The organism is Flavobacterium foetidum (assembly GCF_004634245.1).
Taxonomy (GTDB): domain Bacteria; phylum Bacteroidota; class Bacteroidia; order Flavobacteriales; family Flavobacteriaceae; genus Flavobacterium; species Flavobacterium foetidum.
Genome location: NZ_SJTF01000012.1, coordinates 1 through 197,136, shown reverse-complemented (window position 1 = coordinate 197,136; position 197,136 = coordinate 1). Strand labels below are relative to the sequence as shown.

Sequence of the window (197,136 nt, the reverse complement as noted above, 5' to 3'; positions counted from 1 at the left end):
TTTGTGGATGCGAACAACGACGGAAAAACCAATGTTGGGGATAAAGTGACCTATGCTTTTACAGTGAAGAACACAGGAGAAACGACCTTGACCAATATTACGGTAACTGATGACAATGCCAATGTAACAGGATTCTTAACTGAACTGCCTGCAGGGGCAGAAGATGCAGCGACATTCACGGCGGTTCATATCATAACGCAGGCTGATATTGACAAAGGAATGGTGTACAATTTGGCGACTGCAACCGGCAAGGATCCGAAAGGAGACGACGTAACCAATACATCAACAGATCCAACGCCGACATGCACCACATGTCCGAAAGATCCGGTTTGTACAGATTGTACCATCACGCCTGTGCCATCGAAATCAAGCATTTCGATTACCAAACACGGAACGTTTGTGGATGCGAACAACGACGGAAAAACCAATGTGGGGGATAAAGTGACCTATGCTTTTACAGTGAAGAACACAGGAGAAACGACCTTGACCAATATTACGGTAACTGATGACAATGCCAATGTAACAGGATTCTTAACTGAACTGCCTGCAGGGGCAGAAGATGCAGCGACATTCACGGCGGTTCATATCATAACGCAGGCTGATATTGACAAAGGAATGGTGTACAATTTGGCGACTGCAACCGGCAAGGATCCGAAAGGAGACGACGTAACCAATACATCAACAGATCCAACGCCGACATGCACCACATGTCCGATAGATCCAGCATGTCCAGACTGCACAATCACGCCATTGACATCAAATTCCAGCATCGCTGTAATCAAAAAAGCAGTATTTGTTGATGAGAACAATAACGGCTACGCAGAGGTGGGAGAAACGATCAGATACAGCTTTGAAGTTAAAAACACAGGAAATGAAACCCTGACTAATGTAACGATAACGGATAATCTGCCGGGATTAATATTATCAGGCGGTCCGATCACTCTGGCGCCCGGAGAAATCAATTCAACGAATTTCGTCGGTGTGTATGCGATTACAAAAGCGGACATTGATGCAGGATCAGTGACCAATCAGGCATTGGCGGAGGGAACAACTCCGTCGGGAGAAAAAGTGAATGCGCTTTCCGACAATACGAATTTCGTAGACGACAAGCCTACTGTTATTGATGTTGTGACCTGCGTGGTTGAAGTGTTCAATGCAGTTTCTCCAAATGGAGACGGCATCAATGACGAATTCCATATTCAGGGATTAGAGTGTTATCCAAACAATACTGTTGAGATTTATAATCGTTGGGGGGTAAAAGTATTTGAAACTTCAGGTTATGGATCAAATGGAAATACATTCAAAGGATATTCAGATGGAAGAGCCACAATTTCTCGAGGAGAAAGCCTGCCGGACGGAACCTATTTCTACATCCTAAAATGCTTTGATGAAGTAAGACATAAAATGCTTGATAAATCAGGCTACTTATACATTAAAAAATAAACTTTAACACAGGGGGATAGATTCCCCCTGTTTATAAACTTATACAGATGAAAACAAAGTTATTTACATTGGTTTTAATGTTGACCGCTATTGCAGGCTTTTCCCAGCAGGATTCGCAGTTCACGCAGTACATGTACAACACGATCAATATCAATCCTGCTTATGCCGGGTCAAGAGGAGCCTTAAGCATCTTTGGATTGTACCGCACGCAGTGGATTGGTCTTGACGGAGCTCCAAAAACCAGCACCTTTTCGGTCAACAGCCCCATCAACAACAGCAATCTGGGAGTTGGAGTCTCAGTAATAAATGATAAAATAGGTCCGACCAACCAGACCGATTTTTCGGCTGATCTCTCCTATACCATTCAGGTGTCGGCATTATCAAAACTATCCTTCGGGGTAAAGGGAACCGCCAACATTTTTAATCTGGATCCCAATAAATTGAATCCGGAAAAACAGGGAGATCAGATGTTCCAGGATCTGGAGAATAAATTCTCTCCAAATATTGGAGCCGGAGCGTACTGGCATTCGGATAAGGCCTATGTCGGGCTTTCCGTTCCCAATTTCATAGAAAGCAACAAATACAGCGACAATGATGTTGCGATCTATAAAAGCAAAATCAACTATTATCTGATAGCAGGCTACGTATTTGATCTGGACCGCTACCAGTACATCAAATTCAAACCTGCCATCCTGACCAAAATGGTTGAAGGAGCTCCGCTGCAGGTGGATGTGTCGGCCAACTTTATGTTTATGGACAAATTTGTTGTGGGGGCGGCCTACAGATGGAGCGCGGCAATGAGCGCCATGGCGGGATTTCAGGTTTCAGAAGGCATGTACATAGGCTATGGCTACGATCAGGAAACCACCCGTTTAAGCAGATACAGCTCAGGATCGCACGAGATATTCCTGAGATACGAATTCTTCAGAAAAAACAGTAGAATAACAACCCCGCGCTTCTTCTAAAAAAATAATAGTCATGAAAAATAATAAACTCCGTTACCTTGCCCTGATAAGCGTTTTTTCATTCTGCAGCTACTCGCAGGAAGCGAAAATCAATGCCGGGGACAGAAAGTATGACAGCTACGCCTACATCGATGCGATAAAAACCTATGAGCGCGTAGCCGAAAAAGGATACAGATCAGAAGATCTGTTCAAAAAACTGGCCAACTCATATTACTTCAACTCCAATTTTGAAAAAGCGGCCAAATGGTACGGCGAGCTGTTTGCGATGGACGCCCAGATAGAAACCGAATACTATTACCGTTACGCGCAGTCTCTCAAATCAGCAGGAGAAACAGTAAAAGCCGGCAGGATTCTGGATGAGTTTGAGCGGCGCACCAAAAACGACGGCAGAGCCAGACTCTATGCAAAAGATAAGAATTATCTGGAGGAAATAAAAGCCAACAGCGGCCGCTATAAAATAGAAAACGCCGGGATAAATTCTAAATTTTCCGACTACGGAGCCTTTGTCCACAACAATACGGTGTATTTTGCATCGGCACGCGACACGGGGAATTTTACGCAGAGAAAACATACCTGGACCGGCGAGCATTTCACCAACCTGTACCAGGCGGCGATAGGCGAGGATTTCAACCTGGGCGCTCCAAAGGAATTCAAATCAAAAATAAACACCAGATTCAATGAGTCGACCCCTGTCTTTACAAAAGACGGCAAGACTGTCTATTTTACCAGAAACAATTACAACAACGGCAAAAGAGGAAAAAACGATGCGAAGACAACCCTGCTGAAAATCTATAAAGCGACCCTGGAAAACGGGGAATGGTCCAATATAAGAGAACTTCCGTTCAGCAGCGACAACTACAGCACTGCCCATCCGGCGCTGAGCGCAGATGAGAAGACACTGTACTTTGCCTCGGATATGCCGGGGACCTACGGGCAGTCCGACATCTATAAAGTGAGCATCAACGGGGAAAGCTATGGAACCCCAGAGAATCTGGGGCCGACAATCAATACTGAAGGAAAAGAAACCTTTCCATACGTAACAGCAGGCAATGATATTTATTTTGCCTCAGACGGACATCCAGGGCTGGGAGGGCTTGATGTTTTTGTTGGAAGACTGGAGCGAAACGGCGTAAGCAATATCCAGAACCTAGGATCGGATATCAACTCTGCCCAGGATGACTTTGCCTATATCGTCTTGGATGGAGACTCCCCGAAGGGATTTTTCAGCTCAAACCGTCCAGGAGGGCAGGGTTCGGATGACATTTATAAATTTGTTGAAACCAGAGCCATGCACTGCAGCCAGGAACTTAGCGGAATCGTAGCTGATAGCAATACATCAGAAATACTCGCCAATGCAAAGCTGTCACTTTACGACACCGATCATAATCTGATAAGCACCACCATTTCGGACCCGAAGGGCTTTTACAGCTTTGCAGTGGACTGCGGCAAAGTTTACTTTGTAAGAGCTGAAAAAGAGAAGTATGCCACAAAAGAGGAGCCTGCCACCATCTTGAAAGAGAACGGGAAAACGGATTTAGCTATCAGGCTGGACGGTTCAGAATGCCGCGTAACTATTGGAGACGACTTAGGAAAATGTTTCAACATCACCAATATCTATTTTGCTTTGGACAAGTCCGACATCACACCAAAAGCGATCGTCGATTTAGAAAAGATTCTGGACGTACTGAATCAGTATCCATCTATGAAACTTGATATCCGTTCCCATACAGACAGCAGGGCAAGCTACAAATACAATGAAGCTTTGTCTGGCAGAAGAGCCAGATCGACCATGCAGTGGCTGATCAATAACGGCGTTTCCAAAGACAGATTGACGGGCAAAGGCTACGGCGAATCACAGCTGGTGAACAGATGCTCGGACGGGGTTAAATGCAGCGAGGAAGAGCACCAGATGAACAGAAGAAGTGAATTTATAATTACGGCATTGTAGCCTTGCAATACATAAATTCAAATCATAAAAAAACAGGTTGTCTATAATGTAGATAACCTGTTTTTTATTTTCAATACGTATTGAAATTAAAACACCAATACGAGTTTATTTGTTTGTAAGAGTTGAGCTTAAAACAATCCGTTCAATTCGGCATCAATTCTATTAATGATGTTTCCTAAATCTTCGGGATTATCAACAAAATTGATATTGTCGACATCAATAATCAACAGTCTTCCTTTTGTGTATGTCTGAATCCAGGCTTCATATCTTTCGTTCAAACGGCTTAAATAATCGATTGAAATAGAGTTTTCATACTCGCGTCCTCGTTTGTGGATTTGTCCGACAAGATTCGGAATTGTGCTTCGCAGATAAATCAGCAGATCTGGTGGTTTTACAAGTGATTCCATTAATTCAAACAAAGAAGTGTAATTTTCAAAATCTCTGCTTGTCATTAAACCCATAGAATACAAATTGGGAGCAAAAATATAGGCATCCTCATAAATAGTCCTATCCTGAATAACTTTTTTGCCGCTTTGGCGAATTTGCTGCACCTGACGGAAACGGCTGTTAAGGAAATAGATCTGAAGATTAAAAGACCAGCGTTCCATCTGATGGTAAAAATCATCGAGATAAGGATTATCAACTACATCTTCATAATGAGGTTCCCATTTAAAATGTTTGGCTAATAATTTGGTCAGAGTTGTTTTTCCTGCGCCTATATTTCCTGCTATTGCTATGTGCATTACGGTGTTACGATTTTATAATTGGTGATATCTGCAAATGTAAAAATAGATAAAATTTGGTCTTTGTAATAGAATTTGTCAAACGATTTTTCTAAAATTTTAATTTCAGAAAATGTGTCAGAATCCGCTTTCGTATTAGCAGAAAAATAGATTTGATCGCCAATGCTAAAGAGGTATTGAGAAGAGCTGACGATTTCGATTTTATCAAACTCAGGAATTTTTCCTAATGCTGTAATTTTTCCAAAAATATCGCAGGAGTACCATTGGTTTTTCTTGTCGATCCAATAAAAAATATTAAAATCGGTCTGATAATATTTTATAGGTTCAGTAAGCGGAATAGAGATGGTCTTGTATTCGTTTTTTAAATAATCAAAAAGGCCGATTTGCTGGTTAAGCGTATTGTAAATCCACAATTGGTTTTGAGTCGACATTCCGACTGCGCTGGCATTGATTGGATTTGGATTTTGCGAAAAATTAATTTCGCTCATTTTATTTAATTGGTTGTCTAATAAAATGACGCTGTTAAAATCTTCGTAGAACAAAACAATTTTTAAAGGATTCTGTAAATCGACTTTTGTAATTTTTCCTAGCGAAACGTTCTTATATTCAAAAATCTCTTTTCCTTTTATTTTACTAAAAACATTGTTTTTTATCTGATACAGATACCCAAAAGAATCATAACCGCAAAACACATCTGCATTAATCGCTTCACGCGAAATAAGCACAGGACTTATGCCAGAGTTTTGCGAATGCGAGATTGCAAATATCAGTATAAGAAATAGTTGTGTTAAAAATTTGTGTGATGTAAAACGCATTTTCAATCGATTTTCTGGCGAACCAAATTACAAAAAACCGTTTTAGAAATTGTCTTTTGATGCTTAAACCTTTTTTTAGCCTAATAGTCTAACTTATAGGTAGTTTTGTCTATGTCTTCTGCCTATTGATATATTTAATTTTTACGATTGTAAAATTAATAATACATTTGAGTGTAGGTTTATTGGATTTACGAAAATTTAAAAACAGCAAAATGAAAAAAATATATTTTTTCCTGACTTTGATTGTTACAGGAATGCAAGTTCAGGCTCAGAAAGATTTTCAGGGAATGGCGGTTTATGAATCAAAAACACAAGCGCCGAAATTAGACGGAATTCGCACCAATCGTGACATAACCCCAGAAATGCAGAAAAACATGGAAGAGCGTATGAAAAAAATGCTCGAAAAAACATTTATTCTCAACTTCGATAAATCCTCTTCGATTTATAAAGAAGAAGAAAAATTGGATGCTCCTGGCCAACAGGGCGGAATGCGTATTATGATGAACTCATTTATGGGAGGTGGAGGCACATTTTACAAAGACGTAAAAACCAAAACCTATACCGTTGATAAAGAGTTTATGGGCAAAGAGTTTTTAGTTGTCGATTCTTTGCCAAAACTGAACTGGAAATTAGAACAGGAAACCAAACAGATTGGCGGTTATACTTGCTACAAAGCAACAGCTGTAAAAGAAGCAAGCAAGACCGATTTTAGAAATTTGAGACCTAAAAACGACGACAAAAAAGAGGATGCGAAGAAAACTTCTGGAGAAACCAAAACCAATTTTCAGGATAATTTTGAGATGCCAAAAGAAATTGTAATTACGGCTTGGTATTCGCCAGAAATCCCGATTAATCAAGGACCTGAAAATTATTGGGGACTTCCAGGTTTGATTTTGGAAGTAAATGACGGAAGAACCACTATTTTATGTTCTAAAATTGTTTTGAACGCTAAAGACAAAGCCGTGATTAAAGCGCCGACAAAAGGAAAAGTTATTTCTCAGAAAGATTATGATGAAACCGTAATCAAAAAAATGGAAGAGTTTAGAGAAATGAACCGAGGACGAGATGGCGGTCCAGGAGGTGGTCCTGTAATGATCAGACGTTAATTTCTAGCATTTCATCTCTTTTTTCCATGAAAAATATATTTGCTTTCGTTGTTTTTTTAATGACGAGTATGACTTTTGCCCAAAGTATCCGTTTTGACGGCTTTATTCAGGACGAACAAAAAAATCCGTTGGAAATGGCCAATATTATGGCAGTCAATAATGGTACAAAAACAATGGATTCGTACGGAATTACCAATGATAAGGGCAAATTTCAGCTCACTTTAAAACCGAATACCTCGTACACGATAAAAGTAAGTTACCTCGGAATGAAGTCTAAGGAAATTCTGGTTGCTACCAAAAGCGAAAACATGGTGCAGAATATTGTGCTCGACGGTACAGGAATAGAGCTGGAAGGTGTAGAAATTGTTCGCGAAATGCCTGTTTCCATAAAAGGAGATACTATAGTTTACAATGCAGATTCCTTTAAATCGGGTACCGAAAGAAAATTGGAAGATGTTCTTAAAAAACTTCCCGGAGTTGAGGTAAATGCTGATGGAGAAATTGAAGTGGAAGGAAAAAAAGTAAGCAAATTAATGGTGGAAGGCAAAGATTTTTTTGATGGAGATACCAAACTCGGCGTTAAAAATATCCCTGCAGATGCCATTGATAAAGTTCAAGTTTTAAGAAATTTTAATGAAATCAGCCAATTAAAAGGTCTAGAAAACGACCAAGAAAATGTGGCTATGAACATCAAATTAAAAGAAGGCAAGAAGAACTTCTGGTTCGGAGATGTAACCGCCGGAACCGGTGTTGCAGAGCTAGACAGTCGCTATATCATTAATCCCAAACTGTTTTATTACAGTCCGAAATACAGCATTAATCTCATCACAAATTTTAATAATATTGGCGAACTTCCTTTAACAGCACAGGATTATTTCAAATTTACGGGCGGATTTAAAAATCTGATGAAAAAGGGAGGCAGTAATTTTAATGTTTCCTCAAATGATTTAGGAATTTCGTTGTTGCGTAATAACCGCGCCAAAGAAATTGAAACCAAATTCGGAGCAACAAATTTTTCGTATTCTCCGACAAAAAAATGGACTTTAAGTGGTTTCGGAATACTTTCGACTTCAAAAACAGAATTGGAAACCAAATCACAGACTACGTATTTAGGTTCTGGAAATCAGGATAAACGTGATGAAAGTACAAATCAGAAGAATAATTTGGGACTTTTTAAATTAAGTTCAACCTATAAAACAAGTGATAAGTTTCAGTTTGATTATGATATCTTGACCAAATTGACAAAGCAAGAAGAATTTTCAGATCTGTTTAGAGAGCAAATTGTACAAAATGTATCAGTTTCGGAAAGTATTTTTACAACTAAAAAACAAAATCCGACTTCAATCAATCAGAATTTGAATTTGTATTATACACTAAGCACTAAAAATATTTTTGCTTTTGAAATACAGCATTTATATCAGGATGAAAATCCTTTTTATAACGCAAATTTGCGCACGCAACCTTTTGGTGATGATTTTTTGACAGGATATAATTCTGGGCAAAGTCGAAATGATTACAATCAGAACCGTTTTGTGAAAACCAATAAACTGGATGCTAAACTGGACTACTATTATATGGTAACGCCAAAAAGCAATATCAATATTACCTTAGGAAATACCTATTCGTATCAAAACTTCAATTCCCACATTTTTCAGATGTTAGATGACGGAACAAGAAATGATTTGACTGATTCCCAAAATAATAATGATGTAGATTATAGGTTTAATGATGCTTTTTTAGGTTTTCATTATAAAATTCTAACAGGAAAATTTACTTTAACTCCCGGTGTAAGTGTGCATACTTACCAAATGACAAACGGGCAGCTGGGGTCTGATTATTCTCAGAATTTTGTAAAAGTGCTGCCGGATTTCTTTGCTTTATATCAAATCAAAAAAGCAGAAACATTGACGTATAATTTCTCTTTAACGAATGATTTTACAGATATTAATCAACTAGCAGAAGGTTATGTTTTGTCTAATTATAGCAGTTTGTTTCGTGGAAATCGTTACCTAGAAAATGCAACATCGCAAGTGCATTCACTTCGTTATTTCAAATATAACATGTTTAATTTTGAAAATATTTTTGCCAATGCTACTTACACTCGAAAAGTTGATGCAATAAAAACCAAAGCCGATTTTGATGGAATCAACCAGACATCTGTTCCTTATAACTCCAATTTAGCCGATGAAACTTTTATCGGAATGGGAAGCTACGGACGTTCTTTCTTAAAAAATTATAAAGCATCTGCAACTGCAAGTATCAATTGGTCAAAATTCAATAATATTCAAAATGAAAAACTCTCCACAACAGAAAGTTTCGTTCAAAATTATACTGTAAAAGCATCTACAAATTATAAAAACCTGCCAAACATTGAGTTAGGATATAATTTTATGGTCAATAAGTACAGCGGTTCTACTTTTTACACAGACAAGCCTTTTGCACGCCTAGATTATTATTTCCTGAAGAGTTTTGCCTTTGTTTCGGAGTATGAATTTTATCATTATTACAACCGAAATAAATCGGTTGATAACGAATATGATTTTTTAAGTGCGAGTTTGATTTATCAGAAAAAAGACAGCAAATGGGAATACAAAGTTTCGGCTACAAACTTGCTAAACACAAGATATTTGAACGACGATAATTTTACACAGTTCTCTACAAGAGTATCGCAATATACCGTACAGCCTCGCTATATCATCTTTTCTATGAAATATAATTTATAGTAATTTATTTACACAGATTTCGTGATTTTCTGATTGATTTCGGTTTGAATGAAATATCTTTACAGCTGTTATTAATCACCAAAATTTTTGTTATGCGCAGTTTTGTATGGAGTTTTTTAATGCTCTTTTTGCTTGTATTCAGTTCTTTTTCGCAGACTATCGAAAAAGGAACTTATATTTCTACAGCTAAAGGACAGCAGGTTAAACTAAACTTATTAGAGAATAATAAATTTGAGCTTGTCTTTTTCTCGGGAGATTATGAAATAAAAGGCGATTCAATTTTGTTTGGCCGTAAAGAAAGCGGAGAGAGTGTTTTTAATCTTGAATTTAAAGAAGATAAAAAGGCAAAGAAAGTTAAGGTTACATTTTTAGATCCTGCTTATTATTCGCTTTACATAGGAACCCAAAACGGAAGTCAGGCAATTTCCTACCAAAAACTATCAGATATTCAGAATAAGGTCAATCCAAATTACGATCAGATAGATTTGGCTTTTGAGATTGATCGTGCCGACTTTTTATATCTTGTAAATGAGGGGTATTACGGAGAAAAAACCAGATTGTCTAAGTTTGCACTTCCTAAGGATGTTTCGGAAATCACGATTAGTTATGAGCCTTATTCGCTTGAAAGCTTAAATCTGACGGGAGTTTTTGATAAAACAACAAATCAGCTCAACATTTCTGAAAAGGCAGGAAGAAATCCGTTGGTTTTTATAAATGAAAAAGAGATAAAGACTGAAACAGTCTCGAAAGTGAAGGCGCTGGAAAATCAGATTTTAACAAGCTGGACCTATCCTGGCAAACCGGTAAATTTATTAACAGAAGATTTTGGAAATAGTCCAGTAATTGACAGTGCCGCCACTGCAGCTCCTGTTGTAGAAGCTTACCCATCAAATCAAATTGATTTTAAATTAAAGATTGAAAACAATTTAAAGAGTGCTCTGTCATCTACTAAAAATGCTGGAAATAAATATTTGGTTGTTTATGCCGATAGTAAGAATGCGTCTGCAAAAACAGATTTCGAAGCTTTTGTTAAGGATCAAGAAACGCAGACTGCTTATAATATGTATGATAAATACAATCCGATTTATGATATTTTTAATTATTATTTTGTAGGCAATGACGATAAAAAATGGCTTAAAGCCAATAAAATTGACAGCGAGCCACGTGTAGTTGTTTTAAATGGAGAAGGAGATATTCTGGCTGATGCAAAATCTACACTTTCAGAAAAGCAATATCAATTTAGTTATTATGGTGATTTTTACAGAAAACTCCAACGTACCGATGCTCTTGTTTCGTTAAATAAATTACTGAAAAGCAAAAAGGCTTCTGATGCAGACTTGATCAGGTTTTTTAATAAAGCTTCGGTTCTGGAAACTTCTTATGACTACGATTCTGAATACGCTGCAAGTGACGTTAATTCTAGAGAATTTGTAATGACCAAAACAACTTTAGACCAAAAAGAAGTTAATCTGGCTTGGAAAAAACTGATAGAAGCTCATCAAAAAGATACTAAGCCCAATATGTATTTGGTAGAAGCTATAGTGAAAGAAATTAAAAATCAAGGTTTTACAAAACAGCTTTTTAATGAAGACCGAATCTTAAACGATGCCGATTTTTTATCTATAGATTATCTGTTGAAACACGCAACGGTTATAGAAACAGAACGTCAGGCGTTTAATGTAAAAGAAGGCGAATTGCATTTGATAGGAAACATCTATTCTGAAATTTCTTCGGCTTTGCAGCAAAATCTATACTTGTCACAAGATGGCGTTTCGGGAGAAATCAACAAGGACAGAGTTATTGCTACTTATAAAAAAATTGCAGCTTCAGGAAATGGAAATTTTGATTCGTACCGAAACTATTTTGATTATATGAGTCAAATTGAAGACAAAGACGGTTCAAATACTTCCTTCTTAAAAGAATTCAGTACTTATTTTGACACGCAGCTCGCTTCAGAAAAAGAAAGTCCGATAGAAAGACTGGATGCCCTTTTTTCAAAATTAGATTCATCCTCCAGTTATTCTTATGATGGCTGGAACTCATTCAAAGAGTATAATTCTAATCTTTGCAATACTGCCGCTTGGTCGGTGGTGCTGAAACCTCAAAATGATATTTTCTTAAAAAGCGCCATAAGATGGTCTGAATATAGTTTGGTTGTAACCAAAAACAATCCATATTATTTGGATACTTTGGCGCAATTGTATTACAAAGACGGACAAAAAGAAAAAGCGTTAGAAACGCAAACTTTAGCTGTGAAATTCTTGAATATAGATGTTGATTTCCAAACGGCTGAAGATATTAGAAATACATTGGAAAAAATGAAAAACGGAACCTATTAAAATCCGCATTCATTAAAAAAGACCCGGCAGGATTCAAATTCTGCCGGGTTGTTTTTTTAATGTCGATTAGTATTGATGCGTTTTTTTCGTAGGAAACTTGAGTCGTGATTATTAGATGTGCGGACTAAAAAAATCATAAAACAAAAATTACCCCAATATTCATTCTTGAAAATTTCTGAACCAAAACGGGATTTTGATTTAAAATCGATGCTTTAACAATGAGTAAAGTGCATTTTTTTGCGAAAATTGTTTAAGTTTGAATACTAAAATTTAAACTTATGAAAAACAAATTGATCCTTGGTTTGCTTGTTTCGGGCAGTTTTGCTTTTGCTCAAGCAGTTAAAAAACCATTAGTTACGGCAATAACTGAAAAAGATCTTAGAACAGATATGTACCAAATGGCGGGCGACCACTTCAATGGACGTGAAGCCGGGACATTAGACGAATTAAAAGTTTCGATGTGGTTGGCCAATAAAGCCAAAGAAGCTGGAATGTCGCCGGCGGGTGATGATGGTACTTTCTTTCAGTTTTTTGATATGTACAGACATCAAGTTACCAACAACACTAAATTTAAAATCGGCCAGAAAGAGTACAAACTCTGGAAGGAGGTTTTGGTTGCCGAAACAACTAATACTTCAGTAAATGTTCCATTGCTTTATCTAGGGGCAGCAACAAAAGAAACTATTGAAAAAACAGATATTAAAGGAAAAGCGGTAGTGCTTTTGGCTTCAAAAGAAGGAATTTCAGATGATATTTCGCTTTTTGATAGACGTTATCCTGGCTTGGTGCGAAATAAATATTATGATTTATTAGTAAAAAAAGGAGCGGCAGCATTGATCATGGTTACCGATGAACTGGCCGAAAAAAGCTGGTCTCAGGTAGAGCCTCAAATGACAAGAGGGATTTACGGAATCGAAGGTTTTCGTGATAAGCTGACTGAAACAATGCCTGTTTTCTGGCTGCACAACGATCAGTTGGATTTCCTGAAAAGCACGAAAGAAAATTTAGTAGCACAGGTTTTTTCAGAAACTTATAAATATCCTTCCGTTAATATTGTAGGAACAATTGCAGGAACCGATCCTAAATTGAAAAATGAATATGTACTTTTCAGCGGGCACCAAGACCACGATGGAGTACGTCAAAAATACGGACAAGATTCTATTTACAATGGTGCCGACGACAATGCAAGTACGTGTGTGGCTATGTTGGCCATTGCGAGAGCTTACAAAAAACAGCCTGGCAAAAGAACAGCTTTATTTGTGTTTCATGGTTCAGAAGAACGCGGTTTGTTAGGTTCAAGATGGTATTCTGCCCACACAACGGTTCCTGAAAAAGATATTATTGCAGTTTTAAACGGCGATATGATTGGAAGAAATGATGTAAATCAGGCAGCATTGTTGGGATCTAGTTCTCCTCATGAAAATTCATCAGATTTAGTAGCGATTGCAAAAAGAGCCAATGATGAAGGCCCGAAATTTGAATTGGATAAACTTTGGGACAGACCAGAACATCCAGAATATTTTTACTTCCGTTCGGATCACCTTCCGTATGCGAGAAGAGGAATCCCGTCTGTTTTTTACACCAGTGTGCTTCACAGTCAATACCATACACCAATGGATGAATCTGAAAACATAGATTACGTTAAACTCCACAAAATGACAGAATGGATGTATCGCACAGGATGGATTTTATCTAATGACCCTAATCGTCCTAAAACATTGCCAAATGTGCAATTAGAAAGATAAAACTATTGGCGTTTAATTTTAGACGCAGATAAAAACAGATTTTTAAATATTCAATCAAATTTATACTAGATAAAGGCTTTCTAAGATTTTTAGAAAGCCTTTTTTGGGATAAAATAATCATAATAATGGTAAAAATAAACCCATAAAAAATCCGTTTCATCAGCGTTCAATAGGCATAGATTTTAAATAGAAAAAGCTGTCTAAAATAATAAACAGCCTTTTTTATATTTAGAATTTAGACTGAATTACAATCCAAATGCAGCTTTTACTTGGTCAACAAAATCAAGTTTTTCCCAAGTGAATAATTCAACCGTAACCGTTTTTTCGTTTCCGCCTGGAGCAGAGAAAGTTTTAGTTACTGTTTCTGGTTTACGTCCCATGTGTCCGTAAGCAGCAGTTTCACTATAAATAGGATTTCTTAATTTTAGTCTTTGCTCGATAAAGTAAGGGCGCATATCAAAGATAGCTTCTACTTTTTTAGCGATTTCGCCGTTAGTTAAGTTTACTTTAGAAGTTCCGTAAGTTTCAATGAAGATTCCCATTGGCTCAGCAACTCCAATTGCGTAAGAAACCTGAACTAAGATTTCGTCAGCCACACCAGCAGCAACTAAGTTTTTAGCGATATGACGTGTAGCATAAGCAGCACTTCTATCTACTTTACTTGGGTCTTTTCCAGAGAATGCACCACCACCGTGAGCACCTTTTCCGCCGTAAGTATCCACGATGATTTTTCTTCCAGTCAAACCAGTATCTCCGTGAGGTCCACCGATAACGAATTTTCCTGTTGGGTTGATATGGTAGTTGATTTTATCATTGAATAAATGAGCGTGTTCAGGGTTTTTAGCGATAATTCTTGGAATCAAGATTTCAACGATATCTTTTTTGATTTTAGCAAGCATTGCAGCCTCTTCATCAAAATCGTCGTGCTGTGTAGAGATTACGATAGCATCAATACGAGTTGGTTTATTATCGTCGCTGTATTCTAATGTTACTTGAGATTTAGCATCCGGACGTAAGTAAGTGATTTCTTTGTTTTCACGTCTTAAAATTGCTAATTCCTGTAATAGTTTATGAGATAAATCAAGAGCCAAAGGCATGTAGTTTGCTGTCTCGTTAGTGGCATAACCAAACATCATTCCTTGGTCGCCGGCACCTTGTTCTTCTGGCTTAGCTCTGTCAACACCTTGGTTGATGTCTGCAGACTGCTCGTGAATAGCTGAAAGAATTCCACAAGAATTCGCTTCAAACATGTATTCACTTTTAGTGTATCCAATTTTACGGATTACCTCACGTGCAATTTGCTGAACATCAAGATAAGTATTCGATTTTACTTCACCTGCTAAAATTACCTGACCAGTTGTAACTAAAGTTTCGCAAGCTACTTTTGAATCAGCGTCAAATGCCAAAAAGTTGTCAATTAATGCATCCGAAATTTGATCTGCAACTTTGTCTGGATGCCCTTCACTAACAGATTCTGACGTAAATAAATAAGCCATAATAATGATTAAAATTAAAATTAAGCGAGGAGAAAAATTGCAAAAAAGGCTAAAGGAGAGTTGCTGCTTTAGCATTTTTTAATACCGAAATTAAAACTTTCCAGTACTCATAACGAACCATTTCATTATGAAGAGGTTGCAATCAGTTCAAATTTTTCCTCTGTATTCGCGTGCAAAGGTATAAAACCATTTTGATTTGCAAATTAAAGTTCAACTTTTTTTATTTTTTATAGCAGAAATTTAACACTAGCATACTAATTTGATAGGATAATGGAAATTATTTTGGTTTTTGTTTGGTGGTTTCAAAAAAAGTTCTCAAATTTGCCAAACAAACGAATAAGAAAAATGAATCTAATTGCTAAAAATATGTGCTGTATGATGTCGGATTTATCCGCAGAGTGCACTATTGTTTAGTAATTAAATCTAAAAATAACAATAAGACCTCTGCCCAACAGCAGAGGTTTTTTTATACAATGAAAAATACAACCATATAAGTGATATAAGAAATATAAGTTGATTACAGTAAAATTAAATGAACTTATATCGCCTATAGGATTAAAAAAAAAAGAAAATGAAAAATTCGACAGTAAATAAAATGATGATGTGTTGTAAGATGCCAATGTGTATCCAAAGTTGCTGTTGCCAAAAGTGAAAGATCGAATCTTTGTTATAGTTTCAACTATAAGCCCTTTTGGTAAGCCATCCGAAAGGGCTTTTTTTATTTCATTACTTAAAAATTAAAATCATGAAAACACTAGATATAAATACAATCGCATTTCAATACTTATTAAGTAATAATTCTTTAAATAATAATGCTGAAGAATCAGCAGAAACAGTAAAATACAATCCGGAACAGCGTATTAAAACTCAAAAATCATTGCTCTTTCATTTGTATGATTTGGAAGAAGAAGCGGAGAGTCTTTTTGCTTAAATCAAAAATCAATTACAATCACAAAAATCAATTACAATAACAATATATAAACGTATTAACAATACCTAAAAAACTAAGAAATCATGAGCACACAAAAATTTTCAACAAACGCACTTCACGCAGGACACGATGTTACTAAAAACGCTGGAACAAGAGCAGTGCCTATTTATCAGACATCATCGTATGTTTTTAATAATGCCGATCATGCGGCCAATTTATTCGGACTAGCAGAGGCAGGATTTATTTATACTCGATTAAATAATCCGACAAACGACGTTTTAGAACAGCGTCTTGCAGCACTTGAAGGCGGCATCGGAGCCGTAGTGACAGCCTCTGGAGCATCGGCCATTTCGACTACATTATTAACGCTCCTGAAAGCCGGAGACCATATTGTGGCATCAAATAGTTTATATGGAGGAACTTATAATCTGCTGAAGGTGACCCTTCCTCGTTTAGGAATTACAACCACTTTTGTTGATCCTTCAAATCCAGAGAATTTTACTAAGGCGGCAAAAGAAAATACTAGAGCTTTCTTTGTTGAATCTTTAGGAAATCCAAAATTAGATGTTTTGGATCTAAAAGGCATTTCGGCACAGGCCAAAGCTTTCAAAGTACCCTTTATAGTAGATAATACAGTTGCGACACCTTATTTATTGAACCCGATTAAATATGGTGCCGATATTGTTATTCATTCCTTGACAAAATATATTTCCGGAAACGGTACGTCATTAGGAGGCGCCATTATTGACGCTGGAAATTTTGACTGGTCAAACGGAAAATTCCCTGAATTTACAGAGCCTTCAGCAGGTTATCATGGTTTAGTTTATCATGAAGCTCTTGGAAATGCCGCTTTTATTGCAAAAGTCCGAATTGAAGGACTGAGAGATTTTGGATCGGCTTTGAGTCCTTTTAATGCTTTTCAGATTATTCAAGGCTTAGAAACACTTCCTGTCCGAATCAAAAAACACAGCGAAAATGCTCAGGCTCTTGCCGAATGGCTTGAAAAACAAGATGAGGTAGTTTGGGTGAATTATCCAGGACTAAAATCCAGCAAATATTATGATTTGGCTCAGGAATATCTTCCGCAGGGTCAAAGCGGAATCATCACTTTTGGCTTAAAAGGAGGTTTTGACGCCGCTAAAAAAGTGGTAGACGAGACCAAATTATTTTCTTTGTTAGCCAATATCGGAGACACAAAATCACTAATCATCCATCCGGCTAGCACTACTCACCAGCAATTGACAGATGAAGAACAGATTGAAACAGGGGTTTCAAAAGATTTGATTCGCCTTTCTGTCGGAATTGAAGACATCGAAGATTTGATTGCTGATCTTGAAGCTGTATTTGCAAGTGTAACACAATCGCAATACAGCATCAATAAAAACTAGGTTTTTTTGTTTTTTGTTTGAAAGATTGCCTTTAGCTTTTTGCTAAAGGTAATTTTTTATAAAAAACATCAATATAAATTAAACCATATAAGTAATATAAGTTCATTTAAATATTTTTTGCGTTACAAAGCCAGACGCACCGCAGTGCGTCTAACTCTAGACCGAAGAACTGCTATGTACACGGCAATTAAATGAACTTATATTACTTATATGGTTGAAAAAAAATTAAAATTTAAAAATCATGTCAAAGCTTAAAATAAATATCATTCTTTTTGGAATTGGGAATATCGGAAGTACTTTGATTAATCAGATTATTGAAAGTCAGGACTTTTTTCTCAAGAGTAAAAACGTCGATTTTCATTTTCCAATAATAACCAATTCAACTGTCGCTTTTTTTGAGAAAGAAGGAGTGGGATATTCTTGGGAAACCAATTTTCTGCAATTGGCCGTTCCGTTTAAGGTGAAAGATATTGTAGAATTTGCCAAAGAAAACGAATTCGAAAATTTGATTGCAGTCGATGCTACAGCTAGCAATGAACTGATTTATCATTACAATACGCTGATTGAAAACGGATTTAATATTGTTGCGGTCAACAAAAACGCCAATACGCTTCCGATTGACTTGTACAAAGAAATTCGTGAGAATCTGAAAAAACACGACAAAGAGTTTTTGTACGAAACATCGGTCGATACCGGAATTCCGATTTTGCAGACCTTAAGAGATTTGTATTATGCTGGCGAAAAAATTACAAAAATCAGAGGCGTTTTTTCGGATAATTTGAGTTATGTCTTTAATAGGTTCTCTGCAGACGATGTTTCGTTTTCGTCTGTTTTAAAAGATGCAAGCTTGCTCGGATTGATGCGTTCGACTTTTAAAGAAGATTTGTCAGGAAACGACACGGCACGAAAACTTTTGATTCTGGCACGAGAAATAGGAAAAGATTTTGACCTTTCAGATGTCGAAATTCTTCCTTTTATAACAGAAAAGCATTTGGAGAAAAATGGCGTATTGAATAAAGAGGCTCTGGATAAGTCATTTAAGATTGCGAAAATTACACAGGCTGAAAATCATGTTTTGCGTTATGTAGGTGAATTTGATGCGGCCCAAAATTCGCTTTCCGCCAAGCTGGTTTCTGAACCAATAGATTCTGCAATAGGTAAACTAAACGGAGCAGATACTGTTTTTGAAATTTATACACAGTCTTATGCCGATATCCCGATTGTGATTCGAAGTGCGTCTCCATGTAAACAAGCAATTTCTAGAGGAATCATAACGGATATTCTGAAAATTGCCGAAAAAATAAAGAATAAAGAAGCCGTCTGGCTTTAAAAAGTGCAAATGTTTTTAAGATTGTTCTTTGACAGAGTGATACTAGATTGCTTGTGAAATGTCTGTTTTTGTAGGATTTATGCTTAAGTTTGCTGTTTTTTGAATTTTGTAAGATGTTTTATAACGACAAAAAACACTTTTTAACGATTTTTGTAATTAAATTCCTGAATTTTATTTGTTTAATAAAAAAAATATTTGCATATTTGTTATACCCAAAAACTACTAGAAATCAAATGAACTTAAAAGTCAACAAAATGTTTAGTGCCATTTCGGTTATTGCCGAGGCTGGAGTGTCTATTGCTTAAAAGAATTGTAAGAAACAAATTTTATATGCAAAGCCTCCCAAACAATTTTGAGAGGCTTTTTAAATTATTAGAAATGCAGAATTTTTTAAAAATAACAAAATATAAATCACAGATGAACAAATCCGTACAGGTGAACAAGATGTTTGCTGTCGCATCTATTTGCGCACCCGTCTGATGATACTAAAAGTATAAATGAGTTTAAAAGCTTAAGCCCTTTTGGTATCTGAAATTCCAAAAGGGTTTTTTTATTCCCACAACGGATTTAACAAAAAAATAAAACAGAAATAAAGATTATAAAACAACTACTAAAACTTAAATATCATGAGCACATTGAACTACTTAGCAAAAACGATTTCTAATTTGAAAAATAAAAGGACAAAAAGAAACAATCCGCCACCAACAGAAGAATTGGCACACCCAAGATTCGGCATGAACGGTACAGCAGAAAATGCTACCAAAAAAACTCCGAATTCTTTATTGTTTTTGATGTACTCAAAAGAAAATGAAACGCTTTTTATTTAAAATAGAAAGAGACATAAACTAGGGTAAAACCTGCTTAATTTTACTGGGCAAATTGTTCGGTAATTTTTTGCGTACAATAGTTTCTCATTGAATTATGTTTAAGAAATCGACTAATCAGTTTCGATAAAATTTGCTTGTTTAAGAAATTAGTAGTTAATTTGCACCGTTAAGTTCAAAAACGTATTGAAATGTTATAAAGAAAGGAGGAGGGATTAGACCCGATGAATCCTTAGCAACCCTTCGTTAATTCGAAGAAGGTGCTGCATTCTACCACGCCCAACGTGGAAAGATAACAACAAGAATTTTTCTAGTTTACTCTAGACTTTCTTTCTAATATTTCCACATACAAATCAAAAAAATAGATTTGAAAATTGGAAAATAGACCAAGTCCCATTATAATTCAAGATTTCATCACAGAAAGTGGTGCAGTTTTTCATTCACTGCCTCTAAATTTTACGCTCGCCGGACAGCCGCTGCACAGCGCACCAATTGTTTTGGTAAATCATGCACTAACTGGAAATGCAGAAGTGACTGGCGAAAATGGCTGGTGGAGCGATTTAATCGGTGAAGGAAAAACTATTGATACTGCTGTGTACACCATTCTGGCCTTTGATGTTCCTGGAAACGGAAGCACGTCTTTCATCGTAGAAAACCATCTAGATTTTAAAGCCAGAGATATAGCTCGAATATTTATCGAAGGCTTAAAAACATTAAATGTAGAAAAGCTTTTTGCGATTATCGGCGGCTCTGTTGGTGGTGGAATTGCATGGGAGATTTTAGCTTTAGCGCCAAACATCACAGAACATTTAATTCCGATTGCAAGCGACTGGAAATCTACAGACTGGCTTATTGCAAACTGTTTTCTTCAGGAGCAGATTCTTAATAATTCTTCTAAACCTATCGAAGATGCCAGAATTCATGCCATGTTGTGTTATCGTTCTCCAGAATCATTCAAAGAAAAATTTCAGAGAACCATAAATCAGGATCTTTTGATTTTTAATATCGAAAGCTGGTTGGCGCATCACGGAAAAAAACTGCAGAAAAGATACCAGCTTTCTTCTTATAAGCTCATGAATCAGCTTCTTAAAACAATCGATATTACCAGAAATACGCAGAATTTCGAAAATCTATTATCTAAATCCAAAGCTTCAATTCATATCATTGGAATCAACTCAGATTTGTTTTTTACAGCCAAAGAAAATGTTGAGACTTATGAAGAGTTGAAGAAGTTTAAAGACAATGTTTTTTACAGCGAAATTGATTCGGTGCACGGACATGACGCTTTTTTAATCGAGTACAAACAATTAGACTATTTACTTGCCGGTATTTTTAAGGCAGAAACCATAAAAAAATAAAATGAAAGTATTAAAATTTGGAGGTAAATCACTATCAAACGGAGAAGGACTTAACAAGGTTGTCTCAATTATTACAGATAAAGTAAATCAGGGCGAGCAGATTGCTGTTGTGGTTTCTGCACGCGGAAATGCTACAGACGAACTAGAATTTATCTTGAGCATCGCTGCAAAAAACGGCAGCTACAAAGAATTGCTTGAAAACTTTAAAAAGTATCAGATTTCAGATTATCCTCATGTAGATTTGTCAGAAGAGTTCAATGTTCTGGATAAGCTTTTTGAAGGCGTTAGCCTTATTGGAGATTACAGCAACAAAATTAAAGACCAGATTTTGTCTAAAGGAGAATTGCTTTCTGCCAAATTATTGACCGCTATTCTGAAAGAAAAAGGAATTCCGGCCAATTTTGTCGATACAAGACATTTGTTAAAGACAGACTCGAAATTTGGCGATGCTCAGCCTTTAGAGCAACTTTCGAAGAAAAACGTAATCAATTATTTTAAGGAACATAACGGGAAAACCGTAAATATCGTAACAGGTTTCATTGGTTCAAACAACAACAACGACACCACAACTTTAGGAAGAAACGGAAGTAATTATACCGCTTCTTTGATTGCAAACTATTTAAATGCTGAAGAATTACAAAACTTCACGCATGTTGACGGAATTTATACCGCAAATCCGGATTTGGTTGCAGATGCCAAAAAAATCGAATTTTTATCTTTTAATGAAGCAAACGAATTGGCCAATTTTGGAGCAACAATCCTTCATGCCAAAACGATTATTCCGTTACTAGAAAAAAATATTCCGCTTCGAATTTTAAATACATTCAACCACGAAAATAGAGGAACTTTAATTACTTCAGATTCCACAAAAGAAGGAATCAAAACGCTTTCTGTTTTAGAAAACGTTTCGCTTGTAAATCTTGAAGGACGCGGATTGCTCGGAAAAGCCGGAGTAGATGCCCGTATCTTTAAGGTTATGGGAGATAATAATATTTCGGTCAGTATTATTTCACAAGGTTCTTCAGAGAGAGGAATCGGGTTGGTTGTGGCTACAGAAAAAGCAACAACAGCTATGGTGGAATTGGAAAAAGAATTTGAAAATGATTTTTACTCGAAAGATGTAAACCAGATTACGGTTACCGATAATGTTTCGGTTATTTCGATTATTGGTCAGGATTTGAGCACTTTCCATAAACCTTACACGGCTTTAATCAAAAATAAAATTGTTCCGATTTTATTCAACAATACAGTTACGGGTAAAAACGTGAGTTTGGTGGTGAAAAAATCAGAACTAAATAGAGCGTTGAGTGTAATTCATGGTGAAATTTTCGGAGTTTCTAAAAAAATCAACATTGCGATTTTCGGTCACGGATTGGTTGGCGGTACTTTAATCAATCAGATTTTAGAATCTGCAGCCGCAATCGAGAAACGTAAAGGCGTAAAACTGAATGTTTTTGCTATAGCAAATTCTAAAAAAGTGCTTTTAAATAAAAACGGAGCAACAGCTGACTGGAAAAATGAAATTCAGAAAGAAGGAAGAGAATATACTATTAACGATGTTATTGCTTACGCAAATGAGCATCATTTAGAAAACTTAATTGCAATTGACAACACTGCAAGTGCGTCGTTTGTAGAAAATTATATTTCGCTTATAGAAAGCAGTTTCGATTTGATTTCTTCTAATAAAGTAGCCAATACATTAAGTTATGGTTTTTACAAAGAAATCAGAAGAGCTTTGGAGGAAAACCAAAAGAATTATTTATACGAAACCAATGTTGGAGCAGGATTACCGTTAATCGACACGATTAAATTATTGCACCTTTCAGGAGAAAATATCACAAAAATTAAAGGAGTTTTCTCTGGGACATTGAGTTATTTATTTAATAATTTCTCTGCAAAAGATGCGCCTTTCAGCGAAATCTTGCAGGAAGCAATTGACAATGGATATACAGAACCAGATCCGCGTGAAGATTTATGCGGAAATGACGTTGGTAGAAAATTATTGATTTTGGCAAGAGAATTGGATTTGCAGAACGAGTTTGAAGAAATAGCAATTCAGAATCTTATTCCAGAGCACTTACGTGAAGGAAATGTTGCCGATTTCTTGTCAAAGCTAAAAGAATTTGACCCAATTTACGAGAAAATAAAAGCAGAACAACAGCCAAATCACGTATTGAGATACATTGGTGAATTGTCTGGAGATTTGCAGAATGACAAAGGAAATTTGGAAGTAAAATTAGTTTCTGTTCCGTCAGATACAGCTTTAGGCGGGCTAAAAGGTTCTGATTCGTTCTTCGAAATTTACACAGAATCTTACGGAGACCGTCCGATCGTTATTCAAGGTGCTGGTGCAGGTTCTGCAGTAACGGCAAGAGGAGTTTTTGGAGATATTTTGAGATTGTCGGACAAAGGATAATTTTAAAAGCGCAACAAAAGAAAGAAAAATCTTAAATTCGCAGTTTGATTAAATAGTTTTAAAAGTATGAAAAAGATTTTTGTTTTATTGTTGGTTTCAAATAGTATCATTGCCCAGATTTCTAATGTTATCAGGAATAAAGACAGTTATACTCAGGATGTTTTTCCTTATAAAGGAATTAGAGCAATTCAGATTGACGAGGTAAGTTCTGTTGGAAATGAGGATAATGTTTTTATTTTTTCTAAGATTGAAAAAAATGCTGTTCCTGATAAAATGTATTTTCAAAGGTTCACAAAAGAGAATGGTAAATGGGTTTTAAAATCAATTTTAGAAGTAAATCATAACGGAATTATTTCGTCTTGGGGAAGCCGAAAAGCTTTTGGAGATTATAATAAAGACAAAAGTGTTGACGCTCTTTTTATTTACGGATTATATGATGCCGCTTTTAAACAACAATCAGTTCATTTGATTTTTACTCAAAAAGATAAGATATATACTATAGAATCTAGTGTTTCGGATAATTTTGGAACAGACAAATTCTCTGATAATTTTAAAGCATTGGATGAAGAATCTAAAAAACAGGTTTTAGAATATTGGAATAAATTAGATAAAAAAGACAAATAACTTAGGAATAAATACCATGAAAGTAACTTTAAACAGAGTAAATGACGCATTTCATTTTAAAGTAAAAAATGAACGCGGACACGTAGTTGACGTTGATAGCAGAGCCGAATTTGGCGGAAGCGATTTAGGTGCAAGTCCAATGGAATTGGTTTTAATGGGAGTTGCAGGATGCAGTGCTATTGATATGATTTCGATTTTAAAAAAACAGCGTCAGGAGATTACTTCTTTTAACGCTGAGGTCGAAGGAACACGCGTTCAGATTGAGGAAGCAAAACCTTTTAAAGAAATCGATGTGGTTTTCTACTTAGAAGGAGAAATCAATCCGGAAAAAGCCAAAAAGGCGGCGCAACTTTCTTTCGAGAAATATTGTTCAGTTGCCAAAACAGTAGAGCCGACAGCAACCATTAGCTATAAAGTTGTCTTGAATAACGAGGCTTTGTAAATTAGATAATTAGTCAATTAAGGAAATTAGAAAATTTCTTTAGATAGTTTGAATTTTAAGTTTAGTAATAACTTGAAACATTAAACCTGAAACTTCAAACAAAAAAACAAAAAACAACACAATGAATACAGAAGAATTTGGTTTTGAAACACAGGCCATTAGAACACAATTAGAAAGATCACAATATTTAGAGCATTCGGTGCCATTATACTTATCCTCAAGTTTTGTATTTGAAGATGCCGAAGACATGCGTGCTTCTTTTACAGAAGAAAAAGAAAGAAATATTTACAGCCGTTTCAGCAATCCGAATACTACAGAATTTGTAGATAAGATTTGTAAAATGGAAGGTGCTGAGTCTGGTTATGCTTTTGCAACCGGAATGGCGGCGGTTTATTCAACATTTGCGGCCTTATTAGATGCGGGAGATCATATCGTTTCTGCGAGCAGTGTTTTTGGCTCTACTCATGCTTTGTTTATGACGTATTTCCCGAAATGGAATATCGAAACTTCTTATTTTGAGATAAGCAAACCAGAAACAATCGAAAGTTTTATCAAACCAAATACTAAAATATTATACGCCGAATCTCCAACAAATCCAGGAGTAGATGTTATCGATTTAGAATTGCTGGGGAATATTGCTAAAAAACACAACTTGATTTTAATTATCGACAACTGTTTTGCAACGCCATATTTACAACAGCCAATTAAATTTGGAGCACATTTGGTAATTCATTCTGCAACAAAATTAATCGACGGACAAGGACGTGTTTTAGGCGGCGTAACGGTTGGAAAAGCAGATTTGATAAGACAGATTTATTTGTTTTCTAGAAATACAGGGCCTGCTTTAGCGCCATTTAATGCTTGGGTTCTTTCAAAAAGTTTAGAAACATTGGCAGTTCGTGTTGATAGACATTGTGAAAACGCTTTAAAAGTAGCGGAGTTTTTAGAAAGTCATCCAAACGTAAACAGCGTAAAATATCCGTTTTTGAAATCGCATCCGCAATATGAAATTGCAAAAAAACAGATGAAGGCAGGTGGAAACATTATTGCATTCGAAATTAAAGGCGGTATCGAAGCTGGAAGAAAATTCCTGAATTCAATTAAACTCTGCTCGCTATCAGCTAATATAGGAGATACCAGAACAATTGTAACGCATCCTGCATCTACAACGCACAGTAAGTTGTCTGAAGAAGATCAATTGGCTGTTGGAATCACACAAGGTTTGGTTCGTGTATCGGTAGGTTTGGAAACTGTAGAAGATGTTATAGCAGATTTGAAGCAAGCGCTTAATTAGATTTAGGTTTTATCTTTAGATTTCAATTACTTACTATAAAGAAACGATTTTTAACTGTAAATTTATTACTGTTAAAAATCGTTTTTTGTTTTGTTGTTTGTATAGGTAAAAAGTATATTTTTGTCACCAAACAACCTAAATAAATTACTAACCTTAAAATTATAACAAACATGAATAAATCTACTTATGTTTTAGACGAAAAACTATTGGTGTCGGGAGCAGTACGATTTGTAAACTACCTATTAGATAATATTTTTATCCTTATATTGGTATTTATTTTTGGCTTCGTCATGGCAATCATAGCAAGCCTTTTTGGTCTAAACGGATTATTAATCTGGCTTGATAATATTGGTGACTTAGAAGGAAGGCTGCTTTTCATTTTGATTGCAGTTACGTATTACACAATCACCGAAGGTCTTCTTGGGCGTTCTTTTGGCAAATTGATAACAGGGACGGTTGTCGTAGACGAAAATGGTGTAAAGCCATCTTTCGGGACAATATTTAAAAGAAGTCTTTGCAGGATAATTCCTTTTGACGCGCTTACTTTCTTGTCGAGTTCAAGCAGAGGCTGGCATGACTCGATTCCGGGGACTTATGTAGTCAATAAAAAAGCTTTGGATGAAGAAGTTAAAAATTTTTACGAATTCAATTTAATCGGAGAAACTGAAGTAATTTGATAGGATTAGTAGAATTTAACTTTTAATTCTGTCATTTTTCATTTAAAAAGCCTATTTTTGTTCTATAATAATTTGTGGTAGTTTGATTAAGGGAAATAATCCGAAATCCATCCGATAATTAAGGGAACTGCAATCTAAAATGTAAAAATGCTTTCAAAGAAAACGAAATACGGAATAAAAGCTTTAACCTATCTGGCCAGACGAGAAAATAATGAACCTGTACAAATTGCTGAAATCGCTAAAAGTGAACATATTTCAATCAAATTTCTGGAAAGTATTTTGTTATTGCTGAGAAATTCTGGTTTTCTTGGAGCCAAAAAAGGAAAAGGCGGTGGTTACTATTTGATAAAAGATCCAAAAGATATCAGTATGGCCAAGGTCTATCGAATTTTAGAAGGGCCAATTGCACTTCTTCCGTGTGCCAGTCATAATTTCTACGAAAGATGCGACGACTGTGATGATGAATCTACCTGTGCTGCAAGACGCTTAATGACAGAAGTGAGAGATAATACACTTAAGATATTAGAAAGCAATTCTTTAGCTGATATAGCATTTTAAAAAGAATAAACCATATAAGTTATATAAGTCCATTTAATTAAGTCTTTACGCAAAGTCTAAATGAACTTATATAACTTATATGGTAAAAAAAATATCTTAAAATATCAATTTATACCCTACCATAAAAAGCATTACGGCTATTGCGTTTCTAAGCAATTGATCAGGCACTTTACCACTCAATAAACTACCAATAAAAATTCCAGGTAACGATCCCAGTAATAATTGTCCCAGTAAAATTAAATCTAGATTTCCCATAGAAGCGTGTCCAACTCCCGCAACAAGCGTTAAAGGAACGGCATGTGCAATTTCGGTTCCAACCAAACGAGGTGTTGGCAAAAGCGGATAAAGGAAAAACAAAGTTACGGTTCCGAGCGCTCCAGCTCCAATAGAAGTTAAGGTAACCGTTGCTCCCAATAAAACGCCAATACCGATAGTCAACATATTTTGCGTAGTGCTTTCGCTGTGAAATTTATCTCCAGCGTGTTTTTGAGAAAAATTTAGAAGTTTCTTTTTAAATATAATGGCAATAGAAGTAAATAGTAAAGCCCATCCTAAACTGTATTTAATAACACGATTTATAGTTTCGATATCAGTTTTAATGCTGTTTAAGATCCATAGAGTCACCAATGCAGCAGGAACACTTCCTAATGTAAGCCATCCAGTAATTTTCCAGTTGATATTGCCCTTTTTGTTATGAACAAATATGCCTCCAGCTTTTGTAAATGCTGCGTAAAGCAAATCGGTTCCAACGGCTTTTGTTGGGGGGATTCCGAAATATAATAATATAGGAGTCATAAGCGAACCGCCACCGACACCCGTTAATCCAACTATAAACCCAACAACTAAACCTGCAATTACAAGACCTATTTGAAAATCCATAAAGTAAAATTTTTGCCAAAAATAGGAAGTAATTTATAATAATCCTATCGATTTGGTAGACTATTTGTTAAATAATTTGAATCGGCTATTTAAAATAATGTTTATCAGGAGATTACTAATTATGTCTTTTGTGATTTGTTGTCATTTTTTAATGCTAAATGTATGTTTTGTACTAATTGTTTGGATTTCAGCAGTTTTTTAAAGTAAAAAAATCCATAAATCGCTTTGTAATTTATAAATAAGTATTACTTTTGCATAGTAATCTACTAAGCCGATAGGGTAATAGATTTTAGAATAAAAAAAATAAAATGAGTTTATCAATAGTACAGACCTTATTAGAAAAAACAAAAGACTTCTCTTTGGAGGAAACTTTGCGTTTTTTGGCTAAGGAATATCCAAATCAGGTTACTTTTTCGACTTCTTTTGGTCAGGAAGATCAGGTGATTACTGATTTCATTGCAAAAAGTAATACAGATATTACCATTTTTACCTTAGATACAGGGAGATTATTTCAGGAAACGTATGATGTTTTTCATAAAACATTAAAAAAATACAAAAGACCAATCGAGGTTTATTTTCCGGAAGCAGCATCAGTAGAAAAACTGTTGCAGGAAAAGGGCCCAAACAGCTTTTACGATTCTGTTGAAAATAGAAAAGAATGCTGTTTTATTCGAAAAGTGGTTCCGTTGCGAAAAGCTTTAGCAGGAAATGCTGTTTGGATTACAGGATTAAGAGCCGAGCAATCAGAAAACAGACAAGATTTAAGTTTGTTTGAATATGACGGAAACTTCGAAATCATCAAATTTAATCCGTTACTAAAATGGACTTTAGAAGAAGTTGAAACGTATTTGTCTGAAAACAATGTTCCGCAAAATGCTTTACACAAACAAGGTTTCGTAAGCATTGGATGCGCACCATGTACGAGAGCAATTTTCCCTGGAGAAGACATCAGAGCCGGAAGATGGTGGTGGGAATCAAGCCATAAAGAGTGTGGGCTTCACAGTGCGAAAAAAGAGTAAAGAAGCAAGAGTAAAGAGAATATAGAATATAGATTTTCAGTTCCGAAGGAACGATTCATATTGTAGCGTCGGGTTTTAACCCGATGGAGAGGTGGATAAGAAACGAAAGGTTTTTATTCGAAAAAAATTAAATAGAATATAGAATAAAGAGTGGAGATTTTAGATTAGGCGAAAAACTTGAAACTTTAAACCTGAAACAAAATTTTCACAACAAAATATCAAACAAAAAAACAATGAGTTCAGTATTAAAAACAAACGCTTTAGAGAGTGAAGCGATATACATTTTCAGAGAAGTAATTTCACAGTTTGACAAACCGGTTTTACTTTTCTCAGGAGGAAAAGATTCTATTACGTTGGTGCGTTTAGCGCAAAAAGCATTTTTCCCTGCTAAGATTCCGTTTCCTCTTTTGCACGTTGATACGGGACACAATTTCCCTGAAACGATTGCTTTCAGAGATAAATTGGTAGAAGAATTAGGTTTAGAGTTAATCGTTCGCAATGTTCAGGATGCTATTGATGAAGGAAAAGTAGTGGAAGAAACTGGAAAATATTCTAGTAGAAACAGCTTGCAAACAACAACACTTTTAGATGCCATTGAAGAATTTAAGTTTGATGCTTGTATTGGTGGTGCGCGTCGTGATGAAGAAAAAGCAAGAGCAAAAGAACGTATTTTCTCTGTTCGTGATGATTTCGGACAATGGGACGAAAAAAATCAAAGACCTGAGTTGTTTGATATTTTGAATGGAAAAATTGAAAATGGTCAAAACGTTCGTGTTTTCCCAATTTCAAACTGGACAGAATTAGATGTTTGGAGTTATATCGAAAAAGAAAAAATCGAGATTCCGTCAATCTATTTCTCACATAAAAGAAAAGTTTTTTTGAGAGACGGTTTAATCTGGTCGCATTCTCCTTTTGTGTACCAAGAAGAAGACGAACAAATCGAAGAAAGAATTGTTCGCTTCAGAACCGTTGGAGATATGAGCTGTACAGCGGCAGTTGAATCTTACGCAGCAACCATCGAAGAAGTGGTGGGTGAAATCAGGTCATCAACCATTTCTGAAAGAGGAGCCAGAATCGATGATAAACGTTCTGAAGCGGCGATGGAGAAAAGAAAACAACAGGGATACTTTTAGCCCCCTAACCCCCTAAGGGGGGAATTATTATGAGGACTAAAAAAGAAAAAAATATTTACTAATTAAAAATAAATCCAGCTCCCTCCCCTTTGGGGAGGGCTGGGGAGGGGCTTATGGACGTTTTAAAAATAGCAACAGCAGGAAGTGTAGATGACGGAAAAAGTACTTTGATCGGGAGATTATTGTACGATACAAAATCGTTGACAACTGATAAAATAGAAGCAATCGAAAAAAGCAGTAAACAAAAAGGATACGATTATTTAGATTTCTCTTTGGCAACTGACGGATTAGTAGCAGAAAGAGAACAAGGAATAACGATTGACGTTGCGCACATTTATTTTTCGACTGCAAAGAAAAGTTACATTATTGCCGATACTCCAGGACACGTGGAATATACAAGAAACATGGTTACAGGAGCTTCGACTTCTCAGGTTTCTATCATTTTGATTGATGCTAGAAAAGGAGTTATCGAGCAGACTTACCGTCACTTTTTCATCAATAATTTATTGAGAGTGAAAGAAGTAATCGTTGCCATTAACAAAATGGATTTAGTAGATTACTCAGAAGAAGTTTTCAATAAAATCAAAGCTGATTTTGAGGCATTAAATGCGAAAAGTACTTTCAAAGAGCAAAACGTAAGCTATATTCCGTTAAGTGCAATCAACGGTGGAAACGTGGTTGATAAATCGGAGAATATGCCTTGGTATAATGGTCAAACAGTTTTAGAACATTTAGAAGGATTGCATTCTCATGATGTTTACGAAGCAGGAAAAGCACGTTTCCCAGTTCAGACGGTTATTCGTCCAAAAACAGAAGAATACCACGATTTTAGAGGATACGCTGGAAAATTATACGGAAACTCAATTAAAGTTGGAGATGCTGTAACAGTTCTTCCTTCTTTAACAGAATCGACAATTACTAAAATTCACTTTTTCGATAAAACATTTGACGAAGCTACAGCAGGTTCTTCAATTACAATTGAATTAGAAAATGATATCAATGTAACGAGAGGTGATATGATTGTAAAATCAGATGAGCTTCCAAAAATTGAAAAAGATATTACGACAACAGTTTGCTGGATGGACAGTAAAAAACTGGTTGCAGGAACTAAATATTTGGTACAGCATAATACCAACAGAGTTTTAGCAAAAGTAGAAAGCATTAAAAATACTATTGCTACAGATTATTCAGGAACGACAGAAGCTTCGCAATTAGCAATCAACGAAATTGGGGAAGTTACAATCAAATTAAGCAAACCGTTATATTTTGATTCCTACAACGAAAACAAATCAAACGGAGCTTTCATCTTAATTGATACAGCAACAAACACAACAGCAGGAGTAGGATTCATTAGATAGTTTGTGGTTTTTAGTTGATAGTTCTTCTGTCAACAACCAACTATAAACAATCAACAACTAACTACAAACTAAGAGAAATGGAAAGTTTTAGAACAGAAATAGAAAATCCGGTAGTTCAGAAGGAGATTATCGAATTAGAAAAAAAGATTCACTTATTCCGTGGAGGAAAAATTGATGATGAGCGTTTTCGTAGTCTTCGTTTAGCACGTGGAATCTACGGTCAGCGTCAGGAAGGCGTTCAGATGATTCGTATCAAATTGCCTTATGGAAAAGTAACCAGCGAGCAATTAGTACGTATCACGCAAGTTTCAGACAAATATTCTACAGGACGTTTGCATATTACAACACGTCAGGATATTCAGATTCACTATGTAAGCTTAGACAGAACTCCTGAGCTTTGGGCAGATTTGGCTAAAGACGATATTACGCTTCGTGAAGCTTGTGGAAATACAGTAAGAAATATTACAGGAAGCGAATTGGCTGGAGTTGATGTAAACGAACCATTTGATGTTTCGCCTTATGCACACGGACTTTTTCAATACTTGTTAAGAAACCCAATTTGTCAGGAAATGGGACGTAAATTCAAAATTTCGTTCTCTTCTTCAGACGAAGATACCGCTTTGAGCTATTTACACGATTTAGGATTTATTCCGAAAATCAAAGACGGACAAAAAGGTTTCAAAATCATGTTTGGTGGAGGTTTAGGTTCTCAGCCAGCACATGCGGAATTGCTTTCGGAGTTTGTTCCCGTAAACGAAATTATTCCAACAGCAGAAGGAATCATTCGTATTTTCGACCGATACGGAGAACGTGCCAAAAGAATGAAAGCACGTATGAAATTCTTAATCAAGGAAATGGGGAAAGACGCTTTCCTTGATTTGGTTGAAAAAGAGAAAAAAGCCATCGCTTTTGAAACATACGAAATTGATACAACCGCTTTTGACGGACCAATTACAGAGCCGTTATTAGAAGTTCCGCAAGTTACAATCGAAGATACAGAAGCGTATGAAGCGTGGAAAAAATCGAATGTAATCAAGCAGAAACAAGACGGTTATTATGCTATCGGAATCAAAGTTTTATTAGGAGATTTTTATACGGATAAAGCAAGATTATTAGCCGATTTAATCAAGAATTACGGAGCAAATGAATTGCGTTTTTCATTGCGTCAAAATATTGTAATACGAAACATAAAAGAAGAGAATTTACCTTTCTTTTATCAAGAATTAGCCAAACTTGACTTTGTTCAATTAGGATATAATTCAGTTGGAGATATTACGGCATGTCCAGGAACCGATACTTGCAACTTGGGGATTGCAAGCAGTACTGGTATTGCCGAAGAATTAGAAAGAGTTTTAAAAACAGAATATCCTCAGTATTTAAACAACCGCGAAATCGAAATTAAAATTTCTGGCTGTATGAATGCCTGCGGACAGCACAATATGTCTGCAATTGGATTCCAGGGAATGTCTATCAACTCAGGAAAAGTAGTGGCTCCGGCTTTACAAGTTTTATTAGGTGGAGGAAGATTAGGAAACGGAGCAGGACGTTTTGCTGACAAAGTAATTAAAATTCCAAGCCGTAGAGGACCAGATGCTTTGCGTACCATCTTAAATGATTTTGATGCAAATGCAAACGGAGAAAAATTCCTAAACTATTACGACTTAAAAGGAGAAAAATATTTCTACGAAATCTTAAAACCTTTCGCAGACGTTACCAATTTGACAGAAGCTGATTTTGTGGATTGGGGTAACGCAGACAATTACGTAAAAGCAGTTGGAGTTGGAGAATGTGCCGGAGTGGTAATCGATTTAGTGGCGACATTATTGTTTGAGGCTAAAGAGAAATTGATTTTGGCTCAGGAATCTTTTGACGAGAAAAAATGGTCAGATGCGATTTACCATGCTTACGCAGGATTTGTAAACGGTGCAAAAGCATTGTTATTGGCAGAAAACCAAAAAACAAATCACCACGCAGGAATCGTAGACTTGTTTGATACTATTTTTATCGATACCAATAAAATCGAATTGAATTCAACTTTTAAAGACTTGGTTTACCAAATCAATAAAAATGAACCATCTGAAGCTTTCGCTAAAGATTACATTGCTCAGGCAGTAGTTTTCTTTGATAAAATCGAAACTTTCAGAGCACAGGAATTAGCAAATGCATAATATAAAACCCAAAATAACTTTAGTCGGTGCAGGTCCGGGCGACCCCGATTTACTGACGCTCAAAGCTGTAAAAGCATTGGCTGAAGCAAATGTGGTTTTATACGACGCTTTGGCCAACGAGGAAATTCTGGATTATGCACCCAAAAATGCCATTAGAATTTTTGTTGGAAAAAGAATCGGAAATCATGCCTACACACAGGAGCAAATCAATCAGTTGATTGTAGATAATGCGCTGACATACGGAAACGTGGTGAGATTAAAAGGTGGAGACCCGTTTATTTTTGGAAGAGGCGGAGAGGAAGTTGATTTTGCAGAAAGTTTCGGAATCGAAACCATTATGGTTCCGGGAATTTCATCAGTAGTTGCAGTTCCGGCAAGTCAGGGAATTTCGATTACAAAACGTGGAGTTTCAGAAAGCTTTTGGGCAATTACGGGAACAACTTCAGATAGAAAATTATCTTCAGATGTAGCTTTAGCGGCACAATCATCTGCAACCGTTGTGATTTTGATGGGAATGCACAAATTGCCTCAAATCATCGATTTGTTTCAGAAAGAAGATAAAGGAAATTTACCCGTTGCCATCATCCAAAACGGAACAACAGCAGAAGAAAAAGTGGGAGTTGGAACTGTAGATTCGATTTTAGAAGTTGTAAAACAAAAAGAATTAGGTTCTCCGGCAATTATTGTTTTAGGCGAAGTTGTCCGTGAAAGCAACAAGTTAAAAGGTTTTTACGAAGAATTTCTATCAAAAGAAATCGCAAGATAACTTTAGAATTTAACCATTAAGAGCATGAAGTTAATAAAGCGATGCTTAATCTTTCTTAATAATGGTAAAAATAAAATTAAGAAAAGCTCTTAATTTTTAAAAAGATATATTAAAGAACAAAAAGGTATAATTTTGTTTAGATGAAATTAAATTAAAATGGAACAAAACGAATTATATCCCATATTTCTAAAGCTTCACAATTTAAATGTCTTGATTGTAGGCGGAGGAAATGTAGGTCTGGAAAAGCTTTCTTTCTTGCTCAAGTCAAGTCCGAATGCAAATGTTGAGGTAGTGGCAAAAGAATTTCATTTAGAAATAAAAGTTCTGGCCGAAAAACATCCTTCGATAACATTGACAAGGTCGAAGTTCAAAAAGAAAATGCTTAAAAAACGTCACATGGTAATTGCCTGTACAGACGATTTGAAAGTCAATAAAAAGGTTTACGATTTAGCCAGAAAGCGTTATCTGATTTGCAATATAGCCGATACACCCGATTTATGCGATTATTATTTGGGCGGAATCGTAACAAAAGGAAATGTAAAAATCGCCATTTCAACAAATGGAAAATCACCAACAACAGCAAAAAGATTGCGTGAGTTTTTCGAAGAAGTAATTCCTGAAGATATCAATCAAATGGTTGAGAATCTGAATGAATATAGAAAAACGCTTAAAGGTAATTTTGAAGAAAAGGTTAAAAGAATGAATGAGATAACCGATTCATTGAAAAACAAGGAATTGTAAGAGTTCCGGAGGAACGTTTCATATTGTAGCGTCGGGTTTCAACCCGATGTACGCGTGATAATAACGTTGGATTTTAATCCGCGGTATACATGATAACAGCATTGGTTTTCAATCCAATGGTTTCGGAATTTTTAAATTAAAAAATAAAGAGTAAAAAAGTTTCGGAAAGAAATTAATGATAAAAATCATTGAAAGTACAAGGATTTATTCGTTTCTTTGCGTTATTAAGAATGATTATAAACAACAACATAATGATTAAAACAGATATACTTATAATTGGAGCAGGCCCAACAGGTTTATTTGCCGTTTTTGAGGCAGGATTGTTAAAATTAAAATGCCATATTTTAGATGCACTTCCACAACCAGGAGGACAACTTTCAGAGTTATATCCTAAAAAGCCTATCTATGATATTCCTGGATTCCCAGAAGTATTAGCCGGAGATTTAGTTGACGGATTAATGGAGCAAATCAAACAATTTGAGCCGGGATTTACTTTAGGAGAACGTGCCGAAACAGTTGAAAAGCAAGAAGACGGAACATTCATTGTAACCTCAAACAAAGGAACTAAATTCCACGCGCCGGTTATCGCAATCGCTGGAGGATTAGGAAGTTTCGAGCCTCGTAAACCACTTATCGAAGATATCGAGTTTTATGAAGATAAAGGAGTAAAATACTTCATCAAAAATCCTGAGAAATTCAGAGATAAAAGAGTTGTAATTGCAGGAGGAGGAGACTCAGCGTTAGACTGGTCAATTTTCTTGGCAAACGTAGCTTCAGAAGTAACTTTAATCCACAGAAGAAACGAATTCAGAGGAGCTTTAGATTCTGTAGAAAAAGTACAGGAATTAAAATCAGCAGGAAAAATCAAATTAATCACTCCTGCAGAAGTTGTTGGAATCAACGGTGCTGAGCACGTAGAGTCATTAGACATCGAAGAAAACGGAGCACACCGTAAAATCGAATGCGACTATTTCATTCCACTTTTCGGATTAACACCAAAATTAGGTCCAATTGGAGACTGGGGATTAGAAATCGAGAAAAATGCTATTAAAGTAAACAATGCATTAGATTACCAAACTAACATTCCGGGAATCTTCGCCATTGGAGACGTAAACACATATCCAGGAAAATTAAAGTTAATCCTTTGCGGTTTCCACGAAGCAACTTTAATGTGCCAAGCTGCTTACTCAATCATCAACCCAGGTAAAAAATGCGTATTGAAATATACAACAGTTTCTGGTGTAGACGGTTTCGACGGAACTCGTAAAGAGGCGCCGAAGGCAGTTGTGAAGGCGATAGTTTAATCTGAGGTGCTGAGGTTCTAAGGAACTGAGGTTCTAAGGTTTTTTATATAGAAAGCTCAAACTTTTAGTTTGGGCTTTTTTTTGTATAAAATTGTGCGTGATTTCAAACAGGAATTTCAATTTTTATTACTGATTATTCACATTTTAATAAATCAGAAAAATGTAATTAATTCCAATACTACGACTGCATTGTTGAAACATCTTCAATAAAAGCATCTTATAAGCTTAACATCTTAGCAACTTCAAGTTAATATTAATCCTTTAGAAGCTTAGTAGCTTTGTATTAAAAATAAAAAAAATGGTTTTCAGTATTTGAATAACCAGTATAAAATGTTAACTTTAAGAAAGTATTAAATAAATTATCTATTATGAACAATTGGAATGAAGAACAACTACTCGAAGAAAAGGCAAAAATTGACAATGAGATGAATATGACAGATAATGAATTTACGGATCATCAAGAAGTCATTGATACATTTCTAAAATGGGACAGAAGTTTTTAAACAAAGCATTTGATTTTCTGCCCTATACACTCTTTTTTTTGAGTGAAGAATTAGAAAGATAGAAAAGCTCAAACCATAGATGTTTGGGCTTTTTTTGTTCATCACGCAGAATCCCAGAGGGATGAAATGTTTTCGTTTTCATAGAGCTCCGTCGGAGCGAAATATATGTCGCTCCGTTGGAGCTTTTGCGTTGTGCTAATTGTTTTTCTATAAATATTATACTCCTCCGGAGCTGAACAATATATCAAAAAATGTATAAAACACAGGCTATATTTGAATAACAAGGGTCAATCTTTAAATGTAGCCCATTAGAACCTTGGCATCTCAGAACCTAAAAAAATCTTATCTTTGTTTATAAATTTTGATTATCATGAATTTAGAAGCTAGAAAATATCAGTTTATTCAGGAGTTGGTAAAGGTAGAAGACGAGCGTGTTTTAGAAAAACTTGAATTGGTTTTGAAAGCAAATCAAAGTGATTGGTTTAGTGAATTATCAGAATCAGAGAAAATCGAAATCCAGATTGGACTAGACCAAGCTGAAAAAGGAGAAGTTATAAGCCACGAAGATGTTATGAAAAGATTTTCGAAATGGCATTAAAATTTATATGGACAAAACAAGCCGTAAAAGGATTTAATAAAGTTGTTGATTATCTTGAAGCAAAATGGACACAAAAGGAAATTTTAAACTTAGAAAATAAAATCCAGCAAGTAATAAACCAAATCAATCTCAACCCAAATCAATTTCCAAAATCCGAGAGAAATACTTCTCTGCATAAAGCTATTGTAGACAAAAACAATTATTTGATTTACAGCATTGACAAAGAATCCAATATCATAACAATTATCAATTTTAGAGGAACCAAACAAAAGCCTAAACACTAAAAAGAATAAAGCTCAGCTTATTATAAAGTTTGAGCTTTATTTTTTAGAAGTCGAACATAGCCAGTGGTTTCAACCACTGAAACGCAACGAATAGACGCAACGAATAATCAATGGGAATGAAAACAATACGTTCCCTGTGGTTGAAACCACGCTATATTTGAAAAACAGAAGCTAAAAAAACCTTAGAACCTTAGCATCTTAGCCCCTCAGAACCTTAGAAAAAAACATTTGCAAATCGAAACCCTATTTCATACCTTTGCACTGTTCTTAAAATTATTGTCAGTTATCACGAAAGGCGGAGGGACAGACCCAATGAAACCTTAGCAACCCTTTACTATAAAGAAGGTGCTAAATTCTACTTTTTACATTTTCCAGTATTAAAGATAGATAACACAAATACATACAGTATTTCTCAAAACTTTTCCAGACAACATACAATATTTACAGAAGCAATTCAGTAGAAGGAGCGAATCATTGGCGCATTTTTGCAGTCAATAGTTCCCGCTTTCGCCTATATCTCTCCATTTCATTACGAGGATATCGGCTCAATCGGGGCTAATGAGCCAGCAATAGTGAGTTTTTTGGAATTAATGTGAATCAAAAATACGTATCCTAACAGGTTTCCAAAACCTGTTAGGTATGTTTTAATAATAGAATAAAAAACTTGGCGCCTTAGCGTCTTAGTGGCAAAACAACATGGCAATAACAATTCAAGAAGCAATAAAAAAAAATATCCTAATCCTTGACGGAGCAATGGGAACAATGTTGCAACGCTATAACTTCTCCGAAGAAGATTTCAGAGGAGAGCGTTTCAAAGATTTCCCACATCCGTTAAAAGGAAACAACGATTTACTATCCCTAACACAACCACAAGCGATTCGCGATGTACACGCCGCTTATTTTGAAGCAGGTGCTGACATCGTCGAAACTAATACCTTCTCAGGAACGACAATCGGTATGGCCGATTATCACATGGAAGATTTGGTTTACGAGTTAAACTACGAATCGGCAAAAATCGCAAGACAAGTTGCCGATGAGTTTACCGCAAAAAATCCCGAAAAACCACGTTTCGTAGCCGGTTCAATCGGACCGACAAACCGTACGGCAAGTATGTCGCCAGACGTAAACGACCCAGGTTACAGAGCCGTAACTTTCGATGATTTACGAATCGCTTACAAAGAACAAGCAGAAGCTTTAATGGATGGAGGTTGTGATTTGCTTTTAGTAGAAACGATTTTTGATACTTTAAATGCAAAAGCAGCACTTTTTGCCATCGAAGAAGTAAAAGAAGAACGCAATCTGGATATTCCAATCATGGTTTCAGGAACAATTACAGATGCTTCAGGAAGAACACTTTCAGGGCAGACAGTTGAAGCGTTTTTGATTTCGGTTTCGCATATTCCGTTATTAAGCGTAGGATTCAATTGCGCTCTTGGAGCCGATTTGTTGAAACCGTATTTGAAAACATTAGCGCACAACACCAGCTTTAATGTTTCAGCGCATCCAAATGCTGGATTACCAAACGCTTTCGGACAATATGACGAAACACCAGAACAGACACAAGCATTCATTAAAGAATATTTAGAAGATAATTTAATCAATATCATCGGTGGTTGTTGCGGAACAACTCCGGACCATATCCGATTAATGGCTGAGGTTGCGAAGGATCATAAACCAAGAGTGGCGCCAGTTTTTGAGTAACGTTTCCTGCAAGGTTTTCAAAACCTTGTAGGTATAATTTTGTTGAGGTATAAAATCAGAAACCTGTAAGTTTTTGAAAACCTTTTAGGCTATATGAGATAAAAATTCCCAAGGAACAATGCGTATAAAAGTTTCTAAAATTTTGAAAAATTAATGAAGATAGTATTTATAATAATTGGTGTAATAGTTTCAGCGATAATACTATTCGCGATTTACAGATTTATTGTTGTTAATATTCAAAATAAAAAATTAAATAAAGTCAGGTTTCAACGAATTGAACCAATTTATGAGAAGTTAAGAAATGGAAAAGAATTGACAAGAGAAGAAGTTTTGCCTTTTGCTTCTAATATATTGACAAGAGAATCAACTTATCAATTATTGTGGGAATATAAAAAGACAGAATTGTTTCCAGAATTTTATCATACAATTGAAAAAGGAGCGGAAAGTCACTTAGCAAATTGGCTTGAATTTCCAACCGAATTAGATGCTTGCCCTGATAAAATAGAACTTGAAGAAAAAGTTAGAATAGATTTCGATGGCAATAATGTGTTTTATTATGTATTTAAATTTTTAACTAATGAACCGCATTGGGCATCAAAAAATGGATGGATGTTTGGAGTGGTAGGTCCCTATTTTGATGATAGCCAGCCATATGATTCAGCAGGAGCTACTTTTAGTAGATTGACACCAAAAGAAAGTGGAATTTCTGTTGAGGATGAGGTAAAATGGGTTCATGAAAATATTTCAATGAGAAGATAATTTTTTATGAATCCAAGTTTGCGTGAGGGATAGAAGTGAAAAGCCCGCAGTCTCGTCTTTTGACGAGACGAGGACTTGTAACGGATAGCCCGATTCGCCGCGGCGAAACACGCCCAAAATATTAAAAAGATTACAGGTTTAAAGACCTAAAAAAATATAGAATAAAAAAACTCAGAATCTAAACATCTTAGAATCTCAGTAACTTAAAAAAAAAATGACAGAAAAAAGAAGAGACCTTGTATTATCAGGATTAGAACCGTTGATTATCACGCCGGAAAGTGTTTTCGTGAACGTTGGTGAGCGTACGAATGTAACGGGTTCAAGAAAATTCTTGAGACTAATCAAGGAAGAGAAATACGACGAGGCACTTGATATTGCAAGACAGCAGGTAGAAGGCGGAGCACAAATCATCGATATTAATATGGATGAAGGAATGCTTGACGGAGTTACGGCAATGACTAAATTTTTGAATTTAATTGCTGCAGAACCAGACATTTCGAGAGTGCCAATTATGATTGACAGTTCGAAATGGGAAATCATCGAAGCCGGTCTAAAAGTAGTACAAGGAAAAAGCGTTGTAAACTCGATTTCGTTAAAAGAAGGAGAAGAAGCGTTTATTCACCATGCCAAATTAATCAAACGTTACGGAGCTGCGGCGATTGTCATGGCTTTCGACGAAGTTGGCCAGGCGGATAATTACGATCGTCGTGTAGAAATTTGTGCGCGTTCGTATGATATTTTGGTAAACAAAGTTGGGTTTCCTCCACAGGATATTATTTTCGATTTGAATATTTTCCCAGTTGCAACGGGAATGGAAGAGCATAGATTGAACGCATTGGATTTCTTTAGAGGAACAAAATGGGTTCGTGAAAATTTGCCGCATGCACATATCAGCGGTGGTGTAAGTAACGTTTCGTTCTCATTTAGAGGAAATGATGTTGTTCGTGAAGCGATGCACTCAGTATTCTTATACCATGCGATTAAAAACGGAATGACAATGGGAATCGTAAACCCAGAAATGCTGACAATTTATGATGATATTCCGAAAGACTTATTAGAATACGTTGAAGACGTAATTTTAGATAGACGTGATGATGCAACCGAAAGACTTTTGGATTTTGCTGAAAGCGTAAAAGGCGAGGCAAAAAGCGATGAAAAAGCGGTTCAGGAATGGCGTTTTGGAACTGTTCAGGAGCGTATTACGCACTCGCTTGTGAAAGGAGTTGATACTTTTATTGAAGAAGATGTTGAAGAAGCACGTTTGGCAGCAACTAAACCAATCGAGGTTATTGAAATCAATTTGATGGCTGGAATGAATGTAGTTGGAGATTTATTCGGAAGCGGAAAAATGTTCCTACCACAGGTAGTAAAATCGGCTCGTGTAATGAAAAAAGCCGTGGCTTATTTATTGCCTTTTATCGAAGCCAGCAAACAAGCCGGAGACAAACAAGGAAACGGAAAAATCCTGATGGCAACTGTAAAAGGAGACGTTCACGATATTGGAAAAAACATTGTTTCGGTAGTTTTGGCTTGTAATAATTACGAGATTGTCGACTTAGGAGTAATGGTTCCTCCGGAAAAAATTATTTCTGCTGCAATTGAACACGAAGTGGATATCATCGGTTTAAGCGGACTGATCACGCCTTCGCTTGACGAAATGGTGTATCTGGCCAAAGAATTAGACAAACAAGATATTAAAATCCCGATTATGATTGGTGGAGCAACAACTTCGCGCGCCCATACCGCCGTGAAAATTGCACCGCAGTACAGAGAAACGGTAATTCACGTAAACGATGCTTCGAGGGCGGTTACGGTTGCTGGAAATCTGTTGGATCATAATAGAAAAATATATGCGGCAGGTATTCGTGCAGAATACGATTCGTTTAGAGAGACGTTCTTAAACCGTTCGAGAGACAAAAATTTCCTGACAATTGAAGATGCGCGTAAAAACAAATTACCATTGGATTGGAGCGAATATACTCCAGTTAAACCAAAAGTTATTGGTGCTCAAACCATCGAAGTAGAATTGGATGTTTTAGTTCCGTATATCGACTGGACACCGTTTTTTCAGACATGGGAATTGTACGGAAAATATCCGGCAATTTTAACGGATGAGGTTGTGGGTAAAGAAGCGACTTCTGTTTTTAACGATGCTCAGGCCATGCTGAAAGTAATTTTAGCAGAGAAAAAACTGAAGGCAAAAGGTATTTACGGAATTTTCCCTGCGAATCAGGTTGATGATGACGATATCGAATTGCGTGATGAAAATGGAAAAGTGTTAGAGAAGTTTTTGACTTTAAGACAACAATCACAAAAAACAAAAGGTGCTCCAAACATCGCTTTGGCCGATTTTATTTTGCCAAAAGAAAGTGGCGTAACCGATTATATGGGAGCTTTCTGCGTAACAACTGGTTTTGGTGTTGACGAATGGGCAGCGGAATATGAAAAGAATCTGGACGATTATAATTCGATTATGGTTAAAGCCCTTGCGGATCGTTTTGCTGAGGCTTTCGCCGAATATCTTCACGAGCGAGTGCGTAAAGATTTCTGGGGTTACGATTCAGAAGAATCATTAACTAATGAAGAATTGATTAAAGAGAATTATAAAGGAATTCGCCCTGCGCCAGGTTATCCGGCTTGTCCAGATCACTTGGAGAAACCAACAATATGGAAGCTTTTAGATGTTGAAAAACAAATTGGAGTAAAGCTGACGGAAAGTATGGCGATGTGGCCAGCTTCATCGGTTTCAGGATATTATTTCGGAAACCCGAAAAGCCGCTATTTCGGACTTGGAAAAATAAAAGAAGATCAGGTTACAGATTACGCCAAACGCCGAAATGTACCGCTGGATTACGCAATGAAATGGTTAAACCCTAATATAGCAGATTAATAAAAGTTATTTTGGTTTCAGGTTTCAGGTTTCAAGTTACACAGAGAACTTGAAACCTGGAACCTGAAACCTGAAACAAAAAATAAATAATGAAAGTAACAGAACATATAGAAAACGCCAAAGGAAAAACATTATTCTCATTTGAAATTATTCCGCCTCAAAAGGGGAAAAGCATTCAGGAATTATACGATAATATTGATCCGTTGATGGAGTTTAATCCGCCATTTATTGATGTAACGACTTCTCGTGAAGAGTACATTTATATTGATAAAGGTAACGGACTTTTGGACAAAAAACTAACTCGTATGCGTCCAGGAACGCTTGGAATTTGCGCTTCTATAAAACATAAATACAATGTAGATACGGTACCGCATTTGCTTTGCGGTGGTTTTACCAAAGAAGAAACCGAATACATGCTGGTTGACTGTCATTATTTAGGAATCAATAACGTAATGGCGCTTCGCGGAGATGCTATGAAAGACGAACAGTCTTTTACGCCAAAAGCAGGAGGAAATCATTACGCAGTTGATTTGGTTAAACAAATTAAAGATTTAAACTGCGGGCAATACCTTCACGAAGTAATCGATACCGATAACAAAGCCGATTTCTGTATTGGTGTTGCTGGTTATCCTGAAAAACATTTAGAATCACCTTCTTTGCAATCGGATTTAAAAAGATTAAAAGAAAAAGTAGACGCAGGAGCTGATTATGTTGTTACGCAAATGTTTTTTGACAATGCTAAATATTTTGCTTTCGTAGAAAAAGCAAGAGAAATGGGCATCACAATTCCGATTATTCCTGGCATTAAACCAATCGCTGTTCAAAGACATTTACAGGTTTTACCACAGATTTTCAGAATCGATTTGCCAGAAGATTTAATCGATGCTGTTGACAAATGCAAAAACAACGCTGAAATCAAACAAGTCGGAATCGAATGGGCGATTCAGCAGTCATTAGAATTAAAAGCCGCAGGAGTTCCGTTTTTACATTATTATTCAATGGGTAAATCTGAGAATATCCGCCAGATTGCAAGTCAGGTTTTTTAAGGTCTTTGCGCGATATAACGTTTGTTTTGTCATTTCGACCGAAGGGAGAAATCACACGCGGGATTCGATAAAGATTGGCGACTTTCTGTGCGGAGTTTCTAGTGTGATTTCTCCCTTCGGTCGAAATGACAAAAAAATTGGAATTTGGAATTTTTTTAATTGAAATTTTAAAAATCATGAAACAAGAAGAACTACAAGCCATAGCCTCTCAATTAAAACATCCATCGGGAGAAAAAGGAATTGAAATGGGGAATATGATGAACGAAACGAACATCAATATGACCAAACATTCAATTCTGAATCTAAATATTTCAAACGAAAACACAATTCTGGAACTGGGCCACGGAAACGCGGGCCACGTTGAATTTCTGTTTGAACAAGCCGAAAAACTAAAATATTACGGACTGGAAATGTCAGAACTAATGTTTCAGGAAGCGCGCCAAATCAACCGTAATTTTGTTTCCCAAAAGCAGGCTTTCTTTTCACTTTATGATGGAAAAAGCATTCCTTTTGAAGACGAATTATTTGATAAAATATTTACCGTAAATACGATTTATTTCTGGCAGAAACCCGAAGAATTACTTTCGGAAATCTACAGGGTTTTAAAACCAAATGGTACTTTCTGTCTGACATTTGCTGAAGAAGATTTTATGAAAAAACTGCCTTTTACACAGTTTGAATTTGAATTGTACAGCACCGAAAAAGTGCAGGAATTAATCAAAAAATCAGATTTTAAAATCGTTTATACCGAAACACAGACAGAACAAGTAAAAAGCAAAACCGGCGAATTGGTTGAAAGGGCTTTTACGACTATTGTGTTAGAGAAATAGTTTTTTTTGCCACAGATTGCACAGATTAAGAGGATTTCTTTTGCCGCTAATTTCACAAATTTCCACTAATTAATTTGTTCATTTTAAAATCTGTGTAAATCACTTTAATCTGTGGCGGAAAAAAAATCTTAGCAGTTTTTTAAGTACTTTCATTCTTTATTATTAACCTTTCTGAATTATAATTCTCTACGATTATGGAAGTTAAGAAAATCAATTTTTTGCAGAGTTACAGCAGTATTTTATGGCTTCTTGGGGGAATCATAATCGGAAGTGTTTTCGGGTTAGTATTTGGAGAAGATGTGCTGATCATAAAGCCGTTGGGAGATATTTTTCTGAATTTGCTTTTTACTGCCATTATTCCACTTATCTTTTTTACAATTGGTTCATCAATTGCAAATTTGGAACGAACAGAAAAATTGGGAAAACTGTTTGTTATCATGTTATTGGTTTTTCTCGCTACAATTTTAATCTCAGCAATTGTAATGATTAGTGCCGTTTATCTTTTTCCGATTCATGAAGATATTGCGATTGCCAAAGTTCCGTTTGAAGAAGTAGCATCAGAATCGGCAGGAGATCAAATTACGAAGCTGCTTACTGCCAATGATTTCTTCGAATTGTTATCCCGAAAAAGCATGCTGGCATTTATTATTTTCTCTTTATTAGTTGGTTTTGCCACATTACAATCAGGCGAAAAAGGGAATGCTTTCAAGAGTTTTTTGGATTCAGGAAACGAGGTAATGAAACAGCTTTTGAACATTATCATGAAATTGGCGCCAATAGGTTTAGGAGCTTATTTTGCTTATCAAGTTGGAGTTTTTGGACCACAATTACTGGGCGTTTATGCAAAACCAATGGCGGTTTATTATGCAGCTTGTATTTTCTATTTCTTTGTATTTTTCAGTTTATATGCGTTTGTGGCTGGCGGGATAAAGGCTTTTAAAGTTTTTTGGACCAATAATATAGAACCTTCATTAACGGCAGTAGGAACCTGCAGCAGTATTGCCACTATTCCGGCCAATTTAAAAGCAGCAGAAAAAATGGGAATTCAATCACATGTCAGGAATTTAGTAATTCCGCTTGGAGCGCCTTTGCACAAAGACGGTTCAAGTATGTCGTCCATCTTAAAAATAACCTTTTTGTTTGCTATGTTTGGAAAAGATTTTTCAGATCCAATGACGATTCTTCTCGCTTTAGGAATTACAATTGTAGTTTCGATTGTCGAAGGCGGAATTCCAAATGGAGGTTATATTGGTGAAATTCTAGCCATTACCGTTTACGGTTTCCCAATGGAACAAGCTTTACCAGTTGCCATGATTCTAGGAACTCTAGTCGATCCAATTGCGACTTTATTAAATGCCAACGGAGATGTAATCTGTTCTATGATGGTTTCTAGGTTCTCCGAAAAAACAAAATGGTAACTAGATTTTAAAAATCCCAAATCTTAAACTCCAAATCCCAAAATCTGCCGAAGATCAAATCAGCAGTTCTTCAAATAAAAAATTATATCTAATCTGTTTTCATCTGAATCAATCAGCATGAAACCTAATACTCCATACTATGAATTCAATATTACAACAAGATCTCAATAACTTCGAAAATATTTTAGAAAAGGCAAAACAACAAGGAATCGATTTTCTGAATAATCTAGAAAATATTCCAACTTCAAATAAAAATACACTTGATCCAAAACGCAGTTTGAACGAATTGGGTTTAGGTTCTGATGAAGCTTTAAAAGAGTTTAAAGATCGTTTGGCTCCTTTATTGGTTTCGTCTCCAGGACCTCGTTATTGGGGATTTGTAACGGGCGGATCAACACCGGCTTCTATTGTTGGCGATTGGCTGGCATCGGTTTACGATCAAAATACGCAATCGGTAACTTCTCAAGGAGGAAATTCGGCTTTAATCGAATTGGAAACAATTAATTTATTACTGCAGTTATTGGAACTTCCAGACTCCTTTTTGGGCGGATTTGTGACTGGAGCTACAATGTCCAATTTTACGAGTTTAGCAGTTGCTAGACAATGGTTTGGAAAACAATTTGGAAAAGATTTTGCTAAAAACGGAATTTCTGAAACCATCAATATTTTAACAGCAACTCCGCATTCTTCTTCGATAAAATCGTTGTCGATGTTAGGAATAGGAAGTCAGAATTATACGGTTGTAAAAACAATCGAAGGCAATCGTGAAGCTTTAGATATCGCCGATTTAGAAGAAAAAATTAAAGCTCTAAATGGGAACCCTTTTATTCTAATCTCAAGTGCAGGAACAGTAAACACCGCTGATTTTGATGATTTTGAAGCAATTGCAGCATTAAAAGAAAAATACAATTTCTGGTGGCATATTGACGGTGCTTTTGGTGGATTTGCGGCCGTTTCAGAAAAATACAAACATTACGTAAAAGGTTGGGAAAGAGCAGATAGTATTACGATTGACTGTCATAAATGGCTGAACGTTCCTTATGAAAGCGCATTTTATTTGATTAAAAAAGACCACATCAATCTCCAGATAGAAACATTCCAAAATTCAAATGCACCGTATTTAGGCAATCCGTTGGAAAATTTTAATTATTTGAATGTGCTTCCGGAGAATTCACGTCGTTTGAGAGCGCTTCCCGTTTGGTTTTCTTTGATAGCTTATGGAAAAGAAGGTTTTCAGGATTTAATTGAAAAAAGTACATCATTAGCGCTTCATTTTGGAAACGCACTTATAGAAGATGGAAATTTTGAGCTGTTGGCACCAATCCGTTTAAATAATGTTTGTTTTACCTTAAAAGGAGAGCATAATCAGGAAAAAGTGAGTCCGTTTTTGGTTGCTTTAAATGATACCGGAAAAGTATTTTTAACACCAACAGTTTATGAAAATAAAAAAGGCATAAGAGCTTCATTTGTAAACTGGCGTACAACAGAAAATGATATCAAAATAGTAATCGAAGAAATGAAAAAACTGCTTTTGGAATTGTAGTTTAAAAAACAAAAGAGTCTGTTGAAAGGAAAACAGACTCTTTTTAACTAACACAAAAAAAAAACAAAAAACAATATTCAAGAATGAATAATCTTAAATTCTGTACGTAAATGCAATGGTTGCAATACGATTATCCAAATCGTATTTTTTATCAAAGCTTGTCTGTGCAACTACAGATTTGATATGAAAATTATTGGTGTTGAAAATATCCGTAACATTAAGTTTGATAGTTCCTTTTTTTTCCAAAACCTGTTTTGAAATTCCGATGCTGAAATCAAAGAAGCCGTCTCGTTGGTAAATCCCAAGATTAGACTTCGACTGATACTGCGCATTTGCTTCGGCTTTAAGGGTTTCGGTAAGGGTAAATGAATTTTGAACATTCAGATTCACAGTCATAATAGGATCAATTGTGGTGCTGTTGAGTACATTTCCCATAAATTTATTTTCAAACACATTAAAAAGTGTGTTTACCGACCACCATTTGTTAAGCTCAGAACTATTGGTAATATTAATGCCGTAATTGTAAGATTTGCTTACATTGATTTCAGTGGTAACTGTTGTATTGGTGTTTGGGTCGTAATTGTATACTTCTGTAAAAACATCTTTTGTTTTGTTCAAATAAACAGATGCCATAAAACTGCTTTTCCAAGCGTAGCCAATTTCCATAGCATTTGTTATTTCAGGTAACAAGTTTGGATTTCCTTGAGAATAATTAAACGAGTCGTCATAAAAACGAAACGGATTTAAGTCGAACTGGCTCGGTCTGTTGATTCGTCTACTGTAGGACGCGTGAACCGAATGGCTGCTTGTAAATTCATATTTTAAGGAAAGGCTCGGGAACCATTTGAGATAATCGTCTTTATGCTCTTCATTTAAGGTTTTCTGATTGATATCGATTGCTGTATACTCGCTTCTTAAACCTGCCTGAATATTGAGTTTTTCTAATTGGTATTTGTAATTGATGTAGGCTGCAAAAATCTGTTCATTGTATTCAAAATGGTTGGTCGAATTAAAATCGATTAACCATTGATTGTTGTCATAATATTCATAAACAGAAGGATTATCATTGTTTTTAATGCTTCCTTTGAAACCCCATTCTAGAGATTGTTTTTCTTTAATCGGATTGACAAAATCAACTTTTCCGCTAAAAACTTTTAATTGAGACGGAATATAACCTCGGCGATCATTTACAGTTACGGCAGAAGCTGTATTGTCGGCACTTTGAAATTGATTTGATCTAAATTTAGAGGTTTCATATTCAAAATCAAAAGCCATGGTTTGTCCTTCTTTATCAAATTTATGAACGCCAGAAAAAGCGTAGGTGTAATCATTCCATTTTTCTTTGCTGTTATTATACGTTACGGCATCAAAAACAGTTTGATTTGAGGCATCTGTTAATAAATTCGTCCCGTCGGCTATATTTTGATAGCTTCCGATTTTGGCATCTACATAAAACTCTAAATTCGTTTTTGCGGAAACTTCATATTGCGTTCCGATTTTAAAATTGTTTGAAGTCAAAGGCTCATCTGTGATAGAAGTCTGATGATTCTTCGTTGCAATTTGCTGACGTGTTTCGTCTGTAAACTGAGTTTGATTGAATTCTTTCTTTTCTTCTTCACCTCGGAAAGTATAACTATAATTGCCATAAACGCCCCATTTGTCCTTATTGTAATTTAAGTTAAAACCCGCACTATTTCGGTTTTTTCGACCTCTTCCATAGCTGGCGAAGGCCGTTCCTTTTAGTCCAGATTCGGTAGTTTTTTTTAGGATGATATTAATAATTCCGGCTTTTCCAGCAGCATCATATTTTGCTGATGGATTTGTAATTACTTCAATCTGTTTAATATTAGATGAAGCCGTCGATTTTAAATAATTGGCCAATTCTTTTTGCGAAAGCTGTGTCAGTTTTCCGTTAATCATGACAGCAACGCCCTGCTGTCCGCGCAACGATAAATCGCCATCCTGCGAAACCACAACTCCTGGCGCACGAGAAAGTACGTCTAGAGCCGTCCCCCCTTCAGACACGATACTGTTTTCGACATTAAAAACAAGTCTATCTGATTTTTGAGTGTATAAAACCTTTTTTTTGGTCAAGACAACTTCGTCTAAGACGTTTATGGTTTCAATAATACTGTCTTTTTCTTTTTCTGTCTGAGAGAACCCGTATACCGAAAAAGCAAGCATCATGGAGGTAATAAAATTTTTCATGCTGATTAATTTGCTATCCTAAATTTTGTTTAGAATAAAATCCTGAGTTTTAAGAATTATTGAAGAACAAGCTGTTCTAGTTTTTCTGAAATTCTTTTTCGAAGATTTAAAAGCTGGTGTAAAGTAGCAGAAAAAGCTTTTTTTATGTAATGGAGTGTAGAAGTCATCGTGTGGCATTTTAAATTATGATGCCAAAGATAACAACTATTTATAATAAGTCTAAATAAAAATAAAATTAATTTGAAAAATATTTTTAAGCTCTTGGAAAAGAGAGGTTAACAAAACCTGAAAATGAAATAATTACGTACAAAAAGAGCGATTTGCTCTGAAACAATCGCTCTTTTGTGTGAATGATATAATAAATTTGAGGCTTATTTGGTGATTTCCCTAAAAACGGCTTCAAGATTTTTATTTTTCTGATTGAGTTGCAACGTTTTTAAGCCGTTTTCGCTTGCGAAATCAAAAATTGCGGGACGCATATCTTTTTCGGTAACAAAAGTAAGCTCCCAAGTCATATCGTGTGTATTGACATAGGAACTGATGTTTTCCAATCTAGCCAGTAATTGCTCTTCCACTTTGTAATCAAATTCGACTTCGATAACCTGTTCTTTATTTGCGGCAACCAAATGGTCTAATTTATTGTCGGCAACAATTTGTCCTTTGTCAATAATTATGACACGATCGCAGATTGCTTCTACTTCCTGCATAATGTGTGTTGAGAGAAAAACAGTTTTATTTTTCCCTGCATTTTTGATTACGTTCCGAATTTCCATTAACTGGTTCGGATCCAGACCAGTAGTTGGCTCATCCAAAATCAAAACCTCAGGGTCATGTAGCAAAGCATTTGCAAGTCCTACACGCTGGCGGTATCCTTTAGACAATTGGCCTATTTTTTTATGGCTTTCTGGTGTCAGTCCTGTCAGTTGAATAACTTCTTCGATTCTTGATTTCGGAACTTTATAAACATCGGCATTAAAAGCCAAATACTCACGAATATACAAATCCAAATACAGCGGATTGTGCTCTGGAAGATACCCGATTGATCGCTGGACTTCTTTTGTGTTTGTCATGACATCGTGACCATTTACAAGCGCCTGACCTTTGTCTGCCAGCAAATAAGTGGTCAAAATTTTCATCAAAGTAGATTTTCCAGCTCCGTTGGGACCTAAGAATCCAACAATTTCTCCTTTTTGTATAGAGAATGAAATCGAGTTTAACGCTTTTTGGGTTCCGTAACTTTTTGATATGTTGTTTACTACTATCGACATGACTTTTTATTTACTGCAAAAGTAAACAGAAAATAATTCTAACCACAGTATTTTACATTTTAAAGTAATCATAAAAAAAACTTAAAACCCTTAATTCACGGCACTGTTATTGTTAAAGGAAGCTTAAATTCAACAAAAATAAATTTAAAACATGACAAAAAAAATTTTAGTGATGGCTCTTTTAGCTATCGGTGGTTTTGCAAATGCACAAAAAGGTACAATCCTAGTTGGTGGAAACATTTCTTATTCTTCTGAAAAAACTGAATATCAGTTTAGCGAAGAAAAAGTAAACTCTTTTACTTTCTCTCCAAAAGTGGGTTACCAATTTCACGATAACTGGACTGTGGGAGGTGAATTTGCTGTGACTTCTGCAACTAACGATGACGGAGCTGTTGAAGAAAAACTTAACGGTTTCAAAATCGGTGCATTTGTACGTTACACTATGCCATTGAGCCAGACTTTCTCTGTTTTTGCAGATATGGGAGTAGGTGTACAAAACCAAAAGTACAAAGAGTACGGTCCTGGAAACGCATTTTACAAATCTAAAGCTGATGGTGTTTACGCAGGTGTAACTCCAGCGCTTTTCATCAACATGAAAAAAGGTTTTGGTCTTAACTTCAGCATTGGAGGTTTAGGTTTCGAAACTTTAAGCTACGATAACAATGGTGCTGACGTGAGTAATTTCTACTTCAATTTCGGTCAGACATTCAACATTGGAATTTCTAAAAACTTCTAGTCTTAGATATATTCAATTTCAGGAAGCATTCGCCTCGGCGGATGCTTTTTGCATTTATACCAATGCATTTTACACGCAGGAATTTTAATTTTTGTTATGCGATAGATATCATTTTACTGCATCTATTAGGTGTTTTTTTTGAATATTAAAGAAAATGCAATCTATTTGGTCTGACTCCGGCACTTTTCATAAACATGAAAAAGTGTTTTGATCTTAACTTCAGCATTGGAGGTTTAGGATACGAAACGTTAAGTTATGACAACGACTGACCAGATATTGATAGTTTCTACTTCAACTTCGGTAAAACAGTAAATCTTGGGGTTTGGAGTGCTTTTACAAAAAAGTCAATCCGACCCTCTTGTTTAAGCCTATTTCAAAGATTCTAATTAGAGTGGAAAGCTGTACATTACCTTTTCCATTTTCAAGTTTTGAAATGTAACTTTTTTTAGTTCCGGTTTTATCTGCTAATTGTTCTTGAGTTAAATTAGCTTCTTTACGGGCTTCTTTTAACATTTCACTAATAATGAACATTTGTGATTTTTCTTCAAATTGGTTTCTGCTTTCGCTGCCAATCTTTCCGTGTTCAACTTCAATGAGATCATCAAAAGATTGTATGTTTTTATAATTTTTCATAGTGGTATTTATTTCTGTTGAAAATAGTCAGTCATTAATTCCTTTGCTCTATGTAATTCTTCTTTTGGTGTTTTTTGCGATTTTTTTTGAAACCCATTAAAAAGAATCACTAGTTTTCCTTGATCGAAACAGCAAAATATTCTATAAATATCTGATTTGACTTCAATTCTTATTTCATAAAGTCCTTCAGTTCCGGATACATGTTTTAAAAATTTTTCAGGAACTCTATCAACTTGTTTTATCAGTTCAAGGACGTACTGAATTTTCAATTTAACCTTTTCATTTTGGACTTGATAAAACTCAATGAAATGGTTTTTATGAAATATGATTGTTCTTGCCATTTCTGCAAAGTTATCTTAAAAGTGAACATTTTGCAAATATAAGGTATTTTATTGTTTAAAGTAAATTCTTATGAAAAATATATGTTTCTTCCTTAGCCCCGATAGAAGCGGTATCCTTTTTCTGGCTTCTTTAGACAGAAAAAGATATAGTGGATAGCGGGACAAAACGTGCTTTTTAAAACGTTAATTTTCTGCTTCAAAATATAAATCAACCCTTTGGATGAGATAGTTTTTGTGCAACTGCTTTTCAGGTAGATTTAAAAAGATAAAGTATGTTTACACAGGTTTATTAATCAGCTATTTAAAGAAAATGCCAGACGAGTGAAGCCGAGATTAAAACATAACTAAACGTCGACTCCACCTATCGGCATAAAAAACAAAAATAGATTTCAGATAAAAATTTTAGCTAACAGGGCTTTCTACTTCCGTTCTCATTTCCTGAGCCGCCGCAACCATTTCGATTAACGCTTTTTTGGTTTCGTCCCAATGACGTGTTTTTAAACCACAGTCTGGATTTACCCATAGTTGGTCTATCGGGATAACAGCCGAAGCTTTTTCTAACAAACGAACCATTTCTTTGCTCGAAGGTACGCGTGGCGAATGGATATCGTAGACTCCAGGACCAATTTCGTTTGGATATTTAAAATTCGCAAAAGCATCTAATAGCTCCATCTGAGAACGTGAACATTCGATTGTGATGACGTCGGCATCCATATCGGCGATATTTTGAATGATGTCATTGAATTCGCTGTAGCACATGTGCGTGTGAATCTGCGTATCGTCGTTGACACCGCTGGCCGAAATTCGGAATGCTTTTACAGCCCAGTCTAAATATTTCGCCCATTCTTCTTTTCTTAGCGGAAGACCTTCGCGAATGGCGGGCTCGTCTATCTGAATGATTTTGATTCCTGCTTTTTCTAAATCGACAACCTCATCACGGATTGCCAACGCGATTTGTGTACAAGTTTCAGAACGTGGTTGATCATTGCGCACAAACGACCATTGTAAAATCGTTACAGGACCAGTGAGCATGCCTTTTACCCATTTTTGTGTTAAAGACTGCGCATATTGCGACCATTTTACTGTCATTGGGTTTGGTCTCGAAACGTCTCCGTAAATAACAGGTGGTTTTACGCAACGGCTTCCGTAGCTTTGAACCCAGCCGTTTTTAGTAAAAGTGAATCCGTCCAATTGCTCGCCGAAATATTCCACCATATCGTTGCGCTCAAACTCGCCATGAACTAAAACATCGATTCCGGTTTCTTCCTGAAAACGAATCGTGGCTTCGGTTTCTTTCTCGATTAAATCGTTGTATGCTGACGGGGTTAATTCTCCTTTTTTGAATTTTGCTCTCCAGCTTCTCACTTCTGCTGTTTGAGGGAAAGATCCAATGGTTGTGGTTGGGAATAGTGGTAGTTTTAAAGCTTCAATCTGGCTTTTTCTTCTAACAGCAAAAGCGCTTTTGCGTTTGTCATCAGAAGCGGTAATTCCTGCAACACGTGCTTTAACTTCATTATTATGAATTAATTTTGACGTTTTTCGATTCTCATTTGCCAAAACATTTTCTTTATAATCTGCGGAGTCTTCGACAGCAACTTCATTAGAAGCAAATTGTTTTAAAAGTACAATTTCGTTGATTTTCTGTTTGGCAAAAGCCAGCCATTGTTTGATTTCAGGAGTTAAAGTCTGATCGTTGGTTTCTAAATCCAAATCGCATGGACTGTGGATTAAAGAACAAGATGGCGCTATTAAAATTCTGTTTTCGCCTAAAGCATCTGTCGCTTTTTTGATTAATTCTAATGATTTTTTGAAGTCGTTTTTCCAGATGTTTCTTCCGTCAACCACTCCCAAGGAAAGTTTTGCGTTTGAAGCTAGTTTTCCTGATTCTAAAATATCATCTAACTGAAGCTCACATCGCACTAAATCTAAATGGAAAGTATCAACCGGAAGTGCTAAAGCTGTTTCTAAATTTTCTCCAAAACAGTCGAAATAATTGGCTAAGATGATTTTAAGTTTTGGAAAACGGCTGTTGATTTCATGGTACACTTTCGTGAAAACATTTCTTTCTTTATCTGTTAAATTTAAAGCTAAGAAAGGTTCGTCTAGCTGAATGTATTGGGCATTTTCTGCTTGCAATTTTTCAAGAATTTCAAAGTAAACAGGAAGAAGAGCGTCAATAAGGTCAATTCTGCTGAAACCTTCTTCTTTTTCTTTTCCTAATAATAGATAGGAAACAGGACCAATTAAGACAGGTTTTGTTTTAATTCCAACAGCATTTGCCTCTTTGAATTCATTGATTATTTTTTCAGAAAACAATTCAAACTTTTGATTCTTTTTGAATTCGGGAACAATATAATGGTAATTGGTGTCGAACCATTTTGTCATTTCCATAGCCACAACATCTTGTCCGTTTTTCTGCGAACCTCTTGCCATCGCAAAGTATAGATCTAAAGAAGAGTTCGATTTTGCTAATTCATGATAACGTTCTGGAATTGCGCCAACGGTCAGCGTTAAATCAAGTACTTGATCGTAAAAAGAAAAATCGTTAGACGGAATCAAATCTACTCCTGCTTGAGCTTGTAGTTTCCAGTTTTTAAGGCGGATTTCTTTTCCGACATCTATAAGTTCGTCTGCCGAAATTTTTCCGGCCCAGTAAAGTTCGCTGGCTTTTTTCAGTTCTCTATTGCTGCCAATTCTTGGGTAACCTAAATTGTTTGTTTTCATTTCGATTTCAGTATTTTTTACTGTACAAATTTATTGTATTGGTTTTTTAAACTTATATTTGACTATTAATTCAGTAAAATGTGTTTTAAAATTTTATTTAAAAAGATTTAATCACTTTTAAATTATCCAAAACGAGCTTTTAGCCGTAAAAAAAACTATGGAAAACTTAGATAAAACCGATTTGCTCATATTGAAGTACCTTCAAGAAGACTGCAATATCAACACAAAAGACCTTGCGAGTAAATTATTCTTAACGGTAACTCCCGTTTATGAGCGTATCAAAAGATTGGAAAGAGATGGTTACATTACGAAATATGTGGCGCTGTTGGATAAGAAAAAAATGAATCGCGGCATGACGGTTTTCTGCAATGTGCGTTTAAAAGAACACGCCAAAAATGTGGGAAGCAATTTTGTAAAAGATATTGTCGCACTTCCAGAAATTATTGAGTGTTACAATATTGCCGGTGATTACGATTTTATGCTCAAAATTCTGGTTCAAGATATGGCTAGTTATCAGGATTTTGTAATGAATAAATTGTCAACCATTGAAAATATCGGGAATACAAACAGTATTTTCGTAATGGGAGAAATCAAGCACAGCACGGCATTAGAGTTTTAATGTTTTTCTGCCACAGATTACGCAGATTATCATGATTGTTATAATTTGGTTTATTTTTTAGTCATGAATTTCACATATTAGTACAAAATATTGTGTTTGAATTAATTCGAGCTGATTAGTAAAATTCGTGACAAACAAAACATTTAATCTTTTGAGTCAAATTAATCTGTGGCTTTACTTTTATTGAATATTATCCTAAAATAAAACGTATTTTTGACTTTTAGATGAAAAATCTAAAATCTAAATTCAGAAATCTAAAATAAAAAATGAACTGGGAACAACTTTTATCATTAAAAAGACAAGGAGATACAAGCAAACGATTACGTGCAGAACAAGATGATACACGTTTAGGATTTGAGGTTGATTATGACCGAATTATCTTTTCGGCCGCATTTCGCTCTTTACAAGATAAAACACAGGTAATTCCCCTTTCTAAAACCGATTTCGTACACACTCGATTAACGCATAGCCTTGAGGTTTCTGTTGTAGGAAGATCATTGGGACGTTTGGTCGGAAAAAAAATCATCGAAAAATATCCCTATCTAAAAGAAGTCCACGGTTATCATATGAATGATTTTGGAGCAATTGTCGCGGCTGCTTCTCTGGCGCACGATATCGGCAATCCTCCATTCGGACATTCGGGAGAAAAAGCTATCGGAGAATATTTTTCGAGCGGAAAAGGATTAAAATACAAAGACAAACTTACCGCAAAACAATGGCAGGATTTAATCGATTTTGAAGGAAATGCCAATGGATTTTCGGTCTTAACAGCAAGTCGACCAGGCATTGAAGGCGGACTTAGGATTTCGTACGCAACTTTGGGTGCTTTCATGAAATATCCAAAAGAAAGTCTTCCTAAAAAACCGACTAATAATATTGCAGATAAAAAATACGGTTTCTTTCAGGCAGACAAAGTTTTTTTTGAAGAAGTTGCCCAAGATATGGGTTTGATTCCTAACAAAGAAGAAGGCGATTTAGGATTTGAAAGACATCCTTTGGCTTATCTAGTAGAAGCAGCCGATGATATCTGCTATACCATTATTGATTTTGAAGACGGAATAAATCTTGGTTTGGTTTCTGAAGATTATGCTCTTGAATATCTTATAAAACTGGTAAAAGACAATATTGGTATTGAAAAATACAATATGTTGGAAACCAAAGAAGACAGAATCAGTTATTTGCGCGCTTTGGCCATTGGAGCTTTGATCAATGATGCTGTCGATGTTTTTGTTGAAAATGAAGAAGCAATCTTGGCTGGAAATTTCCCTTTTGCTTTAACAGAAAAAAGCAAATATAAAGCCCAGATGGACGATATTATCAAGCTAAGTATCGATAAAATATACCAGAGCCGCGAGGTAATAGAAAAAGAGATTGTGGGTTATCAAATTATCCAGACTTTACTTGATAAGTTTATTACGGCATTTAATAATAAATTCGACGGAACCGCTTCTAATTATGATAAGTTGATTCTCAAAATGCTGCCAGAAAAACATCATTTAGAAAAAGGCAGTTTGTACGAGCGTTTGCTTCATATTTGTCATTATGTTTCGCTTCTCACAGATGGAAATGCACTTGAATTGTACGAAATGATCAGCGGGAGAAAGAAACGTTAATTTCAATACAACTATAAAAATGGAAAAGGCTTTAGTCACACAAACTAAAGCCTTTTTTATGAATCGTGATAAGCAGAACTCATCAAAATTTTTATTATTTAAAAGCATAAACCAAACCAACTCCCAATACTTGTCTTAACTGCATTCTGGGTCCGTCGTTTACCTGTGTTTTGTTTCCAGTTGTAGGGTCCACTACGTCTTTTTTGGTTTTAATATCATCATCATAAATTAGATGAACACCAATATTTGCTTTTACATAGGCATTTACCACCAAATCCAGACGTGTGTCGTAATCGATATCGACATTTCCGAATTTATTTAAATAATCGGTGTAAAGACTTAATCGGTTTTCGTAGAAAACATTTTTATAGATTTCGCTTTTCATATAACCTGTAAACAGAATACCAAATTCGGCTTTTACTTTCTGTCCTTCATCTATTAGAATTTGAGAATCAGGATTTAGAGGGTCGGAGATATAAGTAGCCTTTTTAACACCAAATGCACCCTGATTAGCAAGATATTGATCTAAAACCAAAGTTGTTTTAAGCGTGATAGGAGAGAAATAAAAAGTTCTGTTTTTTTGTTTATTAGAATTTTCAGCTCCAGCTCCCAGAAAGATGTATGCCGGTGCAAAAGGTTTTGAGATTGCGACACTTCTATTCGGGTAATTGTAACCGTTTGTAAATTGTGTATTGAAGTTCAATTTTGATGAATAATACCAGTTTGATGCGGTATCTTTTCTAAAGCCGTAAGTAGAGTTGAACTGAACGGCATCGTCGGTTTTTCTTAATTCAATTCCGTCCTGCTTATTTAAGCCATATTTTACAATAAGTTCGTTCACCCATTTATGATTGTCTTTTGCGTAGGTTCTATTAAATTCTCCCTTAAATAAACCTGAAATAGAACTAGTTCCCCCCGCACTCCAGTTGACAAAAGCAATTTCTGAAATATCGAAACCAAGCTGATTTCTCTTTGTCCAGTTTGAAGGTGGTTTTGGCGCTTGATTAGGACTTAAGGTGGTTTGGATAATCTGGGCAAAGTTATTTGAAGTACACAGAAGCAATAAAAGCAAAAGGGTAGAACGCAATAATTTCATTAGGCTTATTTTAGTTTTTTTTTTGGCGCTGCAAAATACTTATTTTGCCTCGTTTGAAAAAAGATTTATTAAACTTTTAACGTCGACATTACAAATTTGTTGCAGCTCATTGACTGTTCCATGTTCGATGAAATGATCCGGAATACCTAAAAGCTGCACTTTGTTTTTATAATTATTGGCTGCCGCAAACTCCAAAACGGCACTTCCGAAACCGCCGTTTTTTACGCCGTCTTCAATTGTAATGATCGATTGAAAGTTTGCGAAAATATGATGTAAGGTCTTGTTGTCTAGCGGTTTTATAAACGGAAAATCATAATGAGCGATGTTTGCTGTATCAGAACATTCATTAAGAGCCGAAATAACATTATTGCCGATCGTTCCCGTAGATAAAACAGCCGTTTTTGTTCCGTTTTTCAAACAAGAAGCTTCTCCGATTTTGACGGTTTTGTACTGTCCGAAATTATTTACTTCCCAGTTTTCAATAACACCGCGCCCTCTAGGATATCGAATTGCGATAGGATTATTCAGACCTAATTGTGCAGTGTATAAAATGTTTTGCAGTGCTATTTCGTTTATCGGTGCATAAATAATCATATTCGGTATGGATCGCAGGTAGGCAATGTCAAAAACGCCATGATGTGTTGCACCATCTTCGCCTACCAAACCGGCTCTGTCAAGACAAAATATCACTGGAAGATTTTGCAGCGCTACATCATGAATCACTTGGTCGTAGGCACGCTGCAAAAAGGTCGAATAGATAGTGCAATACACCATCATTCCCTGACTTGCCATTCCGGCAGCAAGCGTTACGGCGTGCTGTTCTGCAATTCCAACATCAAAAGCACGTTCAGGAATTTCCTCCATCATAAATTTTAATGAACTTCCTGACGGCATTGCAGGTGTGATTCCGATTATTTTTTCATTCTTTTTGGCCAAATCAAGAACGGTCAATCCGAAAACATCTTGATATTTTGGAGGCAGATTTTCTTCCACTTTTAAATGGATTTCGCCAGTTGAGGCATCAAATTTTCCTGGAGCGTGATATTTGACCTGATTTTCCTCAGCCTGTTGTAAACCTTTTCCTTTTGTGGTTACAATATGAAGAAATTTAGGACCTTTTATCTTTTTCAGTCGATTTAATTCTTTGATCAAAAGAGGCAAATCATGACCGTCTATTGGTCCAGAATAATCAAAATTCAAAGATTTGATGATATTATTCTGTCTCGGATTTTTTCCTGTTTTTACCGAAGTAAGGTAGTTTTTTAAAGCGCCGACACTTGGGTCAATTCCGATGGCATTATCGTTTAGAATTACCAGAATATTAGCATCAGTAACTCCTGCATGATTAAGGCCTTCAAAAGCCATTCCGCTTGCGATAGAAGCATCTCCAATAACTGCAATATGTTCTTTTTTGAAATCGCCTTTTAATTTAGAAGCAATCGCCATTCCGAGTGCTGCTGAAATTGATGTCGAAGAATGTCCAACACCGAAAGTATCGTAAATGCTCTCAGCTCTTTTTGGAAAACCAGAAATTCCGTCAATCTGTCTATTGGTATGAAAAATTTCTCTTCTTTCGGTTAAGATTTTATGACCGTAAGCCTGATGTCCAACATCCCAAACCAATAAATCTTCAGGCGTATTAAAAACATAATGTAGTGCAATTGTCAATTCTATAACGCCTAAACTCGCTCCCAAATGGCCTTCTTTTACCGAAACGACATCAATAATAAACTGACGCAGTTCTTTAGCAACCTGAGTAAGCTGTTCTTCTTTTAAAAGACGTAAATCGGCTGGATTGTATATGTGAGAAAGTAAATCGCTTTTCATTGTAAGGAAAAAAGCAAATTTACGGTTTTAAATTTAATTTTTCCGCAACGTATTATTTAAGCAAAATAGGTACAGAATATTGCATTCTGATTTTTTTTCCGTTTGATTCGCCAGGTTGCCATTTCGGGCATAAATTCAAAACTCTGACGATTTCTTTTTCCAAAGGTTCTTCAACTGCTGGAGAACATTCAATAAACGAAACTGTACCGTTTTTCTCTACTGCAAATGCCAGCGTAAAATTGAGTTTCCAATAATGTATGTTTTCCGGTTTTTTATATTCTTTCATGAAGAAAGTATGAAATTGATCGATACCGCCTGGAAATTCTGCATTGGTTTCAGAAACTACTTCACTACTAACATAAATAGGTTTGTCTACTGAGCTGTTTTTCTTGTTATTTGTTTTTTCTGATTTGACAGTTGATGACTGATTCGAACTATTTTTTTTGGTTTTTACTATGCTTTCGTCGAATTTAACCTGATCTATTTTGGGAGATGGCGGAGGCGGTAAAACAGCTTGTTTTGTACTGCTTTCATCGATAGCTGGTTCGCCAACAACTATAGGTGAGTTTGCATCGGAATCTTTTACCAATTCAACTTTGTTAATTTTTTGTTTTTGCCCGTCTTTATTCTGACAGCTGAACAAGGTAGTGCCCGTAGCAATGAATAAGGCTAAAAGAAACATTTTGCGATAATTGGGTTGCGTATACAAAACTTTACTTGGAATTTGAATTGTTATGGTATCTAACTGCGATTTTCTAAATCGTCCACAAATTTTGTCATTTTTATTTTGAATAAAAAAATGCTGGATTTCTTCTGGAAGGATAGAAGTAAAGTCAACAACTGTTTTAGAACAGCTCATACAGAAGCGACCATTTTCATTTGGTGTCATTTTGTTCCAATCTTCATGGCAGGGTTTTGGAATGCTGATTTTATTGTTTTTTTCCATTATTTAATTGTAATCGGTAAAATATAAGACGAACGGACTACTTTGTTGTTTAGTTTGCCGGGAATCCAGTTTGGAGCTGTTTTTAATACTCTAATAGCTTCTTCTCCTATTTCTTTAGGTGTGTTTTTAACAATATTGAAATTACTTAAACTGCCATCTTCTTCGATAACAAATAGAATAGATATTTTGCCTTTAAACTTTTCTCTTTGGTCTGGAGCTGTATAATTTTTATTGAAAAAATCATAGAATTTCTTCATTCCCATGACAGGAATAGGGGAAATATCTAAATCCGCTGAATTATATACCGTGTGATATTTAAAATCTCCTTTTTCATCCAGAATGGGAGTGGCTACCATTCCAAGCATAAACTGTTCGTTTGCTTTTTTGGGATTTGGTTTTTTAGACTCAATCTGATGGCCATAACATCTGGATACAGCTTCATCTTCATTTTGTTCTGTATTGCCAACAATTTCGATGTTGTTAATTTTATTTTTGTTGCCTTCTTTATCTGAACAGCTAAATAACGTTGTTCCCATGGCAATAAACAAGGCTAGTAAAAACATTTTATGATATTGTGTCTGAGAATAAAGAATGCGACTCGGAATCTGAATTGTAATAGTTTCTAATTGCTCATTTTTAAATCTTCCGCAAATTCTGCTGTCTTGATTTTGAATAAAATAGTATCTGATTTCTTCTGGTAACATAGAAGTGAAATCAACCACTGTTTTAGAACAGCTCAAACAAAAACGGCCATTATCTTTTGGCGTCATTTTGTCCCAGTTTTCATGACAGGGTTCAGGTATCGTTATTTTGTGTTTTCTTTCCATGCTTGAAAGTTTTCTTTTTTTTCTTTCAATATTCAAGCTGTCTTTTTGTACAACAATATTCATTTTAATAGTATCTGGAATTGCTTTTCCGTTAATTATTTTTGGCTTCCATTTTGCTTTTGAGTTTTGTAAAACCCGAATCATTTCTTCTCCAATGTCGTGACCAATATTGTCAAAGACCTTAAATTGCTCTAATGTTCCAGCTTTATTTACAACAAAAGAAACGTCAATTTTTCCAGTAATTTTTCTAGCTTTTTTAGGGATCTGAAATTCATTCTTTATATAATCACTGAATTTACCAATTCCGCCGGGATAATCAGGTTCTTCAATATATTCAAACGCAAGACCTCCACTGATAATGTTATGGTCATAGTCACTTACATATGAAATGCCTGAAGAAGTTTCATTTACAGGCTCCACATTGATATGTAAAGGAGAAGAGTGTGGCGTTTTTTGTGATAGAGAATCTTTGGTGTTTAAATTATCAGGATTTTTTGCCAAATTATCTTTAACAACCTCTATTTTATCAATTTTCACTTTATTACCTTCGTTATCAGCACAACTGAATAAAGTAGTTCCCATGATAACAAATAATGCCAGTAAAAACATTTTATGATAATGGTTTTGCGAATATAAAATGTGATCTGGTATTTGAATTGTAATAGAATCTAACTGCGATTTTCTAAATCTTCCACAAACGCTTTTGTTTTGATTTTGAATAAAAAAATGCTGGATTTCTTCCGGTCTCATGGATGTAAAATCAGTAACCGTTTTAGAACAATTCATGCAAAAACGCCCATTATCGTTTGGTGTCATTTTGTTCCAATCTTCATGGCAGGGTTCAGGAATGGTTATTTTATAATTTCTTTCCATATTCAAATATCAAAATTTAAATGTAATAAAAATTATACAGAAAAATTGGCTTTCTTAGTTTGTATAGTTTTTTTGATACATAACCAATGAGTCGATTATTTTTATTAATTGCCTCAAAAAATGACTTTTTTTGAGGCAATTAATTTTGATATACTTAAGAAATCCTTTCAAAACCCTATTTTTGCAACTATGATAAATCCTTTCACCGACGAATATTTCATGAAAAAAGCTTTGCAGGAAGCTGAAATGGCTTTTGAAAAAGGCGAAATTCCTGTTGGAGCTGTAATTGTTGTGGCTGATAAAGTTATTGCAAGAAGTCATAACTTAACTGAATTACTAAATGATGTCACAGCTCATGCCGAAATGCAGTCTATAACAGCTGCTGCCAATTTCCTCGGGGGAAAATATTTAAAGGATTGTACGCTTTATGTTACGCTTGAACCTTGTCAAATGTGCGCGGGGGCTTTGTATTGGAGCCAGATTTCTAAAATTGTTTTTGGCGCGAGAGACGAACAGCGCGGTTTTATTAATATGGGAACCAAATTGCATCCAAAAACCACTGTAGTTTCGGGTGTAATGGCCAATGAAGCCGCCGATTTGATGAAACGTTTTTTTCTGGAAAGGCGAAAATAATTGTGAGATATTACTTTCTTTTTATCTTTGTGGCTCTAATTGTTTATTTCATCTAAAATCATCATGACAGACTTTTCAACTATAAAAAAGCTATTCCATATTACAGAACCAAATGGTTTTACAAAAGATGAAATTCAGATTATAAAAGATATTTTTGGAGACTTCCAAAAGTTTTTATCGATTATTATACAGAATTGGGTAAAATCGAAAATCTAAATAATACACAGGACTCTTTAAATACACCAGACCAATTTCAATATTTTAAACATGAGGACTATTTGATTTTTTATTCTGAAAATCAAAGAGTTTGCGTTTGGGGAATTCATAAGGACGATTTGTCAAAAGAGAATCCTCTAGTTTATATGAGTTACGACGAAAAAGAATGGAAAAAAGGAAACCGAAACTTTAACCGATTTCTTTACTGCAATGGCTTATCTTCAGGCTGGTTTTGCGTTAGAATATACCCCAGAATATTTTTATGAAATAGAGGATACGGATTTAAAATTTATCGCTGATAATTATAAAAATAAAGGTGTGTCTTTTACACAATGGGTAGACGGCATCCGTTTCTTTGGTAATCATGATGATGAGGTGATTATTGTAATGAGTAATGAGCAGCTTTTTTATTCGTCAGCAAGTCAGGAACATTTTGATGAGTTAGATAAGGTTCTGTCAAAACTAGGAACGGAGCTTTAAAAGTTTAAAGCATTAAGATTTCTCAGTTTAAAATAAATACATCATGTAAAAAGTTACAAATAAGAGAAAGCCATTGAAACAGATAATATTGTAAAATGTATTTTCAGAAACGGCTTTTTTCGAAAGCAGTATTTTTAAGCTTAAAGCTATAGACAAAAGAATTACAAAACAACAATATAACTCAATTCCGTTAGGATTTAAACCATTAACGAGATATTTTGTATAATCAGCATCTTTTGATTTAACGGTTGTGACGCTTTTTAATAATAGGGTATACTCGATTTCTATAGCATCTTCCTCTACAAGAAAATTTTTAGTTGAAAAGGAATTTCGTTTTTTGGTGTAATAATTATAAGAAACTATGTTTTTTGAACGCCCATTCCTATTTTTTCCAACATTCTCAATATAATAGTCAATATTGTCGTTTATACTTGTTTTTGGCAATAAATAATAATCAATAAAGGCAATAGAAATTAAGAAGATTATTAAATACAAAATATTGATAACCGTTTTTTTATTGTTGGTTACAAATTTCTTTTCTGTAAAACTTCTTTCTTGCATTTGCTGTATTTTGATTCTGTACGAATATACTGTTTTATATACAATATGAAGAAAAATAATCTTTTGAAAATGATAGCCCTAGCCCAGATGGAAGCGGCATCCTTTTTCCTGCTCCTTTAGCAGGAATAAGCGTGGGAATAGATTGTAAACTTCAACAAAAGTTAAATAATAAGAAGTAGAGAATTTTCCTCTTAAATCATCTGAAAATTATTTTACTTTTATCATAATTTAATTTGTATTTTGTTGTTATGGCTTTTAGCAGTAAAATATGTTAAATTCTCATTTGTTAACCAATTAACTCTAGATAAAAGTGAAAGCAAAAGGTTTAGTTCTCGTTTTTTTTGTGTTCTTTATTTTTCAATCTTGCGGCAGAAAATCAGCTGCAGATTTCAACTCCGATTTTTCTTTATTCAAAGACTACATTACGAGTTTCACGGGCGGCATTGTTTCGGCAGATTCTGATATTCGAGTAGTTTTGGCTTTTGATAAAAACGATTGGAAACCAAATCAGGAATTAGACGACGATTTGTTTGATATTTCGCCAAGTGTAAACGGAAAAGTAATAGCGCTGTCAACCAATACTTTGGCTTTTATTCCAGAGAAAAAACTAAAAGCAGGAACAGAATATCAGGTTACCTTAAACTTAGATAAACTGACTGCCATTCCGAAAGAGAAAGAAAAGGAACTTTCTAAATTCAATTTTACAGTTAAAACAGTAAAACAGGATTTTACGATCAATACTGGTGATATTCAGTCGTACAGCAAAGAATATCAATATTTAAACTGTGTTTTAAAAACAGCAGACAATATTGATTTAGAAACGGCTCAAAAGCTAGTTGAAGCCAAACATAACGGCAATAATCTTAAAATTAAGTTTGAGAAAACAAACGGCCCTGCAAAAGAATTTCGTTTTATAATAGACAGTATCCAACGCCAATCGGAAGCTTCAAACTTAGAGATTATTTATGATGGAAGTGATTTTGATATTGAGCAAAAAGGACAAATCGATTTCCCGATTACGAGTATCAACGAATTTAAGGTTATAAAAGTTGAAGTTCCAGACGGAAACAATCAGCAGGTTTTGATTAATTTTTCTGAGCCTTTAGAAAAAGGACAGGATTTTGCCGGATTGGTTTCGATTCAAAATACCAATAACCTGAAGTTTTCAACACAAGGAAATTTACTGAAAGTATATTTTACAAACCAAAACGCTCCGAAAAAAGAAGAGCCTATAGCGGTAGCTGTGGCAGAACCTGTCGCTGTAGCAGTAGATTCGGCCGCCGTTATGGTTGATTCAGCCACTGTTGCCGTAGATTCAGCCGCCACAGTTGTAGAAGAAGCAGTTGAATATGTACCGGATGAAGAACCAGAGCAAGTAGTTACGGGAGAATTATTATTGGAAGTTTTTCAAGGAATTGAAAGCCAGTACGGCAAGAAAATGGAAAACAATTATTCTGAAAAAATCTCGTTTGACCAGATAAAACCAAACATCCGCTTTGTGAAAAACGGAACGATTCTGCCAAGTTCCAACAATTTGAAACTGAATTTCGAAGCCGTAAATCTAAGCGCTGTTGATGTAAAAGTGTATAAAATTTACAAAAACAATATCCTTCAGTTTTTACAATACAACGAATTAAATGGCGGACAAAACCTTAAAAAAGTCGCGCAGCCAATTGCTAAAACAACATTGAATTTAAGGGAAAGCACGCTCGTAAATCTCTCCAAATGGAATACTTATGCTTTGGATTTATCTAAAATTATCAAACCAGAGCCAGGAGCAATTTACAGAGTCGAATTTGTTTATAAAAAGAAATATTCGCTTTATAAATGCGAAACATCAGATAGTAATGATGATGAAACAGAAGAGGAAGAAGTAGATGAAAATGACGTAAACTACAGCGGCAACTCTTACGATGATTATTACTATTATGATGATTACGATTGGAGAGAAAGCCAAGACCCTTGCACAGGTTCTTACTATTACAATGCAAGAATTGCGACCAATATTTTAGCGTCAGATTTAGGAGTTATTGCCAAAAGAGGCGAGAATAAATCGTATTTGTTTGCCGTAAACAATATCGTTACGACGGAACCAGTTTCAAACGCGAGAGTAGATTTGTATAATTTCCAACAGCAAAAAATAGCTTCAGAAGCGACAAGCAGTGAGGGAATTGCATCTTTCCAATTGGATAAATTTGCGTATTTTGCTATTGTAACTTTAGGAGACCAGTCAACTTACGTAAAATTAGACGACGGACTTTCGTTGTCTGTCAGTAATTTTGATGTTGCCGGAGAGACTTTACAAAAAGGGCTAAAAGGATTTATTTACGGAGAAAGAGGTGTTTGGCGACCAGGAGATAATTTGTATTTGTCTTTTATTTTGAATGATGCGGCGAATAAATTGCCTAAATCGCATCCAATTAAATTTAGATTGAATGACCCGAATGGGAAAACGGTTTATCAGACCGTTCAAAAAACAAACGAACTGAATCATTATGCTTTTACGGTGCCAACCAATCAAGATGCGCCAACAGGAAACTGGGAAGCGATGGTGAGCGTTGGAGGTGCAAAATTCTACAAGAGTATCAAGATTGAGACTATAAAACCAAATCGTTTAAAAATCAAGAATACTTTTAGCAGAAAAACACTTTCGGCTTCCTATCCAAATACAGATAATCTGGAAGTAACTTGGCTTCATGGAGCGATTGCGAAAAATCTGAATGTAGAAATGCAGGCTAAATTTTCGCAACAAACAACGACATTCAAAGGATATGAAAAATATAGTTTTGATGATTTGGCGCGACAATTCGGCACAGAAGAAATCAATGTTTTCTCTGGAAAATTAAACGAAAGCGGAAAAGCTTCGGTAAATATTCAGCCAAGATTGCAAGGTCAGGCACCTGGAATGTTGCGTGCTTCATTCATCACAAAAGTGTATGAAGAAGGAGGAGATTTTAGCACCGATGTGATGTCGACAACTTATTCGCCATACCAAACCTATGTTGGAATAAAAACACCCGAATTAAACAAGTATAATATGCTTGAAACCAGAACGAACAACCGTTTTGATGTGGTAACCGTAGATGAAAACGGAAGACCAAAAGCAGTTCGTAATCTCGAAGTGCGAGTTTACAAAGTGGATTGGAGATGGTGGTGGGATTCTTCAAGCGATAATTTGTCTAATTATAATTCGTCAAACGCTACAACTTCATACAAAACCTTTGTAATCAATACTGATTCAAGCGGAAAAGGAAGTTTTCAATTTGCTTTGACAGATGAAGAATGGGGACGCTATTTAATTCGTGTTGAAGACGGAGAAAGCGGGCATGCTACTTCTTTAACCGTAAATATCGATTGGCCAATCTGGTCTGGAAAAACAAGAAATAGAGATGCTTCAACTGCAAATATGTTGGTTTTTTCAACCGATAAGAAAAACTATGCAGTGGGAGAAAAAGCGCAGATTTCCTTCCCTTCAAGTGAAGGTGGACGTGCCTTGATTTCTGTTGAAAATGGTTCAAGAGTTGTACAAACTGTTTGGGCTGAAACCAAAAAGGGAGAAACAAAAGTTGAGATTCCAATTACAGGAGCAATGGCGCCAAATGTGTATTTCAATATTACATTATTACAGCCACACGCTTCAACCAAAAACGACTCGCCAATTCGTATGTACGGAATTGTACCAATTGAAGTGGTGGATAAAAACACAATTTTAGCTCCAACATTAAATATGCCTGACGTTTTGAGGCCAGAACAGCCATTTACAGTAAAAGTGGGCGAGAAATCTGATAAAGAAATGACCTATACAATAGCAGTTGTTGATGAAGGTCTTTTGGATTTAACTCGTTTTAAAACACCAAATGCATGGGATAGTTTTTATGTTCGTGAAGCTTTGGGCGTAAAAACCTGGGACGTTTACGATGATGTAATTGGTGCTTATGGCGGAAAAATAAATCAGATTTTCAGTATTGGTGGTGACCAAGATTTAGGTGGTGGAAAAGCTAAAAAAGCAAACCGTTTTAAACCAGTTGTATTGTATTATGGTCCATTTAAATTAGGAAAAGGCGAAACAAAATCGCACCAATTAAAACTGCCGAAATACATTGGTTCAGTAAGAACAATGGTTGTGGCAGGAGATGCAAATACAAGTGCTTATGGAAGTGCTGAAAAAGCAACTCAGGTCAAAAGTCCATTGATGGTATTGGCTTCGTTGCCAAGAAAAATTTCGCCATCAGAAAAAGTAACGCTTCCTGTTACGGTTTTTGCAACTGAAAATAAGATTAAAAACGTAACGATTCAGGTAAAAACAAGCAACGGACTGAAAGTTGCGGGAAATGCCGTTCAAAGACTAAGTTTTGCACAGCCAGATGAAAAAATGGCCTATTTTAATTTAGTTGTTAGTTCGGCTACTGGAATTGCAAAAGTTCAGGTAATCGCAACGTCAGGAAGCGAGAAATCGGTTTATGAAGTTGAAATCGATATGACCAATCCGAATCCGGTTACGAGCACATTTACCGATGTTGTTTTAGCGCCAAATAGCGCCAAAACCATTTCATGGAAAACATTCGGAATTGCAGGAAGCAATAAAGCAAGATTAGAAGTTTCGTCTATGCCTTCGATGAATTTGAACGGAAGACTGCAGTTTTTAATTCAGTATCCGCATGGTTGTGTAGAGCAGACGACTTCATCTGTTTTCCCTCAATTGTATTTGGGAGATGTAGCAGATATTGATGCAAAACGTAAAGATTTGATTCAAAAAAATATTGCGGCCGGAATTGCTAGATTAGGAAATTTCCAATTATCAAATGGTGGATTGCCTTATTGGCAGGGGAATGCAGTTCCAGACGATTGGGGAACATCTTATGCTGGACATTTTTTAATTGAAGCAGAGAAAAAAGGATATGTATTACCAATTAATTTCAAATCAAAATGGTTGTCCTATCAGCAAAAAGAAGCCAAACAATGGCGTTTTGAGCCTAAATATGGAAATGATTTAGCTCAGGCTTATAGATTGTACACCTTAGCTTTAGCAGGAAATGCCGATTTATCATCAATGAACAGATTGCGTGAAACCAAAGGTATTTCGAACGAAAGTATGCTTCGTTTGGCCGCAGCTTATGTTTTAGCAGGACAAAAATCGGCAGGACAAAGTTTGTTCCTGAAAACGAGCATCGACGGAAGCTCAGACGGTTACAGCTATTACTATTACGGTTCAAGCGAAAGAAATAGAGCAATGGCATTAGAAACAATGCTACTTTTAGGACAGAAACAAAAAGCATTTGTAACAGCAACGAAATTAGCCAAAGAAATGTCGGCTAATCAATGGATGAGTACACAGACTACGGCTTATTGTTTATATGCAATGTCGAAATTTGCGATAAGCAACGGTCCAAAGGGAATCAATATTCAGTTCAGTAAAAACGGAAAAGGAGAGACAATCAATACAGGTAAATCAGTTGCAGACCGTAGTTTAGCTGTTGCTTCTGGGGCAAACAGCATAACGCTGAAAAACAATAAAGCCAATACGGTTTATGTTCGAGTATTGAATACAGGAATTCTTCCAATCGGACAAGAAAATGCGGTTCAAAGCGATGTTTCGGCTTCTGTCGTTTTTAAAAACAGGAAAGGAAGTGTAATCAATGTTTCGAAAATCAATCAAGGAACTGAATTTGTGGCTGAGGTTACGGTTAAAAATCAAAGAGGAGAAAGTGTTCAAAATGTGGCACTATCACAAATTCTGCCTTCAGGATTCGAAATTGTAAATACTCGTTTTACAGATTATGGTGATACGGTGAACAATATCGCAGACTATATCGACATTCGTGACGACAGAACGAACTTCTATTTCGGAATGAAAGCCAGGGAAACCAAAGTTTTTAGAATTCTGTTAAATGCATCTTATTTAGGAAATTACTATTTGCCAGGCTTACAGTGCGAAGCAATGTATGATAATACTTTCTTAGCTAGAACAAAAGGATTCTGGGTTGAGGTTGTGAAGTAGATTTAGGTAGCACGTACCCTAACAGGTTTCCAAAACCTGTTAGGTATTTTATAGATATAGTGAAGAAATTTTTATTTTTTCTTTTAGGAATGGGTAAAGAATACCTAACAGGTTTTGGAAACCTGTTAGGATAATAAAAAAGAGTAGTATTTTGGAGAAAGATGTTTTTGAGGCTGGGCAGTATTACCATGTTTATAATAGAGGAAACAATAGTGAGAATATTTTTATTGAAGATAAAAATTACAATTACTTTCTAGAAAAGGTTAAAAAGTATGTTTTACCGATAGCAGATATTTATGCTTACTGTCTGCTTAAAAATCATTTTCATATTGTTTTCAGGGTTAAAGATAAAATTGATTTGCCCGAAAAGTTTAAGGAAAAAATTCATCTTCCATTTTCGAATTTATTTAATTCTTATTCTAAAAGCATAAATAAAATGTATGGAAGAAGCGGAAGTCTTTTTCAGGAACATTTGCAGAGGAACAGAATAGAAAACGAAAATTATTTGAAAAAGCTGATTGTTTATATTCACTTGAATCCTGTAAAACATAAATTTTCTAAAGATTTTCAATCTTACAAACATTCATCTTGGCAATCGTATTTGTCAAGTAAACCAAGCAATATTGATCGTCAATTTATTCTTGAATTGTTTGGTGATTTAGAAAATTTCATATTTTGTCATGATGAAAAAAGACTGATTTATGAAGGAATAATTAATGAGATCAATTTACTGGATGAATAAAAATTGTGTTTGATATCCTAACAGGTTTCCAAAACCTGTTAGGTATTTTATAGATATAGTGAAGATTTTTTTTTTTTTCTTCTAGGAATGGATAAAGAATACCTAACAGGTTTTCAAAATCTGTTAGGTATTTTATAGATATAGTGAAGAAATTTTTATTTTTTCTTTTAGGAATGGATAAAGAATACCTAACAGGTTTTGGAAACCTGTTAGGATACGAAATAAGAGTGTGGTTTGAAAAATAAATTAAAAGCGTTCCTTCAACGCATTATAAACTGGATAAAAAGAAACAAAATAAAATCAGCAATTGCATTTCTGCTCTTGCTGATTTACTATTTTTCGATACCTCGAACTTTGTTTAAAGAGCCTTATTCGACAGTTATAGAAAGCAAAGAAGGAGAATTGCTTGGAGCTAAAATTGCCCGTGACGGACAATGGCGTTTTCCGGCTCAGGACAGCGTTCCGGACAAATTCAAAAAGTGTATTGTTTATTTTGAAGACGAATATTTCTATAAACATCCCGGTTTTAATCCCGGAGCGATGATTAATGCTTTTAAGCAAAATAAAAGAGCAGGAAAAGTGGTTCGAGGTGGAAGTACTTTAACACAGCAAGTTATTAGATTATCCCGAAAAGGAAAAAACAGAACCTATTTTGAAAAAATCATTGAAATAATTCTCGCTACCCGATTAGAGTTAGGATATTCAAAAGATGAAATTCTCGAAATGTATGCAGCCCATGCACCATTTGGGGGAAACGTTGTAGGATTAGAAATGGCTTCGTGGCGTTATTTTGGCGTTCACTCCAATCAATTATCATGGGCAGAAAATGCAGTTTTAGCGGTTTTGCCAAATGCACCCAGTTTAATTTATCCGGGAAAAAATCAAATAAAATTACTGAATAAACGAAACCGACTTTTATTAAAGCTACATCAAGAAGGTATTATCGACAAGCAGACATACGAACTTTCTATAGAAGAGCCTCTGCCTCAAAAGCCATACGATTTACCTCAGATCGCTCCACATTTATTGCAAAGGGTTGCCAAAAATGAAGAAGGAACAAGTGTAAAAACAACAATTGATTATGCGCTGCAAAATCGAGTGAATCAGATTGCAAGATATTATTACAATCAGTACAAGCAGAATGAAGTGCATAATTTGGCGATTTTGGTTATCGATGTTCAGAACAGAAATGTAATGGGTTATGTAGGGAATTCTCCGGCAGACAGTGACCATCAAAAAGATGTTGATATTATTGAGGCGCCAAGAAGTACAGGAAGTATTTTAAAACCGCTTTTATATGGTGCAATGTTAGATGATGGTGAACTATTGCCAAATACTTTAGTGGCTGATATTCCAACGCAAATTTCAGGATATACGCCTCAGAATTTTAATCTGACATTTGATGGAGCTGTTCCTGCACATAGAGCTTTATCACGTTCGCTTAATATTCCGGCGGTTTTGATGCTTCAGAAATTTACTGTAAACAAGTTTTACGAGGAACTACAAAAGTTTAAATTGAAGAACATTAATAAAACACCCGACCATTATGGTTTGTCGCTTATTTTAGGAGGTGCAGAAAGCAATTTGTGGGATTTATGCCGAACCTATGCTAATTTATCTTCAACACTGAATTATTTTACAAAACATCAGGCGAAATACAGAACGAATGAGTTTACTGAACTAAATTACAAAAACGATTTTAAGCCCGATTTTGGTTCAGAAACCGACCAGAAGAACATTTTGGGTGCAGGATCAATTTGGCTGACTTACAACGCAATGGAAGAGGTCAATAGACCAGAAGGAGATGAAGCGTGGAAATTTTATGACAGTTCGCTGAAAATTGCCTGGAAAACCGGAACCAGTTTCGGAAATAGAGATGCTTGGGCCATTGGAACAAATTCCAGATATGTGGTTGGAGTTTGGGTTGGAAATGCCACAGGAGAAGGAAGGCCAACTTTGACAGGAGTAACGAGTGCTGCCCCAATTTTGTTTGACGTTTTTAATTTATTGCCAAGACAAAGATGGTTTGATACGCCTTACAAAGATTTGGCAGAAGTTGAGGTTTGCCGATTAAGCGGTTATCTGGCAAAAGATAATTGTCCGAAAATCAAGCAATGGGTTACAAAAAAAGGAAAATCGACTAAAGTTTGTCCGTATCATAGAACAATTCATTTAGACAAAACGGAGCAATTTCAGGTCAACAGCAGTTGTGAAAGTGTAGATAATATAGTGACTAAAAACTGGTTTGTACTGCCTCCAGTTATGGCATGGTATTACAAGAGTCAGCATATCGAATATTTGCCGTTACCTCCATTTAAAGAAGGCTGCGAAGGAACACAAACCACCACAATGGATTTTATTTATCCAAAAGCAAATAGCAAAATCTATTTGACAAAAGATTTTAATAGTAACGTTCAGCCTGTTATTTTAAAAGTGGCTTATTCTGAAAGAGATAAAGAACTGTTTTGGTATGTTGATGATGTATATAAAGCGACAACCAAAACTTTTCATGAACTGCCTATAACGCCAACAACGGGAATGCATTATATTACAGTGGTAGATGCTTCAGGAAATGAAATTAGGAGAAAAATCGAAATTGTGAGGGAATAAGTTTATTGTATCATATTAAACTTTTGGTACGCTTTTTCATTTTTTGTTAGACGTAAAGTGAGCGAAGTAGTAAAGCCTTTATATGCAGGTATTTTTTCATTATTATTGTACGGAAAGGAATATCCAAAACCTAAATCAAATCTATTTAAAAAGGTAAATCCGCCTAGTGCATAGGCGTTTTTATGAGAACTTCCTGTTTTTATAAAAAGCAATTCCTTGCTATAGGATAAATTTAAATCAGAAAGGCCATAATAATTTCCGTTGTAACTGTTTGTGACTCCGTATCCCGCGCCCAAAAAGAGTTTGTTTTCATCTTTACAATCCAAACAAAATTCGAGCCCAGCAGTCAAAAGACTTTTGTTTGCTACTGAGTAGTTTACGTAGAAAATTGGTTCAAACTTATCTTCAGATTTGGTATTTTGGGCAGTTATTCTGACAGTAAATAGGACGAGTAGTAAACAATAAATTCCTAGTTCTCCTGAATATGTTTTATAAAAATTGCTAAGAGCCATAATTGGGTTATTAAAATCTTCATAAACATATTTAAATATAAATGATCTAGTAGCTGTATTAAGTTTTTTTTATGTTATTATGACAGAAAGGAGTTTTATATTAAAAATAAATATTCAAATGAAAAAGAGTGCCTAGCCCAGATAGAAGCGGTATCCTTTTTCTGGCTTCTTTAGCCAGGAAAAGATACAAGTGGATAGCTGGAAAATGCTCCTAACTAATAAATTTCCAATCTTTAAAATTCCAAAACCCAATTGTGTTGATGCTTACAAAAAGTCACAAAAAAACCGCCAGTCTTTCGAAAGGCGGTTTTTATTTTATTCTGAAATAACATTTCCTTTATTATCATAGAAATGGTATTCTAAGTACGTGTAAGCGTCACGAGGTATGATTTTCACCCACTTTTTATGTTCAAAAAACCATTTTGAACGTAATGATGGAAAACCTTTGCTGAGGTATGCAGCCACAAACGGATGTGTATTAAGCACAACCTTTTTGTGGGTTTTTAAAAGTCTTTCTAAATCAGAGGTGATCCTGTCTATTATTAAGATTGGCGCTTCGATTTCGCCATTAACTTTATTTGGATCTTCTTCTCTGGTTTTGATATTCACTTCTGGTCTTACGCGCTGTCTGGTAATCTGGACCAAACCAAATTTACTCGGCGGTAATATTTTATGCTTTGCTTTATCGTCGCTCATTTCTTCTCGCAAGAAGTCGAACAAAACTTTCCTGTTTTCAGGATTAGACATATCGATAAAATCAACTACTATAATTCCGCCCATATCTCGAAGACGTAACTGTCTTGCGATTTCTGCAGCGGCAATCATATTTACTTCCATGGCAGTGTCTTCTTGGTTGGTCGCCTTGTTAGAACGGTTTCCGCTGTTTACGTCTATAACGTGCAGCGCTTCAGTGTGTTCTATGATTAGGTACGCACCTTTGCTCATGGAAACAGTTCGGCCAAAAGAAGTTTTGATTTGTCTCTCTATATTGTATTTCTCAAAAATCGGAGTGTCATTTGATTGATAAAACTTGACAATTGATTGTTTTGAAGGTGCAATTTCCTGCAGATATTCCTTCGTTTGATGGTACAACTCTTCGTCATCTATTTGAATACCACTAAAGGTATCGTTAAATACATCTCTTAATATCGAAGAAGCTCTGTTAAGCTCTCCTAATACTTTTGATGGATGATGAGCAGTTGGTAATTTTTTACACATTGCAGACCATCTGCCAAGCAGGTTCTGCAAATCTTTTTCTAATTCGGCTACGTTTTTGCCTTCGGCTACTGTACGAACAATAACACCAAATCCTTTAGGTTTGATCGATAGAACAAGTTTTTTTAGACGATCCTTTTCTTTTTTGTCTTCTATTTTTTGAGAAATAGAAACGCGATCAGAAAAAGGAACTAGAACGATAAATCTTCCGGCAAGAGAAAGCTCAGCACTTATTCTTGGACCTTTGGTTGATATAGGTTCTTTAACTACCTGAACTAAGACAGATTGATTGGCACTTAAAATATCAGTAATGATGCCATCTTTGTCAATCTCTTTTTCAAACTGAAAGGTTTTTAGGGAGAAATCTTTTAATTTACCTGCGCTTACAAGTTTTATGAATTTCAGCTGAGAAGCTAGATTTGGACCCAAATCGTGATAATGTAAAAAGGCATCTTTTTCAAAGCCTACATTCACAAAAGCAGCATTAAGTCCAGCAACTGGTTTTCTGATTTTGGCAATAAAAATATCACCAACCTGAAAATTGCTTTTTTCTTCTTCTTTGTGTAATTCAATTAGTTTTCCATCTTTTAATAAGGCAAAATCTACTGCTTCAGAACTAGATCTAATGATTAATTCTTTATTCACACTGTAAATTTTTATCTGTTTTTTCAGAAAATAGAATATAGAGAATAGAATGTAGATTTAGTGAGAATCTAAAATCTGAAATCTAAAATCTAAAATCTTATCTACAGATGGATTAAACAATATTTTTAACAGGTATTAACCCGGTGAAAACTAGCTGGCAGTTTGCAGTTTTAAGTAATCAGCAGGCTGAACACTAAAAACTGATGACTGAATACTAATTTTCAATTTCAATGAACGTTTAAAAAGAAAAAAGTAGTTTAAAACTACTTTTTCTTTTTGTGGCGGTTAGCTCTCGCTCTTTTCTTACGTTTGTGAGTAGCTACCTTATGTCTCTTTCTTTTTTTACCACTTGGCATATCGTGTCAGATTTTATGTTAATTAATATTATTTTGCTTCGTTGTTAGTTTTAACTCCTTCTACAAAAACTTTTGCAGGTTTAAACGCAGGAATGTTGTGTGCAGGAATTTTGATAGTTGTGTTTTTAGAAATGTTTCTTCCTGTCTTTTCAGCTCTAGTTTTAACGATAAAACTACCGAAACCTCTTAGGTAGACATTGTCTCCAGTTTCTAATGAAGTTTTAACTTCTTCCATAAAAGTTTCAACTGTTGCTTGAACGTCTCCTTTTTCAAGACCTAATTTCTCTGAAATTTTCGCTACGATATCTGCTTTCGTCATTTTCTTTCCTTTTTATTTTTATAAATGGTGTTTTATTTTTTTGAGTTTGCAAATATAGGAATTAAAAAAATAATTAATCAAGCTAATTCGTTAAATTTTAATTACATAAACATTTACTTTTGTATTATAAGTATTTTGCAATGAATTTCCATAACATATTGATAAAATGGTATTTACAGAATAAACGTGATTTACCATGGCGTAAAACGACTAATCCGTACCATATTTGGCTCTCAGAAATTATGCTACAACAGACACGTGTTGCTCAGGGAATGCCCTATTTTTTTTCGTTTACGGAGGAATTTCCTACAGTAAAAAATTTAGCAGATGCTTCAGAAGAAAAGATTTTAAAACTTTGGCAGGGATTAGGATATTATTCTAGAGCCAGAAATCTACATAAAACAGCGCAATTTATTGCAAATGACTTAAATGGTGTTTTTCCAGATTCTTATAAGGAGCTTTTAAAACTAAAAGGAGTTGGCGAATATACTGCCGCTGCGATAGCTTCTTTTTCGTATAATGAAGCTGTACCAGTGGTTGACGGAAATGTATTTCGTGTGCTTTCGCGTTATTTTGATATCGAAACCGATATTGCAATGCCTACTGCTAAAAAAGAATTTACAGCCTTGGCAAAAGAACTCATGCCTGCGGATAATCCTGCAATTTTTAACCAAGCGATTATGGAATTTGGAGCACTTCAGTGTGTGCCGAAAAATCCTGACTGCGCGATTTGTGTTTTTAATGAGAGCTGCGCGGGACTTCACAAAAAGAAAGTAAGCCAGCTTCCGGTAAAGTCAAAAAAAGTCAAAATTACAAATCGTTATTTTAATTATTTGGTCCTCGAAGATGCTTTAGGAAATACGTTTATTCAAAAAAGGACTTCCAAAGGTATCTGGCATAATTTATATGAATTTCCGCTTCTCGAAACAGACAGCATAGTCGATTTTGATTTTGTTTTTCAGAATTCACAGCTTTTTTTTCCTGATTATACTATTAATAGTATAGAGAAATATAGCGATGCTGTTGCCCATAAATTATCGCATCAGCATCTTGCCATACAGTTCTGGAAAATTAAAATAAATAACGTACTTAAAGACGGAATTGATCAAGAAAAACTCAAAACGTTTCCTTTTCCGATTGTTATTTACAATTTTATAGAAAATATGCAGGTCAACAGCTAACGATACACATAAGCATAATAAAGGATTCGCAAAAAGATAAAAAAAAGAAATCTGCAATGGCCATTTCGCACGCAGATTTTGCCGCTTTTGGATTTTTATTTTTTTTTTAATGCATAAATAAGAAATCCAAGAATCGGAATAAAAAATGAAAAGATTTTTAGTATTACTTGTAAGTCTGAACTAAATTTGTGATACTCTTCTGAATAGTTTGATACAAGAATAAAAAAGTGAGTTTTTATTCATAATTGTTAAATGTAAGAATCGGTTTTTTAGCAACTTTAACTATTTAGAAAATTATAAAAGCAATTTGATGCACGGAGAAAGTGAGCTAGTATCTGAAATCTTAAAGCTAAGTACTCTTAATTTGTAATTTTATAGAAAAGCAGGAATTAATTTGCTAAAAAAATGTATCTTTGGTAGAAATACCACAAAAAACTATGAATGGAACATTAAATAAAGTGATGCTCATCGGCCATTTGGGCGATGATGTGAAGATGCATTATTTTGATGGAGGAAATTGTATTGGACGTTTTCAGCTGGCTACAAATGAAGTTTATATAAATAAAAGTACTAACGAAAAAATTACTTCAACAGAGTGGCATAATTTAGTTGTACGCAATAAAGCTGCCGAAATCTGCGAGAAGTATCTTTCTAAAGGAGATAAAATTTATGTTGAAGGCCGTATCAAATCTCGCCAATGGCAAGCAGAAGACGGAACAACAAAATATACTACGGAAATTCAAGTAACTGAATTTACATTTCTTACTACCAAAAAAGAAACAGTAAATCAGAAGTCAAATCAGGAGGCTGAGCCAGCAAAAAACGCTAACTTTGATGCGCCAAATGAAGGTCTGCCTATAAACGACCTGCCGTTTTAGCTATGTTTAACTAATTTTTTTTGATTTGGACCCAGAGCCCAGTTTATTTGTTACTACCAATCTAGACAGCAATTTTATAATTGGTTTTGTCGCAATTTTTGTTTTGCTGTTTTTATCAGCTATTGTTTCTGGAGCTGAAGTGGCGCTTTTTTCGCTTTCGCAAAAAGAAATTGATGATATGCTGGCAGAAAATCTTTCTAAAGGTAAAATCATATCAAATCTTCTCGACAGACCTAAAAAGCTGTTGGCAACATTGCTTACCGCAAACAATTTTTTAAACATCGGAGTCGTAATATTGTTTGCTTTTATTGGGCATGATATTTTTTCAGGTGTGAGTTCTCCAGCCATAAAGTTTATTTTGGAGGTAATTTTAGTAACTTTTCTGATTTTGCTTTTTGGAGAAGTCCTCCCAAAGGTTTTTGCGAGTCGAAACAGTCTTAAATTTGCGAAATGGGTAGCATATCCAATCGCTTTTCTTGATAAATTGCTTTCTCCAATCAGTTTGCCAATGCGAAGCGTTACCTTATATTTGCAGAATAAATTAGGGAAACAGAAAAACAATTTTTCTATCAATCAGCTATCACAGGCTTTGGAGCTTACAGATTCGGAAGGAACTTCAACAGAAGAACAAAAAATTCTGGAGGGAATCGTTTCTTTTGGAAATACAGACACCAAGCAGGTTATGAGTCCGAGAATTGATATTTTTGCATTGGAAATAACCGAATCATTTGCGTCAATATATCCAAAAATAATCGAAAAAGGATTTTCAAGAATTCCCATTTATAGAGACAATATCGACCAGATTGAAGGAGTTTTGTTTGTCAAAGATTTGCTTCCGTACATTGATAAGGAAGAATTTGACTGGACATCACTGATGAGAGAAGCTTTTTTTGTGCCAGAAAATAAAAAACTGGATAATCTTTTAAAGGATTTTCAGAGTCTAAAAAGCCATTTAGCGATTGTGGTTGATGAATACGGAGGAACATCGGGATTGGTTTCGCTAGAAGATGTAATCGAGGAAATAGTAGGGGATATAAGCGATGAGTTTGATGATGGAAATCTGAATTTCTCACAAATAGATGAAAAGAATTTTCTCTTTGAAGGAAAAATAAATCTTAAAGATTTTTACCGAATTGTAGATGTTGACGAAGATGTTTTTGATGCACACAAAGGCGAAGCAGAAACGCTTGCGGGATTTATTTTAGAAATCTTAGGAAATTTCCCGAAAAAAGACCAGAAAATACAATTTGAAAATTGCGTTTTTACCGTTGAAACAGTCGATAAAAAACGTGTAAAACAAATAAAAGTAACATTAGAATAAAGAATGTTTAGAAAAGTAATTTTTGCTGCCACTGTAATTTTGGCAGCGACCGCAGTAAGCTGTAAAGATGACGTGGTTCCAAAACCAGCAGGATTTTTGCGTTTGGATTATGCTGAAGCAAAATATATGAATTTCGAAAATAATTGTCCGTTTACATTCGAAATGAATGAAGACGCAATTATTAAAGGAGAAAAAGACTGCGGTTTTGCAATTACTTATCCTAAAATGAAAGCGACGATTTATTTGACATATAAACCGGTAAGCAATAATATTGACAAGCTTTTGAGGGATGCTCAAAAACTGACTTATGAGCACGTAATTAAGGCAGATGATATTCTGGAACAACCCTATTTAAATCCGCAGAAAAAGGTTTACGGAATGTTCTATCAGGTTGACGGAAACGCAGCAACGAATTCTCAGTTTTATGTTACCGACAGTACAAAACACTTTCTGATTGGTTCTGTTTATTTTTATGCGAAACCGAATTTCGACTCGGTTATGCCAGCAGTAAGTTATGTTAAAAATGATATGCAGCGTTTGATGGAGACGTTGAAATGGAAATAAAAAAATGGCGTTCAAATCTGAACGCCATTTTTTTATTCTTGGATTAAGAATTTAAGACTTAAAATTCGAAACTTTATATGTTTTTCCGTCTCCTGTTTCTTGAACCACTTTTGTTAAAGATTCTGGGTTTTGGATTGTTTTATCAAAACTTACTGTTGCTGTTTTTTTGTCAAAATCAACCGTTGCTTTTTCAACTCCGTCAAGGTTTGCTAATTCTTCTTCGATTGTTTTAGCACATCCAACAGCACAAGTCATTCCGTCGATTGTGAAACTTGCAGTTTGTAAATTTTCAGCAACAATTGGTTTGTGTTCTTTTGGAGCACTTTTTTCTGCATTTACAATTTGAAGGCTTTTATCTTCTTCTTTTTTGCAGCCAATAAACATTAGCCCAGCGATTGTTGCAGCGATTAAGATTTTTGAAATTTTCATTATATAGGAATTTAAATTGCGAATTACTTTCCTGCAAAATTACTAAAAATAGAGCCGTCAGTTCGCAAAATAGTTACAAATTTGCAGTAAACTACAATTTATGGATACAAAACAGCTAAAATGGATTTACTTGTCGATTCTTTCTCTTATCTGGGGAAGCTCTTTTATTCTGATAAAAAAAGGATTGATTGGCCTTACTGCTATCCAAGTCGGTTCGTTCCGAATTGTTTTTGCGGCGCTTTTTCTGTTGATTGTAGGTTTTAATAGCCTAAAAAAGATTTCGCGACGTCAATGGAAATTTGTGGCCATTACATCACTTTTCGGAACTTTTATACCCGCATATCTTTTTGCCATTGCAGAAACAAGGATAGAGAGCTCAATAGTGGCAATCTTAAATTCGCTAACACCCTTAAATACTTTGATATTAGGGATTTTGGCTTTCGGGATTCAGTTTCAAAAGCGTCAGGTTATAGGAGTTTTTATTGGACTAGTCGGATGTTTGTTGCTGGTTTTAAGCGGCGATTCTTTAGGAGGAAGTCAAAATTATCTTTACGTTTCGTTGGTGGTTGCAGCAACTTTGAGTTATGCCATTAATGTAAATTTGATTAAGAAATACCTACACGATCTAAACTCTGTAAGCATAACTACCGGAAATTTTACGGTTTTGCTGCTTCCGGCTTTAGTTATAGTATGTACAACCGATATCAGTCAAAAAATAAATGTGTCAGAAACACAGCACTCTATATTTTTTGTGATGATTCTTGGCATTTTAGGAACCGGAATTGCAAATATTCTTTTCTTTAAGCTTATTCAGATGTCATCGCCCGTTTTTGCAACATCTGTAACCTATTTAATTCCGATAGTAGCCTGTTTCTGGGGATTATTAGATAACGAAATCCTGACGCCGATTCAGTCAGTAGGTGCTTTTGTTATTCTAATCGGAGTTTACTTGTCTGCGAAAAAGTGAGGGTAGGCTTGTTAGCTAGACATAATTAATCAATAAAAAAGCTTTGTCAAAGTTCAAACCTTGACAAAGCCTTATTATCTTAGAAACTCAGAGCCTTAGTAGCTTAGAGCCTTAAATCCTAGGCAACTTAAAACTACAAGAAATCTGCATCAGAAACACCTTCATTGATTTTGATTTCGGCGATTTTAATATCCAGTTCGAAACCGATATTTTGAACTAGATTGTAAGGAACTTTTACTCCTTTTACTTCTCTGTAATCTTTGAAATGAGTAATCTGTGTAACTGATTTTCCGCCTTGTTCACGTAGTTTAGATTCGGCTACTTTCAAACCCGATTTGATGTCATAGTAGTAAGTTGTTTTTCCGTCTTTTATAGTGTAAGCATCACTTCCGTTTATTGGCTCAATACTGTCCACTTTTAAGTCTGTGCGTTTTACCAATTGCAATTCTTCAAAAGGAGCGGCGTTTGCTTTCATTTCTTTAAGATCTTCTCCCTCTAAGCTTTTTCTCTGGCCTTGTTGTTCAATATAAGCGCCTTTGTCATTTACAACCTGTTTCATGATGGTCATTGTTCCCATTGATAATGACACCATCATTTTTCCTTTTGAGTCTAACTTAGAAGTAAAAGTCAATGGAGCAGGAGCTTGCGGAATTGATGTGCTTCCGTTCATAAATAATGTTTTTGCAGCAGAAACCGCTTTTTCTCCTCCAATAGCTTTTATGTAGTTTTCGAAAACAGTTTTAGCACTGATGTCTTTTGGAGCATCCTTTTTAACAGCTGGTTTTTCAACCGGATTCCCGTATTTGTCAAAATACGATATCGGAATCTGCAGTTTTTCCAATCCAGGAAGCACATCAGAACCTTTTCCAACGATTACAATACGCATATTATCCAATAAAAAGTATTTGTTGGCAACACTGTAAATGTCATCAGCGGTAACGTTATTTATAGTTTGAATGTATTTTTCATAGAAATCTGCAGGAAGTTTCTCTGTTTCAATATTTAAAGCATAACGAGCGACAGCTTGTGGTTTTTCTACCTGCATTACAAATCTTCCGATATAGCCCGCTTTTACATTTTTTAGAACATCAGCATTAACTTTTTCTGTTCTTATTCTTTTGATTTCTTTGATGAATTGTACCACGGCGCTGTCGGTTACTGTGTTTCTAACGGCAGAAGTAGCTTTAAATTTAGTCACATATTTGCTGCTTCCAATGCTAGAATTGGCTCCGTATGTCCAAGCGTGCTGTTCGCGCAAGTTCATGTTCAGGTAACTGTTGAAATCGCCTCCTAGAATCTGATTCGCAATTACTGCAGGAAAGAAATCAGGGTCGCTCATTTTTAGATTTACCGTATTTACTAATGAGATTTCAGACTGAACCGCATTGGGCATGTCTACAAAATCAATTTGAAGTTTCGCTACGTTTGTTGGATCAGGATACGTATTTTTTGGTGCAGCCTGTTTTTTCCATCCGCCGAAAAGCTTTTCTACCGAACTTTTGATTTCCTTAAATTTGACATCTCCTATCACAACTAAATAGGCGTTTTCTGGAACAAAATAAGTATTATAGTTGTTCTGAACATCGCTTAGTGTAACGTTGTTTACGGTTGCTTCCGATAAAAATTCTCCTGCGGGATGATTTTTTCCGAAAGCCAAAACATCTACAACGCGGTTTGCGATTGCTGGAACACTTTTCTCGTCTGCTTTAAGCCCTTCGAGTAACTTTGCTTTTTCCTTATCAAATTCAGTTTGTGTAAAATTAGGTTGTAGAGCGCCTTCTGCCAAAAGTTCTAAAACTCGTCCCGAATATTTAGAAAGCGAACTTGCATATGCACCTTGAGCCGTAAAATTTATATTAGCTCCATAAAAGTCGATTTCTTCGTTAAAAGCTTCTTTGGTGGTTTTTTTTGTGCCATTGCCAATTAAGCTGCTGGTCAATTCATCAACACCTTTTTTGTTTCCTTCTGTAAAAGGCGCATTGTCAAGAGTAAGATTAAAGCTTACGCGAGGCAGTTTGTGGTTTTCGACAACCAGAACTTTAATGCCGTTTGCCAGAACAAAAGTCTGAGGTTTTTTGATGTTAACAACTGGCGGATTGCCCGGTTTTGGCTGTGGTCGATCTTGTGCTTGCATAATTCCAGTTAGGAAGGAAAGGATTAAAACTGTATATAATTTTTTCATGATTCGATATTCTTAATTTTGAACTTTTGCTGAAGGAACGTAATCTAAAACTAAACGCTGATTTGGATTCAGGTATTTTCTAGCAGCATCTCTGATTTCTTCTCTTGTAATCGAATGATACATTTCGATTTCGGTATTAATTAAATTTACGTCGCCGTAAAGCAAATAATACGAAGCCAGATTTTCTGCAATTCCTTCTACGCTTGCATTCGCATTTACATAATTGTTATCGAATTTGTTTTGTAATTTTTGATAATCTTTTTCAGAAATCAAATCGGTTTGAAGTTTTACTATTTCTTCATCCATTTCTTTTAAGATGTCGGCTGTGGTGTTAGGAGCCATAGGCAGACCGTACAAAATGTACATACCGTAATCTTCTTGGCTAAATCCGACTGCGCCAATCTGTAGCGCCATCTTTTTATCGTCTACAATTTTTTTGTATAATTTAGAGCTTTTCCCGTCACTTAAATATGATGAAATCAAATCTAAAATACGTGCATCTCTTGTTTTCATAGACGGGGTTCTATAGGAAGCTACCACCATTGGAATCTGGATGTTCGGATCTTCATAAGTTGCTTTTATAGTCTGAGTAATCGGTTCTTCGGTAAAAGTCTGTTTTTTAACTTCTGCGCCTCGTGGAATTGGGCCAAAATATTTCTGGATCCATTCTTTGGTTTTTGCTTTGTCAAAATCACCAGCAACTACTAATACTGCATTGTTAGGGGTGTAGAATTTTTTATTGAAAGCTTGGAATTCCTCAAGTGTCGCTGCGTCCAAATCTTTCATTGAGCCAATTGTAGTCCAGCGATACGGATGGTTTTTAAACATATTCTTTTTAACTTCAGGCAGAATATTTCCGTAAGGCTGATTATCGTAACGCATTCTTTTTTCTTCCTTAACAACTTCATTCTGCGTTTCAACTCCAATTTTATTGATAATCGGATGCATTAATCTTTCTGATTCCATCCATAAGCCAAGTTCAAGACTGTTGGAAGGAAAAACTTCATAGTAATAAGTTCTGTCATCGTTTGTATTGGCGTTGTTTACCCCACCATTTGCCGTAACGATTTTCATCCATTCGCCACGTTTGATGTTTTTTGTTCCTTCAAATAAAAGATGTTCAAAAAAATGCGCAAAACCAGTTCTGTCAGGACGTTCGTCTTTTGAGCCTACATGATACATCACCGAAGTTACGACTACCGGAGCTGATGAATCGTTGTGAAGAATAACATGCAGTCCGTTATCTAAATTGTATTCTTCAAAAGCTACTTTTTGGGCATGAGACACGCCGCCAAGCATTAATGCAGCACTTAACATCATTATTGATTTTTTCATAAAGATTAATAATTTTTATATTCTACAAAGAGTAGGTAGACAAGAGTCGATTTTAGTTACATCAAAAATAGTTTTTTTTACTTATGGTTTGATGTTTTGCCATTATTTTCGTTGTAATTTAACAGTCTTTTACTTCAAAATACATTGATGGTTAGATTGGAAACGCCTGAAACACAGTAATTACAAGCCCTTAAATATTTTTACGACTATAGATTGCACAGTAAATTATTAGTTGTATATTTGCAACCTTAAAAATCAATAAATCAATTTGGTATGTATGCAATCGTAGAGATAGCAGGGCAACAATTTAAAGTAAGCAAAGACTTAAAGGTTTATGTTCACCGTTTAGCTAACGAAGAAGGTTCAAAAGTTACTTTTGACAAAGTTCTTTTATTAGATGACAACGGAAATGTAACTTTAGGCGCCCCAGCTATAGAAGGTGCTTCAGTAGAAGCTAAAGTGTTACAACACTTAAAAGGTGATAAAGTTATCGTTTTCAAAAAGAAAAGAAGAAAAGGATACAAAAAAAGAAATGGTCACAGACAATATCTTACACAAATTGTAATTGAAGGTATTACTGCAGCAGGAGGAACTAAAAAAGCAGCAGCTAAGAAAGCGGTTGTAGCAGAAGAGACAGCTACTGAAGAAGTAGAAGCTCCAAAAGCTAAAAAAGCAGCTCCAAAAGCTAAAAAAGAAGCTACTAAAGAATAATAACAATATTTAAACTCATACGTCATGGCTCACAAGAAAGGTGTCGGTAGTTCGAAGAATGGTAGAGAATCAGAATCAAAACGTCTAGGCGTTAAGATTTATGGTGGTCAAGCTGCTATTGCTGGAAACATCATCGTAAGACAAAGAGGTTCTAAACACAATCCAGGTGAAAACGTTTACATTAGTAAAGATCACACTTTACATGCTAAAGTTGATGGAGTTGTTAAGTTCCAAAAGAAAAGAGATAACAAATCTTATGTATCTATTATCCCATTTGAGGCATAATAATCTAAAGATTACTTTTTACAAAACCCGTTCAGAAATGATCGGGTTTTTTTTTATAAAAAAACGGAATCTCTTTTTTAGTTTTTCTGAATGTAGTCAAAGATGAATTTTTCTCCTTCCTTTCCTTCAAAAGAAATTCCCTCGAATTCAAAGAAAATTCCATCTGTCATTTTGCATTAATGGAATTGTTGTTGTGCGTTTTTCCTTGTCGATGATCTCGATATCGAACCATTTTTTTGGGACGGATACTTTCGATGTATTTAGCCTTGGCAGTATTTACAATTTGAAAATGAATGTTCTTCTGTTGTTCATTTTTGACATACATTTAAGTTTGTTATAATAGATAAAAAAAACCTTTGCTGCAGTTTTTTGAAACTTTGGCAAAGGCTTGTGGTATTTAATTGCGATTTACAGTTTGAAATATCTTTTCGCTATCTGTTGTTTATTCTGGCTCTTCTGTTTTATGTCCAACTTTTACTTTGGGATTTTCTCCTGTGCCTGTAACCGTTATCGGAATTCCGAAGATACCAAAAGGAGGCAATCCTAAACGCATTTTAAGATTTAGTTTTCCATCAAGACTTGTTGTTCCTTCAATTCTTGGCCTAAAGCCCGCAAATTTGAATTTAAATCGCTCTATAGTCATGATGTTGTTCCTTACGGTAGTTTTTATGTCAACTTTAGAAACATCCGGATTTTTCATCGATTCAGAACCTGTTTGTTTGCTTACGGCATTAAACATTTTCAAACCTCTTATTTTTACATCTTTTACAGAAAGTACTCCCCCGCCAACGAGTGAAGGATAGACAGGATTCATATTACCGTTTAATTTGCCTCGCAGCTGATAATCGAGAGACACGATTCCATGTGCTTTTTCTGCAACACTTGCCATTTTTCTGAATACATCAATTTCATTGTATGCTCTTTTGATATCAAAATCAGATGCTTTGATTTTGTAATCAAAATTAGCATTTTGCGTATTAACAGCCTCATAATTTCCATTCATAACAACACGACAACCAATTAAATTAAAGCCTGTTTGCTGCATCGTAAGTCTGTTATTGTTTATTTTTAGATTGCCTCCTGCATTTTCGAGTAGCAATTTGTCAAAATAAACTTTTTGAGCATTTGCTATAAGCTCTAGATCAAAGTTGTCAGGAATTATAATTACTCCAGACTGTTTTTCGCTCTTTGATGCATGTGTGTCTGGGGTATTATTAAACATAAATTCGTCAACATTAAGATATTTCGAAGAGACGGTAAACGAACCCCTTAAAATTCCTTTTCGTCTTGTGGCGTAGTTGATTGCATTTTGCAGATAGCCATTCATTCTAAAATCAGACTTACCGTAGGATGCCAAGAAATCATTAAAAAAGATTTTATCCTGATTAATTTTAAAAAGGCCATCTCTTATAATGAACTTTTGAGGCAGAAATTCTGATTTGATTCCAATGTTTCTGATCTCTAAAGTTCCTTTATTGTTGAGTTGGTCGTAATTTCCATTTAAGGCATCGCTTTGCTTTCCTTTTAAGGCCAAGTCAGCTTTTATAAAACCATCTAAGTTCAGTCCTTTATGCGAGAAAACTTTATATATTTTTTGTACATCAAGTTCGCCTTTTGCTGTAACATCATAATTTAAATCAGCAAAATTATTTAATAAAGCCTGAACAAAAACTGGCTTTCCTTCAAAAGTAAATTGAGCAGGTTTAAGGTATAATTTGAGGTCTTCAAAAGTTCCTTTTTTATCCTCGATCGTTGTTTTAAATTCAATATTGGTAATGGGATTAGGATAATGACTGGTTTTCACAAATCCTTTTTTTAATTCTATTGCGCCGTTTGCAATAGGAAACAGCTTGTTTTTTCTGTCGAATTTACCTTTGGCCTTAACGTCTCCGACTAAAATTCCTTTTAAGGTCAAGCCAGGAACTCCTAATCCTTTATTGAGTTTTTCAAGATCAATTTTAGCATTAAATTCAGCATCTACTATGGGTGTGTCTATTCCTTCCAGGTAAAATTTCGATTTAAAATAATCCTCACCGACATTTAAAGATAAATTGGCCGCATTAACAATTAGTGAATTTGGTCTTAAGGAAGGGAGTTTGCTTTTGATTTCGATATTTAAGTCCGAAATCGGAAAATCGCTATTGTCATAATTTATAAAACCATCTTCTATTTTTAAATCGAAATTTAAATCGGGTGCGATGTTTTGTGATGCGATATATTTTCCTTTTAAGGTCAAAAGTAGATTCGTATTTCCTTTTAAATCTGTTTTAGAAAGCCAGGTAACGTATTTTGGAGGAAAGGCCGTAAACACATCATACAGTTCGCTATCATCAGATTTTATAACAAAATCCATATTGTAACCGTCTTTCAAGAAATCAAATTTTCCTTCAAAATCCACTGACAATTGATTGATTTTTAGGTTGTTTTGCTGAAAAAAGAATGACAAAGAGTTCATGTTGACCTGAGTAATAAGATCAGCATCTACCTTTTTGTTCATTAAGTAAGGTTCGTTGTCATAAATAATATTCAGCTTCTCGATTTTTGCTTTTGAATGAAGGTCAAATACCGCTTTATTTAAATCGCCTTTTCCTAGATAATCAAAGCCAAATGCATCAAAATGCACTTTTGTCGATTGATCGTCGTAAATAATTTTGCTGTTTAAGATTTCTATTCGGTCAAGTTTTAAAGCTGTATTGGAGGAGCTGTCTTCTGGCTTAGAATCCTGTGGGGTAGATTTATAAACGTTGTAATTTGCTTCACCATTTGAGTTTACCTTTACATTAATAAAAGAATCTGACAAATAGATTTCATCAATTTTTGCTGATTTGCTAAAAATTAGACTTAGGACATCAATGCCAAAAGAAACTTCTTTTGCTGTAATGAATTTTTCATTTTTGTAGGGAGCAGAACCATTTAATTGTAAGTCGTTAAGAGTTAAAGTCAGCGACGGAAAATGACGAAAAAAAGAAACAGAGACGTCCGAATAGTTAAGTTCTGCCGTTAAGCTTTCGTTTGCAGTTTTTTTTATTTTTTCCTTAATCTGATCTGCAAAAAGAATAGGGGTAACAAAAAGTAATGCTAAAATTACGGCAAGTGTAATTCCTGTGTATTTAGCAGTTTTTAATAAGAACGGTTTTGATGTAATTTTAGACATATAGGCGTAGATGCGGTATTGTGATTGATTTGGGGAATGAAATAAAAAAGGAGTTTTATCCGTGAACGGTTTCTTTTTTACCGTAGTTGGTAATAATAGAACCTTCATATTCAATCCATTCTTTCCATCTTTTGTCAATGTCAATATTGTCTTGATATTTTCTGGCGAATCCTAAAAATGTTGTGTAATGTCCGGCTTCAGAAATCATTAAGTCGCGGTAGAATTTAGCCAATTCTTTGTCCTGAATATTTTCTGAAAGCACTTTAAAACGCTCACAGCTTCTGGCTTCGATCATGGCAGAAAATAACAATCGGTCACAAAGCGCATCTCTTCGGCTTCCATCTTTTTTCATGAATTTAAAAAGTTCATTCACGTAATGGTCTTTTCGCTCGCGTCCTAAAGTCAGTCCACGCTCTTTAATGATGTTGTGAACCATTTGAAAATGCTCTAATTCTTCTCTTGCGATAACTAGCATCTCGGTTACCAATTCTTCTATTTCAGAATTGTAGGTTACGATGCTTATGGCATTCGAAGCAGCTTTTTGTTCGCACCAGGCGTGGTCGGTCAGAATTTCTTCGATATTTGACTCAACGATATTTACCCAGCGAGGGTCTGTGGCTAATTTTAATCCTAACATGACAGCGGTAATTTATGTGCTGCAAAATTAGTCTTTTTTTACAACCAAAAGTTAGTAAAAATGGTTCAAAAATGTTCAAAAAACTATTATTTTGTAAAATGAAACCAATTAAGATGGAACGGCTGAAAAAACTTTTAATTATTGGCTTTGTATGGCCAGAACCCAACTCGTCTGCAGCAGGTGGAAGAATGATGCAGTTGATTTCTATTTTCAAAGAAAATGGATTTGAAGTCACATTTGCAAGCGCGGCCCAAGACAGTGATTTTATGGTTGATTTAGGTGAGTTTGGGGTCGTCAAAAGAAATATCGAACTTAATTCTTCGAGTTTTGATGATTTTGCAAAAGAATTAAATCCAGATGTTGTCTTGTTTGATCGTTTTATGATTGAAGAACAATTTGGATGGAGAGTGATTGAAAACTGTCCAAAGGCAATCCGAATTTTAGATACCGAAGATTTGCATTGTCTTCGAACAGCTCGACAAAAAGCTTTTAAAGAAAACCGCCCTTTCGCACTTTTTGATTTGTTGTCTGAAGAAGTGGCAAAAAGAGAAATCGCCAGCATTTTAAGATGTGATCTGTCTCTAATTATTTCTGAATTTGAAATGAATATCCTAAAAGAGGTTTTCAAAATTAATGAAGACTTACTTTTTTATCTTCCTTTTTTGGTTGATGAAATGAAAGAAGAACAGCTTCTAAAATTGCCTTCTTTTGAGGAACGAAAGAATTTTGTTTTTATCGGAAATTTTCTTCATGAACCCAATTGGAATACCGTTCAGCATTTGAAAGAAGCAATCTGGCCTTCTGTAAAAAAAGATTTTCCGGAAGCGGTTTTGGAAGTGTACGGCGCTTATCCTTCGCAAAAAGTATTACAGTTACATCAGCCTAAAAATGGATTTTTCATTATGGGAAGGGCAGAAGATGCCAATGAAATTGTGAAAAAAGCCAGAGTTGTTCTGGCGCCAATTCGTTTTGGAGCAGGGCTGAAAGGAAAATTATTAGAAGCCATGCAATGCGGAACGCCAAGTGCAACGACTTCAATTGGCTCTGAAGCCATGCATGCCAATTTATCTTGGAATGGTTTTATTGAAGACAACCCATTAGAATTTTCAAAAAAAGCAATTGCACTTTATCAAGATGAAAATCTTTGGAAAGAAGCTCAAAAAAATGGAATAGAAATCATTAATAAATGCTATCAAAAAAAGAATTATTCAGAGAAATTGATTTCATTGGTAAACTCACTTTTGATGGATTCTGAAAGCCATCGACTTCATAATTTTATGGGAAATCTTCTCCAGCATCATGCTTTTAAAAGCACCATGTACATGTCAAAATGGATTGAAGCGAAAAATAAGTAATCAGTAACAGTTTACAGTAATCAGCGGACTGCGACTGCAAACTTTAAGCTTCCATTTTTCCAAAACCAACCGTTTCACGATAGATTTGAGGCGAAACATCTGCATTGGTTTTAAAGAAACGGCTGAAATAATGTTCGTCATCATAACCTAATTCATAGGCTATTTCTTTTACGGTTTTGTTGGTCATGTACAATTCTCTTTTGGCTTCAATAATAATTCTTTCTGAAATTAAACCAGTCAAAGTTTTGTTGAAATAGTTCTTGGCTATCTTGGCCAATGCTTTTGGAGAAATATTCAATAAATCGGCATAATTTCCAGCCGAATGTTTGGTTTTGAAATTCAGTTCAATCGCATCTTTCAAGTTTTGAAGAATTATGGGTTCTTTTGCATCCGGAACCGATTTCATTTCTTCCAGTTGTTCTGTTTTTAATCGTGAAGCCGTAATTAAAAAGATTTTCAAATAGGAAATCAATAATTCGTATTGCGCCAATTCTGCATTCTGGATTTCAGCTTTCATTTGTTCAATCACCATTTTAAAAGTTGTTGCCGCTTGTTCTGTAACTTGAACATAAGGAGGCTGATAAATATTATTGAACAAAACCCCATTGCACGAAACCTCTTTCTGATGCATGTGAATGCAATAAAAATCAGGGTGAAAATGAATCGCGATTCCTTCAATCGGTTCACTCACGCAAAGCATAAAAGGTTGATAAGGCGAAAAGGCCAGAAGTGAGTTTTCTTCAAATTGATGTTCTGCAAAATCGGCTTTTACTTTGCCTTTTCCTTTGGTAACCCAAATTAAAGAGTAATAATTGTTTCGCTGCAAATGATCGAAATGACTGTTGTCATCAAAAGAAAGAATCTTAAAAGCCAAATTACCATTTTGCGGATTTATTAAAGTAAAAACATTTTGGGAACTCATGATTTATTTCATTTTTGGAAATATAAAGATAGCTCTCAAATAAATTCGGAGCTATCTTTATACATCGTTTTTTGTTATTGTGAAAGTGCTGTTTAATTATACTGCAGGAAAATCAATTTCAGTATTGGCTAAATTGTTGAAGTAGTTTGTTAATACGTTCAAAGCGGTATGTGCAACAGTTTCGGCAATTTCAGCATCAGAAACTCCTGCGTTTTTCGCTTTATTTACATCTTCATCATTTACCAAACCACCTTTGCTGATTAAGGTTTTCGCCAATTGTAAAATCGCTTCTGTTTTAGCATCATCAGAATTTCCTGTTCTCGCAGCTTTTAAAACTGCTGGGTCTGCTTTCACTAATTTTTCCCCAATAAAAGTGTGAGCTGCTAAACAGTAATCACAAGAGTTGCTTTCTGAAACTGCTAATGCAATCAATTCACCTGTTTTTGCGCTTAATTTTCCGTGGCTCAAAGCACCGCTCAAATTCAAGTATCCTTCCAAAACTGCTGGAGAATTTCCCATTGTTCTCATCATGTTTGGTACAACGCCCAATTTTGCTTGCACAGCGTTGAATAAATCTTTAGTTTTTCCTGTTACTTCTTCTGGGTTTAATGCTGTTAATCGTGTCATTTTATTTAATTTTTAAAGTTGTTATTTGTTGTTGTCTTTTGACATTACAAAGTTGCAACGATTACAGATTTTAGAACATGGAGGATTGACGCTATGTGATGGATAATTTTCCCTGAGCTTTTTTTCAGGAGCTGATCCAGCTTTCCGTTTCAAGTCCTCACTGCAAACCCTGATTTTCTAAGCCATAAAACGAGCTTCCGTTGGTCGCTGTTTTCTGGCAAGAAAAATCAAGGTTTGCAGTTCCGGGCTTTCCACTCCAATCTGGGCTAGGGCACTTGGTTTCAAAAGGATGCTTTTGTTTAAATATTGTCGTCTAGTTTGTCATCCTGACGAAGGAAGGATCTCCGCAAGAAGCTCGACAAAGATTGGAGTTGTTCTGTATGATTTTCCATGCAGTTTGTCATTTCGACCGAAGGGAGAAATCGCACGCGTAACCACAAAGATTGGCGAAGTTTCTAGTGAGATTTCTCCCTTCGGTCGAAATGACAAATAGTGCGCATAAAAAATCCCCGTTTACAATGTAATCGGGGATTTTTTGAGTTTTCAGTTTTTAAACTGAGTACTTTTAAACTGTAAACTGAATACTATTTCAAAACCCCTTCAACAGCCTGAATAGTCGTAGCATGATAACCAGATTTTGCTTTATCAAATACTTTTTTAGCCCAAACTTTCCCTTCTGGAGTTTTAGCCATTTCTTTATAAAGCATCATCACAGAACCTGTTCTGCTTATTCCTATCAAAAATTGTTCAATTGCAGGATCGGCGGCTTTGTATTGATGACGAATTGCCTGAACAAACCATTGACGCTTGATGATGAAATTCCCGCCTTTCGTAAAGTTGAATTCTTTGTCAATTGCTTCCATTTCTTTTGCTGTAATATCAGCTGGCAAATGATCTATAAAATGCTGTTTTTCGGCAGTTGTAGTGATTTTTTTGTTTAAACCGGCAACGCCAGTTTCTCTCCAACTTTTTTGAATTGCATCAATAGCATCAAATTCTGCTGAACTGACAGGAAGAATATTGGATGGAATTCCCGGTTTGTAAATCCACTCTTCTAATTTGATTTTATCTGCTAAAGCTTTGTCTCCCTTAATAAGATTTTCGTTTAAATACTTTACAAAATCTTCTGTGGTGATCGATTGGAAAGCATGAGAATCGAAATAATTCTTAATAAACGGGTCGAATTTTTCTCTTCCGACAGCATTTTCAATAACTCTTAAAAACGCATATCCTTTTACATAAGGAATCTGGCTGATTCCATCGTCAGGGTTTCTGTTTGTGAGACTTACTTTTAATCTTGTGTCTGGATTTGTATCCCCGTATTCCGCAACATTATCAACTAATTCTTTGTTGGTGATAACGTTTTGCATGTCAAATTCTTTCTTTCCGAAAATAGCTTCGCCAATTCTGTGTTCTACATAAGTTGTAAAACCTTCGTTTAGCCAAATATCGTCCCAAGTCGCGTTTGTAACTAAGTTGCCACTCCAGCTGTGTCCTAATTCATGCGCTAATAAACTCGTTAACGAACGATCTCCAGCAATTACTCCAGGTGTTAAGAAAGTCAGGTTCGGATTCTCCATTCCGCCATAAGGAAAACTTGGAGGTAAAACCAAAACATCATAACGTCCCCATCGGTATGGTCCGTATAATTTTTCTGCCGCATTTACCATTTTGCCTAGCTCAGCAAATTCATAAGCCGCGCTTTTTAAAACAGATGGTTCTGCATAAACACCAGTTCTGTTGTCGATTGACTGAAATTCGATATCTCCAACTGCAATAGCCATTAAATAAGACGGAATCGCTTTATCTTGTTTAAAAGTATAAACCCCAGTATCGTTTTTCTTCTGTGGATTTACAGCGCTCATAACCGCTAATAAATCTTTCGGAACTGTAACTTTTGCATTATAAGTAAAACGAATGCCCGGAGAATCCTGACACGGGATCCAGGTTCTTGACCAAACACTTTCTCCCTGAGAGAACAAGAACGGTTTCTTTTTGTCTGCAGTCTGTTCTGGTTTTAACCACTGTAAAGCTACTGCATCTTTAGTTGTACTGTAATAAATGTTTACTTTGGTTGTATTTGGCTCGATTGTAATATGAAGCGGTTTTCCGTGGAATTCAACATCTTTTCCGAGTTCAAATTTGGTTTCTTTTTCGTCATCACCAAGAGTAACTTTGGTGATATTTAAATTATTTTCGTCGAAAATAATTTCGTTTCCTTTGCTGCTATTTTCAATTGTCCAAGACGCTTTACCTGAAATCGTTTGTGTGTCAAAATCGACTTTTATATCAAGGTCAAGATGTTTTGCAACAGCAAGTTCTGGTTTAGAATAGCTATGTTCGTCAACAACAGCAGTAGTTTTTTCTGTTTGCTCTTTTTTCTGGCAGGCAATTGCTGTAAGAAATAAAGCGACAAGAATTAGTTTCTTCATTTTGTGAGGTTTTGAATTTGAGGATGAAAATTAAACAAAAAATCCCGTTCCAAAACTTCGGAACGGGATTTAATTATAAAATTAACAACGATTACGCCAACATTGTAACTGGGCTTTCGATGTATTGTTTTAATGTTTGTAAGAACTGAGCGCCAGTTGCACCGTCAATTGTTCTGTGGTCGCAAGCCAATGATAACATCATGGTGTTTCCAACTACGATTTGACCGTTTTTAACTACTGGTTTCTCAACAATTGCACCTACAGAAAGGATAGCAGAGTTTGGCTGGTTGATAATTGAGTTGAATTCAGTAATACCAAACATACCAAGGTTAGATACTGTAAAAGTACTTCCTTCCATTTCTTGTGGTCCTAATTTTTTGTTTTTAGCTCTTCCAGCAAGATCTCTTACTGAACCACCGATTTGAGATAAACTCATAGCGTCAGTAAATTTCAATACAGGAACAACTAATCCGTCTTCAACAGCTACAGCAACACCAATGTTTACGTGGTGGTTGATGATGATAGCATCTTCTTTCCAAGTAGAGTTGATTTTTGGGTGTTTTTTCAATGCCAAAGCACAAGCTTTGATTACCATATCGTTAAAAGATACTTTTGTATCAGGAACACTATTAATGGCAGTTCTTGCTTGCATTGCTTCGTCCATGCTAACCTCGATTACTAAGTTGTAGTGAGGAGCAGTGAATAATGACTCAGAAAGACGTTTTGCAATGATTTTACGCATTTGAGAGTTTTTAATCTCTTCTGTGAAAACTTCACCAGCAGGAACAAATACTTTTGGAGCAGCAGGAGCAGATGCTTCTTGTTTAGCAGCAGGTGCCGAAGCAGCGGTTTGGGCCTGAGCAGATGGAGTAAAGTTCTCGATATCGCTTTTTACGATACGTCCGTTTTCTCCAGATCCTTTTACTTGAGATAATTGGATTCCTTTGTCAGAAGCGATTTTTTTAGCTAAAGGTGAAGCTAAAATTCTTCCTCCGTTTGAAGTTTCAGCAGCAGCTTCTGGCGCTTTTTCGGCAGCAGGGGCAGCTTTTGTTTCTTCAGCAGCAGGAGCGCTTGCAGTTGCAGCACCTCCGGCAGTAAAGTTGTCAGCAATTCCAGAAATGTCAGTACCAGCAGGTCCGATAATCGCTAATAAGCTGTCAACAGGAGCAGTATTTCCTTCTTGAATTCCGATGTATAATAATGTACCAGCATTGAAAGACTCAAACTCCATAGTCGCTTTGTCTGTTTCAATTTCTGCCAAAATATCTCCTTCAGCTACAGTATCGCCAACTTTTTTCAACCAAGTGGCCACTGTACCTTCTGTCATTGTATCACTTAAACGTGGCATAGTTACTACAACAACACCTTTTGGTAATTCTGTTGCAGCTTTTGCAGGAGCAGCAGTTTCCGTTTTTGCTTCAGCTGCAGGAGCATCTGCTTTTGGGGCTTCAGCTGCCGGAGCGTCTCCACCAGCTAAAAGAGCAGAAATGTCTTCTCCCTCGTTACCGATAATCGCTAATAATGAATCGACTGGAGCGGTTTCTCCAGCTTGGATTCCGATATGTAAAAGAGTTCCTTCGTTAAAAGATTCGAACTCCATTGTTGCTTTGTCTGTTTCAATTTCAGCTAAGATATCACCTTCGCTTACTTTATCGCCTACTTTTTTAAGCCAAGTCGCTACCGTTCCTTCCGTCATTGTATCGCTCAAACGAGGCATAGTTACTTTAATTGCCATAATTCTTATAATTTATGAGGTGTAAATGGATAGTCTTCTTGTGCGTATACTACATCGTATAATTGTTGCAAATCTGGGTACGGAGATTCTTCAGCGAATTTCGCACACTCTTCAACTAAGTCTTTAACTCGTTGGTCAATTACTTCGATTTCTTCTTGTGTAGCATATTTTTGATCTAAGATTACGTCAAGAACTTGTGTAATCGGGTCGATTTTTTTGTACTCTTCAACCTCTTCTTTAGAACGGTATAATTGTGCATCAGACATTGAGTGTCCTCTGTATCGGTATGTTTTCATTTCAAGGAAAGTCGGTCCGTCTCCGCGACGAGCTCTTTCAATAGCTTCGTGCATTGCTTCAGCAACTTTTACAGGATTCATTCCGTCAACAGGTCCGCAAGGCATTTCGTAACCTAAACCTAATTTCCAGATGTCAGTGTGGTTTGCAGTTCTTTCTACAGAAGTTCCCATTGCATAACCGTTGTTTTCAACGATAAATACAACCGGAAGTTTCCATAACATAGCCATATTGAAAGCTTCGTGAAGAGAACCTTGTCTTGCAGCTCCATCGCCAAAGTAAGTCATGGTAACACCGCCAGTGTTGAAATATTTGTCTGCAAAGGCAATACCGGCTCCTACAGGAATTTGAGCACCTACGATTCCGTGTCCTCCATAAAAACCATGTTCTTTAGAGAAAATGTGCATAGAACCTCCCATACCTTTAGAAGTTCCAGTTGCTTTTCCTAAAAGCTCTGCCATTACGTTTCTAGGATCAACTCCCATACCAATTGGCTGTACGTGATTTCTGTAAGCAGTAATCATTTTGTCTTTAGTCAGGTCCATAGCGTGAAGAGCTCCCGCTAATACGGCTTCCTGACCATTATATAGGTGTAAAAAACCTCTAACTTTTTGTTGAATGTATAATGCTGCAAGTTTGTCTTCAAACTTTCTCCAAAGCAGCATGTCTTCATACCACTTTAAATATACCTCTTTTGTAACTTCTTTCATCTGAATTCTTTCTTTTGCTAAAGTTGTTTGTGTTATCGATTATTGTGCCTGTAACGCAAAATAGTTTCCTCCCACAAATTTGCGCCCGAAAGGTCGGGATGCAAAAATAAGACATTACATTTAAGAACTAAAATTTAAAAGCTACTTTTTGGCTTTTTTTTACAAGAACTTTTTATCGAACATTAATGGAAGCAAATTTTTAAGGGATGCCGATTTGTAAACTTCGCCTATTTCGCCCATAAAATAGATTTCGATAGGGGTTTCCTGCTTTATTTCGTATTCGGCAATCGACTGTCTGCAAGAACCACATGGCGGAATTGGTGCCTGTGTTTGATTGGTGTCTGAGGCCGCTGTAATGGCCATTTTTAAGATTTTTGATTCGGGATAGATGCTTCCGGCGTAAAAGATAGCAGTACGCTCTGCGCATAATCCGGAAGGGTAGGCGGCGTTTTCCTGATTAGATCCCAGAACTACTTTTCCGTTGTCCAGCAATAAGGCGGCACCGACTCTAAATTTTGAGTAAGGCGCATAGGCTTTTTTTCTTATCTCAACCGCCTGATTCATTAGTTCCTGAATGTCTTCTGGAAGTTCTTTTGTGTTTTCGTATATTGTAAATGAGGAGTTTATGCTGATTTCTTTCATTCTCTTTATTGGAAAAAAAATCCAAATTTCTGATAAGCAGAAATTTGGATTGTATTATTCTTAATTAATTATTTTTTTAATAAGTCTCGTATTTGTCACCAAAGTTAAATGTTAAAGAGAAACGAAGCGTGTTTTCTAACGGATTTTTAACTTTCGAAGCAGAGAATAGGTAAGAAACGTCTACCTTGATAATATTGTATTTGAATCCAGCTCCAAGTGAGAAAAATTGTTTTGCTCCTTTTTCTGGACTTTCATGGTAATATCCAAGTCTCATTGCAAAAGAATCTTGGTACATGTATTCTCCTGCAACGCTATAGGTGATTTCTTTCATTTCTTCCTTGAATCCGCCAGGGGCATCTCCAAATGATTTGAAAATCCCAGAAACCCATCCTATGTTTCGGTAATCGTTGTATGCAGCATCTGTAGCTTGTTGCTGTGTAATATCCTCAGGGTCGTCAAAATCTCCGTCGCCATTTCCGTCAATAGCGGCCTGAAGTCCTGGAGGGGTTGGCACTAAAAGTTTTGTAAGTTCAGCACTTAGGGCAAATTTGTTGTAGTCGTCAAAAATAAATTCAAATCCTCCCCCTATTCTCAAATTTGCGGGCAAGAAATTAGTGCTAAAGTCATCTCTGTCGTAGCTGATTTTCGGTCCAAGGTTCTGAAGATTAATACCCGCTCTCCATCTTCCGTTGAAATCTTGATAGGCAATTTCTTCAGATTGGTAAAAAGCTGCAATATCAACCGCAAATGTTCTAGCGGCAGATGCATCAACATCTTCTGAAGCTACTTTTAAATTAGAATTTATAAAACGCGCCCCCACAGCCATCGAGAAGGTTTCGCTTAGTTTAAGTGAATAAGATCCGTCTAATGCAAATTCGTTTGGATTTACTCTTCTGGCAACTTCGTTTGGGTCTCCAGTTTGTCTGAGCTCGATATCTCCAAAACCAAAATAGCGAAAACTTCCTGCAAATGCACTTCTCTCGTTTATTTTGTTGTAATAGGTTAATTGTCCTAACGAAATGTCGTTGGCAAGGTCTGTTAAATAAGGAGTGTAACTAATAGACAGGCCTTGTGCGTCTTCTGCAAAAGCATATTTTGCGGGATTCCACTGTTGTGAAAAGACGTCTGATGATGTAGCGACACCCTGATCGGCAAGACCGGCAGCTCTGGCATCTGCAGCGACTAAAAGAAAAGGTACTCCCGTTGTAATAGGCCTTGACTCTTGGGCTTGAATATTATAAATCGTAAAGAAACAAACTAATAGAAGTGATATTTTTCTCATTTATGGGACTAATGGGTTGGTGATGCAAATATATAGATTATTATAAAATGACAAGCTTTTCGTATTTTTCTGCTTTTTTATTTGTTAAATTCGATTTAACGGTAAGCTTATAAATATAAACTCCTTTTCCGATTCTGTCGCCAAAATCATCCCTGCCATCCCACGTAATTTCTCTAGATAAAAAGCCTTCGGTGGTAACGGTCTGGTTTTTTGTCCAGACTACTTTTCCTGTAATCGTCATTACTTGAACTTGTACGTCCAGCGGTTCGTAAGGCCTGTTGTGCGAGAACCAGAATTCTGTATAAGTCGAAAAGGGATTCGGATAATTAAGAACATGTGACAATGTTAAAGATTCGTCTCCGACCACCGTAAACTGAATCTCGCTTGTGACAGGATTGTTATAAACGTCCCAAGCGGTAAAACTTATTGTATGCAGTCCGGGAGCTAAATTACGCAACGGAAAACGTAAATTCCCGTTGGTGTAATCGTCTAATTTTGTTTGATAATAATCATTCAAAATATAAGGATTGCTTACATCTCCATCTAAAATCGCTACAATGTCATGCCCAATGCCACTTGCTGTATTTATCCCATTTTCATCTTCAAGAAAGGCTAAAAGAAAAGGCGATTCATTTGTAATTCCACCAGATACAAAAGTTTCATCATTCATATATAACTTAACTTTCGGACTTATATTGTCCTGAGGTGCATTTTCGTTAATTCCTCCAATTTTAATGTTGGTGTTATAGCCCGATTGATTTTCAAGGGTTTCATTTTTTTTGGAATAAAAGCTGATTCTTCCATTATCTAGAGGAATTCTGATGTCTCTTGGAACAACAAAACTAAATTCAAACTGACCGTTGGTTACTGAGGCGTTTCCTCTAAAAATAGTTTCGCCAAGGTTTTTAAACTGCATTACCGGACTGTTGCCGTCATTGTTTAAGGTTGAAGTTGTGATCATTTTGTCGAAAATGGCCGCAGCGAGTTCTCCGTTATAATTGCTTAAAACACTGTTGTTCTCATCTGTGATTTCGCCCGTGATTTTGATTTTTGCTAAAGATTTAAAATCAGGGATAGATTGAGAAACCTCAATGTCATTTACTTTGGTCAGATTAATTCTTGGCTTCGGAATGGCAAGCATTAAGGCTGGGTCTCCTATGTAAAAAACAACATTGCTGGCCGAACTTGGATTTTCGTTTTTCGAAATTCGCAGCGCCTCGGCGATAGTTGTATATTGATTCGATCCGTATGAAAAGAGATTTCTGCTCAGGCTATCATTGAAGTTTTCAGCATTAAATTGCCCGATAGACCTTATTGTGGTTAACATGGAAATTGCTCCGCCTTTTGGATTCCAAAACGTATATTCTCCTGCTGTTGGTCGTGTAGGGTCGTCAAATCGAGAAAACTCACAGGTAATGGTTATAAACAAAGGATATTTGTATTGATTGTTGAGATTCTGTCCATCCGATTTTTCCCAAATTCTTTCGCTTGCGAGACCGTCTTCGCCGCCATGTCCTAAATAATTAAAGACCAAAGCGCCTTTTTCAAAAGCATCAAAAAAATCGGACCTCGCCTTTGGGTAACGTGATCCTCCAGCTGAAGCTTCTTGAGTGTAAGAGTCCAAAAAAATCTTGTCGATATTAAAAAAAGGTTTTTCTGATGCAATGACATCAGCCAAGTTGTTTTGCCTTGACTGCAGAGATGCGTCTGATGCCTGATCGGAGTCGTCACTTATTAGAACAAAATTATTTCTCCAGTTCCCATATGATTTTGAATCGTGGTATTCCAAAACCTTGTTAATCATTTCGGCCGCCTGTGAATTATCTGCAACCAACATTCGTCCGACAGCAATGTCAATTCCGCCAAAGAATGATGTTACGTTTCCTTCGTCAGCATCCATTAGTCCGTAGAAATCATCAGAAGCAAAAGAAGACTCTCCAGAAGTTGTGCTGTTTAAGGCGTGATAAATCGGGACAATATTCGTGTTGTTTGAAATTCTGTCCTTATAATCATATGATGCGTCTCCAAAAAGATTAACGTATTTTATTCTTTTATCATTAGAAGAGGCGTTTTGATAAAGATATCTAATGCAGTTTCGTATAGCGGCAATATCTTGTTTGCCCGAAGAAAACTCTTGATAGATATTTTCGAGTGTAATCACCTTTGTATTCAAGTTTGAAGAATTGCGATGAAAGGTGGCCAGTTTTTCAGCTTGAGAAGCTAATGATTTTGGCGTGATGATGACATAATCAAGATCCTGAAAGCTGTTTTGTGAATTTCTTAAAAGTGTTCCTTTTAGGTTCTGATTGGCGATTTTAGGTTGATTGTCTTTTAAAGGAGTGTAGTAATCTGCGGGGTCTACAGCTACGTATTTTCGCACTTCTCCCAAAGTTGCTTTAAAGCTGAAAGAATTTTGATTGACATTTTCAATACGTACTATATTATATAGGTCTGTAATATCCCATACTTGCGAAATGGAAGTTGAGTTTCCGATAGTGTAATTTACGATTCCTGTAGAGGAACCTGCGGCGTCATACTGAAATCTGAATTGCTTTCCTGTGCCTAGCAGTTTTCTTTTTGCAGTTAGATTTATGTAATCCAGATAGCCTTTAGAACCCGGTACACCATTATTATTGTATGTCAATTTGATTTTTACAGATTCAGATCCTGTAAAAGTTGTACCAGAGGGCAGTTTTCCGTTGTAGTATTTTGTCTCAGAATTGGTAGCTAGCGAATTAAAATTAATGGTTCCGATGTTCTGTCCATTTGAGCTTACTGAAAAAGAAGTAGGAGTATACGCGGCTGAAGCGGCATTGAGCTCAATTTTTACAGGAACTGAAGCTTCTATGTTAGGAAAGTTAAATGTAAACTCCTGTTCTTGATTGATGTCGAAAGATTCGCCAAGCCATTGTCTTCCCAAATGCCCGATATTGGTGAGGTCGATTTCATGAAATTGATAGTCATCAAACGTGTTCAGTTCTAGAGAGGCATTTGCGGACGGCTGCGCAAGGTTTCCGATTCTTTTTCCGTCACCGCCGGCTGTTGTAACGTAATAATATGATTTTGTGTCGTATAAGTTAAGGTTGGTTTGGCTTTCTGAATTCCAATTTTCGACCCCTTCAGCATAAAAAAGTATATAATCCTCGTTGTTAAATATGCCGTCGTTTTCTCCTATAACCTGAATGGCGTTCTCGGTAAGGTCTTCTGGGTAATAAATGTTATTGGCAAGTGGCAGCATTCTCCCGCCGTTTCCGTAGATTTTGATTCTTCTAGGGTCGGTTTTGGCGGGGTCAAACCCGAGACTTTGTAGAAAAGATCTCGAAATTCTATATACTCCCGATTTTTCGACATAAAATCGGTACCATTCCCCCGAGGAAAGAACCGAATTGTAAACCGCAGCTGATTTTTGAAAAGCAGTAGCATTCGAACTTCTTGCTGAAGAAGCGCTTATTTGATATGAAAATGATTTGATTCGCTTAAAACTGTTTCCTTCTTTAATAATAGGAGAAAGTAGTAAAAAAAGTTGCCTGCTGTCTCTGGAAAGAACACTTTTTAGCGTTTCATTTGGCTTTTCGGGAAGGCTGTTAAGGTTTAAATCTCCCAATTCTGCCGCCGAAACAGTTTCGTATAATACGTTAGAAATTTGCACAGAGCCGCCGTTTACAGCGCTCGATTGACTCAGATTGAGCATGATCGAAATGCTTTTTTTGGTAAAATCGTATCGAAAACTGTTGCCGGTGAAATAAGGAATAATCGTTTTATAATCTCCGAAACTCATCTCTTTTTTGGTTTTCCAATCTATCGTGAAGCTCCCATTTATCTGGGAAAACGACAAGATAGGAAGCAGAAAAAGGTACACAAATAGAGCTTGTTTCATAGGTCAGAAAAACGGGTTTAATTTAAAATTATTTTGATTAGTAAAAATATATTATTTCATGTTATAGTAAATAATAAAAAGTATATTTTTGCGTTCGTAACTATAGGTTATTTTCTGGTAAAAAACAGCTAAATAAAATTATTAGAACAGATGTTGCTAATTAAATGTTAATTATTATATTGCAGCACCTAAATTTATCACCTAAGAATGAGTATGAAAGTAAACAAAATTGTAGTCTTGCAGTTAATGATGTCAGTAGTATTGATGTTGGGCACGGCTAGTTGTAGCAAAAAATCGAGTTCCTCTCACGCTTCACGAGCGACTGGCTGGGATGTAGACAGTCAGAATGGAACTGCTGCTAGAAATGCAGGTAAAAAACAACAGGCAGGTCCTGGTTTGGTTTTTGTTGAAGGAGGTACATTTACAATGGGTAAAGTACAGGATGATGTTATGCACGATTGGAATAACACTCCGACTCAACAACACGTACAATCATTCTATATGGATGAAACCGAAGTTACTAATGGTATGTATTTAGAATACCTAGAGTGGTTGAAAAAGGTTTTCCCTCCAACAGAAGAAAATTACAAGAATATTTACGAAGGAGCATCTCCTGATACTTTGGTTTGGAGAAATCGTTTAGGATACAACGAAACGATGACAAACAACTACTTAAGACACCCGTCTTATGCTAATTATCCAGTAGTTGGTGTAAACTGGATTCAGGCTGTTGAATTTAGCAAATGGAGAACTGACCGTGTAAATGAGGCAGTTTTAGAGAAAAACGGATACATTAAAAAAGGTGCTAAAACACAAGATGTAAGTGCTGAAAGTTTATTCAATACAGAGGCTTATCTTGCATCTCCATCTACGACTTATGGTGGAAACGAAGAATTAGTTCTAAAGAAAAGCTCAACAGGAAGAAGACTTAAAGAAGGTGCAGAAGAGAAAAATGTTTATGCACAACGTTCTTCAGGTATTATCTTGCCAGAATACAGACTTCCTACCGAAGCAGAATGGGAATACGCCGCTGCAGCTGATGTTGGACAAAGAGAATACAATATCTATAAAGGACAAAAAAAATACCCTTGGTCTGGAGATTATACACGTTCTTCAAAACGTAAAAATAGAGGTGACCAATTGGCTAACTTTAAACAAGGAAACGGTGACTACGGTGGAATTGCAGGTTGGTCTGATGATGGTGCAGATATTACTAATGCTGTAAAAAGCTATGCTCCAAACGACTTCGGATTATACGATATGGCTGGTAACGTAGCAGAATGGGTTGCCGATGTTTACAGACCTATTATTGATAATGAAGCTAACGATTTCAACTATTTCAGAGGAAACCAATACGCTAAAAACAAAATTGGTAAAGACGGTAAACTTGAAATCATCAATAAAGATAACATAAAGTACAAAACTTTAAGTAACGGTAAAAAAGTTGCTACAAATCTACCGGGAGAAATTGCTCAGGTGCCAGTTGATGAAAATGAAACTTACCTAAGACAAAACTTCAGCCAAAGCGACAATATCAACTATAGAGATGGTGATAAACAATCTTCTAGATATTTTGACTTCGGAGATTCAGAGTCTGGGCCAAAAGCGGATCAAGCAATGTACAACTCTCCTAAACACAATGTAACTGTGGATAGTTTAGGTCAGATGGTTAGAAAGTATGACAACTCAAGCAAACGTACTACATTGATTGATGATAATGTAAGAGTTTACAAAGGTGGATCTTGGAGAGACAGAGCTTACTGGTTAGACCCTGCTCAAAGAAGATACTTCCCTCAGGATATGGCAACCGACTATTTAGGATTTAGATGTGCTATGTCTAGAGTAGGTTCTAAAACTGAAAGAAGAAAATCACCAAGGAATTAAGATTTAGAATTCTAAACATATAAAATTCCAAATTCCAACACTGAATATTCAGTTCGGAATTTGGAATTTTTTTATTGTTTTTTTCTAATTTTATAAAATGAACAAAAAAGATTAAAATGAATATTCAAGAGATTCATAAACTGTTTTTACAATGTAAATCGCTTTCAATTGATACGAGAAAAATTGAAAAAGATTCTATGTTTTTTGCTATAAAAGGCGAGAATTTTGATGCTAATACTTTCGCAAAAGAAGCTTTGGACCTAGGGGCTTTGTTTGTGGTTATCGATAACGAGAACTATTATATAGACGAGAGAACTATTTTGGTTCAGAATAGTTTAGAAACGCTTCAGGAACTTGCAAAATTTCATCGTTCGTATCTCGCATTGCCAATTGTCGCTTTAACAGGGAGCAATGGAAAAACTACAACAAAAGAACTTATAAATGCGGTTCTGTCTAAAAAATACAATACAAAGGCTACTGTCGGAAATCTAAATAATCATATCGGAGTTCCGTTGACTTTGTTGTCGTTTACCAAAGAAACCCAAATCGGAATTGTAGAGATGGGAGCCAACCATCAGAAAGAAATTGAATTTTTGTGCAATATCGCCCAACCTGATTTTGGTTATATAACCAATTTCGGAAAAGCACATCTGGAAGGATTTGGGGGTGTAGAGGGTGTAATTGCAGGAAAAAGCGAGATGTATCATTTTTTGAGAGCAAACAACAAGACCGTTTTTGTAAATCTGGACGATGCAATTCAGGTCGAAAAATCGAAAGATATTAAAGCGTTTACTTTTGGACTTAAAAATGAAAAGGCAGATTTAAATATTCAGGATGTTCAAGCAAATCCGTTTGTAGCTGTTAGTTATATCGATTTTAGTATACAATCTCATTTAATCGGACTTTATAATGCCAATAACATCAATGCCGCAGCCGCAATAGGTTTGTATTTTGAAGTGGCTCAAGATGCTATTAAAAGTGCGGTTGAAAACTATATTCCGGCCAACAACAGGTCTCAAATGATCAAAAAAGGATCAAATGAGATTATTCTTGATGCTTATAATGCAAATCCAAGCAGTATGGCCGTAGCAATTGCTAACTTTTTGCAATTAGGAAGTCCGAATAAAATCATGATTTTGGGTGATATGTTTGAATTGGGCGACGAAAGCGCTTCAGAACATAAAATTATCGTAGATTCATTACAAGAACAGACCGATTCGGTTTGTTATTTGATTGGGAAATTTTTCTATGAAAACAAAACAGAAAGCAATCAAGTGTTCTTTTTTGAAACCTTTGATTCCTTCGCAGATCATATTAAAACACATCAGTTTCATCACAATACCATTTTGATTAAGGGGTCGCGAGGTATGGCGCTGGAACGTACATTAGAATATATTTTTTAAACGCAAAGCCATTCTCGACAGAATGGCTTTGTTTTCTTTTAAATACTCATCAAAAATCCGATTAGGTTTTCTTTTTTGTTTAGGCCTAATTTTTTGCGAAGTCTGTAACGAGCCAATTCGACACCGCCGGTTGAGATATTCATAATTTCTGCAATTTCTTTTGTAGACATATTCATAAGCAAATAAGTCGATAGGTCAAGTTCGCGAGGAGAAATAGTCGGATATTTTTCTTTTAATCGTTTCAGGAATTCAAAATGCACATTTTTAATGTGTTTTTCCAGATCTTTCCAACTTTTATCTGTGTTGACTTCTTTTACGATGCTTTTGTTCAATTTGCTTACCTGAAATTTCGTCGAATCATCAAGAGCGTCTACATCAATTTCTTTTAGCTTGTGGATGATGCCATTAAGGATTTTGTTCTTTTTGACCACCTGTAGCGAATTATTAACCAGCTCCTTGTCTTTAGCAAGGATCTTGATCTGCAACTTGTCGTTTTTTAGCTTTTCGATTTCTTTTTCTAAATCATATTGCTCTTGTCTGATTTTGGATTCTTTTTCCAGATAAAGCCTTCTTTGTTCGATGGTTTCGTAATATTTGTTTTTTCTGATTTTCATTTTAATGCGGTTTGAAATGACGTAAATCGCAATGATTATCAAAACAAAATAACCAATGAAAGCTAGAAAATGACGGTACCATGGGGGAGAAATCGTGAAGGCTAAAGTTGAGGGCTCAGACTGAATTCCGTAGCTGTTTCTTACCTTAACCTTCATTGTGTAATCTCCTTCTCGAAGATTTGTGTACTCTTTAAACGAAATGGTCGACCAATTGCTCCATTTGTCATCAAAGGGTTCTAGCTGATAAGAGAATTCGACATTTTCGAGATTTTCGTAAGTTGGCGATGAGAAAGCAAATCGCACCTGATTTGCCGAATATTTAATACGGATTTTTTCGGTCTTATTTTTATTATTGCCTAGAATTATAGTGTCCCCAGGGAAAGAAAAGCTGCGTATAAATGCTTTAGGTTTGGCAACAAAGTTGTTTTCTACAGCCGAATCGTAATGGGCAAGACCGTCTGTTAGTCCAATAAAAATATTTTTTGGATCGATTGTGTTTACAGAAAGATAGTTGCTAACTAGATTTCCGGTAAGGCTTGAGAATGGAGCAACTATATTTACGTACTTATTGCCTTTTTTCATTAAAACTCCGACAGATTCATCATAAGCATACCAAAGATTAGAGTGAGAATCTTCATATAATGCATTTATGACAGGAATGTTTTTAAAAAGCGAACTAACTTTTTTGTCTTCATAAAATAAATCCTGTTCGTCAGAATATTTATAAAAATGATTATGGCTCTGAAAATAGATTCTGCCTCCAATTTTCTGCAAGCTTCCTATTGACTTAAATTTTGAACTGAGCTGGTCGATTTTCTTAATAGACGAAAAATGGCTCAAATCATCGCTCATTGTCATTCTATAAATCGATTCGTCTTTTTTAAGCCATAAATAAGTGTTGTCAAGTTCAAAACTATTAGACGACTTGTCAAAACCCGCAACTTGGTTCTTAAAAATAAGGCCATTTGCTGTTTTTTGAAATATGGCAAACCCATCATAGTTAGAGCCAATAAAATAATCGGGATGATTCGGCACTTTTTTAAACCCAAAATACCCTTTTGAATCAATGATTCGGGTAACATTTCCGCCGTTTATTACCAAGGCGCCTCGGTTGTTAGAACAGACTAATTCGTTTCCGATTATCTGCACATTCCACGATTGAGCCGTTGTTCCTTCGACAAGTTTAAAGACATCTTCTTTAAAGTTATTGTTCCATGCGTGATAAAAAACACCTTGATTGGTAGCTACATAGAGATTTCCTTGATAGACTACAGAAGCATACACGGTGCTTAGATTGTAGCTAAAGCCAAAATAAGTAAAGGGCGAGCTTTCGTTTACATAGGCAATTCCGTTGTCTAAGCCAAGCCAGAGATTGTTTTTATTGTCAATAAAAGAAGTCAAAACGGTATTGTTCTGGAGTCCTTTTTTGCGATTTATATGCTGGATTATTTTTCCGTTAAAATCACAAATGATAACGCCGTCTAAAACCGAATTTAGTGCGATGAACTTATGGTTGATGGTCACGCCTCCAAGCGAATTGTTTTTTTTGACAAAAGTATTAGCTTCCGTGTGCCAAGGTTTCAAGGTATTGTCCTCATAAATAAACAAACCTTTTTCTAGCGTAATAACTAAAGTTTTGTTTGGAGCTAAAGCATACATTCCCCAGATTTCAGTATTGTTTAGGGGAGTTGTATTGGGAAGTGAGTATAATTTCCCGTTACGATATTCTAAGATTCCTTTTTCGATATCCTGAAAGTAAATCTTATTGTTTACGGTAAACGAAAACTGAAAACGTTTTGGAGCTTTCAAAATAGAAAGTCTGCCGTTTTTGAAGATGTAGGCTCTTGCAAAAGACTGAAAAATAACCTGATTGTTTACGGAATGGATTTTCCATACAAAATCAATGATTTTGATCTTATTCTTATCAACATATTTGGAAAGAGACGTATAAGTCAGCCTTCCTTTTTCATTAGGTTCAAAGTAGCCGAATTCATTATAACCACCAACAAAAATCTTTCCCGATTGGTCGATTTTTAAACATCGTACAGAGGTGCGATTTGGAAGGGGAAATTTTCGCCAAGATGCGCCGTCAAACTGTAGTAATCCATTATTATTTGCAAAGTATAGATTTCCGTTTTCGTCTTGTCCGATATTCCAGTTCTGAGTTCCACCCTTATATTCATTTCGTTTGTAATTTCTTACATCTGGAAGTCCTATATTTTTTACCTGTCCAAAAAAGGTTATTGTGAATAGTGTAAAAAAAGTAATATAAAAATATGATTCTTTCAAATTCATGTAATTTTTTGTTTTTTGGTTGTTGATAGGTTTAATTGTTTTGTTTATAGGCGTTTATAGTTGTTTGATAGGACTATTTCGTTGTAGTTTGCTGTTTTTTAAATAAATGTAAGCAATAAAAGAAGATTGTAGTGTTTATTTTATCAATTAACATTTCAATAACATTGTTAAATTTTATTTTAAATTATTGTAATTCAATTTATTGGAAAAAAAATGATGTGTTTTTGTAATGTAATAAAATTTAATTTGATGTGTTTTTGTAGTGAATTTTAATTGCTGATACTAAAAAATTAACATTATTATTGCATCAAATTACTAATTAATTAACCAAAATTTTTAGAAAAATGAAATTAACAAAATTACTTGTTTTTTGTATTTCGTCTTTGTTGTTCTCGGTTATTGCAGTGGCTCAAGATGTCACGGTAAGTGGAACTATAAAAGATGAAAGTGGGATGCCTGTTCCGGGCGCTACAGTTTTATTAAAAGGCACAAATAAATCTACAGCATCTGATTTTGATGGTAAATTTCAGATTGCAGTACCTTCTAACGGAATTTTGACTGTTACTTTTATCGGCTACGCTACGGTAAATGAAGCTGTAAATGGAAGAACTAAAATAACAATTCAATTAAAACCTGAATCACAATCTTTGAATGAGGTTGTAGTTGTAGGATACGGTACACAAAAGAAGTCGGTTGTAACAGGAGCAATTTCGAGTGTGAAAGCTGCAGATCTTGAAAAAGTGCCAAACGGACGTGTTGAGCAAACATTACAAGGGAGGGTTGCTGGTGTTACAGTTGCGGCTACTTCTGGGCAGCCTGGTGCATCTTCTAAAGTGCGTATTAGAGGTATAACTACTTTTAGAGAAGGAGGAAATGATCCTTTATGGGTAATTGACGGAATTGCTGTCGATGCAGGCGCAATCGGATTTATTAATCAGTCTGACATTGAGTCTATCGAGGTTCTTAAAGATGCTGCTTCGGCCGCAATTTATGGTACTCGTGCTGCAACTGGGGTTATCTTGGTAACAACTAAAAAAGGAAAATCAGGAAAACTTTCTGTAAACTATAATGGTTTTGCTGGAATTGCTGGTCCTGCAAAAAAACTAGACCTTTTGAATGCCACTCAGTATGCCACCATAATGAATGAAAAATCTTTGGCTGATGGTGGTTCTATAAAATATGCTAATCCTGCATCTTATGGTAAAGGTACAGACTGGCAAGATGCCGTTTTTAATGATTCTGCTTTTAGATATACACACGAATTGAGTATCAGCGGTGGTGGCGAAAAATCTACTTTTTATGCTTCTTTCGGAATTCAGGACCAAGAAGGTATTGTTGCAACGGATATTTCAAACTATTCAAAGAAAAACTTCCGTCTAAATTCGACACACAAAATTTCTGACTATTTTACTTTCGGACAGACTTTTGGATACACTCACCAAAAATCAACAGATTTCGGAAACGTAAACAATGAGTTTGGAGGAGTTTTAAGCTCCGCAATCAACCTAGATCCCCTTACTCCATTAGTCGAGACAGATCCTGTTTTAGCTTCGCAGGGTTATTATACAAATGCAAACGTCATTAGAGACAGAAATGGAAATCCTTACGGAATTTCTCCAATTGTACAGCAAGAGATGACCAATCCGCTTGCTTTTATGCAAACGAGATTAGGAGGTTATAACTGGTCTGATGATTTTGTTGGGAATGCTTATCTAGAAGCTAATATTACAAGTCATTTAAAATTCAGAACTACGCTTGGAGGTAAATTGGCTTACTGGGGGAAAGAAATGTTTACTCCTGTTTCGTACTTGAATCCAAACATGAAGGTCGATAAAAACAATTTTAGCCAAACTAATGAGAAATCATTTGCTTGGAATATTGAAAACATCCTTACTTATTCTAATAAATTCGGAGACCATTCTATCAATCTTTTAGCAGGACAGGGTGCTTACGTTGAAAATGTCGGAAAAACCATTGGAACTACATTTTTTGGTTTGCCTATTACGAGCTATAAAGATGCTTCTTGGAATTTCAATATTCCGCAAACAGATATCGTTACTACGGCAAGCGATAAAGTACAGCACAAATTATCATCTTTATTTTTCCGTTTAAACTACGATTATAAAGAGAAATATCTTTTGACAGGTATTGTTCGTCGTGATGGTTCGACCAGATTTGGTGAAAACAAGCAATTTGGGGTTTTCCCATCATTCTCTTTAGGATGGGTGATTTCGAAAGAAGGCTTCTGGAAAGAAAACAACGTAGTAAATACTTTAAAAATACGTGGTGGTTACGGAGTTGTAGGGAATGATAATATTTGGGATTTCAAATATAGAGGTTTAGTAGTTGGTGGATACAATTACTCTGTTGGAAATGAAGGAGCAATTACTACAGGTTACGGAAATTCTACATTACCTAACGCAGATTTAGGATGGGAAGAAACGTCTCAAACTACTATTGGTCTTGATGCTAGAATTTTTAATGACTTCACTCTTACTTTAGATTATTTCAAAAAGAGAACTACCGGAATCTTAAGAGATGTTGTTATTCCTGGCTATGTGGGAGTTGTTGATGCACCTGCCGCAAATATCGCCGATATGAACAACAGCGGTTTTGAGGTTGAAGCTGGTTACAAGAAAAGACTTGGAGATTTTAATTTAGGTGTGAATGCCAATTTTGCCTACTTAAAAAATGAAGTTACTTACGTAGGATCGTCTACAAACTTTATTGCCGGAGATGCTAGTTTTCAATCTATGGGACAAGTAACCAGAACACAAGTAGGCCATTCATTCAATGAATTCTATGGTTACAAAACAGCTGGCATTTTCCAAAATGAAGCAGAAGTAGCAGCCTACAAAAATGCTTCAGGAGGTCTAATTCAGCCAAATGCAAAACCTGGAGATTTCCGTTGGACAGATACTGATGGAGATGGTGCCATTACAGAAGCAGACAAACAATTCTTAGGAACAAACATCCCAAAATATACTTTTGGTTTTACGATAAACTTAGATTACAAAAACTTTGATTTCATGGCATTTACTCAAGGTGCAGCAGGAAGCAAAATTTTCCAAGGTTTAAGAAGACTTGATATGCTAACAGCCAACTATCAGACAAAAGCTTTGGATAGATGGGTTGGAGAAGGAACTTCAAACGACTATCCTAGATTGACCAACAATGATCCAAACAAAAACTTCAGCAATATGTCTGATTTTTACCTAGAAAGCGGTAATTATTTACGCTTAAAAGTTGTGACTCTTGGATATACAATGCCAACTGGTTTGTCATCTAAAATTGGCGCAGATAAAGTTCGTTTTTACTTAACGGGAGAAAACTTATTCACTTTTACCAAATACACTGGATATGATCCAGAAATTGGAGGTCAGGTTTTCGGTGTAGATAAAGGGGTTTATCCGCAAGCAAGAACTATTCTGTTAGGAGCTAACGTTCAATTTTAAAAATTAAAGAATTATGAAAACTATAAAATTTAAATATATATGCTTTGCCTTAGCATTGGGAGCCTTAACCACATCTTGTTCTGAAGATTTTGTTACGATTAATCCACAAGGGCAATTTGATTCGAGTACTTATTTTTCTAACGAACAAGAATGTTATGCTGCTTTAATCGGAGTTTATGATCCACTAAGAAAAAACACTGGAGGGTTCGAAAATTTAGTAGCTATGCTAAATGCCGGTTCAGATGATTTTTACGCTGGTGGAGGAAGTGCTACAGATGGAAACGGAATTCAGAATTTCTCGACTCACTCCTTAACCTCAATTAGCATTCCGAGCAGTTATTGGAATGATCACTATCAAGGTGTATCGAGAGCAAATATGTTGATATCAAAACTTCCTGCAGCTTCTATGAACGATAATGTAAGAGCCAGATTTACTGCAGAAGCAAAAGCATTAAGAGCGTTTTATTATTTTAATTTGGTTCGAATGTTTAAGAACATTCCACTGATTTTGGTGCCTTTGAATACGCAGACGATTTATGATCCGGAACAAGTTACGCCAGATGTAGTTTATGCGCAAATCGAAAAAGATTTATTAGAAGCTATCCCAGGTCTGCCGAATACTCTTGATGCGAAAACAGAATCTGGAAGACTTAACAAAGGTGCCGCTCAGGCAATTCTAGGAAAAGTCTATTTGTTTGAGAACAAAAAAACAGAAGCAGCCACTGTGTTAGCACAAGTAAATGGTACGCCGGGAGCTGTTAATCAATATGGAAATAAATTGTTAGATAAGTTTAGCGATTTATGGGTTACGACCAATAAGTTTAATGCAGAGTCTTTATTAGAAGTATCTCATACTAGTGCTGGTAATTCGGAATGGGGCTTCTGGGGACAAGGTAAAGACGAAGGAAACTCTTTAAACGTTATGGTTGGCCCAAGAGGTTATGTAAGAACAGCAAATTCTGATGCGCCAGATCTTCCTGCAGGTTGGGCATTTAACGTTGCAACTCAGAAATTATATGATGCGATGAAAAATGACCCAAGATTTGAAGCTACTATTTTTGATTTGAAAGCTTTGAAAGCAGCAGGAAAAGCAGATTATATTCCAGCTTATCAGGATACAGGTTATTTCCTGAACAAATATCTTCCAAGACAATCGGATGTTAGGACCGGAGGAGGTGCTGCTGAGTTGAATTACAAACAAAACTCTTATGTAATCAGACTTGCAGATACATACTTAATGGAGGCAGAGGCACTAGGATCTGGACCTAGAGCACAAGCATTATTAGATGCGGTAAGAGCTAGGGTCGGACTTCCATCTGTTCCTGTAACATTGGCCGCAATCAAAAATGAGCGCAGAATGGAATTAGCAGGCGAAGGGCATAGATTCTTTGACTTAGTAAGATGGGGAGATGCAGCTGCAGCATTAGCAGACAGAGGTTTTGATGCAGGTACAGATGAGATTTTCCCAATTCCTTTTACAGAGTTAAACGGTACAAAATTGAAACAAAATCCTAATTATCAGTAAGAAGTTTAATTAACCAAAAACAACAAGAAATGAACCTAAATATAAATCTTAAAAGAAGTGTATTCCTAATGCTGGCAGTAGCATTAGGAACACTGACAAGTTGTGATGAAGATGTTAACGGCAACCCGCTGACTGCTTCAAATGTCGACGCTTCGTTTACTGTAACTCCAGTTGCAGGAGCTGTCAATACTTATCTTTTGACTGCCCAGCCAAAAGGAGTTATTTCATCAAAATGGGATACAGGTACAGGTGCCTATCCAGGAAAAATGAATGAAACAGTTTCTCTGCCAGATGCGGGAACGTACACAATTACGCATACAGCGATTGGAGCGGGTGGTGCAATGGGAACCGCAACCGCACAAGTGACAGTGGCAACTTCTGACCCAGCAAAAGGAAATCTTATAAAAGGTGGCTCATTTGTAACGGCAGAAGATCAGGCAAATTGGAAAAAAGTGATTTACGGTGCTGGTGCAGACTGGACATACAGTGCAAAAGGAGCAACTATAAGCGGCGGACATGCGGGTATTTATCAAGCTGTTGATATTGTAAAAGACAAAGAATACACTATTGATATGACTGTTTCTGGTGGAGCTTCTAGCGATATGTGGTTTGAAGTTTACGCAGGAAAGGCCGATCCAGCAACTGTTTCTGGTGATTATAGTGATGGAGGAAAAGTGATGGGATTAAGCACTTGGGACGGTTGTGGCAAAACGGAATTTTCGGGCAGATTATCAGCGATTGGATGCGTGAAAAATGCTAAAAAAGATGCAATCAGTAATGTTGTGGCATTTGATACAACTGGCAAAATCTATCTGATGATTCGTTGTGGAGGCGGAATTGCGCCAGGCGGAATAAGCATCAGAAGTGTTGAGCTGAGAGGAAAATAAAGTGTTAAGTTAAGTTTAAGTTTGGTTGTAAAATAGCCCGTAATCGTTTTGAATATGGGCTATTTTTTAAATCCTTGAACATGCCGTTTAAAACTTCAATTTTGAATTTATAATTGGAAAGAATGAAAAAAAATAGTTTAAAAATTCTATGTCTTATGTTGGCCGCAGCGGCCTTTGCACAGCAGCCTAAGCCCAAGAAAGAGTTTACAGTCAAAGGCAGGAAAATTACAGTGTACACCACTGCAGAAAATACTAATCTTCGTCTGACATCAACAGATAATTTGACTTTTACGGCATCCAAACAACCACTCGAAACCGAAACATCGGTTTTTGTAGAACCTTCTAAAAAGTTCCAGACTTTTATGGGTATTGGTGGTGCTGTTACAGATGCGAGCGCAGAGATTTTTGCCAAACTTTCAAAAGAAAAACAAAGCGAGTTTTTAAATGCTTATTACGATAAACAAAAAGGCATTGGCTATTCTTTGCTAAGAACAACGATTCAAAGTTCTGATTTTAGCAGTGAAAGCTATTCTTATATCGAAGAAGGCGATAAAGACCTTAAAACGTTTTCTATTGATCATGACAGGCAATACCGAATTCCACTGATTAAAAAAGCAATTCAGACCGCTGGCGGAAAACTTACAACGTATGTTGCTCCGTGGTCTCCGAATGCATTTATGAAAAGCAATAAAAACGTGTTGAAGGGCGGAACTTTATTACCAGAATATTATCAAACTTGGGCCAATTTTTATGTGAAGTTTATCAAAGCTTATGAAAAAGAAGGTATTCCTATATGGGGAACATCGACCCAGAACGAACCGATGGCAGTTCAAACTTGGGAATCCTGTATTTATACTGCTGAAGCAGAAAGAGATTTTATAAAAAACTTTCTGGGGCCAACTTTGAAAAAAGAAAATCTAGGAAGCAAAAAAATCATTATTTGGGATCATAATCGCGATTTGATGAATCAGAGAGCAAATGTGATTTATTCTGATCCAGAAGCTTCGAAATATGTTTGGGGAATGGGATTTCATTGGTATGAAAACTGGTCTGGCGGCGCTTCAATGTTTGAGAATGTCGCAAAAGTAAATGAAGCTTATCCGAATAAGGGATTAATGTTTACCGAAGGTTGTGTTGAGAAATTTGATGCAGCCAAATACCAATATTGGCCAAACGGTGAGCGTTACGGAATTTCGATGATCAACGATTTTAACAACGGAACAGCAGGATGGACAGATTGGAACATTTTGCTGGATCAAAAAGGAGGACCTAATCATGTTGGGAATTTTTGCTTTGCACCAATTCACGCAGATACTTCAACGGGAGAATTGATTTACACTCCATCCTATTATTATATCGGACATTTTTCGAAGTTCATTCGTTTAAATGCGGTTAGAATTAGCACAGCGGTAAGTAGAAGTGCGCTCCTAAGTACTTCATTCTTAAACACAGACGGAACAATGGCGACAGTTGTAATGAACCAATCTGCCAATGAACTTACGTATAATCTGATTATTGGTGCCGAAAAAACAGTTGTGAAGATTCCACCTCACGCAATTCAGACACTTGTTTATTAATGTTTTGTAAGTAAAGTAGAGATGAAGGCTTGTTGAATCATCCATAATAGTCTTCTCTCTTCTTTTAATTATTTGATTTTAAAGCAGTATGAAAACCAAAAATAAAATTTTAGCGGCAATACTCCTATTGATGCAAATAAGCTGTTTGTCTTCACAAAATGCAGCCAAACATCATGGGGTTTTACACAAACCAAGAACTAAAATTAGTGTTTACACTACTGCTGAAAACTCCAATCTGAGATTATCATTATCCAATGATTTGATTTCTAACAACAACAAACAGCACAAACAACCATCGGCCACTATTTTTATAGATACCGAAAAGACAGATCAGACTTTTTTAGGAATTGGAGGTGCCATTACAGACGCAAGTGCAGAGGTTTTTGCAAAACTTTCTCCTAGAAAACAGCTTGAATTTATAAATGCTTATTACAGCAAAGAAAACGGAATTGGCTACACGCTGGCCAGAACCACTATTCACAGCTGTGATTTCAGCAGCGAAAGCTATACTTATATAGCAGAAGGTGATAAAGAATTAAAGTCCTTTTCTATAAACCACGATCAAAAATATAGAATACCGTTACTTAAAAAAGCAATTGAAACAGCCGGCGGGAAATTAACTTTATTTGTTAGTCCGTGGAGTCCCCCAGCTTTTATGAAAGACAATAATGATATTTTGCACGGCGGCGTTTTATTGCCTGAATTTGCACAATCTTGGGCGTTGTATTATGCAAAATTCATAAAAGCCTACGAAAAAGAAGGCATCCCAATCTGGGGATTGACGATACAAAATGAGCCAATGGCAAAACAAAGATGGGAATCTTGTATTTATACGCCTGAAGCAGAACGAGATTTCCTGAAAAATTTTCTAGGACCGACTTTAGAAAGAGAAGGCTTGGGTTCAAAAAAAATTATTATTTGGGACCATAATCGAGGCGATATGCTCGAAAAAAGGGCTGATCTTGTTTTTTCAGATCCAGAAGTTTCTAAGTATGCATGGGGAATTGGATTTCATTGGTACGAAACCTGGAACGGAGGGACACCAAAATTTGAATCTGTAGGCGCAGTTCATCAAGCCTTTCCGAATAAAAATCTTCTTTTTACAGAAGGATGCATCGAAAAGTTTGATGTAAAAAAATATCTGTTTTGGGGAAATGCAGAACGTTATGGTCTTAATATGATTAATGACTTTAATAACGGAACTACAGGATGGACAGACTGGAATATTCTTCTCGACCAAAACGGAGGCCCTAATCATGTTGGGAACTTTTGCTTTGCACCAATTCATGCCGACCTTGCCAAAGACGAATTGATTTACACCCCAATGTACTATTATATTGGGCATTTGTCAAAATTTATAAGGCCTGGCGCAAAGAGAATTGTACAAACCATCACAAACAAATCTTTGCTCAGCACTTCTTTTCAAAATCCGAACGGGCAATTGATTACGATTGTCATGAACCAGTCGGATAACGAAATTGTTTATTCTTTAGAAAATAAATCGTCTAAAAATACTATAACTATTCCAGCCCATGCTATGCAGTCAATTGTCTACTAACGCATGATTAACTAAAAAACTATAAAAATGAATTTAAAAGCAATCATAAAAACATTTCTTTTTGCATCAGTTATGCTGGCGCAGATCAAATGCTCGTCTTCTGGAGATACAACCGATCCGGGAACAGTAACGCCTCCAATTGTAAATCCGCCAGTGGTTACCAACGATGTTGATTTTTGGCTTACCAAAGGAAATCAGAGCGCACTATTAGCAAAACAGGCAGGAACTTTAGGATTCGGAACTACGTATAATATTTACAACACCATTGAAGTTGATGCCACTCAGAAATTCCAAACAATAGATGGTTTCGGATATACATTAACAGGCGGAAGCGCTGATGTAATCAATCAACTGACACCTGCAAAAAAGAGCGCTCTTTTGCAGGAATTATTTGGCTCAGGCGAAAATTCAATAGGTGTGAGTTATCTTAGAATCAGTATCGGAGCATCAGACTTGAGCGCGGCGCCTTTTACCTATAATGATATTCCGACTGGTGAAACAGATCTAGATCTTGCAAAATTTAGTTTAGACAAAGACAGAAACGGAGTAATTGCTCTTTTGAAAGAAATCCTAGCTATAAATCCAAAAATTTTAATTCTGGCAACTCCTTGGTCTGCGCCACTTTGGATGAAAGATAAAAACAGTTTTGTGGGAGGAAAACTGCAACCACAATATTTTGATGTCTATGCTAAATACTTTGTAAAATACATTCAGCAGATGAAAGCCGAAGGCATCACAATCGATGCTGTGACACCTCAGAACGAACCTTTGCACGATGGAAATAATCCAAGCATGTACATGTCTGCAACGGATCAGGCATTGTTTATAAAAAAGAACTTAGGACCTGCATTTAAGGCAGCAAATATTACCACAAAAATTATTACCTACGATCATAACTGCGATAATCCTAATTATCCTAAAGCAATTTTGGCAGATGCCGAAGCATTTCCTTTCGTTGACGGATCGGCTTTTCATTTATATGCAGGAGATATAAGTGCACTTACCAATGTTTACAATGCTTATCCAACAAAAAATATATATTTTACTGAGCAATATACTGCTTCAACAGGCGATTTTGGAGGTGATTTAAAATGGCATCTTAAAAATGTGATTATCGGTTCTATGAGGAACTACAGTAAAAATGCTTTGGAGTGGAATTTAGCCAATAATGCTTCATTCGGACCCAATACTTCTGGCGGATGCACAACCTGTAAAGGGGCATTGACGATAACGTCTCCCGAAAATTTTCAGCGTAACGTGGCTTATTATATTATTGCACATGCCTCAAAATTTGTGCCTGCTGGATCGATTAGAATTTCAAGCAATATTAGCGGAAATCTACAGAATGCCGCCTTTATAACACCTTCTGGCTCAAAAGTTTTAATTGTAGAAAATGATGGTTCAGACCTTCAGATGTTTAATATAAAATTTAATGGTAAATGGGTGACTACTTCTCTTGAAGGCGGATCAGTCGGAACGTATACTTGGAAATAATTAAAGAAATATTTTAATGAAAAAGATAGTAATTACACTTCAATTATTGCTTTCTGTTGCTGCTTTCAGCCAAGGATTTCTGCATAGAGACGGACAAAAAATTGTGGATGAAAACGGGAAAAACATCATTTTAAGGGGGCTTGGTCTCGGAGGATGGATGGTACAGGAAGGTTATATGCTCCAGACACAGCCTTTTGCAAGTCCGCAATATCAAATCAGGCAGAAAATTCGGGATGTAATTGGGGAGAAGGGAACCAAAGAATTTTATGAGGCTTACAAGGCAAACGGAATTACAAAACGTGATATTGATTCTTTGGCAAAATGGGGATTCAACTCGATTCGCCTTCCAATGCATTATAATCTTTATACGCCGCCAATCGAACAGGAAAAAAACGGTGAGACAACTTGGCTCGAAGAAGGTTTTATCATGACGGATAATTTGTTGAAATGGTGCGAGGCGAATAAAATATATCTGATTTTAGATTTGCATGCGGCTCCGGGCGGACAAGGAAATGATGCCGCCATCTCTGATTATGATACGACAAAACCTTCTTTATGGCAAAGTGAGGCAAATCAGAAAAAAATGATCGCTTTATGGAAAAAACTGGCCGCTCGCTATCGTGATAAGGAATGGATCGGCGCCTACGATATCATCAATGAACCGAACTGGAATTTTACAGGATCGAATAAAAATGGCTGTGATGAAAACTCGAACGGACCTTTGAGAGATTTGATGGTTGCAGTAACTAAAGCTATAAGAGAAGTCGACAACAATCACTTAATTTTTATTGAGGGAAACTGCTGGGGAAATAACTACAACGGAATTTTCCCTTTATGGGATGATAATATGGCACTGAGTTTTCATAAATATTGGAATTACAATACCAAGGAATCTATTCAGAAAATGCTGGATTACCGAACACAGTACAATGTTCCGATTTGGTTGGGTGAAAGTGGCGAAAACTCAAATGTATGGTTCAAAGATGCGCTGACATTGGTAGAAAACAACAACATTGGATGGGCGTTTTGGCCGATGAAAAAAATCGAAAACATTGCTGGAGTGACTTCTGTAACCAAAATTCCCGAATACGATGTTTTATTGCAATACTGGAAAGAAGGGGGACAAAAACCATCGCCAGAATTTGCAAAAAAAGCATTGATGAAAATGGCTGATAATTACAAAATGGAAAACGTAACTGTTAAGCCAGATGTTATAGACGCTATGTTCAGACAGGTACAGACTAATGAAACAAAGGCTTACAAAAAATACAATATTCCTGGAAAAATTGTTGCAACGCATTATGATTTAGGAACAAACGGTTATGCCTATTCTGATAAAGATTTTGTGAATTACAGAGTAGAAACTAACAAGTTTGAAGAATGGAACAGAGGAAACACAATGCGAAACGATGGTGTAGACATACTTCCTTGTAAAGATGCCGGATCAAACGGATATCAGGTTTCTTTTATCGAAGATGATGAATGGTTGCAATTTACAGCTCAGGTTAAAAAACAGCAGAAGTACAAAGTCGCCATTCGTTATTCAAGTGAAAAAGCGGTAGGAAAACTTCATTTAGAATCTCAAAATGGTGCAAAATCACAATCAATCACGCTGCCTGCAACGGGTGGAAAAGATATATGGAAAACTGTTGTTTTGTCAGATTTTGAATTGAAGGCAGGTCAAGAAAAAATAAAGGTTGTTTTTGAAAAAGGAGGTTTCAATCTCAATTATATAGAATTCTTAAAATAATACTGGAATCAAAAAAACAGCTTATGGACAAATTTGGATTTATAACACTCATTTTGCTGATTCTTTTTTCATTATTAGAAAAAATGATGTGATTGAGCACAATACAATTAACATAAGTTTTAAATAGGTTTTTCTCTTTGAGGCTTTGGAAACACTAGCTTTACGGATTAAAATTTTTTAAACATGAAAAAGATAAATACAATTTTTTTAGTAATGATGCTTTTGGTGGGCACTTCATTTTTTGGTCAGAATCTAAAAATCATGACCTACAATATTCGTTTAGATGTGGCCTCTGACGGAGACAATGCATGGACAAACCGAAAGGATTATTTTACTTCTCAAATACGATTTTATAGTCCGGATATTTTTGGAGTTCAAGAAGCGCTGCCCAATCAGGTACTTGAGATTGCTTCTGCATTGCCAAATTATAACAAATTTGGAATAGGACGAGAAGAAAACGGAACAGGAGAAGCTTGCACGATTTATTACAAAAAAGAACGATTTAAATTATTGGATTCTAATACATTTTGGCTTTCAGAAACCCCAAATGTAGTTTCGCGAGGATGGGATGCTGCTTGCAACAGAGTTTGTACCTATGGGCTGTTTAAAGATTTGAAAACTAAAAAAATATTCTACGTTTTTAATCTTCATCTGGATCATATAGGCGAAGTGGCAAGAGTAAAAGGTGTCGAGTTGGCGCTTTCAAAAATGGCAACACTAAACACAAAAAACTATCCAGCATTTTTGATGGGAGATTTTAACTCGGAACCAGAAACAGTTCAAATTTCTGAAACCAAGAAGGTTATGGATGATACTAAAGAGATTTCAAAAGAAAAGCCATTTGGACCATCGGGAACATTCAATGGTTTTAAGCACAACGAACCAGTGACATTATTATTGGATTATATTTTTGTTTCAAAAAACAGTGGACTCACAATTCAAAAACATGCAGTGCTGAGTGATTCTAAAGATTTAAAATATCCCTCAGATCATTTGCCTGTCTTAATAGAAATAGATTAAATGAAAAACAGCATCAAAAAACTTCAAATCTTGCTTTTGCTGCCTCTTGTTGCAGTGCAGCTAAAATGCGGATCTTCAAAAAGTGTTGGATCCAATTCAGGAAAAGTAGCCTCTTGGATTACAACAACAGATGAAACTTCAAAACTAAAAAAACAAAATGATTTAGTTTTTAGTTCAGAAACCAATTCAAACCCAAGCATTGAAGTCGATCCTTCTCAAAAATTCCAGACCATAGAAGGTTTCGGATTTTCTTTGACTGGTGGAAGCGCTCAGGCAATCTTAAAATTAGATAAGGTCAAAAGGCAAGCACTGCTTCAAGAATTGTTCTCTAGAAAAGAGGATGCAATCGGGTTGAGTTATATTCGAATTAGTATTGGAGCATCTGATTTGAATGAGAAAGTTTTTTCGTATGATGATATGCCAGAAGGGCAAACCGATTTAAAATTAGAACATTTCAATCTGGGGCCGGATCTAAACGATGTGATTCCGGTTTTACAGGATATCTTAAAAATAAATCCAAAGATAAAAATAATGGGTTCTCCGTGGTCACCTCCAGTTTGGATGAAAGATAACGGAAATTCTAAAGGAGGAAGTTTACAACCAAAATATTATGAGGTATATGCGCAATATTTTGTAAAATACATTCAGGCAATGAAATCTCATGGCATTGTCATTGATGCAATCACGCCGCAAAATGAGCCATTGCATCCGGGTAATAATCCGAGTTTGTTGATGCTTGCAGAACAACAAGCAGATTTTGTGGGCAATCATTTAGGTCCCGCTTTCGCGAAAGCTGGAATTAAGACAAAAATTATTGTTTACGATCACAACTGCAACAAACCAGAATATCCGCTAACGATTTTGAGAGACAGTAAAGCAAATCCGTTTGTAGCGGGTTCGGCTTTTCATTTGTATGAAGGCGATATAAGTGCTTTAACAACAGTTCATAACGAATTTCCAAATAAAGATTTGTATTTTACCGAGCAATATACCGGATCAGGAAGCAGTTTTGAAACCGATTTAAAATGGAATGTGAAAAATGTGGTGATTGGCTCTATGCGCAATTGGAGCAAAATTGCCCTTTCCTGGGGATTGGCAAACGATGAGTATTACAAACCATTTACACCAGGAGGCTGTACAACTTGCAAAGGGGCATTAATGATTGATCAAAATCAGAATATAAAGAGAGAAGTAGGATATTATATTATCGGGCATGCTTCTAAATTTGTTCCAGAAGGTTCTGTGAGAATTGGGAGCAATATAATTGGAAACCTCCATAATGTTGCATTTAAGACACCACAGGGACAAATTGTTTTGATCGTACAAAATGATGGAGCCTCAGCAGAGACTTTCAATATAAAATACAATCAAAAACAAATTTCAACTTCATTAAATGCAGGGGCAGCAGCTACCTACGTTTGGTAACCAAAACTAATTTCATGAAAAAAGTAACCACATTTGCCTTGCTGATGGTTTCGCTTTTTGCGACGGCACAGCAACAGACGATAGATCAGAAAGTAAATGATCTGTTGAAAAAAATGACAATTGAAGAAAAAATCGGCCAGCTTAATCAATACACTGGTGACAATCAGGCAACTGGGCCAATTACGATAAATCCTAATAAACAAGCCGAAATCAAGGCAGGTCTTGTAGGTTCGATGCTGAATGTCATCGGAACAAAATATACCAGACAATATCAGGAATTGGCGATGCAGTCGCGTTTAAAAATTCCGTTGTTATTTGGGCAAGATGTGATTCACGGTTATAAAACCACTTTTCCTCTTCCCTTAGCCGAAGCAGCAAGCTGGGATTTACAAGCAATCGAGCTAGGGGCACGGGTAGCGGCAGAAGAAGCTTCTGCAAGCGGCATTCACTGGACATTTGCTCCAATGGTAGATATTAGCCGCGATCCAAGATGGGGACGCGTTATGGAAGGCGCAGGCGAAGACACTTATTTAGGTTCTAAAATTGCCTATGCAAGAGTAAAAGGTTTTCAAGGAAATAAGTTAGGAGACTTAAACTCTGTAATGGCCTGTGTAAAACACTTTGCAGCTTATGGAGCGGGAGTTGGCGGTAGAGATTACAATTCTGTTGACATGAGCGAAAGGATGCTTTGGGAAACTTATTTGCCGCCTTTTAAAGCAGCTTTAGATGCTGGTGCAGCAACATTCATGAATTCATTTAATGATATAAACGGAATACCAGCAACCGGAAATGTTCATCTACAACGTGATATTTTAAAAGGAAAATGGAACTTTCAAGGATTTGTTGTGTCCGATTGGGGATCAATAGGAGAAATGGTCGCACATGGTTATTCAAAAAATCTGAAAGAGGCGGCTTATGCTGCCATTACAGCCGGAAGCGATATGGATATGGAAAGTAATGCATATCGTTATAATCTGGCACAATTGGTTAAAGAAGGTAGGATTTCTGTTGATTTGGTTGACGATGCAGTAAGACGTATTCTTCGTAAGAAATTCGAATTGGGATTGTTTGAAAATCCGTATCGTTATTCTGATGATAAAAGAGCAGAAAAAGTTTTAGGAAATCCTGAAAACAGAAAAGCAGCACGAGAAATGGCTGAAAAAAGTATTGTTTTGCTGAAAAACGAAAACCAGACTTTGCCACTTTCAAAAGATATTAAAACCATTGCATTTATTGGGCCTATGGTAAAAGAATACAAAGCCAATATGGGCTTTTGGGCTGTAGAACTTCCAGAGGTAAATTATGACAAATGGGTAGTTTCGCAATGGGACGGCTTGCAAAATAAAGTAGGCAAGAACACAAAATTATTGTATGCGAAAGGCTGTGAAGTTACAGGCGAAAACAAAGATGGTTTTGCGGAAGCTGTGGAAACAGCAAAAAAAGCAGATGTCGTCATTTTGAGTATTGGCGAAAGACACGATATGAGCGGTGAAGCAAAAAGCAGAAGCGATATTCACTTGCCAGGTGTTCAGGAAGATTTGGTAAAAGCAATTCAGGCAACAGGAAAACCAATTGTAGTTTTAATAAATGCGGGAAGACCGCTAGTTTTCAACTGGACGGCAGATAATGTTCCGGCTGTCGTATATACTTGGTGGCTGGGATCTGAAGCAGGAAACGCAATTGCGAATGTTTTGTTTGGAGATTATAATCCGTCGGGTAAACTCCCGATGACTTTTCCGAGAGAAATAGGACAGATTCCGATTTATTACAATCACTTCAGTACGGGAAGACCGGCAAAAACAGAAACAGAAACCAATTATGTCTCAGCTTATATTGATTTAAAAAACTCTCCTAAATTTCCGTTTGGATATGGTTTGAGTTACACTCAATTCGGTTATTCTGATTTGAAACTTTCTGCGACAAAAATCAAAAGCAATGAAAATATCAAAGTTTCATTTAAACTTTCAAATGTTGGAAAAGTGGCTGGAGAAGAAGTAGCACAATTGTATCTTAAAGATAAATTTGGATCGGTGGTTCGTCCGGTTTTAGAATTAAGAGATTTCCAAAAGGTGAAACTGAATGCGGGAGAATCTAAAACAATCGAGTTTATAATCGACAAAGACAAACTATCATTCTACAACGATAAACTAGAATGGACAACAGAACCTGGAGATTTTGAGGTTATGATTGGTTCTTCTTCTGCAGATATTAGATTAAGGTCGGATTTTGAATTACTAGCAAATCAGTAAATAAAAAACGGGGCTTTTAAAGGCCCCGTTTTTCTGGTGTTATTATTTCAGACGTTTCTTGAAGCTGTATTTCAGCATATTCAATAATCCTTGTTCGATAATATCAATTCCGATTCCGAAATTGCTATCAGCAATCGTGTGGTGCGCATTTCTAAACTCTTCAAAATCTTTCTGAGGAATTTCAAGATTTACCAACGGTTTGTAGTCAATATAAACCGATGCGCCGTTTTTGGTTACTTTTTTACGACTTGTATAATCAAAATACGGATTATTGATTGTGCTTTCCTGTATAGTATATTTTTCTTGAGTATCTATTTTTTCATCTGTAGACAAATTGACTTCATACTTTTCGTTATCGAAATTATGCCAGAAAGGAATATCAGTATGCATAAAATCACGAGCTGCATTTTTAACCATATTGCGGTCAAAATACATTAAGAAGCGGTTCTTCTGTGCATCTACAAAATACGGATTTTCGATTGTGGCATTATATTGAATCGTAAATTCATTCAATTTTTTATCATCGCTGATGATTTCAATAGCGGCATCTTTAAATATGGTTCGAATGTCAGTTCCGTTTCTGTCATTTGAATAATTCAAAGTATAAAATAAGAAATTATTCCAGCTGTCGATTATCTCTCTTTTATTGGTGTTTTTGAAATATTTACGCATATAATTGGCACGATTTGCTTTGTAAGTCGTAACCAATTTCAATTGTCCAGAATTATTTTTTGCAATAAAATCTACTTTTTCGTTAATACCGTAATATGAAAATTTGTGTGGTTCTCTAATTTGCAATCCCTGATTTTGTTTTACTTCTAGATAATGAAGGAAATAAATAAAACCGCGATTTTCGATTAATCCAAACTCATCTCTGCTTGTTGCATCAATAAAATAAGTTTCTCCCTTGTAATTTACTTTTACAATTACATGATTAAAAGTTAGCAATGACGGCCGATAATGCTTTATATAATGATCGGTATTGAAATTAACCAACACTACAGAGGAATCAACATTGATATAATCTAAAACAACTTTTAATAAAACCGATTTCGCTTTGCAATCACCTTGCTTGTTTTCATAAGTTACCGATGGTTCTTGCGGTTTGTGGCCGTTCATTTCATCAGCATTAAAAATATAGTAAACATGATTCTGCACATAATCTATTGCAAATTGCAGCTGTTCATCTTTATCGGCTATAGCGTCTAATTTCTCTACAAGTTTTGGAGCAAATTCTTTTAAGGAAGCTTTGTTGTAGATTTCTTCATAAAGAGGAGCTATATAATTGGCCAAATCTATCCAAGTGCTGTCGGTTGCAAAATCGATAAAAGGAGCTATTTCTCTGTTGGTATCAAAAAAGTTGATGTAGTTTTCTTTCTCAATCACAAATCTTTCGCCTTTTTGCAGATGTTGAATTTCTGGTTCTAAGACGTTTCCGTCTTCATCCCTAAAAAAGGTCTTTTTGTAAGCAATAGGATTTTTGCGGTCGTTGATAAAAGTAAATTTATAATTCCCATAAGCCCAGTAAGTGCTTGGAGTTACGTAAACATATTTCAGGAATTCTTTTCGCATAAAATCACGTTCTGTAAATACCTTTACACGAGAATCCTCGGTAATTAAAACATCATACAGACGTAAATCTTTGATGGTGATATTTACTTTTTTGTTGCTGCTCAGAATACCGCCTTCACTTTGATTTTCGCTATCGAGAACTTTAATTTTGGTATCTGCGATTTTATCAATCAGAACACCTTCCCTAAGAACGCTTATTCTGTGAATAATATAAGTTTCGTTCTCTTCAACAACAACATCTCTTACCGAAGCGCTTTCAAGATTCGAAGGCTCGTTAAGCGTATAAGCAACGCATGCATATTCGCTATTTTCGTTATCGCTTGTATAATAAACTTTATCGAGTAGATAACAGAAGTCTCTGCCTTCTTCAACTTGTTTGTTTGAGAAATCAGATTCTTTTATAGATTCAATCAGCTGATTGTCATTAATTTCTGGAGCCCAGTTTTCAGGTTTCTGAATTTTGTAATATTCTAATTCTATAGTATTGTCCATGCTTATAAATAATAAAATTTTATTGGTGTATATTCTTACTTGGGTGAAAACAAAAATAATTAATAATGCTTTATTTTGTTCGATAATTTTATAAAAGTTTAAACAAAAAAAAGCCCCACTAAAAAGTGAGGCTAGCGTATATAAACTAAAATAATTGATACAATTATTTCAGGACAGTACTAATAAAATCCATTGCTCCGATTCCTTTATAAGAAGCGTATAGTGCTTTGTCTAGTGCCTCGCGTTTTGCTTTTTTGTCTTTGGCATCGGTTTCATTAATCATTTCATTAAAAATTCTTTCTTGCTCCTCGCTGTATTTTAAAGAAGCTTCAAGAAGATAAGTCTTAGAAATAAAACCGAAAGAAGTCCAGATTTTGTTCGCAATTTTTTGATTGATATTTTTTAATGAATTGGAAATCATAATTTTTAGAATTAAGCATCTTGTCTTTTTGTGATATTTTTCTCAAAAAAAGAATCGATTTTAATAATTTATAATTCAAATGTGTTATAATGACGCAATGTACTTAATTTTTTGATCCGTTTTATCTTTTAAGGAAAAATTGTGATTTTTACACTTAACTCATTTTGACCAGTTAAAGAGGCTTTCTCAATAAAATGTTTAAATTGCAGCTAAAAGCATTCACCCTACAAAAACAGATGTTAAAAGATATTTTAGATAACAACCAAAATTATCAACCCGGACTTTCTATAGACTGCGTAATTTTTGGTTTTCACAACAATCAGCTCAAAGTTTTATTGATTCAGGTAGAAAATTCTCAAAAATGGTCGCTTCCCGGCGGATTTGTACCGCTTGATCAAGATATCGATACAGCTGCAATCACGGTGCTCAACAGCCGAACTGGAGTTGAGGGTGTTTTTTTGCGACAATTTGCGGTTTTTGGAAAAGTAATGCGAAACCATAATCATTTTGGAGAAGAAGTCCTAAAAAGGATGGAAATTTCAGATGAAGGAAGCAAGTGGCTTACACAGCGTTTTGTTACAATCGGATATTATGCGTTGGTAGATTTTTCGAAAATTGTTCCGAATCCGACTAATAAACACGAAACCGTAGAATGGATCGATCACAAAGAAGTGCCCGAACTTATTTTGGACCACAAAGAAATCCTCGACAAAGCTCTCGATACGTTGAGGACCGAGTTAAATTTGATGCCTGTAGGGTATAATTTACTGCCAGAAAAATTTACAGTTCCAGAACTTCAGAAACTGTACGAAACGATTTTGGACAAAAAGTTGGACAGAAGGAACTTTTTCAGAAAAATAACCAATATCGGAATCTTGACCAAACTGGACGAGAAAAAAAACAACGTAGCGCACAAAGCCCCGAATCTTTATTCTTTCGATAAAGAAAAATACGATGAGGTCTTAAAAAATGGTCTGAATCAAGGTTGGTAGAAATAAATTTTTACTCATTAAGAAATTAAGGTTTATTGAGTTCAACTTTAAATTTTCTTAATCTCTTAATGATTATGTTTTATTCGACAATGGTTCTGAAAGTCAAATTTACTCTTGGTTTTTGAGTAGTTTTTGTTGGCGGAAGCCTGTGCAGCCAATACGTCTGGGTTTCATCTTTCATGACCAATAAACTACCGTGTTCCAAAATCATAGAGACGGTTTCTTTGGTTTCTTTATGTTTGAAAGCAAATTTGCGTTCGGCGCCAAAACTGAGCGAACCAATTGCTCCATTTTTCTTTAAATCTTTTTCGGCATCGCTGTGCCAAGCCATTCCTTCTTCGCCGGTGTGATATAAATTCAGCAAACAAGAATTAAAGGTTTCTCCAGTTTTTTCTTCAATGATTTTTTTTAATTCTAAAAGTTCAGGAGTCCAAGGCAACGCTTTTTTGGTGGTATTCGAATAGGTATATTCAAATTCCTGATTGCCATACCAAGCCACTTTTCTTTTGGTTAAAATTAGTTTTCCAAAGATAATAGCCTCGTCGTTTTTCCATTCGATTGTATTGAGTAAAATATCACGATAGTAATCGGCCTCTTTTGGCGAAAACAATTTTCCGTAATAATGCACTGTTCCGTCTTTCGGAAGCAAGTTTGTGTTTTCGTCTGTTTGAGGATTAAATAAGTCCATTTTTCCATTTTAGATATTCAGGTTTCATGCAATGTCCACAAGGCCGGAAACCATTTTGTCTGGCTTCATTTTCTGAAGAAAAGAAAACACGATTTTGGCGTTTCATTCTTTTTCCCGAAGAACATTTTAATGTCCCGAAGATTTTTAGTTTTTGGTTGCCACCGAAACAAATTTCGCCTTTTTTAATTTTATTTCGAAGATCTGAATCTGAAATTTTGTTATGTTGAATCATTTCTTTTTTTAGTTGCAGAGGTTCAAAGTTACAAAGAGACAAAGGCTTTCAATCTTTGTGCCTTTGAACCTTTGCTTCTTTGCACCTTAATTTAACGCATCATGAAAAATAATTCCCAGTGTAAAACGTTCGCCTGAATGCACTTCGCTTACGCCGTGTTTCATATTCACGCGATAATAGCCTTTTGTTCCTTTTACAGGTCTGAAATTGGTTGTAAAAACCAAAACATCTCCCTTTTTAGGTTTTAAAACAATCGCTTTTGATTGTGCTCTTGGCGTTTGTTGCGTTAAAACAAATTCACCGCCAGTGAAATCTTCATCAGGATTAGAAAGAAAAAGCACAATCTGAATCGGGAAATAAACATCTCCATACAAATCCTGATGTAAAGTATTGAAACCGCTTTTGCCATATTTTAAAATCAAGACAGTCGCTTTTAATTGATCGTTTTCATGACATTCTTTTAAAAGTTCTTCATGCGTTTTAGGAAAAATGGTATTGATGTTCAAAGCTTTCATCCAAGCATTGGCGATTGGAGCCAGTTTCGGATAAATCGAAGTTCGTATGTTTTGAATTAAATCGGGAAGAGGATAATTGAAATATTTGTATTCGCCTAAACCAAATCGGTAGCGTTCCATTACAACTGTTTTTCGATAAAGATGCGGATTATCGTAATCGAATTTTAAGTCTTCACATTGTTCATTATTGAGAATATTTGGAATAATGGCGAATCCATTTTCGTGCATAGATTCGGTAATGCTTTCCCAGTTTTGAGAAGCAATTTTGGATTGTATATTTTTCATGTGATTTTTTGCCACGAATTGCACGAATTGCACAAATTTTTATGCAGTTGAATAATTATAATTCGTGAAAATTTGTGTAATTCGTGGCGAATAGTTTCGGTTAGTAGATATCTTTATTTCGAAGTTTCGGTTTGTGCACCTTCCCAGCCAATGATTGCTGTTTTACGTGTGTTTCCCCACATATATCCTCCAAGAACACCTGAAGATTGAATTACGCGGTGACACGGAATTAGAAAAGCAACCGGATTACTGCCAATTGCTGTTCCAACTGCTCTTGAGGCATTTGGTTTTTCAATTTGCAGGGCAATTTTTCCGTAAGTCGAAAGTTGTCCCATCGGGATTTTTAACAGGGTTTCCCAGACTTTCAGTTGAAAATCGGTTCCTTTTAAATGCAGTTTAATTTCAGATAGTCTGCTCCAGTCGTTCTGGAAAATAAATAATGCATTCTGTTGTACTAAATCGAGTTTTTTAGAAAACTGGGCATTCGGGAATTTGTCTTTTAAAGCAACAAATCCGCTGATTTCATCTTCGGCGAAAGCCATAAAACAAACCCCTTTTTGAGTAGAAGCAACAATGATATTCCCAAACGGACTTTCGGCAAAACTGTAATTTATTTCCAGAGTTTTGCCGCCGTTTTTATACTCGGCTGGAGTCATTCCTTCGATATTAACAAATAAATCGTGAAGACGGCTTGTACCTGAAAGTCCCGTTTCAAAAGCGGTTTCAGAAATCGTTGCCTGATTTTCTTTAAGTAATTTTTTGGCGTGCTCGATGCTGGTATACTGCAAAAACTTTTTCGGACTTGTTCCAGCCCAATCGCTAAAAAGACGCTGAAAATGAAACGGACTCAGATGCACTTTTTCTGCCACTTCATCTAGATTCGGTTGCTCTTTAAAATTAGCTTTGATGTAATCGATAGCTTCAGCGATGCGATTATAATTTATGGTTTCCTGTGTGTTCATCTTCATTCAAAATTATAAGACAAAGATCGATTGGTTTGTGCGGGAATAAAATCCGAAACTTGCGAAGTTTTTTTGTTTTGTTTCAGGTTTCAAGCTTCACGTTCCAACAACCTGAAACTTGAAACAAAAAATTACAATTCTTTCTCCATTTTATAATTAATCAATTCAACTCCTAAACGTATATTTTTTTGTTCAGTCTTAACAACAAAACCTTTCTTTTCAAAGTAAGGCCTTGCCGTTATGCTAATATCCGAAGTTATAATTTTGGAATGCTGTTTTTTGGCTTCCAGTTCTAATTCTGCTAAAATTTTATCTGCAATCCCTTTTCGTTGAAAATCTTTATGAACATAAAAGAAATCAATATAATTAGCGTCTTTTAAAGTTCCGTAACCTACAATTTTATCTTCGATAACAGCTAGTAAAACAAATTGAGTTTCGATAACGTCAATCCATCTTTCTTTATTGTTCACACCATAAATCCAAGCTTCTATTTGTTCTGTATTGTAATCATTTTTACAAACCGATTGAATAGTAGCGATATATAATTCCTGCATTTCGCTTAAATCTGAAATTGTGGCTTTTCTAAAATCCATTTTAAATTAATTATAAAAGAAGACTAAGATTCAACTAAAATATATTTAGCAGTGCTTTGATGCCCTATGATTGTAAAGAGATTCAACGTTAATCCTTTTTTTAAATCCCTGCTGGCTGTAGCCGCAGAAATATCTTTGAAAACATGCATATAATCTTTTCGTGTAAATTCCTTAATCCTTAGAGAGCAAAAATACTCCAAACGATCAATGTCTTTTATTGTTCTGTTTTCGTAATTGAGCACGTTCTCTAAAGATTTATTGATTACATCAAGCATGTATTCGATAAAACGAGTCGATTTCCCGCTGTTGTCACTCATCGCGAGAGACTTGTAATAACTATCTTGTGTTTTGCTGATTAACGTTTCAAAAGGAAGAAATTCAAAAACGGGATATTCTTCCATTAAAATAACGGTTTGCCATAATCTGCCCATTCTGCCATTTCCGTCTAAAAATGGATGGATAAATTCCATTTCATAATGAAAAACACAGCTTTTTATTAGGGTTAGTTCGTCCTTGTTTTTTAAATAATCAAACAAATCATTCATTAAAAACAGAACATTCTCATGAGGAGGTGCTATGTGCGCAACTTTTGATCCTTTGACAATTCCAACTCCCTGTCTGCGATATTTTCCAGCATCAGAAATAAGCCCTTTCATTAATGAACCATGAGCATTTAAAAAACTTTTTGATGAGGTAGATTTATATTTTTTTAAATCTTCATAAACTCTAATTGCATTTATAACTTCTAATACATCTTTTTGTGGGCCAATTACTCTTTTGTTTTCTATTAAAGCTGTTATTTGCTCTTCTGTTAAAGTGTTTCCTTCAATTTGCAGAGAAGAATGAATCGTTTTGATTCTATTTTGTTTTCTAAGTTGAGGCGAATGTTTGTCTAGATATACCGCATTTATTGCCCCAATCTTTTCAGAGATAGAACTTATCAGTTTCAAAATAGCAGGCGTAATGTCATACGGAGGTTTCATGATAGTATCATTTGATACTATCAAAAATAATGTTTTTTGATTTAATGCGCCGTGGTTTTAGAAAAAACATTAATCACAACAACTCCTGCGATGATTAAAGACAATCCGATGATAGCTGGTAAATCTGGAATTTCTTTGAAGAAAATGGCTCCAATTGCAGTAATCAATACAATCCCGACGCCTGACCAAATAGCATAAGCAAACCCAACCGGAATGGTTCTGATGGCAAAACTTAAACAATAAAAAGCACCGCAATAACCAATAATAGTGATGATGCTTGGAAGGAGTTTGGTAAATTCTTCAGACTTCTTTAATGCTGAAGTAGCGATGATTTCGAATACAATGGCAATGAATAAAAATAAGAAATTCTTCATGATTAACTTTTTTGCAAAGTTAACTTTTATTGAAAAGAGATGATTTAGTTAAGATTATCTTTTGCAGAAGAAATACTAATCAATTTATAGCCATTTTCTGTTCGCAGGAACTGAATATGATCCTGCTTGAAATCGGCTTTGTTTTTTGGATTGACGATGATGCTTTTTACCGGATAAAGCCAGTCTTTAGATTCATTGCAATTATTGAAATACACATTGTATTCAGGCGATTCAAAAATAAAAGGATTAAGTCCGTCGGTCGTTATAAAGTAATCTGTTTTCGGATTTTTGAGTTCCTCAAGCTTTAATTTTAAATAGAGGTAGTTGTTGCTGATAAATTTTTCTTTGGGTTTATAAATCCAATCTTCCAGAGGTTTAGTGTATGTAATTTTATCAAATGAATGTTTTAAAAGGTTTTTTTTGGATAAGTCAGAAAGCAGATTTTTCTTTAACCAAGCTTTAAATTCCTTGTCAAAATTTACAAAAGAATAATACTCTCCGTCAACCGCAAGAAAATTATCTCTTATAGGGTCTTTACTTGGTTCCTTTGATTTTTCTACAGAATAAAAGTCTAATTCATCATTGTAAGCAAAATTCTCAACTAAGATTTTATTATGAATATCAACTAAGAATTCTTTTCCGCCAGTCCAGAAAAAATGTTCTCCGTCTTGTTTTTTTTCTGCGTCCTTCAAAACGATAATCATACCGTTTCTTGCTTTTGTCAAATTGCTATAAATTGCTGGAATAATGATTTTTCCGTCGCCGTCAAACATTCCCATTTTATCTGTTTTGCGATCTGTAAATCTTATAAAACCTTCGTTTTCGCAGTCTGGGCCATTATCAAAAACATACAAGCTATCACGTCCAATTATTTTGCCTGATTTGGTTAAGTAATAGCTTTCCCATTTTCCATTTTTTTCTTCTGTGACAGCTATAATATTTTCGAATTTTCGTGCTGTTGTAAAGCCTGAAAATTTAGGCTCAATTTTAACGATTCCGTTCTTGTCTTTAAATCCAACAAGCGTAGTGTCTTTGTTTGGAAAAGACATCCAGATATCTTCTTGTGCAAATGCACCTAAATTTATAATGAGTGATAAGAATAAAAAAACAGCATTTTTCATAGAATAATTTTTATCAATAGAAATCCAGTTCAAGACATTGGTATATTGTTAAGTAATAACTTAAATCTAGTGTTATTATTGTAATTTAAGGACGTGATGTTTTTTGGTGCTACCTCGTAAAAATTACTTGTTTTGCAGTTTTTCTTGTTCTTTTTTGGCTTTTTCCTCTTCCTTCAGTCTTTTTTCTTCTTCGTGTTTTTTTACCAACTCTTCTTTTTTGATTTTATCGTCTTCAAGTTTTTTCTTTAAATCCTCAATTTTGTTTGAAACCTTCACGATGTCCTGTTTCGAATCAGTTATTTTTCCTTCTGATTTTGCTATTTTCTTTTTTGCCTTTTCGATTTCTTTTTGAGCATCAGGAGTATTGTTTGGATTTTTTTCGAGTGCCGCTAATTCGTCTTGTTTCAATTTTAAATCGGCTTCTTGTTCTGTGACCTTAGTTTGGAGTTTTTGGAGTTTTTTTTCCTCATTTGCCAACTTGCCTTCAGTAGATTGTATACTATGCATCATGTTTGACATAGTACGTTGTTGCTGTTGCTGCAGTAAAAACATTTGATTTTGCTGTCTTACCATGGCATTAGAAGCCTGCATTTGCCTCTGAAAACTGGTTTGTGCATTACTGATATAGGATAAAAGTAAAAGTGCGATTAAAGCTAGGCGTGTTCTCATATTGATTGCAGATATTGGGGTTTTACAACTCAAATGTAGGTTTATTTTTAGAAAACATCCAAAATTATTTGTTCAAGTTATGCGGAACCTGAGACTTGAAACATGAAACAAAAACAAAACCCGACAGTTCTTTTAAAACCTGTCGGGTTTGAATATGTATTAAAAATCTAAAATCTACAATTAGATTAATATCTGTAGTATTCTGGTTTAAATGGACCTTGAACCTCTACACCAATGTAAGCTGCTTGATCTTCTCTTAAAACTTCAAGTTCAACGCCTAATTTAGCTAAGTGTAAAGCCGCAACTTTTTCATCTAAATGTTTTGGTAACATGTAAACTTCATTTTTGTAAGCTGCGCTGTTTTTCCATAATTCGATTTGAGCTAAAGTTTGGTTTGTAAATGAGTTACTCATTACAAAACTTGGGTGACCAGTAGCACAACCAAGGTTAACCAAACGACCTTCAGCCAAGATGATGATATCATTTCCGTTGATGTTGTATTTGTCAACCTGAGGTTTGATTTCGATTTTAGAAGCACCGTGGTTTTTGTTTAACCAAGCCATGTCGATTTCGTTATCAAAGTGTCCGATGTTGCAAACAACAGTTTTGTCTTTCATTTTTTCGAAATGACTTCCCACTACGATATCTTTATTTCCTGTAGTTGTAATGATGATATCAGCATTAGCAATTACAGTATCTAATTTTTTCACTTCATAACCGTCCATTGCAGCTTGTAAAGCACAAATTGGATCAATTTCAGTAACAGTTACGATAGAGCCAGCACCTCTGAAAGAAGCTGCAGTTCCTTTTCCAACGTCACCGTATCCGCAAACTACTACTCTTTTTCCAGCCAACATTAAGTCAGTTGCACGACGCACAGCATCTACAGCAGATTCTTTACATCCGTATTTGTTATCAAATTTAGATTTAGTAACAGAATCATTAATGTTGATTGCGGGCATTGGTAAAGTTCCGGCTTTTACTCTTTCGTAAAGTCTGTGAACACCAGTTGTAGTTTCTTCAGAAAGACCTTTAATTCCAGGTACTAATTCTGGGTAACGATCAATAACCATGTTAGTTAAATCTCCACCGTCGTCCAAAATCATGTTCAATGGTTTTCTGTCTTCACCAAAGAATAAAGTCTGCTCAATACACCAGTCAAATTCTTCTTCATTTAGACCTTTCCATGCGTACACAGAAATTCCAGCAGCAGCGATAGCGGCAGCAGCTTGATCCTGAGTAGAGAAAATGTTGCAAGATGACCAAGTAACTTCTGCACCTAGAGCAATTAAAGTTTCGATTAAAACAGCAGTCTGAATAGTCATGTGTAGACATCCTGCAATACGCGCACCCTTAAGAGGTTGTTCGTCTTTGTACTCAGCGCGAAGTGCCATTAATCCTGGCATCTCAGCTTCAGCTAGTTCAATTTCTTTTCTTCCCCAAGCAGCCAGAGAAATGTCTTTTACTTTGTAAGCCACGTAAGGCGTAGTCGTTGTACTCATTTATAGTTTAAATATTATATTTGTATAATTACTTCGTCCGTTCGCCTTTCAGGCTCGGGTGTAAAATTTTTGCAAATTTAAGGAATAGCTTTTTATTTTTACTAATTTCTATAAGATTTGTGAAATCTTTAATTTATTAATCTTTAGAACATTAGTTTGTGAAATGATTTTAACCTTATAAGTAATATAAGTTCATTTAAAAAAGGTTTTGAAACTATTACCTTTGTTGCGAATTGCTTATATTTACTTAGTACGTTTTTAAGCCCAAAGTTATATTTTCTTATATTACTTATATGGTTTAAAATTTACTACCTAATTCATTTATAATTTACCATTCACAATTAAAAAGAAATGCCTCTATTTCAGACCATACAGTTCAATGAAACTACTAAAATTTTAATTTGGAAAATTACCGAATCTTTTGATGAATTGTACAGTCAGGTTTCTTTGAAGGAGAAAACGCAGCGCAGATTGGACGGAATGAAGTCTGAAATGCATCAACGTGCTTTTTTAAGTGTTCGTATGCTAATTCAAGAAATGGGCTTTACCGATAAAGATCTGCATTATGATGAATTCGGGAAACCCTATTTCGATTGTCATAATTATATTTCGATTACGCATTCGCACAATTTTGCGGCTATAATCATCAGCGAAGAAACGGTCGGAATTGATATGGAATTGCAACGCGAAAAAATCATTAGAATCGCAGACAAATTTACAGATTACGAATGCGATTACCTAAAACCAGATGAGGTTGAAGAATACATCAAAAAGCTAACGGTAATTTGGGGTGCTAAAGAAGCAATTTTTAAAATCAGAAACGAAAAAGGAATTAGTTTCAAAGATCATATTCGTGTGAATGATTTCTCTTTAAATAAAAAACAGACTTCGGCGAGTCTGTATTTTGATGATTTGATTAAGGATTTTGAGGTGCATTATCTCGAAATCGAAAATTTTACATTGGTATATGCGTTTGAGAAATAGAAAAATAATAATAAAAAACTCGTTGGGTGAAATTATTTTCAACACATAGAAACATAGTTTAACTAAACTTAAAAAAGGCGTTTCACTAGTCTAAATGCACATAGTTTAGCTATGTTTGGAAACTTGTTTCTTCCATTTTCTTTTTTCGGCACAAAAAACTATGCTTCTATGTGTTAAAATGCTTTTGTTTTTTTAATTACACCCAACGGGTTAATAAAAAATTTCAAATTCCAAATTCCAAATTCCAAATTCCAAATTCCAAATTTTTGATTTTTAGACTTCACTTTCTTTTTGGCGATGCTGAAACATGCTTAAAAACAAAAAAGTACTCATTTTTTGAGCGCGTCTTTTTAAGGTTTCGGCGTTTTCGCCTTCAAAATGTTCATCAATGGTTTGAAACCAGTGATTGAGCCAGATTCCGAATTCGTTTGCTGTGATTTTTTCACCAAAATGAGCATCTACTTCATTGTGTACAGCATGTGGATTTCCTTTGTATTTGCGAATTCCAAACAGATTGGTTTCCCAAAAATCAGTTAGTTTTTCGAGATGTGCCTCCCAATCCGAAATCATTTCGTTAAAATAAAAGCCGATTTCTGCATCGGCCCTTATTTTATCATAAAACTGATTTACCAGAAAAGAAATGTCAGTTCTGTTTTCTATTTGTTTTTTCACAGAAAAAGCGTGTTTAATAAAATAAAAAATACACTTAAAACTGAACTCAAAAGTAATAGATTAAAAACTACTTTATGTTTCATTTGTGCCAAGATTGAAGTGTTTACAAAGATACAAGCTAAAACGATAATTGCCAGCTGGATCATTTGAAAAATAGAAGTTCCGTTTGATAAAACATACATTGCGGCAGCACCTCCTAAACAGCTTTGCCCAATTACAGCCATTGCAGCTGATCCCATGTAGTTTTTATTGAAAATGTCGAATGTTGTTTGATATAGTGTCATGATATTCAGATTTTTATATGACAAAGATACGTCCACTATACCGCTGCATTTTATGACTTTAATCATAAAACCAGAACTTTTTTATCTGTATACTTTTCGATTAATAATCTTTAATTTTCCTTTTTTTTCTAACGTTTTTATAGTTCTGATGACGGTTTCTACTCGCAATCCCGTCAAATCGCCGATTTGTTGTCTTGTAAAATTAATTAAGTATCCGTTATGGTCTTTTTTAAAATCAAAATGAGTAATTCCGTAATCGATTAATTTTAGAACACGATGCTCTGGTTCCTGAGTTGACATTTCGGCTGCCATAACCGATTTGTAATATAACCGTTGCGCCAAATTCTTGATTATTTTTATGCTGACTGTAGGGTTTTCTTCAAGAAGTTTCATGAAATTAGCTTTCGGAAGCATAAATATTTCACTGTCCTCAACAGCAATGGCATTAGCAGGATATTTTTGATTTAAGAATAAAGGAGGCTCGCCAAAAGACTGGTCTTTATAAAAGATTCCCTGAATAAATTCGCGTCCATCATCATTATAGTTGCTCATTTTTATTTCGCCCGAAATAATCTGATAGTAATGCAACGGCAGATTGCCTTCTTCAAAAATGGTTTCGTTTTTGCCGATTGCTTTTTTTACAGCGTTATATTTTTCTAATAAATCAGATGTAATCATATCGTGTCTTTTGCGTTATAAAAAGCCAATAGACAAATATAATTCATTCAAAATAGTTCTTCTGCATCAAAAAACTTTTACTTTTACACTCTGTATGCAAAAACAAATATTTACGATTCGACAACAAATTTTAGAAGCCAAAAAAAAAGGCCAGAAATTGCTGGCAGTGCTTTTGGATCCTGATAAAATTGTATTGGAAAACCTAACCGAGCTGATTGAGAAAATCAATCACTCTCCTGCAACGCATATTTTTGTGGGAGGAAGTATTGTACAGACCGATATTTTAGAAGAATTGATTTCGGCACTAAAACAAAAAACTTCGCTTCCGGTTGTTTTGTTTCCGGGAGATCCCTCCCAGATTTCGCCTCAAGCCGATGCAATTTTGTTTTTGTCGTTATTATCGGGCAGAAATCCAGACTATTTGATAGAATACCAAGTGCAGGCAGCGCCAATCCTGAAAAAAACCAAGCTTGAAGTCATTTCAACAGGTTATATTTTAATAGAAAGCGGGAGCGAGACAGCTGTTGAAAGAGTAAGCAAAACAAAGCCTCTTCAACGAGATAACATAAATCTGGCATTGGCAACAGCGCAGGCTGGAGAAATGCTCGGAAACCATATTATTTATCTTGAAGCCGGAAGTGGCGCCAAACAAGCTGTTCCGCTCGAAATGATTGAGACAATTGCTCAAAATATAGAAATTCCTGTTATTGTTGGAGGCGGAATTGTAGATTTGCATGGAATTCAGAAAGCATACAACGCTGGTGCAGATTTAGTAGTTATTGGAACTGCTTTTGAAAATAACAGCCATTTTTTTGAATCAGCTTTAGTAACCCAAAATGGCCACAATGATTGATTTTTTTCTTGAAAGTTATAAAAACGCACCGCTTTGGCATATTATTCTGGAATTTTTGGTTTTTGTCTGCGGTATTTTAAGTGTCTGGTTTGCCAAAAAAGAAAACATTTGGGTATATCCGACTGGATTAATTGCCACAGTAATTTCGGTATACCTATTGTACGTCGCTGGTTACATCGGAGATATGATTATCAATGCGTACTTTTCGATAATGAGCATTTACGGTTGGTATGTATGGGCAAAAGGAGGAACAGTAGAAGATAATCTGCCGATAACGAGAACCACCTTAAACGAAAAAATTGGCGGCATAGTATTGTTTATCGTTACCATTTTTGTAGTTTTCGGAATTTATAAATATTTTGATTACGAGATAAAAGCAGACAATTATGTCGATATGATTTCGTCGGGGATATTTTTTGCAGGAATGTGGTACATGGCCAGAAAAAAAATCGAAAACTGGACACTTTGGATTATTGGTGATATCATTGTAGTGCCACTTTATGCTTATAGAGGTTTGGGCATGCTTTCGCTACAATATTTAATTTTTACAATTTTGGCTGTATCGGCTTATATAGAATGGAGAAAAATCTTAAACAGCAAAAATCGACAATCATAAGAATTGCCTTGTTTGGTCCTGAAAGTACAGGGAAAACAACTTTGGCAAAACAGCTTGCTGCACATTATAAAACAGAATGGGTTCCAGAATTTGCTCGTGATTACTTACAGCAAAGATGGGAAGAGAATCAGCATATCTGCGATGCGTCGGATATGATGCCTATCGCGTACGGCCAAACCGCATTAGAAAATGAAAAACTTGCTGATGCAGATACATATCTTTTTTGTGACACCAACCTTCTGGTAACCAAAGTTTTCTCTGAAATTTATTATGGATTTTGTGAACCTGCCCTTTATGACGCAGCTCTAAAACACGATTATGATCTTATATTTCTAACCAATATAGATGTTCCTTGGGAAAAAGATGACATTAGAGATAAAGCAGAAGGGCGAGAAACTGTTTTTTCGGTATTCAAGCAAACACTTATCGACCATAATAAGCCTTTTGTAACCCTTTCTGGCAATAAGGAGCAACGATTAGAAAATGCTGTGTCAATTATCAATGATTTGACTCTAGCCAAAGAAAAGGGATTTTCTTCGCTAGATTTTGTTGAAATATATAACCACGGTGCTGCATTTGGTAATATCCTTAAGCAATTGGAAATTTTTGAGAACGGAATTGCAAAAAGTAATCTGATAAGTCATGCAGGTTTGAATAATGGAATTTTGGATTTGTCTAAAACTGCATTTGAGGAAAATGCTGCTTTTTTTGATGCCGAAAAGTCAAAATTTAAGCTTAAAAAATTTGTTCCAGCTTCTGGTGCAGCAAGCAGGATGTTTAAGTTCTTGACAGCTTTCCTAAATGATTTTAAAATAGGCGAGGAGACAATCAATGCTTATATCAATCGAAAAAAAGATACAGAACTTGCTGTTTTTATTGTCGGAATGGAAAAATTCCCATTTTTTAAGGCAGCTGATAAAAAGTTAAGAGAAATTTATCTCGATTTTGAATCTCTGGACAGGGACTACAAAAATTATTACTTTATTAAATTGTTGCTGTCTCCTGATTATTTTGATTTTGCTAATAAACCAAAAGCGGTGCTGCCGTTTCACGAATATGTAAGCCACATTGCCAATCCAATTGAGGAGCACCTGAATGAGTGTGTTCATTATGCGACTGCTGACGAAATTTCGAACCTGCATTTTACAGTTTCTGAAGCACATCAGCATTTGTTTGAAAATGAATGCGTGCCTTTAAAAGACAAAATTGAAAATGAATCGGGAACAAGAATCAATATTCAGTATTCTTATCAAAGCAAAAAGACAGATTCGATTACAGTCGATTTAAAGAACAAGCTGTTTCGCGATAAAAAAGAGAAAGTTGTATTTAGACCAGGCGGACATGGAGCTTTAATTGAGAATCTTAACAATCTTGAAGCCGACATCATTTTTATAAAAAACATCGATAATGTGATTCAGAATCATATTGACGAAATCACATTGTACAAAAAAGCTTTGGCTGGGATTTTAATAAAAGTACAACAAAAGGTTTTTGGTTACTTAAATCAGATTGAACAACAGGAAGTTAAAGAGGCAACTATTGAAGAAATTGTGTCGTTTTTAAAACAGCAACTGAACACAGAAATTTCAAACGACTTTAACAAGTTTACCCCAGAAAATAAAATTTCGAAACTCAAAGAGCTTCTGGATAGACCAATACGTGTATGCGGAATGGTAAAAAACGAAGGAGAACCCGGCGGTGGTCCGTTTTGGGTCATGAATGACAAAGGGGTGACTTCATTGCAGATTGTTGAAACTTCTCAAGTTGATTTAACCAATAAGAAACAGGTTGAAATTTTTGCAAAAGCGACTCATTTTAATCCAGTTGATTTGGTCTGCGGTATCAGGAATTATAAAAATGAAAAATTTGACCTGCAGAAATTTGTGGATCAAAAAACGGGCTTTATAGCAGAAAAAAGCGTTGATGGTAAAGTGGTGCGAAACTATGAACTTCCAGGATTATGGAATGGTTCTATGGCTGGCTGGCTTACTATTTTTGCTGCTGTTCCCTTAATTACCTTTAATCCCGTAAAAACAGTCAATGATTTGTTGAAACCCGCACATCAGCCTCAATAAACATGGAAGCAGAAAAAATCATATCAGAATTAGGTTTTAAGGCCGTCCGCAGCAGCGGTTCTGGTGGACAAAACGTAAACAAAGTTTCTTCAAAAGTGATTTTATCTTTTGATTTGAATGCTTCTCAGGCTTTAGCAGATGAAGAAAAACTGATTTTACAGCATAATTTGGCTTCGAGACTTACTTCTGAAAATATTTTGATTCTGAGTTGTGATGAAGACAGAAGCCAACTTAAAAATAAAGAAATCGTGACAAAACGCTTTTTAGAGATTATAAAGAAAGGGCTGTATGTTCCTAAAATCCGAAAAGCAACTAAAGTTCCCAAAGCTGCAGTTAAAAAACGAATCAAAGACAAAAAGAACCTTTCTGCAATTAAACAGTCAAGAAAGAAACCTGATGTTGAGTAATCGATTTAAGAATTAAATTTTATAATCCTAAATCAATCACATACGAAATTTTAACAGCAATATTGTCTTCAAATTTTGGCAGCTGATTTGGACCATAGCGATAGAATCCTCCAAGACCGAAACCTTTGTAAATCTTGTTCAGCTCAATTCCAGATTCAAAAAAGCCTTTTTCGAGTGTTTTGAATTGTGGACCTAAATGTTCATCCGGATTTTCCAAACTTCCCCATGCCATTCTTGAAACAAGAACCAGTGACGGCCTTACTTTTTTAAGGATTTTAATTCTGTCAAAGCCATGTTTGATTTGAAACATTACGTATTGACTTGAGAAAAATTCATTGAAATACATCGTCTCAAATGCATTTCTTCCTGCAAACGTAATTCGTTGATTTACTGTTTCTTTGGTTAAGTTATTTGGAGAAGTATTGTACAAATGCGTAAGTGGAATATCTCCAGCAGCAAAACCAGCCTGCAACAGTAGGGCTGTTTTTTGGCGATTGAGGTATTTTTTTTCATATTCCGCCTTAAAGTCTATTTTGCTGAAAGTAAAATCGTTGTCGAAAACATTGGGTAATGACTGTGTGTACTGAAAAGTAAATCTCGGAAATTTCTTTTCGGTTTCATTCCGTCCTGTAGGAGTCTGCATAAAATTGCTGAACGGCGCCCAAACTATCGAAATCATAGCGGTCGACATTACGTAGCTAGAATATAATTTTCCGTTTAGATTAAAAATATAGTCAAATTTTGGTTCGATATGATTTCTCGAAAATTCTATAACCGCTTCCGTTTTCGGAATATATTTGGTTTGGATATTTCCTCTCCAGCCAGTATATTCATAAAAGGTACTGATATTAATCGGGCGTGGGTCATAAATCTTAAATACACGTTTATCAACTGCAAATACCGTACTTGCAATCTCGCGAACATCATCGGTGTAATAACCATTGAACCACGTATTTGTGTTTCTGTCTAATAAGATGCCGGCACCCAGACTGTATTTAAAAGCGCCGTCTTTGGTTCCGTAAGCGGTATATCCGTCAATCCGAAAATTTTTTGAAAGGCGTTCGTTCGTAATTCCTCCCAATCCAAGACGGAATCCTTCATAATTATTGTAACTTATAATCTTTTTCAGGTCAAGGTCGACAGGACCAATCGGATAAAATCCGTTAAGGATTTTTCGGCCTATTCCCAGACGTTTTTCCACTCTATTGCTTACAGAAAGACTGTCAATTAAAACATATGTTTTCTGACTTTTTGCATCGAGATTCTCTTTTCGGTAGGCTTCCCAGAAACTTTCGGGTTTATTGGCTGCATCATCTTTGATTTCAATATAAAGCGACGGATTTTTTACTGGAACATTTGTGTTGATGCGAACATCAAAACTGTTGCTTTCTGAAAGCAGATAAGTAAAATCTGAAGCGACTTTTTTTCTTGGTTCAAAATTCTCGTCAACATCACTGTCAAACTGAATTGTGCCTCCTAAAATTTTGATGTCATCATTGTTTTTTCCTTTTACGATTTTGAATGTTGTGTTGCTCTGAAACCATAATTTTTCTTTAGGAAGATATTCAAAATCATGAACGCCACTGATATCTAGAACACCTTTTATGCGCATTACCGCTTTTGCAATCGCAAAATTTTCTTTATCTATATACAAAACGCCTTCAAGTCCAGATGCTCTTTTTTTTCGTTTATTCTTAAAATAAATCATATAAGCATCTCGCCCTTTAAGACTTACCGTATCAAGAAGTTTATAATTGTAATTGGAAGGAGCGTTATTAGCAATCGGATTTTCGTATTTGGTTTCAAATAGCTCATAATTTGAATCATAAATAGAAATAGACTGGAGGTTGAATGTAATGATTTCATAAACAGGCTGTTTGAAGCCTGCCATTTTTGTACCGAGAATCGTTTCTTTTAGTTTGTTCTCCGAAAATTGATATTGTGAAACTTTTTCGGTTTGAAATAAATGCTGTTTGCTGATGATTTCTTTGAATTTATAATCAGACGAATCTATGTGTATCGTTTTTTTGCTTAGGTCTTTATAAGCTGCAGAGGAATCTATACGACCGTCTATCGAATCAGGATTTGCGGTTACAATCAGTTTGTTGTAGGTTTTGTATTCAAAGTTTTGCAGCTTTTTTTGCGGATTATTTTGGCTTTTTGAGGCAATTACTTTTTTGATAATGGTTAATGCCGGATTTTCATTCGAAACCACAACTTCTTTCAAATCATCTGTTTTCTGTAAAAGAGAAACGGCGTAGAACTTTTTAGCGGTTGAAACAGAAATGGTTTTAGTCTGAAAACCAATATAAGAAACCGTCATTGAAGAAGTTGTGGTGCTTATTTTAAAAATAAACTTTCCGTCGACATCTGTAATCGTATTATTGTTTTCGGGAGTAGTTATAGTCGCGAAAGGAAGGGGTCTGTTGTTTGAATCGGTTACGATACCGTTTATTTGAAATTGTGCCTGAAGGCTAAGGGTAAAAAACAAAGTCAAAAAACAAAATAGCTTCATATAGAATGATATAATTTCAAAAACGAAAAAAAAATAATTTCCGTATGCAAAAATAACAATAAAAAAATCCGCTTGGTACAATAAACCAAGCGGATTTTTATTTTATAGCTTATAAAAATTACACTTTCATGATTTCAGCCTCTTTCAAAGCCAATAATTCGTCAATTTTCTTGATATAAGCATTAGTTAAGTTTTGAACTTCTTCTTCAGCAGATTTGCAGATATCTTCAGATGTTCCTTCTTTTTCTAATTTTTTAATATCGGTATTGGCATCTTTTCTAGAATTGCGTATTCCGATTTTTGCATCTTCTGCCTCAGCTTTTGCTTGTTTTGCCAAATCGCGACGGCGCTCTTCTGTTAAAGGCGGTACGCTGATGATGATAACATCTCCATTGTTCATCGGATTAAAACCGATATTGGCAATCAAAATGGCTTTTTCAATTACAGAAAGCATATTTTTTTCAAATGGCTGTAATGTAATTGTTCTGGCATCAGGAACGCTGATTTTAGAAACCTGAGAAAGTGGTGTCGAAGATCCGTAATAATCTACAAAAACACCTCCAAGCATAGCCGGAGAAGCTTTTCCTGCACGAATATTTAGAAATTCTTTCTCTAAGTGTGCAATAGTACCATTCATTGACTCTTCAGTACTTTCTAAAATAAAATCTATCTCTTCAGTCATTTTTTTTATTTTTCAGTTTTTTGTTTTTCAGTTTTCAGTTTAGTAGGTGTTAAGACTTTAAACCGTGACTGAAACTATATGTTTACTACAGTTCCGATGTTTTCGCCTTCGCAGATTTTTAATAGGTTTCCGATTTTATTCATATCAAAAACAACAATCGGAAGTTTGTTTTCTTGGCTTAATGTAAAAGCAGTGGTGTCCATTACATTCAATCCTTTTTTGATTACATCGTCAAAAGAAATAAAATCAAATTTTACGGCAGAAGCATTTTTTTCAGGATCAGAATCGTAAACTCCGTCAACACGTGTACCTTTCAAGATTACATCGGCATTAATTTCGATTCCTCTCAAAACAGCCGCAGTATCAGTTGTAAAATACGGATTTCCGGTTCCAGCTCCAAAAATTACGATTCTTCCTTTCTCAAGATGTCTGTCGGCTCTTCTTTTGATATAAGGCTCAGCGATAGATTCCATTTTTAAGGCAGTCTGCAAACGTGTTTTCATTCCCTTGTCTTCAAGAGCGCCTTGTAAGGCCATTCCGTTAATTACTGTTGCAAGCATTCCCATGTAATCACCTTGTACTCTGTCCATTCCTGCACTGGCTCCGGCAACGCCTCTAAATATATTTCCTCCTCCAATAACAATTGCGATTTCTACTCCTTTACTGTGAATCTGCTTAATTTCGTCTGCATATTCGGCTAATCTTTTTGGGTCTATACCGTATTGTAAATCACCCATTAGCGCTTCGCCGCTTAGTTTTAGAAGAATTCTTTTATATTTCATGTTTGTTGTTGCGTTAATTTGTGCAAATATAGACATATTCTGATTTTTAAAAATAATGTTTGCAAAAATAATTTCTCTCTATATTTGGATTGAATTTTTCGGCGTTGTAAGAATTGGCTTAAAAAGATTTTTTGGAATAAAACTCAAAATCTAACAATGCAGCTATTAATTGAAAATAACTTTAAAACATGATTTGTACAATTTATTCGCACCATATTGGTTTTGACAAAATTTTAGAAAGTGTCAAAAACAGTTATCCACAGGCAGTAATTAAAATTAGTAGCCAAAATGATTCCCAAATTGCAGAAATCGAAATCAAAGGAGGATTTTTGAGTTCCGGGAGCAAACTAACAATCAGCTACCGCGAAAAAAATCAGCCGTCTTACCAGATTCCCGAAACAGACGAGTGTGCATTAACGGGAAACCTTAGAGGATTGTATGGTTATGTTGATTCGCTTCAGTCAAAAAATGAAAAAGTAAAATCTTTGTTTTTGCATAAAATCCAAACTTTAAATTCTGAATTTTCAATCAGTCAAGAAAAAGGACAAACCAAAGATTTAAAAGAGTTCATTACAAAGCTGGCAAAAGACTTAGAAGCAGTTCTTTTTGTGCAGCCCAAAACAGTTATCAGCAAATCTGATTCGCAGCATTTTTTAGATGAAAATCTGGATTTGCTTCTTGATGCCAATGGAAATTGTGAGGTCGAAAACTTAGAAGTAAAAATTAAGAGCATTTATTACGACAATGTTTCTGCGGTAATAACCGAAGAACAAAAACAATGGAAAACCGCCAGCGAGAAAATACTTCAAGAAAAAGGAATAAAAATAAACAAGCACCTGCCTTACATCGAATCAGAAGATGAAGTACAGCTTAGGTCTTCACAAGAAATAGCTCAACGAATATGCATTTTGGCAATGACAAATCTGGTAGCTTTTAGTACAATTTCAAGCGAAGAGGCTATTGAATATCTTCAAGCTCATAATTTATGGGAATTTGTTTCTCCAAATGAAAAAGACTTTCTGGCAAACCCTACGGAAGAGAAAAAAAGCCATGAATCATGGAAGTGCGAATGCATCTGGGTATTGATGTTTGCTCTGAATAAAATTGAAAATTTAGGATTTCCTGATGAGTTGTGCAGTCTGAATGACATTCCAGAAGAAGAGTATCCAGTAGGACCGGATAAAGACCCGAATGATTTTATTAATGCCGCTTTTAATGCAAGAAGCAAAACTGAAATATTGGCCTTAAATGACTTGTATTATAGGTTGGACTGGGCTTGTGTAGATGCAAGATTAAATGGACAAGAAATGACAAAGGTTCATCCAGGCGTGGTTTATGAGCGTCATTATGCGCTAAATTGGCTTATAAATTATGCAGGAGCTGAGTGGGATGATGTAACTTGCGATACGTAATAATTAGTGACTTACGTTGTTGCGTACAATTAAAATGCTATAAATTTTGACAAAATTAGACAGAATCGTTATTCAAAAGTTTATTTTTTAAATGTGATTATGCTTAATAGGTTATAATTTGTTTTACTTGAAAAAATTAGAATGACTTTTGTCTCAAGGCGAATTCCTCTCAATTATGACAAAAGTCATTCTTCTGTTTTGCAAAATTGTTTTAAATTTAGCATAACCAAAAAAAACAATATGAAAAGCATCGTAGCCAAAGGACTATTCAATAGTTATTCCTATGCAGAATACCGAAAATTAGTCACAGATTTAGTAGCAGACGGAAAATCGACTGGAAAAGAACAATCAGAAAGCTTGACCAATTATACCAAGCTGAATGAAGCCAGAATGAATAGACTAGAAAAGACGATCACCATTGAGGACCGCATAGTTTATAAACTGCAAAATCTAAAAAATCACTATATATGGCTGGTACTTTCTGAGGGTTGGTGTGGAGATGCAGCGCAGATTCTTCCGATTTTGAATAAAATGGCGATGCAGTCCAACAAAAAAATAGATCTCAGAATTGTGCTGCGAGATGAGAATGAAGAATTGATGAATCAGTACCTGACCAACGGAGGTAGAGCGATTCCAAAAGTGATTGTAATCTGTAAAGAAGCAGGAATTGTTCGTGCCGACTGGGGGCCGAGGCCAAAAGGTGCTGCAAAGCTAATGGCAGATTATAAAAGAGATTTTGGTATTGTCGATGAAAAAATAAAAACCGATCTGCAGTTATGGTATTTAGCCGATAAAGGCATTTCTGTACAGGAAGAATTGGTCGAAATTATGGACAATATTACTTATAATCGTCTATGATTTTTTTTGTAATATATTGAAAACAAGTGGGTTTGATTGATAAAATTATCTTAAAGTCTTTTTAGTTTGAATTCGATTTTGTATCTTAGTGATGCTAACCCACTTCTATTATAACTTTCTAATTTACTCTTTTTATTGGTGTTAATTTAAATGTCTAACAATTAAAAGTACACTATTATGAAAAAGTTATTTGAAAGGTTTTATGATTTCTTCTCTACATTTTTATTTGGAGGAAAAAATGTGCCTCACTATTAATTTAAGATAAGTATGAAATAACTGTACTTGCTTTAGAAAGCCTGGCACATTACCGAATAAAAAGTAATGTGCTTTTTTATATTCCACAGTTAGTTTGTTTCTGATTTGTAATAGAAGAAATCCTGTAGCGTTATTCCAAAAGAAATAGCGCCAAGACTTTTTTGGTTATGAAGCGGAAAAGCGTAATCGTGTATTTCTGCAAAAAGAATAAAGTCATCTGAGCCAATTCCGAGCTTTAATTTTTTGTATTCTCCATTTAAATTGCCGCGCCCTATGGCAAAACCTTTTCCGTAACCCACCTGAAGCATAATTCTTGTTTCAGTGCCTACTTTTGGACTTAAGCCGAGGTTTAAAAACACAGGTACAGCAACCGCTTTGTCGTCCCATTTCCAGTCTACACCGCTATGAACTCCCAGTGTAGCCCATTTTTTATAATGAATTCCGTAGCCAAATTGAGAACCTAGGCCGTTAGGGACAAAAAATGCATTTGAAGAAGTCGATTCAGAACCGTCATAGGAGTTGTACCTATCCTGATTTCCCGTAACAGAAACCGCAAAATCAAATTGTACGTAAGAGAATTTAGTTGCTTGGCTGCGTACGATTGAATGAACAAAAACGGTAAATGCAATCGTTATTAAAATTCTCTTCATGTATCTTTATTTTTTCAAGAGTTCTTCCTCAAACAAAGTAATATCTATGGCATTTTTTACATCATAATCGCCAATTTTGGTTCGGCGTAAAACCGTTAAATGCGAACCAGAATTCATCGCTTTTCCAAAATCATAAGCAAGCGAACGAATGTATGTTCCTTTAGAGCAAACCACTCTAAAATCTACTTCTGGTAATGCAATTCTCGTTATCTCAAATTCGTGAATAGTAGTTTTTCGGCTTTCAATTTCAATTGATTCTCCTGCGCGCGCATGTTCGTACAAGCGGACACCGTCTTTTTTTATAGCCGAAAAAATAGGCGGTTTCTGGTCAATTTCGCCTAAAAATTGTTTTACAGTTTCTTGAATTAAAGCCTCGTCAATATGATTGGTTGGGAATGTCTGATCGATTTCGGTTTCTAAATCGTATGATGGAGTAGTGGCGCCAATGTAGAATGTTCCGGTATACTCTTTTGCTTGTCCTTGAAGTTCAGAAATTTTCTTGGTGAATTTTCCAGTACAAATTAACAAAAGTCCCGTTGCCAAAGGATCTAAAGTTCCAGCATGACCGATTTTGAACTTTTTTGGAAGTCCAACTTTATTGATTAAAAGGTATTTTAATTTGTTGACAGCTTGAAACGAACTCCATTTTAATGGTTTGTCAATCAATAAAACTTGTCCGTTTAAATATTCTTCAGGTGTCATTTAATCTATTTGTTTAAGGAAAAATAAGCCAATAAAAGTATCCCCGCAATTATTCTGTAGTATCCCCAAGGCTTAAAACCATATTTTTTAATTACCCCAATAAAAGATTTTATTGCTATAATGGCAACGACAAAGGCAATTACATTTCCCATCAAAAACAATTTAAGATTGTCTGGTGATTGTGTTAGTAATTCATATCCCTTAAGTTGTGAAACTTCATATGTTTTTAATAGTAGAGAATAAGTGGTTACAGCCAGCATTGTTGGAACAGCAAGAAAAAAGGAAAATTCAGCAGCAGTTTGTCTATCTAAACCTTGTTGCATTCCTCCAATTATTGAAGCGGCAGAGCGGCTTGTGCCAGGCATCATTGCCAAGCATTGCCAAAAACCAATTGTTACAGCTTTTTTTATTGTAATATCTTCTTCGTGAATAATTGTTGGGTTCTTAAATTGCTTATCAATGAAAAGTAAAATGAATCCTCCCAGAATTAATACAATTGCAATTGGAATGGGATTGCCTAGAATTGCATCTATTTTGTCATCAAATAATTTTCCTAAAATTAGAGCTGGAATTACCGCACAAGCCAATTTTACATAGAAATTGATTTTACTAAAATCAAAAAACTTCTTCCAGTACAAAACGACAACAGCCAAAATAGCTCCAAATTGAATGGAAACCTGAAATAATTTTACAAAATCATCTTCCTGTATCCCGAAAAAAGAACTTGTAAAAATCATATGTGCGGTAGAAGAAACAGGCAGATATTCTGTTAAGCCTTCTACAATTGCAATAAGAATTGCTTGTAAAGTATTCATTTAAAAATTTTAGATTTCAGATTTCACATTTTAGATTGTGCAGTTTTTGGACCGCACAAAATAATTTCAACCTATATTATTTTGATTTTTTGAAAATAGAATAAATCGTGATTCCGAAACCGATTAAAACAGTTGTGGGAGCCAAACGAATACGTCTAAAATTGAAGATTTCTTCGTTAAAAACATTTGGATCGGTGCTTCCGCCTCCGGCCATTAAGATAAAACCAAGCGCTATAACGCCAATTCCGATCAAAAGTATTTTGTAGTTGATGCCGTCAAAAAGAAATTCCTGTTTCGGATTTTCTAAAAAAGATTCTTTTGCAGGCTGTTGTTTGATGTTTTTCATTGTCTTTTCTTGTTCTCAGAAAGCTATTCTGAGTTATTATTTAATATTCTCTAAAGTATTAAATCTCAATTAATACAAGTCGTCTGTTCTTAAATTCAGGAAACGCTGCGTCGCAAAGTGCGTGCTTACCCAAGTTATTAAAACACCTAATCCGAAAACAGCGACTAAAACTAAACCTGTTAAAAGTTTATCTTCTAAAATTCCTAAACCAGGGAAATTAGTTTCTACATAAAGTAAAAGCGCAATTAAGGCTATGATAGCTAAGCCAGCGCCAAGCATTCCAAGTTTTACGCTTCTCATTACAAAAGGCTTTCTGATGAATGCTTTTGTAGCACCAACCATCTGCATGGTTTTGATGATAAAACGGTTTGAATGTATCGATAAACGAAGTGAGCTATTGATTAACAATACCGCAATAACAGTTAGGAAACCGCTGATAATTAAAATCCACATACTGACTTTTTTGATGTTGTCATTGACAAGATTTACCAATTGTTTATCGTAAACAATATCAGAAATCATAGCGTTTGTACGAAGACGGCTTTCAATTTTTACAATACTGTCTCTTTCGACATAATCGGCTTTTAAGTGAATGTCATATGAATTCAATAAAGGATTTTCTCCTAAGAAAGTTAAAAAGTCTTCTCCGATAATATCAGTGTGTTCTTTTGCCGCTTTTTCTTTAGATACATAAACATGTGAAAGTGCAAAAGGAGCTCTTTTAAGTTCTTTATCAAATGCTTTGATAATGCTGTCGTTTGCTTCATTTTTAAAGAAAACCGTCATGGCGATTTTTTCTTTAAAATCGTCTGCCAGCTGTTTAGAATTGATAATGAATAATCCTAGTACCCCTAAAAGGAATAAAACCAAGAATACACTCAATACAACCGAAAAATAAGAGGAAATTAACCTGCGCTTTTGAAATTTATCAAAGTTAGAACTCATAGTCTGCTTAAATTATGTGGTAAAAATAATAAACAATTTCTTTATTTAAAGTTAATAACAAACTTTTATAATTAAAAGTACAATTTAAATATTGAATAAATTGGGAGTTTAACCGCAATAGGCGCAAAGTTTTTTGATATTTTACCTTGTGTTTTGTAAACGTGTAGACTGACTTTGCAGTTAATTTTAAGAGTAATATTGTGATTTTGACTTATTTTAATTGAAGAATTACATATTTTATTTGTTTGTCAATGAAATAGCTTTGCAACAAACAACAATAAATGTAAATTTGCGGCTAAATTAATTTAGTGAAAAGCTTAGAACCTTAGTAACTTAGAATCTTAGTCACTTAGAAATGAAGTACAATCCAAACGAAATTGAAGCCAAATGGCAAAAATATTGGGCAGAAAGTCAAACTTTCGCAGCAAAAAATAACTCCGAAAAGCCGAAACATTATGTTCTCGACATGTTTCCTTATCCGTCTGGAGCAGGATTACACGTTGGGCATCCGCTGGGTTATATTGCTTCAGATGTGTATTCTCGTTTTAAAAGACATCAGGGATTCAATGTTTTGCATCCAATGGGTTATGATAGTTTCGGATTGCCAGCTGAACAATATGCGATTCAGACAGGCCAGCGTCCGGAAGATACAACTCGCGTAAATATCGACGGTGGAGTAGACAAAGAAGGAAAACAAATTGCAGGATACAGAAAACAATTAGATAAAATCGGATTCTCATTTGACTGGGCTCGTGAAGTTCGTACCTCAAATCCAGATTATTACAAACATACGCAATGGATTTTTATTCAATTGTTCAATTCTTGGTACAATAAAACGACAGATAAAGCCGAAGATATTTCAACTTTAGTTGCTGTTTTTGAAAAAGAAGGAAATGCAAATGTAAATGCAGTTTCTGATGAGAATATTGCTATTTTTTCGTCAAGCGAATGGAATGCATTTTCGAAAGATGAACAAGAAAAAATACTTTTGCAATATAGATTAACGTATTTGGCAGAAACCGAAGTAAACTGGTGTCCAGGCTTAGGAACAGTTTTGGCAAATGACGAAATCGTAAACGGTGTTTCTGAGCGTGGCGGATTCCCAGTTATTCGTAAAAAAATGACACAATGGAGCATGCGAATTTCTGCTTATGCAGAGCGTTTGCTTCAAGGTTTAAATGATATTGATTGGAGTGAGTCTATCAAAGAATCACAAAGAAACTGGATTGGGAAATCAGTTGGGGCGATGGTTAAGTTTAAAGTCAAAGACGCTGAACTTATAACTAATAACTCAGAACTTTTTATTGAAGTATTTACAACAAGACCTGATACCATTTTTGGAGTAACTTTTATGACTTTGGCGCCAGAACACGATTTGGTTGCTAAAATTACAACTCCAGAGCAAAAGGCAGAAGTTGAGGCATATATCGAAAAAACAGCAAAACGTTCTGAGCGTGAGCGTATGGCGGATGTAAAAACCATTTCGGGAGTTTTCACTGGAGCTTATGCGGAACATCCGTTTACAAAAGAGCCAATTCCGGTTTGGATTGGAGATTATGTTTTGGCAGGTTACGGAACTGGCGCTGTAATGGCGGTTCCTTGTGGAGACGAAAGAGATTATGCTTTTGCAAATTTCTTTAAAGGTCAGAACGGAATGCCCGAAATCAAAAATATCTTCGCCAATGTTGATATTTCTGAAGCGGCTTACGGATCAAAAGACAACGTTGAAATCGCCAATTCTGATTTCTTAAACGGATTAGATTATAAAAAAGGAACGCAGAAAGCGATTGAAAAACTAGAAGAAATCGGTCAAGGAAAAGGTAAAACCAATTACCGTTTGCGTGATGCTGTTTTCTCTCGTCAGCGTTATTGGGGTGAGCCATTCCCAGTTTATTATGTGAATGGATTGCCTAAAATGATTGATGCGCAACATTTGCCGATTATTTTGCCAGAAGTTGAGAAATACTTGCCAACCGAAGACGGTTTGCCACCATTAGGAAACGCAGCAGTTTGGGCTTGGGATAGTGTTCAGTGTTCAGTTGTTAGTACTCAGTTGATTGACAATGTGACTATTTTCCCTTTAGAATTAAACACAATGCCAGGTTGGGCGGGAAGTTCATGGTATTGGATGCGTTATATGGATGCTCATAATGAAAATGAATTTGCGTCTAAAGAAGCTTTGGCTTACTGGGAAAATGTAGATTTATATATTGGAGGAAGCGAACACGCAACGGGTCACTTATTGTATTCTCGTTTCTGGAACAAATTCTTAAAAGACAAAGGTTTTGCTCCAACCGAAGAGCCATTCAAAAAACTGATCAATCAGGGAATGATTTTGGGGACTAGTGCTTTAGTTTATCGAGTGTCAGGGACAAACAAATATGTTTCTAAAAATCTAAAAGGTGATTATGAAACTGAAGCTTTACATGTTGATGTTAATATGGTAAATGCTGCAGATGAAATTGATGTCGAAAGATTAAAAAGATGGCAACCTCAATTTGAAGAGGGTGAATTTGTTCTTGAAAATGGAAAATTTATCGTTGGACGAGAAGTGGAGAAAATGTCTAAACGTTGGTATAATGTTGTTAATCCAGATGATATTTGTAATGAATATGGTGCTGATACTCTTCGTTTGTATGAAATGTTCTTAGGTCCATTAGAACAAACAAAACCATGGAGTACAGGAGGAATAACAGGAGTATTCGGTTTTCTTAAAAAATTATGGAGATTGTATTTTGATGATAACGGTTTAATCGTAAACAACGACGAACCAACAAAAGACAATTTGAAATCGTTACACAAAACCATCAAAAAAGTGGCAGAAGATATCGAGAATTTCTCTTTCAATACTTCGGTTTCTCAGTTTATGATTTGTGTAAATGAATTGTCTTCTCAAAACTGTCATTCTAGAGCGATTTTAGAGCCGTTAGCAATCTTGGTTTCGCCTTATGCGCCACATATCGCAGAAGAATTATGGTCACAGTTAGGACACACGACTTCAATTTCTGAAGTTCCGTTTCCTATTTTTGAAGAAAAACATTTAGTTGAAACGAATAAAGAATACCCAGTTTCTTTCAACGGAAAAATGCGTTTTACAATCGAATTGCCTTTGGATTTAACCAAGGAACAAATCGAAGAAATCGTAATGAAAGACGAAAGAACTCTAAAACAATTAGACGGTAGAACTCCAAACAAGGTGATTATCGTTCCTGGAAAAATAATTAACCTTGTAGGTTAATTATTTTAAATTTCAATAATTAAATTCCAAATTCCATTTTTTTTGTTGGGGTTTGGAATTTTTTTTTATGCTTTTTTAAGTGTAGTTTTAGCAACCAATTCAAGATTTTTTTTAAATTAATTAGTGAATTCATGGCTTAAATTAAGTACATTTGCGCTGTCTCAAAGGGGTGCTCTAAATAACGAGCTGAGATCATACCCAAAGAACCTGAGCGAGTAATGTTGCTAAGGGAAAAAACGACAAATGTTAGCGTGCACACTATATTTTGTCGTAAGAAACACATTTATTAATTTAACAAAAGAATAATTCCCCCTTTTATTCGTAAATCTTTACGAATGAAAACTTATTTTAAAGGTACTAAGGTGCTAAGAAACAAAGGTTCTAAGGTTGGAAACCGTAGAAGAACCAAATCTATTATCTTTGCTCTATTCTCTATTTTCTTTACTCTAATTTCTTCTGCACAACAGCAAGATTCAACTAAAGTAAATCAACTTGATGATGTTTTGGTTTCTGCGGTTCGTGTTACTACTAAAACTCCGGTTACGTTTAGTAATATGGACAAAAAAGAAATTAAATACAGAAATCTTGGGCAGGACATTCCTGTTCTCATGAATTATCTGCCTTCGGTAGTGACTACGACTGATGCTGGAGCCGGAATTGGTTATACCGGAATCCGTGTACGCGGAAGCGATGCAACACGCGTGAATGTGACGATAAACGGAATTCCGTACAACGATGCCGAAAGCCAAGGAACGTTTTGGGTAAATATGCCCGATTTTGCTTCATCAGTAGAAAGTCTGCAATTACAGCGCGGTGTCGGAACTTCGACAAACGGAGCGGGAGCTTTTGGAGCAAGCTTAAATATGCTTACCGACAGTTATGCGAGCAAAGCAACAGGCGAAATTTCGAGTTCGGCCGGATCTTTCAATACTTTAAAAAATACTGTAAAATTCAGTACAGGTCTTTTAAATGATCATTTTGAAATTGCAGGACGTTTATCGGCAATGAAATCCGACGGATATGTAGACAGGGCAAGTTCTGACTTAAAATCGTATTTCTTGCAGGGAACTTATGTGGGTAAGACAACCTTAATAAAAGCGCTTGTTTTTGGCGGTACTCAAAAAACATATCAGTCTTGGAACGGTATTGATGCCGAAACCTTAAACGAAAACCGAAGATACAATTCGGCCGGCGAATACACAGACGAATTTGGCAATACTCGTTATTACGATAATGAAACCGATAATTACAATCAGGATCATTATCAGTTGCATTGGAGCGAATCGATTTCGGATAAATGGAGCACCAATCTTGCTTTTCATTATACCAAAGGAAAAGGTTATTTTGAGAATTATAAAGAAGATGCCGACATGGCAGAATATAATCTTAGTCCGGTTGGAGCCATTAATACCACTGATTTGATTCGTCAGAAATGGTTGGATAATGACTTTTACGGCACTACTTTTTCTGCTAAATATGTAACCGAAAAACTCAATGTAATTTTAGGCGGTGGCTGGAATAAATATGAAGGCGATCACTTCGGAAAAGTAATTTGGGCGAGATACGCTTCGCAGTCAGAATTAGGAGATCATTATTACGACGATTATTCTGCTAAAACCGATGGCAATGTTTTCGCAAAAGCAAATTATCAGCTAATTGACAAATTAAGTTTTTACGGAGATCTGCAATACAGAAGAGTAACGTACAAAGCAAATGGAGCCGAAACAGGTCTGGTTGATGATGATTTTAATTTCTTTAATCCGAAAGCGGGATTGAATTTCGAAATCAATCAAAGAAATACGTTGTACTTTTCGTACGCACGCGCCAACCGTGAGCCAAACAGAACCGATTATGAAGGCGGAAACGTAAAACCGGAAAAATTGAACGATTTTGAATTAGGATGGAGGTTTAATTCGGAGAAATTCCAACTGAATTCTAATTTCTATTATATGGGTTATAAAGATCAATTAATCCTGACAGGAAGATTAGACGATGTTGGAAACCCAATTCGTTCTAATACTGATAAAAGTTATCGCCTAGGTTTTGAATTTGATGCTACAATTGCGCTTTCAGAAAAATTCATCTTAAGGCCAAACTTTACCTTAAGCAGCAACAAAAATGTTGATTTGGCAGTTGAAGGACAATTTTATGGAACAACAAAAATTGCTTATTCTCCTGAAGTCATTGCAGGAAATATTATTGTTTACAAACCTATTGAGGGACTTTATCTTTCGCTGCTGCAAAAATATGTTGGCGAACAGTACATGAATAATATTGAGCTTCCGGCTGCAAAACTGGCCGATTATTTTGTAAACGATTTTAATGCATCGTACGAAATCAAACCAAAGTCAATCTTTAAATCGATTACCATTACTGCTTTGGTCAATAATATTTTTGATAAAAAATATGTTTCAAACGGAGCCATGTGGGATATTTATCCGTACTACTATCCTCAGGCTGGAACTAACTTTTTGGTTGGTTTGAATTTGAAGTTTTAAGAATAAAAAAGCCTGAAAGTTTATTTTTTCAGGCTTTTTTTTATTTTAATAAGCTGTCGGGTGAAATAGAATAAAATAGCTTCATTCAAAAATTAAAATCTAATTTTGTCTGCTAAAATCCTTTTGCTTATAAATTTTTCACGCAGATTCATACAGATTAAAGGAGATTTAGACAGATTTATATCTAGGATGATTTAATAGAATTAAAAAAAATAATTTCACCCATCGAGTTTTAATTATAAACATGAACCACAGTTCCAGAAACTTCGACCCTGTATTGTTTCATAGGATATTCTTGGCCTCCAAGTCCGGTATATAAATTATAAGAGGTTTTATCACAAGAACAGACCGCGTAAATTCCGTCGATAGTCATGGCTGTGCACGAATTAAACGCCTGATTCGGGCAAGCGGCATCAAAGGCATTGTAAGTTCCGTCTCCGGTCTTCATCACGATAATTCCTTTGGCTCCATAGTTTGCCACAAAAACAGGACTGCTTACATACTTCAGATTATTATAAGTAGGGAGATTGCTGTCCAGATAAGCATTTACAGAATAATTTGGGATATTCGGGTTATTGTTGCTTCTGTTATTGTCGCTGCAAGAAAATAAAACAGCCGTAAATGCGATAAAGAGCCAGATTTTTTTCATTATTTGAATAAAGATTAGTGAAACAAAAATAATTTATTTAGATTTGAATTTTACATATGATTAACATATAATTATGTACTATAAAAAATTATAGTATATTTGTGGTAAGAAAATCCCGTCGCGATGGGATTTTTTGTATTTATATAAACGATGAAGTTATGAGTAAAGTATCTTATTATACAGCAGAAGGATTAAAAAAATTAAAAGATGAATTGGAGCATTTAAAAAGCGTAATGCGTCCGAAAGCATCTCAAGATATTGCCGATGCAAGAGATAAAGGAGATTTGTCTGAAAATGCAGAATATGATGCGGCAAAAGAAGCGCAGGGTTTATTGGAAATGAGAATTTCTAAGCTAGAAGAAGTATACGCAAATGCAAGATTGATTGACGAGTCTCAACTAGACGTTTCTAAGGTTTTGGTTTTATCTAATGTGAAAATCAAAAACCAAAGCAACGGAATGGAGATGAAATATACGCTTGTTGCTGAAAGTGAAGCCGATTTAAAAACGGGAAAAATATCTGTGACCTCTCCAATCGGGAAAGGTTTACTAGGAAAATCTGTTGGAGAAGTAGCTGAAATTACGGTTCCGAACGGAGTTTTGAAATTTGAAATTCTTGAAATTACAAGAGACTAAAACTATGAGTTCAATATTCACCAAAATAGTAAACGGCGAAATTCCTTGCTACAAAATTGCAGAAGACGATAACTACCTAGCTTTTTTAGATGTAAATCCAAATGCTAAGGGCCATACGCTCTGTATTCCGAAACAAGAAATTGACAAGATTTTTGATATGGACGAAGAATTGTATTTAGGTCTAATGAAGTTTTCTAAAAAAGTAGCGGCGGCCTTAGAAAAAACGGTTCCATGCAAAAGAGTCGGAATTGCGGTTGTAGGTCTTGAAGTGCCTCATGCACACGTACATTTGATTCCGCTAAACGAAATGGACGAAATGCGTTTCATCAATAAAGTTTCGCTTTCCAAAGAAGAATTTGAGGCTTTGGCAAAAGATATTCAATCGAATCTATAAGATAAGCAGGTTCATAATTAACCAAGAGCTGAAGTGCAATAATTTTCTTTATTGCACTTTTTTATTGAGTAAAATCTGAAACGTAGTTCCTTTTCCGATTTCCGATTGCAGTACTTTAATTTTTCCGTTGTGATATTCTTCCACAATTCTTTTGGTTAACGAAAGTCCGAGACCCCAGCCGCGTTTTTTTGTCGTGTAACCCGGCTCAAAAATAGTTTTAAATTGTTTTTTCGGAATTCCGGTTCCCGAATCCTTAATATTGATTTTTATATGTTGGGTATCTTGTTCGATTTGTAATTCTAAACTGCCTTTTCCCTTCATGGCGTCAATTGCATTCTTAACTAGATTTTCGATAGACCAGCTATGCAGTGTTGGGTTAATCAAAGATAAAATAGGTTCTTGTGGCGCTTTGTATGAAAATGCAACCTGTTTAGAAAAACGCGACTGAAGGTATTCGTAACTATTCAATGTTTCGGTTACTACATCGTGGGGTTCCAAAACAGGGACAGAACCGATTTTAGAAAAACGGTCGGTTATGGTCTGCAGGCGTTCAATATCTTTTTCTATTTCAGCTGTAATAGACTGCTCGATGTCTTCGGTTTTTAAGATTTCAACCCATCCGATTAAAGACGATAAAGGAGTTCCGATCTGATGTGCGGTTTCTTTTGCCATTCCAGCCCAAAGTTTGTTTTGGGTAGCCATTTTTGTGCTTTTGTAAAAGTTGTAGATCAGGGCAATACACAAAAACACAATCAGCAACAAGGCAATCGGATAATATTTAAGTTTGTTGAGAAGGGCAGAGTTTCCGTAATATAAAGTCTGGTATTTTCCTGGCGCATATTCAAAAGTAATCGGCTCATTCTCGCTTTTTAGCTTTTTTAGGAAGACATCTCTTTTATTCTTGTTGTCGAGAATTTCATCGGGAACATTTTTCGCGCTCACTACCTTGTCAAACAAAATTACAATGGCGGGAATCGAGGTATTGTTGTCGATAATCTGAAGAGGGAGTTCTACATCGGTATTTTCGTCTGCATTTACAATTGTAATCTGCGCATTCACAAAAAGGTTCATCTTAAGGCGTTCTTCGTTTTTAAAGATTTGGAAGAAATTATAAGTGTTCCAGAGAATCAGTGAAATGATTAAAAAGCAGACCGAAATAATAATCCAGCGGGTTGTATTTGTTCTTTCAGAAAAAGACATATCTATTGTTTTGAGGTATAAATATAACGAAATATACACATTTAATATTTTGCCAAGCTTTAAAAGATTTACGTTTTTATGCGCCAAACTATTTCTAAACCTTAAACGATTTCTATACTTTTGCATGTACTGAAATGAGATTCAGTTAAAACCAAAAAAGTATGATCAGTATTAACCCAAAAGAAATCCCAACAGCCCAATTGCAGGGATATCTGCAGAGCGCCGTAGGACCTAGGCCAATAGCCTTTGCCAGTACGATAAGCGAAAAAGGAATTCCGAATTTATCGCCTTTCAGCTTTTTTAATGTGTTTAGTGCCAACCCACCGATTTTGGTTTTTTCGCCTGCGCGACGCGTTCGTGATAATACGATCAAACATACTTTGATAAATGCAGAAGCGACTCGGGAAGTTGTAATAAATGTAGTTAATTTTGACTTAGTGCAACAGACTTCTCTAGCGAGTACAGAATATGGCGATGGCGTAAATGAGTTTATAAAAGCAGGATTGACACAAATTCCGTCGGATCTTGTAAAACCGTACCGCGTAAAAGAATCTCCAGTTCAGTTTGAATGTAAAGTGACACAAATCATTCCGCTTGGCGATGAAGGAGGTGCCGGAAATCTGATTTTATGCGAAGTAGTAAAAATTCATATACATGAATCTGTTTTAGATGAAAAAGGGGCGATCGACCAGCATAAAATCGATTTAGTTTCTAGGCTCGGAAATAACTGGTATTCAAGATCGAACCAAGGACTTTTTGAAGTCGCAAAACCCTTGACAACATTGGGCGTAGGGGTAGATGTTATTCCGAATTTCATTAAAGAAAGTCCAGTTTTTAACGGAAATGATTTAGGTAAATTAGGAAATATAGAAGCCTTGCCTACGACAAAAGAAGTTACTATATTTGTGAAAGAAAACTTTTCGGTCAAGGCGGTTTTAAGTTCAGACGATCAGGAAAAAATTCATCTAGAAGCCAAGAAATACCTCGATAAAGAAGATGTTGAGTCGGCATGGAAAGTGCTTTTAGCTAAAAGATAGAAATAGAAACAATTATAAATAAAGACGAAGATGGAAGTTATAGGAAAAGTAAAAGTGGTGAATCCAGAGCAGCAAGTAAGTGCCTCATTCAAAAAAAGAGAATTGGTAGTTACTACTGAGGAGCAATATCCACAGCATATTTTAATCGAATTTACACAAGACAAGTGTGATTTGCTAAGCAGCTATAAACAAGGAGAAGCAGTAAAAGTTTCTATCAATTTAAGAGGAAGAGAATGGGTTAATCCTCAAGGAGAAACTCGTTATTTTAACAGTATTCAAGGTTGGAGAATTGAGAGAATGGCTTCGGAAGCACCTACACAAGCGCCTCCAATGCCTGCAGCACAAACTTTTGCTCCTGCAACAAGCATAAACGAAGACGAACCAGACGATTTACCATTCTAAAAAAAGTAAATTCCAAATACTAAAATTCCAAATCCCAATTCATTCGACTGAATTTGGAATTTGGAATTTTTATTTTTGAGTTCATTTTGCCATTTCGAATCAGGAGGACTGGCAAAATTAAGTAAGTGGAATTTAGGAATTTCCATATTGGAATTTAACTTAAAAAAGATGTATTATTTATTCAACGATTTATACTTTCCGCCAGTAACAGAAGCCGATGAAGAAGGTATTCTTGCAATTGGAGGAGATTTAAGCCCAGAGCGTTTGAAGCTGGCTTATAAAAGCGGTATTTTTCCATGGTTCAATGAGGGCGAGCCGATACTTTGGTGGGCTCCAGATCCTAGAATGGTCTTGTTTTTTGATGAATTGGTGATTTCCAAAAGCATGAAAAAAATCCTGAATAAAAAGATTTTCAAAGTTACCTTTAATAAGAGTTTTAAAGAAGTAATCTCAAATTGCCAAAAAATCAAAAGAGAGGGGCAGGACGGAACTTGGATTTCAGATGAAATGATTGAGGCCTATTGCAAACTTAATGAAGAAGGAATTGCAAAATCTGTAGAAGTGTGGCAGGATGAAGTGCTGGTAGGCGGTTTGTACGGAATTGATTTGGGAAATGTTTTTTGTGGCGAAAGTATGTTTTCTAAAGTCTCAAATGCTTCTAAAACCGCTTTTATTGCCTTAGCTTTATATTTAAAAAAAGAGAAATACAAATTATTAGATTGCCAGGTTTACAATCCGCATTTGGAAAGCTTAGGCTGTCGAGAAATTGACCGTGATGATTTTATGTCTATTCTAAAAAGTAAATAAAATGAGTGCAGTTTATCAGGTAACAGAAATCTATATTTATCCTATAAAAAGTTTGGCTGGCATTAGTCTAAAAAGTGCCAAAGCCGAAGAAATGGGTTTCGAAAATGATAGAAGATGGATGCTGATTAATTCAGAAAATGTTCATGTTACCCAAAGAGAATATCCGATAATGAGTCAGTTTTATCCTCGGATTTCAGATGATAAAATTAAAATTACGTTTGGTGATGACAGTCATGAATTCCTGATAAACGAATTTTTGGAAACACCCATAGAATCAAATGTCTGGGATGATAAAAGCGAAGTTTTCGAAGTCAGTAAAAATTCGTCAAAATGGTTTAGCGACAAATTAGGTTTTGAATGCAGACTCGTAAAAATCCTTAAAAATGGCGATCGAAAACATGAAAGCTCTCGTACCCAAGAAACCTATAATGTTAGCCTCGCAGACGGTTATCCGTATTTATTGATTGGAACGGAAAGCCTTGAGTTTCTGAACGCGAAATTAGAAGAAAAAATCACCATCAAGAGATTTCGCCCAAACATTGTTGTGAGTACCAAAAGTGCTCATGAAGAAGATGATTTTACAACTTTCAAAATCGGAGAAGTTCAGTTTAAAAACATAAAACCTTGCGGTCGATGCATTATGGTGAATAATGACCCGCAGAAAGGAATTGTAAAAAAAGAACCTCTAAAAACGTTAAGCAAATACCGTAATGTCAATAATTCAGTTTTATTCGGAACTAATATTGTGAGTTTGAATTCGGGAGTTGTCAATGTTGGCGATGAGGTTGTTTTTTAAAAATGCAGCTTAGTGAAACTCCAATTTAAAGTATTAAAAAGTATCAATTCATTGTTTAAAGTTGGCAGTTCGAGAATCAATTTAAGCGTTTCATGCGCCATCATATTACCGATAATTCCGGGTAGGGTTCCTAGAACACCATTCAAATTGCAATTCGGAACATCTTTTGGATCAGGCATTTCGGGAAATAAATCTCGAAGATTTTTACTTCCGTTGTGATTGAAAACAGCAATTTGCCCTTCAAATTTTAGAATACTTCCGTAAACCAAAGGTTTTTTCAATTCGACGCAAGTATCATTCACCAAATAACGAGTCGAAAAATTATCAGAACCATCTACAATAATATCGTATTGTTCAATGAATTGAGATGCATTTTTAGCAGTTAATTTTTCATTAATTGCCACCGCTTCAATCAACGGATTTAATTTTGAGATGACATCTTTTGCAACGACTGATTTGCATTGGCCAATTTCATTTTCAGTATATAAAATCTGCCTGTGGAGATTATGAATTTCGATAGTGTCAAAATCCATAATTCCGATAAAACCAACTCCGGCAGTCGCAATGTATTGTAAAATGGGACAACCTAAACCGCCTGCGCCAATAACTAAAACACGTGCTTTTTTTAGTTTTTCCTGTCCTTCGTCGCCAATTTCAGGAAGAATAGTTTGTCTGTTATAGCGAAGGAATTCTTTTATGATGCTCATTTTTTAATTTTAGATTTCTGATTTTAGATTGATGTTGGAATTTGGAATTTTTAAATTGGAATTTAAACAAATGCTTTTGTCCAATCTTTCCAAACAGGTTCGTAGCCAGCATTTTTTATGATTTTTGAAATTTCTTCTGCCGAACGTTCATCGCTGATTTCGAATTGTTCCAAAGACTGTGGATCCACTACATAACCTCCCGGATTTGTCTTAGAACCGGCACTCATGCTTGTAACGCCAATTGGAATTATGTTGTTTCTGAATTTTTCGTTTTCGCGTGTCGAAATAGAAATTTCTAAGTCTTCATTCCACAATCTGTAAGCGCAAATTAATTGTGTCAAATCTTTATCATCCATAATAAAATTAGGTTCAATAATTCCTTCTGCTGGACGTAGACGCGGAAAAGAAACCGAATATTTGGTCTGCCAATATTTCTTCTGTAAATAATCTAAATGTGAAGCATTAAAAAAACTATCTGTTCGCCAATCTTCCAAGCCTAATAAAACGCCCAAACCCATTTTATGAATTCCGGCAGTTCCGATTCGGTCTGGGGTTTCCAATCTATAATCGAAGTTTGATTTTTTGCCCTTAGTGTGATATTTTTTGTAAACCTCCTGATGATACGTTTCCTGATAAACCAAAACAGAATAAACTCCGGCATTGTGCAAACGCTCATAATCTTCTTGAGAAAGTGGCTGCACTTCAACAGAAATAATCGAAAAATCATTTTTTATTAAATTGATGGCGTTCAGAAAATAATTAATATTTACGGTATAATTTGCTTCGCCTGTTACCAATAAAACATGATCAAAACCTGTGTTTTTTAAAGCTTCAACTTCGAGTTTTATTTCGGCATCAGAAAGCGTTTTTCGTTTGATTTTATTGTCGAGACTAAATCCGCAATAGGTGCAGATGTTTTGGCATTCGTTGCTCAGATATAACGGCGCATACATTTGAATGGTTTTCCCAAAACGCTTCTTGGTTATTTCATGGCATTTTTGTGCCATTTGTTCTAAATAATTCTGGGCGATAGGAGAGATTAATATCAAGAAATCATCGAGATTGTATTTGGTTTTAGCCAAAGTTCGCTCGACCTCTTTTGATGTGGTTTTGTATATTCTGGATTGAATTTCATCCCAATTATATTGCTCAAAAATAGATTTGAATGTTTTCATTTTATTTTGGTTTCACGCAGATTTGGCAGATTTAAGCAGATTATAAATGATTTAATTTTTAATCTGTCATTAAAATTTATTTGCTATTCTTTTAATGTCATTAAGAATATTTGTAGTGTTGAAATTTACTAACAGTCCTAATTTTTTGTTTGTTAATCTTAAATAAGTAGCTAGTTGTTTATAGTGAATTGGAGCTAAATCGTCTACTGATTTTAGTTCAATAATTACTTTCTCTTCAACTAAAATATCAATCCTAAAAGCAGGATCTAAAATTATTTCTTCATAAGTAATTATAACTTCAACTTGTTTTTGAATCTTTAATTCCAATTTTTCTAATTCATAAAGCAAAGCACTTTCATAAACAGATTCAAATAAACCTGGTCCTAAATTGTTATACACTTTAAAAATTGCACCTCTTATCAAATATGATATTTCATTTTCAGTCATAATTCTTTAATTTAAAAAAAACAAATTAAAGAATTTTCTTTCTTTTATGTTTTGTGTTTTACAGATTTAAGAGAAATAAAATCGTATTTAATCTGCTTAAATCTGCCAAATCTGCGTGAAAAAAATCACTCATAAAGAAAAGAAGTCAAAGGACTAGAAGCCGAAGCAAAATTCTGCTGATTCGCAATTCGGGCTTCAAAAGCTTTTCTTCCTGCAATAACCGCTTCCTTAAAAGCCTCCGCCATTAAACTTGGGTTTCCTGCAACTGCAATCGCAGTATTTACCAAAACAGCATCAGCGCCAATTTCCATGGCTTTTGCGGCATCAGAAGGCGCTCCGATTCCAGCATCTACAATAACAGGGACAGTGCTTTGTTCGATAATAATTTCTAAAAAATCAATGGTTTTTAAACCCTTGTTGCTGCCGATTGGTGAACCCAAAGGCATAACAGCAGATGTTCCGGCATTTTCTAAATGTTTGCACAAAACAGGATCGGCATGTATGTACGGAAGCACAGTAAAACCAAGTTTCGCCAATTCTTCAGTTGCTTTTAAAGTTTCAACTGGATCAGGCATTAAATATTTCGGATCGGGGTGAATTTCGAGCTTTACCCAATTCGTTTCTAGCGCTTCACGAGCCAATTGTGCTGCAAAAACGGCTTCTTTAGCATTTCTAGCTCCCGAAGTATTGGGCAATAAATTGATATTCGGATGTTTAAGATGCGATAAAATAGCATCAGTATCAGTTTCTAGATCAATGCGTTTTAAGGCAACTGTAACCAATTCACTTTCTGAAGCCACGATAGCATTTTCCATTTCTTTATTCGAACCAAATTTTCCTGTTCCAAGAAACAAGCGCGATTTAAAGGTTTTGTCTCCTATATTAAACAATGATGTTTGCATATAATTTTTCGTTTAGTTGTTGAATCAATTTTTCTTTTTCATCACTTTCAGTAATGACTCCAGAAACAGCAATTCCGAAAATCCCAGTTTCCATTAACGGATTCACATCTCGTAATGTGATACCGCCAATGGCATAAACAGGAATTTCGATTTTATTTTTTTTCAGTTTTTGTAGAATGTCGTAATAACCCGACAGCCCTAAAATCGGACTCCGTTTTTCTTTGGTAGCAGTAAAACGAAAAGGCCCCAAACCGATATAATCACAGCCATTTTGCACATGATTCTGAATGTCTTCAAAAGTATTGGCTGTTCCTCCAATCACTTTCGAAGTTCCTAGAAAAGCCCTCGCTTCGTCGATTTTGGTATCGGTTAAACCCAAATGCACACCGTCTGCATCTACTTCTTTGGTCAGATGTATATCGTCATTTATAATAAAGGTTGACGCGTACTTTTTACATAAAGGTTTTGCCGCTTCCGCTAAAGTATAAGCGTCTTTTTGGTTTTGGTCTTTAAAGCGCATCTGCACCCAATTACAACCTGCATCAAGCGCTTGATGAATGTTGTATAATTGTTTTTCGATCGTTTCGCCCTGCGAGATGTATTGAAGTTTGCTATACATAATGATATCCGATTAAGGTTGATGTTGAACTCAGGTAGTTTTCGATATAGGTTTTAGCATTTTTACAGGCTTCTTTTAACGTCTGCTTTAAGGCTAAATTGGAAGCAATGGCAGACGAAAGCACACAGCCTGAACCGTGTTTTTCAAAACATCTTTTTTCTGATGGATGCAATTCTAAAACTTCGTCTTTTAGAAATAAACAGTCTGTTCCTAAGGCTTTTTCGTTATGTCCGCCTTTCAACAAAATGTTTGTCAAAATTTTGTTTTCTTTCCACAGATTTTTTGAAACAAAACCAGGAAACAGTATTTCGGCTTCGTGATAATTTGGCGTAATCAAATCGATTTTTGAAAGTGTCTTATTTAGATCAAAATGATTCTGAACTTCCATAAATTCGAACTTTGTGGTCGATCTTAAAACAGGATCCCAAACGATCTTTGTTGATGGAGAAAGGATTTTTACAGTCGAAACAATTCGGTTTAAGTCGTATAAGGAAGGTATAATTCCAATTTTCACTACGCTGATTCTATAATTCAAAAACAGCGTTTCAATAGAGCGGATGACAAAACTTAAATCGGTCCACTGAATCTCATAAAACCGATTTTCAGTTTGGATTGTATTTGCTGTCGAAATAGCAAAACCAGTTACTTTGTGCTGTTCAAATGTTTTGATGTCAGCCAAAATTCCTGCTCCTGCAGAAGGATCTAAACCAGCGATTGTGAGTACGAAAGGACGCTCTTCTGACATAATTTAAATTGTTTTAATGGATTTTCATTTTTCCAAATACTTCCTAAAAGCGCGACATCGTCAAAGCCATTTTCCAATGTTTTTTGAATGTTTTCAGCATCAATTCCGCCTAAAGCGATCAATTTTGTCTGCTGGTTTGTTCGTTTTTTTATTTCTTCGAAAAAATCTGTTTCAGGATGATAATTTTCTTTTGAAATACTTTGAAAAACAGGACTTAAAAAAGCATAATCAAAATCATTTTTTAATAAATTAAAATCTTCAATTGAATGTGTTGATGTCGATTTAGATTCGTTTTTATACCTACAAGGTTTTGGAAACCTTGCAGGAAAGTCATGATTGCGTTTTCTTTCTTTTTCAGAAAAATGAAATCTATGAATACCAAAATCTTCTGCCAGTTTATGATGATTGTGCAAGACGAGCTGCTCTCTAAATTCCAATTTTATCTGATGAATAAACTGCGCTATTTCCAATTCAGAAAAATCAGCTTTCCGAATATGGAGTAAAGGCAATCCTTCCTCCAACAAAGAATGAATTGTCTTGATTTCGTTTACCACAGCAAAAGGATTTGTAATCACAATCATTTCAAAAAAGTATTAAGTATTAAGATGAAAGTATTAAGAGTTTGCAGATTTTAAGTCTTAATACTTAATTCTTCCATCTTAATACATTTTTTAAATATAAATCTCTTTCCCTTGCTCAATAAATTCCTCTGATTTCTCTTGCATTCCTTTTTCTGCAGCAGCGACATCCCTGATTTCCTGAGATATTTTCATAGAGCAGAATTTCGGGCCGCACATTGAGCAGAAATGCGCCACTTTTGCACCGTCTGCAGGAAGGGTTTCATCATGAAATTCTCTTGCCGTATCGGGATCCAAAGCCAAGTTGAACTGATCTTCCCAACGGAATTCAAAACGCGCTTTGCTCAATGCATTATCGCGATATTGCGCTCCCGGATGACCTTTTGCTAAGTCGGCAGCATGAGCCGAAATTTTATACGTGATTACGCCGTCTTTTACGTCTTTTTTATTCGGTAAGCCTAAATGTTCTTTTGGCGTAACATAACACAACATTGCACAGCCGTACCAGCCAATCATAGCCGCACCAATTGCTGATGTTATATGATCGTAACCCGGCGCAATGTCTGTAGTTAACGGACCTAATGTATAAAACGGAGCTTCATGGCAATGCTCTAATTGTTTGTCCATGTTTTCTTTAATCATGTGCATCGGTACGTGGCCTGGTCCTTCGATAAAAACCTGAACATCATGTTTCCAAGCGATTTTAGTCAATTCGCCCAGAGTTTCTAATTCGGCAAACTGTGCGGCGTCATTAGCATCGGCAATAGAACCCGGACGTAATCCGTCTCCAAGAGAAAAAGCAACGTCGTATTGTTTCATGATTTCGCAGATTTCTTCAAAATGCGTGTACAAGAAGTTTTCTTTATGATGAAACAAACACCATTTTGCCATAATCGATCCGCCACGAGAAACGATTCCCGTAACACGATTGGCAGTTAAATGAATGTAGCGAAGTAAAACTCCAGCATGAATCGTGAAATACGAAACGCCTTGTTCTGCCTGTTCAATCAAAGTATCTCGGAAAATTTCCCAAGTCAAATCTTCGGCAATTCCTTTTACTTTTTCTAATGCCTGATAAATCGGAACAGTCCCGATTGGTACAGGAGAGTTACGAATAATCCATTCTCTGGTTTCGTGAATGTTTTTTCCCGTTGATAAGTCCATAATCGTATCAGCTCCCCAACGGCAAGCCCAAACGGCTTTTTCCACTTCTTCTTCAATGCTAGAGGTCACGGCGCTGTTTCCGATATTCGCATTGATTTTTACCAAAAAATTACGACCGACAATCATTGGTTCGCTTTCTGGATGATTGATGTTGTTTGGAATAATGGCTCTTCCGCAAGCAACTTCAGAACGAACAAATTCTGGAGTAATTTTATTTTTTGGCGTGTTCGCACCAAAGCTGTTTCCGCCGTGCTGACATTGCATGGCTTTGGTTTGTTCGTTTAAAAGCTCGATACGCTGGTTTTCGCGAATCGCAATATATTCCATTTCAGGAGTAATGATTCCTTGTTTGGCGTAATACAATTGCGTTACGTTTGCGCCTTTTTTAGCACGTTTTGGCTGATGCAAATATTCAAAACGAAGATGATTTAAGCTTTCGTCTTTCAATCGGCTTAAGCCATAATCAGAAGTGATTTCGTCTAAGATTTCGACATCATTTCGTTCTAGAATCCAACTTTCGCGTAAGCGTGGCAATCCTTTTCGAATATCAATTTCAATATTTGGATCTGTGTAAGGACCGGAAGTGTCGTAAACCGTTACAGGAGGATTTTTTTCAATGCCGCCGTTGGAAAGTTTAGTATCGCTTAAAGCAATTTCTCGCATAGCGACTTTTATCGGATGAATTTCTCCGTCGACATAAACCTTTTTAGAATTTGGAAATGGGGTTCTGGATATTTGTTCTTCGTTTGTCATAGGAAAAGAAGTTATGAGTTATAAGTTATGTGTTGTGGAGGCGCACAGCAGTTTTTTTGAATTGGAATTTCAAAAATTAACCTCCTTGCGTAGCAGAAATAATTAAAATTTCGTCGGTTTCTTGTACGAAGTATTCGTTCCATTTGAGTTTTGGAACAACAGTATTGTTGACAGCAACAGCGATTCCGTATTGTTTGTGCGGAATTTCGAGATCGAGCAATGATTGAACGCTTAGCGATTCAGCATTGAAATTTTTGGTTTGTTGATTGATTTTAAGTTCCATTCCTTTCTCAGTTTAGTGTATAGATACACATTAGGAATGGCTACAATAACGCACAGAAATGCGCTTAAGAAGTCATCTTACTTTTCCCTACGCTAGTATGAACTAGATCAGGTTCAGAGGGTAAAATCTCAGCCTGCGTGATGCAGACACCCCTAAAGTGTGAAGCAAATGTAATGAAAATTTCGTTTCGGAGTTTAAAAAAGTTTCAAGTTTCAGGTTTCAGATTGTTATTGGGGCGAATTTCCCCATTTCTATAGCGGTTGCTGTATCACCTGAAACTTAATATTTGAAACAAAATTTACTTTGTTCTCGTCCAGCAATCTACAGTATGATCATTGACCATTCCGGTGGCTTGCATGTGTGCGTAAATTACGGTTGAACCTACAAATTTAAAACCTCTTTTCTTTAAATCTTTGCTGATTTCATCTGAAAGCGGCGTAGTAGATGGAGCATCTTTGGAATTTTTCAGAATATTGACGATTGGTTTTCCGTTTGTATATTTCCAGATATAATCGGAGAAAGTGCCAAATTCGTCCTGAATTTTCATAAAAGCCTGAGCGTTGGTAACTGCAGCTTTAATTTTTAATTTATTTCGAATAATGCCGGTGTTCTGCATTAGTTCTTCGATTTTCTCTTCGGAGTAGTTTGCGACTTTTTTATAATCGAAATAATCGAAAGCTTCCCTGAAATTTTCTCTTTTATTCAAAATCGTAATCCAGCTCAAACCCGCCTGAAAAGTTTCAAGAATTAAGAATTCAAATAAAGTTGGGTCGTCATAAACAGGAACGCCCCATTCTTCATCATGATATTTTTTATATAAATCGCTGGAAGTACACCAGCTGCATCTTACTTTGTCTTCCATTATTTCCCAATTTTCCAGTGATAACCTTTTACGCTCGGTATATAAGCTTTTGTTCCAATTATGATCAGATCAGTGTAGATTTTCTTTTTGTATTTAATTCCGATGGCTTGTCCAGAAGTATATATTTTATTGGCTTCGAACTTGAATTTTATTTTGGCGTCAGTAAATTTAGCATCAGAAATTTTTTCTACCAGCCAGGTCGACTTCCATTTTATTTCAATTTCATCTTCGGCTATCTTGGTAATGCTTTTGATTAATTTTATTCCATCAGCTGGAATATTATGATTTTCAATTAGCTCTTTCTGTGTTATAGTTTCTCCGGTTTTGCAATCCGATATGAGTTTTTTGAAATACGTAATCCCTAAAAATTTTTCATTTTCAATTTTCTCGACTGCGATACTGTCATTTATAGTTTCTTTGTTTGCAGTGGCAGTTTCGGTTATAGTGATTTTTTCTACAATTGAATTTTTATATTCTTTTACAGTTTCTACAGTGCTTTCTGAAATGTTTTCTATTTCGTCAGTAATCTTATTAGTGACTTCTAATAGTTGCTTTTTAGCATTTTTTGAACAACTTACCAAGCAGCTCGCAATGAGGATTAAAAAGTATATTTTGTAATTCTTCATTTCTTATAAATGTTCTTCGCTATTTGAATGATTATCTTTTTCAAGATATTCCTTGATGAAATGATGTCCGGCATAAATCAGCGGAGTCAGTACAATAGCAAGCGTAAGTTTAAAAATGTAGCCAGTTAATCCCGATGTGATGTAAGTTTTAAAATCGATTTTGCCGGGAAGCCAAAAGGCAATTCCGAGAACAATAAAAGAATCGAATAGCTGCGAAATAACGGTAGATCCCGTGGCTCTAAGCCATATTTTTTTCTCGCCAGTTCGTTTTTTAAAAAACCAAAATATCCAGACGTCAATAAGCTGCGAGACCATAAAAGCGATTAAGCTTCCAATTATTATCCACATACTTTGTCCAAATACAGCCTCAAACTGTTCGTCATTTACTGGACTGATGCCTTTTGCGGCCGGAATTGTAATAGCCATAAAAAGGATAAGAAATGCATAAGCAATCAGGCAGGCTGTTATAAAAGAAAGTTTTTTGACGCCCTTTTCTCCAAAATACTCATTAATTAAATCAGTAGTCAAAAATACAATTGGCCAAGGCAGAATTCCGATGCTCATTACAAACGGACCAATCTGAATTAATTTTCCTCCTATAAGTTCTGCCACAACGGCATTTGTTATAAATATACCAGCAAGTACAACAAATACGATTTCTTTTTTGGTTTTAAACATTTTGATTTTATGAATGATATTTCAAAATTAATCTTTTTCTGCTGACTTAAAAAATGCTTATTTCTGTTAATAGAAACTCTTGGGCTAACATAAAAGTTAAAATTCCTTCTTTGCAGGCTGATTTTAGTTATTTTTGAAACATAACAAGTTTATATAATCAAATTTAGAGTAATGAAAAGAATACTAACATTTTTTCTCATGGGGACAACCTTTCTGAGTGCAGAGGCACAGACCAATTCAAACAATCCTTTACTAAAACCCTGGGCAGGTCCGTATGGCGGTGTTCCAGCTTTTAATGAATATAAGGTAGTAGATTTTAAACCGGCAATTGAATTTGCGATTCAGGAAAAACTTAATGAGATTGATGCTATCGCGAACAATCCCAAAGCGCCGACTTTTGAAAACACCATTGCGGCAATGGAGCGTTCGGGAAAAACAATGGACAGAATTTTTACGGTGTACGGAATTTACAGATCGAATTTAAGCAGCCCAGAATTTAGCGCTATCGACAGAGAAATGTCTCCGAAGTTTTCTGAGTTCAGTGACAAGATCAATCAGAACAAAAAACTGTTCACCAGAATTGAAACGCTTTACAATTCAAAAGAAAGCAAAAAACTGACCAGCGAACAGCAACGTCTAATTTGGTTGTACTACACTAATTTTGTTCGTCAGGGAGCAAAATTAAACGAAAGCGATAAAGCGAAAGTAGCGGCTATTAATAAAGAATTGGCGTCACTTTACACTCGTTTCAGCCAGAATTTGTTGGCAGAAGAGCAAAATCAGTATGTGGCCTTAGAAAAAGAAAGTGATTTTGACGGTCTTCCAGATGAAGTTAAAAAAGCAGCCATTGCAGAAGCTAAAACAAGAAAATTGAGTGTTTTAGGATGTATCGCCAATACACGTTCTTCAATTGAGCCGTTTTTGACTTTCTCGACACGCAGAGATTTAAGAGAAAAAGCTTTTGATATTTTTGTGAAAAGAGGAGATAACGGAAATGCAAACGACAACAATTCGACAGCAGTTTCAATCTTAGAATTAAGAACTCAAAAAGCAAAATTGTTAGGTTTTCCAACATTTGCTAATTGGAGTTTATCAAACAAAATGGCAAAAGACCCACAGAAAACTTTAGATTTAATGCTTTCTGTTTGGGAACCTGCAGTTGAAAAAGTACACGAAGATGTAGCCGAAATGCAGAAAATTGTAGATGCAGAAGGAGGGAAATTTAAAATTCAGCCTTGGGATTACCGTTTTTATGCAGAAAAAGTTAGAAAAGCAAAATACGATTTAGACCAAAACGAAGTTAAGCCTTATTTACAGCTGGAAAACCTTCGTGAAGGAATGTTTTGGGTAGCAGGTGAGTTGTTTAATTTAAGCTTTAAGCAAATTACAAATGTGCCAGTTTACCATCCTGATGTTCGTGTTTGGGAGGTAAGCAATAAGATAACAGGAAAAGCTGTCGGACTTTGGTATTTTGACCCATATGCTCGTGCAGGCAAACGTTCTGGTGCATGGATGAACGCATACCGCAATCAGCAAAGAATGGATGGCGAAGTGCTTACTATAGTGTCTAACAACTGTAATTTTATTAAAGGAGCGGCAAACGAACCAATCTTGATTTCTTGGGAAGATGCCTCTACTTTATTCCACGAATTCGGACATGCGCTTCACGGCCTATGTTCAAATGTTACTTATCCAAGTTTAGCAGGAACTTCTGTAGCTCGTGATTATGTTGAGTTCCCATCTCAATTATTAGAGCACTGGTTGGCAACTCCAGAAGTATTAAACAAATTTGCATTGCATTACAAAACAGGAGAACCGCTTCCAAAGTCATTAGTAGATAGAATTGAGAGAGCAGGAACTTTTGGAGAAGGATTTTCGACAGTTGAGACCATTTCAAGTTCATTGGTTGATATGAAACTGCATTTGGCAACAGAGAAAATAGATCCAAAGAAATTTGAAAAGGAAACATTGGATGCGCTTCATATGCCTTCAGAAATTGTAATGAGACATAGAATTCCGCAGTTTGGACATATCTTTTCAGGCGACGGATATTCTGCAGGATATTACAGTTATTTATGGGCAGATGTAATCAATGCAGATGCTTGGGAAGCTTTTACAGAAGGAAAAGGTCCTTATGATAAAGCAGTAGCAAAACGTCTTTATGAAACTGTTTTTAGCGTAGGAAATACGATTGATCAGGAAAAAGCATACGAAAACTTCAGAGGAAGAGCGCCAAAATCTGATGCTTTAATGCGAGCAAGAAACTTTCCGGTTGCTGGAACTAAAAAATAATTAATAAAATGCAGACGTGCTTTGTACGTCTGCATTAGCCAAACAAAAAAGCCCGAATAAATAAATATTCGGGCTTTTTATATTGAAAAAATAATATATTAACCTAAAGTAACTCTTTTGAAACCTGTGATTTCAACGTTGAATCCTTTTACGTAATCACCAACTTTTTTACTGTCATCTTTGATGAAGTTTTGATCTAATAAAGCTTTTTCTTGATCTAAAGTAGTGTTGTCAGAGATAAAACGCTGTACTTTTCCTGGAAGAATTTTGTCCCAGATTTGTTCTGGTTTACCTTCAGCTTTTAATTCAGCCTTAGCATCTTCCTCAGCTTGTTTGATAACTTCAGGAGTTAATTGAGAGAAAGAGATGTATTTAGGAACATTTTTCAAAGTTTTTCCTAAACGTTTTGCTTCTTCATTGTCTTTTTCAATTACAGCGATACGAGCAGCAAGTTCAGATTCAACGAAAGCAGGATCAAAATCTTTGTAAGATAAAGTGTCAGCTCCCATAGAAGCAACTTGCATAGAGATATCTTTTGTTAAAGTTTCAGCGTTTGCAACTGGAGCAGAAATTGCAGTTAAAGCAGCAATTTTGTTAACGTGAACATAAGATCCAACGTAAGCGCCTTCTAAAATTTCGAAACCACCGATTTCGATTTTCTCACCGATAACTCCAGTTTGCTCGATTAATTTTTCAGCAACAGTAATTCCGTTGAAATCTGAAGCTAAAAATTCTTCTTTAGAAGAGAAGTTGATAGCTCTTTCTACTAAATCTTTAGCTAAAGCAACGAAAGCCTCATTTTTACCTACGAAGTCAGTTTCGCAGTTTAAAGTAAGGATAGCTCCTTTAGTGTTGTCTGCATTAACAAAAGAAACAGCAGCTCCTTCAGAAGACTCACGGTCAGAACGGTTAGCAGCAACTTTTTGTCCTTTTTCTCTAAGGATTTGTATAGCTTTGTCGAAATCTCCTTCAGCTTCAACTAAAGCTTTTTTACAGTCCATCATTCCGGCACCTGTAGATTGTCTTAATTTATTTACGTCTGCAGCAGTAATTGTTGCCATAATATTTTAAGTTTTAATGTGTTTAAAAGTAAAAAATTCCAGCTTTTAAATCCCAAACTCCAATTTTAATAAATTATCAACATAACGTTTTTAATTCTGGTTGGATTTTGGAATTTAAAATTTGGAATTTAAAATTTGATTTATTCTTCAGTTGCAGGAGCTTCAGCTTCAACAGCAGGAGCTTCTTCCTCAGCAGCTTCAACTTCTTTTTCTGCACCTCTGTCAGAAAGACCTTCGATTACAGCAGTAGTTACTAAAGATAAAATTTTGTCAATTGATTTAGAAGCGTCATCATTTGCAGGAATCACGTAATCAACCTCTCTTGGGTCAGAATTCGTATCAACCATTGCGAAAACTGGAATGTTTAATTTTTGAGCTTCTTTTATTGCGATGTGTTCAGCTTTGATATCTACTACGAACAATGCTGCAGGTAGTCTAGACATATCAGCAATTGAACCTAAGTTTTTCTCTAATTTAGCACGTAGACGATCAACTTGTAAACGCTCTTTTTTAGATAAAGTGTTGAAAGTACCGTCTTTCTTCATTTTATCGATAGAAGACATTTTTTTAACTGCCTTTCTGATAGTTACGAAGTTAGTCAGCATACCACCTGGCCATCTTTCAGTGATGTAAGGCATGTTTGCAGCTTTTGCTTTATCAGCAACGATGTCTTTTGCTTGTTTTTTGGTAGCTACGAATAAGATTTTTCTACCTGATGCAGCGATTTTTTTCAAAGCTTCATTAGCCTCTTCAATTTTAGCTGCAGTTTTATATAGATTGATAATGTGAATACCATTACGCTCCATATAAATGTAAGGAGCCATGTTTGGATCCCATTTTCTAGTCATGTGTCCGAAGTGAACACCTGCTTCTAGTAATTCTTTTACTTCTATTTTGTTTGCCATTTTTGTACTAGTTTACGTTCTGTTGATTAGCAATGTATAAATGGCGATTTCTCTGGCTTTATACATTTAGATGCTAAACTAAATCCTACCTCGATAGGAGAGCAACAATAACTGTGTTTTTTAATTTCAATAAATAATTGATAATGTCTTGTCCCATCCGAACAAGACAGGTAATATTAACGTTTAGAGAACTGGAATCTCTTACGAGCTTTCTTCTGACCGAATTTCTTACGTTCAACCATTCTTGGGTCTCTTGTTAATAAACCTTCTGGTTTAAGGATAGCTCTGTTTTCAGCGTTAACTTCACACATTACGCGTGCTAATGCCATTCTTACAGCTTCTGCTTGACCAGTTGTACCACCTCCGTAAACGTTTACTTTTACGTCAAAGTTACCAGCGTTTTCTGTCATAGAAAGCGGTTGTAAAACTTTGTATTGTAAAGTTGCAGTTGGAAAGTAAGTTGCGAATTCTTTTTTGTTTACAGTGATGTTTCCAGTTCCTTCAGAAACGTATACACGTGCAACAGCGGTTTTTCTTCTACCGATTTTGTGAATAACTCCCATTACTTAAGATCATTTAGGTTAACAGTTCTAGGTTTTTGAGCTCCGTGTTTGTGCTCTGATCCTACAACAACATTTAGATTTCTAAAAAGTTCAGCACCTAATTTGTTTTTAGGCAACATACCTTTTACAGCTTTTTCTACTAATGCAGCTGGATTTTTAGCTTGCAATACTTTAGCAGTTAAAGTTCTTTGTCCTCCTGGGTAACCTGTATGACGCATGTAAATTTTGTCATTCATTTTTGTACCTGTAAGGTTAATTTTTTCTGAGTTGATAACAATTACGTTATCTCCACAGTCAACGTGCGGTGTGTAACTTGGCTTGTACTTACCTCTTAAGATCATAGCAACCTTTGAAGCAAGACGTCCTAAGTTATGACCTTCAGCGTCAACAACAATCCACTCTTTAGTTACAGTGCCTTTGTTTGCTGAAACTGTTTTGTAGCTTAATGCGTCCATAATATTATTTTAATTAAACATTCCATCCCCAATAAAGGGGATGCAAAAGTACAATTAATTATTTTAAAACCAAATACCTGAAAAGAATATTTTATTGTCTGAAAATCAGGCATTCAGTTTTTGAATTAAAACCTTTAAAAAAGCTACTGAAATAAAAAGATTTGAAGCGCTATATAATTAAGGTGTAAAGTTGGTTTTTTTGGCGCAACAAACCAATTGTTTTTATGTTCTAGCAATCTGACGGATTTCCTTTTAAAAAAGTTTCAGTGTTTTGAAGATGAACTGCTTGTTTTTTGTTTTTTTTTCGGTAATTCTACTATATTTGTATCAATTACGTGAAAAACTATTTTTAAATGAAAGCTAAAGCAACTCTAAAACAAATTGCCAAAGAACTTGGTGTTTCTGTATCGACAGTTTCTAAGGCACTAAATGACAGCCCAGAAATTAGTGAACAAACTAAGGTTAAGATTAAGGAGTATGCCAAACTCAAAAATTACAAGCCTAATGTTATTGGTCTGAATTTAAAAAATCGTAAAACCAAGACTATTGGAGTAATTATACCTAATATATTAAACTCTTTCTTTGCAAAAGTGTTTAGCGGTATCGAAAAAGTGGCTGATAAAAAAGGATACAATGTAATTACATGTATTTCGAATGAATCTCTGGAAAAAGAAGTGCATACACTCGAAATGCTGAGCAACGGAACTATTGACGGTTTTATTCTGTCTGTTTCTCAAGAGGCTCAAAAACTTCAAGATTATAATCATTTCTCTGAAATCATAAACGACGGAACCCCAATTGTAATGTTTGATCGTATTGCTGATGAAGTAGATTGCGACAAAGTGGTGGTCGACGATTTTGATTCGGCCTTAAATTCTACACAGCATTTGATTAATTTAGGTTGTAAAAATATTGCACTGATTTCTTCTGTCGACAATATTAGTGTCGGAAAACTAAGAACAGAGGGATATTTGAAAGCTTTAAAAGACAATAATATTCCGATTAACGAAAAAATCATTCTTCGCACCGATTCTGAAGAAGATATGAAAAGCAAAATTGATGCCTTGTTTGACAATAAAATCGACGGAATTTTTGCGCTGGACGAAAATGATTCAGTTGCCGCTTTGCGAGTAAGTTTGAAAAAAGGATTTAGAGTTCCAGAAGACATTTCGATTATTGGTTTTGCAGACGGAATTTTGGCGTCAAGACGTTTATCACCAAGTCTGACTACTGTAAGTCAGCATGGAGTCGAAATCGGAGAAGTGGCAGCCAAAAGATTAATCGAACGATTAGAAGAGCCAGAAGGAACGACTTCAGAATATGAAACAATCGTGATCAAGACGAAGTTGAAAGAAAGAGAATCGACTAGAAAAGTATAATGGACTAGAGTTCTATAATAAAGAAAAACCATCAGAGTAAAACTGATGGTTTTTTATTTATAGCTCTTATATGAATTTAATTAGATAAACAAAAAGAATAACAGTGATAAGTGTGATTCTAAATGTTTTTTGTTGTTTAGCTTTAAGTATATAGCCGTCTTTTTTTAGTTCCCATGTAAATAGTAATTCGAACAATGTGCTTTTAGGTTTAAGAATGAAATCAGAGATTTCATAACTCTTATTTGACTTTCTTAAAATTTCTTCAGCTTCTTCTTTTTCGGCAGTTTTAATTGCATTTTCTATTTCTGAAATATCAACATTTCTGTTTGCTAATTCATATTTTGCGAGATAAACAGCGTCACGGTTCCATTTTTTTTGGAGAACCAACAATATTTAAAAGTTCCTCTGTTGTTCGGCTTTTTATAGGAGGTTTGAAATTATCGACCATTCTTGCTTTTTTTACAAATTTTAAAATCTAAAATCAACAATCTGAAATCTAAAATTATCAATGCGCCTCTAACCAGTCTTTACCCATTCCAAGTTCAACTTCTAAAGGAACCGACATTTTAAAGGCATTTTCCATTTCGTGTTTGATCATGGGCTGAATTTTCTCGAGTTCATCGTTGTGAACATCGAACACAAGCTCATCATGCACCTGAAGCAGCATTCTTGATTTCCAGTTTTCTTCTTTTAGTTTTTTATGAATGTTGATCATCGCGATTTTAATCACATCGGCAGCGCTTCCTTGAATTGGCGCATTTACAGCATTTCGTTCGGCAGCACTTCTTACCACGGCATTAGCGGAATTGATGTCTTTTAAATATCTGCGTCGACCTAAAATAGTTTGTACATAACCTTTCTCTCTTGCGAATTCAACTTGTTCAGAAATATAGGATTTAAGACGTGGATATGTTTTGTAATAAGCATCAATCAAAGCAGCGCTTTCGCTTCTTGAAAGTGAGGTCTGATTGCTCAACCCGAAAGCAGAAACACCATAGATAATTCCGAAGTTTACGGTTTTAGCGTTGCTTCTTTGTTCGCGCGAAACCTCTTCCAACGCCACATCAAAAACTTTTGCAGCAGTTGCTTTATGAATGTCTTCTCCATCTTGGAAAGCCTTAATCATATTTTCTTCACCGCTTAAAGCAGCAATAATTCGCAATTCGATTTGAGAGTAATCGGCAGAGATTAAAGTATGATTCTCATCACGAGCTACAAAAGCTTTACGAATCTGACGGCCTCTTTCGGTACGGATTGGAATATTCTGTAAGTTCGGATTATTAGAACTCAAACGCCCAGTTGCCGCAACGGTCTGCATATAATCGGTATGAACACGCTGCGTTTTTTTGTCTACTTGTTCCGGTAAAGCCAAAATATAAGTGCTTTGCAGTTTTACCATTTGTCGCCAGTCCAAAATGTCTTTTACAATCGGATTGTCATTTGCTAAATAAGTCAAAACTTCTTCGCCGGTTGCATACTGCCCGGTTTTGGTTTTTTTCTGTTTCGCTCCGCCGATTTTGAGTTTGTCAAATAAGATGTCGCCTAATTGTTTTGGAGAGGCAAGGTTGAATGTTTCGCCTGCCGTTTCGTAGATTTTTTGCTCTAGGTTTTTGATTTCGACATCCATTTCTCCAGACATTTGCTTTAAGAAATCTACATCAAGTCGAATTCCTTCTGTTTCCATAGCGGCCAAAACGCTTACCAACGGAATTTCGATATCGTCAAATAACTTTTTCGTTTCGGTTTTATCCAATTCAGTTGTGAAGATTTCCTTTAGCTGCAAGGTTATGTCAGCATCTTCGGCAGCGTATTCTTTTATGTCTTCTAAAGGAACATCACGCATATTAAGCTGGTTTTTCCCTTTTTTGCCGATTAAGGTTTCAATAGATTTTGGCGAATATTTCAAATACGTTTCCGCTAAAATATCCATATTATGACGCATATCCGGATTGATCAGATAATGCGCAATCATCGTGTCAAAAAGTTTTCCTTTTACGGTTACGCCATAATTAGAAAGAATTTTTAGGTCGTATTTTAGGTTCTGTCCAATTTTCTCAATGTTTTCATTTTCAAAAAACGGAACAAATTTATTGATTAAAGCCTGTGCCTCTTCCTGATTTTCCGGAAACGGTACATAAAAAGCTTTTCCTTTTTCGTACGCAAAAGACATACCTACCAATTCTGCATGCAAGGCGTCGATTCCTGTGGTTTCGGTATCAAAACAAACAGAAGTCTGTTTTTCTAGATTCTGCAAAAGCAATTTGATTCCTAAATCTCCTTGAACAATTTGATAAGAATGCTCAGTGTTTTCTAAAGTATTGTAAAATGAAGTTCTTGAAGTGTCGGCATCTTCATCAGTTGTACTTCCGAAAAGGTCAAACTGGTCTTCGTTTTTTTGTGGTTTTTTGTATAATTTGGCATCAGAAGCAGGAGTGGCGATCTGTGTTCCATCTGTTTTAAAAAGATTGTCGAACTGTTCAGCCATTCTTCTAAATTCCAATTCCTGAAAAATAGCATCTGTTTTTTCGATATCCGGACGAGAAAGTTCATAATCATCTTCATTAAAAACAACATCGCAATCACAGATAATGGTGGCCAGCTTTTTCGACAAGATTCCTTTGTCTTTATTGGCTTCGATATTCTCTTTCATTTTGCCTTTTAGTAAATGTGTGTTTTCTAAAAGGTTTTCCATGGAACCAAATTCTTTCAAAAACTTCTTTGCAGTTACTTCTCCAACTCCAGGCAGTCCAGGAATATTATCGACAGCATCGCCCATCATTCCAAGAAAATCAATTACCTGTTCTGGTCTTTCGACTTCAAATTTTGCAAGGACTTCGGGAATCCCCCAAATCTCGATTCCATTACCCATACGGGCAGGTTTGTACATAAATATGTTCTCAGAAACCAATTGCGCAAAATCCTTATCAGGAGTTACCATGTACACCTTGTAATTTTGCTTTTCTGCCTGTTTGGCAATTGTACCGATTAAATCATCAGCTTCGCAGCCTGCAACTTCAATAATCGGAATATGCATAGCTTTTAGCAATTCCTGAATGTACGGAATCGCAATTTTGATGGCCTCAGGCGTCGCATCGCGGTTGGCTTTATAATCTGCAAACATTTCCGTTCTCACATGGCTTCCTTCCTTGTCAAAAGCAACGGCTAAATGATCTGGTTTTTCTCTTTTAATAACATCCAAAAGTGAGTTCATAAAACCCATAATTGCAGATGTATCCATTCCTTTTGAGTTGATTCTCGGGTTTTTGATAAAGGCGTAATAACCACGAAAAATTAAGGCATAAGCATCTAGAAGAAAAAGGCGTTTTTGAGTTGACATATTAAAAATATTAGTCTGTAAAAATAATCAATTGGGTTTTAAAAACAGATTTGTTGGTGAAAATTAATTTTTTTGAAACCATATGAGTGATGTAAGTTCATTTTAATAAAGATGCCTTCTGTAGAGACGCACTGTACTGCGTCTACTATTTTTTACGAATATTAGTTAGGTTAACTCGTTGGGTGAAATTATTTTCAACACATAGAAACATAGTTTAACGGTTAAATATTTAAATGAACTTACATCACTTATATGGTAGAAAAATCCTCAAGAGTTAATATCAAGTTAAAATGTTTAACAAGAACGCTTTCTTCATTTTTTCTTCATTTTGCGAAGGTAATTTTGAACTGTAAAATAAAAGTTATTAATTTAAAACTTAGAAATCATGCGAAATTTATTAATGTTATTAGTGGCAGTTTTAGGAACAAGTGCAATGGTTCAAGCGTTCCCTGCAAAAGATGTAAAAACAGCTCCTGCAAAAGAGGTTAAAGCGGTAAAACATCCAAAAAATAAATCTGATAAAAAAGCAAAATCAGAGAAAAAAGAAACTTCTAAAACAGAAACAGAAAAAGTGAAAAAATAAATATTTTGTCTGGTTCTGAATCTTTAAGCCCAGATAAAAATGTTTATGCTGAATGCAGATGGAGAAAGCTGATGAAGAAATTTGTCAGCTTTTTTTATGCGTTAATTTTTTAATAATGCACAGCATCAATTTTATATAATGATTAATTTTAGCTATGCTTAAATCTATTTAGAATGAATGTTTTAATTGTAGAAGATAATAAGGAACTCGCCACAGAAGTTTATGATTTTCTTTGCAAGGCAGGTTACATTTGTAAAATCGCAAATAACTGTGCCGATGCACTTGAAGAGTTTACAGGTAATGATTACGATGCGATGCTATTAGATCTTGGTCTTCCTGATGGCGATGGTTTTGATGTGCTGCAGACGGTCCGTAAAACCAAATCAAAGATGGCAGTGATTGTTCTTACCGCACGTGGCGAACTCGACGACAGGATAAACGGCTTGCATCTCGGCGCAGACGATTATCTGACCAAACCTTTTGCGCTGACAGAACTTAGCGCTAGATTATTTGCTGTTATACGCAGGATACACGGATTTACGTTAAATAGTTTAAGCATACACGGATTCCAACTTCAATTGCAGGATTATAAAGTGACTTTTAATGATGTCCCGATTAATTTGACCAAAAAAGAATTTGATATTTTTCAGTATCTCGTCTTGAATAAAAACCGTGTAATTACCCGTTTACAGCTTACGGAGCATATTTGGGGAGATATTCTGGAAGTCAACTCCGATTCTAATTTCATTGACGTTCATGTGCGGAATCTTCGCAAAAAGCTAGACAAGCACAGGTCTATCGACTGGTTCGAAACTGTTCGAAATGTGGGCTATCGTATAAACGAATAATTTTTTAGGATGAAAATCAAACATCAATTGGCTATTTTTAATGCCCTGACCAGATTGCTGGTGATTCTTATTTTATGGCTGATGCTTCCTATTTTGGTAGAAAATGTAGTGTACAGGCATATTAACAATGGACTGATTGAGAAAAAGAAAAAATTCATAGAGCATTTAAACAGAAAAGAAATAGATGATTTTATAGAGGATGAAGACAATACTGCCGAAACATATTCGCAATTCTCTACACTGCACAGCGAATTTTTGGTTCTTTCAAAAAGTTCTATTAAGTCTCAAAAACAAACCACTTTTACAAACGAATACAGGATTATTGAAGGAGAGGAAAACGAGTACAGAATACTTAAATACTATTTCAGTTATGAAAACGTAAACTATCAGCTCGAAATTGGGAGTAGTTTGAGCGAAGTAAATGATCTTACTTTTATTATCCGTTTTTTTATCATCATCGTTTTTGTAGTCATTTTGTTGATCACTTTTCTGGCCGATACTTTTTATATCGAATATCTTTTAAAACCTTTTTATCGTATTATCGATACGAAAATTAGGCGCGTAAACGAACCAGAAGCTTTTGATCATACTCCAATAAAAGCGGCCTCAAGAGATTTCAGGGAATTAGATTTTGTTTTAAACCAAATGATGGATCGTATTGCGGAGCTTTTTAAAAAAGAAAAACAGTTTATTTCAAATGTTTCTCACGAGCTTTTGACCCCGATTGCACTTCTCAAAAACAAACTCGAAAATTTGCTTCAGAATGAGTCACTAGACGATGTTGCAGTAGATAAAATTGCTGGTTCGCTGAAAACCTTAGATATGCTGAAGAAAATCATCAATAATCTGCTCCTGATTTCAAGAATAGAAAACAATCAGTACCAAGCAAACGAAGAAATTCATCTAAAAGAAATAATACTTGATCTTTATGAAGACCTTCAAGACCGTATAGAAGACAAGAAAATAGTATTTACCAATAAATTGCAAGATGATTTTGTTTTTAGAGGAAATAAAACTTTGATTCACATTTTGATTTATAATCTCGTGACTAATGCCATAAAATACAATAAGTCAGAAGGCGAAATTATAATTTCGGATGGTGTAGTGCAGGATTATTATTTTATTCAAATCAAAGATTCTGGAATAGGAATGGATGAATCTCAATTGGGGAAAATTTTTAATCGTTTTGAAAGGATGAATTCTGATCAAGATGGGCAGGGTCTGGGACTTGCAATTGCATCTAGTATTGCTGTTTTTCATCACATTCAAATTAAGGTAGAATCAGAAATAAGTATAGGCACTACTTTTCGATTGTTATTCCCAAAAGCCAATTAAAAGTTAAATTTTTCTGTAAGACTTTTTCTTCATTTTCTCTTCATGTTTCAGGCGTAGTTTTGACTTATAAATAATGAAATAATAATAATCATAAAATTTTAAAGTCATGAAAGCACAAATCAAAAAACTAGCATTTTTAGCAGTAGCAGTATTAGGAACAATCTCAATGGTAAACGCTCAATCAGCTCCAGCTTCAGCAACACCTGCAAAAGAGGTTAAAGCTACTAAACACGATAAAAAAGGACACAAAAGAGCAAAAGAAGAAAAAAAAGCCGAAACGGCTAAAACTGAAACAGCAAAAACTAAAAAGTAAAACAATTTTGGCCGTACAAAAAGGCTGAGAAATAAGTTAAAAAAAATTGTGACATTAGGCCGATGGGAATCCGTCGGCTTTTTGCTTTTAAGAGCGTTAAATTTTTTATAATAAAAAGCCATAGAATTTTCATTCTTTGTTACTTTGTTTAAAACTAATACAAATGATCCTTCGCCTTGCAATTTTATGTGCACTTATACTTTTTGTTGAATACTACTCTTACCAAGCCTTTAAGGCTTTATTCAAAATAAAATGGGTTGTAATTGGTTACCTCATTATAAGTTTATTTCTCTTAACATTTATCGTTTATTCTTTCATGCAGTTTGATCGGTCAGTAGGACAGACCAAGCAAACAATGTTTACTATGGGCTTGACTCTTTTGGTCTATGTGCCTAAGATTGTATTGTGTCTAGTGCTGTTTGGAGAAGATATTTATAGAGCAGGGGCAGGAGCGGTCAATTATTTTGTTTACAATGCTAAAGGGGCAGATGCAATTCCTTCCAGAAGAAAATTCATCAGTCAGATTGGTTTAGGTCTTGCGGCAGTTCCTTTTTTGTCTCTGATTTACGGAATTTTTGAAGGTAAATATAATTACAAAGTCTTTAAACAGACCATTTTTTTTCCAGACCTTCCAGATGCTTTCGACGGTTTTAAAATAACTCAGATTTCAGATGTACACAGCGGTAGTTTTGATAATCCTGAAAAGATAAATTATGCAATTGATTTGATAAACGAACAGGATTCTGATATTATTTTGTTTACTGGAGATATTGTAAATACGCATGCTAAGGAGATGCATCCGTGGCTGGAAACTTTTAAAAGAATTAAAAATTACAAATACGGAAAATTTTCAGTTTTAGGAAATCATGATTATGGTGAATATGTAACATGGCCGACTCAGGCAGAAAAAGACGAAAATTTTGAAGCGATAAAAGATTTATATCGTCAAATCGGCTTTAAGCTTCTGAAAAATGAACATACTTATATTGAGAAGGGTGCTGATAAGATTGCACTGATTGGTGTTGAGAATTGGGGCATTAATTTTAAGAAAGCAGGAGATTTGAATAAAGCGTCGGAAAATGTACAGCAGGATGATTTTAAGATCTTGATGAGTCATGACCCAAGCCACTGGGATGCAGAAATTAAGAATCATCCGAAAAATTTCCACTTGACTCTTGCAGGCCACACGCACGGCATGCAGTTTGGAATTGAGATTCCAGATTATTTTAAATGGAGTCTGGCGCAATATATTTATAAACAATGGGCTGGTTTGTACGAAACAGCCGGAAAATACATTTACGTAAACCGTGGTTTTGGTTTTCATGCTTATCCGGGCCGTGTCGGAATTATGCCTGAAATCACGGTTATTGAACTAAAAAAGGGCAACAATGTGGCTTAATTCGTTAAAAATGCTACATTTGTATATAATTACCTCTTTTTATTAAATTAGAAAAGAATTAAATTTTTGGTTTTATGTCAAAATTTGGAGAACTAATAAATGCACAAGTCCCAGTCTTAATAGATTTTTATACAGATTGGAACGAATCATCAGTTTCTATGCATCCTGTGATTAAGGATGTTGCAGCTGCACTTGGCGATAAGGCGAAGGTAATCAAAATTGATGTAGATAAAAATCAGGAACTTGCTGAGGCACTTCGTATAAAAGGGCTTCCGACACTTATGATTTATAAAGACGGACAGATGATCTGGAGACAATCTGGAGAGCTTGACGCAAATACGCTGATTGGAATCGTTCAAGAACAATTCAATAGCATCTAAAAAAATCTTGTTTGGTTTTATTTAGTGAATAATATCAAACTGATATCCATTTTCTTTTAAAAAGCTCAGGGTTTTTGGCAGTGCAAATTTTAAATTTGGCGAAGCCTTGATGCTGTCATGAAAAACGATTACACTTCCTGATTTTACATTTTTCGTAACATTTTCAAGACATTTTTCGGGAGTAATGCTTTGGTCGAAATCGGCGCTTAAAACATCCCACATCACAATTTTATAGCCTAATTTTCTAAGGATTTTAGATTGCGCTTTTTTGATTTTTCCGTAAGGAGGACGAAATAACAGTCTGTTTGGCGCTTTTTTCTGTTCTTCTAAAACTTCTGCACAGTTCTGTACATTTCGGATATAATCTTCAGTGTGAATCTTCCACCCATTTACGTGGTTCATGGTATGGTTTCCTATTGAATGACCATCAGTAATCAGTTTTTCAAATAAAGCCAAATTGGCTTTTATGTTTTTCCCGATACAGAAAAAAGTAGCTTTTGCATCAAATTTTTTCAATTCAGAAAGTACCCAGTCGGTAATTTCAGGAGTTGGGCCATCATCAAAAGTGAGGTATATTTTCTTTTCATTGTTTGGGATGTCCCAGCAATATTTAGAAAACACCTTTTTTATGAATGCGTTAGTTTTTACCCAATAGAAGCTCATTTGAAATTTCTTTTACGACCCTTTGTAAAATTAAAAAATGCAGCGCGATTTTTCAAACCGTGCTGCATTTTTTTAATTATTAGTTTTTTTGTATATTATTTACTTTTCACAGAATCTTTTTTGGCTTCCTGTACAGAATCTTTTTCTGGATCTCTATCAAAACGTTCAAATACATTTATATAAGTATTAAATGCAGTTTTGTGTTTTTCGTAAAAAGCTTTGTCATTATTATTTTTCATTACATGAAGAAGGCTTCTGTAACGCTCGATATCTGTAATAATATCCATAGCCAAATCAACCTGGTCAGTAGGCTTCAGAGTACTATAATAATTTAGGTTTTCTTTATATTTATCTACCAGCTTGTTTAGCAAATCTTGCGCTTTTGCAGTTTCCCCCACCTTGTAATATCCGTTTGCGAAAGGTTCAACCAACGAATAATATCCAAATTTATCCAAAGGCATTTTAGTCATTGCCAGATTGATTACATTTTTGGCTTTGTCTATTTTTCCTTCAGCAATCAATTGATCCATCAAACGCGATAAATTGGTGCGGTAGGTAATGCTGTTTCTTCTGGTTTCGGGATCGTGGTAGATTTTGTCGCTTTCGCTGTTGCCCCAATCCCATTTCATTACAATATCATACATTTTATCAGCATCAATCTGGCCCATGTCCATTGGTCCGCCCTCTTTAGAAGGTGCGTTTTTAATAGGCACAAGTTTGTAAACCATTCCGTCTAGCTGTAAATAGCTTTTAAGCCATAGATAATCTTCATCATCAAATGCACCGCCACTAAAGTAAATAGGGCGTTTCCAGTTGTTGTTTGCTAAAATATCAAGCATCATTAATCTGTTTTTGTATAATGCGCTTCCTTTGATGTCGATATCCAGATAAGGAACTATAGAATCATAATATTTCGGATTCACAACTTTGTTCTTTATAATAGCATCCTTATCAACATTCACCCTGATTTTATTAGTTGGGAAAAAGTGAATAGTTTGCCCGTTCTGAAGCCCTACAGTCGATTTTGGATTTTTAATGAAATCAAGGAAATCATTAATGTTCCAACGAGTTTCGATTTTAGGAATATGAGCAACATAATCTAGATTGTCTCCAACATATTGTTCATGTTTGAATGATATTGGCAACGGGTCAGATTCATATGATTTGGCCTTCATTTGATCGATGTACCAATCTGTCATGAAAAGGCTTGTATTTACTATCTTAACATCGGTTCTAAAATGTTCAATTTCCTGCGCATACCACAATGGGAAGGTGTCATTATCTCCAATTGTAAACAAAATAGCGTTTTTGTCGCATGAACTTAAATATGCTTTTGCCATTGCAACAGCAGTGTAACGGTTAGATCTGTCGTGGTCGTCCCAGTTTTGAGATGCCATTAATACAGGTGCGGCTAATAAACTTCCGGCAATAATTATTGGTCCGGCAATTTTTGGTGCAATATAGCTTCGTAGGCTTTCATACAATGAATAAACCCCAAAACCAATCCAGATGGCAAATACATAAAATGATCCTACAAGTGCATAATCTCTTTCGCGCGGTTCAAACGGTCTTTCATTAAGATAGATTTTTAGTGCGATTCCAGTAAATAAGAATAATGCTAAAAGCACATAAAAACTCTTCAGGTCTTTGTTGGCATGATACATAATACCAATCAAGCCTAATATAAACGGCAGAAAGTAATAAGCGTTTCGTCCTTTATTGTTTAAAACGTCTTCAGGCAAGTTGTTTTGAGAACCTAAGTGAATAGAATCTAATGGCTTGATGCCACTGATCCAGTTTCCGTCCAGATTGTCATATTTGCCCTGAATGTCATTCTGGCGTCCTACGAAATTCCACATCAAATATCTCCAGTACATATATCCGAACTGATATTCAAACATAAAGGCAAGATTATCTACTGTTGATGGTTTTTCGACAACCAAGTATTCGCCGTAACTTCTCAGGAATTTAATGTAGCCTTCGTTGTCAATTTGTTTTTGTGCAAAAGCTCTTCTGAATTCAGAAACCGTGCTTTCGACCTCGTTTCGCAATTGTGCTACTGCCTTATTGTATTCGTCTTCAGATAATTGCTGTGCATCGATTCCGTATTTAGACAAATCTTCTCCATAATCATGATTTGGGTCAATTCTAAATTTCGGAGGATTCGTGAAGTTTATATAATTTTGTATATGAGATGTTTCTGTACTCCACATTCTAGGCAGAATAGTTTTCTGGTTGTCGTCAGAATTTTGCTCTGCATTTTTATAGTTGTTGGTAATAATGTATTTCCCAGTTTTATAGTCTCTTTCGTAGTTTGGTTTTTTGTCCAGATAAGGTGTTTTGGCGTCAAGGCCAGCAAAAACTTCGGTATACTGCGGTCCATAAAATAAAGGATTTACACCGTATTGTTCACGATTATAATAAGCCAGTACTTCTGCGGCGTCTGAAGGCTTGTTTTCGTTGATAACCGGATTTGCATTGGCGCGTACCGGAAGCATTAGCCATGTAGAAAAACCTATCAATATAAATAAGATGCAGAGAATGATGGTGTTGTAGAAAATAAAACCATTTTGTCTGGTGTATCTTAAGCCGAAATAGAAAAATGCAATAAATAAAAGAGCAACAAAAATGGTTCCTGAGTTAAATGGCATTCCCATATTGTTTACCATTATAATTTCAGTTTCTCCAAAAAATGCCATTGTCAACGGAAGTAATAATTTGAAAATGAATAATAAAATTCCGATAACTACAATATTGGCGATAATAAAGTTTTTAAGAGTAACCTTTTCATAATGCTTAAAATAGTATAAAAACCCAATCGATGGAATAGTCAAAAGAGCCATAAAGTGCACACCAAATGAAAGTCCAATAACAAGAGAAATGATCAAAAGCCATTTGTTTCCTTTTGGTTTGTGCATATCCTGCTCCCATCTTAGTCCTAACCAGAAAAGCAATGCAATTAACAAAGATGCCATTGCGTACACTTCAGCTTCTACTGCATTAAACCAGAAACTGTCTGAGAAGGTGTAAGCTAAGGATCCAACCAATGAGCTTCCTAAAATCACGATAGAATTGCTTTGTGTAATTTCTGAAGTTTGTTCCACAATTTTTTTCAAAATCATAGAAGAAGACCAGAACATAAAAAGGATTGTAAAAGCGCTTGAGAAAACAGACATCATATTAACCATTAACGCTACATGCTGAGCGTCTATGGCAAACATCGCAAAAAATGCTCCCATCATCTGAAAGAGCGGTGCTCCTGGAGGATGGCCCACTTCTAACTTGGCTGCTGTAGCAATATATTCGCCACAGTCCCAAAAGCTCATTGTAGGTTCAACAGTTAGTGTGTAAGTAATTAAAGCGATTGCAAATGCAAACCAACCAATAATTGTATTCCATTTATTGAAATTGAATTGTGCCATATTTAGGTGTTAAAATTTTGTATTTTTTCTATCCTACAAAGAAAATGTTTTTTTATGTAAAGAAACGAGCATTAACAAAAAATTCTACAAAACTCTCAGCAGGTAGTAATTTATTGTCTTTTAAGTGCTTCTGAAATGGAGAAGGATTTCAAAGTGAAAAAAAACTTAAAAAATGATTTTTTTTGGTTAAAAAGTTTGCACAAACTAAATAAACCCTTAAATTTGCACTCGCTTAACAGCACTGCTGGTCTATGGTGTAATGGTAACACTACGGTTTTTGGTGCCGTCTTTCTAGGTTCGAGTCCTAGTAGACCA

Annotated in this window: 164 protein-coding genes, 1 tRNA gene and 3 riboswitches; of the genes, 89 read left to right on the top strand and 76 right to left on the bottom strand. The window is 35.5% G+C overall.

The features are described from left to right. The 3 genes from E0W73_RS16030 to E0W73_RS16020 form a co-directional block, all read left to right on the top strand. The coding region (locus E0W73_RS16030; RefSeq protein ID WP_135223052.1) for a DUF7507 domain-containing protein at positions 1 to 1,443 on the top strand (1,443 nt) is incomplete at its 5' end. Between the two features lie 47 nt (positions 1,444 to 1,490). Further along, on the top strand, positions 1,491 to 2,408 hold the full coding sequence (locus tag E0W73_RS16025) for a PorP/SprF family type IX secretion system membrane protein (protein WP_135223051.1): 918 nt from the start codon (positions 1,491 to 1,493) through the stop codon (positions 2,406 to 2,408). Between the two features lie 13 nt (positions 2,409 to 2,421). Next, positions 2,422 to 4,356 (top strand): OmpA family protein, encoded by a 1,935-nt coding sequence (locus E0W73_RS16020; RefSeq protein WP_135223050.1) that lies wholly within the window; start codon positions 2,422 to 2,424, stop codon positions 4,354 to 4,356. Between the two features lie 128 nt (positions 4,357 to 4,484). Here the strand turns inward: E0W73_RS16020 and E0W73_RS16015 are convergent, their stop codons facing one another. Together E0W73_RS16015 and E0W73_RS16010 are read right to left on the bottom strand one after the other, a co-directional pair. After that, entirely contained in the window at positions 4,485 to 5,099 is a 615-nt protein-coding gene (locus tag E0W73_RS16015) for a deoxynucleoside kinase (protein ID WP_135223049.1), read from the bottom strand. Continuing rightward, a complete protein-coding gene (locus tag E0W73_RS16010; RefSeq protein ID WP_135223048.1) occupies positions 5,099 to 5,914 on the bottom strand; it encodes a hypothetical protein in 816 nt (271 codons plus the stop codon). The genes E0W73_RS16015 and E0W73_RS16010 overlap by 1 nt, the downstream gene beginning before the upstream one ends. A 212-nt stretch (positions 5,915 to 6,126) precedes the next feature. Here E0W73_RS16010 and E0W73_RS16005 point away from each other — a divergent pair, with 212 nt between their 5' ends. From E0W73_RS16005 to E0W73_RS15990, 4 genes are all read left to right on the top strand, one after another. Then, a complete protein-coding gene (locus E0W73_RS16005) occupies positions 6,127 to 7,020 on the top strand; it encodes a GLPGLI family protein (RefSeq protein WP_135223047.1) in 894 nt (297 codons plus the stop codon). A gap of 26 nt (positions 7,021 to 7,046) precedes the next feature. Beyond that, positions 7,047 to 9,743 (top strand): carboxypeptidase-like regulatory domain-containing protein, encoded by a 2,697-nt coding sequence (locus E0W73_RS16000; protein ID WP_135223046.1) that lies wholly within the window; start codon positions 7,047 to 7,049, stop codon positions 9,741 to 9,743. A 92-nt stretch (positions 9,744 to 9,835) separates the two neighbouring features. Continuing rightward, positions 9,836 to 12,082 (top strand): hypothetical protein, encoded by a 2,247-nt coding sequence (locus E0W73_RS15995; RefSeq protein WP_135223045.1) that lies wholly within the window; start codon positions 9,836 to 9,838, stop codon positions 12,080 to 12,082. A gap of 278 nt (positions 12,083 to 12,360) precedes the next feature. Further along, complete coding sequence (locus E0W73_RS15990) at positions 12,361 to 13,827, top strand: M28 family metallopeptidase (RefSeq protein ID WP_135223044.1); 1,467 nt, start codon at positions 12,361 to 12,363, stop codon at positions 13,825 to 13,827. 245 nt (positions 13,828 to 14,072) lie between these two features. Here the strand turns inward: E0W73_RS15990 and metK are convergent, their stop codons facing one another. Further along, positions 14,073 to 15,323, bottom strand: coding sequence for a methionine adenosyltransferase (metK, locus tag E0W73_RS15985; protein WP_135223043.1), 1,251 nt, complete (start codon positions 15,321 to 15,323; stop codon positions 14,073 to 14,075). Positions 15,324 to 16,068: 745 nt separating this feature from the next. On the opposite strand from metK, the gene E0W73_RS15980 reads away from it, so the two are divergent. The 11 genes from E0W73_RS15980 (at position 16,069) to E0W73_RS15930 (ending at position 27,165) form a co-directional block, all read left to right on the top strand. After that, positions 16,069 to 16,254, top strand: coding sequence for a hypothetical protein (locus tag E0W73_RS15980; RefSeq protein WP_135223042.1), 186 nt, complete (start codon positions 16,069 to 16,071; stop codon positions 16,252 to 16,254). An 83-nt stretch (positions 16,255 to 16,337) separates the two neighbouring features. Continuing rightward, positions 16,338 to 17,642 carry an O-acetylhomoserine aminocarboxypropyltransferase/cysteine synthase family protein gene (locus E0W73_RS15975; RefSeq protein ID WP_135223041.1) on the top strand — a complete coding sequence of 435 codons (1,305 nt, stop codon included), beginning with the start codon at positions 16,338 to 16,340 and terminating at the stop codon, positions 17,640 to 17,642. A 241-nt stretch (positions 17,643 to 17,883) separates the two neighbouring features. Next, positions 17,884 to 18,972, top strand: coding sequence for a homoserine dehydrogenase family protein (locus E0W73_RS15970; RefSeq protein ID WP_135223040.1), 1,089 nt, complete (start codon positions 17,884 to 17,886; stop codon positions 18,970 to 18,972). A 626-nt stretch (positions 18,973 to 19,598) separates the two neighbouring features. Continuing rightward, positions 19,599 to 19,799, top strand: coding sequence for a hypothetical protein (locus E0W73_RS15965; RefSeq protein ID WP_135223039.1), 201 nt, complete (start codon positions 19,599 to 19,601; stop codon positions 19,797 to 19,799). A 188-nt stretch (positions 19,800 to 19,987) separates the two neighbouring features. Next, a riboswitch (SAM riboswitch) is annotated at positions 19,988 to 20,095 on the top strand. Between the two features lie 75 nt (positions 20,096 to 20,170). Continuing rightward, positions 20,171 to 21,154, top strand: a complete 984-nt coding sequence (locus E0W73_RS15960; RefSeq protein ID WP_135223038.1) for an alpha/beta fold hydrolase — start codon at positions 20,171 to 20,173, stop codon at positions 21,152 to 21,154. A gap of 1 nt (position 21,155) precedes the next feature. Continuing rightward, entirely contained in the window at positions 21,156 to 23,570 is a 2,415-nt protein-coding gene (gene thrA, locus E0W73_RS15955) for a bifunctional aspartate kinase/homoserine dehydrogenase I (RefSeq protein WP_135223037.1), read from the top strand. A 66-nt stretch (positions 23,571 to 23,636) separates the two neighbouring features. Continuing rightward, the gene (locus tag E0W73_RS15950) at positions 23,637 to 24,194 is read left to right on the top strand and encodes a hypothetical protein (RefSeq protein WP_135223036.1); all 558 of its coding nucleotides are present in this window, start codon (positions 23,637 to 23,639) and stop codon (positions 24,192 to 24,194) included. Between the two features lie 16 nt (positions 24,195 to 24,210). Then, positions 24,211 to 24,636: an OsmC family protein gene (locus E0W73_RS15945; protein ID WP_129746168.1), complete on the top strand. Its 426-nt coding sequence runs from the start codon at positions 24,211 to 24,213 to the stop codon at positions 24,634 to 24,636. Between the two features lie 121 nt (positions 24,637 to 24,757). Continuing rightward, complete coding sequence (locus E0W73_RS15940; RefSeq protein WP_135223035.1) at positions 24,758 to 25,930, top strand: trans-sulfuration enzyme family protein; 1,173 nt, start codon at positions 24,758 to 24,760, stop codon at positions 25,928 to 25,930. 170 nt (positions 25,931 to 26,100) lie between these two features. Then, a complete protein-coding gene (locus E0W73_RS15935) occupies positions 26,101 to 26,607 on the top strand; it encodes an RDD family protein (protein ID WP_135223034.1) in 507 nt (168 codons plus the stop codon). Between the two features lie 147 nt (positions 26,608 to 26,754). After that, positions 26,755 to 27,165, top strand: coding sequence for an RrF2 family transcriptional regulator (locus E0W73_RS15930; RefSeq protein WP_008466594.1), 411 nt, complete (start codon positions 26,755 to 26,757; stop codon positions 27,163 to 27,165). A 96-nt stretch (positions 27,166 to 27,261) separates the two neighbouring features. Here the strand turns inward: E0W73_RS15930 and E0W73_RS15925 are convergent, their stop codons facing one another. Continuing rightward, positions 27,262 to 28,044 (bottom strand): sulfite exporter TauE/SafE family protein, encoded by a 783-nt coding sequence (locus tag E0W73_RS15925; protein ID WP_135223033.1) that lies wholly within the window; start codon positions 28,042 to 28,044, stop codon positions 27,262 to 27,264. 308 nt (positions 28,045 to 28,352) lie between these two features. Between E0W73_RS15925 and E0W73_RS15920 the strand changes: the two genes are divergently transcribed. From E0W73_RS15920 to E0W73_RS15845, 17 genes are all read left to right on the top strand, one after another. Then, positions 28,353 to 29,063 carry a phosphoadenylyl-sulfate reductase gene (locus tag E0W73_RS15920; protein ID WP_135223032.1) on the top strand — a complete coding sequence of 237 codons (711 nt, stop codon included), beginning with the start codon at positions 28,353 to 28,355 and terminating at the stop codon, positions 29,061 to 29,063. Positions 29,064 to 29,296: 233 nt separating this feature from the next. Next, entirely contained in the window at positions 29,297 to 30,196 is a 900-nt protein-coding gene (cysD, locus tag E0W73_RS15915; protein WP_008466601.1) for a sulfate adenylyltransferase subunit CysD, read from the top strand. A gap of 113 nt (positions 30,197 to 30,309) precedes the next feature. Continuing rightward, positions 30,310 to 31,554, top strand: a complete 1,245-nt coding sequence (locus tag E0W73_RS15910) for a sulfate adenylyltransferase subunit 1 (protein WP_135223031.1) — start codon at positions 30,310 to 30,312, stop codon at positions 31,552 to 31,554. Between the two features lie 77 nt (positions 31,555 to 31,631). Then, a complete protein-coding gene (locus tag E0W73_RS15905) occupies positions 31,632 to 33,722 on the top strand; it encodes a HEPN domain-containing protein (RefSeq protein WP_135223030.1) in 2,091 nt (696 codons plus the stop codon). Beyond that, a complete protein-coding gene (gene cobA / locus E0W73_RS15900) occupies positions 33,715 to 34,488 on the top strand; it encodes a uroporphyrinogen-III C-methyltransferase (RefSeq protein WP_135223029.1) in 774 nt (257 codons plus the stop codon). Before E0W73_RS15905 ends, cobA begins: the two co-directional genes overlap by 8 nt. Positions 34,489 to 34,644: 156 nt before the next feature. After that, positions 34,645 to 35,229 carry a precorrin-2 dehydrogenase/sirohydrochlorin ferrochelatase family protein gene (locus E0W73_RS15895; RefSeq protein WP_135223028.1) on the top strand — a complete coding sequence of 195 codons (585 nt, stop codon included), beginning with the start codon at positions 34,645 to 34,647 and terminating at the stop codon, positions 35,227 to 35,229. 251 nt (positions 35,230 to 35,480) lie between these two features. Next, positions 35,481 to 36,533, top strand: coding sequence for an NAD(P)/FAD-dependent oxidoreductase (locus tag E0W73_RS15890; protein WP_135223027.1), 1,053 nt, complete (start codon positions 35,481 to 35,483; stop codon positions 36,531 to 36,533). 368 nt (positions 36,534 to 36,901) lie between these two features. Further along, positions 36,902 to 37,036 (top strand): hypothetical protein, encoded by a 135-nt coding sequence (locus E0W73_RS21690; RefSeq protein WP_262710913.1) that lies wholly within the window; start codon positions 36,902 to 36,904, stop codon positions 37,034 to 37,036. Between the two features lie 370 nt (positions 37,037 to 37,406). Further along, a complete protein-coding gene (locus E0W73_RS15885; protein WP_135223026.1) occupies positions 37,407 to 37,634 on the top strand; it encodes a hypothetical protein in 228 nt (75 codons plus the stop codon). Next, complete coding sequence (locus E0W73_RS15880) at positions 37,625 to 37,918, top strand: type II toxin-antitoxin system RelE/ParE family toxin (protein WP_135223025.1); 294 nt, start codon at positions 37,625 to 37,627, stop codon at positions 37,916 to 37,918. The genes E0W73_RS15885 and E0W73_RS15880 overlap by 10 nt, the downstream gene beginning before the upstream one ends. Before the next feature lie 280 nt (positions 37,919 to 38,198). Then, a riboswitch (SAM riboswitch) is annotated at positions 38,199 to 38,312 on the top strand. Positions 38,313 to 38,614: 302 nt separating this feature from the next. Continuing rightward, on the top strand, positions 38,615 to 39,619 hold the full coding sequence (locus tag E0W73_RS15875; RefSeq protein ID WP_135223024.1) for a homocysteine S-methyltransferase family protein: 1,005 nt from the start codon (positions 38,615 to 38,617) through the stop codon (positions 39,617 to 39,619). 153 nt (positions 39,620 to 39,772) lie between these two features. Continuing rightward, positions 39,773 to 40,378, top strand: coding sequence for a hypothetical protein (locus E0W73_RS15870; protein WP_135223023.1), 606 nt, complete (start codon positions 39,773 to 39,775; stop codon positions 40,376 to 40,378). Between the two features lie 214 nt (positions 40,379 to 40,592). Next, positions 40,593 to 43,268: a methionine synthase gene (gene metH, locus E0W73_RS15865; protein WP_135223022.1), complete on the top strand. Its 2,676-nt coding sequence runs from the start codon at positions 40,593 to 40,595 to the stop codon at positions 43,266 to 43,268. A gap of 89 nt (positions 43,269 to 43,357) precedes the next feature. Beyond that, a complete protein-coding gene (gene metF / locus E0W73_RS15860; RefSeq protein ID WP_135223021.1) occupies positions 43,358 to 44,314 on the top strand; it encodes a methylenetetrahydrofolate reductase [NAD(P)H] in 957 nt (318 codons plus the stop codon). A 176-nt stretch (positions 44,315 to 44,490) separates the two neighbouring features. Next, positions 44,491 to 45,144 (top strand): class I SAM-dependent methyltransferase, encoded by a 654-nt coding sequence (locus E0W73_RS15855; RefSeq protein ID WP_135223020.1) that lies wholly within the window; start codon positions 44,491 to 44,493, stop codon positions 45,142 to 45,144. A gap of 194 nt (positions 45,145 to 45,338) precedes the next feature. Further along, complete coding sequence (locus E0W73_RS15850) at positions 45,339 to 46,562, top strand: dicarboxylate/amino acid:cation symporter (RefSeq protein WP_135223019.1); 1,224 nt, start codon at positions 45,339 to 45,341, stop codon at positions 46,560 to 46,562. A gap of 139 nt (positions 46,563 to 46,701) precedes the next feature. Next, the gene (locus E0W73_RS15845) at positions 46,702 to 48,105 is read left to right on the top strand and encodes a pyridoxal phosphate-dependent decarboxylase family protein (protein WP_135223018.1); all 1,404 of its coding nucleotides are present in this window, start codon (positions 46,702 to 46,704) and stop codon (positions 48,103 to 48,105) included. A gap of 93 nt (positions 48,106 to 48,198) precedes the next feature. On the opposite strand, the gene E0W73_RS15840 is transcribed toward E0W73_RS15845, so the two are convergent. Beyond that, positions 48,199 to 50,313, bottom strand: a complete 2,115-nt coding sequence (locus E0W73_RS15840) for an outer membrane beta-barrel family protein (RefSeq protein WP_135223017.1) — start codon at positions 50,311 to 50,313, stop codon at positions 48,199 to 48,201. Positions 50,314 to 50,684: 371 nt separating this feature from the next. After that, positions 50,685 to 51,581: a gliding motility-associated ABC transporter ATP-binding subunit GldA gene (gldA, locus tag E0W73_RS15835; RefSeq protein WP_135223016.1), complete on the bottom strand. Its 897-nt coding sequence runs from the start codon at positions 51,579 to 51,581 to the stop codon at positions 50,685 to 50,687. 151 nt (positions 51,582 to 51,732) lie between these two features. Between gldA and E0W73_RS15830 the strand changes: the two genes are divergently transcribed. Then, on the top strand, positions 51,733 to 52,317 hold the full coding sequence (locus E0W73_RS15830; protein ID WP_135223015.1) for an outer membrane beta-barrel protein: 585 nt from the start codon (positions 51,733 to 51,735) through the stop codon (positions 52,315 to 52,317). A gap of 333 nt (positions 52,318 to 52,650) precedes the next feature. On the opposite strand, the gene E0W73_RS15820 is transcribed toward E0W73_RS15830, so the two are convergent. The 3 genes from E0W73_RS15820 to metE all read right to left on the bottom strand — a co-directional run bounded on the left by E0W73_RS15820 (position 52,651) and on the right by metE (position 56,015). Continuing rightward, entirely contained in the window at positions 52,651 to 52,950 is a 300-nt protein-coding gene (locus tag E0W73_RS15820; protein WP_135223014.1) for a helix-turn-helix domain-containing protein, read from the bottom strand. 8 nt (positions 52,951 to 52,958) lie between these two features. Then, positions 52,959 to 53,291 carry a type II toxin-antitoxin system RelE/ParE family toxin gene (locus E0W73_RS15815; RefSeq protein ID WP_135223013.1) on the bottom strand — a complete coding sequence of 111 codons (333 nt, stop codon included), beginning with the start codon at positions 53,289 to 53,291 and terminating at the stop codon, positions 52,959 to 52,961. A 402-nt stretch (positions 53,292 to 53,693) separates the two neighbouring features. Continuing rightward, positions 53,694 to 56,015, bottom strand: coding sequence for a 5-methyltetrahydropteroyltriglutamate--homocysteine S-methyltransferase (gene metE / locus E0W73_RS15810; RefSeq protein ID WP_135223012.1), 2,322 nt, complete (start codon positions 56,013 to 56,015; stop codon positions 53,694 to 53,696). Positions 56,016 to 56,172: 157 nt separating this feature from the next. On the opposite strand from metE, the gene E0W73_RS15805 reads away from it, so the two are divergent. Both E0W73_RS15805 and E0W73_RS15800 read left to right on the top strand, forming a co-directional pair. Further along, on the top strand, positions 56,173 to 56,634 hold the full coding sequence (locus E0W73_RS15805; protein ID WP_012023598.1) for an Lrp/AsnC family transcriptional regulator: 462 nt from the start codon (positions 56,173 to 56,175) through the stop codon (positions 56,632 to 56,634). A gap of 266 nt (positions 56,635 to 56,900) precedes the next feature. Beyond that, complete coding sequence (locus E0W73_RS15800; protein WP_135223011.1) at positions 56,901 to 58,247, top strand: deoxyguanosinetriphosphate triphosphohydrolase; 1,347 nt, start codon at positions 56,901 to 56,903, stop codon at positions 58,245 to 58,247. 94 nt (positions 58,248 to 58,341) lie between these two features. On the opposite strand, the gene E0W73_RS15795 is transcribed toward E0W73_RS15800, so the two are convergent. From E0W73_RS15795 to E0W73_RS15780, 4 genes are read right to left on the bottom strand one after another with little or no spacing between them, the layout of a single operon-like run. Continuing rightward, positions 58,342 to 59,343, bottom strand: coding sequence for a DUF3078 domain-containing protein (locus tag E0W73_RS15795; protein ID WP_135223010.1), 1,002 nt, complete (start codon positions 59,341 to 59,343; stop codon positions 58,342 to 58,344). Positions 59,344 to 59,382: 39 nt separating this feature from the next. Continuing rightward, complete coding sequence (locus E0W73_RS15790) at positions 59,383 to 61,170, bottom strand: 1-deoxy-D-xylulose-5-phosphate synthase (RefSeq protein WP_135223009.1); 1,788 nt, start codon at positions 61,168 to 61,170, stop codon at positions 59,383 to 59,385. 52 nt (positions 61,171 to 61,222) lie between these two features. Beyond that, positions 61,223 to 62,116, bottom strand: a complete 894-nt coding sequence (locus E0W73_RS15785) for a hypothetical protein (protein ID WP_244248495.1) — start codon at positions 62,114 to 62,116, stop codon at positions 61,223 to 61,225. Beyond that, positions 62,116 to 63,816: an energy transducer TonB gene (locus E0W73_RS15780; RefSeq protein WP_135223008.1), complete on the bottom strand. Its 1,701-nt coding sequence runs from the start codon at positions 63,814 to 63,816 to the stop codon at positions 62,116 to 62,118. The genes E0W73_RS15785 and E0W73_RS15780 overlap by 1 nt, the downstream gene beginning before the upstream one ends. 189 nt (positions 63,817 to 64,005) lie before the next feature. Between E0W73_RS15780 and E0W73_RS15775 the strand changes: the two genes are divergently transcribed. The 3 genes from E0W73_RS15775 (at position 64,006) to E0W73_RS21585 (ending at position 65,145) form a co-directional block, all read left to right on the top strand. Then, a complete protein-coding gene (locus E0W73_RS15775; protein WP_135223007.1) occupies positions 64,006 to 64,449 on the top strand; it encodes a nucleoside deaminase in 444 nt (147 codons plus the stop codon). A gap of 63 nt (positions 64,450 to 64,512) precedes the next feature. After that, positions 64,513 to 64,665: a hypothetical protein gene (locus E0W73_RS21590; protein WP_244248494.1), complete on the top strand. Its 153-nt coding sequence runs from the start codon at positions 64,513 to 64,515 to the stop codon at positions 64,663 to 64,665. Between the two features lie 210 nt (positions 64,666 to 64,875). Then, positions 64,876 to 65,145: a hypothetical protein gene (locus E0W73_RS21585; protein ID WP_244248493.1), complete on the top strand. Its 270-nt coding sequence runs from the start codon at positions 64,876 to 64,878 to the stop codon at positions 65,143 to 65,145. A gap of 27 nt (positions 65,146 to 65,172) precedes the next feature. Here E0W73_RS21585 and E0W73_RS15765 read toward each other — a convergent pair whose 3' ends face one another. Next, positions 65,173 to 65,706, bottom strand: coding sequence for a hypothetical protein (locus E0W73_RS15765; protein WP_135223006.1), 534 nt, complete (start codon positions 65,704 to 65,706; stop codon positions 65,173 to 65,175). Between the two features lie 310 nt (positions 65,707 to 66,016). On the opposite strand from E0W73_RS15765, the gene E0W73_RS15760 reads away from it, so the two are divergent. The 3 genes from E0W73_RS15760 (at position 66,017) to pbpC (ending at position 75,056) form a co-directional block, all read left to right on the top strand. Further along, positions 66,017 to 71,704 carry an alpha-2-macroglobulin family protein gene (locus tag E0W73_RS15760; protein WP_135223005.1) on the top strand — a complete coding sequence of 1,896 codons (5,688 nt, stop codon included), beginning with the start codon at positions 66,017 to 66,019 and terminating at the stop codon, positions 71,702 to 71,704. A 151-nt stretch (positions 71,705 to 71,855) separates the two neighbouring features. Then, on the top strand, positions 71,856 to 72,446 hold the full coding sequence (locus E0W73_RS15755; protein ID WP_135223004.1) for a transposase: 591 nt from the start codon (positions 71,856 to 71,858) through the stop codon (positions 72,444 to 72,446). Between the two features lie 234 nt (positions 72,447 to 72,680). Continuing rightward, positions 72,681 to 75,056 (top strand): penicillin-binding protein 1C, encoded by a 2,376-nt coding sequence (gene pbpC / locus E0W73_RS15750; protein ID WP_135223003.1) that lies wholly within the window; start codon positions 72,681 to 72,683, stop codon positions 75,054 to 75,056. Positions 75,057 to 75,058: 2 nt separating this feature from the next. Here the strand turns inward: pbpC and E0W73_RS15745 are convergent, their stop codons facing one another. The 3 genes from E0W73_RS15745 to E0W73_RS15735 form a co-directional block, all read right to left on the bottom strand. Next, positions 75,059 to 75,568, bottom strand: a complete 510-nt coding sequence (locus tag E0W73_RS15745; RefSeq protein WP_135223002.1) for a hypothetical protein — start codon at positions 75,566 to 75,568, stop codon at positions 75,059 to 75,061. A 315-nt stretch (positions 75,569 to 75,883) separates the two neighbouring features. Further along, positions 75,884 to 77,428, bottom strand: coding sequence for an Rne/Rng family ribonuclease (locus tag E0W73_RS15740; RefSeq protein WP_135223001.1), 1,545 nt, complete (start codon positions 77,426 to 77,428; stop codon positions 75,884 to 75,886). A gap of 384 nt (positions 77,429 to 77,812) precedes the next feature. Next, on the bottom strand, positions 77,813 to 78,103 hold the full coding sequence (locus E0W73_RS15735) for an HU family DNA-binding protein (RefSeq protein ID WP_007805026.1): 291 nt from the start codon (positions 78,101 to 78,103) through the stop codon (positions 77,813 to 77,815). Positions 78,104 to 78,243: 140 nt separating this feature from the next. Here E0W73_RS15735 and mutY point away from each other — a divergent pair, with 140 nt between their 5' ends. The 4 genes from mutY (at position 78,244) to gldD (ending at position 82,047) form a co-directional block, all read left to right on the top strand. Next, complete coding sequence (gene mutY / locus E0W73_RS15730; protein ID WP_135223000.1) at positions 78,244 to 79,284, top strand: A/G-specific adenine glycosylase; 1,041 nt, start codon at positions 78,244 to 78,246, stop codon at positions 79,282 to 79,284. Between the two features lie 437 nt (positions 79,285 to 79,721). Continuing rightward, positions 79,722 to 80,162: a single-stranded DNA-binding protein gene (locus tag E0W73_RS15725; RefSeq protein WP_135222999.1), complete on the top strand. Its 441-nt coding sequence runs from the start codon at positions 79,722 to 79,724 to the stop codon at positions 80,160 to 80,162. A 25-nt stretch (positions 80,163 to 80,187) separates the two neighbouring features. Further along, complete coding sequence (locus tag E0W73_RS15720) at positions 80,188 to 81,483, top strand: gliding motility-associated protein GldE (RefSeq protein ID WP_135222998.1); 1,296 nt, start codon at positions 80,188 to 80,190, stop codon at positions 81,481 to 81,483. A 3-nt stretch (positions 81,484 to 81,486) separates the two neighbouring features. Further along, positions 81,487 to 82,047 (top strand): gliding motility lipoprotein GldD, encoded by a 561-nt coding sequence (gene gldD / locus E0W73_RS15715; protein ID WP_135222997.1) that lies wholly within the window; start codon positions 81,487 to 81,489, stop codon positions 82,045 to 82,047. A gap of 51 nt (positions 82,048 to 82,098) precedes the next feature. Here the strand turns inward: gldD and E0W73_RS15710 are convergent, their stop codons facing one another. Next, positions 82,099 to 82,476, bottom strand: coding sequence for a heavy-metal-associated domain-containing protein (locus E0W73_RS15710; protein ID WP_135222996.1), 378 nt, complete (start codon positions 82,474 to 82,476; stop codon positions 82,099 to 82,101). A gap of 100 nt (positions 82,477 to 82,576) precedes the next feature. Here E0W73_RS15710 and E0W73_RS15705 point away from each other — a divergent pair, with 100 nt between their 5' ends. Then, positions 82,577 to 83,443 carry a DMT family transporter gene (locus E0W73_RS15705; protein ID WP_135222995.1) on the top strand — a complete coding sequence of 289 codons (867 nt, stop codon included), beginning with the start codon at positions 82,577 to 82,579 and terminating at the stop codon, positions 83,441 to 83,443. 133 nt (positions 83,444 to 83,576) lie between these two features. On the opposite strand, the gene E0W73_RS15700 is transcribed toward E0W73_RS15705, so the two are convergent. Both E0W73_RS15700 and E0W73_RS15695 read right to left on the bottom strand, forming a co-directional pair. Beyond that, positions 83,577 to 85,625, bottom strand: coding sequence for a M16 family metallopeptidase (locus E0W73_RS15700; protein ID WP_208730541.1), 2,049 nt, complete (start codon positions 85,623 to 85,625; stop codon positions 83,577 to 83,579). A gap of 12 nt (positions 85,626 to 85,637) precedes the next feature. Beyond that, positions 85,638 to 86,960, bottom strand: a complete 1,323-nt coding sequence (locus tag E0W73_RS15695; protein WP_135222994.1) for a M16 family metallopeptidase — start codon at positions 86,958 to 86,960, stop codon at positions 85,638 to 85,640. 273 nt (positions 86,961 to 87,233) lie between these two features. On the opposite strand from E0W73_RS15695, the gene rplU reads away from it, so the two are divergent. Next, positions 87,234 to 87,671: a 50S ribosomal protein L21 gene (gene rplU / locus E0W73_RS15690; RefSeq protein ID WP_135222993.1), complete on the top strand. Its 438-nt coding sequence runs from the start codon at positions 87,234 to 87,236 to the stop codon at positions 87,669 to 87,671. A gap of 24 nt (positions 87,672 to 87,695) precedes the next feature. Beyond that, complete coding sequence (rpmA, locus tag E0W73_RS15685) at positions 87,696 to 87,956, top strand: 50S ribosomal protein L27 (RefSeq protein ID WP_008466657.1); 261 nt, start codon at positions 87,696 to 87,698, stop codon at positions 87,954 to 87,956. Positions 87,957 to 88,398: 442 nt separating this feature from the next. Here rpmA and E0W73_RS15680 read toward each other — a convergent pair whose 3' ends face one another. Continuing rightward, positions 88,399 to 91,110, bottom strand: coding sequence for an AsmA-like C-terminal region-containing protein (locus tag E0W73_RS15680; RefSeq protein ID WP_135222992.1), 2,712 nt, complete (start codon positions 91,108 to 91,110; stop codon positions 88,399 to 88,401). Positions 91,111 to 91,165: 55 nt separating this feature from the next. After that, positions 91,166 to 91,747, bottom strand: a complete 582-nt coding sequence (gene miaE / locus E0W73_RS15675) for a tRNA-(ms[2]io[6]A)-hydroxylase (RefSeq protein WP_135222991.1) — start codon at positions 91,745 to 91,747, stop codon at positions 91,166 to 91,168. 113 nt (positions 91,748 to 91,860) lie between these two features. On the opposite strand from miaE, the gene E0W73_RS15670 reads away from it, so the two are divergent. Beyond that, a complete protein-coding gene (locus E0W73_RS15670; RefSeq protein WP_135223058.1) occupies positions 91,861 to 93,102 on the top strand; it encodes a glycosyltransferase family 4 protein in 1,242 nt (413 codons plus the stop codon). 43 nt (positions 93,103 to 93,145) lie between these two features. Here the strand turns inward: E0W73_RS15670 and E0W73_RS15665 are convergent, their stop codons facing one another. The 8 genes from E0W73_RS15665 to porU form a co-directional block, all read right to left on the bottom strand. After that, on the bottom strand, positions 93,146 to 94,024 hold the full coding sequence (locus E0W73_RS15665; protein WP_135222990.1) for a helix-turn-helix domain-containing protein: 879 nt from the start codon (positions 94,022 to 94,024) through the stop codon (positions 93,146 to 93,148). A 96-nt stretch (positions 94,025 to 94,120) separates the two neighbouring features. After that, positions 94,121 to 94,651: a carboxymuconolactone decarboxylase family protein gene (locus tag E0W73_RS15660; protein ID WP_135222989.1), complete on the bottom strand. Its 531-nt coding sequence runs from the start codon at positions 94,649 to 94,651 to the stop codon at positions 94,121 to 94,123. A 584-nt stretch (positions 94,652 to 95,235) separates the two neighbouring features. Continuing rightward, on the bottom strand, positions 95,236 to 97,083 hold the full coding sequence (locus E0W73_RS15655) for a hydrolase/aminopeptidase (RefSeq protein ID WP_135222988.1): 1,848 nt from the start codon (positions 97,081 to 97,083) through the stop codon (positions 95,236 to 95,238). A gap of 91 nt (positions 97,084 to 97,174) precedes the next feature. After that, positions 97,175 to 98,818, bottom strand: coding sequence for a pyruvate dehydrogenase complex dihydrolipoamide acetyltransferase (locus tag E0W73_RS15650; RefSeq protein WP_135222987.1), 1,644 nt, complete (start codon positions 98,816 to 98,818; stop codon positions 97,175 to 97,177). Positions 98,819 to 98,823: 5 nt separating this feature from the next. Continuing rightward, the gene (pdhA, locus tag E0W73_RS15645; protein ID WP_095928018.1) at positions 98,824 to 99,822 is read right to left on the bottom strand and encodes a pyruvate dehydrogenase (acetyl-transferring) E1 component subunit alpha; all 999 of its coding nucleotides are present in this window, start codon (positions 99,820 to 99,822) and stop codon (positions 98,824 to 98,826) included. Positions 99,823 to 99,981: 159 nt separating this feature from the next. Continuing rightward, entirely contained in the window at positions 99,982 to 100,464 is a 483-nt protein-coding gene (cdd, locus tag E0W73_RS15640; protein ID WP_135222986.1) for a cytidine deaminase, read from the bottom strand. Between the two features lie 76 nt (positions 100,465 to 100,540). Beyond that, entirely contained in the window at positions 100,541 to 101,746 is a 1,206-nt protein-coding gene (gene porV / locus E0W73_RS15635; protein WP_135222985.1) for a type IX secretion system outer membrane channel protein PorV, read from the bottom strand. Between the two features lie 40 nt (positions 101,747 to 101,786). Continuing rightward, the gene (gene porU, locus E0W73_RS15630) at positions 101,787 to 105,623 is read right to left on the bottom strand and encodes a type IX secretion system sortase PorU (RefSeq protein ID WP_135222984.1); all 3,837 of its coding nucleotides are present in this window, start codon (positions 105,621 to 105,623) and stop codon (positions 101,787 to 101,789) included. Between the two features lie 213 nt (positions 105,624 to 105,836). Here porU and gldJ point away from each other — a divergent pair, with 213 nt between their 5' ends. Both gldJ and E0W73_RS15620 read left to right on the top strand, forming a co-directional pair. Continuing rightward, on the top strand, positions 105,837 to 107,507 hold the full coding sequence (gene gldJ, locus E0W73_RS15625) for a gliding motility lipoprotein GldJ (protein WP_135223057.1): 1,671 nt from the start codon (positions 105,837 to 105,839) through the stop codon (positions 107,505 to 107,507). Between the two features lie 116 nt (positions 107,508 to 107,623). Further along, positions 107,624 to 108,910 (top strand): UDP-N-acetylmuramoyl-tripeptide--D-alanyl-D-alanine ligase, encoded by a 1,287-nt coding sequence (locus E0W73_RS15620; RefSeq protein ID WP_135222983.1) that lies wholly within the window; start codon positions 107,624 to 107,626, stop codon positions 108,908 to 108,910. A 38-nt stretch (positions 108,911 to 108,948) separates the two neighbouring features. On the opposite strand, the gene E0W73_RS15615 is transcribed toward E0W73_RS15620, so the two are convergent. Next, a complete protein-coding gene (locus E0W73_RS15615; protein WP_135222982.1) occupies positions 108,949 to 111,819 on the bottom strand; it encodes a helix-turn-helix and ligand-binding sensor domain-containing protein in 2,871 nt (956 codons plus the stop codon). Between the two features lie 344 nt (positions 111,820 to 112,163). On the opposite strand from E0W73_RS15615, the gene E0W73_RS15610 reads away from it, so the two are divergent. The 10 genes from E0W73_RS15610 (at position 112,164) to E0W73_RS15565 (ending at position 128,759) form a co-directional block, all read left to right on the top strand. Beyond that, positions 112,164 to 115,274 (top strand): SusC/RagA family TonB-linked outer membrane protein, encoded by a 3,111-nt coding sequence (locus tag E0W73_RS15610; protein WP_135222981.1) that lies wholly within the window; start codon positions 112,164 to 112,166, stop codon positions 115,272 to 115,274. Between the two features lie 13 nt (positions 115,275 to 115,287). Beyond that, entirely contained in the window at positions 115,288 to 116,799 is a 1,512-nt protein-coding gene (locus tag E0W73_RS15605) for a RagB/SusD family nutrient uptake outer membrane protein (protein ID WP_135222980.1), read from the top strand. Between the two features lie 29 nt (positions 116,800 to 116,828). Further along, positions 116,829 to 117,686, top strand: a complete 858-nt coding sequence (locus tag E0W73_RS15600; RefSeq protein WP_135222979.1) for a hypothetical protein — start codon at positions 116,829 to 116,831, stop codon at positions 117,684 to 117,686. A 122-nt stretch (positions 117,687 to 117,808) separates the two neighbouring features. Next, complete coding sequence (locus E0W73_RS15595) at positions 117,809 to 119,263, top strand: glycoside hydrolase family 30 protein (RefSeq protein ID WP_135222978.1); 1,455 nt, start codon at positions 117,809 to 117,811, stop codon at positions 119,261 to 119,263. Positions 119,264 to 119,351: 88 nt separating this feature from the next. Further along, on the top strand, positions 119,352 to 120,821 hold the full coding sequence (locus E0W73_RS15590; RefSeq protein ID WP_135222977.1) for a glycoside hydrolase family 30 protein: 1,470 nt from the start codon (positions 119,352 to 119,354) through the stop codon (positions 120,819 to 120,821). Positions 120,822 to 120,848: 27 nt separating this feature from the next. After that, on the top strand, positions 120,849 to 122,315 hold the full coding sequence (locus E0W73_RS15585) for a glycoside hydrolase family 30 protein (protein WP_244248492.1): 1,467 nt from the start codon (positions 120,849 to 120,851) through the stop codon (positions 122,313 to 122,315). A 16-nt stretch (positions 122,316 to 122,331) separates the two neighbouring features. Further along, the gene (locus tag E0W73_RS15580) at positions 122,332 to 124,065 is read left to right on the top strand and encodes a cellulase family glycosylhydrolase (protein WP_135222976.1); all 1,734 of its coding nucleotides are present in this window, start codon (positions 122,332 to 122,334) and stop codon (positions 124,063 to 124,065) included. Between the two features lie 183 nt (positions 124,066 to 124,248). Then, the gene (locus E0W73_RS15575; protein ID WP_135222975.1) at positions 124,249 to 125,085 is read left to right on the top strand and encodes an endonuclease/exonuclease/phosphatase family protein; all 837 of its coding nucleotides are present in this window, start codon (positions 124,249 to 124,251) and stop codon (positions 125,083 to 125,085) included. Beyond that, positions 125,086 to 126,510, top strand: coding sequence for a glycoside hydrolase family 30 protein (locus tag E0W73_RS15570; RefSeq protein ID WP_135222974.1), 1,425 nt, complete (start codon positions 125,086 to 125,088; stop codon positions 126,508 to 126,510). Positions 126,511 to 126,524: 14 nt separating this feature from the next. Further along, the gene (locus tag E0W73_RS15565) at positions 126,525 to 128,759 is read left to right on the top strand and encodes a glycoside hydrolase family 3 N-terminal domain-containing protein (RefSeq protein WP_135222973.1); all 2,235 of its coding nucleotides are present in this window, start codon (positions 126,525 to 126,527) and stop codon (positions 128,757 to 128,759) included. A 42-nt stretch (positions 128,760 to 128,801) separates the two neighbouring features. Here E0W73_RS15565 and E0W73_RS15560 read toward each other — a convergent pair whose 3' ends face one another. After that, a complete protein-coding gene (locus E0W73_RS15560) occupies positions 128,802 to 130,823 on the bottom strand; it encodes a hypothetical protein (RefSeq protein ID WP_135222972.1) in 2,022 nt (673 codons plus the stop codon). Between the two features lie 163 nt (positions 130,824 to 130,986). After that, the gene (locus E0W73_RS15555; RefSeq protein ID WP_135222971.1) at positions 130,987 to 131,244 is read right to left on the bottom strand and encodes a hypothetical protein; all 258 of its coding nucleotides are present in this window, start codon (positions 131,242 to 131,244) and stop codon (positions 130,987 to 130,989) included. 236 nt (positions 131,245 to 131,480) lie between these two features. On the opposite strand from E0W73_RS15555, the gene E0W73_RS15550 reads away from it, so the two are divergent. Beyond that, on the top strand, positions 131,481 to 132,236 hold the full coding sequence (locus tag E0W73_RS15550; RefSeq protein ID WP_135222970.1) for an NUDIX hydrolase: 756 nt from the start codon (positions 131,481 to 131,483) through the stop codon (positions 132,234 to 132,236). Between the two features lie 79 nt (positions 132,237 to 132,315). Here E0W73_RS15550 and E0W73_RS15545 read toward each other — a convergent pair whose 3' ends face one another. From E0W73_RS15545 to ahcY, 10 genes are all read right to left on the bottom strand, one after another. After that, on the bottom strand, positions 132,316 to 132,924 hold the full coding sequence (locus tag E0W73_RS15545; protein ID WP_135222969.1) for an alpha-ketoglutarate-dependent dioxygenase AlkB family protein: 609 nt from the start codon (positions 132,922 to 132,924) through the stop codon (positions 132,316 to 132,318). Further along, entirely contained in the window at positions 132,911 to 133,156 is a 246-nt protein-coding gene (locus tag E0W73_RS15540) for an Ada metal-binding domain-containing protein (protein ID WP_135222968.1), read from the bottom strand. The genes E0W73_RS15545 and E0W73_RS15540 overlap by 14 nt, the downstream gene beginning before the upstream one ends. Positions 133,157 to 133,242: 86 nt before the next feature. After that, positions 133,243 to 133,956, bottom strand: coding sequence for a 2OG-Fe(II) oxygenase (locus tag E0W73_RS15535; protein WP_135222967.1), 714 nt, complete (start codon positions 133,954 to 133,956; stop codon positions 133,243 to 133,245). A gap of 113 nt (positions 133,957 to 134,069) precedes the next feature. Then, positions 134,070 to 134,918 carry a bifunctional helix-turn-helix domain-containing protein/methylated-DNA--[protein]-cysteine S-methyltransferase gene (locus E0W73_RS15530; protein WP_135223055.1) on the bottom strand — a complete coding sequence of 283 codons (849 nt, stop codon included), beginning with the start codon at positions 134,916 to 134,918 and terminating at the stop codon, positions 134,070 to 134,072. Positions 134,919 to 135,049: 131 nt separating this feature from the next. After that, positions 135,050 to 135,511 (bottom strand): GNAT family N-acetyltransferase, encoded by a 462-nt coding sequence (locus tag E0W73_RS15525; protein ID WP_135222966.1) that lies wholly within the window; start codon positions 135,509 to 135,511, stop codon positions 135,050 to 135,052. Positions 135,512 to 135,534: 23 nt separating this feature from the next. Further along, entirely contained in the window at positions 135,535 to 136,494 is a 960-nt protein-coding gene (locus tag E0W73_RS15520) for a Fic family protein (protein ID WP_135222965.1), read from the bottom strand. A gap of 41 nt (positions 136,495 to 136,535) precedes the next feature. Then, positions 136,536 to 136,868, bottom strand: a complete 333-nt coding sequence (locus E0W73_RS15515) for a DMT family transporter (protein ID WP_135222964.1) — start codon at positions 136,866 to 136,868, stop codon at positions 136,536 to 136,538. Positions 136,869 to 136,912: 44 nt separating this feature from the next. Further along, complete coding sequence (locus E0W73_RS15510) at positions 136,913 to 137,989, bottom strand: hypothetical protein (protein WP_135222963.1); 1,077 nt, start codon at positions 137,987 to 137,989, stop codon at positions 136,913 to 136,915. Between the two features lie 123 nt (positions 137,990 to 138,112). Next, on the bottom strand, positions 138,113 to 138,658 hold the full coding sequence (locus E0W73_RS21475) for a hypothetical protein (RefSeq protein ID WP_162847717.1): 546 nt from the start codon (positions 138,656 to 138,658) through the stop codon (positions 138,113 to 138,115). 185 nt (positions 138,659 to 138,843) lie between these two features. Continuing rightward, the gene (gene ahcY, locus E0W73_RS15505) at positions 138,844 to 140,160 is read right to left on the bottom strand and encodes an adenosylhomocysteinase (protein WP_135222962.1); all 1,317 of its coding nucleotides are present in this window, start codon (positions 140,158 to 140,160) and stop codon (positions 138,844 to 138,846) included. Positions 140,161 to 140,511: 351 nt separating this feature from the next. Between ahcY and E0W73_RS15500 the strand changes: the two genes are divergently transcribed. After that, positions 140,512 to 141,144, top strand: a complete 633-nt coding sequence (locus E0W73_RS15500; RefSeq protein ID WP_135222961.1) for a 4'-phosphopantetheinyl transferase family protein — start codon at positions 140,512 to 140,514, stop codon at positions 141,142 to 141,144. Positions 141,145 to 141,417: 273 nt separating this feature from the next. Here E0W73_RS15500 and E0W73_RS15495 read toward each other — a convergent pair whose 3' ends face one another. The 3 genes from E0W73_RS15495 to E0W73_RS15485 form a co-directional block, all read right to left on the bottom strand. Then, a complete protein-coding gene (locus tag E0W73_RS15495) occupies positions 141,418 to 141,816 on the bottom strand; it encodes a group III truncated hemoglobin (RefSeq protein WP_135222960.1) in 399 nt (132 codons plus the stop codon). Continuing rightward, the gene (locus tag E0W73_RS15490; RefSeq protein ID WP_135222959.1) at positions 141,813 to 142,100 is read right to left on the bottom strand and encodes a hypothetical protein; all 288 of its coding nucleotides are present in this window, start codon (positions 142,098 to 142,100) and stop codon (positions 141,813 to 141,815) included. The genes E0W73_RS15495 and E0W73_RS15490 overlap by 4 nt, the downstream gene beginning before the upstream one ends. 81 nt (positions 142,101 to 142,181) lie before the next feature. Then, positions 142,182 to 142,778: a Crp/Fnr family transcriptional regulator gene (locus E0W73_RS15485; protein ID WP_135222958.1), complete on the bottom strand. Its 597-nt coding sequence runs from the start codon at positions 142,776 to 142,778 to the stop codon at positions 142,182 to 142,184. 94 nt (positions 142,779 to 142,872) lie between these two features. Here E0W73_RS15485 and E0W73_RS15480 point away from each other — a divergent pair, with 94 nt between their 5' ends. The 4 genes from E0W73_RS15480 to arfB are packed head-to-tail and all read left to right on the top strand — an operon-like array spanning position 142,873 to position 146,729. After that, positions 142,873 to 143,631 carry a geranylgeranylglyceryl/heptaprenylglyceryl phosphate synthase gene (locus E0W73_RS15480; protein WP_135222957.1) on the top strand — a complete coding sequence of 253 codons (759 nt, stop codon included), beginning with the start codon at positions 142,873 to 142,875 and terminating at the stop codon, positions 143,629 to 143,631. Beyond that, entirely contained in the window at positions 143,624 to 144,247 is a 624-nt protein-coding gene (gene pnuC, locus E0W73_RS15475; protein WP_135222956.1) for a nicotinamide riboside transporter PnuC, read from the top strand. The genes E0W73_RS15480 and pnuC overlap by 8 nt, the downstream gene beginning before the upstream one ends. Next, positions 144,208 to 146,322, top strand: a complete 2,115-nt coding sequence (locus E0W73_RS15470) for a DUF4301 family protein (protein ID WP_135222955.1) — start codon at positions 144,208 to 144,210, stop codon at positions 146,320 to 146,322. Before pnuC ends, E0W73_RS15470 begins: the two co-directional genes overlap by 40 nt. 2 nt (positions 146,323 to 146,324) lie before the next feature. Further along, positions 146,325 to 146,729, top strand: coding sequence for an alternative ribosome rescue aminoacyl-tRNA hydrolase ArfB (gene arfB / locus E0W73_RS15465; RefSeq protein WP_135222954.1), 405 nt, complete (start codon positions 146,325 to 146,327; stop codon positions 146,727 to 146,729). 19 nt (positions 146,730 to 146,748) lie between these two features. Here the strand turns inward: arfB and E0W73_RS15460 are convergent, their stop codons facing one another. The 3 genes from E0W73_RS15460 to pyrH form a co-directional block, all read right to left on the bottom strand. Next, positions 146,749 to 149,244: a DUF5686 family protein gene (locus E0W73_RS15460; protein WP_135222953.1), complete on the bottom strand. Its 2,496-nt coding sequence runs from the start codon at positions 149,242 to 149,244 to the stop codon at positions 146,749 to 146,751. A 118-nt stretch (positions 149,245 to 149,362) separates the two neighbouring features. Next, positions 149,363 to 149,926: a ribosome recycling factor gene (frr, locus tag E0W73_RS15455; protein WP_135222952.1), complete on the bottom strand. Its 564-nt coding sequence runs from the start codon at positions 149,924 to 149,926 to the stop codon at positions 149,363 to 149,365. A gap of 74 nt (positions 149,927 to 150,000) precedes the next feature. Then, complete coding sequence (gene pyrH / locus E0W73_RS15450) at positions 150,001 to 150,708, bottom strand: UMP kinase (RefSeq protein ID WP_135222951.1); 708 nt, start codon at positions 150,706 to 150,708, stop codon at positions 150,001 to 150,003. 188 nt (positions 150,709 to 150,896) lie between these two features. Here pyrH and E0W73_RS15445 point away from each other — a divergent pair, with 188 nt between their 5' ends. Next, positions 150,897 to 152,120, top strand: a complete 1,224-nt coding sequence (locus E0W73_RS15445; RefSeq protein ID WP_135222950.1) for a DUF4272 domain-containing protein — start codon at positions 150,897 to 150,899, stop codon at positions 152,118 to 152,120. A gap of 240 nt (positions 152,121 to 152,360) precedes the next feature. Further along, positions 152,361 to 152,978 (top strand): thioredoxin family protein, encoded by a 618-nt coding sequence (locus E0W73_RS15440; RefSeq protein WP_135222949.1) that lies wholly within the window; start codon positions 152,361 to 152,363, stop codon positions 152,976 to 152,978. A 344-nt stretch (positions 152,979 to 153,322) separates the two neighbouring features. Here E0W73_RS15440 and E0W73_RS15435 read toward each other — a convergent pair whose 3' ends face one another. The 5 genes from E0W73_RS15435 to E0W73_RS15415 form a co-directional block, all read right to left on the bottom strand. Continuing rightward, complete coding sequence (locus E0W73_RS15435; protein WP_135222948.1) at positions 153,323 to 153,883, bottom strand: hypothetical protein; 561 nt, start codon at positions 153,881 to 153,883, stop codon at positions 153,323 to 153,325. Between the two features lie 6 nt (positions 153,884 to 153,889). Then, positions 153,890 to 154,585: a tRNA pseudouridine(55) synthase TruB gene (truB, locus tag E0W73_RS15430; RefSeq protein WP_135222947.1), complete on the bottom strand. Its 696-nt coding sequence runs from the start codon at positions 154,583 to 154,585 to the stop codon at positions 153,890 to 153,892. 5 nt (positions 154,586 to 154,590) lie between these two features. After that, on the bottom strand, positions 154,591 to 155,400 hold the full coding sequence (locus E0W73_RS15425; protein WP_135222946.1) for an undecaprenyl-diphosphate phosphatase: 810 nt from the start codon (positions 155,398 to 155,400) through the stop codon (positions 154,591 to 154,593). A gap of 76 nt (positions 155,401 to 155,476) precedes the next feature. Next, positions 155,477 to 155,746: a DUF3098 domain-containing protein gene (locus E0W73_RS15420; RefSeq protein WP_135222945.1), complete on the bottom strand. Its 270-nt coding sequence runs from the start codon at positions 155,744 to 155,746 to the stop codon at positions 155,477 to 155,479. Between the two features lie 69 nt (positions 155,747 to 155,815). After that, positions 155,816 to 156,691, bottom strand: coding sequence for a cell division protein FtsX (locus E0W73_RS15415; protein WP_135222944.1), 876 nt, complete (start codon positions 156,689 to 156,691; stop codon positions 155,816 to 155,818). 355 nt (positions 156,692 to 157,046) lie between these two features. On the opposite strand from E0W73_RS15415, the gene leuS reads away from it, so the two are divergent. Beyond that, a complete protein-coding gene (gene leuS, locus E0W73_RS15410) occupies positions 157,047 to 159,929 on the top strand; it encodes a leucine--tRNA ligase (RefSeq protein ID WP_135222943.1) in 2,883 nt (960 codons plus the stop codon). A gap of 335 nt (positions 159,930 to 160,264) precedes the next feature. Beyond that, a complete protein-coding gene (locus tag E0W73_RS15405; RefSeq protein ID WP_135222942.1) occupies positions 160,265 to 162,427 on the top strand; it encodes a TonB-dependent receptor in 2,163 nt (720 codons plus the stop codon). Between the two features lie 232 nt (positions 162,428 to 162,659). On the opposite strand, the gene E0W73_RS15400 is transcribed toward E0W73_RS15405, so the two are convergent. Continuing rightward, positions 162,660 to 163,076 carry a Rieske (2Fe-2S) protein gene (locus tag E0W73_RS15400; RefSeq protein WP_135222941.1) on the bottom strand — a complete coding sequence of 139 codons (417 nt, stop codon included), beginning with the start codon at positions 163,074 to 163,076 and terminating at the stop codon, positions 162,660 to 162,662. A 158-nt stretch (positions 163,077 to 163,234) separates the two neighbouring features. Between E0W73_RS15400 and greA the strand changes: the two genes are divergently transcribed. Beyond that, complete coding sequence (greA, locus tag E0W73_RS15395; protein ID WP_091493555.1) at positions 163,235 to 163,711, top strand: transcription elongation factor GreA; 477 nt, start codon at positions 163,235 to 163,237, stop codon at positions 163,709 to 163,711. Between the two features lie 4 nt (positions 163,712 to 163,715). After that, the gene (locus tag E0W73_RS15390; RefSeq protein WP_135222940.1) at positions 163,716 to 164,105 is read left to right on the top strand and encodes an HIT family protein; all 390 of its coding nucleotides are present in this window, start codon (positions 163,716 to 163,718) and stop codon (positions 164,103 to 164,105) included. A 48-nt stretch (positions 164,106 to 164,153) separates the two neighbouring features. Here E0W73_RS15390 and E0W73_RS15385 read toward each other — a convergent pair whose 3' ends face one another. Further along, complete coding sequence (locus E0W73_RS15385) at positions 164,154 to 165,305, bottom strand: sensor histidine kinase (RefSeq protein ID WP_135222939.1); 1,152 nt, start codon at positions 165,303 to 165,305, stop codon at positions 164,154 to 164,156. A gap of 161 nt (positions 165,306 to 165,466) precedes the next feature. Here E0W73_RS15385 and E0W73_RS15380 point away from each other — a divergent pair, with 161 nt between their 5' ends. The 4 genes from E0W73_RS15380 to E0W73_RS15365 all read left to right on the top strand — a co-directional run bounded on the left by E0W73_RS15380 (position 165,467) and on the right by E0W73_RS15365 (position 168,347). Next, on the top strand, positions 165,467 to 166,342 hold the full coding sequence (locus E0W73_RS15380; protein ID WP_135222938.1) for a flavin reductase family protein: 876 nt from the start codon (positions 165,467 to 165,469) through the stop codon (positions 166,340 to 166,342). A gap of 30 nt (positions 166,343 to 166,372) precedes the next feature. Continuing rightward, positions 166,373 to 166,744: a DUF3127 domain-containing protein gene (locus tag E0W73_RS15375; RefSeq protein ID WP_135222937.1), complete on the top strand. Its 372-nt coding sequence runs from the start codon at positions 166,373 to 166,375 to the stop codon at positions 166,742 to 166,744. A gap of 168 nt (positions 166,745 to 166,912) precedes the next feature. Further along, positions 166,913 to 167,551, top strand: a complete 639-nt coding sequence (gene aat, locus E0W73_RS15370; protein ID WP_135222936.1) for a leucyl/phenylalanyl-tRNA--protein transferase — start codon at positions 166,913 to 166,915, stop codon at positions 167,549 to 167,551. A gap of 1 nt (position 167,552) precedes the next feature. Continuing rightward, positions 167,553 to 168,347 (top strand): MOSC domain-containing protein, encoded by a 795-nt coding sequence (locus E0W73_RS15365; RefSeq protein WP_135222935.1) that lies wholly within the window; start codon positions 167,553 to 167,555, stop codon positions 168,345 to 168,347. Here the strand turns inward: E0W73_RS15365 and E0W73_RS15360 are convergent. The 12 genes from E0W73_RS15360 to E0W73_RS15305 form a co-directional block, all read right to left on the bottom strand. Beyond that, positions 168,344 to 169,054, bottom strand: coding sequence for a HesA/MoeB/ThiF family protein (locus E0W73_RS15360; RefSeq protein ID WP_135222934.1), 711 nt, complete (start codon positions 169,052 to 169,054; stop codon positions 168,344 to 168,346). The genes E0W73_RS15365 and E0W73_RS15360 overlap by 4 nt on opposite strands. 62 nt (positions 169,055 to 169,116) lie before the next feature. Beyond that, positions 169,117 to 170,229: a 2-iminoacetate synthase ThiH gene (thiH, locus tag E0W73_RS15355; protein ID WP_135222933.1), complete on the bottom strand. Its 1,113-nt coding sequence runs from the start codon at positions 170,227 to 170,229 to the stop codon at positions 169,117 to 169,119. A 69-nt stretch (positions 170,230 to 170,298) separates the two neighbouring features. Then, on the bottom strand, positions 170,299 to 170,676 hold the full coding sequence (locus tag E0W73_RS15350) for a GxxExxY protein (RefSeq protein ID WP_135222932.1): 378 nt from the start codon (positions 170,674 to 170,676) through the stop codon (positions 170,299 to 170,301). Between the two features lie 125 nt (positions 170,677 to 170,801). Further along, positions 170,802 to 171,578 (bottom strand): thiazole synthase, encoded by a 777-nt coding sequence (locus E0W73_RS15345; RefSeq protein WP_135222931.1) that lies wholly within the window; start codon positions 171,576 to 171,578, stop codon positions 170,802 to 170,804. Beyond that, a complete protein-coding gene (locus tag E0W73_RS15340) occupies positions 171,559 to 172,197 on the bottom strand; it encodes a thiamine phosphate synthase (protein ID WP_135222930.1) in 639 nt (212 codons plus the stop codon). The genes E0W73_RS15345 and E0W73_RS15340 overlap by 20 nt, the downstream gene beginning before the upstream one ends. Then, on the bottom strand, positions 172,190 to 172,942 hold the full coding sequence (locus tag E0W73_RS15335; RefSeq protein WP_135222929.1) for a hydroxymethylpyrimidine/phosphomethylpyrimidine kinase: 753 nt from the start codon (positions 172,940 to 172,942) through the stop codon (positions 172,190 to 172,192). Before E0W73_RS15335 ends, E0W73_RS15340 begins: the two co-directional genes overlap by 8 nt. Then, the gene (locus E0W73_RS15330; protein WP_135222928.1) at positions 172,900 to 173,523 is read right to left on the bottom strand and encodes a thiamine phosphate synthase; all 624 of its coding nucleotides are present in this window, start codon (positions 173,521 to 173,523) and stop codon (positions 172,900 to 172,902) included. The genes E0W73_RS15335 and E0W73_RS15330 overlap by 43 nt, the downstream gene beginning before the upstream one ends. Positions 173,524 to 173,613: 90 nt before the next feature. Continuing rightward, the gene (thiC, locus tag E0W73_RS15325; RefSeq protein ID WP_135222927.1) at positions 173,614 to 175,437 is read right to left on the bottom strand and encodes a phosphomethylpyrimidine synthase ThiC; all 1,824 of its coding nucleotides are present in this window, start codon (positions 175,435 to 175,437) and stop codon (positions 173,614 to 173,616) included. Between the two features lie 76 nt (positions 175,438 to 175,513). Next, positions 175,514 to 175,720: a sulfur carrier protein ThiS gene (gene thiS, locus E0W73_RS15320; RefSeq protein WP_135222926.1), complete on the bottom strand. Its 207-nt coding sequence runs from the start codon at positions 175,718 to 175,720 to the stop codon at positions 175,514 to 175,516. Positions 175,721 to 175,787: 67 nt separating this feature from the next. Further along, positions 175,788 to 175,884, bottom strand: a riboswitch (TPP riboswitch). A 134-nt stretch (positions 175,885 to 176,018) separates the two neighbouring features. Further along, positions 176,019 to 176,582: a DNA-3-methyladenine glycosylase I gene (locus E0W73_RS15315; protein ID WP_135222925.1), complete on the bottom strand. Its 564-nt coding sequence runs from the start codon at positions 176,580 to 176,582 to the stop codon at positions 176,019 to 176,021. Beyond that, complete coding sequence (locus E0W73_RS15310; protein ID WP_135222924.1) at positions 176,582 to 177,208, bottom strand: hypothetical protein; 627 nt, start codon at positions 177,206 to 177,208, stop codon at positions 176,582 to 176,584. The genes E0W73_RS15315 and E0W73_RS15310 overlap by 1 nt, the downstream gene beginning before the upstream one ends. Before the next feature lie 3 nt (positions 177,209 to 177,211). After that, positions 177,212 to 177,886 carry a queuosine precursor transporter gene (locus E0W73_RS15305; protein ID WP_135222923.1) on the bottom strand — a complete coding sequence of 225 codons (675 nt, stop codon included), beginning with the start codon at positions 177,884 to 177,886 and terminating at the stop codon, positions 177,212 to 177,214. Between the two features lie 171 nt (positions 177,887 to 178,057). Here E0W73_RS15305 and E0W73_RS15300 point away from each other — a divergent pair, with 171 nt between their 5' ends. Continuing rightward, on the top strand, positions 178,058 to 180,178 hold the full coding sequence (locus tag E0W73_RS15300; protein WP_135222922.1) for a M3 family metallopeptidase: 2,121 nt from the start codon (positions 178,058 to 178,060) through the stop codon (positions 180,176 to 180,178). A 98-nt stretch (positions 180,179 to 180,276) separates the two neighbouring features. Here E0W73_RS15300 and tsf read toward each other — a convergent pair whose 3' ends face one another. The 4 genes from tsf to rplM all read right to left on the bottom strand — a co-directional run bounded on the left by tsf (position 180,277) and on the right by rplM (position 183,162). Further along, positions 180,277 to 181,239 (bottom strand): translation elongation factor Ts, encoded by a 963-nt coding sequence (gene tsf, locus E0W73_RS15295; protein WP_135222921.1) that lies wholly within the window; start codon positions 181,237 to 181,239, stop codon positions 180,277 to 180,279. 140 nt (positions 181,240 to 181,379) lie between these two features. Beyond that, positions 181,380 to 182,144: a 30S ribosomal protein S2 gene (rpsB, locus tag E0W73_RS15290; protein ID WP_135222920.1), complete on the bottom strand. Its 765-nt coding sequence runs from the start codon at positions 182,142 to 182,144 to the stop codon at positions 181,380 to 181,382. 176 nt (positions 182,145 to 182,320) lie between these two features. Further along, positions 182,321 to 182,707, bottom strand: coding sequence for a 30S ribosomal protein S9 (rpsI, locus tag E0W73_RS15285; protein ID WP_026728618.1), 387 nt, complete (start codon positions 182,705 to 182,707; stop codon positions 182,321 to 182,323). Beyond that, a complete protein-coding gene (gene rplM / locus E0W73_RS15280; protein WP_135222919.1) occupies positions 182,707 to 183,162 on the bottom strand; it encodes a 50S ribosomal protein L13 in 456 nt (151 codons plus the stop codon). Before rplM ends, rpsI begins: the two co-directional genes overlap by 1 nt. A 353-nt stretch (positions 183,163 to 183,515) precedes the next feature. On the opposite strand from rplM, the gene E0W73_RS15275 reads away from it, so the two are divergent. Further along, positions 183,516 to 184,541, top strand: a complete 1,026-nt coding sequence (locus E0W73_RS15275) for a LacI family DNA-binding transcriptional regulator (protein ID WP_135222918.1) — start codon at positions 183,516 to 183,518, stop codon at positions 184,539 to 184,541. A 66-nt stretch (positions 184,542 to 184,607) separates the two neighbouring features. On the opposite strand, the gene E0W73_RS15270 is transcribed toward E0W73_RS15275, so the two are convergent. Both E0W73_RS15270 and polA read right to left on the bottom strand, forming a co-directional pair. Further along, a complete protein-coding gene (locus tag E0W73_RS15270) occupies positions 184,608 to 184,928 on the bottom strand; it encodes a hypothetical protein (RefSeq protein WP_244248491.1) in 321 nt (106 codons plus the stop codon). Positions 184,929 to 185,046: 118 nt separating this feature from the next. Further along, positions 185,047 to 187,878 (bottom strand): DNA polymerase I, encoded by a 2,832-nt coding sequence (polA, locus tag E0W73_RS15265; RefSeq protein ID WP_135222917.1) that lies wholly within the window; start codon positions 187,876 to 187,878, stop codon positions 185,047 to 185,049. Positions 187,879 to 188,263: 385 nt separating this feature from the next. Between polA and E0W73_RS15260 the strand changes: the two genes are divergently transcribed. The 6 genes from E0W73_RS15260 to E0W73_RS15235 all read left to right on the top strand — a co-directional run bounded on the left by E0W73_RS15260 (position 188,264) and on the right by E0W73_RS15235 (position 192,736). Further along, positions 188,264 to 188,461 carry a hypothetical protein gene (locus E0W73_RS15260; protein WP_135222916.1) on the top strand — a complete coding sequence of 66 codons (198 nt, stop codon included), beginning with the start codon at positions 188,264 to 188,266 and terminating at the stop codon, positions 188,459 to 188,461. A gap of 173 nt (positions 188,462 to 188,634) precedes the next feature. Further along, on the top strand, positions 188,635 to 189,309 hold the full coding sequence (locus tag E0W73_RS15255; protein WP_135222915.1) for a response regulator transcription factor: 675 nt from the start codon (positions 188,635 to 188,637) through the stop codon (positions 189,307 to 189,309). Positions 189,310 to 189,318: 9 nt separating this feature from the next. Further along, positions 189,319 to 190,644 (top strand): sensor histidine kinase, encoded by a 1,326-nt coding sequence (locus tag E0W73_RS15250; RefSeq protein WP_244248490.1) that lies wholly within the window; start codon positions 189,319 to 189,321, stop codon positions 190,642 to 190,644. 106 nt (positions 190,645 to 190,750) lie between these two features. After that, the gene (locus E0W73_RS15245; RefSeq protein WP_244248489.1) at positions 190,751 to 190,957 is read left to right on the top strand and encodes a hypothetical protein; all 207 of its coding nucleotides are present in this window, start codon (positions 190,751 to 190,753) and stop codon (positions 190,955 to 190,957) included. 163 nt (positions 190,958 to 191,120) lie between these two features. Then, positions 191,121 to 192,356, top strand: coding sequence for a metallophosphoesterase (locus tag E0W73_RS15240; RefSeq protein WP_135222914.1), 1,236 nt, complete (start codon positions 191,121 to 191,123; stop codon positions 192,354 to 192,356). A gap of 74 nt (positions 192,357 to 192,430) precedes the next feature. Then, complete coding sequence (locus E0W73_RS15235; RefSeq protein WP_135222913.1) at positions 192,431 to 192,736, top strand: thioredoxin family protein; 306 nt, start codon at positions 192,431 to 192,433, stop codon at positions 192,734 to 192,736. Between the two features lie 21 nt (positions 192,737 to 192,757). On the opposite strand, the gene E0W73_RS15230 is transcribed toward E0W73_RS15235, so the two are convergent. Both E0W73_RS15230 and E0W73_RS15225 read right to left on the bottom strand, forming a co-directional pair. Then, positions 192,758 to 193,399: a polysaccharide deacetylase family protein gene (locus E0W73_RS15230; RefSeq protein ID WP_135222912.1), complete on the bottom strand. Its 642-nt coding sequence runs from the start codon at positions 193,397 to 193,399 to the stop codon at positions 192,758 to 192,760. Between the two features lie 95 nt (positions 193,400 to 193,494). Continuing rightward, entirely contained in the window at positions 193,495 to 196,821 is a 3,327-nt protein-coding gene (locus E0W73_RS15225; RefSeq protein WP_135222911.1) for a glycosyltransferase family 117 protein, read from the bottom strand. A 245-nt stretch (positions 196,822 to 197,066) separates the two neighbouring features. Between E0W73_RS15225 and E0W73_RS15220 the strand changes: the two genes are divergently transcribed. After that, positions 197,067 to 197,136, top strand: a tRNA-Gln gene (locus E0W73_RS15220).

Excerpts from the sequence above, each read along its gene's own strand:
- E0W73_RS15925 (WP_135223033.1), bottom strand. The coding sequence starts at position 28,044 with ATGGATTTTCAAATAGGTCTTGTAATTGCAGGTTTAGTTGTTGGGTTT.
- E0W73_RS15995 (WP_135223045.1), top strand. The coding sequence starts at position 9,836 with ATGCGCAGTTTTGTATGGAGTTTTTTAATGCTCTTTTTGCTTGTATTC.
- E0W73_RS15235 (WP_135222913.1), top strand. The coding sequence starts at position 192,431 with ATGTCAAAATTTGGAGAACTAATAAATGCACAAGTCCCAGTCTTAATA.
- thrA (WP_135223037.1), top strand. The coding sequence starts at position 21,156 with ATGAAAGTATTAAAATTTGGAGGTAAATCACTATCAAACGGAGAAGGA.
- E0W73_RS15255 (WP_135222915.1), top strand. The coding sequence starts at position 188,635 with ATGAATGTTTTAATTGTAGAAGATAATAAGGAACTCGCCACAGAAGTT.
- E0W73_RS15445 (WP_135222950.1), top strand. The coding sequence starts at position 150,897 with ATGATTTGTACAATTTATTCGCACCATATTGGTTTTGACAAAATTTTA.
- E0W73_RS15555 (WP_135222971.1), bottom strand. The coding sequence starts at position 131,244 with ATGATTTCCAATTCATTAAAAAATATCAATCAAAAAATTGCGAACAAA.
- E0W73_RS15950 (WP_135223036.1), top strand. The coding sequence starts at position 23,637 with ATGAAAAAGATTTTTGTTTTATTGTTGGTTTCAAATAGTATCATTGCC.
- gldD (WP_135222997.1), top strand. The coding sequence starts at position 81,487 with ATGTTTAGAAAAGTAATTTTTGCTGCCACTGTAATTTTGGCAGCGACC.
- E0W73_RS15765 (WP_135223006.1), bottom strand. The coding sequence starts at position 65,706 with ATGCAAGAAAGAAGTTTTACAGAAAAGAAATTTGTAACCAACAATAAA.
- arfB (WP_135222954.1), top strand. The coding sequence starts at position 146,325 with ATGGAAGCAGAAAAAATCATATCAGAATTAGGTTTTAAGGCCGTCCGC.
- E0W73_RS15975 (WP_135223041.1), top strand. The coding sequence starts at position 16,338 with ATGAGCACACAAAAATTTTCAACAAACGCACTTCACGCAGGACACGAT.
- cobA (WP_135223029.1), top strand. The coding sequence starts at position 33,715 with ATGCATAATATAAAACCCAAAATAACTTTAGTCGGTGCAGGTCCGGGC.
- E0W73_RS15510 (WP_135222963.1), bottom strand. The coding sequence starts at position 137,989 with ATGAAAAATGCTGTTTTTTTATTCTTATCACTCATTATAAATTTAGGT.
- truB (WP_135222947.1), bottom strand. The coding sequence starts at position 154,585 with ATGACACCTGAAGAATATTTAAACGGACAAGTTTTATTGATTGACAAA.
- E0W73_RS15605 (WP_135222980.1), top strand. The coding sequence starts at position 115,288 with ATGAAAACTATAAAATTTAAATATATATGCTTTGCCTTAGCATTGGGA.
- E0W73_RS15800 (WP_135223011.1), top strand. The coding sequence starts at position 56,901 with ATGAACTGGGAACAACTTTTATCATTAAAAAGACAAGGAGATACAAGC.
- E0W73_RS15885 (WP_135223026.1), top strand. The coding sequence starts at position 37,407 with ATGAATTTAGAAGCTAGAAAATATCAGTTTATTCAGGAGTTGGTAAAG.
- E0W73_RS15815 (WP_135223013.1), bottom strand. The coding sequence starts at position 53,291 with ATGGCAAGAACAATCATATTTCATAAAAACCATTTCATTGAGTTTTAT.
- metH (WP_135223022.1), top strand. The coding sequence starts at position 40,593 with ATGACAGAAAAAAGAAGAGACCTTGTATTATCAGGATTAGAACCGTTG.
- E0W73_RS21585 (WP_244248493.1), top strand. The coding sequence starts at position 64,876 with ATGGCTTATCTTCAGGCTGGTTTTGCGTTAGAATATACCCCAGAATAT.
- E0W73_RS15845 (WP_135223018.1), top strand. The coding sequence starts at position 46,702 with ATGAATTCAATATTACAACAAGATCTCAATAACTTCGAAAATATTTTA.
- E0W73_RS15460 (WP_135222953.1), bottom strand. The coding sequence starts at position 149,244 with ATGAAGCTATTTTGTTTTTTGACTTTGTTTTTTACCCTTAGCCTTCAG.
- metE (WP_135223012.1), bottom strand. The coding sequence starts at position 56,015 with ATGAAAACAAACAATTTAGGTTACCCAAGAATTGGCAGCAATAGAGAA.
- ahcY (WP_135222962.1), bottom strand. The coding sequence starts at position 140,160 with ATGAGTACAACGACTACGCCTTACGTGGCTTACAAAGTAAAAGACATT.
- E0W73_RS15830 (WP_135223015.1), top strand. The coding sequence starts at position 51,733 with ATGACAAAAAAAATTTTAGTGATGGCTCTTTTAGCTATCGGTGGTTTT.
- rplU (WP_135222993.1), top strand. The coding sequence starts at position 87,234 with ATGTATGCAATCGTAGAGATAGCAGGGCAACAATTTAAAGTAAGCAAA.
- tsf (WP_135222921.1), bottom strand. The coding sequence starts at position 181,239 with ATGGCAACAATTACTGCTGCAGACGTAAATAAATTAAGACAATCTACA.
- pnuC (WP_135222956.1), top strand. The coding sequence starts at position 143,624 with ATGATTGATTTTTTTCTTGAAAGTTATAAAAACGCACCGCTTTGGCAT.
- E0W73_RS15945 (WP_129746168.1), top strand. The coding sequence starts at position 24,211 with ATGAAAGTAACTTTAAACAGAGTAAATGACGCATTTCATTTTAAAGTA.
- E0W73_RS15365 (WP_135222935.1), top strand. The coding sequence starts at position 167,553 with ATGAGTGCAGTTTATCAGGTAACAGAAATCTATATTTATCCTATAAAA.
- E0W73_RS15565 (WP_135222973.1), top strand. The coding sequence starts at position 126,525 with ATGAAAAAAGTAACCACATTTGCCTTGCTGATGGTTTCGCTTTTTGCG.
- E0W73_RS15490 (WP_135222959.1), bottom strand. The coding sequence starts at position 142,100 with ATGACACTATATCAAACAACATTCGACATTTTCAATAAAAACTACATG.
- E0W73_RS15440 (WP_135222949.1), top strand. The coding sequence starts at position 152,361 with ATGAAAAGCATCGTAGCCAAAGGACTATTCAATAGTTATTCCTATGCA.
- cdd (WP_135222986.1), bottom strand. The coding sequence starts at position 100,464 with ATGAAAGAAATCAGCATAAACTCCTCATTTACAATATACGAAAACACA.
- E0W73_RS15785 (WP_244248495.1), bottom strand. The coding sequence starts at position 62,116 with ATGGAAAAAAACAATAAAATCAGCATTCCAAAACCCTGCCATGAAGAT.
- E0W73_RS15585 (WP_244248492.1), top strand. The coding sequence starts at position 120,849 with ATGAATTTAAAAGCAATCATAAAAACATTTCTTTTTGCATCAGTTATG.
- E0W73_RS15400 (WP_135222941.1), bottom strand. The coding sequence starts at position 163,076 with ATGAAAAAAATCTGGCTCTTTATCGCATTTACGGCTGTTTTATTTTCT.
- E0W73_RS15820 (WP_135223014.1), bottom strand. The coding sequence starts at position 52,950 with ATGAAAAATTATAAAAACATACAATCTTTTGATGATCTCATTGAAGTT.
- E0W73_RS15710 (WP_135222996.1), bottom strand. The coding sequence starts at position 82,476 with ATGAAAATTTCAAAAATCTTAATCGCTGCAACAATCGCTGGGCTAATG.
- E0W73_RS15870 (WP_135223023.1), top strand. The coding sequence starts at position 39,773 with ATGAAGATAGTATTTATAATAATTGGTGTAATAGTTTCAGCGATAATA.
- E0W73_RS15420 (WP_135222945.1), bottom strand. The coding sequence starts at position 155,746 with ATGAAAAACATCAAACAACAGCCTGCAAAAGAATCTTTTTTAGAAAAT.
- E0W73_RS15580 (WP_135222976.1), top strand. The coding sequence starts at position 122,332 with ATGAAAAAGATAGTAATTACACTTCAATTATTGCTTTCTGTTGCTGCT.
- E0W73_RS15795 (WP_135223010.1), bottom strand. The coding sequence starts at position 59,343 with ATGAAATTATTGCGTTCTACCCTTTTGCTTTTATTGCTTCTGTGTACT.
- E0W73_RS21690 (WP_262710913.1), top strand. The coding sequence starts at position 36,902 with ATGAACAATTGGAATGAAGAACAACTACTCGAAGAAAAGGCAAAAATT.
- E0W73_RS15970 (WP_135223040.1), top strand. The coding sequence starts at position 17,884 with ATGTCAAAGCTTAAAATAAATATCATTCTTTTTGGAATTGGGAATATC.
- E0W73_RS15700 (WP_208730541.1), bottom strand. The coding sequence starts at position 85,625 with ATGAAAAAATTATATACAGTTTTAATCCTTTCCTTCCTAACTGGAATT.
- E0W73_RS15540 (WP_135222968.1), bottom strand. The coding sequence starts at position 133,156 with ATGATTCAACATAACAAAATTTCAGATTCAGATCTTCGAAATAAAATT.
- E0W73_RS15330 (WP_135222928.1), bottom strand. The coding sequence starts at position 173,523 with ATGATTGTGATTACAAATCCTTTTGCTGTGGTAAACGAAATCAAGACA.
- E0W73_RS15660 (WP_135222989.1), bottom strand. The coding sequence starts at position 94,651 with ATGACACGATTAACAGCATTAAACCCAGAAGAAGTAACAGGAAAAACT.
- E0W73_RS15590 (WP_135222977.1), top strand. The coding sequence starts at position 119,352 with ATGAAAACCAAAAATAAAATTTTAGCGGCAATACTCCTATTGATGCAA.
- E0W73_RS15405 (WP_135222942.1), top strand. The coding sequence starts at position 160,265 with ATGAAAACTTATTTTAAAGGTACTAAGGTGCTAAGAAACAAAGGTTCT.
- E0W73_RS15940 (WP_135223035.1), top strand. The coding sequence starts at position 24,758 with ATGAATACAGAAGAATTTGGTTTTGAAACACAGGCCATTAGAACACAA.
- E0W73_RS15305 (WP_135222923.1), bottom strand. The coding sequence starts at position 177,886 with ATGTTTAAAACCAAAAAAGAAATCGTATTTGTTGTACTTGCTGGTATA.
- polA (WP_135222917.1), bottom strand. The coding sequence starts at position 187,878 with ATGTCAACTCAAAAACGCCTTTTTCTTCTAGATGCTTATGCCTTAATT.
- E0W73_RS15980 (WP_135223042.1), top strand. The coding sequence starts at position 16,069 with ATGAAAACACTAGATATAAATACAATCGCATTTCAATACTTATTAAGT.
- E0W73_RS15515 (WP_135222964.1), bottom strand. The coding sequence starts at position 136,868 with ATGAAGAATTTCTTATTTTTATTCATTGCCATTGTATTCGAAATCATC.
- frr (WP_135222952.1), bottom strand. The coding sequence starts at position 149,926 with ATGACTGAAGAGATAGATTTTATTTTAGAAAGTACTGAAGAGTCAATG.
- E0W73_RS15375 (WP_135222937.1), top strand. The coding sequence starts at position 166,373 with ATGGAAGTTATAGGAAAAGTAAAAGTGGTGAATCCAGAGCAGCAAGTA.
- E0W73_RS15790 (WP_135223009.1), bottom strand. The coding sequence starts at position 61,170 with ATGAAAAGCGATTTACTTTCTCACATATACAATCCAGCCGATTTACGT.
- E0W73_RS15890 (WP_135223027.1), top strand. The coding sequence starts at position 35,481 with ATGATTAAAACAGATATACTTATAATTGGAGCAGGCCCAACAGGTTTA.
- E0W73_RS15910 (WP_135223031.1), top strand. The coding sequence starts at position 30,310 with ATGGACGTTTTAAAAATAGCAACAGCAGGAAGTGTAGATGACGGAAAA.
- E0W73_RS15425 (WP_135222946.1), bottom strand. The coding sequence starts at position 155,400 with ATGAATACTTTACAAGCAATTCTTATTGCAATTGTAGAAGGCTTAACA.
- E0W73_RS15600 (WP_135222979.1), top strand. The coding sequence starts at position 116,829 with ATGAACCTAAATATAAATCTTAAAAGAAGTGTATTCCTAATGCTGGCA.
- metK (WP_135223043.1), bottom strand. The coding sequence starts at position 15,323 with ATGGCTTATTTATTTACGTCAGAATCTGTTAGTGAAGGGCATCCAGAC.
- E0W73_RS15990 (WP_135223044.1), top strand. The coding sequence starts at position 12,361 with ATGAAAAACAAATTGATCCTTGGTTTGCTTGTTTCGGGCAGTTTTGCT.
- E0W73_RS15695 (WP_135222994.1), bottom strand. The coding sequence starts at position 86,960 with ATGAAAAAATCAATAATGATGTTAAGTGCTGCATTAATGCTTGGCGGC.
- porU (WP_135222984.1), bottom strand. The coding sequence starts at position 105,623 with ATGAAACAAGCTCTATTTGTGTACCTTTTTCTGCTTCCTATCTTGTCG.
- E0W73_RS21590 (WP_244248494.1), top strand. The coding sequence starts at position 64,513 with ATGACAGACTTTTCAACTATAAAAAAGCTATTCCATATTACAGAACCA.
- E0W73_RS15615 (WP_135222982.1), bottom strand. The coding sequence starts at position 111,819 with ATGAATTTGAAAGAATCATATTTTTATATTACTTTTTTTACACTATTC.
- E0W73_RS15245 (WP_244248489.1), top strand. The coding sequence starts at position 190,751 with ATGAAAGCACAAATCAAAAAACTAGCATTTTTAGCAGTAGCAGTATTA.
- pyrH (WP_135222951.1), bottom strand. The coding sequence starts at position 150,708 with ATGAAATATAAAAGAATTCTTCTAAAACTAAGCGGCGAAGCGCTAATG.
- E0W73_RS15905 (WP_135223030.1), top strand. The coding sequence starts at position 31,632 with ATGGAAAGTTTTAGAACAGAAATAGAAAATCCGGTAGTTCAGAAGGAG.
- rpsB (WP_135222920.1), bottom strand. The coding sequence starts at position 182,144 with ATGGCAAACAAAATAGAAGTAAAAGAATTACTAGAAGCAGGTGTTCAC.
- E0W73_RS15595 (WP_135222978.1), top strand. The coding sequence starts at position 117,809 with ATGAAAAAAAATAGTTTAAAAATTCTATGTCTTATGTTGGCCGCAGCG.
- E0W73_RS15840 (WP_135223017.1), bottom strand. The coding sequence starts at position 50,313 with ATGAAAAATTTTATTACCTCCATGATGCTTGCTTTTTCGGTATACGGG.
- E0W73_RS15480 (WP_135222957.1), top strand. The coding sequence starts at position 142,873 with ATGCAAAAACAAATATTTACGATTCGACAACAAATTTTAGAAGCCAAA.
- rpsI (WP_026728618.1), bottom strand. The coding sequence starts at position 182,707 with ATGGGAGTTATTCACAAAATCGGTAGAAGAAAAACCGCTGTTGCACGT.
- E0W73_RS16005 (WP_135223047.1), top strand. The coding sequence starts at position 6,127 with ATGAAAAAAATATATTTTTTCCTGACTTTGATTGTTACAGGAATGCAA.
- E0W73_RS15665 (WP_135222990.1), bottom strand. The coding sequence starts at position 94,024 with ATGAGTTCCCAAAATGTTTTTACTTTAATAAATCCGCAAAATGGTAAT.
- E0W73_RS16020 (WP_135223050.1), top strand. The coding sequence starts at position 2,422 with ATGAAAAATAATAAACTCCGTTACCTTGCCCTGATAAGCGTTTTTTCA.
- mutY (WP_135223000.1), top strand. The coding sequence starts at position 78,244 with ATGAATTTCCATAACATATTGATAAAATGGTATTTACAGAATAAACGT.
- E0W73_RS15470 (WP_135222955.1), top strand. The coding sequence starts at position 144,208 with ATGGAGAAAAATCTTAAACAGCAAAAATCGACAATCATAAGAATTGCC.
- E0W73_RS15875 (WP_135223024.1), top strand. The coding sequence starts at position 38,615 with ATGGCAATAACAATTCAAGAAGCAATAAAAAAAAATATCCTAATCCTT.
- E0W73_RS15855 (WP_135223020.1), top strand. The coding sequence starts at position 44,491 with ATGAAACAAGAAGAACTACAAGCCATAGCCTCTCAATTAAAACATCCA.
- E0W73_RS16010 (WP_135223048.1), bottom strand. The coding sequence starts at position 5,914 with ATGCGTTTTACATCACACAAATTTTTAACACAACTATTTCTTATACTG.
- E0W73_RS15670 (WP_135223058.1), top strand. The coding sequence starts at position 91,861 with ATGGAACGGCTGAAAAAACTTTTAATTATTGGCTTTGTATGGCCAGAA.
- greA (WP_091493555.1), top strand. The coding sequence starts at position 163,235 with ATGAGTAAAGTATCTTATTATACAGCAGAAGGATTAAAAAAATTAAAA.
- E0W73_RS15350 (WP_135222932.1), bottom strand. The coding sequence starts at position 170,676 with ATGACTGAAAATGAAATATCATATTTGATAAGAGGTGCAATTTTTAAA.
- E0W73_RS15390 (WP_135222940.1), top strand. The coding sequence starts at position 163,716 with ATGAGTTCAATATTCACCAAAATAGTAAACGGCGAAATTCCTTGCTAC.
- E0W73_RS15530 (WP_135223055.1), bottom strand. The coding sequence starts at position 134,918 with ATGAACACACAGGAAACCATAAATTATAATCGCATCGCTGAAGCTATC.
- E0W73_RS15935 (WP_135223034.1), top strand. The coding sequence starts at position 26,101 with ATGAATAAATCTACTTATGTTTTAGACGAAAAACTATTGGTGTCGGGA.
- E0W73_RS15655 (WP_135222988.1), bottom strand. The coding sequence starts at position 97,083 with ATGAAGAAACTAATTCTTGTCGCTTTATTTCTTACAGCAATTGCCTGC.
- E0W73_RS15340 (WP_135222930.1), bottom strand. The coding sequence starts at position 172,197 with ATGTATAGCAAACTTCAATACATCTCGCAGGGCGAAACGATCGAAAAA.
- cysD (WP_008466601.1), top strand. The coding sequence starts at position 29,297 with ATGAGTTCAGTATTAAAAACAAACGCTTTAGAGAGTGAAGCGATATAC.
- rplM (WP_135222919.1), bottom strand. The coding sequence starts at position 183,162 with ATGGACGCATTAAGCTACAAAACAGTTTCAGCAAACAAAGGCACTGTA.
- E0W73_RS15230 (WP_135222912.1), bottom strand. The coding sequence starts at position 193,399 with ATGAGCTTCTATTGGGTAAAAACTAACGCATTCATAAAAAAGGTGTTT.
- E0W73_RS15610 (WP_135222981.1), top strand. The coding sequence starts at position 112,164 with ATGAAATTAACAAAATTACTTGTTTTTTGTATTTCGTCTTTGTTGTTC.
- E0W73_RS15335 (WP_135222929.1), bottom strand. The coding sequence starts at position 172,942 with ATGTCAGAAGAGCGTCCTTTCGTACTCACAATCGCTGGTTTAGATCCT.
- E0W73_RS15780 (WP_135223008.1), bottom strand. The coding sequence starts at position 63,816 with ATGGAAAGAAATTATAAAATAACCATTCCTGAACCCTGCCATGAAGAT.
- E0W73_RS15575 (WP_135222975.1), top strand. The coding sequence starts at position 124,249 with ATGAAAAAGATAAATACAATTTTTTTAGTAATGATGCTTTTGGTGGGC.
- E0W73_RS15920 (WP_135223032.1), top strand. The coding sequence starts at position 28,353 with ATGAGTTTATCAATAGTACAGACCTTATTAGAAAAAACAAAAGACTTC.
- E0W73_RS15775 (WP_135223007.1), top strand. The coding sequence starts at position 64,006 with ATGATAAATCCTTTCACCGACGAATATTTCATGAAAAAAGCTTTGCAG.
- E0W73_RS15705 (WP_135222995.1), top strand. The coding sequence starts at position 82,577 with ATGGATACAAAACAGCTAAAATGGATTTACTTGTCGATTCTTTCTCTT.
- E0W73_RS15260 (WP_135222916.1), top strand. The coding sequence starts at position 188,264 with ATGCGAAATTTATTAATGTTATTAGTGGCAGTTTTAGGAACAAGTGCA.
- E0W73_RS15225 (WP_135222911.1), bottom strand. The coding sequence starts at position 196,821 with ATGGCACAATTCAATTTCAATAAATGGAATACAATTATTGGTTGGTTT.
- E0W73_RS15570 (WP_135222974.1), top strand. The coding sequence starts at position 125,086 with ATGAAAAACAGCATCAAAAAACTTCAAATCTTGCTTTTGCTGCCTCTT.
- E0W73_RS15680 (WP_135222992.1), bottom strand. The coding sequence starts at position 91,110 with ATGTCTAAAATTACATCAAAACCGTTCTTATTAAAAACTGCTAAATAC.
- gldA (WP_135223016.1), bottom strand. The coding sequence starts at position 51,581 with ATGTCGATAGTAGTAAACAACATATCAAAAAGTTACGGAACCCAAAAA.
- E0W73_RS15520 (WP_135222965.1), bottom strand. The coding sequence starts at position 136,494 with ATGAAACCTCCGTATGACATTACGCCTGCTATTTTGAAACTGATAAGT.
- E0W73_RS15250 (WP_244248490.1), top strand. The coding sequence starts at position 189,319 with ATGAAAATCAAACATCAATTGGCTATTTTTAATGCCCTGACCAGATTG.
- E0W73_RS15745 (WP_135223002.1), bottom strand. The coding sequence starts at position 75,568 with ATGGCTCTTAGCAATTTTTATAAAACATATTCAGGAGAACTAGGAATT.
- E0W73_RS15275 (WP_135222918.1), top strand. The coding sequence starts at position 183,516 with ATGAAAGCTAAAGCAACTCTAAAACAAATTGCCAAAGAACTTGGTGTT.
- E0W73_RS15895 (WP_135223028.1), top strand. The coding sequence starts at position 34,645 with ATGGAACAAAACGAATTATATCCCATATTTCTAAAGCTTCACAATTTA.
- rpmA (WP_008466657.1), top strand. The coding sequence starts at position 87,696 with ATGGCTCACAAGAAAGGTGTCGGTAGTTCGAAGAATGGTAGAGAATCA.
- E0W73_RS15620 (WP_135222983.1), top strand. The coding sequence starts at position 107,624 with ATGAATATTCAAGAGATTCATAAACTGTTTTTACAATGTAAATCGCTT.
- E0W73_RS15735 (WP_007805026.1), bottom strand. The coding sequence starts at position 78,103 with ATGACGAAAGCAGATATCGTAGCGAAAATTTCAGAGAAATTAGGTCTT.
- E0W73_RS21475 (WP_162847717.1), bottom strand. The coding sequence starts at position 138,658 with ATGAGAACACGCCTAGCTTTAATCGCACTTTTACTTTTATCCTATATC.
- E0W73_RS15385 (WP_135222939.1), bottom strand. The coding sequence starts at position 165,305 with ATGTCTTTTTCTGAAAGAACAAATACAACCCGCTGGATTATTATTTCG.
- E0W73_RS15805 (WP_012023598.1), top strand. The coding sequence starts at position 56,173 with ATGGAAAACTTAGATAAAACCGATTTGCTCATATTGAAGTACCTTCAA.
- aat (WP_135222936.1), top strand. The coding sequence starts at position 166,913 with ATGTATTATTTATTCAACGATTTATACTTTCCGCCAGTAACAGAAGCC.
- miaE (WP_135222991.1), bottom strand. The coding sequence starts at position 91,747 with ATGTTAGGATTAAAATTAGCCACAGACCCTCGCTGGGTAAATATCGTT.
- E0W73_RS15380 (WP_135222938.1), top strand. The coding sequence starts at position 165,467 with ATGATCAGTATTAACCCAAAAGAAATCCCAACAGCCCAATTGCAGGGA.
- E0W73_RS15535 (WP_135222967.1), bottom strand. The coding sequence starts at position 133,956 with ATGAAAAATATACAATCCAAAATTGCTTCTCAAAACTGGGAAAGCATT.
- E0W73_RS15310 (WP_135222924.1), bottom strand. The coding sequence starts at position 177,208 with ATGAAGAATTACAAAATATACTTTTTAATCCTCATTGCGAGCTGCTTG.
- E0W73_RS15485 (WP_135222958.1), bottom strand. The coding sequence starts at position 142,778 with ATGATTACATCTGATTTATTAGAAAAATATAACGCTGTAAAAAAAGCA.
- E0W73_RS15880 (WP_135223025.1), top strand. The coding sequence starts at position 37,625 with ATGGCATTAAAATTTATATGGACAAAACAAGCCGTAAAAGGATTTAAT.
- E0W73_RS15500 (WP_135222961.1), top strand. The coding sequence starts at position 140,512 with ATGCCTCTATTTCAGACCATACAGTTCAATGAAACTACTAAAATTTTA.
- E0W73_RS15725 (WP_135222999.1), top strand. The coding sequence starts at position 79,722 with ATGAATGGAACATTAAATAAAGTGATGCTCATCGGCCATTTGGGCGAT.
- E0W73_RS15550 (WP_135222970.1), top strand. The coding sequence starts at position 131,481 with ATGTTAAAAGATATTTTAGATAACAACCAAAATTATCAACCCGGACTT.
- pdhA (WP_095928018.1), bottom strand. The coding sequence starts at position 99,822 with ATGAAAGAAGTTACAAAAGAGGTATATTTAAAGTGGTATGAAGACATG.
- thiC (WP_135222927.1), bottom strand. The coding sequence starts at position 175,437 with ATGACAAACGAAGAACAAATATCCAGAACCCCATTTCCAAATTCTAAA.
- E0W73_RS15345 (WP_135222931.1), bottom strand. The coding sequence starts at position 171,578 with ATGCAAACATCATTGTTTAATATAGGAGACAAAACCTTTAAATCGCGC.
- gldJ (WP_135223057.1), top strand. The coding sequence starts at position 105,837 with ATGAAAGTAAACAAAATTGTAGTCTTGCAGTTAATGATGTCAGTAGTA.
- E0W73_RS15315 (WP_135222925.1), bottom strand. The coding sequence starts at position 176,582 with ATGGAAGACAAAGTAAGATGCAGCTGGTGTACTTCCAGCGATTTATAT.
- porV (WP_135222985.1), bottom strand. The coding sequence starts at position 101,746 with ATGAGAAAAATATCACTTCTATTAGTTTGTTTCTTTACGATTTATAAT.
- thiH (WP_135222933.1), bottom strand. The coding sequence starts at position 170,229 with ATGAAAACATTCAAATCTATTTTTGAGCAATATAATTGGGATGAAATT.
- thiS (WP_135222926.1), bottom strand. The coding sequence starts at position 175,720 with ATGGAACTTAAAATCAATCAACAAACCAAAAATTTCAATGCTGAATCG.
- E0W73_RS15360 (WP_135222934.1), bottom strand. The coding sequence starts at position 169,054 with ATGAGCATCATAAAAGAATTCCTTCGCTATAACAGACAAACTATTCTT.
- E0W73_RS15415 (WP_135222944.1), bottom strand. The coding sequence starts at position 156,691 with ATGAGTTCTAACTTTGATAAATTTCAAAAGCGCAGGTTAATTTCCTCT.
- E0W73_RS16025 (WP_135223051.1), top strand. The coding sequence starts at position 1,491 with ATGAAAACAAAGTTATTTACATTGGTTTTAATGTTGACCGCTATTGCA.
- E0W73_RS15240 (WP_135222914.1), top strand. The coding sequence starts at position 191,121 with ATGATCCTTCGCCTTGCAATTTTATGTGCACTTATACTTTTTGTTGAA.
- E0W73_RS15545 (WP_135222969.1), bottom strand. The coding sequence starts at position 132,924 with ATGGACTTATTTAATCCTCAAACAGACGAAAACACAAACTTGCTTCCG.
- E0W73_RS15930 (WP_008466594.1), top strand. The coding sequence starts at position 26,755 with ATGCTTTCAAAGAAAACGAAATACGGAATAAAAGCTTTAACCTATCTG.
- leuS (WP_135222943.1), top strand. The coding sequence starts at position 157,047 with ATGAAGTACAATCCAAACGAAATTGAAGCCAAATGGCAAAAATATTGG.
- E0W73_RS15560 (WP_135222972.1), bottom strand. The coding sequence starts at position 130,823 with ATGGACAATACTATAGAATTAGAATATTACAAAATTCAGAAACCTGAA.
- E0W73_RS15650 (WP_135222987.1), bottom strand. The coding sequence starts at position 98,818 with ATGGCAATTAAAGTAACTATGCCTCGTTTGAGCGATACAATGACGGAA.
- E0W73_RS15525 (WP_135222966.1), bottom strand. The coding sequence starts at position 135,511 with ATGGATTTTAGAAAAGCCACAATTTCAGATTTAAGCGAAATGCAGGAA.
- E0W73_RS16015 (WP_135223049.1), bottom strand. The coding sequence starts at position 5,099 with ATGCACATAGCAATAGCAGGAAATATAGGCGCAGGAAAAACAACTCTG.
- E0W73_RS15435 (WP_135222948.1), bottom strand. The coding sequence starts at position 153,883 with ATGAAGAGAATTTTAATAACGATTGCATTTACCGTTTTTGTTCATTCA.
- E0W73_RS16000 (WP_135223046.1), top strand. The coding sequence starts at position 7,047 with ATGAAAAATATATTTGCTTTCGTTGTTTTTTTAATGACGAGTATGACT.
- metF (WP_135223021.1), top strand. The coding sequence starts at position 43,358 with ATGAAAGTAACAGAACATATAGAAAACGCCAAAGGAAAAACATTATTC.
- E0W73_RS15300 (WP_135222922.1), top strand. The coding sequence starts at position 178,058 with ATGAAAAGAATACTAACATTTTTTCTCATGGGGACAACCTTTCTGAGT.
- E0W73_RS15850 (WP_135223019.1), top strand. The coding sequence starts at position 45,339 with ATGGAAGTTAAGAAAATCAATTTTTTGCAGAGTTACAGCAGTATTTTA.
- E0W73_RS15965 (WP_135223039.1), top strand. The coding sequence starts at position 19,599 with ATGAGCACATTGAACTACTTAGCAAAAACGATTTCTAATTTGAAAAAT.